Genomic DNA, 221,241 nt, shown 5'->3' with positions numbered 1-221,241 from the left:
CCGCTATGTGCTGGTCGTTCACTACGCGCACGACGACCGGCGCGACAACGGCCATGCCTACAAAACGGACATCGTGTCCCGTACGGCGGACATCACCGTCGGCGACGGTCCACCGGTACGGGTCACCTTCAAGAACACCTGGAGCTGGGACGACTACTGGACGGTCGGGGTCCCCGTGGACCTGGAGGAAGGCGCCAACACGGTGACGTTCGGCAACGCGACGGCCTGGGCGCCGCACATCGACCGGATCGAACTGGGACGGGTCGTCGACCGCGCCCAGGCCCTTCTCCCGGATCGCGGATTCCCCGACCGCGTCAGACGGCGTCCAGCTCCGCGATCTCCTCGGCGGTGAGCGCGAGCTCGGTCGCGGCGAGCGAGTCCAGGATGGTCTCCGGGCGGCTCGAACCCGGGATCGGCACGACGACGGGCGACTTGGCGAGCATCCAGGCGAGGCACACCCGCTGCGGGCTCACCCCGTGGGCCTTGGCGACCTGAGCGAACGGGGCGTAGGAGGAGCCGAGTTCACCGGCCCGGGAGATGCCGCCGAGCGGGCTCCAGGGCAGGAACGCGATGCCGAGCTCGTCGCACAGCCGCAGCTCCGGCTCGCTGGAGCGGAACGCCGGGGAGAACTGGTTCTGCACCGAGACCAGCCGCCCGCCAAGGATGTCGTTCGCCTCCCTGATCCGGTCGGGATCGGCGTTGGATATCCCGGCCATGCGGATCTTGCCCTCGTCCAGCAGGTCGCGTATCGCGCCGACGGACTCGGCGTACGGCACCCGCGGGTCGGGGCGGTGGAACTGATAGAGCCCGATGGCCTCCACGCCGAGCCGGCGCAGCGACGCCTCGCAGGCCTCCTTGAGGTACCGGGGGCTGCCGTCCAGCGTCCAGCTGCCGTCGCCGGGGCGCAGATGGCCGCCCTTCGTGGCGACGAGGACGTCCTTGCCGCGGTCGTGCGAGGCGAGGGCCTTGGCGATGAGGGTCTCGTTGTGACCGACCTCGTGGGCGTCCCGGTGATAGGCGTCGGCGGTGTCGATCAGGGTCACGCCCGCGTCGAGCGCGGCGTGGATCGTGGCGAGGGAGCGTGCCTCGTCCGGGCGGCCCTCGATGGACATGGGCATCGCGCCCAGACCGATCGCGCTGACCTCGACATCCCCGATGCGGCGGGTGTGCATGGGCTCGTGACCTCTCTTCGGCTGTCGCGCGGGCGAACGTCGTCGTCCGGCGGCGGGCAAGGGACCGACGCCCGGCGCCGGACCCGTACCAGCCTGGCTCGCCGGTCGCGAGAGGTCCAATAGAAGAAAGCGAATGCATTCAGTGACGGCACCGCTGAATCAGTGCCGCCGGTATCGGCGACGAATCCGCTTGCGCGGCGTGCGGGCCGGTGTGACACGCTCACCCTCGATCGATCGACCGGCGGGCCCGCGGCCCCGCGGCACCGGTCGCGGAGGCTTCGGCACAGTGGGAGGCGGCGGCATGCGCATCGGACTGCTCGGCACCGGACCGTGGGCTCAGATGGCCCATGCTCCCGCCCTCGACCGGCACGCGGAAGTGGACTTCGTCGGGGTCTGGGGCCGACGGGCCGCCCCCACCAAGGAGTTGGCCCACACCTACGGTGTACGCGCCTACGACGACGTCGACGCCCTGCTCGCCGACGTCGACGCGGTGGCGGTCGCCCTGCCGCCGGCGATCCAGGCGGACCTCGCGGCGCGGGCCGCGCGGGCGGGCCGTCATCTGCTCCTGGACAAGCCGCTCGCGCCCACGGTGGAGCAGGCACGGGCGGTCGTCGAGGCCGTGGCGGAGACCGGTGTCGCCTCGGTGGTGTTCTTCACCACCCGTTTCCAGCCGGAGACCGAGGCGTGGATCACCGAACAGGCCGCTGTCGAAGGCTGGTTCACCGGGCGGGCGCAGTGGCTCGGAGCGGTGTTCAGCGGTGACGGCAACCCGTTCGCCGACTCACCGTGGCGCCGGGACAAGGGCGCGCTGTGGGACGTGGGCCCGCACGCGCTCTCGGTGCTGCTGCCGGTGCTGGGCGACGCGAGGCGGGTGGCGGCCGCCGCGCACGGTCCGGGTGACACCGTCCACCTGGTCCTCGATCACTCCGGCGGCGCGTCCAGCACGCTGACCCTCAGTCTCACGGCACCGCCTGCGGCGGCGGGGGCCACGGTGGAGTTGCGGGGTGCGGCCGGGGTGACGCTCCTCCCGGAGAGCACCGAGAGCTCGGTGGCCGCCCTGATCCGGGCCACGGACGCGTTGCTGAGCGCCGCCCGCGGCGGGGAGGCACACACGTGCGACGCGGCGTTCGGACTGCGGGTGACGGAGATCCTCGCCGAGGCGGAGACGGCACTGAACGGCTGACGCGGGCCGAAGGCCACCGGCTCCTGGGGGCAGGCGGCCCGTGGGCCGCCGCTAGAGGTTGTAGCCGCCCGACACCTCGATGTTCTGGGCGGTGACCCAGCGGCTCTCGTCCGAGACGAGTGCGGCGATCATCGCGCCGATGTCGTCGGGTTCCCCGACCCGGCCGAACGCCGTCTTAGCGGCGAGCACCGGGACGACCTCGGGGTACCGGGTGAAGGCGTCGTCGGCGAGGCGGGTGCGGGTCGCGCCGGGCGAGACCGCGTTGACCCGGATGCCGCGCCCGCTGAACTCCTTGGCCATGTACCGGGTCAGGACGTCCAGGCCGCCCTTCATGGTGGCGTAGGCCGAGTAGCCGGGCTCCAGATTGGTCGTGGTACCGGCGGAGTTGCTGCTCGTGTTGACGACGGCGCCGCCGTCCGCCATCAGCGGCAGCAACTTCTGCGTCAGGAAGTACGGGCCCTTCAGGAGGACCCGCGTCAGCCGGTCGAACATGTCCTCGGTCATGTCCTCGATCAAGGCCGTCTGCGCGATCCCCGCGTTGTTGACGAGGTGGTCGAAGGTGTCGCGCCCCCAGGTGTCGCTCAGCACGCCGGCCACCGTGTCGCGGAAGGCGTCGAACGTGTCGCTCGCGCCGAGGTCCAGCGGCAGCGCCACCGCGGTGCCGCCCGCCTTCTCGATGGCCTCGACGGTCTCCAGCCCGCCACGCGCGTTGTTGCCGTAGGTCAGGATCACCCCGGCCCCGCGCTTGGCGATCTCGACGGCGGCGCTCTGTCCGATGCCCGAGCTGGCTCCGGTGACGATGGCGATCTTCATGATTTCTCTCCCCTGAGTGGAAGGAAGCGGTGGACTGCTTCCATTCAACCCAGCTGACCTGCGGAAATGTTAGACCGATGCTCGCTCACCCTTGCACGATCCTCTCGGCTGCGGGAGCCACGGCACGCTCCGTGCTGCAATGGGGGCATGCCGCTGGAAGAACTTCGCGCCCTGCTGGCCCGGCACGCCCGCGCCGACTGGACCACCGCGATCGACGGCGTCCTCATCTCGAGGATCGACCAACCGGACCCGCCGGGTCCCTCGATGTCCGGCACGGTGCTCGCGGTCATCGCCCAGGGCGCCAAGCGGCTCGCCCTGGGCGACCGGGTCTATGAGTACGGCCCCGGGCAGTACCTGGTCGCATCCGTCGATCTGCCCGTCACGGGCCAGTTCCTCCAGGTCGGTCCCGAGCAGCCCGCACTCGGGTTCGGTCTCACTCTGGAGCCGTCCGCCGTCGCCGAGCTGCTGCTCCAGGCCGGTCCCGGCGACCGGCCCCGGGCCGGCGCGGGCGCCCCGTCGGGGATCGCGGTCAGCGACGCCTCGCCCGAACTGCTCGACGCGGTCGTACGGCTGCTGCGTCTGCTCGACGAACCCCGCGACCGGGCCGTGCTGGCTCCGCTGGTCAAGCGCGAGATCCTGTGGCGGCTGATCACCGGTGAGCAGGGCGCGACGGTACGTCAGCTCGGCCTCGCCGACAGCAGCCTCAGCCATGTCTCGCGGGCCGTGCGCTGGATCCGCGCCCACTACGCCGAGCCGTTCCGGGTGGAGGACGTGGCCCGGATGTCCGGCATGAGCGTCTCCGCGTTCTACCGCAACTTCCAGGCGGTGACCGCGATGAGCCCCATCCAGTTCCAGAAGCAGATCAGGCTCCAGGAGGCCCGGCTCCTGCTCGCCACGCACCCGGGTGATGTCACGGGCGTGGGCCATCGCGTCGGCTATGACAACCCGTCGCAGTTCAGCCGTGAGTACCGCCGCCAGTTCGGCGAACCTCCCAGCAGGGACGCCGCACGACTGCGTGACGAGGTGCGCGGCCGCGCGGGCGTCCTGCCCTGAGCGCGCCCGAGGTCTGAGGCGGGCTACTCCTCGAAGGGCTCCTCGCTCCACCGGAACCACGCCCGGTCACCCTCGATGTGCAGGAGGAACTCGGCGACCGAGCCGTCCGGCGAGGAGAGCGTGACGCGTCTTCGGATCTCGTCGTAGGCCGCCTCCCATTCCTCCCAGAGCTCGTCCTGGTCCCGCTCCAGCAGAGCCAGTTCCCGGGCGAACAGGTCGCGTACCGCGGCGTATCCGGGTCCGGGCGTGAAGTGACCGGACAGCCAGGGGAAGTCGGCCTCGTCGACCAGGATCTCCCCCACCGGCTCGTCGCCGCCGCGCACCTGCCAGACACCGCCGTCGAACCCCATGCCACCCCTCCGTCGCCCGCCGTCGATCACCTTCCCGCCCAGCATGGCACCCGCCACTGACAAGCGGCCCGGACCCGAAGGCCCGGACCGCCCGTCACGCTCGCTGTCCGTTCTCGCTACGCCTGGCCGGTGGCCACCGCGAAGTTGATCCGTTCCTTGACCACGGGATACCCCGCCTTGGCAAAGTTCGCGGCCATGGGGAAGTTGCCCTGGTCCGTCGCGCCGGTGACGAACTCCGCGCCCTGCTCGACGAGGAAGTGGGTGCACTCGGCGAGGAGGTCGTACGCGTAGCCGTGACCGCGGTGTTCGGGGACGACGCCGATGAAGCCGACGGTCGGGCCGGAGGGGTTGTGGGCCGGGATGTGGATGCCGGCCAGGTCACCCTCCGGGGTGTGCGCGAGCTGCCACCACTCCCGTGGCGAGGGGCACCAGTGGAAGAAGTCCAGCTCCTCCTGGGCGGCCTTGTCGAGGCCGCCCTCCTCGATCTCCCGCAGCGCGTGGGCGTCCAGGGTGACGGAGTGGATGCGGCGCAGGGCGTCGAAGAACACCGCGTCGTCGGGCTCGGCACGGAAGCTCAGCCGTCCGGGCCGCTCGGGCAGGCCGAGATCAGGGGTCCAGCGGTACAGGAAGCGCTCCACGAGGAGTTCGTAGCCGGCCGCTCGCGCGGCGCCGAAGCGGGCTTCGGCAGCGGCCTTCAGGGCGGGCTCGTCCCGCCAGCCGCCGGGCAGGTTGAGCTCCAGCTCGACCTGCCAGGGGACGGAGCGCAGGAGTTCGGCTCCTGCCTCTTCCTCACCCTCGGCCACGTCGAACCAGTTGATGTTGATGGGCTCCGAGTCGTCGGGGCCGCCCCACCAGGCGCCGCGCGCGACGACCGTGCCGTCACGCAGGGCGACTCGCTTCCACTCGGGCCGGAACCGGGTTTGGCGGTGGCCCTCACGGGCGTTGAGCGGGTCGGGGTGTGCGTCGAAAAGCTGGGCGTCGCTCGCGGTGAGCGCGCGGATGACCAGATCGGTCACGGATTCCTCCGGGATAAAGGCTGCTTGGAGCGCTCCCGGTCAGAACGTGAACTGCACGCCGGGGCAACGGAGAAGGGAGCGCTGAAGAGAGGTGCACCGCACGGCACTCGCCTCCTTTCCGTCTGTCTCAGGGCGTGGAGCCACACATTATGTGATCTTCGACTGGGAAGTCCAACGGTTTTTCGCGGTTCTTCATATGTGCCTGCCGTGAGGATTCTGAGAGCGCTCTCGGGCGTGGGTTCGCCGAGCTTAAGTGGAGCTTAGGAGTGACTTAAGCGGTCCGCACCCATGCCCATATGTCCCAAGTTCCCGTGGTCCGGGCCTGCTTGGACTTGGTGCAGACCCATTGGCCGACACGGGGGCCGTGCGTAGCATCGGGGCTCATCGGCGGTGGCCGGGCCGGTTCGACCCGTGTTCCGAGAGCGCTCTCAGACGAGCGATGCGGCGCGCCGCCGCGGACCAAGAACCCCACAAGCACTCCGGGAGTCCCCCCACATGACACCCCGTCATCAGCGCCCCCTCGGTCGACGCAGGCTGCTCCTCACCCTCGGCGGCGCGGCGGTGGCCGTACCCGTCGCCGCCGCCGTGACCCCGTACGCCCTCGCGGGCACACCCGGCACGGAAGACGTGCCCGCGGCGGCGGGCGCGCTGCCGCTGACGCTCGTCAACGACAGCGGTTCCTTCGGCAACGCGAGCGTCCACGTCTACATCGTCGGCAACCAGGACGGGAGGCAGGTCCGCGTCACGCCCGAGGGCGCCCTCGCGCCGATCGCGCTGTCGGACAACGGTCCCGACGGCTTCACCGACTACGCCATCCCTCTGGCCGGCAGCGGCGAGACCCGGCTGTCGCTCCCCTACATGTCCGGCCGGATCTATGTGGCGCTCGGCGGGAAGCTCAGGTTCAAGGCCGTCACGGACGGCAACGGCAACGCGGCCCTCCAGTACCCGGCGGGCTGGGTGACGTCGGACCCGAACTACCCGGTGCTGCACGACTGCGCCGAGTTCACGTACAACGCGTCCGGCATGTTCTGCAACACGACCATGGTCGACATGTTCAGTGTGCCGATGAGCATCCGGCTGACCGGCGCGAAGGACCAGTCGACGGGCAGGCTGCGCGCCGGTGGACGGGCGGCGGCGTTCGCCGCGGTCCGCCAGGTCGAGGCGTTCGCGGGGCTCGTGGTGGACGACAGGCGGGTGCTCGCCCCGGGGCACGGTCTGGACGCCGGGCTGTTCGCCAAGGACTACCTCGCCCCGTACATCGACGAGGTGTGGAGCACGTACACCGGGCGTGACCTCACCGTCACGACCAACGCCGGCACGTTCACCGGGCGGGTGCGCGGCGACCGGTTCACCTTCGACGGACCGGCCCAGGTGTCCTTCGCCAAGCCGTCGACGCGGGACGTGCTGTTCTGCGACGGCACGCGCGCCGCCCCCAACGACGGCACGACCGGCCCCGTCGCCGCCGTGCTCGGTGCCGGATTCAACCGCTCGACGCTGCTCAGCCACCCCGCGCAGCCCACTACCGAGCCCGGCGGCTTCTACCTGACCGACCTGACCAACCACTACGCCAAGGCGATGCACGCGGCCACCGAGGACGGCAGGGCGTACGGTTTCGCCTTCGACGACGTGGCCGACTTCGCCTCGTACATCCAGGACACGGCGCCCACGGGGATCACGCTGACACTCACGCCTTTCGAGGGCTGACGGGGTCCGGGACGGCGGTCTTCCGGCGTCCTCCGGATGCAGGGTCCGCTCAGGCGTTGAATGGTGTTAACAGACCCGTTGACCGCACCGGGCCCGAAGTAGTCATCCGGATCCGAGGAGCAGAGATGATGCCGACGTCCCAGCCCGAAGCGTCCGGGCCGTCCGGGGAGCGCGCCACCCCGGACGACCTGCTCCACGCCCGCACCGGCACCGAGGTGTCCCCCGAGGACATCGTGCTTGCCTCAGGCAAGGACCTCACCCCACGCAACCTTGAATGGGCGAAGCGCAAGCTGGCCTCCGAAGGGCCGGCCGCCCTCGACAAGCTGCTGCCCTAGCCGTACCGGCCACGATCCGCACGGGTCGCCATCGGGTGCGCACCGGCACCCGGGGGCGGCCTGCGCGCCTGTCTCAGGAAGCCCCGCCCTCCGGCGCCGGGCTTCCGGCCTCGTCCGAGCACAGCACGGGCACCCGCTGGACGAGGTTGTTCGCGAAGCCCCCGCGGTTCCAGGACTGGTCGAGCGGCTGGCGGTGCCCTTCTGCGTCGGTGGCCCGCGCGCTCAGCACGTGCTCGCCCGGCGTCGCGGTCCAGCTGTGCCGCCAGCGGCGCCACGCCCACCGCGACCCGTCGTCGGGGGCCAGCAGGGCGTCCTCCCAGGTGTGTCCCGCGTCCGCGCTGACCTCGACGCGCGTCACCGGCGCCTGCCCTGACCAAGCACGCCCTTCCAGGGCGACCGGGCCGGGCCGGACAACGCGGGCCCGGGACATGAAGTCCGGGAAGCCGGGCGGGACCAGCAGGGCGCGCGGCGCGATCCGGGTGACCGGTTCACCCTCGTCGTCGGGGTGCCGGCGCAGTCGGTAGGCCACGGCCTGCTGGAACCCGGTGAAGGGCTCGTCGACGACGGTGATCCCGCGCAGCCACTTCACGTGCGCCATGCCGTACCAGCCGGGCACGACCAGCCGGAGCGGCCGGCCGTGCTGCGGGGGCAGTGGGGCGCCGTTCATGGCGTACGCCACCAGCACCTCGGGGTCGTCGCCCAGGGCCACGTCCATGGGCAGGGCCCGCTGGTAGTCCTGCTCGACGCCACGCTCGATCCCGTGGTCGGCGCCGGTGAAGACCACGTCGACGGCGGCCGGGTCGGCGCCTGCCTCGGCGAGCAGCAGGCGCAGGGGGGCGCCCGTCCAGTCGGCGGTGCCGACCGCCTCGACGAGCCAGGGCTGGCTCACCGGCCGGGGCGTCAGGAGGGCACGGCCGTTTCCCGCGCATTCCAGCGTGACGCGGGTGGTGACGGGCGGGAACGTGCGCAGCGCGGCCGGGTCGAGGCGCAGCGGGCGGCGGACGCGGCCGTCCACGGTCAGGTGCCAGGGGGTGCCGTCGGGGACGTACGGGATGTCGTAGTGGGTCAGGACGTAGTGCAGGCCGGGCGGGGTGATGTCGTGGCGCAGGGCTTCCAGGGGCAGGCCGTGGTTGCGGGTCGCGAGCGCCAGTTCGTCCCGGCCGATGCCTTCCTCCGGGGCGGCCAGCCGGGCCGGCGTGCTCGCGTCGGCGAGGCGATGACCCATACCCGCATTATCGACCCATTCGCGGTGGATCGCTCCGGTGTGAGAGGAGGGCGAGGATCCCGGCCGGGCGGAGCCGCAACTTCCGCTCGGCTCCCGGCACTTCGTCCGCCCAATCGTTCACGGTTCGCCCTTTCGAAAGAGGGCCTGCGGCTGTCAGACTCCGGAGGGTGCCCGACTTCGACATGCTCGTCATCGGATCCGGACCCGGTGGCCAGAAGGCCGCCATCGCCGCGGCCAAGCTGGGTCGCCGCGTCGCCGTCGTCGACCGCCCCGACATGGTCGGCGGTGTCTCCATCCACACCGGCACCATCCCCTCCAAGACCCTGCGCGAGGCGGTGCTCTACCTGACCGGCCTCACCCAGCGCGATCTGTACGGGCAGAGCTACCGGCTCAAGGAGGACATCACCGTCGCCGACCTGACGGCCCGCACCCAGCACGTGGTCGGCCGCGAGGTGGACGTCATCCGCAGCCAGCTGTCCCGCAACCACGTCGCCCTGTACGCCGGTACGGGCCGCTTCGTCGACCCGCACACCGTCGCCCTCCAGGAGGTCACCGGCCACGAACGGCTGCTGACCGCCGAGCACATCGTGATCGCCACCGGCACGCGGCCCGCGCGGCCGGGCAGCGTGGAGTTCGACGGACGGACGATCATGGACTCGGACAACGTCCTGGCCCTGGAGCGGGTGCCGCGTTCCATGGTCATCGTCGGTGCCGGGGTGATCGGCATGGAGTACGCCAGCATGTTCGCCGCGCTCGGCAGCAAGATCACCGTGGTGGAGAAGCGTGCCGGGATGCTCGACATGTGCGACGTCGAGGTGATCGAGTCGCTCAAGTACCACCTGCGGGACCTCGCCGTGACGTTCCGCTTCGGGGAGACCGTAGCCGCCGTCGAGCGGCATCCGCGCGGGACGCTGACCATCCTGGAGAGCGGCAAGAAGATCCCCGCCGACGCGGTGATGTACTCCGCGGGCCGGCAGGGCCTCACCGACGAGCTGGACCTGGACAAGGCCGGGCTCGCGGCGGACCCGCGGGGCCGGATCACGGTCGACGAGCACTACCGCACCGAGGTGCCCCACATCTACGCCGTCGGCGACGTCATCGGCTTCCCGGCGCTCGCCGCGACCTCGATGGAGCAGGGTCGGGCGGCGGCGTACCACGCCTTCGGGGAGCCCGTCGGCCGGATGCACAACCTCCAGCCGATCGGCATCTACACCATCCCGGAGATCAGCTTCGTGGGCCGCACCGAGGACCAGCTCACCGAGGACCGGGTGCCCTTCGAGGTCGGCATCTCCCGCTATCGCGAGCTGGCCCGCGGGCAGATCATCGGCGACTCGCACGGCATGCTGAAACTGCTGGTCTCCCCCGAGGACCGCACCCTGCTCGGGGTGCACTGCTTCGGCACGGGGGCGACGGAGCTCATCCACATCGGGCAGTCGGTGATGGGCTGCGGCGGCACGGTCGACTACCTGGTCGACGCGGTGTTCAACTATCCGACGCTCGCGGAGTCCTACAAGATCGCGGCCCTGGACGCCACGAACAAGCTGCGGCAGATCGACCACATCGGGGACTGAGCCGCCGGGGCCGGTCCGAGGTCCTCACGTCTCGCCGCCCTCCCGCAGCCTGTCGTCGTCGACCACGTGCATCGCGGCCTCCTCGGCGCCGGCCGCCCCGGCGTCGATGCCCCGGTCGACGGCGATCTCCTCCTTGGTGGTGTCGGAGTGGGCGCCCTCGTCCGGGGCGACCAGGCGGCCGGCCCGCTCGTCGCCCGCCTCGGGGTCGACGGGCTCGCCGTCGCCGCCCGGCAGGTCGCCCACGTCGTCACCGGGGGGCTCGCCCACGTCGGGGACCTCCTCGGCGAGCCGCTGGTCGAGGGTCTCGCCGGCGTGCTGTTCGGCGGCCGTGGTCCCGTACTTGGTCACGCCGAGCGGCCGCTCGGGCGGGGAGTAGCCCTCGTCGAGGGTGTCGTCGTAGGTCCGCTCGTCCAGGGCGTCCTGAAGGTCGAGCGGCGCGGCGTCCTGCTGTTCCTCGTTGCCTCCGGTGGGCTGGTACGCGTCGTCCGCCATCGCATCGGCGGGCGTGTGTTCGGTGCCCATCGCTGCCTCCTCGCTCGCGGGCATCGGCCGGTCCGGCCGTGCGTGTCCTGAACGCGTTTCCCGTCGTGCGATCTCCAACCCCGGAGGATCTCTCGGCTCTTGAACCCTCAAAGGGTGTGGCTATCATCACTCGCACACACGGCGTGACTGCACGGCGACGCAACGGCGTACAGTGTCCGCCACCTCTTTCTCGGCCGCCCCTGCCTTGAGGTCACCCCTCTCCGGTACGTGGCGTTGTTCCACCTCACCCCCCTCTACGGCGTCGGGGCCGTTCGCCCTGGCGTCGTGCAAGACGGAAAGCGGCGCGCATGAGCAACAACAGGGGCAGAGGGCTGCAGGCCAACGCCCTCGGAATGTTCGACACGGTGGTGATGGCGGTCGCGGGCAGTGCCCCGGCGTACTCGATCGCCGCGACCACGGCGGTACTCGTCGGAGCGGTGGGCCTGGCCAGCCCGGCCGCGCTGCTGTACTGCGCGATACCCATGCTGGGCATCGCACTGGCTTACAGCCGCCTCAGCCGGATCGACGTGAACGCCGGGGCCAGTTACTCCTGGGTCGGCCGGACGCTGCATCCCTTTCTCGGCTTCGTCAGCGGCTGGGCGCTGGTGATCTCGGCGACGATCTTCATGGTGGCGGGTTCGCTGCCGGCCGGGTCGATGACGCTCGCCCTGTTCGACGAGGAACTCGCGGAGAACACCGCGCTGTCCACGGTGGTCGGCGCCTGCTGGTTCCTGTTCATGCTGCTCGTGGTGCTGGGCGGGGCCCGGCTCACCGTCCGGGCGCAGCTCGTGATGTCCGGTGTCGAGCTGGTCATACTCGCCCTGTTCGCCGTGCTCGCCCTCTTCCACGCGGGAAGCGCCCGCGCGTTCGACTGGTCCTGGCTCGGCTTCGGGCACTTCGACGGCGTGACCGGATTCGCCTCGGGCGCGCTGATCGCCGCCTTCTACTACTGGGGCTGGGACGTCACCAGCAACCTCAGCGAGGAGACCCGCGACAGCCGCCGTACGACGGGGCTCGCCGGGCTCATCGGGGTCGGCGTCGTGTTCCTGCTGTTCGAGGTGTTCACCATCACGGTGAACGTCATCCTGTCCTCGCGGCAGATCCAGGAGAACGACGCCAACGTGCTGGCGGTGCTCGGGGCGGAGCTGTGGCCGGGCTGGGGCGGCAAGTTGCTGATCGTGGCCGTGATGCTGTCCACCATCGCCACCCTGGAGACCACTCTCATCCAGGTCACCCGCTCGCTGTTCGCGATGGGCCGGGACCGTACGCTGCCGGCCGCGCTAGGCCGGGTGCACCGCCGCTGGAACACGCCGTGGGTGGCGATCGCGGTGGTCGGAGTGGTGGCGCTGGCCATGTTCATCGCCTCCAACTCCCTTGGCTCGGTGGGCGACATCCTCTCGGACGCCATCTCGGCGATCGGCCTGCAGATCGCCGTCTACTACGGCCTGACGGGTCTCGCGGCGGTCGTCGCCTACCGCAAGATGCTGCTGTCGTCGGTGGGTGACTTCGTGTTCGGGGGCCTGTGGCCGCTGTTCGGGGCGCTGTTCATGTTCTGGATCTTCGTCGAGTCGCTGGGCGAGCTGAGCGGTTCGGCGATCGTGATCGGCATCGGCGGTCTGGTGGCCGGGCTGATCCCGATGTTCTGGTACTGGCGGCAGGGCAGCGACTACTACCGGCCGGCCAAGCTGGACGCCACCCAGACCGTCGAGGCGGACTACGTCCCGGCCGGCGGCGGCGCCAACCCCGTGGTCCACGAGGGTCTTCCGACCGACTTCTGAGGGAGACCCCGATGGCGCGAGGCAACTCCAAGCGCGACTTCGATCCCGACTTCGACCCGGACTGCGGCGACGCTCCCCTCACCAGTGCCCGCCAGGACATCGTCATCGGCCGCTGGCAGGGGCTGCGGGAGCTGCTGCGGGTCACCGGGCCCGACTGGCCGGCCAGGGGCCACCGGGTGCGGCTGCTCGCGCAGGCCTGTGCGGGCAGTTCGACGGTGGAGTCCTGGCTGGCCGCCGAGCCGAACAGCGGTGACGCGCTGGTGCTGCGGGCGGCGACGGAGACGGCCCGGGCGTTCAACGTGGCCATCTCCGCGGGCCGGGGCATGCCGATAGACCAGCAGCGGGTCGACACGGCGGTGCTGGCGTGCCTGCGGGCCGCCGACTCCTACCCGGACGATCCGACGCCCTGGATCTCCCTCATCTCCGTCGCCCGGCTGTATCCGCAGGGCGTACGGCGGCAGGAACTGGCGCGTTGGTGGGACGAGTTGCACGGCCGGGACCCGTACAGCGTGGAGGGGCACCTCCAGGTGCTGCACTACTACTCGTCGCGCTGGCACGGCACGCACGGCCTGATGTACGACTTCGCCCGTGACGCGGCCGGAGTCGCCCCGCCCGGCTGCCCGCTGCCGGTGCTCGTGCAGTACGCCCGGGTCGAGGAGTTCCGCTACGCCCTGGACGCGGCCAAGGGCCGGCACTCCGCGATGGGGATCGGGCAGCACTGGAACAACGACGGCGCCGTCAGCGACGTACGCCGCACCTGGGAGCGCTGGATCATGGGCCGCGACCGGCGCGACGTGGCCCCGGGCGAGCTGCGGGACTTCAACTACCTGGCCCACGCGGCCTGTCACGCGGGTGCCCACGACATCGCCGCGGCGCTGTTCCGCGTCGTGGGCCGGCGTGCCACCCGGGCGCCGTGGGGTTACACCGGCGAGGCGGACAAGCAGTTCGTCAAGTGGCGTAAGGAGGTGGGGGTGCGCGGCTGATCGCTCGGTCTTCGCTGTGGGGACGGGAAGCGCTGGTGGGGTGCCAGGGGCACGGGGGTGCCCCTATGGGCTGCGTCAAGCAAATCGGGGTGCGTTGTGTTGCCGGTGGGGTCAGCATTGCTTGGTGTCTGAGCTGCTGTGGGATGACGTGAAGGACTTCTTCGACCTTGAGTGGGAGGGGTGTCTTCCGGATGTGTGGGTCGCTGGGACTCTGGTTGAGGATTGGCAGGCGGTCCTCGATCTGATCGGTGCGAGTGGCTGGCGGAGTGAGTACTCCGAGGGCGGTGTGGTCATGCCGCTGCCGCGTGCTGAAGAGGTGCTGTCGCGGCCTGCCGATGCCGAGTGCGCGGATCTGCGGGTCTGGCCGGTTCCGGATGTGTTGGCGATCTTTCGGTTGGAGTCGGCTGACGAGATCGGTTTCGACGTGGATCTGCGGGAGTTGCAGGGGCAGGAGCGCCTGGACGTGCTGTCTGGGTTTCTTCGTGCGATCGGGCGCCGACTGGGCAAGCCAGTGGTGATGACGCCCGAGGGTGATTGGGAGCGAAGCCACCCGGTGCTTGGGTTCGATGTCGAGTCCGACGAGGTGGTATTGCTGGCGAAGCCGCAGGTCAGCTGATTGTTGCGGGCAGGCGTACTTCGTAGACCGGCCCGCCACCAGCCGTCCGGGCGGTAATCGGCGGAGCACCACGCCCTGCTGGGCGAGCGCCGCGCACGGCCAGGTCGCGAGCGTGGCCGCGGCGACCACCAGCAGCCGGCCGCGGTCGGCGAGCCGGGCGGCGCCGGTCTCCAGCACCGGCCAGTGGCGTCGGGCGAGCAGGCACACGGCGACCAGGACGGCGAGGGTGAGGGCGGTGTGCCCGTAGGCGCGTCCTCGCCGGGGCCCGGCGAGGGACCGTTCGGGCGTCACGTGGTGGCGTCCGCACCCGGGGCCGGGGCGATACGGACCTCCAGGCCGTCGAGGCGGTGCCGTTTCCAGTCGCTCGCGTAGTGGGGCGGCTTGCGGCCGGGCACGGAGAGCACGCCGACCGGGACCTCGCGGGCGGTCCGCAGGATCTCCGCTCTGGTGATGTTGGCGTTGTGGCCGCGGATCGCGCCGGAGTGGCAGCCCGTGTAGTGGGCGACGGGGATCGCCTCGTGCCCGGTGAGCAGGCAGGGCGGGCGTACGCCGAGGCGGTGCAGGGCGGCGGCGGAGCGGGCCCAGTCGGCGCGGGCGGCGGCGGAGCGGTCCACGGTGCCGTGCAGGACGGCGTACTGCACGGCCAGATGTCCGGCGAGCCCGAGCGCGACGAAGGCGGCGACCGCCGGGCGCACGCGGCCGTTCGGCGCGGTGACGGCATGGAGCAGCGCGTCCGCGACCGGGACGGCGAGGAGGGCGTAGGCGGGCAGCAGGAAGCGGGGTGCCGCGTAGCCGATCAGGAACAGGTACGGGAAGGCCGCCGTCGCGGCGCAGGCCAGCGGGAGCAGCGTGCGCGCGGTGCGGCCGGCGCGGACCGCGACGATCAGGGCGCAGGCGGCGAGCAGGGGGAGCGCGAACCACCAGGCGAAGACGACCGGGTGGGGCGTCGCCACGTCGCAGGGCCGGCACAGGGTGCTGCCGGCGAGGCTGCGCAACTGGTCGTCGACGGCGAGGTTCCAGCCGAGGCCGCCCTGGATGCGGGAGGCCTGGTTGAGCCGCTCGCGCAGGCCGCCGTAGCTGACGTACGCCTCGATCACCCACGGGACACCGCCGGCCAGGAGGCCCGCCGCGAGGGCGGCCGCCGGCCGCCGGTGCCGTCTCACCGCCGCGAGGACGAGCAGGGGCAGGGTGACCCAGACGGCGTCGGTGGGCCGCATCCACGCCATCACTGCGGCGCCGGCCAGGACGCCCCACAGAGCCCGCCGGTCGAGGCGGTCGGCGCGGGCGCGCAGGAAGCAGCCGACGCAGAGCAGGGCGCCGAAGGCGACCCAGAGGTTGGGCATGGCCTGCGGGCCGTAGAAGAGGGTCACCCACAGGGTGGCGAACAGGGCGCCCGCGCCGGCCAGGACCCGGGCGGGGAACAGTCCGCGCCAGGCGCGCAGGCCCAGATACAGGCCGAGTCCGGAGAGGACGGCGAGATAGACCCGCAGCACTGTCGTGGACGACGACCAAGAGGCGACGGGCCACACCAGCAGCGGGACGCCGCGGGCGCGGGGTGCGCTGAAGAACGCCGCCGGGGCGTCGGCGGCGACCTGGCTGACGTAGACCACCTCGTCCCAGCCGAGGCCCATCGAGGGTCGTACGAGGAGGAGTTGGGCCAGGGTGAAGGCGGCGGCCACCGCGGCGAGCGGGCCTCGGCCGCGTGTCCGCCACGGCCTGCCGGACAGGAGCGCCTCGTCGTGCCGCCCCGCACCGACGAGCACGGGCTGCAAGCCCTGGACCATCGTCCACCCCTCACCCTGCGAGAACACAAAAGCACCGAGAGTACTGAAAACACGGACAAAATAACCCGCAGGGGGAGGGTGTGCGGAGCGCGGTTGGGCCGGACGGATGACACCGGGGTGCCACACTCTGCTGTGTGAGCGTGACCTTCGACTACCTCCTCGCCCGCGCCCGGTCCCTCCCCCGTGACGGCCGGCGGGCCGTCCTCGGCATCACCGGCAGTCCCGGGGCCGGCAAGACGACGCTGGCCGAACGCCTGGTGCGGGAGCTGAACGGCGCCGGGGAGCCGTGGGTCGCGCATGTGCCGATGGACGGCTTCCACCTCGCCGACGTCGAGTTGGAGCGGCTCGGGCGGCGGGACCGCAAGGGCGCGCCCGACACGTTCGACGCGGCGGGCTACTCGGCGCTGCTGCGGCGGCTGCACGAGGAGACGGACGGCGGCATCGTGTACGCGCCCGGCTTCGAGCGGGTGTTGGAGCAGCCGATCGCGGGCGCCGTCCCGGTGGAGCCGACGGCCCGGCTGGTCGTGACCGAGGGCAACTACCTGCTGCTGGACACGGGTGCGTGGGCCGGGGTCCGGCCGCAGCTGGACGAGGTGTGGTTCTGCGAGCCGGCCGAGCCGGAACGGCTGCGCCGGCTGATCGCCCGCCACGAGGAGTTCGGCAAGTCGCACGAGGAGGCGGTGGCCTGGGTGCTGCGTTCGGACGAGCGCAACGCGGAGCTGGTCGCCGCCACCCGGGACCGGGCCGACCTGGTGGTGCCGGCTACGGCGATGCCGTCCCCGCACGAGCCTCCGGCGGCCCGTGCGGGGGCGTGAAGCACCGGCTACCCGGCCCGCAGGGACAGCTCGGGCTGTCCGAGCGCGTCGCCCGCCGGATCACCGATCACGGCGGTGAAGGCCTCCGTACGGACCGTCAGGCCCGAGCCGTCGGAGGCGAAGTCGGGTGTGTGGGGACCCGCGCCTCCGTAGCGCACGGCGAAGACGTGCAGGTCCCCCGGGGCGCCCGGGGCGGGTCCGGCCTCCAGGGCGGTGGAGCTGATCACGTGGCTCCAGCCGAGGTCGGGGTTGCCGTAGCCGCGGGGGTCGGCCGCCAGGGCGAAGGCCGCCTCCTCCTGGGTCCGTTCCGCGCGGGCGTCGAAGTGGTCCGCGCCCTGTGGCTCCGGGTGGGTGAGGCGAAGCGGACCGGCGGACGTGACCGGGCCCTCGGCGACCCTGCGGATCCGGTCGCCGTCGTCGGCGGCGTACGGCAGACCGGCGAGCAGGTAGGGCGTTCCGGGCAGGCGTTGCACGGCGACCGTCATCCACAGGCGGGTGCCGTCGGTGACGTACAGGGACCGCACATGGCGCAGGACGTGGTCGCGGCCGACGACCGGCTTGGTGACCAGCTTGGCCGTGAGGCCGTCGGCGGTGATGTCGCGGACGCGCACCTCGCCCATCGGGCGGCAGTGCACGAAGCCGTCCGTGACCGGGCCGAAGCCGTGCTGCCGGTTGACGGCCGCCGGGAGGTAGTAGGTGCCCGCCGCCTCGATCAGCGACGGGGTCATCCGGTCGTCGAAGGCCACCGAGACCGTCCCCGCCCGCAGCTGGTGGCGGGCCGGGGTGCCGGAGGGCGTGCGGTGCCAGCGCGTGGTGTCCTGGGTCTGCCAGACCAGCATCCAGGCGAAGTGACCGTCGACCCCGCCGTCCGCCTGGACGGCGTGCCGGCCCAAGCGGGTGTCGCCTCGGTAGCGGCCGAGGTCGGAGCCGATCCGGGCGCCGAAGTAGCGCAGGCCGAGGACCGACTCGAAACCGCTGTGCTGTTCGCTGTAGCGCGGACCGCCGTTGTCGAAGCCGCCGCCGGGCAGGCGTGCGTCGATGTAGCGGGCGAGCGCGTCGCCGTCCTCGGCGAAGACCGCCTCGCCGCTGATCCGGTGCGCCTGGGCGAGGAAGGACAGGGAGATCGGGCCGTAGTTGTTGTCGTACGCACCGCCGTGCTCGGGGGGCAGCAGGGCGCCGCGGTCGGCGACCCGGTGGGCGCGGATCTCCTCCTGGTACAAGCCCAGGGCACGCTCGCGGACCGCGTCCGCGTCGGGTGCGGGCAGATGCCGGGCGAGCATCAGGCCGCCGACCACGCAGCCGATGGCCTGGTTGCCGGCCTCCTGCGGGTTGAAGAAGGTCGCCTCGGTCAGCCAGCGCCAGTAGCCGTGGGCCACGTCGAGAAGTTCGGCACGCTGCCCGTCCTCGACCAGCCCGTCCGCCAGATCCAGCAGGTTGACGGCCTGAAGGAGCGCCCACACGGTGCTGGGCCAGTCCCCGATGGGGTGCGCGCCGGCCGCGAGGGTGTAGCGGGCGTACGGCAGACCGAGGTCGCGCGCCCTCAGGTTCGGGTAACCGGGGTTGTCCCCGGTGTAGAGCCGCTCCCGCAGATGGAACGCCAGGCTGCGGCGCACCGCCTCGGGCAGGCGCGGGTCCTTGCCGCGCTGCCAGGCGAGGGCGAGGAGCGAGGTGACGCCGAGTGAGGTGTCACCGATGTCGTCGACGCAGTCCGGGTGTTCGAGGTTGCCCTCCGGCGTGAGCCGGGCCAGGGCCTGCTCGACGACAGCGGCGAGGACGGCGTCGTAGGCCTCAGGGGTGTCGGGGAGGTCGTGCAGGGCGCCGAGCTGGCGAGGCAGATGCACGGGTTCAGCCCTTCGTGCCGAGATGGCCTTTGCGTGGTTCGTCGGGGTCACACGACGAGTGCGGGTCGGCGGGCGTGCAGGGCGACGTTCAGGGTGTGCGGGCCGAGTCCACCAATGTAGACGCGGTTCCCGGTCGTCGCATCGGTGCCACCCACCAGGGTGTAGTCCTGGCCCGGGTCGTACCGCAGGACGTCGCTACGGTCCGGCCCGGCGAGCTCTTCGCCCGCCTCGACGTCGGCCTGGATCACGATCTCGTCGTCACCGACCCGGTAGGTCACCGGCTCGGTCGTCAGGCACCAGCGTCCGTCGCCGATCGGTACGGCGCCCTCGGGTACCCCGCCCGGACGGAAGGTCATCTCGAGGGACCAGGGCACCCGTGGTCCGCTGATGTCGATCCGCAGGTCGGCGCCGTCCTCCCTCAGGTCCACCTCGACGCGGGTCGTGTGGGAGACCTCGTCGCGAGGCCGGTCCGGGAAGGCCATCGCGGCCGAGAAGCGCCCCTCGTCCACCAGCCGGTAGGCGCCGTCCTCCCGCCCGAGCTCCGCCGGGAGCGGCTGGTAGTAGGCGGCCGTGAGGGTTTCGGTGAGCCGGTACCGGTGGTCGGCGAGCCGCTCCATGGAGGCGGCGCGGAACGGGCCCAGGTCGAAGAACCCGCGTGAGAGGCGGACCGCGTCGAGGACGGCGTCGCCGGCGAACAGGCGCAGGAACGTGGGATTGCAGGCGAGGCCCGAGCGGATGCGCCGGTGCTCGGGCACGTCGGAGCCGCCGTACACCACGGTGTGCGCGTCGGCGGAGGCGCGTGCCGCGAGGCGTGCGGTGGTGAGGTACCGGGCGCGCGGAACGGTCTCCGGGGCCGGGGCCGGCAGGGGGCGGCACAGCTCCGGGGTGAGGAGGGTCTGGGCGAGCAGGTCCGGGTCGTCGATGCCGCCGGCCGCCGCCAGCCGCGCCGCCCGGGCGAAGTCGCCGCGGCCGGTGCGGATCGCGAGCAGACGGTAGTGCGGCAGGTAGGGCGCCAGGGGGAACGGGTGGCTCTGGTCCTGCCGTCGCGAGTGGACGGTCTCCACCGTGCCGTCCGGCCTGATGAGGTCCAGCGTGGTGGTGAGATTGCGTTCCACGGCGGCCAGCAGGTCGGCCCGGCCGAGCACGTCGGCCAGCAGCAGCAGCGACGGGTTGGACACATAGGCGGCGTAGTTGGCGCTCCGCTCCGAGTACAGGCCCTCGGTGTCGATGTCGACGCCCTCGGCGAGCCACGCGTCGACACGGTCGAGCAGCCGGCTGTCCGGGAACGACCGGTGCAGCCGGGCCAGCGCCGCGCACAGCTCCCAGCGGTGGTTCGGGGTGTGCACCCCGCCCGTCCGCAGGCTGTCGGCGGCCGCACCGGCGATCTCCGCGAGGGCGGCGGCGACCTCGCCCAGTTCCGGCCCGCCGCCCGCGGCGATGACGTGCGCGTCGCACACGTCGTTGACGGTGAACGCGGAGTCCGGCGGTGACTGCACGTTGTCGCCGCCGGCGAAGAGGCCGGAGGCGGTCTGTACGGACCGCAGGGCGGTGAGGTGGGTCGTCGCGGCGGCGACGGCCCGCTCACTGCCGTGCAGCGTGGAGTCCTGCGCGCGGTACGCCGCCAGCAGTGTCTTCACCCGGTGCGCCAGACCGCGATGGGCGACACCGGCCGGCTCCTCGTCCGGGCGGGCCGCCGTCGGGACGGCCAGCCGGTCGGCGGCGCGGGCCGCCGCACGGACGAACTCGCGGTCGAGGGCGATCCGCACGGTCAGTCCTTCAGTCCGGCGTTGATGTCGGCGTTCATGACGTAACGCTGGAACACCAGGAAGACGAGGATCAGCGGGATCATGGAGATGACCGATCCGCCGAGCAGCACCGACCAGTTGATGTTCTGCGCGCCGACGAGGCTCTGGATGCCGATCTGCACGGTGAACTTGTTGGGGTCGTTGAGCATCAGCAGCGGCCAGATGTAGTCGTTCCACCGCCACTGGAAGGACAGGATGGCGAGGGTCAGCATGATGGGCCGGGAGATCGGCACCATGATCCGCAGGAAGATCGACAGTTCGCCGGCGCCGTCGATGCGCGCGGCTTCCACGAGTTCGTCGGGCACCGTCAGGAAGAACTGGCGGAACATGAAGCATCCGGTCGCGGTGAGCACGGCCGGGAGGATGATGCCGGCGAAGGAGTTGTAGAGGCCGAGGTCGCGGACCACCAGGAACGACGGGGCGAGCATGACCTCGCCCGGCAGCATCGTGGTGGCCAGGATGCAGATGAAGAAGGCCTTGAGCCACTTGTTGTCGTACTTGGCCAGGGCGTACCCGGTGCAGCAGCTGACTCCCACGGTGAGGATCGTGGTGATCACGCACACGATGGCCGTGTTGATGAAGTACTGCGAGAAGTTGGCGCTGTCCCACGCCGCTTCGAAGCCCGAGAGGGTGGGGTTGCGCGGAACCAGTGTCAGCGGATAGGAGAACAGGTCGCTGGCCGGCTTGAGGGAGCTGAGGATGAACCACAGCACCGGAAACCCGTACAGGCACGCCATGATCCACAGCAGTGTCGTCGCGGACACCGCCTGCCGGAGCCCACCGGTGGCCGTGCCGCGGGGCCGCTTCCTGGAGACTCTCCGTCCGGAGCCGACGTCGGCCGGGCGCGGGATGTCTGTGGTTGTCATCGGTTCTCCACCCGCCGGTTGACGATCAGCTGGATGATCGCGACGGCCATCAGGATGAGCATGAGCACGAACGACGCGGCGCTCGCGTAGCCGATCTGGCCCCGTTTGAAGCCGGTCTCGTAGATGTACTGAACGAGCAGGTTGTTCGAACTGCCGGGTCCGCCGTTGTTGAGGGCGACGAACACCGGGTACTCCTTCATCGCGTTGATCGTGTTGAGCAGGATGACGATGAACGAGGTGGGAGCGATGCTCGGCAGGGTGATGCTGAAGAACTGGCGCCAGGGGCCGGCGCCGTCGAGCGAGGCGGCCTCGTAGTACGACACCGGCACGTTCTTGATCGCCGCGATGAACAGCAGCATCGTGAAACCCGTCCAGGCCCAGGCCGCCGCCATCACCACGACGAGCAGCGAGAGGTCCGCGTTCGACTGCCACGGAACGGCGCCTCCGCCGAACTTCTCGATGACGTAGTTGACCAGTCCGAAGTTCTCGCCGAACATCCAGCGCCACAGGACACCCACGACGATGGGCGACAGCAGCCACGGGATGAAGAAGACGACGCGGGCGACCGACCCGCCCTTGGCGTGCTTGCTCACCACCAGGTTGGCGGCGAGCAGCGAGACCACGAAGTTCAGCGGCACGAAGAGCACGGCGTACAGCAGCGTCCGGGACAGCGCGTCGTAGAAGGTGGAGTCCCCGAACAGGTTGTCGTAGTTGTCCAGTCCGATGAACTGGAACGCCCCCACTCCGGTGTAGTTCGTGAAGGAGTAGATGAGCCCGATCACCGCCGGCCAGACGAAGAACAGACCGAAGAGCACGACGTTGGCCGCGATGAGGACGAGCGGCGCAAGGGTGTACTTGCTGCGTCTCCTGGGCGGGCTCACGGACACGTCCGAGGCGCGTTTTGTCATCTTCCTGACTCCGTGCTGGTGGAATGGATTGCTACGGGCTCACTCCATGAACCCGGCATCACGCGGGAGTACAGGGCCGGGCGGCGGGTCGCACTCCGCCGCCCGGCCCTGTGGCCTACGACGCGCCGCCGACCTGCTGGTTGTAGCCGGCCACGATGTTCTCCAGGGCCTTGTCGGGCGACTGCTGGCCGTTGATGGCCTTGCCGAGCTCCGTCTTCGTCGGGTCCTCGGTGAGGCTCTTGCCCTTCAGCACCCAGTTCGTCTGCGCGCTGTTGAAGTAGCCGGAGATCGGGGCGTAGAGCGGGATCGACTCGTTGTACAGCTTGAACGCCGCCTGCGCCGCCTCGGACTTGAAGGGGTAGGTCGGGTTCAGGCCGCTCTCGACGGGCAGGAAGCCGGACGCCTCGCACAGCGCCCGGTAGTGGGCCGGCTCGTACAGCCAGGACAGGAACTTCGTGGCGGCCTTGGCGGCGTCCGCGTTGTTGTTGAAGCCGACCGTCATTCCGCCGCTGTTGACGTCACTGGCCTGCACCGGCTGGGCGGGGGTCGGGACGCTCGCCCACTCGAACTTCTTGATGCTGTCCGCGAAGGCGGGGACCTGCCACACGCCGGACCAGTAGGCGACGACGTCGCCGCTCTGGAACATGGCGGACGGGTCGGCGCCGCTCGTCCACACCGACTTCGGCATGGTCTTGTCGTCGTTCCATCCGACGAAGGTGTTCACGGCCTTCTTGGTCGCCGCGTCCACCGAGAACTTGCCGGAGGAGTCCGCGTGGACGTACTTGCCGCCCATCTCGTACACCATGGCGCGCAGCCGGGAGGGCGACTGGTCGAAGGTGAGGGAGTACTTGGCGCCGGTCTTCTCGCGGACCTTGTTCGCCGCGGCGATGAAGTCGGTCCAGGTCCAGGTCTTCGACGGCTCGGTCGGGAAGGAGACGCCCGCCTTCTCGAACAGGGACTTGTTGATGAACATGCCGGACGCGGTGACGTCCGAGGGGATGGACAGCACCTTCCCGGACGAGTCCTTCGCCAGGAAGTTGGCGTTGATCTTGTTGCTCTTGTCGTTGGCGATGGCGCTGAGGTCGATCAGCTTGTTCGACCAGATCGGGTCCAGGGCCGGCACGGCCGCCACGTCGGGCAGGGAGTTCGCCTGCGCGGCGTTGTGCAGCTTCGTGGTGTAGCCGTCGTAGGGAATGTTGACGAGCTTGATGTCGACGCCGGCTTCCTTCTTGTACTGCGCCACCATCTTCTTCCAGCCCGCGTCCTGCCCCGGAACCGTGGAGATCCAGAACGTCAGCGACTTGGAGGTTCCGCCCGAGTCGGAACCCGACCCGCAGGCGGAGAGCAGCAGGGCACCTGCCGAGGCCACGGCAGCGAGGGGGACCAGGCGGCGCAGGCCGCCGCGGCCGAGTCGGCGGGAGCGCCGCACACCCACAGTGGTCATCTTCGATCCCTTTTCGTCGGAGGGGACGGAGCACGGCGCCGGCCGAGGCGGCACGGGTGCCATGTGCAGGAGGATTCACTTTCCGAGTGCGCGGCCTCGCCCGGCCGCGTCATCCTGAGGGGCCCGGGTCCCCGGCCGCTGTGGCCGTCGCCGCACGAGCACGCCCTGGTGCGGTTGCCGTACGTCGAGTACGGGCGGGACGCTTGCCCCAAGCCGGCGGTCCCGGCCGACTTAGAAAGCGCTTGTCCGGACATTGGCAGACCGAGTCCGAACCCGTCAATCCTTCGTCCGTGGCGCCTCGGTCACGGTTTGGACTCCTCTGGCGACCGCGAGCCGCGCCGCGCCCACGACGGTGCCGAGATCACCGACCTGGCTGCTGACCACTTCGGTGGGCCAGCTCAGCCGCTCCAGCTCGGCCCGCACACCGGGCAGGAGCTGCGCAAACGCGCCGGTGCTGCCGCCCAGGACGAGCAGCCCGGGGTCCAGTACGGCGGTCACGGCGGCGGCCAGCCGGCCCACGTCCACGGCGTGCCGGTCGACGATCGCGCGGGCTGCGGCGCGGCCCTGACCCGCGAGGGCGAAGAGCTCATCGGCCGTACGGGGGCACGGCCCGTCGGTGTCCGGCCAGGCCGCTGCGGCCCGTCCGAGCAGGGAGCGGGCCCCGATGTACTCCTCCAGGGCCTCGTGGCGCGGTTCCCGGTCGTCGTCCCACGGATAGGGCAGCCGGGCGAGTTCACCGGCGGCGCCGTTCGCGCCGGCCAGCACCTGCCCGCCGACGACGATGCCGAGACCGATGCCCACGCCGATGCGCAGATAGCCGAAGGTGTGGCGGCCCCGGGCGGCGCCTTCGTGCAGCTCGGCGAGGGCCGCGCAGTTGACGTTGTTCTCCAGGTGGACGGGCACCCCGGGCGGCAGCGCCACGGCCACCGCGTCGAAGACGGGACCGGCCTTGGCCGTGGCGGGGCGCATCCGCTGCGGCGCGGTGACGTCGCCGACGGCCACGACGATGGTGCGCAGCGGGGCATCGGGAGGGAGCGCCGAGAGCGCCTCGCGCACGACGTCGGCGGCGTCGTCCCGGGGACCGGTGGCCTCGGCCAGCAGGCTGCCGTCCAGTGCGCAGCCGCGCACCCGGGTGACGGCCGGACCGAGGTCGACGGCGAGCACGGCGCCCGCCGCCGGACCGAGCCGGTAGACGGCGGCGCTGCGGCCCGTACCGCCGGAGGAGGTGCCGGAGTGGGCCGCGAGGTGCACGCCCTCCAGCTCGGCGACGGCGGAGGACACCGTCGGCTTGGACAGCCGCGCGAGACTGGCGAGCTGCGGCCGCGTCGCGGTGCCGGCCTGGGCCAGCACGGCGAATACGGCGCTGGCGCTTTCGGTCAGACGGGGGGCTCTCGCCACGTCGTGTTCCACACTTCCCCCAGGTCACAGGCCGCTCTCCGGCGCCGATCGACTCGGCGGGAGGGCAGCGGTGGGTTCCTGGCGTCGCGCGCTCCCGACCCGGACAACAGGCCGGGGAAGCCGAGTGCGTGACGCCTATTGACAGGCACTGTACTTCGTTAGTTAACTTCCTAACGAAGGTCACGGTACTCGCCTGCCGTGGTCCGTCCAGAGGCCCGTCCCGGGGCTTCCCTAGCTCTTCACCTGTCATGCCCTTCCGGCACGGTTCGCCCGCCGTCGCAGCACCCAGCGCACCGACGAAAGAGGATCCGTGCAGGACACCCCTTTGTCCGGCCCTCTGGTGGTCGGCATCGACGTGGGCGGCACCAAGACCCATCTGCGCGCGCTTACGGGCGACGCCGTCGTGGCCGATCACGTCCGTCCCAGCAACGGCTGGCGGCCCAGTGACCCCGTGGCCGCCGCCGGCTGGCTGGCCGCACTGCTCACCGAGGCCCTCCCCAGGGGCATGCGCCCGTCCGCTCTGGCTGTCGGCGCCCATGCCTGCGAGACCGCGCGCCAGTGCGCGCAGATCCGCACCGCCCTCCAGCTCCACCTCGACGTCCCCGCGTCGGTCCTGGGCGACGCCGAACTGCTCGTGCCCGCCGCGGGCCTGGACCGGGGGGTCGGCCTGGTCGCCGGCACCGGGTCCGTCGCGGTGGGCCGCCTCCCCGACGGTACGGCCGTCCAGGTCGGCGGCTGGGGCGCTCTCCTCGGCGACGAGGGCGGCGGCGCCGGTCTCGTCCGCGAGGCCGTGCGCGCCGTATGGGCGGCCCACGACCGCGGTGAACGGCCGGACGCGCTCGCGCTCGGCCTGCTCGCCGCCTTCGACGTCCCCGAGGTACCCGGGCTCGGCGCGGCCCTGGAGGCCGCCACCGCTCCCTCCGCCGAGTGGGGCCGGCACGCTCCGGCCGTGTTCGCCGCCGCGGAGGCCGGTTCGGATCTGGCCCGCACGGTCGTGGCCGATGCCGGTGGCGCACTGGCCGCGCTGGTGGCACGGCTCGCCGCCCGTGGGGTGGTGGTGGACGACGTCGTCGTCGCGGGCAGCACGATCCTCGCCCAGCCCTCGCTGTACGACGCCTTCACGTCGGCGCTCGCCGAGGGCGTTCCCGCGGCACGCGCACGGCCGCTGCGGGCGGCGCCCGTCGAAGGGGCCGTGGCGATGGCCCGTTCACTCGCATGACGTTTCCCGGTCGTCGAGTCACCCCTGCTCCGAAGTGACTCGGCCGTAGATCTTCGCTCGTACGACTCCCGGCCGCACGGCCGCAGAACTCAAGAGAGGCCCTACCCATGCCGTCATCCGCCGGGCAGCACACCGCCGCGGACGCCATGCGACGACGGGGGTTCCTGAAGACCTCCCTCGGCGCCTCGGCCGGCGTCCTGGCCGCCCCCACGTTCGCTTCCTGGCTGACCGCCGCGGACGCGAAGGCCGCGACCGCCCCCGCCGCGTTCGTCGACGACTACAGGACGAACGTCACCGCGAACCAGACGCCCGAGACCAACGCGGTGATCCGGATCCTCGGCGGCTTCGCGAAGGTGTGGAAGACCGGCGGCGCCTGGAACACCGGCATCCCTCTGCTGCCCGAGGTGCTGCGCGCCAACGTGCGCTACTGCGCCCGGATCACCGCCGCGCGCACGGACGCGCAGGCGAAGGAGGCCTTCATCGTCGACCGGCAGCACCAGAGCTACTCGGTGATCGCCGGGCTCGGATCGCTGGCCGACCTGTACAAGTCGGGTGCCAGGGCGGTCACTTCGATCACCGGGGCGCCGGACGGCACGCCCGCCGGGAAGATCAGCGACGCCCTGCCTGCCGACGCGCCGGCCGGATCCGCGATCGGAGCGGGGTCGTACGACTCGGACCTCGGCAAGGTGGCCAGGCTGGTCGACACCGTGCGCGGCCCGTTCGCCTCCGGCAACCCGGCCAAGTTCGCCTTCCAGTACCCGCGTCCGTGGCGGTTGAACGAGGACAGCGAGGTCGTCGACACCGGCGAGAAGGACGCGTTCGGCTTCCCCGTCTACGAGTCGGACGTGGTCGTCGCCCCGCAGCTGCTGCGCCAGCGCGGGGAGACGGCGGCCGAGGACGGCGGCTTCCCCAGCGGGCACACCAACGCCCTGCACCTGGCGGCCCTGGCGTACGCCTACGCCGTGCCCGAGCGGTTCCAGGAGCTGGTGACCCGGGCCTTCGAGCTCAGTCACACCCGCATCGTGGCGGGCATGCACTCCCCCGTCGACGTCCTCGGCGGTCGCGTCATGGCCACCGCTCTGGCCGCCGCCGCGCTCGTCGACCCGGCCAACGCCGAACTCAAGGCCGCCGCCCGCGCCCAGGCCCTGGCGTACTTCCAGGAGCGCACCGGCACGACCGCCGACACTCTCTACGCCTACGCCCACTCGGCCGGCCCCGCCGGCGACCCCTACGCCGACCGGGAGGCCAACGCCCGTACGGTCCGGCCCAAGCTGACGTACGTCCTGACCCGGGAGGGCCGCGACCGGCCGCTGACCGTGCCGAAGGGCGCCGAGGTGCTGCTGGAGACGCGTCAGCCGTATCTGACCGCGGCCCAGCGCCGCGAGGTGCTGCGCACGACCGCGCTGCCCGCCGGGTACGTCCTGCTCGACGGCTTCGAGCAGTGGGGGCGGCTCGACCTGTTCAGCGCCGCCGACGGTTACGGGGCCTTCGACGCGGAGGTGACCGTCACGCTCGACGCGGGGGCCGGCGGGTTCGGCGCGGCGGACAGCTGGCGCAACGACATCCGCGGCGAGGGCGGTCTGACCAAGCGCGGCACCGGCACCCTCACCCTGACGGGACACAACCGGTACCACGGCGGCACCGTCGTCGAGGACGGTGTGCTGGTCGCTGCGTCCGCCAACGCCCTCGGGCAGGGCGACGTACGGGTGGTGGGCGGCACGCTGCGCGCCGACAAGGTGCTGCGGGTGCGCGGTGCGTACGTCCAGGAGGGCGACACGCGGCTGGAGCTGCTCGTTCGCCGGAACCACGGGCCGGCCCTCGAGGTGTCCGGCCGGATCGTGCTGGGCCGGGGCGGCGTGCTGTCGCTGCGCCTGGACGCGGAGCGTCCGCCGGTCGCGGGGACCACGGTCCGGGTGATCGAGGGGCAGCGGCTGTGCGGGCAGTTCACCCGGGTGGAGCTGAACTCGGACACGCTGCGGGCCGTACCCGTCTACACGACGGAAGGTCTGTCGGTACGACTCCTGAGGCGGTGACGCCGTCCCCGGCGGGAGCTGATGCAGAGTAGGCCCATGGGCCGGCTCCGGATCAGCTTCCGCCAACGGGGGGCCGCGGGCGCCGCGGAGCGGATGATGGCGCTCGAACAGCACGCGGCCCCGGCCCCCGGGGAACTCTGCGACCCGTCCGGCGCGCGGCCCGCGCGGCCCGCCGCCGGGCGGTGGCTGCTGCCGCTCCTCGTCGTGGTGCTGCTGGGCCAGATGGCCGTCGCGATGGTGACGACCGCGGTCGAGCAGACCCCGACGATCGACGAACCGGTGTACGTGGGCACGGCGGCCGAGTACCTGCACGAGCACCGGGTGGTCCACAACCCCGAGCATCCGCCGCTGGGCAAGCTGGTCGTCGCGGTCGGGGTGGCGCTCGCCGATCCGCACGTCGATCCCTCCTTCACCGGCGACCAGGGCCGGCTGGGGCGCCATCTGCTGTACGAGTCCGGGAACGACCCGTGGCGCCTGATGCTGTTCGCCCGGCTGCCCGTGATCGCCCTGACGCTCGCCTTCGGGCTGGTCGTGTTCGCCTTCGCACGTGAACTCGCGGGCCGGGCGGGTGGTTCGGCGGCGCTCGGGCTGTACGTCTTCTCCCCCGACCTCATCGCGCACGGCTCGCTGGCCACGCTGGACGTGCCGGCGGCCGGGTTCGTGCTGACGTCGGTGTGGCTGCTGTGGCGGGCCCGTCGCCGGCCCCGGCTGCACGTACCGCTGGCCGGCGCCGCGCTGGGTGCGGCCCTGGCGACGAAGATGAGCATGCTCGCGGCGGTTCCGGTGCTGGTGGCGCTCGCCGGGCTGTCGGTGTGGTGCGCGCGGGTGCCCTCCGAATCGCGCCGGCGGGCGCTCGGCCGGGCCGTCGCCTGCGCGGCCGCCATGGCGCTGGTCGCCGTGGCCGTCGTATGGGTGTCGTATCTGCTGGTCGATCCGCGGCTGCGCTGGGCGCCGGAGCAACCCGTGCCCGCGGTCCGCGGATTGCGGGGACTCGCCGTGGACCTGCTGCCGTTCCCGGAGGCGTACCGGGACGGGATGCGGGTCCAGTTCGACTTCGAGGACTACCCGTGGGAGGGCTTCCTGTTCGGCCGGCTCTACACGGGCTCGCTGTGGTACTACCTGCCGGCCGCGCTGCTGGTGAAGACACCGCTCGGCATGCTCGTCCTGTGGGCGGCGGGCACGGTCACCCTGGTGGCCGTACGGCGTTTGCGGCCCGCTGCGCCCTATCTACTGGTCCCCACCGCCGTGCTGCTCGGCGCGGCCATGCTCGGGTCGCGGGACTTCGGCACGCGCTACGCCGTCTTCGTGCCGATGTTCCTGGCGGTGGCCGCGGGTTGTGTGCTCGCGGTGCGGTGGCGGTGGGCACCGGTCGCCGTCGGGGCGCTGGTGCTGTTCGTCGCGGTCAGCTCGCTGCGGACGTTCCCCTACTATCTGCCGTACTCCAACGAGGCGTTCGGCGGTCCGGCGAAGACGCGGCTGCGGCTGCACGACTCGAACGTGGACTGGGGCCAGGACCTCGGCAGGCTCGCCGACCGGCTGCGCGAGCGGTACCGGGGGGAGCGGATCTGGCTCGTGTACAAGGGCAGCGGAGTGCCGTCGTACTACGGCATCCGCGCGGCCGATCCGCGCAAGGTGCCCGTCCGTGAGGTGCGCGGGCTGCTGGTCGTCTCGGACTCCTCGGTGGCCAAGGCGACCGGGCGGCTGGCCGAACTGATCGACGGCAGTCGGCCGATCGACTCGGTCGGCCACTCGATCACGATCTACCGCAGGTGAGCGCGGGCTCGGGAGCGCACCTGGTCGCCACAGTGTGTGAGCTATGTTGAAGCACTGTGGGAGACAAAAGAGGCGCACCGGTGCCATCGCCTCAGCAGGCACGCGCTCAGGCATCCGCCATCACCTCGGGCAAGACGGTCCCGGAGACCGAGGCTTCACCGACTTCCCAGCTCAGGACGCTCTTCGACCAGCCCCGGCTCTCCCCCGGGCAGCGGCGCATCGCCCAGTACCTGATCGAGCACATCACCGAGGCGGCGTTCCTCTCGATCACCGATCTCGCGGAGCGGGTCGGCGTCAGCCAGCCGTCGGTGACCCGGTTCGCCGGCGCGGTCGGCTTCAGCGGTTACCCCGCGCTACGGGAGAAGCTCCAGTCGATCGCCCTCGGGGCGCTGGCCGGCGGGCCTGCGGCGGCCGAGGAGAACGGCGCCAACGAGCTGCAGTCGGCCGTGGACGCCGAGATCGAGAACCTGGAGAACCTGCGGCGCGACTTCGCCGACCCCGACCAGGTCATCGACATCGGCCGCAAGCTGTCCCGGTCGACCCCGCTGACCATCCTCGGGCTGCGCATCTCCGCCTCGCTCGCCGAGTACTTCGCCTACGCCGCCCGCCGTATCCACCCCGACGTCCGGCTGGTGACCCGGGGCGGCAGCGTCGCCTACGACGCGCTGCTCCAGTCGCGCGAGGCGGGCGGGACGTGGGTGCTGGCGTTCTCCATGCCCCGGCACGCGCACGAGACCCTCACCGCGGTGCGGGTCGCGCGCAGCGCCGGGCTGCGGGTCGCCCTGGTCACCGACCTGGCGCTCGGGCCGGTGGCCGACACGGCCGACGTCGTCTTCGCGACGGGGACCGGATCACGGCTGGTCTTCGACTCGTACGCCGCGCCGGGCGTGATGGCGTCGGCGCTGCTGCAGGCCATGACCGACGCCGACCCGGAGCGGACGCAGGCGCGGCTGGAGGACTACGAGCAGATCTCCGACGAGCACCAGTTCTTCCTCAGGGACTGACCCCGGAGACCGACCTCCAGGGACCGATCCCCCGATCCGTTGAAAACAGGACCACAGTGGAAGCATTCACCTCAAATCACGCATGAATGTTTTCATACGTCTTGCAAACCAGACGGCATATATAAATACTTCACACGCAACATCCGCCCGCCGAAAGCAGCCGGTCCGCTCATGCGCACGTCACCCCATCCGTCGTGCGACCTCCGTCTGCCTTTCCGGGCTCCCTCGCGAACAGCCGCGGCCGCCGTCTCCTACCCGCGTCGGCGCTCCGGCTGTTCGGTCGGGCATCGCCTGCGCGAGCGCCCGTGGCGGCGGCCCCGGTCATCCCCTAGGCCGGGGCCGCCCCGACCCCGTCGGAAACCCCAGACGACGCCGCACACCCGGAAGCGATGGACCATGCCTCTGACGACCACGCGCATCAGCTCGGACTGGCCGTGCCAGGTCAAGACCCCCGGCTCCTACGACTGGGAACGCTCGGCCGCCAAGTGGCTGCGCGAGCTGGTGCCGGCCCGCTACGCCAGCTATCCCGCGCTGATCCGCCACCCCGTGCTGCTGGCCCGGCACGCGCAGATCCAGGTCCAGAACGAGATCCGGGTCGCGCGCACCGCCCTGCAGACCGCGCGGGCCGACCTGCCCGCGCTCGGCATGCCCGAGTCGGTCATCGAGCACACCATCAAGCTGTACGCCGCGGAGGTCATGCAGCTGCAGCACATCGCCCGCAGCGTGCGCGCGGTGTCCCAGGCGCTGGTCACCCAAGGGCGCTGAGGCGTCGCCCGCGCCCCTGATCTCAGGAGGCATCGGCCGTCGCCGCGCAGGTGACCGTGGCCGACGGCTGTCCGGCCGGGCCCGAAGTCGCGGCGAGGAAGCCGAAGGTGACGCTCGCGCCGGGCGCCAGGGTGCCGTTCCAGGCCGCGTTGGTGACGGTCGCTCCGCCGTCCGGACGGGCGGAGAGGGTGCCGTCCCAGACCTGGGTGAGGCGGGCGCCGTCGGGCGGTACGACCGTCGCGGTCCAGCCGGAGGCCGAGGCCGCGGGCGCGTTGGTCACCGTCACCTCGCCCTGGAAGCCGCCGTCCCAGCTGTTGACCGTCCGGAAGGACGCGGTGCACGCGGGGTCGTCGGCCGTGCCGCCGCCGGGGCCGCCGGGAGCGGGCCGGTTGGGCTCGGCCGATGCGGAGGCCGATGTCGAGGCGGTCGCCGAAGGAGCCGGGTTCCGGGCCTCCTTGTCCTTCTCGCCGCCGGACAGCAGCAGCGCGCCGCCGAAACCGACGACCGCCGCCGCGGTCACCGCTACCGCGACCGCGGTCCGGCGAAATCCGGGACCGGAACCGGGCGGGACCCGGCGGGACCCGGGCCGGGCACGACCGCGCGGGTCGATTGAAGTCTGCTCGCTGACAGCGGGCAGTTCCTGCGTCGCCTCCTCGGCGCCGGGCAGGGGCGGAGGGACGGCCACGTCCTCGTAGCCGCCCTTCTCCTCCTCCCACTCCCGGAAGAGCTCCGCGAGGGCGTCGGTGCGGCGAGGGCGCAGGACGCGGATCGGTTCCAGGGCCGGGCCTTCGTCCGGCTCCTCGGGGTCGGGCCGTGTGGACACGCCGCTCTCCTTCCGTCCCCGTCGGCACGGGGCTTCGCCAATCCCCGGGGAGTGATACGGGGTTGGCGTCCCGCCGGTTCAGCGCGGGCGGGGTGAGCGGGTGCGCGTGGTCAGGCGGCCGCGGCGAGGAATCGGTGCAGGGACGCCTTGAGCGCGGTGACGAAGGCGTCCCGCCGGGTGTCGTCCAGGGCGTCCAGGGACAGGTAGGGGTTGAGGTCCTCCAGCTCGACCAGCAGGAGTTCACCCCCGGGGGCGCGGCAGGCGTCCACACGCTGGATGCCGTGGCCGAGGCCGTTCCACTCGATGAAGCGCCGGGCGAACTCCAGGTCGCCGTCGGTGGGTTCGTACGGCTCCAGCTGCCAGCGCCGGTCGGTGTGCGGCGCGTGGAGGGCGTACTGGAAGTCGTGGTCGACGTAGTAGAACGAGACCTCGTAGGCGAAGTCGACGCACGGCTGGACCAGGACGTCCCCGTCGACCGACTCGCGCACGCCGTCCGCCGGCACGATCCTCAGCCCCATGGAGTCGGCACCCCGTTTGGGCTTGACGACATAGCGGTCGGCCTCCGGCAGGCGGTCCAGGTCCTCGACGCGGTCCACGGTGGGGATGACCGGATACCCGGCGGCGGTCAGGTCGAGCAGGTACTGCTTGCCGGCCATGTCCGCCCGGCCGCTGAGCGGGTTGTAGACGCGCGTCCCGGCGGCTCTCGCCCGGTGGCGGAAGTCGTCGTACGCCTCCTGGTAGGTCAGGACCGGGCCGCTGTTGCGGACGACGACCGCGTCGAAGGAGTCCATCAGCGCGGCCGCGTCCCGGGGGTGGCACAGGGCGAGGTCGAAGTCGTCGCGCAGCCGGGAGGTGAGGAGGATGTCCTCGTCGCAGTAGCGGCGCCCGCGGGCCGGGTAGGCCAGGTCGGTGACGTACAGGATGCTCGGTCGGGCGGGCGGCATGCGGTGCTCCTGGGCTGCGGGTGGCAGGAGATCGTAGACAGAGCGGTACCCGCCGGACAACCGCCGGGGCGGCCGGCGGGCGGGAGCACTCAGTTCCCTCCCGTGGCAGCACTGAGTGCCATCTGTCCACCTCCGGGTGCTACGTTCCGTCCATGAGCTCCAGCAGCGCGGCGGCCGGCCGCGGCCACAACCCCGAGAAGCCGGACCCGGCGGACGCCTCGACGTCGAAGCCGCCGATGCGGGACGCCCTGGTCGCGGCGGCCTTCCGGCTGTTCCTGGAGCGCGGCTACGAGCAGACGACCGTCGACGACATCGTGGCGCTGGCCGGCGTCGGGCGGCGGTCGTTCTTCCGCTACTTCCCGTCCAAGGAGGACGTGGTCTTCCCGGACCACGAGCGCTGCCTCGCCGACATGACCGCCTTTCTCGCCGCGAGCGACGACGAGCACGAGCCGGTGCGTCGGGTGTGCGACGCGGCCCGGCTGGTGCTGCGCATGTACGCCGAGAACCCCACCTTCTCCGTGCAGCGCTACCGGCTCACCAAGCAGGTCCCCGGACTGCGCGCGTACGAGCTGTCCGTCGTCTGGCGCTACGAGCGCGCCCTGGCCGAGTACCTGCGTGCGCGCTTCGCCGGGCGGCGGGACGGCACGCTCAGGGCCGATGTGATCGCCGCCGCCGTGGTCGCGGCCCACAACAACGCGCTGCGCTCCTGGTTGCGTTCGGACGGGCAGGACGACGCGGGCGCCGCCGTGGACCACGCCCTCGGGTACGTACAGTCCACCTACGGCGCCGCCCCTCCCCCGGCCCCCGCCCCGGCCGAGCAGCCCGACGACGTGGTGGTCGTGGTGTCCCGGCGCGGCGCCCCGCTGTGGCGGGTGGTCCAGGAGATCGAGGCCACGCTGCACCGCGGCTGATCCCAGCCGTCGGGCCCCCAAGACTCCGGGGTCCGAGACTCAGGGGTCCAGGATTCGGGATACCCAGATTCAGGGGTACCGAGTGCCTTTACGTGTGGCACTGAGTGCCATACGCTGACGGTGTGCACGGTGGCACGGCGAACCGGGCACGTGCGTGCACGGGCGGCCCGCGCACGTGGGATTCCGGCCTAGCGCAGGGAGTTGACCAACGTGTACCACCACTCAGGAAGCGTGGCTCACCAGTCCGCCGGCTTCGCGGCAGGCGTGCTCGACCGCATGCCCTCCGACACGGAGGCCATCGTCTTCCAGCGCTGTACCTGGTGCCACACCGCCATGTACCACCGGCTGCTGTGCCCGGTCTGCCAGGGCAGCGACCTGCGCACGGAGCGCAGCGAGGGCGTGGGGACCGTCCGTCACTCCACGGTGGTCCACCGCAACAGCCCCGCCGCCCGGAATGTGTCGCTGATCGAGATGGCCGAGGGGTTCGTGGTGCGCGGCCGGGTCATGGGCCCGCCCATCGGCATCCACAGCGGTGACCGGGTCCGACTGTCCACGGCGCAGGACCCGGTCCGGGGCGAGCCGGTGTTCCAGCTGATCGACGAGCCCTACCGGGCCTGGACCTGATCCCCCGGTCCGGCTGAGCCCTCCTACAGTCCGGGCACCAACTCCCTTACATCGACGGGCCGTTCCGTCTCGAAGCACCGGTTCGCGGCCAGTCCGACGGCCAGGGCCGGCGCGCCGACGCGCCGTCGCGTTCGGTTGCCGTGGGGTGCGCCGCAGCGGCCTTGTCGGCCGGTCGTGCGGGATCGACGGGGCCGAACAGGGCGTCGAGCATCCGTGGGTCTCCCCCGCCGTGCGCCTCGTGGGCGGTCACGAGGGGGATGTCCACTGGAGGGCGCCACAGCGGGCGCAGCGTCAGCCGTGCCCCGCCCGCGTGCTCGGCGGCCGTGTCCCCGTGCGGCGCTCCGCTCGCCGCACCGACCCGGGTCGCGGGCGGCTGCCAGCGGCTCTCCTCGACCTCCAGTTCCAGCCGGCCCGCGCTGCCGCTGAACATGCCCCGGTAGCCCTCCCACGGGGAGTACGCGCTGAGGTGGTACGTCATCGTCGCGCCCGTGGCGTATCGCACCAGCACGGCCATGTCGTCCTCGATGGCGACGGGCCCGCCGAAGACGTTGCGGTCGCGGACGTACCCGTCGTCCCACTCCTCGTCGAGGCAGAGGGCGCGCAGGGTGTCGTTGGCCGCCAGGTCCAGGGCGAAGGAGTCGTCCGCGGCCCGGTCGGCGCCGTGTGCGCGCTCGTAGTCGCGGCGCAGTCCGTGGCGTTCGCCCGCCTCACGGCCGTAGAAGGCGAGCCGTCCGTAGCCGAAGACGTCCCTCGGCTCGTCCGCGAGCCACCGGTTGACCAGGTCGAGGTGATGGCTCGACCTGTGCACCATCAGGCCGCCGCTGCGGTCCTTCTCCCGGTGCCGGCGACGGAAGTGGTCCGCACCGTGACGCGGCAGCCCGCCTCGAGGGCGGGGACGATGTAGCGGTCGTGCTCGGCGTCGACGGTGGTGACGACGACCTCGTCGATGTCCTCCTCGGCGAGCATCTCGGCAAAGCGGCCGGGCTCCCACCGGGCGGCGGCGGGCTCCCCCGCCTCGGCAGCAGCCCGTTGTGGAAGGCCATGCGGGTGGGGGGCGGGGTCGCACAGGGCGGCGACCACGTGGCCGGGGCGTTCGGCGAGGGCGCGGGTGAAGGTCTGGGCGCGGTGGCCGGTGCCGACAACGGCGGCGCGGCGCTGGGGAGTTCGGCTCATCGGGGTGGCCTTTCCCGTGTATCGCCCCTCCACTCCCGACCACCGGGCCGTTGGGCACCGCCCTGATCGTTTTTCCCTCGCTTCACAGGCAACGCACAACTCACCGCTTCCGTCCTCACGGGGTGAGGGCCCGGGACCGTCCGTCCCGGGGCGAACGGAAGGAGGGGCACGTGATACGTGCCCGGCGAATAGGGGTCACCGCTCTGGCGGTGCTCGCGATCGTGGGGGCGTCGCCAGGGTGGGCCCAGGCTCAACCGGCGTCCGAGACAAGGCCGTTAACGCAGTCGGCCGACAGCGAGGGACTGCCGCCGGACTGGAGCGTCACCGGCGAGGGGTCGGCACGCGAGCTGGTGTGGCGGTCCGGCGAACGGGTGCCCATGGGGGACGCCCGCGTCGAGTTCTACGCCGGTGACCGGCTGCTCGGCCATCCGGCACAGGCCAGGGACGGGCGGACGTTCCGGCTCGGCCTCGACGGCGTCCGGCTGGACTCCGTGGCGGATCTTCAAGTGCGTGCGGCCGGGCGCCGGTTGGACGCACCCGAGGCCGACTCGGGATCCTCCGGGTCACGCTCGGGCGTGGCACTCCCGCAGCGGGTCCCGGCGAACCAGGTCGACCCGGGCAAGCCCGGCGCCTACCGGACCGTCACGGGCGAGTACGACCTCACGCCGGTACGGCTGCCCGGATTCCCCCAGCCGGTCGAGATGCGGGCCGTGGTGGTGGCGCCCAAGAACGCCGAGGGCCGCCGTCCGCTCGCCCTGTTCCTGCACGGACGTCACTTCACCTGCTACACCCCGCAGGGCGAGATCACCGGTGACTGGCCCTGCGCGGCCGGCAGCAAGCCGGTGCCGAGCCACCGGGGTTACCTGCGCGACCAGCGGCTGCTGGCCTCGCAGGGCTATGTGACGGTGTCGATCTCCGCCAACGGCATCAACGGCCAGGACTGGCAGGCCGACGACGGCGGCGCGCAGGCCCGTTCCTCGCTGGTACGGCAGCATCTCGCGCGCTGGGCCGACTGGTCCGCGCACCCGGGCACGGGCCCGGCGGCGGTACGGCAGGCACCCCGGGCCGATCTGTCCCGGGTGCTGCTGGTGGGACACTCGCGCGGCGGCGAGGGCGTCAACCGGGCGGCGATGGACAGCCTTTACCCGGCACCCGCCGACCAGGACGGCTACGGCGGCCCGGTGCGCTGGCGCATTCGCGGCACCGTGCTGATCGGCCCGACGATCTTCGGCCAGAACCCGGTCGCGGACGTGCCGTCGATGACGATCCTGCCGGGCTGTGACGGCGACGTCTCCGACCTCCAGGGACAGGTGTACGTCGACGGCACCCGGCAGATCAGCCGCGGCGCCGCGCTGCACAGCGCGGTGTACGTGGTGGGCGCCAACCACAACTTCTTCAACAGCGAGTGGACGCCGGGCCAGGCCCAGGCACCCGCCGACGACGACTTCTGGAGCGACGAGGGGGAGCGCGACCCGGTCTGCTCCCCCGGCACCAGGACCCGGCTCACCGCCGACCAGCAGCACAAGGCCGGCGCCACCTACATCGCGGCGGCCGCACGGCTGTTCGTCGCGGGCGACGACCGGGTGCGCCCGCTGCTCGACGGCTCGGAGCGGCGCGCTCCCTCGGCCGATCCCGCGCGTGTCCTGACCCACGCGGTGGGGGCGCGGCGCGGCGCCGGCTTCCTGCCGGACGGCAAGGTCACCGTGAGCGGAGCCAAGCTGTGCTCGGCGGTGGATCCCTCCGATGCCAAGGCGTGCCTGTCGTCGGAGACGGCGGGTGGCTCACCGCACTTCGCGCGGTGGGAGACCGACCGTGAGCCGGGCCGCCGCGCGGTCGCGCTGCGCTGGACGGCGGCCGGGTCCGCCGCCCGCGTCAGCCCCGACCAGCCGCTGTCGCTGGCCGGCTCGAAGGCACTCGCGTTGCGTGTCATCGTGCCGCCGAACACCACCGGGACGCAGCTGGACGTCTCCGTCACCGACACCGCCGGCCGGCACCGGACCCTCGGCCGGGTCAAGGTCGACGGGCTGCCGGGGTCCGAGCGGACCTCCTCGTACTGGGCACGTGAGGTACGCGTGCCGATCGGTGCCGACGACGCGGCCGCGCTCGACCTGAAGCACGTCAAGTCGCTGTCGCTCACGCCGCGCACGCGGTCCGGGCGGGCCTGGCTGATGGACGCCTGGGCATGGCAGCCGGGCACGCCGGCGGTCCGCGAGGCTCCGCTGCCCCGGGTCGACATCGGCCGGCTGAAGGTCAAGGAGGGCGACTCGGGCGTACGGACCTACCAGGTGCCGGTGCGGGTCTCCGGGCAGGGCAGCGGTCAGGTACGGCTGTACGTCGTCGACCCGGTCACCGAGCGGGTCACCAACCGGCTGGTGACCGTCAGGGCGGGCGCGCAGACCATCGACGTACCGGTGAAGGTCGAGGGCAACACCCGCTACGGCTACGACACGGGGCACTACGTGTTCGCGAAGGCGGTCCGCACCGCCGTGGTCGGCTCCCACCTGGGCGGGGTGACCGTGGAGAACGACGACCCGATGCCGACGATGTCGGTGACGCCCGTCGCCGACCGGGTCGAAGAGGGCCGGCCGCTGACCTGGCGGGTCTCCCTGTCCGCGGTCGCGGACGCCGAGCTCAGCGGGACCTACGTCCTGCTGCCGGTCACCGACGGCCGGGAGCTGTCGACGAAGGACGTCGACCCCCGCTGGCTGGAGGACATGACCGGCGGGTCCCCGGACCCGGAACGGCCGTTGTCCAAGCTGGAAGGGTTCTCGATGTGGGTGAACGTCGAGGCGGGCAAGACGTCCGCGGAGCTGCGGATCCCGACCGTGAAGGACCAGGTCGCGGAGCAGCCCGAGTCGGTGCGCTTCCAGGCGGCCGACGACTCCGGTGCGCCGCTCCCCGGGGCGCCGGTGAACACGGGCACGGTGCTGGACGCGTCGTGACCGTCGGCGGACGTGCCTGACTCAGGTCAGGACGTCAGTGTGATCCGGAGGCCGACTGTGCCGTTCACACCCCGGCGCAGTCGGCTGCCGAACAGCGTGAGGCGGCCGGTGATCCCGTACTTGCGGGCGATGAGCCTGCGGTAGCGGGCACTGGTCGCCTCGTCGCAGATCTGGGCGATGGCGGGGACGGCTTCGCCGGTGGGCCTGCCGCGCAGGTCGCAGGGGCCGACGAGGACGTCGCCGCGCGCCCGGATGCGCTTGACCTTCCAGGAGTCGGCGACCGTCCACACGCCCAGCGCGTCCCCGTCCTGGACCACCCAGACCGGGGTGGGGACGCCGGTGCCGTTCTTGCGGTAGCTGGTGATGAGCAGGTACTTGCCCGCGCCGAGCGCCGCAGTCGTGTCGTCCATGGCCGGAAGTGTAGGCGGCGGGGTGGGACACCGGGCCCCGGGTCCCACCCGGCCTTCTCAGTCGAGCGCGGCCGCCATCCGCCGTACCCCTTCGGCGATCAGCTCGGGCGATGTCGCCAGGTTCAACCGTACGTGCCCCGCGCCGCCGGTCCCGAACGGGATCCCGGAGTTGAGGGCGACCCGGCCGCGCTCGAGGAAGACCTCGGCCGGGTCGTCGCCGAGGCCGAGGGCGCGGCAGTCCAGCCAGGCGAGGTAGGTCGCCTCGGCGGGGCGGTATCCGATCGCCGGGAGGTGCTCGGCCAGCAGGTCCGCGAGCAGCCGGCGGTTGTCGTCGAGGCCGGCGAGCAGGGCGTCGAGCCAGGCGGTGCCGTCGAGCAGGGCGGCGCTGTGGGCGATGACGCCGAGGTGGCTGGGCCCGTGGCTGACTTCCTCGGGCATTCGGGCCAGGTCGGCGGCGGACGCGGGCCCGGCGACGGCCAGGGCGGCCTTGATCCCGGCCAGGTTCCAGGCCTTGGACGCCGACATCAGCGACAGCCCGCTCTCGCCGCCCGGGACGCTCAGATACGGCACGAACTCGGCACCGCCGGCGGTGAGCGGCGCGTGGATCTCGTCGGCGACGACACGCACGCCGTGGCCGTCGGCGAGGGCGGCCACGGCGGCCAGTTCGTCGGCGGTGTGCACCGTGCCGGTCGGATTGTGGGGGCTGCACAGCAGGAAAGCGGCCCGGCGGCCGCCTCCGGTCACCCGCTGAAAGGTTTCGTCCAGCGTGTCGAGGTCGATGCGCAGGTCCGCGCCGAGCGGGGCCTCGACCACCTGCCGGTCCATGTGCCCGACGAACTGGTAGAACGGCGGATACACGGGTGAGTTCACCACGACCGGATCGCCGGGGCCGGTGACCAGCTTGAGCATCTCGACCACGCCGAGCATCACGTCGGGCACGATCGCCGTCCGCTCCACGGCCAGTCCGTCCCAGCCCCACCGCTTCTCGGCGAACCGGGCGAGCGCCTCGGCGTAGCCGGTGCCCGCGGGGTAGCCGGTGTCGCCGATCGCGAGGGCCCCGGTGAGCGCGCGCACGACGGGTTCGGCGAGGGGTACGTCCATCTCGGCGACCCACAGCGGCAGGACGTCGTCGGGGTAGGCGCGCCATTTCATGCTCGTACGACATCGCAGCTGGTCGAGGGTGAGGGCGCGCAGGGGGTTCGGTTCACCGGACGTCTCGTGCGGGATCCTCGTCATGGGGCTCAAGATAGGCGGGCGGCGCGGTGGGCGGGAACAGCGCGGGGCCGGGTGACCGGCGAGGGGCGGCGGAATCCCCGATCCGGCCGGTGACCTGCTGCCGGGGCCCGTGCCGGGCGGCGGCGGGAGAAAGATCGCCTCGTGCGGTGAACGCGGGAGGGGCGCGCTCCGTATGGAGTGAGGGTGCTCAACTCCGGGAGGGCCCCGTGGCGTTGACGCCGCGCTGTACTTGGTTCGGGAGCCATGCATGAGGCACGCACGACGACGTCTCGTCCGGCGGGTGACACGGCTGGCGGCCGTCGGCGGACTCCTCCTCGGAGGAACGATGGTCACACGCGCCGTGGCGAGCGAACCCGGCGACGCCTCCGCCGTCCCGCGCACGTACGCCGCCTCGGCCGGCGGCACCGGCAGCGATCTGGTCGCACGGCTCGGTTCGTCCCGTACGGCGGGCAGCTGGATCGGCGCCGACGGGAAGGCGGTCGTCGCGGTCACCGACGAGGAGGCGGCCGCCGAGGTGCGGGAGGCGGGCGCCGCGGCGAAGATGGTCGACCGCAGCATGGACGAACTGCAGTCGGCGACGTCGGCGCTGCGTGCGGCGCCCCGGGTGGCCGGCACGGCGTGGGTGATGGACTACCGGTCCAACGAGGTGGTCGTGAAGGGCGACAGCACCGTCTCGTCGGGCGACTGGTCCCGGATGACGAAGCTCGCGGACGGCATGGGCGACTTCGTCCGCATGGAGCGCACCGAGGGCACGTTCACGACCCGGCTCAACGGAGCGCTGCCGCTGCTGTCGACGGCCGGGCGCTGTTCGGCCGGCTTCAACGTCACCGACGGCCGGCGGGACTTCATCCTGACGGCCGGGCACTGCGGGCCGGACGGTTCGGTGTGGTTCGCCGACAACCGCGGCACCCAGCAGATCGGGCAGACCGTCCAGCAGAACTTCCCCGGCGGTGACTTCTCCCTCGTGCAGTACGCGAGCGGCAAGGCGGGCGCCGGGGCCGAAGTCGTGTCCATCGGCGACGGCAAGGGTGTGCGCATCACCGGCGCGGCCGATCCGGCGGTCGGGCAGCGGGTGTTCCGCAGCGGCAGCACCAGTGGGCTGCGGGACGGCGAGGTGACCGCGCTCAACGCCACGGTCAACTACCCCGAGGGGACGGTGACCGGGCTCATCGAGACGAACGTGTGCGCCGAGCCCGGGGACAGCGGCGGCCCGATGTTCTCCGAGGGGGTCGCGCTGGGAGTGACGTCGGGCGGCAGCGGCGACTGCAACGCGGGCGGTACGACGTTCTTCCAGCCGGTGACCAAGGCGCTGGCCGCGCTGAATATGAAGCTGATCGTGGCGGCGCCGAACGGCTCGGGGCAGCAGGGCGCTTCGCCTGCGCCGTCGGCGACGCAGAGCGCCGTCGCGCCCGATGACGCCTCGCCCGGTTCGCCGACCCCGATCACCGGCGAGACCGCGACCACGCTGCTGTCCCGGCTGGCCGACCCCAAGAACGTCGGCCCCGGTCTGCTGGTCATCGCGGGCAGCCTGGTCGCGCTGGCGGCGACCCGCTTCATCCGCGCGGAGCAGGACCGCAAGGCGTACCGGCAGTACTACTCGGCGACCTGGAGCTGACCGGCCCGTCACCCGAGGGTCAGCAGTACGGTGGCAGCCGCCGCGCCGGTCAGCCCGATCTCCCTTCGCCCGGTGAGGGGTTCGTGAAGGAGCGCGAACCCCAGGACGACCGGCAGCGCCGGGTAGAGCGCGGCGAGGACCACGGCGATGGTCGGCAACTGCCGCTGGGCGGCGGGCAGATAGAGGATGAGCCCGAGTGCGGCTCCCGCTCCGATCAGTGGCGCCTGGACACATCGCCGCACCGGAAGCCGCAGTCGCGGTCCGTGCCGGGCGGCGACCGGGAGCAGCACGAGCACCGCGGCGAGGCGGCCCGCCGCGACCGGCCGGACAGCGCTCGACGGCGCGGCCTGTCCGAGCGCGAGGTACTGCACGGCGACGCCGGCGCCGGCGAGCAGCCCGTCGCCGATGCCGTCGGCGCGACCGGGGCGAGAGATGCTCTCCGGATGACCCGGGGCACGGGTGCCCCGGGGTACGGGTGCCTCGGCGAGCGTCCGCGACCAGCCAGAGCGCGGGCACGGTGACGGAGAAGCCGGTCCAGGCCGGCGACCCTGGCCGGTCGCCGAGCAGCAGAACGCCGCACAGCACGGACAGCGCGACGGAGGTGACGGCGCTCACGGGGACGACGGTGCTCATGGCGCCCCGGCTCAGGCCCCGGTTGAGGAAGTGCATCGCGGCAGCGCTGCCGACGCCGGACAGCGCACCCCCACAGCAGAGCCGTGAGGTGGATGTGACCGGCGGTCACGAGGAGGGCCGCGGTGACGGCGAGGGCGAGCCCGCCGAGCTGGCCGAGCAGGGTGACGGCGGCGAAGTGGGCACGCCGGGACAGCATCCCGCCGGCGAGATCCACGATGCCGTAGCAGATGGCCGAGGTCAGCGCGAGAAGGGCACCCGTCGGGACAGGAGTGCCCCGGGCAGGTGCCCTGATGCGTGGTGAGGCGCGCGGAGGAGGATCCTCGGGCCTTCGCCGAGGTGAGGGGTCAGGCTGCCTTCACCGGCTGGTGCGGGGCCGCGGCGGCCCACTCCATGACGAGGCGCTGGTACTCCTCACGCTGCTCGCCGCTCAGTGTCCCGCCCGACCGGCGCCACAGCGCCCGGATCTCCTCGTTGACCTCGTCAGCCGAGCGATCGGAGGCGATTTCAACAGTGGTGGACATGCTGTGAAGCATACGGTGCCGCAGGTGAAGGCGCTGTGAGTAAGCACACCTAATAGGGGCATATCGGACCGTGTTGCTGATCACGTCCATCTGCCCGCTCCGGTCGGCGAGTTCACGCGTCCGTGGCCCCGAGGACCAGCACCTGGATGGCGAGAACCGCGGCACCACGTGCCCAGTCGTGAAAGTCGGACACCTTCGTCTCCAGATCGACGGGCGCGGCCAGCGGATGCCGGTGGGCCCGCATGGTCTGCGTCACGGTGTCACCGGCGACGTCCATGAGCCCCACCCCCTCCCCGGCGAGAAGGATCTTCTGCGGCAGTACGAAGTTGGCGATCTGGGCGACGAGGACGCCGAGGGCGCGGGCGGCCTCCTCGATGACGCGGGCCGGCATCGGCTCCCCGGCCGCGGCGAGGTCGAGGATCTCCTCGTACGTCCGGTCACGGCCGGTGGCGGCCCGCACCTGGTAGCGGATGTTGGGGATGGTGAGCAGGGACACCGCACTGCCCCGCTCCCCCTCGGGCGTGAGCGGACCGTTGGGGTTGACGATCCAGTGCCGCCCGAAGCCGCGGTCCTCCTCGGCGTAGGGGACCCGCTTGCCGCCCAGGACCAGCCCGTAGCCGATGCCCGCGCCGATGGTGAGGACGACGAACCGGTCCAGGCCGCGCCCCGCACCGAACCAGGTCTCGGCCTCGACCAGCGCGGCGACGTCGTTCTCCACGACGACTGGCAGTCCCGTGCGCTCCTCGACGAGCTCGGCGAGCGGCACGTCCCGCCACCGCAGGAACGGGGACTCCCCCACGACGGCACGGTCCTCGACGAGGCCGCCCACGCCGATGCCGATGCCCGCGAGGCGGGGGTGGCTCGCGGCGAGGCGGTCGGTCATCTCGCCCAGCAGGGCGACGACCTCGGCCGGTTCATGGGTGGTCAGCGGCTGGTCGTAGCGGGCCACGATCTCGCTTCTGAGCGTGGTCACGACGCCGTAGACCATGTCCTCGGTGATCTTGTAGCCGACGAAGGACCGTGACTCGGCCACGACGTCCAGCGGCTGGGACGGGCGCCCCTGGCGCACCTCCACCGGCGCGCCCGCCTCGGGGACCTCGATCAGCAGGCCCGACTCGATCAGCGGCTTGGTCAGCCGGGTGAGGCTGCCCGCGGACAAGTCCAGGCGCCGGGCGAGCTCGGTGCGGGACAGGGGGCCGGCGAGGAGCACCTCGATCGCCACCGAGCGTTCACCGGGACTGAGGGGAAGCCAGCTGGCGGCTACTGCGGTCATGGTCGTCAGGCTCCCACATGATTTTTTTCTCCACAAAAGCAACCAGGCCAGTCTATGACGGTCCAGGGGACCCGAAGAAGGCCCTGAGAAGTTGTTTGCAGGACCCTTGACGGCTGGATTCTTCCGCCACAAAAGTAAGTGGGGCCGAGGACGAGCCGCAGACGAGGGAGTCTCCCGATGACCATCGCCTCCAGCAGCCCTCCGTCGCGTCTCCCACTGGGTGGCGCCGCGGGGGCGGGGACCGAGCAGCGGGCACGGCGGGCGACGGCCCGCGAGAACCAGGGGGACGGACGGCTCGCCGCCGTGTTCGTCGCGCCGGCGCTGCTGGGCTTCACCGTCTTCCTGCTGTGGCCCACGCTGCGGGGCGTCTACCTGAGCTTCACCCGCTTCAACCTGCTCACCCCGGCGGAGTGGGTGGGCCTGGACAACTACGTCCGGATGGTCAACGACCCGATCTTCTGGGACTCCCTCCTGGTCACCGTCGAGTACGTCGTCATCAACATCGGTGTGCAGACGGTCTCGGCGCTCGCCATCGCGGTGCTGCTCCAACGGCTGACACAGTCGGCGGTGCTGCGCGGGATCGTGCTCACGCCGTATCTGATGTCCAACGTCGTCGCCGGCATCGTCTGGCTCTGGATCCTGGACACCCAGCTCGGCATCGGCAACGAGATCATCGCGGCGGCCGGCGTCGACCGCATACCGTTCCTGGCCGACGAGACCTGGGCGATCCCGACGATCGCCCTGATCAACGTGTGGCGGCACGTGGGATACACCGCGCTGCTGCTGTTCGCGGGCCTCCAGGCGATCCCGAACGACATGTACGAGGCCGCGAAGGTGGACGGCGCGAGCGAGTGGCGGATGTTCTGGCGGATCACGATGCCGCTGCTCAGGCCGGTCCTGGCGGTTGTGCTGATCATGACGGTGATCGGTTCGTTCCAGGTGTTCGACACGGTCGCGGTGACCACCGCGGGCGGCCCGGCCAACGCCACGAACGTCCTTCAGTACTACATCTACGGCGCCGCCTTCGGCCGCTTCCAGTTCGGGTACGCCTCCGCGATGTCGGTGGCCCTGCTGGTCGTGCTGAGCGCCATCACCGTCCTGCAGTACCGGATCACCCGGGCCGGCCAGAGCGACCTCGGCTGAGGGAAGGAGACACCGACATGGCTGCTGTGGCAGACACGACGACCGTACGGCGCGTCAGGCGCCGGCCCTCTCCCGGGCGGATCGTGGCCTGGGCGGTGATGGCCGCCGTCGTGCTCATCACGCTCCTGCCGTTCTACTGGATCCTGCGCACCGCGCTGTCCTCGAACTCCGCGCTCGCCGCCCATCCCGGCGACCTGCTGCCGGTCGAGGCGACGACCGGGGGCTTCGAGCGGGCCCTCGGCCTGCAGTCGACCGAGGAGGCGATCGCCCAGGGCGGTTCGGGCGGCGGGCTCAAGTTCTGGCGCTATCTGATCAATTCGGTGGCCGTCTCGACACTGATCACCGTCTGCCAGATCCTCTTCTCCGCGATGGCCGCGTACGCCTTCGCCCGGCTGCGCTGGCGCGGGCGCGGGCGGGAGAAGGTGTTCGGGCTGTTCCTGGCCGGGCTGATGGTGCCGGCCATCTTCACCCTGCTGCCGAACTTCGTGCTCATCAAGCAACTCGGGCTGGTGGACAGCCTGTTGGGGGTGGCCCTGCCGACGATGTTCATGACGCCGTTCGCTGTGTTCTTCCTGCGCCAGTTCTTCATGAACGTGCCCCGGGAGGTCGAGGAGGCCGCGCTGCTGGACGGGGCCGGGAAGATCCGGATCTTCTTCCGGGTGATGCTGCCGATGGCGTCCACGCCGATCCTCACGCTGGGACTGCTGACGTACATCACCGCCTGGAACGACTACTTCTGGCCGCTGATGGTGTCCTACAGCGACAGTTCGCGGGTGCTCACCGTGGCGCTCGCCATCTTCCGGGCACAGACCCCGCAGAGCGGCTACGACTGGTCCGGCCTGATGGCGGCCACGCTCATCGCCGCCCTTCCGATGCTCGTGCTCTTCGGCTTCTTCGCACGCCGCATCGTCGGCTCCATCAGCTTCACCGGGATCAAGTAAGGGGACGGGCATGCGAGTTCGTACACGTACGATCCTGGCGCTGACGGGGACCATGGTGTTGTCGCTGGCCAGCGGGTGCGCGCAGGGCGGCGCGGCCGGGTCGGGCGGGAACACGGTGACGTACTGGCTCTGGGACGCCAACCAGCTCCCGGCGTACCAGGCCTGCGCCAAGGGGTTCGAGCGGCGCAACCCGGGGCTGAACGTGAAGATCACCCAGATGGGCTGGGCCGACTACTGGACCAAGCTCACCGCGAGCTTCATCGCGGGCACCGAACCGGACGTCTTCACCGACCACATCCAGCGGTTCGGGCAGTTCGCCGATCTCCAGGTCCTCGAACCGCTGGACGACCTGGGCATCGACAACTCGGCCTACCAGCCGGGACTCGGCGCCAACTGGACGGGCCAGGACGGCCGTCGATACGGCGCGCCCAAGGACTGGGACACCGTCGCCCTCTTCTACAACCAGAAGATGGTGAAGGAGGCCGGGCTCACCCCGCGGGAGCTCAACAACCTCTCCTGGAACCCGAAGGACGGCGGCACCTTCGAGAAGGCCCTCGCGCATCTGACCGTCGACAAGAACGGCAGGCGCGGTGACGAGGAGGGCTTCGACAGGAACAACGTCAAGGTGTACGGCATGGCCACGGGCGGCGCGGGCGACGCCGACGGGCAGACCACGTGGAGTCCGCTGACCGCCTCGGCGGGCTGGCACTATACGGACAAGGCGCGCTGGGGCACCCAGTACCAGTACGACAGCCGGACCTTCCAGTCGGTGGTGGACTGGTACTTCGGCCTGGCGAAGAAGGGCTATCTGGCGCCGTTCACCGACTACACCGACGGCGCCAACCCGGCCAACGCCCAGGTCGCCTCGGGCAAGGCGGCCACCGCCTTCGACGGCGCCTGGATGATCTCCACCTACTACGACACCAAGGGCCTGCGGGTCGGCACGGCTCCGACGCCGATCGGGCCGACCGGCAAGCGGGCCACCATGATGAACGGTCTCGCCGACTCCATCACCAAGAACGCCCGCAACAAGGGGGGCGCGAAGAAATGGGTGCGGTACCTGGCCTCGAACGAGTGCCAGAAGACCGTCGGCCGCTACGGCATCGTCTTCCCCGCGACCCCTGACGGCACCGAGGCCGCCGTGGCCGCGTACGCGAAGAAGGGCATCGACGTGTCCGCCTTCACCGAACCGGTCACCGACAAGAAGAACTCCACGACCTTCTCCTTCCCGATCACCGACCACGCGCCGGACGTGTACTCCCTGATGCGTCCCGCCATGCAGGACGTCTTCGCCAACGACGCCCCGGTGAGCGGTCTGACCAGGACCAACGACCAGATCAACCTCATCCTCGGCCAGTGAAAGGCACACACTCCATGACGTTCTCCCTCGGCATCGTCGGCGCCGGCCAGTTCTCCGGCCAGTTCGCCACGCTGTTCCAGGCCCACCCCGGTGTCAGCGACGTGTACGTCACCGATCTGCTGCCCGAGCGGGCCGAGCAGCTCGCCGACGCGCAGGGACTGGCCGGCACCTTCCCCTCGTACGAGGCGATGCTGGAGTCGAAGGCCGTCGACGCGGTCGCCGTCTTCACCCAGCGCTGGACCCACGGCCCGCTGGTGCTCCAGGGCCTCGACGCCGGCAAGCACGTCTACTCCGCGGTCCCCATGGCGATCACCACGGAGGAGATCGCGGCGATCATCGACGCGGTCAAGGCGACCGGCCTGACCTACATGATGGGCGAGACCAGCCAGTACAACCCGGCGACGGTGCACGCCCGCAACCAGATCGCCGAGGGCGCCTTCGGGCGGCTCTTCTACGCCGAGGGCGACTACGTCCACGACATGGATCTGGGGTTCTACGAGGCGTACCAGTACAGCGGCGGCGAGACCTGGAAGGCGACCGCCTCCTACCCTCCACTGCTGTACCCGACGCACGCGGTGGGCGGCGTGCTGGGCGCCTGGCAGACGCACGCCGTGTCCGTCTCGGCGATCGGGGTCGTGGACGACCGCGGCGACGGTGTCTTCGACCGGAGTGTGAGCCAGTTCGACAACGACGTGTCCAACGCGACGGCGTTGTTCGAGGTCGCCGGTGGCGGCTCGTTCCGTACGAACGAGTTCCGGCGGGTCGGCTACCCGTCCCACATACGGGAGTCGCGTTTCCGCTTCTTCGGCACCGAGGCGAGCATGGAACAGCTCGCCACGGTGGCGCTGTGGCAGGACAAGAAGGGTGTCAAGGACATCAGCGAGCTGCTGGAGCCCAAGCCCACCCTGTCACCGGACGACCCCTCGCTCCAGCACATCGCGCCGGAGCTGCGGGCCGCCTTCACCTCGGGTTCGGCGCCGGTGCACGACCGCGCCCGGCTGCCCAGGGAGTTCGACAACCTCCACAACGGGCACGAGGGCAGCCACCACTTCCTGGTGGACGACTTCGTGACCGCGGTCAACAGCCGCGGTCTGCCCTCGGTCAACGCGTGGGTGGCGGCCCGCTACACCCTGCCGGGCATCGTCGCGCACGAGTCCGCGCGGCAGGGCGGGGTCCGGCTGGAGATCCCGGACTTCGGGGACGCGCCCGAGGTGTGACGTTTCTCCCGCGTGCTCCCGCGAGCCGGGTGCCTGTCCCTGTCAGGTGCCCGGCTTGCGGCCGTAGACGAAGACATCGTCGCCGTTCTTCAGCAGCGACCAGTACTTCTTCGCGTCAGTCTTCGTCATGTTGACGCAGCCGTGCGAGCCCGGCGGGTTCCACATGCTGACGCCGACCGAGTGGAAGGCCTGGCCGCCGTCGAAGAACTGGGAGTACGGCATCGGCACGTTGTAAATGGTCGACACATGGTCGATATTGCGCCAGTAGATCTTCTTGAGGCCGGTGCGGGTCTCGTAGCCGTTGCGGCCGGTGCGGACCGGGACCGGGCCGTACACGAGCCGGCTGCCGTCCTGGATCCAGCTCAGCTGGAGCGTGAGGTTCACACAGGCGATGCGGCCCTTGTTGACCGGGCACTTGCCGTCCCTGTTGGGGTTGTTGCCGACGGCCTTCTGCTTGTTCATCAGGTCCATCACACCCCAGGTGACGGGACCCGCGTAGCCGGCGTTCGGGGTGATGCCGTGCTTGGTCTGGAAGGCCTGGATGGCCTTGCAGTCGGCGGTGGACTGCCTGCCGTCGACCGGGCGGCCGAGGAACTTCTCGACCTTCTTCTGATACGGACCGGCCTGGGTCGTGCAGCTCGGCGCCGCCTGTGCCGGAGCGGCGGCGAGCGTGAGCGTGAGCGGTGCGACCAGTCCGCCGGTGATGCCGAGTGCGACGGCGCGCCGTCTGCGTATGTCCCCCATGGCCGGGCCCTTCCCTTTGGGTGTTCCTGTGGACTTCTGCCAGGTAGACCGGTGTGCGGGGGGATCGGTTGTGCTGCGGACCGCGCTGTGACCGAACAGTGAAATTTGGCCATGCGGGAGGGCGTGGCGGGATGGATGCGGCGGATGGGGGTCAGGCCTGCATCGGACCTGATGTTGGCCTGCCTCAGGCCTCGGACTGGTGTCGGACGGCCGCCAGGAATCCGGTGTTCACCGCGGTCAGGCCGCCGTCGACGGTGAGGGTGGTGCCGGTGATCCACGCGGCGTCGCGGGAGGCCAGGAAGGCGATGGCGGCGGCGATGTCCTCGGGCTCACCGACCCGGCCCAGGGGATAGAGCGGCCGGACCGCGTCGAGATCCGCGTCCCGCCCCTCCCAGGCCGAGGTGCGCACCGTGCCCGGTGTCACCAGGTTGACGCGGACGCCGCGGGGCGCCGCGTGGCCGGCGAGGGTGCGGGTGAGGGAACCGAGGCCGGCCTTGGCGGCGCTGTAGGCGTGGTTGCCGAAGTCCTGGAGGGCGTTCACGGAGCCGACGTTCACGATGGCGCCCCGGCCGGTCGCGGCCAGGTGCGGCAGGGCGGCGCGGCAGCAGCGGTAGGTCCCGGTCAGGGTGACGTCGAGGTCGCGGTCCCACGCCTCGTCCGTGCCGTCCTCGACGAGATCGGTGTCGGGCGTGCAGGAGGCCGCGCTGTTGACGAGCACGTCGAGCGAGCCGAACGCGGCCACGGCGTGGGCGACGGCCGCCTCGACGGACGCCCGGTCGGCGACGTCGCACCCCAGCGCCTCGGCAGCGAGCCCGCACTCACGCAACTCCGCCGCCGTCCTCTCGGCCTCGGGCCCGTCCCGGTCGGTCACGAGGACCCGCGCGCCCTCCTCGGCGAGGCGGCGCGCGGTGGCGGCGCCGATCCCGCGGGCCGCGCCCGTGATGAGAACTCCGTGCCCCTCGAAGCGCCGTGTGTCAGCCATGGGTCGAAACTAGTGCCGCGACGATCAACCGGGCAGCTACCGTGCGGCTATGTCCGCGTTCATACAACAGCTCCCTGCCCTGCTCGGCGTCGTCATCGGTGCGCTCGGTTCGTATCTGGTGGTCGTGCGGGGCGATCGGATGCGGTTTCGGCGGGAGCAGGCGGCGCGTAGAGAGGAGCGGCGGCTGGCCGCGTACGTCGACTACGCGCAGGCTCTGAAGAGATCCGTGACATTGACGTACCAGGTGGCCGCGCAGCTCGGAAACGATCCGCACCCGCATCCACTCTCCTTGCAGGAGGCGGAGCCGCTGTTCGCCGAGGCGATGGCCGCCCGGGACCCCGCCTGGGAGGTACTGCTGCTGCTGGGCAGCCCCGAGGTCGTGGAGAGGGCCCGGACATGGGTACTCACGCTCATCGACATGGAGCAGTTCATACGGCGGGACACATGCGACCCAGCCACCTGGCACGCCCTCCTGGAGCGGCAGCGCGTGTCGCGCGACGGCTATTACACGGCCGTACGCAATGACCTGGCGTTACCACCAGGCCACCCGGCTCAGTGGACCCCGCCGATGCTGCGCAGCTGATGTCAGCGGTAGCCCGTCGTGTCCGCCGGCTTCCCCGCGTCCTGTACCTCGACCAGGTACCGCCAGGCGTCGGGGCGGCTGCCGTCGAGGTCGGTGAAGCCGTAGAGCGGCGCGAGCTGTCCGCTGGAGAGGGACTCGCCGTTCCAGCGGGCCACGTCGGGGTCGGCGGCGAGGGCGGCGACGGCTCGGCCGACGTAGCGCGGTGTCTCGGAGATGGCGAAGTGCGGGACGCGGGCGAGGGCGTCGCGCCAGTTGTCCTCGCGGACCTCGAAGGCGTCCAGCATCATCTCCGAGCGCAGCCAGCCCGGGGTCAGGGCCACGGCGGTGGCGCCGCGCGGTCCGAGTTCGTGGCCGAGGGAGAAGGCCATACGCAGGACGGATGACTTGGCGAGGTCGTAGAAGAAGGAGGTCCGGTAGTTGTCACGGTTGTAGTCCGCCGTGCCGTCGGTCATCTCCACGACGAGTCCGCCCGGCCGGCGCAGGAGCAGCGGCAGCGCGTGGTGGTTGGTGATCGCGTGCGTCTCGACCGCGAGCCGCAGCAGGCGGAGGCCCTTGTCGAGGTCGTGCTCCCAGATGGGGCTGTCCCAGGCGAAGAGCTTCTCGCCGCCCCAGATGTCATTGACGAGGACGTCGAGCCGGCCCTGTTCGTCCGCGATCCGGTCCACCAGGGTGCGGACCTGCGCCGGGTCGAGATGGTCGGTGGGTACGGCGATGCCGTGACCGCCCGCCTCGGTGACCAGGTCGGCGGTGTCCTCCAGTGTCTCGGGGCGGTCGTACTCCGAGCGCCGTTCGCGGGTGCTGCGGCCCGTGACGTAGACGGTGGCACCGGCCGCGCCGAGTTCCACGGCGATGCCGCGTCCGGCTCCCCGTGTCGCCCCTGCGACCAGTGCGACCTTGTCCTTCAGCGGCTGTGCCATGTCCGGCCTCCCGTGTCCTTGTGAGCGGTGTCGCTGTCGAGGGTGCCGGGTAAGCCGGACATCTTCTGTCGTCTATTTCCGACGTGGGTCTTCCGGTCTCAGTGGCCTCGGTCGAGCCACTCCTGGAGGTGCGGTGCCTCCGCGCCGATGGTGGTCGGGTCACCGTGGCCGGTGAGGACCTTGGTCTCGGGCGGGAGGGTGAGCAGTCGGTCGCGGATCGAGTCGATGATCGTCGGGAAGTGGGAGTACGAGCGGCCGGTGGCGCCGGGGCCGCCCTGGAAGAGGGTGTCTCCGGTGAAGACGACGCCGAGGCCGGGGTCGTGCAGGCACACCGCGCCCGGCGCGTGTCCTGGGGTGTGCAGGACCGTGAGGTCGGCGCCCGCGGCCTCGATGACCTGGCCGTCCAGGAGGTGGGAGTCGGGGTCTCGGTCCGGGTGGGTCAGCTTCCACAGCGGCAGGTCGTCCGGGTGCAGCCAGATCAGGGCGCCGGTGCGGTCGGCGAGGGCGGGTGCGGCGTCGATGTGGTCGTTGTGCGCGTGGGTGCACACGATCGCCGTCAGGCGCCGGTCGCCCACGGCCCGGGCGATGGCGTCGGCGTCGTGTGCGGCGTCGATGACGATCGCCTCGTGGTCGTCGCCGACGATCCACACGTTGTTGTCGACGTCCCAGGTGCCCCCGTCGAGGCTGAACTGCCCCGAGGTCACGAGGCGTTCGATGCGGGCAGCCATCACAGCATCACCACCGAGCGCAGGACGTCGCCGTGGTGCATCCGCTCGAAGGCCTTCTCCACGTCGGTGAGTTCGATGGTCTCGGTGACGAAGGCGTCCAGATCCAGGCGGCCTTGCAGATGCAGGTCGATCAGCATCGGGAAGTCCCGGCTCGGCAGGCAGTCGCCGTACCATGAGGACTTCAGCGCGCCGCCCCGGCCGAAGACGTCGAGGAGCGGCAGTTCGAGCTTCATCTCCGGGGTCGGAACGCCGACCAGGACGACCGTGCCGGCGAGGTCACGGGCGTAGAAGGCCTGCTTGTACGTCTCCGGGCGGCCGACCGCCTCGATGACGACGTCCGCACCGAACCCGCCCGTCAGCTCACGGATCGCCTCGACCGGGTCGGTATCGCGGGAGTTGACCGTGTGCGTGGCGCCCATCGAGCGGGCCTTCTCCAGCTTGCGGTCGTCGATGTCGACGGCGATGATCTTCGCCGCGCCGGCCAGGTTCGACCCGGCGATGGCCGCGTCGCCGACTCCGCCGCAGCCGATGACCGCGACGGAGTCCCCGCGGCCGACATTGCCGGTGTTGATCGCCGCCCCGATGCCCGCCATCACCCCGCAGCCCAGCAGTCCGGCCACCGCCGGAGAAACCGACGGGTCGACCTTCGTGCACTGCCCGGCCGCGACGAGCGTCTTCTCCGCGAACGCGCCGATGCCCAGCGCAGGCGACAGCTCGGTGCCGTCCAGCAAGGTCATCTTCTGCTTCGCGTTGTGCGTGTTGAAGCAGTACCACGGGCGCCCGCGCAGACAGGCCCGGCACTGTCCGCACACCGCACGCCAGTTGAGGATCACGAAGTCACCCGGCTCGACATCCGTGACCCCCTCCCCTACGGACTCCACGACGCCCGCGGCCTCATGCCCGAGCAGGAACGGGAAGTCGTCACTGATACCGCCCTGCTTGTAGTGCAGGTCGGTGTGGCAGACCCCGCAGGCCTGGACCCTTACGACGGCTTCTCCCGGCCCCGGATCCGGCACGACGATCGTCTCCACGCGCACGGCCTCGTCCTTGCCCGGTGCGATCACGCCCCGCACTTCCTGCGCCATGGTTCCCAGCCCTTTCCTCGGCGGCTCTCCGTCCACTTCCGACCCTAGACGTGACTGATCGGTAAAGGCGCGGAGTGACGACCTTCGCAACGACCTTCGCAACGACCTTCGCAACGACCTCCGCATCCGCTTCCGGCCACCGCGGCCGAATACCCCCGGGGGTACCCTGCCTACTGTGCTTCCATATACCCCCGGGGGTAATTTCCCCGGCTCGCGTGTGAGCAGGCACGGGTTTCACCAGGACAAGAGAGGAGTGCTGTCGTGTACTTCGTCGACACCATCGAGGTGCCGGGACTGGGCAACCGCGGCTATCTGGCGGGCGGTGGTCGCAGCGCCGTGGTGGTCGATCCGCCGCGTGACATCGACCGGATGATCACGGCCGCCGCACGGCGGGGTGTGCGCATCACACATGTGGTGGAGACACACATCCACAACGACTACGTGACCGGCGGCCTGGAGCTGGCCCGGCTCACCGGCGCCGCCTACCTCGTGCCGGCCGCCGCGCGGGTCGCCTACGAGCGGGTGCCGGTCGCCGACGGGGACCGTACGCCGGTCGACGCCGATCTGGTGCTGCGTGCCGTCGCCACTCCTGGGCACACCCCGCACCACACCTCGTACGTGCTGGAGGAGGCGGGGCGCGCGGTGGCCGCCTTCACCGGCGGTTCCCTGCTGATCGGCACCGTGGGGCGGCCGGACCTGGTCGAGCCGGGGCTGACCGGGCGGCTCGCGCGGGCACAGTACGACTCGGCGCACCGGCTGGCGGCCGAGCTGCCGGACGAGACGGCGGTGCTGCCCACGCACGGCTTCGGCAGCTTCTGTTCGGCCACGCGGGCGGCCGGCGGGGCGGCGACGACGATCGGGCACGAGCGGCAGGTCAACGACGCCCTCGTCAAGGACGTGGACACCTTCGTCGCGGACCTCCTCGCCGGCCTGGACGACGTACCCGCGTACTACGCCCATATGGGTCCCGCCAACACACGGGGACCGGCTCCGGTGGACCTCATGCCGCCCCGCCCGGCCGACGCGGAGGAGATCGCTGCGCGGCTGGCCGCCGGGGAGTGGGTGGTGGACCTGCGCCATCGGGTGGCGTTCGCCGAGGGCCATGTCGCCGGGTCGGTCAACTTCGAGGCCGAGGGGCAACTGGCCACCTACCTGGCCTGGCTGCTGCCCTGGGGCAAGCCGGTGACCCTTCTCGCCGAGAACCCCGCCCAACTGGCCGAAGCCCAGCGCGAACTGGTCCGCGTCGGCATCGACCGCCCGGCCGCGGCGGCCACCGGCTCCCCGGAGGTCTGGACACGACCGGGCGAGCGCCCGCGCTCCTTCCCCCGGGCCACCTTCGCCGACCTCGCGGCCCAGGGCGACGTGGTAGTCCTGGACGTACGACGCGACTCCGAGCGCCAGGACGGCTCCGTCATGGGGTCCGTCCACATTCCGCTGCACCAACTGCGCGACCGTCTCTCCGAGATACCGGACGGCACCGTCTGGGTGCACTGCGCCGGCGGCATGCGGGCCGCCATCGCCGCCTCGCTGCTCGACGCGGCCGGGCGCGAGGTCGTCGCCGTCGACGACTCCTTCGACTCGGCCCGCACGGCCGGGCTCCCCATGGCCCGCGTCACGCCGGCCGACGTCCGGGCGCGGACGGACGCGGGCGCGGTTCTGGTGGACGTCCGCGAGGAGCGGGAGTGGGCCGAAGGCCACGCGCCCGAAGCGGTCCTCGCACCCCTGTCCGCCCTGGCCGCCGGTGAGCCGCTGCCCGAGCCGGCGCAGGGCCGCCCGGTCGTCGCCATCTGCCGTTCCGGGAAGCGGTCGCGGGAGGCTGCGGCTCTGCTGTCGGCGCGTGGCGCCGAGGTGGTGGACGTGATCGGGGGAATGCGCGCCTGGGCGGAGGCGGGGCTTCCTGTGGTGGCGGAGCCGGGAGCGAACCGTGCGCGGTGACCCCACGGTCGAGGGCGTCCGCCGCCCGGCTCGGGTCGGGCGCACGGACGACACCGGAGCCCTTCCGTGACGGCCCTGTTCCTCGGCCTCCTCGCCGGTGCCGTCACCGGGCTCGCGCTCGGGGCACTGGGCGGAGGCGGCAGCGTGCTCGCGGTCCCCGCGCTGATCTATCTGCTCGGTTTCACCCCGGCCGCGGCGGCCACCGCGAGCCTGGTCGTCGTCAGCCTCACCTCCCTCACCGCGCTTACCGCACACGCCCGGGCGGGCACGGTGCGCTGGCGTGGCGGGGCGGTGTTCGCGGCGGCGGGGCTGATCCCTGCGGCGGCCGGCGGGGCGGTGTCGGGGTGGCTGCCGCCGGCTCTGCTCACGGGGGCGTTCGCGGTGATCGCGGCCCTCGCCGCGCTGCGCATGCTGCGTCCGTCGTCCGCACCGAGGCACGAGGACGTGCCGGTGCGGTCCTCGCGGGTCGTCCGGGCCGGGGCGGGACTCGGCGCGGTGACCGGGGTGCTGGGGGTGGGCGGCGGCTTCCTCGCCGTACCGGCGCTGGTGAACGTGGTGGGGCTGCGGATGCGAGCCGCCGTGGGAACGAGTCTGCTGGTCATCACCGTCAACTCGCTGGTCGCGCTGGCCGCCAGGGCCGGCACGCAGACCCGCGTCGACTGGGCGGCCGTGGCGCCCTTCGCCGCGGCGGCCGTACTCGGCGCGTGGGACGGCAAGCGTCTCGCGGGGAAGGTCTCCGGCGACAGACTGCGGCAGATCTTCGCCTACGCCCTGCTGGCGGTGGCCGTGCTCATGCTGGCGGATGCCGTCGTATGAGCGCCGCGCGGCACACGCCCGTCCGTCACCCGCCTACGCCAGCGACAGGAAGAGCTTCTCCAGCCGTGCCTTCATCTGCTCCGTCGTCTCGCCGTTGCTCCGACCGTTCTCGGCCTCGGTGAGGCACTGCTGCAAGCCGGTGGCGATGATCGCGAATCCGGCCCGGTCGAGGGCGCGCGACGCGGCGGCGAGCTGGGTGACCACGTCCTCGCAGTCGCGGCCCTCCTCGATCATCTTGATCACACCGGAGATCTGCCCCTGCGCCCGGCGCAGCCGGTTGAGCACCGACTTGAGGTCATCGCCCTCGAACTGAAGCTCCACGATCACTCCTCCGCATACCCTTGGGGGTATTTTACCCCGCCACTCTCCCCCACCCTCCCGCTCTCCCCCACCCTCTCCTCCCGAAAGGATCCCATTCGCATGACCCCGCCTCCCGGCCCGCGCGCCCTCGGCATCGAGGAAGCCCGCACCCGGCTCCCCGACCTGACCGTCATCGACGTCCGCACCCCCGGCGAGTACGCCGCCGGACATCTGCCCGGCGCCCTCAACGTCCCCCTGGACCAGCTCGGCCGTGCCCTGCCCACACTCCGTCGAGCCCCGGGCGAGCTGCTGGTGGTCTGCGCTTCCGGGGCCCGCTCCGAGAACGCCTGCCGACTCCTCGCCGAGCAAGGCGTGCTGGCCCTGACCCTGACCGGGGGCACCCAGGGCTGGGCGGCGCGCGGGCACGAGCTGCACCGCCCCGCGTCCGGATCGCGCCGCACCTGGGCGATGGAGCGGCAGGTGCGGTTCACCGCGGGCGCGATCGTCCTGGTCGGCCTGGGGCTCGGCCTGCTGCATCCGGCCTGGCAGTTGCTCGCGGCCGCCATCGCGGGCGGCCTGGTCTTCTCGGCGGTCACCAACACCTGCGGAATGGCCGCGGTGCTGTCGAAGCTGCCGCACAACCGCCCGCGCCCCGCCGACCTCGACGCGACCCTGGCCGCCCTGGCCCAACGGGGGTAGAAACTGGCGGGCCCCGCGGGCGGTGGCCGACGTAGCCTGAGGGCTCCGCACCCCTCCGGAGGAGCCCCGTGAGCATCGCAGAGTCCCAAGCCGCCCCGCCCACCTGGCGGCTGCTCCTGGGTTACGTCCGCCCGCACCGCTGGGCCCTGCTGGCGGGCGCCGTGCTCTCGCTCGTCACGGGTGCCACCGGTCTGCTGCTGCCGCTGGTGGCACGGGAGTTGATCGACGACCTCTCCCACGACCGGGCCATCACCGGGGCACTGCTGGTCATGTCGGCGCTCGTGGTGGCCAACGCGGCGCTGGGAGCGCTGGGTTCGTACGTCCTGCGGCGCACCGCCGAGTCGGTGGTGCTCGGCGCGCGGCGCGCCCTGTCGTCGTATCTGCTGCGGCTGCGCATCACCGCCGTCGACCGCAGTGAGCCGGGCGATCTGATGGCCCGCATCACCTCGGACACCACGCTGCTGCGCGAGGTCACCACCGACTCGCTCGTGGGCCTGGGCACCGGAGGGCTCACGCTGGTGGCGACGGTGGTGATGATGGGCCTGGTGGACCCGGTGCTGCTCGCCGTCACGCTCGGCGTGATCCTGTGCGCCGGCACGGTCCTCGGTGTGATCGTGCCGCGCATCAACCGGGCCAGCCGGCAGGCGCAGGACGCGGTCGGTGTGATGGGGGCCTCGCTGGAGCGGATCCTCGGCGCGCTGCGCACGGTGAAGGCGTCCGGCGCCGAGCACCGGGAGGAACGTACGCTGCACGAGGCCGCCGAGGAGTCGTGGCGGCAGAGTGTGCGGGCCGCCAAGTGGGCGGCCGCCGCCGGCAACACGGCCGGACTCGCCATGCAGATCGCCTTCATCACGGTGCTGGCGGTGGGCGGCGCGCGGGTGGCGACCGGGGCGATCGACATCGGCACGCTGGTCGCGTTCCTGCTGTACGTCTTCTATCTGATGTCGCCGATCCAGGAGGTCGTCGGCGCGATCACGCAGTACCAGACGGGTTCGGCGGCGCTCGCGCGGATCCAGGAGGCGCTGCGGCTGCCGGCCGAACCGGCCGCGCTGCCCGCGCCGTTGCCGTCCGCCGGGGCCGAGCCCGCCGCGCTGACCTTCGAGGACGTGCGCTTCCGGTACTCCGATGAGCTGCCGTACGTCCACCACGGGGTGACGTTCGCCGTGCCCCCGCAGGGCATGACGGCGTTCGTGGGGCCGTCGGGCGCGGGCAAGACCACGGTCTTCTCACTGATCGAGCGGTTCTACGACCCCGAGGCCGGGAGCATCACGCTCGACGGGCGGGACCTGGCGGACTGGGAGCTGCCCCAACTGCGGTCCGCGATCGGCTACGTCGAGCAGGACGCCCCGGTGCTGTCGGGTTCACTGCGCGCCAACCTGCTGCTCGGCAACCCGGAGGCCGACGAGGACTCCCTGACGCGGGTGCTGAAGACGACCCGCCTGGACGGGCTGGTCTCCCGGCTGCCCGAGGGTCTGGAGACGCTCGTCGGCCATCGCGGCACCAAGCTGTCCGGCGGTGAGCGCCAGCGTGTCGCCATCGCCCGCGCGCTGCTGCGCCGCCCCCGGCTGCTGCTCCTCGACGAGGCCACCTCGCAGCTGGACGCGGTGAACGAGGCGGCGCTGCGCGACACCGTCGCCGACGTGGCCCGCACGACGACGGTGCTGGTGGTGGCGCACCGGCTGTCGACGGTGACCATGGCCGACCGGATCGTGGTGATGGACGCGGGCCGCGTGCGCGCGGTGGGCACGCATCGCGAACTCGTGGGCGCGGACCCGTTGTACGCGGAGCTGGCGGCGACGCAGTTCCTGGCGACGGCCGACTGACCTGCCGGCGGGACCGCTCAGTTCCCGAGACGGCTCAGTCGTTCCGCGTCGCTCGTGCGGGGGCAGGTGGCGCATGCCTCCGCCGGGCGGATCGTGTAGTACATGCAGCACCCGGCGCGGGTGCGCGTCGGGTGCCGGCGCCCGTCGTCGGTGGTCAGGTGACGGAAGCCGGCACCGCTGGGGTACGGGGCCAGCGCGCCCGGCAGCAGCCTGCTCGCCGCCCGCACGGCGTCGTCCTCGCGGCCCAGCGTGCGCCCGAGGTACCAGATGCCGGAGACCAGGTCGTCGCTGACCATGCCCCACAGGGCGCGCGAGCGGCGTCGGGCGATCGGGCCGATCGCGTCCAGCAGCGGGCCCATGTGGTCGGCGACCGCGGTGCGCAACTCGGCGTCCAACGCCCGCTCATGAGGCACCGTCAGCACGCCGGGGAGCCCGGCCGCCGGGTCGTCGGCCAGGCAGGCCAGGTCGCTGCCGGGTGCGAGGGTGAACTCTGCCGTGGCTAGGTCCAGGCGCAGGTCCTCGGGCCGGATCCGCGGGACCCGGCGTTCGAGGTACCAGGCGCCGCTCATCAGCAGCGAGACCGACCAAACGTAATCGTGCAGTGCGCGTGAGGCGGCGACGTCGCGGCGCGGAAGAACCCCGTAGCGATCGTGAATTCGGGTCGCCTCCGCCGACACGAAGGCGTCGAGTACGGCCTCGTCCTTCACCAGTTCGGCCGGCGACACTCCCGCACGGACAGCCTCGGCGCCGGGTCCGGCGACCCGTACGGACAGCACCTCGCACAGGCCGGTGAGCCGGTCGTAGACGTCACCGAGCGTATGCGCGACAGCGCCGGCCGGCGGTGTCGCCGGGGCCACGGACATCGTTGCTCCCCTGCGTAGTGTCCAACGAAAGCAGCTAGGTAAGGCTTACCTTACACTGGCGATCATGCAGAAATGCCAGGTGGAGCAGGTGCCGTTGATCGACTGTCGCGAAAACCACAGCGATCACACAGCAGTTGAACTCTAAAGCAAGCCTAACCTAAGCTCACGGCTTGTGACTGCGACCCAACGGGGCGCACCCATCGGTGTGCCCTTCCGTGCCCTGAGGCACGTTCCGCTCCTCCTGACCGGACTCGCCGCCCTCGCGCTCTGCACCGTGCTGAGCCTCGCCCTCGGCGCCCGCTCCGTGCCCCTCGGCACGGTGGCCGACGCGCTGTTCGGCAACGCTCACGGACGCGAAGCGCTCGTCGTGACCGGGCTGCGCCTGCCGAGAACCGTCATCGGGCTCGCGGTCGGCGCCGCGCTCGGGGTCGCGGGGGCCGTCGCCCAGGGGATCACCCGCAACCCGCTCGCCTCCCCCACCACCCTCGGCATCAACGCGGGCGCCGGTTTCGCGGTCGTCGTCGCCATCTTCGCGCTGAAGCTCAACAGCCCGGCCCAGTACGTGTGGTTCGCGTTCGCCGGCGCCGCCGGTGCCGCCCTGTTCGCGCAGGCGCTGGCCCGCCGCGCCGGGGACATCGACGCCGTACGGCTGGCCCTCGGCGGCACCGTGCTCCAACTCGTGCTGCTGTCCTGGACCTCGGCGGTGATGCTGTTGAACCAGCGCACCCTGGACGAGGCCCGGTTCTGGCTCGCCGGATCGCTCTCCGGCCGGACCCTCGACGTCCTGTGGCCGGTGCTCCCGGCCCTGCTGCTCGGCCTGGTCGTCGCGCTGGCCGTCTCCCCCGCCCTCAACGCCCTTGCCCTGGGCGACGATTCGGCCCAGGCACTGGGCGTGCCCGTGACCCGCATCCGGCTGGCGGGCGGCGTCGCGGTCGTCCTGCTCGCCGGGTCGGCCGTGGCGGTGGCCGGTCCGATCGCCTTCATCGGCCTCGCCGCGCCCCCTCTCGTACGGCCCCTGCTCGGCGGCGACCACCGGCTGTTGGTCCCCGGCTGTCTGATCGCCGGTCCGCTGCTGCTGCTCGCGGCGGACGTGCTCGGCCGCCTGGTGATCCGCCCTTCGGAGCTGGAGGTCGGCATCGTGACCGCGTTCCTGGGCGCGCCGCTGCTGGCGCTGTTGGCCCGGAGGGCGGTCCGATGAGCGCCGCGGTCGTATCCGTACGGGCGAAGTCCGCCTCCCGGGCCCGGGTCCGGCGCCGCGCCCTGGTGTTCGCCGGGACCGGTGCGGCCCTGCTGTTCGTGCTGCTGACCGTGTCCCTGACGGCGGGTGAGATGCCGATGCCCGCGGGCACGGCACTGCGGGCGCTGGTCGGGCTCGGCGATCCGGGGGACGTGCTGGTGGTACAGCAGTTCCGGGCGCCCCGGTCGGTCGCGGCGATCGTGGCCGGAGCCGGGCTCGGGGCGGCGGGCTGTGTGCTGCAGCGGCTGTTCCGCAATCCGCTGGCGTCCCCCGACGTCATGGGGGTGACGGGCGGGGCGTCGCTCGGCGCGGTCGCGCTGATCGCCGCCGGGGCCACGCAGTCGCTGATCCCCGTCGGCGCGCTGGGCGGCGGGCTCCTCGCGGCGCTGCTGCTGGGCGTGTTCGCCTGGGGCGACGGACTCGCGGTCACCCGGCTGGTCCTCACCGGGCTCGCCGTGCAGGCGGGGCTCGCCGCCGCCGTGAACCTGATGATCGTGCGCTTCCCGGCCGAGCTCGCCGGATCGGCGCTGCAATGGACCACCGGTTCGGTCTACGGACGGACCTGGACCGAGGTGTGGGGCGCAAGCGGCGCCATGGTGCTCGCCCTCGCCGCCGCGCTGGTCATGCACCGCCGGCTGGCCGTGCTCGACCTCGGGGACGACTCGGCGGGCGCGCTCGGCCTGCGCACCGCCTCGGCCCGGCTCCAACTGCTCGTCGTCGCCGTCGCGTTGGCCTCGCTGGCGGCCGCCCTGGCCGGACCCGTGACGTTCGTGGCGCTCGCCGTGCCGCACATCGTGCGGTTCGTGACGGGACCGCCGACCGCCGCCTCACTGGCGCTGGCCGCGCTCACCGGTGCGGTGCTGCTGCTCGCCTCCGACCTGGTGGTGCGGCACCTGCTGCCGGTCGAGGGCCTGCCCGTCGGCGCGGTCACGGCCACGCTCGGCGCGCCCTGGCTGCTGGCGCTGATGCTGCGCCAGAGCTCGCCCGTACCGAGGAGCCGCGGATGACCGGCGTACCCGGACAACCCCCCACAGGTCCCCAGGAGCCGCACATGACCACCGCCAACCAGCTCGCCACCCACGGTCTCGACCTGCGCTACGGGGACCGCGTCGTGGTCGGTGGCCTCGACCTGACGCTGCCGGGCGGGGCGGTCACCGCCATCGTCGGCCCCAACGCATGCGGGAAGTCGACCCTTTTGCGGGGCCTGAGCCGGCTTCTCGCACCGGCCGTGGGCAGCGTCACCCTGGACGGCGCCGACATCCATCGCATGTCCGCGCGGGCGCTCGCCCGCCGGATGGGTCTGCTGCCGCAGCAACCGGTCACCCCGGAGGCCATCACCGTGGAGGCGCTGGTCCGGCTCGGCCGCTACCCGCACCAGCGGCTGCTCAGCCCCTGGTCGGCCGCCGACCAGAAGGCGGTGGACGAGGCCCTGGAGCGCACCGGCACGGCTCTCCTGCGCGACCAGCCCGTCGACCAGCTGTCCGGCGGTCAGCGCCAACGCGCCTGGATCGCCATGGCGTTGGCGCAGGACACCGAGCTGCTCCTGCTCGACGAGCCCACGACCTTCCTCGATCTTCGGCACCAGCTCGACGTACTCGACCTGGTCGCCGCCCTGCACGCCGAAGCGGGCCGCACCGTGGTGATGGTGCTGCACGACCTCGGCCAGGCCGCCCGCTACGCGGACCACATGGTCGTCCTCAAGGACGGCCGACTCGCCGCCGCCGGCGCCCCGGCGGACGTACTCGACGCGGAGCTGGTGAAGTCCGTGTTCGACGTGGACTGCCGGGTGATCCCCGACCCGGAGACCGGCACCCCGCTGGTCGTCCCCAAAGGCAGCGCGGTGCGTCATTCCACCGCGACCGCCTGAGAACTCCCCACTCACAGAAAGACCCCGCATGTTCAAGCGATCCCCCCTGCGCGGATTCGGCCGGCTGATCGCCGCGCCGCTCGCCGTCGTGCTCGGTACGACCGTGCTGGCCGCCTGCGGCAGCGAGGACTCCGCCAAGGAGAGCGACACGGCGAAGGCGGCCGGTGCCGGTTCCGCCTTCCCGCGCACCCTCAAGACCGTGATGGGTGACGTGAAGATCCCCGCCCAGCCGAAGCGGGTCGTCGTCCTCGACACCGGCGAACTGGACGACGTCACCCTGCTCGGCGTCGACCCGGTCGGCGCGGTCGCCCCGCACTTCAAGACCGAGGGCGGCTTCCCGGCGTACCTCAAGGGCGAATTGAAGAACACCGCCGACGTCGGCCCGCTCCTGGAGCCGAACCTGGAGAAGATCGCGTCCCTCGAGCCCGATCTGATCCTGTCCTCCAAGGTCCGGCACGAAAAGGTCTACGACAAGCTCAGCGCCATCGCACCGACCGTGTTCACCGAGACCACCGGCGGTGTCTGGAAGGAGAACCTCAAGGTCCACGCCGAGGCGCTGGGCCTGGAGAAGGAGGCCGCGGCCGACCTCAAGGAGTACGAGACGCGGGCGGCGGCGCTCGGCGCGGCCATCAAGAAGAAGGACGGCGGCACCATGCCGACCGCGTCCGTCGTCCGCTTCATCGCCGGCCCGACTCGCCTCTACCAGTCCAACTCCTACAGCGGTGTCGTCCTCAACGACATCGGCCTGCTGCGCCCGAAGTCGCAGATCTCGAACGACCCCGAGGTCACGATGAAGGACGTCAGCCCCGAGCAGATCGACGGGGCCGACGCCGACCTGATCTTCGTGACCGCCGCCGACGCCGAGGACAAGACGCAGAAGGCGCAGGTCGTCGCCAACCCGGTCTGGAAGGACCTCCCGGCCGTGAAGGACGGCAAGGTCTTCGAGGTACCGGACGAGACGTGGATGTCCGGGATCGGCGTCCAGGCCGCCGAGCAGATGCTCAAGGACGTGGCGAAGGCCACCGGCGTGGAGCTCCCGGCGCAGTAACCGCCGCTGTCCCCTCGGGGCGGGCCGTGCCCGACCGGCTCGGCCCGCCCCCACCCCCCACCCGCCAGCGGAAGTTGCTGCCCTGCCATGCGCCTGTACCTGCTCGCCCTCAACCCGACCGACTCCGTCACCGAAGGCTTCCTGCCGGCCGCGGCCCGGCTGGGCCTGGACGTCACCGTCCTCACCGACCAGCCCGACGCCCATCGCCGCACCTACCCGGACATCGAGATCCTGGAGTGCGACGTCCGTGACTTCCGGGCCGTGATCTCCCGGATCTCGGCCGGTCACCGGCCGGACGCCGTGTTCACCAACAGCGACCACCTCCAGACCCAGGCCGCCCTGGCCGCCGCCTACTTCGGCCTCCCCGGCAAGGACTGGCGGGCCGCCCTGCGCTGCAAGGACAAGGCCGAGATGCGCCGCCGGCTCGCCGCGGCCGGCGTGGACACCGTGTGGTCCGCCGAGCTGACCGAACCGGTCGCGCCCGGCGACGCTCCGTACCCCTGTGTCGTCAAGCCACGCGAGGGCGTGGCCAGCGAGGACGTCGTCCTCGTCGACGGCCCGGAGGAACTCGTGGCGCACGCCAAGGAGATCCTGACCCGCCGGCGGGGCGCCGTCCTGGTCGTCGAGGAGTATCTCCCCGGCGACCTGTTCACCCTGGAGACCCTCGGCGACGGACGCGTCCGCCATGTCCTGGGCGGCTTCCACACCGAGCTGTCGCCTCCGCCGTACTTCGTCGAGGAGCGCCTCACCTTCGTCCCCGCCCACCCGGAGCCGGTCCTCGCGCAGGTCCTCGCGCAACTGGACGCGCTGGGGGTCGGGTTCGGGGCCTGCCACACCGAGTTCGTGGTGCACGAGGGGCGGGCACGGATCATCGAGGTCAACTACCGTGCCATCGGCGACCAGTGCGACCTGCTGCTCGCCCGCCTGCTGGGCATCCCGCTCTTCGAGCACATCCTGCGCACCCATCTCGGCGAGCCGCTCCCGGCCGACCTCGGCGCCCGCATGGACGGCGCGGCCCGTCTGGAGTACCCGTGCGCCGATCGCGCGGGCACCCTGATCGGCGCCCCGGCCGCCACCGAACTCGACGTCGACGGGGTTCATCTGACGTACCGTCCGTTGCGGGAGGTCGGCGAGCGCCACGAGCTGTATCGCACCAACCGCGACTATCTCGGCGTGCTGCGCGCCACCGGCACGGACCTGGCGACGGTGGACCGGGCGGTGACGGCCTTCCTGGCCGAGCGGCACTGGGAGATCCAGCCGTGACCGCGGTGACCACCACGACCGACACCTGCGAGGCCATCCTTCTCACCCGCGTGCTCGGCGCGCTCCTGCGCGAGGACGTCGTCGGGCTGCGCAGCCGCAGCACGCCGGTGGACCACCCGGACGGCCGCTGGCTGCGACTGCCCGCGCAGGACGGCGGCGCCCTGCTGCTGCCCGTCGTCGAGGACGGCTTCCAGTGCGTGTACGCCGCCCGCCTGCCGCTGCTCGTGCGCGAGTCGGACGGGGCCTCGCTGACGTCGTACGACACCGTGCTCGGCGCTCTGCGTGCGCTCGCCGCGCCCGAGGACCGGGGTGGCTTCGACGCCTTCGCCGAGGAGTGCCGGCAGACGCTGGCGACGATGCGGCTGCACGACGCGACGCGGGCCGGGGTGCTGGAGCGGCTGCGCTTCGGAGCGGGCCTGGGCGGCGGCCTGGCGTACGACACGCTCGCCGCCCGCCTCGACCATCCGGTGTATCCGACCGCACGAGGCCGCGCAGGTCTCGACGAGGAGCAACTGCGGGCGTACGCGCCGGAGTTCCACCCGCGCTTCGCGCTGCGCTGGATCGCCGTGCCCCGGGACGCAGTCACCGTCGCGGGCACGCTGCCGGAGTTCTGGCCGACGCCCGCGAGCCTCGGGCTGCCCGAGGCGGACGGGACGCATCTGCCGCTGCCCGTTCATCCGCTGACCGTGGACGCCCTGCGGGCCACCGAGCTGCCCGAGGGCACGGTGTTCGCCGGGCGGACCCATCTGGAGGTCGTCCCGACGCTGTCCATGCGGACCGTGGCGTCGGCCGGCGATCCATCCGTCCATCTCAAACTCCCGCTCGCCACCGCGACATTGGGCCTGCGCAACAAGCGGACCATCAAGCCGGGCACGCTGAACGACGGCGCGGTGGGGCAGCGGCTGGTGGAGGCGGTGATCGACCGCGAGCCCCGGTTCCGGGGCGCGATCCTGCACGCCGACGAGACGACGTACGCCCACGCCGGTCACGAGCTGCTCGCGGTCCTGTGCCGCCGCTACCCGGCCGGTCTGGATGACGCCGCGGTGGTGCCGTTGGCGGCGCTGCTCGCCGAGGCGCCCGACGGACGGCTGGTCGTCGACGGCCTCGCCGACCGCTTCTACGGCGGCGACCCGCTCGCCCTGCTGGACGCGGCGCTCACCCTGCTGTTCGACTGGCAGACCACGCTGTTCGGCCACGGCATCGCCTTGGAGTCGCACCAGCAGAACATCTCACTGGTGCTGCGGCCGGGCAGTCTGCGGCTGCTGTTCAAGGACAACGACGGCCCCCGCGTCAACACCGTCCGCCTGGAAGCCGTACTCCCGGGGCCGTGGGCCTTCGACGACGCCCGCGTCTTCGGCACCTCGGACGGACCGGTCGCCGACCTGTTCGCCACGATCACCGTGCACCTGTGCGCGGGTGCCTACGCGTTCGGCCTCCCCGGGCACCGCGACGCCCTGCTCGGTCTGGTCAGGCGACGGATGACGGAGTGCGTCGACCGGCTCGGCGGCGACGCGGCGGACGCGCTGCGCGCCCGGGTGCTCGACGCGGCGGAGCTGCCCGTGAAGGCGATGGTGTCGGCCGGCACGCTGCTGACCAAGGAGCGGTCGGGCGCCGCCGACATCAACAAGCACTACACGACCGGCCCCAACTACCTGCTGTCCCCGCGAGGTTCGGCGTGAGCGCCGGGGCTCTGCGGATGCCGCGGCCCGCCTTCGGGCGCGCGCAGGTGCACGCGGTGGCCGGCTGCTACTTCGTGGCGTCGTTCGCCGCGCTCGGTCTGCCGCCCTACCTCACCGAGATCCTCCCGGAGCTCGGCGACCGGAACGCGCGCTGGGCGGGAGTGCTGTATGTCGTGCCGACGGTGTTCGGCGCGCTCGGGGCCCCGCTGTGGGGACGGCTCGCCGACCGGTTCGGCCGCAAACGGCTGCTGCTGCGCGCCCAGTTGGGGCTCGTCCTGGCCTTCGTCCTCGCGGGCTGGGCCGACTCACTGGTGACGTTCACGCTGGCGCTGGTGCTCCAGGGCGTCCTCGGCGGCACGTTCGCCGCGTCCAACGGCTATCTGGGCGCCGCCCTGGAGGGCCCGGCCCTGTCCCGCGCGCTCACGCTGATGCAGGGCAGCGCGCGGGCAGCGCTCGTCGCCGCGCCGATCGTGGTCGGCTCGCTGTCGGGCTGGCTGTCCCCGCACCGGCAGTACGCGCTGCTCGCCGTACTGCCGCTGACGGCGGCGCTGTTGCTGGCGGCCCTGCCCGAGCCGGAGCGGGCGCCGCAGCCGGAGCGAATACCCGAGGCGGTCGACGCCGCTGCCCCGATCGTCTCGCTGAAGGCCCTTTACGCCCTGGAGTTCGTCTTCGTGTTCTCCACCGTCATCTCCTTCCCCTATCTGATCGAACTCGTCGAGGACCGGCGCCCCGGGATCTCCCCGGCGCTGTCCGGCGTCCTGTTCGCCCTGCCCCACCTGTGCTACCTGGTGGCCGCCCTGGCTGTGCACTGGGCCTTCCGGCACCGCCCGAGGGCCGGTCTCGCGCTCGGCTTCGTCTGCATCGCGCTCGGCCTCGCCGGGCACGGCGTCGCCGGATCCCTGGCCTCGCTGGTCGCCGTGCGGCTGCTGCTGGGCGCGGGGCTCACCTTCGGGCTGGTGTGCCTGTCGGTGCTGGCCGCCGACTGCGCCAAAGGCCGACCTCCCGGCGGGCTGTTCGGTTCGCTGGAGTTCTTCTCCAAGGCCGGCGCGGTCGTCGCCGGCGTGGCCGCGGCGGCGGGCAGCGCCCGCTTCGGACCGGCCGCACCCGTGCTGATCGGTGGTGCCGCCGCCGCCCTCACGGCCACTGTTCTCCCCGCACTGCACCTGCGCACCCGCTGGAGCCGTTGATGCCCTCCCTGACCGACTCGCTCGGGACGTCCCCCAAGCTCCCGACCCCGGGCGGGCGGAGCGACACCCCCGTCGCCGCCCGCGCCGATCTGCCGTCCGCCGACGATGCGGTGGCGCACACCCTCCTCAACTGCCTCCTGCGCGAGGTCTCCGGCCCCGAGCACCAGAGCGTCGTCACCGACGGCCGCCTGCTGCTGCGGCTGCCGCGCCGGGGCGTCCTGCTGCGGATCGCCCTGCGCCGTACGTCGCTGCTGGGCGCCCACCGGTTCACCGGGCCGGTGAGCGAGCAGCGTGGCGGGGACTGGGCCGAGGTGGACTGGCGCCGGCTCGCCGAGTACACCCACGACGAGCTGTCGCTGCGCACGGGTGTGCGCAACGAGGAGTTCCTGGAGCAGATCGCCTCCAGCCACGCGGCCGTGGCGGCGGCCCTTGCCGCCGCGCGCCCCGCCGGCCCGGCGGTCGACGGGCTCTCCGCCTATCTCGCCTCCGAGCAGTCCCTCTGCTTCGGTCACCGCTTCCACCCGACGCCGAAGGCCCGCACGGGCGATCCGCGCGCCTGGGCGGCGTACGCGCCCGAGGTCGGCGCGTCCTTCCTGCTGCGGCACCTCGCCGTGCGGGCCGATCTGGTCGCCGAGGAGTACACGGACCCTGCGGCCGTCGCCGTCCTGGACCGGCAGCGCGGGGACGTCCCGGACGGCTACCGACTGCTGCCCGCCCACCCCTGGCAGTACGAGACACTCCGCGAACATCCCCTGCTGCGGGCCGCTCTGGAACGCCGTGACGTCCTCGACCTCGGACCCGGCGGCAGGCCCTTCGCCGCGACCGCGTCGGTGCGCACGCTGTACGACGAGGAGACCTTCCTGAAGTTCAGCCTGAATGTGCGGATCACCAACTGCCTGCGCAAGAACAGCAGTTACGAACTGTCCGGGGCCGTCGCCCTGACCCGCGCACTGGCCCCGGCCTTCGCCGACCTCGCCGAGCGCTTCCCCGGCAGCGGCATGCTCCGCGAGCCCGCCTACCGCACGCTCGCGCTGCCCGGCCCGGACGGCATCGCGGACCGCGCGCTGCTGGAGGGCTTCGGCGTGATCGTCCGCGAGGGCCTGGGGGGCCGGCTGGCCCCGGGCACCACTCCCCTGCTCGCGGCCGCCGTCGCCGACGAGTACCCGACCGGTGCCGCGCACATCTCCCGCCTCCTCCCCGGAGCGGACGAACAGGCGGCCCTCGACTGGTGGTCGGCGTATCTCGGCCTGCTCGTCCCGCCGGTCCTGTCCGCCTACTTCGACCACGGCCTGGTCCTGGAGCCCCATCTGCAGAACGTGCTGGTCTGCGTCGACGGCGACGGCCGGCCCGCCCAGATCCTCTTCCGCGACCTGGAGGGCACCAAGCTGGTCCCCGACCACCACGAGGAGACCCTCGGCGCGCTGCCGCCCGAGGTCGCGGGGCCGATGACGTACGACGCGCAGCGCGGCTGGGACCGGGTCGTGTACTGCCTGCTGGTCAACCACGTCGCCGAGCTGCTCGCCGCGCTCACCGACCTGCACCCGCGGGCGGAGGCCGCGCTGTGGGCCCGGGTGCGCGACACGGTGCGCGGGTACGCCGACGACCACGGCTGCCCGCCCCGGCTGGCCGCCCTCCTCGCCGGAGTGCCACTGCCCGCCAAGGCCAACCTGCTCACCCGCTGGGAACGCAAGGCCGACCGGGAGGCGGGCTACGTGCGGCTGCCGTCGCCGCTCGCCGAGGACATCCTGCGTGACCCGACGGGAGGTTCCGCCCGATGACGCAGCCCACGCCCGCGGTCCGCGACCGCGTCCTGTCCCTGCTGTCGGGCGAACTGCCCGCCTACGTATACGACTTGGCGGACCTGCGCGCCCACGCAGCCGCCGTGCGGGCCGCCCTGCCCGAGCGGGTCGAGCTGTACTACGCCGCCAAGGCCAACCCGGAGCCGGAGATCCTCACCGCGCTCGGCCCGTACGTGGACGGCTACGAGGTGTCCTCGGGCGGTGAACTCGCCCATGTCGCCAAGGCCGTTCCGGGCCGCCCGCTGGCTTTCGGCGGTCCGGGCAAGACACCGGACGAGGTGACGGCCGCGCTGGAGGCGGGGACCGAGCGCTTCCACGTCGAGAGCGAGCACGAGCTGCGCATGCTGGCCGAGCTGGCGCGGCGGGCGGCGCCGGGGCGGCGGGTGGCGGTCCTGCCGCGCGTCAATCTGCCGGTGGCCGACGGGTCGCTGGCGAGCAGTTCGCTCGCCATGGGCGGCCGGCCCACGCCGTTCGGCATGGATCCGGCGCGGGCCGAGCCGGTGCTCCGGCAGCTGGCCGACGGCGCCTACCCGCAGCTCGAACTGCGGGGCGTGCACGCCCACTTGGCGAGCGGGCTGCAAGCGGCGGAGCAGGTGGCGGTGGCCGAGTCCGTCGTCTCGTGGGCGACGGGACTCGGGGTCCCGCTCCGCGAGGTCAATGTCGGCGGCGGCATGCACGTCGACTACGGCGACCCGGAGGCCCGCTTCGACTGGGCGGCCTACGGAGCCGGGCTCGCCCGGCTGACCGAGCGGCATCCGGACCTGACCCTGCGCATCGAGCCGGGCCGGGCGCTCACGGCGTACTGCGGCTGGTACGCCACCGAGGTGCTGGACGTGAAGCCGAGCCACGGCGAGGTGTTCGCCGTGGTCCGGGGCGGCACGCACCATCTGCGGACCCCGGCGACCAAAGGCCACGACCAGCCGTGCGCCGTCCTGCCGGTGGAGGCCTGGCCGTATCCCTGGCCGCGGCCGGCCGCCGGAACGGGCGCGCTCGCGGACGGAGCCTCGGGGAGGGTCACCCTGGCCGGGCAGCTGTGCACCCCGAAGGACGTTCTGTCCCGCCGGGTGCCGGCGGCCGGCCTGCGGGCCGGGGACCGGGTGGCGTTCGCGCTGGCGGGGGCGTACGCGTGGAACATCTCCCACCACGACTTCCTGATGCACCCGAGGCCCGGCTTCCACTTCCTGGGCACCACTGGGTAGCCCCGGCGTCACTCTCGGCACATGCGAGGGGCCGCCCGGGAACGGGCGGCCCCTGGTCGTGCGGGTGCGGGCGTCTCACACCTTGAGGGCGCCGGGCAGCATCCTGGTGACCGGGGTGTCCAGGGCCTTGACCTGCTGCGGCCGCTGCGCCCGGCTCAGCTCCTTGAGCTGCTCGAGCCGCGCCAGCTGCTCGGAGGGCCGCGGCATCTTCGCCCTGCGGTCCGCGGGCACACCGGTCGCCGACAGCGAGTCGAGCGTGGTCACGGGGTTGAGCATGCCGGCGTTCGGGGCGTCCGCCGGTGCCGCGTTCGCCAAGGGGGCGGCCAGGCCGGCGAGGCCGGCCGCGAGACCAACGGCGGTGGCGATACGTCGTGTTGAGATCATGCCTACCGCAACGCGGTCGGCCCGCCGTGGGACACGGCCGGGCGGCGCCCCTCACCCGTCAGGCCGAGCGCACGGCAGCGCTTGCCGAGCCCGGCGGTGCGGAGGAGTCTCGGAGGTGAGGCCTCGCGGCCGCCCTCGTCATGCCGCGGGTCTCGGAGGAGGTCACCATGGGCACCGCCGCAACTCCGGCGTTCGACACCGACACCCTGCGCCAAGCCGTCGAAGGACAGAACCCTGACACGCTTCTTTCGCTCTACACCGACGACGCGGAGATCCGCGTCGTGAACCGCAACGCCCAGCCGAGCCACCCGAAGGTGCTGACCGGCCGCAACCAGATCGCCGACATGCTCACCGACGTCTACAACCGCGAGATGACGCACAAGCTGGAGGGATGCGTGATCCAGGGCGACCGCGCGGCCTACAGCGAGTCCTGCGAGTACGCGAACGGCGCGCGCGTCATGTCCGAGTCGATGATCACGCTGCGCGACGGCAAGATCTCCCGGCAGATCATCATCGAGGCATGGGACGAGTAGGGAGAACGCTGCCGAAGGTCCAGGTCACCGCGCGACTGACCTGGACCTTCCGGGCCCGTGCGGCGGCGGGCCGGTCGCGTCCGGTGCGGCCCCGGCGGCCGTCGCCGCTCACCACGGCGGGCCGGCTGGTGGCCGGGGCCCTTGCACGCTCGCTGCTGCGACCGGCACGACCCCGGCAACTGCCCCCGGTCAGCGCATCCAGGCGCTGTACGACATCACGTCTCCTGCCTTCACGCCGAACCGGGGGTCGCCGCGGGTGAAGGTCACCTCCAGCCCCAGCACGGCGCCGTCGGCGGGGTCCATGATCAGCATCTGACGGCTGCCCTCACCGTCGTACACATACGCCTGTCCGCGCCGCCCCAGCCGGTCCGTCACCTGACCGGCGGGCCGCAGTCCCTCGGCGTCCGCCAGCAGGCGGGCCAGGGCGGCCGACTCGCGGGCGCCGAGCGTCCAGTGGTCGAGCAGGATCTTGGCGGCGTCGAGGAGTTCGGCGGTGGACAGCGGCCGCGAGTGGTCCGCCAGGAACGCGCGCTGCGCCTCCTCCAGGTAGTCGTGCAGCCGTACGGCGTCGTGCGGCGGTGGCGACTGGGGCGGGGCGTCGCTCCAACTCGGCGGGTAGGTCCGCCTGCTGAGGACCTTCCCGTCGTCGACGAGGCGCGGCTCGCCGCCCTCGTCGGTGAGGACCGGACGGCCGGGATGGCGCGGGTCGGTCGCCACGACGATCTCCGTGTGGGTGTCGTCGCGGTTCCAGCGGACGATCGTCTCCTGCGGGAGGGTGATCGGCGGGTCCTTCTCACTCATGGCCAGGCTCCACGACTGCACGTGCGTGCCCTTGCGCAGTCCCGGCGATCCGGTGGCCGCCGCCCGCACGGCGCGCTCGGCCAGCCGATCCAGGGACACGGGCGTGGAGTCGGCCCGTACGACCAGCGGGCGGGGTGCGGCGACCGCGGGGGCGGTGGTCTGGCCGGTGAGGAGCAGCGCCGACACCAGCGCGGTGACCACGGCGGTGGCCGCCAGGCCCCAGGCCAGCCGGGTGCGGCGGCGCGGGGCGGCGGGGCGTTGGTTCAGCAGCAGGTCGAGACGGCGTTCGGCGGTGTGGTCCAGCGGGCCGTCCCCGTAGTGCGGGCCGTCGGCCGGTACCGGGTTGGCTCCGCGCAGCAGTTCGAGTTCGTCAGCCATGGCTTCGTTCCTTGGGCGCGGTCACTGGGCTCGTACGGTCGATCTCGGCTCTGAGCCGGCGCCGGGCGCGGTGCAGCCGCATCGACGCGGCTCGGCTGCCGCAGCCGAGCGCGACGGCGAGTTCCTCGACGCCGAGTTCCTCCCAGGCCGTCAGCCGCAGCACCTCCTGGTCGGCCGGGGACAGCCGGGCCAGCGCCTCGTGCACCCAGGCGCCGGGCGCCTCCGTGTCGGGGCTGTCCACGATGTGCCGGCCGTGTGCGGTGTCGTCGTTGCCCAGCCGGTCCACCAACCGCCGACGGCGTCCGTAGCCGCGTACCGCGTTCGCCAGGCAGTTGCGTGCCACGCCGTACAACCAGGGCAGCGGGACGGCCGGGAGGTCGGCGCGGCGGCGCCACGCCACGGTGAACACCTCCGCCACCACTTCCTCGACCTCACTCGTACGCCCGTCCAGTCGCCGCGCGACATAGCGGCTGACCGCCCAGTAGTGCTCGCGATAGGCAGCGGCGAAGTTCTCGTCGTTGCTCATGTTCCGTTCGTGTCCGGCACCCGCCGGATCGTCACACCCGTTTCCGTGATTCTCGTCGCGTCCCCCGAGTGTGACGGTCGGGCCGGGCGCGGACACAGGCGGGGCGTGAAGAGGATCAAAGACTTCAAGGCGGTCCAATGGCTGACCACCACGGATCACAAGACGATCGGCACGCTCTATCTGGTCACGTCGTTCGCGTTCTTCTGTCTCGGGGGCGTGATGGCGCTGTTCATGCGCGCCGAGCTCGCCCGGCCGGGCTTGCAGATCATGTCGAACGAGCAGTTCAACCAGGCGTTCACGATGCACGGCACGATCATGCTGCTGATGTTCGCGACGCCGCTGTTCGCCGGCTTCGCGAACTGGATCATGCCGCTGCAGATCGGCGCGCCCGACGTGGCCTTCCCGCGGCTGAACATGTTCGCCTACTGGCTCTACCTGTTCGGCTCGCTCATCGCCGTGGGCGGATTCCTCACCCCTGAAGGGGCCGCCGACTTCGGCTGGTTCGCCTACTCCCCGCTGTCGGACGCGGTCCGCTCGCCGGGCGTCGGCGCCGACATGTGGATCATGGGTCTGGCCTTCTCCGGCTTCGGCACCATCCTCGGCGCCGTCAACTTCATCACCACGATCATCTGCATGCGCGCCCCCGGCATGACGATGTTCCGCATGCCGATCTTCGTGTGGAACGTGCTGCTGACCGCGGTGCTGGTCCTGCTCGCCTTCCCCGTCCTCGCGGCGGCGCTCTTCGCGCTGGAGGCGGACCGGAAATTCGGCGCCCATGTCTTCGACGCGGCGAATGGGGGCGCGCTCCTGTGGCAGCACCTGTTCTGGTTCTTCGGGCATCCGGAGGTGTACATCATCGCGCTGCCGTTCTTCGGCATCATCAGTGAGGTCATCCCGGTCTTCTCCCGCAAGCCGATGTTCGGCTATATGGGTCTGATCGCGGCGACCATCGCGATCGCGGGTCTGTCCGTGACGGTGTGGGCCCACCACATGTACGTCACCGGCGGCGTGCTCCTGCCGTTCTTCTCCTTCATGACGTTCCTCATCGCCGTCCCCACCGGCGTGAAGTTCTTCAACTGGATCGGAACGATGTGGAACGGCTCGCTGAGTTTCGAGACGCCCATGCTGTGGGCCTTCGGATTCCTGGTCACCTTCGTGTTCGGCGGTCTCACCGGCGTCATGCTCGCGTCACCGCCGCTGGACTTCCCGACCTCCGACACCTATTTCGTCGTGGCGCACTTCCACTACGTCATCTTCGGCACGGTGGTGTTCGCGATGTTCGCGGGATTCCACTTCTGGTGGCCCAAGTTCACCGGCAAGATGCTCGACGAGCGACTCGGCAAGATGACCTTCTGGACGCTGTTCGTCGGCTTCCACGGCACCTTCCTGGTCCAGCACTGGCTGGGGGTGAACGGAATGCAGCGCCGGATTCCCGACTATCTGGCGGTGGAGGGGCTGACGACCCTGAATTCGCTGTCGAGCGTCTTCTCGTTCGTGCTCGGCGCGTCGCTGCTTCCGTTCTTCTACAACATCTGGAAGACGGCGAAGTACGGCAAGAAGGTCGAGGTCGACGACCCGTGGGGCTACGGCCGCTCGCTGGAGTGGGCCACGTCCTGCCCGCCGCCGCGCCACAACTTCCTGACGCTGCCGCGGATCCGTTCCGAGTCGCCGGCGTTCGATCTGCATCACGCCCCCGCGCCGGAGAAGGAGCTGACCAGGCTGTGAGCGTCACCGACAAGTTCCTCAACGACATCGAGGGGCATCTGCTGCTGGCGGCGACCCGCGAGGAGGGGCGAACGGCCGCCGCCCGCTTCAGCGCCCCGCTGCACTGGCTGACGGACGCGCAGCGGGGCGAGGTGGAGCGGCGGTTCGAGGCGGAGTATCTGGCACTCGCCCGCGACTCCTGGCAGCGCACGGCCGAGCGTGCCGGGAGTCTGCGGGCGGAGTACGAGGCGGCCTACCGCCACCTGCGGCGCCGGCTGCTGGCCGGCTGGCTGCTGACCTGCGCCGCGGCCCTCGGTGTACTGGTCGTGTGCCTCGCCTAGTACTGCGAGAACTGGAGCATGTCCTGCTCGTAGTACCCCTCGCTGCCCGAGCCGGGCGCGGCCGGGCGGCCGGTCGGGAAGTAGTAGCCGCAGCCGTCCTTGCCGGCGTCGGTGTAGATGCCGGCCTTGAGGCCCTTGGTGTGGATGTGGTCGATGCGGCTCGGCTCCTTCAGGCGGGGAGGGCACAGCAGGTTCGCCGTTTCGAACACACTTCGAATAATCGAACGCGTGGCGCCGAAAGCAGGGCCACGTGAAGGGGAAGTCAACGGATGGGACGGACTTGAAGTCGCCCGTTCGCGCGGGCAGTTGGCGCTCCCGGCGGCCGGCGGCGCCATACTGGCGAGGTGCGTGTAGCGATCATGACGGCGGGCTCCCGGGGCGACGTGGCCCCCTACACCGGACTCGGGCACGCCCTGTCCCGGGACGGACACGAGGTGACCCTGGTGACGCACGGCCGCTTCGAGCGGCTGGTGGCGGGATCCGGCGTACGGTTCCATCCGCTCCCGGTCGATCCCCGGGCGGAGCTGGAGTCCGCGCGCGGGCGGAGCCTGCACCGCAGCGGGAGCGGCGTGGGCAAGCTCGTGCGCGTGGTGTCGATGGCTCGGAGCCTGGCCGGACAGATGACCGACGACATGCTGGCGGCGGCGCGGCGCAGCGACGTCCTGCTCCTGGCGGGCTCCACGGCACCGCTGGGGCACGCCATCGCCGAGGGCCTTTCGCTGCCCTGCGTCGACCTGCCGTTGCAACCGCTCGCGCCCACGCGGGAGTTCGCGCCGCCGATGCTCGGGGGCGGCTCGTGGGGCGGCCTCGGCAACCGGCTCGGCGGCCATGGGGTGAACCTGGCCATCGAGCGCGTCTTCTCAGCGGCCGTACCCGACGCCCGCGCGCGCGTCGGGCTGCCCCGCAAGGCCACCGGCGGCATGCGCAAGGGGCCGGTGCTCCACGGCTTCAGCCCCCTGGTGGTCCCCCGCCCACGCGACTGGCCCGCACGGCTGATCGTGACGGGCTACTGGTGGCCGTACGACGGTGCGGCCCAACTCCCTCCCGAGTTGAGGGACTTCCTCGACTCGGGCACGCCGCCGGTCTTCGTGGGCCTGGGCAGCGCGACCGTCCCGGACCCGGCGCGGCTCAGCGCCGAGGTCGTGCGCGCGGTGCGCGGTGCCGGGCTGCGCGCGGTGATCCAGCGGGGCTGGGGCGGCCTGGAGGCCACCGGGGACGACGTGCTCACCATCGGCGAGGTGCCGCACTCCGCGCTGTTCCCCCGCATGGCCGCCGTGGTCCACCACTGCGGGGCGGGCACGACCGCCGCCGGGCTGCGCGCGGGCGTGCCCGCCGTGCCCGTGCCGGTCCAGTTCGACGAGGGCTTCTGGGCGGCGCGCCTCGTCGCCCTGGGCGTGGCGCCCCGCGCGATCCCGCTGCGGAGGTTCACGGCCGAGGCGCTGCGGACGGCCCTGCGGCGGGCGACCGAGGATCCCTCCTACGGCCGTCGGGCGCGCGAGCTGGCCGACGGGCTGCGCGCAGAGGACGGCACGGCACCCGTGCTGGACGCGGTGAACCGGCTCGACGGCTGAATCCCCGTTCAGCTTCGTTCAGTGTCTGTTCAGCGACGCCGTCGCACGCTGGAGCGGGCAGGTCGGACCGCACGAGAGGGCGGGCACGGCACCCTGCGGCACAGGGAGCGGACATGGAGCGCAAGGGCAAGTGGATCGTCGCGGGCGTGATCTCGGCCGCGCTCATCGGCGGCGGCACCGGCCTCGCCGTGGCCACCGCGAGCGGGGACGACGACTCCTCCGAGAAGCCCATCACCGGCAGCGCGCTGACGAGGGCGAGCGCCGCCGCACTGGCACACACCGGCGGCGGCGAGGTCACGGACACCGAGGTCGGCGACGAGGAGGGGTACTACGAGGTCGAGGTCACCCTCACCGACGGCAAGCGGACCGACGTGCACCTCGACAAGGACTTCAAGGTCCTCGGCACCGAGGCCGACAGCGAGGACGAGACGAACGACGAGGGCTGAACGGCCGGGTCGTCGCGGGCCGGCCCCGCCTCAAGGCCCGGCGAGCGGCCGTCCCGCCGGCTGGAGGATGCCGAGCAGGATGCGCACGAGTTCCTCGACGACCTCGTCGAGCGTCGCGTCCACCCAGCCCGCGCTCCAGTCGTGCAGCAGCCCGTTGACGCTGCCGATGAACGCGGTGGCGGCGAGGCGGTAGTCGCGCGGCGCGGCCTCACCGCGGGCGACGGCGGCCGCCACCTCGGCGCAGACGAGGTCGATCCAGCCGGCGCGGCGGGCCAGGCGCTGCTCCTCCAGACGCGGGCTGACACCGACGATCTCGACGAACGTGATGCGGATGCGCCGCGGATCGGCGGTGACGTTGGCGGCGTACGCGCGGAAGATCACCGTGGCGCGTTCGGCGAGCGGCAGCTCCTCCGCCTCCGCCACGGCCGCCAGCACGGCCTCCTCCGCCCAGCCGTTGACCTGGAGATGGAGCGCGGCGAGCACGTCCTCCAGGGTGCGGAATACCTCGTAGAACTGACGGGTCGACAGTCCGGCGGCCTCGCTCAGCGCCGCCACCGTCGTGCCCCGGTAGCCGGGGGCGGCGCCGAACATCTGGAGCGCGGCGTCGAGGAAACGGCGGCGCCGCTCCGCCTGTCGTTCCTCGGCCGACTTGCCGCCGTAGCGGCCGGTGGGCGCCTTGAGCCTGCCCGCCACGCTGGTCCTCCCGCCGCCTCGCCGACCCGACGGTCAATTTTGTCGTGTACGCGGTCTTGTGGAGAAGGGCACCCCCTCCTTACTTTTCAGTAAGTTGACTCTGAAAGCACTCGTGTTCAGATTCATCGCTCTGTTTTGGCATGTCTCATTCATGACATGACACCCCACCCCCCTTCAGAGGAAGAGAGCAGTCATGCCTGCCATCAGACCCAGGCACCTGTGCTCCGTGGCCGCCGCCCTCACCTTCAGCCTCACCGCCCCCGCGACCGCCGCCACCGCCGCCGACTCCTCCGCCGGTCTGCGCGAGGTGCTGTTCGTCGGCAACAACTGGGACGGCACCGCCGATGTCATCAGATCCACCGGCGACTTCGGGAAGATCGGCCGGATCAACGTGATCCCCGACAAGGACGAGCGGATGGCGGAGATCAACGCCAATCCGATCAAGTGGATCTACTTCATGGCGATCCGCAACAGCGTCGGCGAGGGCCACGACCAGTTCGTCGACGACATGTACTCCACGCCGGACGGGAAGTCCGTGGTCGTCTCCCGCCCGAGCTTCGCCGACGTGGTGTCCCTGGACCTCGCCACCGGCCAGGTCAACTGGCGCTTCCCCGTGTCCGGTTACCGTGCCGACCACATGGCGGTCTCCCCCGACGGCAAGCGCGTGGCGGTGTCGGCGTCGACCTCCAACACCGTGCATGTGCTGGACATCGTGACCGGCAAGGAGCTCGGCAAGTTCGCCACCGGCGACAAGCCGCACGAGAACATCTTCACCCGGGACGGCAAGTACATCTACAACATGGCGATCGGCGACGTGAACACCCAGACCGACGCCCCCTGGCTGGACTGGACGAAGGGCGACCGGCGCATCACCGTCGTGGACGCGACGACGTACCGGCAGGTCAAGGTCATCGACATGCGCCCGGCCCTGGACGCGATCGGTCTGAAGGACTACTCCGACGCGGTCCGGCCCGCGGTGCTCTCGCCGGACGAGTCGAAGCTGTACTTCCAGGTGTCGTTCTTCAACGGCTTCTTCGAGTACGACCTCTCAACCGACCGGATCACCCGCACCAAGACCCTGCCGAAGAACCCGGCGACCAGCGACGACCGCACCACCTTCGTCAACGACTCACGCCATCACGGAATCTCGATGAGCCCCGACGGCAGCAAGCTCTGTGTCGCCGGCACGATGGACGACTACGCCACGGTCGTCAACCGCACCACGTTCCAGGAGGGCCCGCTCGTCACCGCCTCCAAGCCCTACTGGGCCACGGTCAGCGGGGACGGCAAGTCCTGCGTGGTCTCCGAGAGCGGCACCGACCAGGTCACGGCCATCGACTTCGCCACCGGTCAGAAGCAGGTGTCCGTCCCGGTCGGCGACCACCCGCAGCGGGTCAGGCTCGGCCATGTGGAGACCGACTGGACGAGACCGTCCGCCGGCTGATCACCCGAGAGCCTTCGGAACGGACCCAAGACGACCGGGCGAGAGCAGTCCCGCCCGGTCGCAGTGGTGCACCGGCGGCACTCATCCCGTGTTCTGCGCCGCCCAGGCGGACAGTTCCGATCGTGCGGCGCTCAGCAGCGCTCCCGAGGGAGCACTCGCCCCGTTCGTCACCAGCGCGTAGTGCAAGGCTCCGGAGTCGGTGTCGGTGAGCAGCAGCCGGCGGCTGCCCGTGCCGCCGGGCTCCGCGGCCACACCGACGGGGGTCGTCGAGGTGTACGAGGGAGGCGAGTACACCGCGCCCAGGTCGGAGACCACCGTGGTGGACCCGGTCGGGAAGGACGCCGGAAGGTGCAGTTCGGTCGGCGCCGAGCCGCTGTTCGAGCGCCACACCAGCAGCCCGTACTGCCCCGACCCCACCAGGCGCGCCACGTTCGGCAGCGCACTCGGCACCGGGTTCCAGGTCAGCGTGGTGTCACCGTCCCGCGAGCGGTCCTCGTAGGTGAAGGCGACGTTCGTGCCGGAGGTGGCGCTCGGGTAGATCCGGTCGAGCAGCCGGGCGTCCTGGCGCAGCACCGGGGTGCCGGAGTCGTCGAGGCGTACGGCGGACAGGTCCTCGTCGTTCCAGGCGTCACCGGTGGTCAGGACCTTGTCGGGGTTGCCGTTCATCAGCTCGTGGTGGCGTCCGTTGTAGATGTCCCACTGCCACTGCGAACCGGAGAGCACCGGGCCGGAGCCGGTCGGGTTCGACCACCAGCGCGCCCCCGGGACACGGGAGTCGAGGGCCTGGTACATCGCCTTGAGCACGGTCGGCGCCTTGTCGGAGACCGAGCCGGACAGCGGATGGCCGAACTCGCTGACGATCGCGGGGGTGTTCGTGGCCGAGGCGCGGTCCCGGAGCGTGCCGAAATCGCCGGCGTACTGTCCGTCGGCGGCCTTGCCCCACATGAAGATGCCGGAGATGGCCTTCTGGTCGTAGAAGTGGGTGTTGAAGACATAGCGCGGGCCGAGCGTGCCCGCGTCGAGCAGTCCGCCCTCCTGCCTCTGGAAGTCGAGGTTGGCGTTCCAGAAGAGGTTCGGCTCGGCGAAGAGGGGCTTGCTCTGCCAGCCGGCCGCGTCCATGCGGGCCCGGAACCGCTGGTAGAACGGCCACAGCACGTCCCGCTCCCAGGTGCGGCTGGTCTGGCCGGAGTCGTAGCTGCCGGCGTGCGGCTCGTTGTAGGGGTCGAAGCCGACGACGCCCGCGAACTCGGCGGCGGAGACGTTCTGCCGCACGTACGCCATCGTCTTCTCGGCGGTGGCGAGGAAGGCGTCCTGAAGGCCGTACTCGTTGTGCCAGAAGTCGTACGACGCCTGCTTCACGGCCTCGTTCTGGGTGATGTTCTGGCCCCAGAAGAAGCAGATCCCGCAGGATTCGTCCGGGTAGTCACCGGCTTCGACGGCCCACCGGGGGGCGCCGTCGCCCGTGTACCAGCTGTCGGGGTCGAACAGGTGCCGGGAGTAGAGGTCCTGGTGGAAGTCCGGGTAGACGCGGATGCCCGCGTCGAGGAAGGCACGCATCTGGGCGGTGGCGGCGGCCAGATACGTGGTGTCCACCTGGCCGCGAACGGGCTCCGCGTAGGCCCATGAGAGCAGGAAGCGGATCGAGTTGCCGCCGCCGAGGGCGCGCAGCGCGATCGCGGACTTCCTGGCGTCGGCGACCGAGGCGAAGGGCAGGCCGGCGTTCTCGGCCAGCTTCGTCTCACCGGAGACGTTGTAGCCGCGCAGCACGACCTCGCGGCCGTGGCCGTCGACGAAGCGGCCGTTCTGCACGGTCAGGGGCGTTTCGTCGAACCAGAGGGAGTCGGGGAGGGTGGCGGCGGTGGCGGGAGAGGGGCCCGCCACCGTGAGGGATCCGAAGAGGACGACCAGAACAACCAGCAGACGCGCTCGTATGTTCGGCATGTCCACTACAGTCCGGTGATATCAGGACACCGTCAATACTCCTGACTCATGAGTAAGTTGTGCCTCCGCCGGCTCAACCGCCCACTCTGCGCGTCAGGTTCAGCAGGTACTCCTTCCGGCTGAGCGGATTCATGTCGGTGCGCCGGCGCTCGGGTTCCGCTCCGCGGGCGGCGGGCGCGTAGTGGTCGAAGGCGCTCTCCAGCTCGCCCTCGCCGCGGGTCAGACCCGGCAGGTGCTGTTCCAGTTCGTGCACATGAGCCGCGGGCACCGAGCCCTCCAGCGAGCAGGAGTCGCCGCGTGTCCGCGTGGTCTGCGGCACCGCGCGCAGCCTGGCCAGGACGGGCAGCAGGGCCGCCAGGGTGTCGGTCGGGGCCTCGACGCGGAAGCGGTGCATCGGTTCGTGGACCCGGGTCCCCGCCCGGCGCAGCGCCTCGATCAGGACCAGCGGGGTCAGGCCGCGGAAGTCGTAGCCCGTGCTGGACATGCTCTTGTCGAAGCCCTGGTGCGCGTGGCTCTGGCGGGGCGAGTAGCCCGAGTGGGTCATGGTGACCGTGCAGTCGGGGATCTGCCAGCCGCGCAGTCCCTGGCCGAGCGTTTCGCGGACGGTGTCCTCGACGGCCTTGAAGAACGCGTACGGCATGGAGCCCAGCTCCACCTCCAGGCGGAACTCCACGCCGGATCCGACCGGCGCCGGGTCGACGCGCAGGCCGACCGTGGCGAGGAAGGGGTTGCCGTCCTTCTTGTTGAACTCGACCGCCGCGCCCGAGCCGACCGGCCGCTCGACGCACAGGGGTGTCGTCTCGCGGAAGGTGACGTCGAGGCCGAAGTCGTCGGCGAGCGTGGCCTGGATGACCTCCTTCTGCACCTCGCCGTAGAGGGAGACGAAGGTCTCCTGCCGCACCTCGTCGTGGCGCAGGTCGATCAGCGGGTCCTGCTCGGCCAGCCGGGTGAGCGCGCGGTGCAGCGCCCGCCGGTCGGTGCCGTCGGCCGGATCGACGATCGTCTCGAGGGTGGGCGGGGCGAAGAAGTGCCCGTACGCCTTGCGGGGTTCGCCGATCGCGTCGCCGATCCGGACGTCGGCCAGGCCCCACAGCTTGGCGATCCGGCCGGCCGCCACCAGGTCGTCCCTGATGTCCGTGCCCTGGTCGAAGACGCTGATCGCGGTGACCCGTCCCTCGACGCGGGCGTCGCCGGCGGCACCGAAGGGGATCCGGTCACGGGTGCGCAGCGTCCCGGAGAACATCCGGGCGTACGCGACCTTCTCCCCCGCCGCGCCCCGCTCCACCTTGAAGACGGTGCCGCAGACCGGTCCTTCCGGATCCCCGTCGGCGCCGGGCAGCAGCTCCTTGATCCCGTCGATGAGGGCCTCGACGCCCGCGCCCGTGACGGCGGAGCCGAAGTACACGGGGTGGACCAGGGCCTGCCGGGTCTGGGCGGCGAGGGCGCCGCGCAGGTCGTCGGGGGCGACCGTGTCCTCGACGTACGCCGCGAGCAGGTCGTCGTCGTGGTCGGCGAGGACGTCGAGGGCCGACGGCGCGAGGCCGGGGACGAAGCGGGCGGCACGGGTGCCGAGGGCGTCGGTCGTGCCCATCGGCACGACGGCCGCCGTGAGCCGTTCGGCCACGGCACGCAGGACGGCGTCGTACCGTGCCCCGCGCCGGTCGATCTTGTTGACGAAGACGAGGGTCGGGATGCGCAGGCGTTGCAGCGTGCGCATCAGCACCCGCGTCTGCGGCTGGACTCCCTCGACGGCAGAGACGACCAGCACCGCGCCGTCGAGCACGCCGAGCACCCGCTCCACCTCGGCGATGAAGTCCGGATGGCCGGGGGTGTCGATGAGGTTGACCCGCACGTCGTCGAGGGCGAAGGACACGACGGCGGACTTGATGGTGATGCCGCGCTGCCGCTCCAGTGCGAGGGAGTCGGTCCGGGTGTTGCCGGCGTCGACGCTGCCGATCTCGTCGATCACGCCGGCCGAGTGCAGCAGGCGCTCGGTCAGGCTGGTCTTACCGGCGTCGACATGGGCGAGGATTCCGAGGTTGAGCAAGTGCACGAAGCGTCATGTCCTTCGATGAGGGGGTCGTTCCTTCCTGGGGGGACATGAACGCAGTGCGCATCGCTGCTCCTCTGTACATGACGACGGGACCTGTGCAGTGCAGCAGGACCGGCGTCGCACCGGCAATGTATTAACGTTCAACGATTGCCGCCGCGGGCAGCGCGGCGGGGCGCGCGGTGCGATCGTGGTGGTGCCGCCCGAGGCCTGGGAGCGGGACGATCCGCAGCCGCTCGGGGCCGGGCGGTGAGAGGAGCCGACGATGCGTGAGATCCTCCCGGTGCTCGGGCGCTGGTACGCCGACCGGGTGCCGTTCGGACTCGCCACGGTGGTCGCCACCAGCCGCAGCGCCCCGCGCGACCCCGGTGCCGCGATGGCGGTGGGCCCGGACGACGAGGTCGTGGGCAGCGTGTCCGGCGGCTGCGTCGAGGGGGCCGTCTTCGAGCTGGCGCAGGAGGTCGTGGCGAGCGGCGAGGCGCGGCTGGAGACCTTCGGCTACAGCGACGAGGACGCGTTCGCGGTCGGACTCACCTGTGGTGGCGAGATCACCGTGCTGGTGCGGTCGGTGACACCGCGCAGCGATCCGGAGTTCGGGCAGGTCGCGGAAGCGGTCGGGGCGGGGCGGCCGGTGACCGTGGCGACGGTGACCGACGGGCCCGCGCCGCGCGGGGCGACGCTGACGGTGTGGCCGGACCGGGCCGCGGGCACGCTCGGCGCGTCCGGTCTGGACGTGGCCGTCACCGCCGACGCGCGCGGCGAACTCGCCCTCGGCGCCACGGCCCTCAGGCACTACGGCCCGCACGGTGAGCGCCGGGAGGACGCGGTCTCCGTCTTCCTGCACTCCTTCGCGCCGCCGCCCCGCATGCTGGTGTTCGGCGCGATCGACTACGCGGCCGCGGTCGCCCGTATCGGTGACTTCCTCGGCTACCGGGTCACGGTCTGCGACGCCCGCCCGGTCTTCGCCACGCCGAAGCGCTTCCCCGAGGGGGTGGAGGTGGTCGTCGACTGGCCGCACCGCTATCTCGGCGGCACCGAGACCGACGGGCGCACGGTGATCTGCGTGCTCACCCACGACCCGAAGTTCGACGTGCCGCTGCTGCGGGAGGCACTGCGCCGCCCGGCGGCGTACGTCGGGGCGATGGGCAGCCGCCGTACCCACGACGACCGGATGCGGCGGCTGGCCGAAGCCGGGCTGGACGAGGGCGAGTTGGCCCGGCTGCGCTCCCCGGTCGGGCTGGACCTCGGGGCCCGTACGCCCGAGGAGGTCGCCGTGTCCGTGGCCGCCGAGATCGTCGCGCTCAGGTGGGGCGGCACGGGAGCGCCGCTGACGGGCACGGCGGGCGCGATCCATCCGTCGTTCTAGCGGCCGGCGAGGCGCGCGTGGGCCATGGGGGCGGTGGGGCTGGTGATGGCGGGCCGGGCTGAAGTGACCGCCATCAGGGTGTGTAGGGCGGACCAGAGCGGGTAGGCGCGACACAACGGAGACTTCCGCGTCTCCGAGTCAAAGCCTCTGAGCGGGAAGGAGGTCCATGACAGCGCATAAGCAGCGCCCGGGCCGCTTCCCTACGCGCGGAGCGGCCCGGTTCTTGTCACCCGCCCCTCAGCGCCGCTGAGGCAGCCGGTGCAGCTCCACCTCCCCCAGTCGGCCCTGCGTGAGGGTCGCGGTCATGTAGGTGCAGTGGGGCTGCCGGCGGCGGTCCGTCGGGGAGCCGGGATTGAGCAGCCGCAGCCCTGAGGGCGCGGTGGTGTCCCACGGAATGTGGCTGTGCCCGAAGACCAGGACGTCCAGGCCGGGAAAGCGGGCCGCGCAGCGCGCCTCGCGCCCCCGGGCGGGACCGGTCTCGTGGACGACGCCGAAACGCAGACCGTCGAGTTCCACGTACGCCACTTCGGGCAACCGGGCGCGCAGATCCGGGCCGTCGTTGTTGCCGTAGACGCCGACCAGCCGGGTGGAGCCGCCCTCCAGCAGGTCGAGCGTGGCCGTGTCGACCCAGTCCCCCGCGTGGAACACGACGTCGGCGCGCGGGAGTTCGGCGAGCAGCGCCTCGGGAAGCGCCTTGGCGCGTTTGGGCAGGTGGGTGTCGGACATCAGCAGCAGGCGCACGCCGTCAGGCTACCGCCGGGGAAGATCGCCGCCGGGGGCTCACCGTGGTTGAGCGGTGGACAAAGCCGGTGACACAGTTAGGATCTGGCCACGAGCACCGTAATCTGACGTAAACGCACAGCGACCCCTAGGGGGCTCGGAGCCGGATGCCGGTCAAGGTCAGCGTCGTCGTCCCCGTGTACAACCCGGGGGTCTATATCGAGGACTGCATCGCCTCGCTGCTGCGCCAGTCACTGCCGCCCGACGCTTACGAAGTGATCTTCGTCGACGACGGCTCCACCGACGACACGCCCGCCCGGCTGGACGCGCTCGCCGCCGCGGAGCCCCGGGTGACCGTCCTCCACCAGGAGAACTCCGGCTGGTCGGGCAAGCCCCGCAACGTCGGCATCGAGGCCGCCCGGGGCGAGTACGTGATGTTCGTCGACAACGACGACTACCTCGGCGACGAGGCCCTGGAGCGGATGTACGACTACGGCGTGGCCAACGGCGCCGATGTCGTCGTCGGCAAGATGGCCGGCAAGGGCCGCGGGGTGCCGGTGGAGCTGTTCCGCCGCAACCACCCGCGCGCCACCGTCAGCAACGCGCCACTGATCGACAGCCTCACCCCGCACAAGATGTTCCGCCGCGCCTTCCTCGACGAGATCGGCCTGCGCTTCCCCGAGGGCAGGCGGCGCCTGGAGGACCACGTCTTCGTCACGGAGGCGTACCTGCGCGCGGGCAACGTCTCGGTGCTCGGCGACTACGTCTGCTACTACCACGTCCGCCGTGACGACTCCTCGAACGCCGGTTTCCAGCGCTTCGACGCGGGCGGCTACTTCAAGAACCTCCGGGAGGCCCTGGACGTCGTCGAGCGGTACACCGAACCGGGTCCGCTGCGCGACCGGCTCTTCAGGCGCTGGCTGCGGGTGGAGATGGTCGAGCGGATGCGCGCCCGGCGGCTGCTCGCCCTGCCGGCGGACTATCGCCGGGAGCTGTTCGAGGAGATGCACCAGGTCGTCGTGGAGCGCTTCGGGCCAGGAGTCGCGGCCGGGCTCCAGCCGACGCAGCAGGTCGTCGCCGCGCTGCTCGCCGCGGACCGGTACGACGACGTTGAGGCGTTCGCCGAGTGGGAGGCCGGGATCGCCCTGACGGCCGTCCCCGAGCGCGTGACCTGGGAGGACGGCACGCTGCGCGTCGGTTTCACCGCGGAGTACGCATCGGCCGGCGAGCCGCTGACCTTCACCGCCGGCGCGGCCTCCACGCCGCTCGACGGGCCGCCGGAGGACCTGGCCGCGGCCATCGCCTGGGTGGGCGCCGACACCGTGGACCGGTTCGGGCAGGCCACCGCCGACCTGCTGATGCGTGAGCGCGCGAGCGCCGCCCAGTACTTCCAGCCGGTGGAGTTCACCCGGGAGGAGGTCCCGGCCGGGGAGGACGGCCGGGTCCGTCTGGTGCTGCGGGCGACCGCCGCCGTCGATCCCGCCGCCCTGGACCGCGCCGGCCTGTGGGACGCCTTCGTCCGCGTCAAACTGGGCGGCTGGACCAAGGAGTGCCGCCTGGGCCCGGCCCCGCGGACGGACCGCCCCACACCGCTCCCCGCGCTGCTCGGCGGCCATCTGGTCCTGCCGTACTGGACCTCCCCGCACGCTCATCTGGCCCTGGACGTCGACCGGGCCACCCAGCGCCTCGGCCTGGGCAGGGTGTCAGCGGCCGACGTCACCGCGTCGGGCGACGCTCTGCGCGTACCGCTGCCCCTGCACGCCCCGCCGGGCGGCACCGAGGCGTTGCTGCGCCTCACTTCCCCGCACACCTCCCACGACGTGCCCGCCCGGCTGTCCCCGCAAGGATCCGGGGCGCTGCTGGAGGCCGTGCTGCCGCTCGGCGATCTGAGAGGGGCGACCTGGCGGGTGGCGCTCGTCGGGACGGGCCCGCGCTTCCTCCCGCTCCCGTTCGCGCTGCGTGGCGTGGCGGGCGGCGCGCAGGTCGTCCGCACCACCCGGCCCAGCGCACTGCGGCGGCTCGTGCGCCGGGCGCGACGCAAGCTCGGTACGGCGCTGGGCCGGACGGCGGCCCGGCTGCGGGCGCGGACCCGGAGGAGGTGAGGGCATGCGGTCCCTCGGCATCGAGGGTGCCTGGGCGCTGGAGCCCAAGGTGTTCCCGGACGACCGCGGCTCCTTCCACGAGTGGTACCGGGGCGCGGAGTTCCGCGAGGCCACCGGCTACGACCTGTCGCTGGCCCAGGCGAACTGCTCGGTCTCGCGCTGGGGCGTGCTGCGCGGCGTGCACTTCTCCGACGTGCCGCCCGGACAGGCCAAGTACGTGACGTGTCTGCGCGGCGCCGTCCTCGACGTGGTGGTCGACCTCCGTGTCGGCTCACCCACGTTCGGCCGCTGGGAGGCCCTGCGCCTCGACGACGACAGCCACCACGCCCTGTTCCTCGCCGAAGGCCTCGGCCACGCGTTCATGGCCCTCACGGACGACGCCACGGTGGTCTACCTGTGCTCGACGGGCTACGCCCCCGAGCGCGAACACGGCGTGCATCCCCTCGACCCCGAGTTGGGCATCGCCTGGCCCGAACACATCCCGCCGGTGCTGTCCGAGAAGGACGCGCAGGCGCCGTCGCTGGCCGAGGCGCGAGAGGCCGGGCTGCTCCCGTCCTACGAGGCCTGCAGGGCCCTCAAGGGGCGCCGGGAACCGCGCGATGGGCCACAATGATCCCGCACCCGTAGACCGGCGGAACCCGGCACTACCCGGTGACCCGTTCAACGGCGGTACGCAGCGGCTCCCACCCCCGGGACCGCCCGAAACCCAAGGTCCGCGCCCGGGCCAACGGCTTCCAGAAGCCCGCCTCCAGCAACGCCTCCGGCGCCACCGCCCCGGCCCGGTCCAGGATCGCCTCGGGCACCTTCTGCGGGTCGGGCACGTCGTACTCGGCGACGATGTCGTCGTACCGGTCCCGCAGCACCGTGCTGCGGGGATCCGCGCCGAAGACGACCAGCTGCCCGGTGGGCTGCGTGTCGACCAGGACGGTCATCAGGTCGGGCCGGTACCGGCGGAGGATCTCGGCGAGCTTGTACACGTCACCGGTCCACGCCCCGGTGTGCCGGTCCCGCGCCGCCTCGTCGACGTTGCGCGGCAGCATGTCGTCGAAGACGATCACGCTCGTCCAGTCGGAGTGCCGCTCGACGTTCATGAAGTCCCGCAGCGCGTACTCGAACAGGTGCATGCCGTCGATGAACGACAGGTCGAGCACGGGCCGGCGCCAGTACCCGAACGGACGGCGCCCGCGCCGCAGGTTGCGCAGCGGATGGCGGCCGCCCCGGAGGTGGATGAGCGGGTTGTCGCGGGCGAAGAAGTCGTCGCTGGTGGCTTTCACCAGGTGCACGTCGCAGCGGATCTCGGTGACGACCTTGAAGGCGGGGTCGACGGCGATGGTGGGGACGCGCGACAGCCGCAGGCTGCGGCCGTCGTTGACGCCGATCTCCAGGTAGTTGCGGTTGCCGCTCACCTTGTGCAGCTCCCGCAGGAACTCATGGCGTTTCACGAAGGGTCTCCTTGCGGATCCGGGGCAGTGCTTGGTGCAGGGCGGTGCGCCAGTCGCGCGCCGGGGCGAGGCCGAGCCGCCGCAGGCGGCCGTGCGCGAGGACGCTGTACGCGGGGCGGGGTGCGGGCCGGGCGAACGCCTCGCTCGTGACCGGGCGCACCCGGTCGGGGTCGGCGCCGAGGAGCCCGAACACCTCGCGGGCCAGGTCGTACCAGGTGGCCTCGCCGGCGTTGGTGGCGTGGAACACGCCGCTCGCGTCACGGCCGACCCGCGGGCCCAGGTCGGCGATGAGCGCGGCGACGTCGGCGCTCCAAGTGGGCTGGCCGCGCTGGTCGTTCACGACGTCCACGGTGTCGCGGTCGGACTCCAGCCCGATCATCGTGCTGACGAAGCTGCGGCCGTGGACGCCGTAGAGCCAGGCGACGCGCAGCACCGCGCTCGCGGCCGGGAGTTCGTCCGACACGCCCCGCTCACCCGCCAGTTTGGTGCGGCCGTACGCGGTGCGCGGGTCGGGGGGTGCGTCCTCCGGGTACGGGGTGCGGCCGTCTCCCGCGAAGACGTAGTCGGTGGAGACGTGGATCAGCCGGGCGTCGTGCGCGGCGCAGGCCCTGGCCAGCAGCCGCGGGGCGTCGCCGTTGACGCGCAGGGCCTGCTCCTCGTGCGTCTCCGCGTCGTCGACGGCCGTGTAGGCGGCGCAGTTGACGACCAGTTCGGGGCGGTGCGCGGCGAGGGCGCCGTCGACCTCCCCGGGGTCGGTGATGTCCAGGGCGGCGTGGTCGAGGCCGGTCACCCGCTCGTCACGGGAGAGGAGTTCCTCGACCACGTCGCTGCCGAGCATGCCGCCCGCGCCGGTGACCAGCCACCTCATCCGTGCTCCTCAACCACGCGGCGTTTCAGCGGTTCCCACCAGGCGCGGTGGTCGCGGTACCAGTCGACGGTGGCGGCGAGGCCGGAGGCGAAGTCGTGGCGGGGCCGGTAGCCGAGTTCGGTGCGGGCCTTGCTCCAGTCGACGGAGTAGCGCAGGTCGTGGCCCTTGCGGTCCGCCACGTGCCGCACCCGGTCCCAGTCGGCGCCGCAGGCCCGCAGCAGCAGCGCGGTGAGGTCCTTGTTGCTCAGCTCCGTGCCGCCGCCGATGTTGTAGACCTCACCGGGACGGCCGTGGGTGCGGACGAGTTCGACGCCGTGGCAGTGGTCGTCGACGTGCAGCCAGTCACGGACGTTGAGGCCCTCGCCGTAGAGGGGTACCTGGGCGCCGTCGAGGAGGTTGGTGATGAACAGCGGGACGACCTTCTCCGGGAACTGGTGCGGGCCGTAGTTGTTGGAGCAGCGGGTGACGCGGACGTCCAGGCCGTGGGTGCGGTGGTAGGCGAGGGCGAGCAGGTCCGAGGAGGCCTTGGAGGCGGAGTACGGCGAGCTGGGCCGCAGGGGGTCCGTCTCGGTGGACGACCCCGTCGCGACGGAGCCGTAGACCTCGTCCGTCGAGATCTGCACGAAGGGCGCGACGTCGTAGCGCAGGGCGGCGTCGAGCAGGGTCTGGGTGCCGACCACGTTGGTGAGGACGAAGTCGCCGGCGCCCTCGATCGAGCGGTCCACGTGGGACTCGGCGGCGAAGTGCACGACCTGGTCGGCCTCGGCCATCAGCTTGTCGACGAGCTCGGCGTCCCGGATGTCGCCGCGTACGAACTCCAGGCGGGGGTGGTCGAGTTCGAGGTTGTCGAGGGTGCCGGCGTAGGTGAGTTTGTCGAGCACCGTGATCCGCGGCGCGTCGGGCGCCTCGGGTGCGTCGCGGGCGAGCAGGGTGCGGACGTAGGTCGAGCCGATGAAGCCGGCCGCGCCGGTGACGAGAAGGTTCATGGGTGGATCTGCACCTTGCTGTGGTCGCCGAGGACGAGTCGGTGGGCGCTGGGGACGGTGGGCGCTGGGGTGACCTCGACGTGCCGGCCGATGAGGGAGGACTCGATCCGGCCTGCGCCGTGGATCGTGGCGTCGCGCAGCACGATGGAGAACTCCAACTCGCTGTCGGTGATACGGCAGTTCTCCGCGATGGAGGTGAAGGGGCCGACGTAGGAGTCCTCGACGACCGTGCCGGCGCCGACCACGGCGGGTCCGACGATGCGTGAGTTGACGACGCGTGCCCCTTCTTCGACGATCACCCGTCCCACGGTCTCCGACGCCTCGTCGACCTCGCCGTCGATGCGGCGGGGCAGGCTCTCCAGGACGGTCCGGTTCACCTCCAGCATGTCGGCGACGTTCCCGGTGTCCTTCCAGTAGCCCTTGATGACGGTGCAGCGCACGTCGGCGCGGGAGTCGATCAGGTGCTGGATGGCGTGGGTGATCTCCAGCTCGCCGCGCCAGGACGGGCTGATGGCACGGACGGCGTCGTGGATCGCCGGCGTGAAGAGGTAGACGCCGACCAGGGCGAGATCGCTCTTGGGGCGCTCCGGTTTCTCCTCCAGGCCGAGGACCTGGCCGGAGTCGTCGAGTTCGGCGACGCCGAAGGCGCGCGGGTCCGGCACCTGGGTCAGCAGGATCTGGGCGTCGGGGCGCCCGCGCCGGAACTCCTCGACGAGGTCGGTGATGCCGCCGACGATGAAGTTGTCGCCGAGGTACATCACGAAGTCGTCGTCGCCCAGGTAGTCCCGGGCGATGAGCACGGCGTGGGCCAGCCCGAGCGGGCGTTCCTGGGGGATGTAGGTGATCTCCAGACCGAACTTGGAGCCGTCGCCGACGGCCTCCTGGATCTCCGGGGCGGTGTCACCGACGATCACGCCGACGTCGGTGATACCGGCCGCGGCGATGGATTCGAGACCGTAGAAGAGCACGGCCTTGTTCGCCACCGGCACGAGCTGTTTGGCCGAAGTATGTGTGATCGGCCTCAAGCGCGTACCGGCGCCACCGGACAGCACGAGAGCCTTCATCGGTTCACCTTAGCCCCGATTCCGCCAAATTGACGGCCGAGGTTGGCGTGTTCGTCACCGTGGAGCAGTGCGGAGTTCACCGCAGTGGCCCCTCAGCCGCCCACGGGGATCTCGCTCCAGACCTGTTTTCCGCCACTGACCGGCACGGTTCCCCACGCCACCGACATGGCCTCGACCAGGAGGATCCCGCGCCCGCCGGTGGCTTCCCAACTGACGCTGGAGGGTCTGACGGGCGAGCGCGGCGAGGCGTCGGCGACGGCGACGCGCATCCGCTGGTGCACGAGGGTGAGATCCAGGCGGACCCGGCCGTCGGTGTGCACGAGGGCGTTGGTGACGAGTTCGGAGACGACGAGCAGGACGGCGTCCCGGTCCTGGGCCGGCACGCCCCAGGCGCGCAGGGTGCGGCGGGTGAAGCGGCGAGCATGGCCGACGGCCTCCGGGACGCGCCAGACGGTCCAGCTCTCCCGCAGCGGCCGTACGGCCATGCCGTCGTAGCGCATCAGCAGCAGGGCGATGTCGTCGCTGCGGCGCGCCCCCACCAGCAGGGCGTCGGCGACGAGTCCGAGATGGGCCGGGTCGGAGCGGGCCAGCTCGCGGGCGAAGTGCTCCATGCCGGCGTCGATGTCGGCCTCGGTGGACTCGACGAGGCCGTCGGTGGTGAGTGCGATGACGGTGCCGGGCACGAGGCGCAGCGGGCTCATCGGGAAGCCGGCCTGCCGCAGCACGCCGAGCGGCGGGCCGCCCTCGGCCTCGGCGATCTCGGTGCTGCCGTCCGGCCGGCGCAGGACCGGCGGGAGGTGGCCGGCGCGCACGCACCAGGCGGAACCCTCCTCCAGATCCACGTCGACGTAGCAGCAGGTGGCGAAGAGGTCGGTCTCCATGTCCATGAGAAGCCGGTTGGCGTGGTCGACGACCACGTCGGGCGGGTGCCCCTCGGCGGCGTAGGCGCGCAGCGCGGTGCGCATCTGGCCCATGAGGGTGGCGGCGGCCGCGCTGTGGCCCTGGACGTCGCCGATGACGAGGGCCACGTGGTTGTCGGGCAGCGGGATCACGTCGTACCAGTCGCCGCCCACCTCCAGGCCGGCCGTGGTCGGCAGATAGCGGGCGACGGCCTTCGCGCCGGGCAGCCGGGGCAGCCGGCGCGGCAGCAGCTGGCGCTGGAGCATGCCGACGAGCTCGTGCTCGGCGTCGAAGGCGTGGGCACGCAGCAGGGCCTGCCCGGCGAGGCCCGCGGCGGCGGTGAGCAGGGCGCGTTCGTCGGGGCCGAACTCGTGCGGCTCGTCCCAGCCGATCAGGCAGGCACCCGCGACACGGCCGCCGGCGGGGAGCGGCAGGGCGGCCAGCCCGCCGGGTCCGACGTCGGCGAGGGCGGGTTCCAGCGGGGTGCCGGCCGGCCAGATGTGGGCGCGGCCCTCCCGCAGGGCGGCGGCGAGGGTGGGCATCGCCCGCACGGGCGCGTCCGGCCATTCGCTGCGCCACTCCAGGCGCCACAGCTCCGGCCAGCACTCGGGGTCGGGCGGGTCGAGGACGGTCACGACGAGGCGGTCGTGCTCCAGCTCGGCCAGGGCGATGCGGTCGGCGCGCAGCGGCTTGCGCAGGGCGGTGACGACGGCGTGGCTGACGTCGCGGACGGTGCCGGCGGTGGCGAGGGCGGCGGCGAGCCGCTGCACCCGGGCCACGTCGGTGACCTCGGGGCGCAGGGTGGAGGCGTCGGCGACGGTGCCGACGAGCCGGGCGGGCCGTCCCTCGCCGCCCGGCACGAGGCGGCCGCGCAGCCTGAGCCACCGGGGCGGGCCGGTGGGCTGCAGGACGCGGAACTCCAGCTCGCGGTCGCCGATGGACATGTGGTCGGCCTCGACGACGGACATCAGCGAGGGCAGGTCCTCGGGGACGGTCAGGCCCAGCAGGGTCTCGACCTTGCCGTCGAAGTCGTGCGGGCCGAGGCCGAACAGCTGCAGGATCTCCTCGCCGACCTCGACCCGCCCGGTGTCCATGGCGAGGCTGAAGGCGTTGCCGGGCAGCTCGCCCGCCTCGGCGGCGGCATGCGGGGCGGGCAGGGCGACGGCACCGGCGACGAGTTCCAGGCACTCGCGGTGCTCGGTGCCGAAGCCGTCGGGCCGCTCGCTCACGGCCAGCAGGCAGCCGCCGCCGTCGCCCTGGGCGGGAAGGGCGGCCAGGGAGAAGTCCTGAGAAGGCGTCCGCCGGGACTCCGCGCGGTCGGCGAGCTGCCGCGGGCCCAGCCAGAGGGCACGGCCGGTGCGATGGGCCTCGGCGATCGGGGACCGGCCGGTCAGGGCGTAGGCGTCGCGCAGTCCGTACAGGGTCCGGGGCACACCGACGGACTCGATCAGGCAGAACAGCTCGCCGTCCTCGCTGGGCGTGTACACGGCGGCGAAGGAGGCCCCGCCGTAGACCAGGGCCAGTTCGAGGACCCGTCGCAGCCGCTCGGGCGCATCCAGATCGACGGAAAGCGCCTTCAGGGCCCCTGCGGCGCGCGGACTCCTCGTCCTGCGCCCCGCGGTGCCCTCAGTGACCACATCCGCCATTACAGCGCCTAATGAGCCACCTGCGCAGCCCCTGTGAGCGTTCCGTGAAGCGGCGGCGAGGACGCTGCTCGAAACGACCCGAACATGTCTTTACGCATGCGTTCCGCACGGTGATCTCGTGACAGCCGTGACTGTCCGTGGCCATCGGGCCACTGGAAGGCTCGGTGCCGCACCGGCGGAGGGGGATGCGAGGGATGGACAAGCGCTACGAGGTGTACGCGCTCGCCGACAGGCACTTCTACGACACGCCTGACCGGCTGTCCGATCACGGGCCGGGGACCGCACCCCTGTACGACACCGCGGGGCGCGAGGTCCCCGAGGGCTGGCGGGCGGCGCGGATCGGCGACTGGCTGACCCTGGCGCCGCTCGGCCCGGACGGCACTCCGCTGCCGGACCGTGCCCAGGGCTGGAAGATCCACGTCTCGGCGACCCTGGCGAACGCGGAGCGGATCGCCCGGATCGTCTGGGACTACTGCGTCCCGCGGGGCGTCGCCTTCAAGTTCGTGCCCGGCCGGCACCTGTTGCACCTGCGCAACGCCAAGTACGCGGGCCGGGACTCCAGCGGCAAGTTCGTCACCGTCTACCCGGCCGACGAGGAGCAGCTCCACACGGTGCTGCGCGAGCTGGGTGAGCTGCTGGAGGGCTTCGAGGGGCCGTACGTCCTGACCGACCTGCGCTGGGGCGAGGGCCCGCTGTACGTGCGCTACGGCGCGTTCGCCCGGCTCTTCGTGGTCGACGAGCGCGGTTCGCTGGTCCCGGCGGTGCGCGACGGGGCTGGCGTACTGGTGCCGGACCGGCGGGCGCCGTCCTTCCAGGTGCCGGAGTGGGTCACGCTGCCGTCCTTCCTGGAGCCGCATCTGGCGGCGCGCAACACCACGACGGTCGGCGAGCTGCCGTACCGCATCGAGAAGGCGCTGCACTTCTCCAACGGCGGCGGGGTGTACCAGGGCACCGACACCCGGGACGGGCGCAAGGTCGTCCTGAAGGAGGGCCGGCCGCACGCGGGACTCGCCGCGGACGGGGCGGACGCCGTGGCCCGGCTGGAGCGGGAGAAGCAGGCGCTGGAGCGGCTGGCGGGGACCGGGGTGGTGCCCGAGGTGCGCGACTGGTTCCTGCTCGGCGAACACCGCTTCCTGGTCATGGACTTCGTGCCGGGACGCCCCCTCAACTCCTTCTTCGCGGAGCGGCACCCGCTGATCGGCCCGGATCCCGACCCGGGAGCCGTCGCCGACTACACGGCCTGGGCGCTGCGCGTCCATGGGGCGGTCGAGCGTGCGGTGGAGGCCGTGCACGCGCGCGGGATCGTCTTCAACGACCTCCATGTCTTCAACATCATGGTCGCCCCCGACGAGGAGTCGGTGTCCCTGATCGACTTCGAGGCGGCGGCGCCGGTCACCGAACAGGGCCGCCAGGTCGTCGCCCACCCCGGATTCCTGGCCCCGCGCGACCGCAGAGGCGTCGACGTCGACCGCTACGCCCTGGCCTGTCTGCGGCTGGCGATGTTCCTGCCGGTCACCAGCCTGTTCGTGGTGGACCGCGAGAAGGCGGCCCATCTGGCGGAGGTGATCGCGGATCAGTTCCCGGACGTGCCGCGGCGGTTCCTGGACGAGGCGGTCGCCGAGATCACCCGGGACACGCCCGCCCCCGGACGCGACGAGGCCGCCGCGCCCCCGCGTCCCCCCTCCCGCTCGGTCCCCACTTCCTTCGTGGAGCCCGCCGACTGGCCCTACAGCCGTGACTCGATGGTCAAGGCGCTGCTCGCCTCGGCGACTCCGGAACGCGAGGACCGGCTGTTTCCCGGCGACGTCGCCCAGTTCTCCGACGGCGGCGGGCTGGGCCTGGCCCATGGCGCGGCGGGTGTGCTGTACGCCCTGGCCGCGACCGGCGCCGAACGGTACGACGAGGGCGAGCGCTGGCTGCTCGACCGCACCGACCCGCCACCGGTCGGCACCCCGCTGGGCCTCTACGACGGTCTCGCGGGCGTGGCCCACCTCCTCGACCTGCTCGGTCACCGGCAGCGGGCCCTGGACCTGATCGGCACGGTGCTGGGCGAGAGGTGGCAGCGCCTGTCCTCCGATCTGCGCGGCGGTCTGGCCGGCCTCGGCCTGGTCCTGGACGGGCTCGCGCACACGGCCGGCGAGCCGGAGCTGGACGAACGGGCGGCGGAGGCCGCGGACATCCTCGTGCGGCGCCTCGCCGAACCGGTCCCGGAGGGCACCCGGCCGCGCGCCGGGCTGATGCGGGGCGCGAGCGGACCGGCTCTGTTCCTGCTGCGGCGCTACGAACGGACCGGTGAGCGCGGGCTGCTGGACGCGGCCGGTGAGGCGCTGCGCCGGGACCTGGCGGCCTGCGTCGAGCAGAAGGGCGGCTCGCTCGAGGTCAACGAGGGCTGGCGGACCATGCCGTACCTGGGCGACGGCAGTGTGGGCGTGGGGATGGTCCTGGACGACTATCTGACGCACGCCGCCGACGAGGCCGACGCGTTCGAGAAGGCCCGCGCCGGCATCCTCACCGCCGCCACCTCACGCTTCTACGCACAGCCCGGCCTCTTCCAGGGAATCGCCGGGATGATCCTGCACCTGAGCCGTACGACCGCGCCGGGCGCCGGCGCCGACCGGCTGGCCGATCAGATCTCCGGGCTCGGCTGGTACGCGATGTCCTATCAGGGCCAACTGGCCTTCCCCGGACACCAGATGATGCGGCTCTCCATGGACCTGGGCACCGGAACGGCCGGGTGTCTGCTCGCCCTCCAGGCGGCGCTCGGCGCCGGCACGACGGGCGCGGCCCCGGCCCACCTGCCCTTCCTCCCGCCGCCACGGCGGCACCCAGAACGCGGCTCCGCCACCTGACGGAGTCGTGACACAACCCCGTCCCCACAAAGAGAGGAATCGACATGGCACTGCTCGACCTTCAGACGATGGAGACCGAAGAGCTCACCGGCAGCGGCAGCGTGGCCAGCCTGCTGCTCTGCGCCAGCCAGGCCAGCATCTCCCTCTGTCTCTGACGTACGTCGTGCGACCGTGGCTCCGGGTGGACTCCCTCCTCTTGGGAGGGGCCGCCCGGGGCCCTGGGCATGGGAACGAGGCCGCAGCCCTATGACGACCTCCGCCGACCACGCGGCCCGCGCGCTGCTGCGGCCGGCCACCGGGCACAGCGCGGCCCGTACGGCGGCCCTGTTCCTGGTGAGCACCGCCGCGACCGGGGCGGGGCTGCTTTTGCCCCTGGCGCTCGGCCGCACCCTGGACCTCCTTCTGGCGCGGGCTCCCGCCACGGGCTGGGTGCTCTGCTGCGCCGGACTCGTGCTGGCCCTCGCGCTGCTCGACGGATGCCAGAGCGTCCTGGTCGGCACCGTGGACGCCCGCACCACAGCCTGGCTGCGCGGGCGCCTGACCCGGCACATCCTGGCCGTGGGCCCGCGGATCGCCCTGCGCTTCGGGGCTGGCGATCTGGTGGCCCGGCTCGTCGGCAACGCCGCCCAGGCGGGCACCGCGCCGACCGCCCGCGCCGTGCTGGTGGCGGCCCTCGCCGGGCCGGTCGGGGGCGTCGTCGCCCTCGCCCTGATCGACCCGTGGCTCGCCGCCGTGTTTCTCGCCGGGGCTCCCGTCCTGGCCCTTCTGCTACGGGCGTTCGCCCGCGACACCTCCCGCTGCACGACGCGCTACCAGCGGGAACAGGGGCGGATCGCGACCGCCCTCGCCGAAGCGGTCGACGGTCACCGCACCATCGCCGCGGCAGGTACGGCGGACCGGGAGACGGCACGGATCCTGGGGCCGCTGCCCGAACTCTCCCGCGCCGGGCACCGCATGTGGCAGGTGCAGGGCCGGGCCGCCGCGCAGGCGATCGCCGTGGCCCCGCTGCTCCAGCTCGGCGTGCTCGCCGTGGCCGGTGTCCTGCTCGCCCGGCACCGGCTGACCGTCGGCGAGGTGCTCGCCGCCTCCCGCTACGCGGTGCTGGCGACCGGTGTCGGCATGCTGGTCGCCCAGCTCGCGGGCGTGGCCCGGGCCAAGGCGGCCGCCGGACGCCTCGCCGAGGTGACCTCGGAGCCGACCCCCGCCCACGGGGACCGCCGCCTGCCGCCCGGCCCCGGCCGGCTGGAGCTGCGCGGGGTGACCGCCCGGCGCGGCGGACACACCGTGCTGCACGACGTCGACCTCGTCGTGCCCGGCGGGGCCACGCTCGCCGTGGTGGGCCGCTCCGGCGCGGGCAAGTCGCTGCTCGCCGCCCTCGCGGGGCGGCTGGCCGACCCCGACGGCGGCGAGGTCCTGCTCGACGGAGTGCCCCTGAACGAGCTGACCCACGCCGACCTGCGCGGCGCGATCGCCTACGCCTTCGAACGTCCCGTCCTGCTCGGAGACACCGTCGAGGACGCGATCGGCCTCTCCCTGCCCCGCCCCTCCCCCGCGCGTGTCCGGGAAGCGGCCGTCACCGCCCACGCGGACGACTTCGTACGCCGGCTGCCCAGCGGTTACGCCACCGCGCTGGCCGACGCCCCGCGCTCCGGCGGCGAGTCCCAACGCCTCGGCCTCGCACGGGCGTTCGCCCACGGCGGCCGTCTGCTGATCCTCGACGACGCGCTGTCCAGCCTCGACACGGTGACGGAGGCCCGTATCACCGAGTCCCTGGCGGGCGGCGGCCGCTCGTCCACCCGCCTGCTGATCGCCCACCGGGCGGCCACGGCGGCCCGCGCCGACGCGGTGGCCTGGCTGGACGGCGGGCGGGTGCGGGCGGTGGGGCGGCACGAGGAGCTGTGGGCGATCGCGGCGTACCGGGAGGCGTTCACCGGGGCGGACGAGGCTGAAGGGATGTGCCCATGAGCGGCGGACTTCCCTCCCGGGGGCTGCGCTTCCTGCGCGACCGCCGACGGGTTGTCGTACGGCTCGGGCTCTGGTCGGTACTGGAGACCGGGTACAGCTTCCTGATCGGGTACGCGCCCGCCCGCGCCCTGGACGACGGATTCCTCCAGAGCCGGACGGGGACCGGGGTCGGCTGGCTGGCCGTGGCCGGGACCGGGGTGCTGATCGGCGCCTACGGCACGGCTCGCGTGTACGCGGCCGTCGCGGCTCTGGTCGAACCGCTCAGGGACCGGCTGGTGCGGCGGGTGGTGGAGCGCGGGGTGCGCGAGGCGGACCGTGGGGCGCTGTCCGGGCTCACCCAGCAGGTGGAGATCGCGCGCGACACCTTCGCGGGGCTGGTCATGGTGTCGCGGTCGTTCGTCTTCACCGCGGTCGGCGCCCTGGTGGGCCTGTTCTCGCTCGCCCCGCTGCTGCTGCTCGTCGTCCTGCCTCCCCTGGCGGCGGGGGTGGGCCTGTTCGCGGCGACGCTGCGCCCGCTGGCCCGCCGGCAGGAGGCGTTCCTCGCCGCCGACGAGGCTCTGGCCGACCGGCTCGGTGCCCTCTGCCCGGGGCTGCGGGACATCACCGCGGCCGGCGTGGAGGAACGGATGTCCGCCGAGGTCGAGACCCTCGTGTCCGCCGAGCAGCGAACGGCCCGGTCCCTCGCCCGCTACGGCGTGGTCCGCGTGGCCGCCCTCGCGCTCGGCGGGCACCTCCCGACCGTGCTGCTGCTGGCGGCCGCCCCCTGGCTCCTCGACCGGGGCGTCAGCACGGGCGCCCTGGTCGGCGCCCTCGCCTACGTCACCCAGTCCCTCCTCCCCGCCCTGCACAACCTCGTACACGGCCTGGGCACGAGCGGCTCACGTCTGACGGTGGTACTCCGACGGCTTGCGCCGGCGTCCCCGCGAGAGGACGCAGGCTCGAAGGGCCCCGGGGAGCCCTCGAACGACCCACGACACACCACAGCACTTCCGGTGACCGCCTCCACGCCGAAGACCCCCGCCCTCACCCTCTCCTCCGTGTCCTTCGCCTACGGCCCCACCGCGGCCCCCGTGATCGACGCCCTCGACCTCACCCTCCCGTCCGGCTCCCACCTGGCCGTCGTCGGTCCGAGCGGCATCGGGAAGTCCACGTTGACGGCGCTGGTGGCCGGTCTGCTGCGGCCCCGGTGCGGCACGATCCGGGTGTGCGGGGCGGCGGTGCCGGGGCCGGAGGCCGTCGCGCGGCGGGTGCTCATTCCGCAGGAGGCGTACGTGTTCACCGGGAGCCTCGCCGAGAACCTCGGGTATCTGCGGCCGGACCCCGTGCCGGAGGCGGAGCTGCTCGCGGCAGCCGAGGCGGTCGGGCTGGGGGCGCTGCTGGAGGCGCTGGGCGGGCCAGGAGGGCATGTGGATCCGGCGGCCCTTTCGGCGGGCGAGCGGCAGCTCATCGCACTGACCCGGGCCTATCTGTCGCACGCCCCGCTCGCCCTGCTCGACGAGGCGACCTGCCATCTCGACGCACGGGCCGAGGAGCGCGCGGAGCGCGCCTTCGCGGCCCGCCCCGGCGGCACCCTGGTCGTCGTCGCCCACCGGATCAGCTCGGCCCGCCGGGCCGACCGGGTGCTGATGATGGACGGCCGCGACACCGCGTACGGCACGCACGACGAGCTCGCCCGCCGGTCCGCGCGCTACCGCGCACTCGTCGGTGCCTGGACCGCCGTACCGCGCGAGTGTTCAGAGCCAGCCCTCGCCCTGGGAGATCCGGATGGCGTCGATGCGGTTGCGGGCCCCGGTCTTGCGGGTGATGGCCGCCATGTAGTTGCGCACGGTCCCGTGGGACAGGTGCAGGCTCCCGGCGATCTCCGCGACGGAGGCTCCCTCCGCCGCGAGGGATAACACGCTGAGCTCGCGGCGGGTCAGCGGCATCTCGGCCGCCTTGAGGAACCCGAAGCCCAGCGAGTCGTCGACGAAACGTTCCCCCGCGGCCACGCGCCGGATCGCCCGCACCAGTCCGTCCGGCGAGCCCTCCTTGTCGACGTAGCCGAGCGCCCCGGCCTCCCGGGCACGCTTCAGCAGCCCCGGCCGGTTCGCGCTCGCGAGCACCAGGAGGTGCGGTGGGGCCATGCCGGTGTCCCGTACGCGCAGCTCGCCGAGGGGCGGGATGCCGTACGCCTCCGAGCAGTCCAGGTCCACCGCGCACACGTCCGGGCGCACCGACCGCACCCGGGCGGGCGCGCTGCGCCAGGGCGCGTCGTAAACCCCCAGGTCAGGTTCTCTGCGTAACCACTCCGCAAGCACCGATCGCACCAGACACGCGTCGTGCACCACAAGGACACGGATCACTGCTGCCCCCTCCAGCCCGCCGTTCGCCGCGTTCATCGTTTTCATGGTCCTGAGCGCGTGCCCCATTGTTGGCGTTTGCGACCGCCCGCGGGCGCGAAGATCCAGCCATCAGGGTGCGCGGGGGCGCACGCGAGGCGCCCGCACGCCCTGCCGCGCATCGACTGTGGGGGCATGGGCAGGCGGGTCCGGGGTAAGGGCGGGCTCCGTCGCAGACATAAAGGACGGCTTCCGGGGCGGCCGGTGCGATCCTGGGGCCGTTCGCCGTGCGCGACGGGCCGTGAGGGGGGAGATTTGAGCCCTGGGACCGTCGCGCGGCTCCGCGGAGGAGGTGGTCGGCGTGTCCGACGGGCAGACGTCCGCTCAGGCGCCGGCGGCCGCGAGGACGCGGGTCGGCCGGCCGCTGCTGTCGCTGGCGCTGGCCTCGATGATGGACGCGGTGCACGCGCACGCGGGTGGCGTGTACCTGCTGGCAGCCGACGAACCCGTCCTGGAACTCTCGGTGATGGCGGGGCTGCCCCGGGCGTTCTCGGCGCCCTGGGAGCGGGTCGGGCTGAGCGCGCCGATCCCGGTGGCCGACGCGGTGCGCGAGCGGCGGCTCGTCTGGATCGGGGGCGAGGAGGACATGGCGGCCCGGTATCCGCGGATCGCCGTCGTGCTGCCGTATCCCTTCGCCCTCGCCGCGCTGCCCGTGGCCACCGAGACCACCGTCTACGGCGCGATCTTCGTGACCTGGCCCGGCTCCCATCCCCCGGAGCTGTCGGACCGGGACCGGGAGCATCTGACCGCGGCCTGCCGGCGGCTCGCGGTACGGCTGGAGCGCGCCATCGAGGCGAGCCGTCCGCCCCTGCCGGAGCCCGATCTGCTCGGGGGGCCGCCGTCCGGCATGTTCGGCACGGTGGAGGCGGCGCGCATGGCGGCACGGCTGCCCTACGGACTGTGCTCGCTCGATCTGCACGGCCGGATCAGCTACGCCAACCCCGCCGCGGCCGACCTGATCGGCGTCCCGGCCACCCTGCTGCTCGGCAACCACCTGTGGGCCTCGGTCCCCTGGCTCAACGACCCCGTCTACGAGGACCGCTACCGGGCCGCGCTGTTCAGCCAGCAGACCACGTCGTTCGTGGCGCTGCGCCCGCCCGGTGACTGGCTGTCCTTCCGTATGTATCCGAGCACGACCGGGCTGAGCGTGCGGATCAGCAGGGCCCGCGCGGTGACGGAGATGGCCCGCCACGGGCCGTCGCCCGGTGACGCGCCGTCCCGGCTGGTGACGATCTCCCAGGTGCTGAGCCTGGCCGGGGCGCTGACCGAGGCGGCGAGTGTGCAGGACGTGGTGCAGCTCGTCGCGGACGAGGTCGTCCCGGCCGTGGGCAGCCAGGCGCTGGTCGTCCTTGGTTCGCGGTCCGGCCGGCTGCACGTGCTCGGTCACCGCGGCTACCGCGACCCGCATGTCGTCGAGCGGTTCGACGGGCTGCCGCTGGCCGAGCGGACCCCGGGCACCAACGCGCTGAACACCGGCGTGCCCGCGTTCTTCGACTCCCAGCAGCAGTTGGAGCGGCTGTATCCGACCCAGTACTCGGCGCCCGACGGCTTCGCGGCCTGGGCGTACCTACCGCTGATCGCCTCCGGCCGTCCGGTGGGCACCTGCGTGCTCGCCTACGCCGAGCCGCATCCCTTCCCGGCGGACGAGCGCGCGGTCCTGACCAGCCTCGGCGGGCTGATCGCCCAGGCGCTGGAGCGCGCCCAGCTCTACGACGCCAAGCACCAGTTGGCCCACGGTCTCCAGGCCGCCCTGCTCCCCCACACCCTGCCAGAGCTGCCGGGCATCGAGGCTGCGGCGCGCTATCTGCCCGCCACGCAGGGCATGGAGATCGGCGGCGACTTCTACGACCTGGTGCCGACGGACGAGGGGCTGACGGCGGCGGTGATCGGTGACGTGCAGGGCCACAACGTGACGGCGGCCGGGCTCATGGGCCAGCTCCGCACGGCCGTACGGGCGTACACGACCTTGGGCCATGCGCCGGAGGAGGTCATGCGGAGCACCAACCGGCTGTTGATCGACCTGGGCGCCGACCTGTTCGCCAGCTGTCTGTATCTGCGGCTCGATCCACGGCTCGGGCATGCCGTGATGTCCCGTGCCGGGCATCCGCCGCCGCTGCTGAGACGGCCGGACGGGCGGGTACGGGTGCTCGACCGCGCCGGTGGCCCGCTGCTGGGCATCGACGGCGCGCCGACCTATCCGACGACGGAGTTCGACCTGACGCCCGGCTGTGTGCTGGTCCTCTACACCGACGGGCTGATCGAGTCCCCCGGCGTCGACATCGAGGACGCGCTCGCCGATCTCGGCGGGCTGTTGACGGAGGTGGGCGACCGGCCGCTGGACGAGCTGGCCGACCTGCTCGTGGAGCACAGCGGGGCGGAGCGGGAGCGGGTGGACGACGTGGCGCTGCTGTTGTTGCGGATGCGAGGCTGACGTCGGACCGCGGTCCCCCGGTTCGGGGTGGCGGCTTGCCTCCGGAAACGGAGCGGTCCGGCCCTCCCGCCGGAGGGCCGGACCGCGTTCTCGTCCGGGTCGGATCACTGGGATCCGTACGTCGGTGGCGGTGCGTCAGTTGTTTCCGACGCCGTTGCCGACGATCTCGCCGAGGCCGTTGCCCGTGCCGTCGGCGTTGCCGTTGCCGACCCCTTCACCGGCTCCGGCTTCCTCACCGGCACCGGCCTCCTCGCCCGCGCCGGCCTCTTCACCGGCACCGGCGTCGTCGCCCGCGCCCGCGTCCTCGCCGGCCCCGGCCTCGTCACCGGCGCCCGCGCCGCCGCCGAGGGTCGCGCCGACCGCCTCCAGGGCGGTGGTCACCGGCTGGAAGAAGGTCTCGCCGCCGACCGTGCAGTCGCCGCTGCCGCCGGAGGTGAGGCCGATGGCCAGACCGTCCTGGGTGAACAGCGAGCCGCCGCTGTCGCCGGGCTCGGCGCAGACGTCGGTCTGGATGAGCCCGGTGACCGTGCCCTCCGGGTAGTTCACGGTGGCGTCGAGGCCGAGGACCTGACCGTCGCTCAGGCCGGTGGTGCTGCCCATCCGGAAGACCTGGAGGCCGACCTCGGCATCCGCGGCCTGGCTGATCGCGAGGGTCTGGTCGCCCAGGTTGACCTCGCTCGGGGCCTGGGTCGCCGGGTCGTCGTACTTGACGAGAGCGAAGTCGCCGGCGCCGGGGAAGGTGGCCTGGTCGACGGTGGCGATCGGCTGGCCGCCCTCGGCGTCCGACCACTGCTCGGCCGCGACCCCGCAGTGACCGGCGGTCAGGAAGGCGGGGGTGCCGTCGCCGGCGGTGACGTTGAAGCCCGCGGAGCAGCGGGAGCCGCCGGCGAAGATGGCGTCGCCTCCGGAGAGGAACGTCTTGAAGGTGCCGGACGACTTCTTGATGGTCGCCATGCCGGAACCGAGGCTGTCGACGGTCGACTCCAGCGTGTCCCACTTGTCGCCGGTGACGGTGCTGTCGGCGGTGACGAGGATCTTGTTCGTTCTGGGGTCGACCGCCCAGGCCGTGCCGGGGATGGTCGCCTCGGACTTCAGGGTCTGCGCGCCGGACGCGAGCTCGGACAGGCTGTTCTCGACCTCGCGTACCTTCGCGCCGGCCTTCTTCGCCTGGACGATCACGTTGTTGTTGTCGCCGGGGACGACGTTGACGACGAGCTGCTTGCTGTCGGCGTCGTAGTAGGAACCGGCGAAGGCGTCGCCGAGCAGGCCCGCGAGCTGCGAGGCGAGATCCGAGGCGTCCGCGGACTTGAGTGTCTTGGGAGCGGCGGCGTCGTCCGACGCGCCGTCCTGCGACGCGTTGGCGTTGGGCAGCAGGATCGCGGCCGCTCCCAGCGCCACCACGCCGCCCGCGGCTATCGCGGCCTTGCGCTTCGGGATTCGCTTGTGACTCAAACTTCTCGACCTCCTGGGGGACGGGGTCTGTGCCGCCGTCTTCGCGGCAGCTCTTCGGGGCGCCTGGTTGGCCATGGGTACGCACGGGCCGGGTGGGGCGTTCAATTCCGTTTCCGCGAGGGCGACTCGGGACGTCTATCCGGCCAAGGAGCGCGTCCGGGGGGTCCGCGCCGGGAACAATCCCTCATATGACGATGACCACCGCCGAAGCCGACAAGATCCTCTCCGCCAACTTCGCCCCGTGGGTACTCCGCCTGGGCCTGTCCGTGGAAGCGGTGGAGGAACACCGCGCCGTCCTGCGCATGCCCTGGTCGGACGAGCTGGCGCGGGAGGGCGGCGCGCTGTCGGGCCAGGCGCTGATGGCCGCCGCCGACACCGCCACCGTGATCGCCGTGTCGGCGGCGCGGGGGGCGTACGGACCGATGACGACCGTGCAGCAGTCGACGTCGTTCCAGCGCGCGGTGATCGGTTCGGATGTCCTGATCGAAGCGGTCGTCACCAAGCTGGGCCGCCGGATGGCGTTCGCCGACATCGCGATGACGGACGAGAGTTCGGGCGAGATCGCGGCCCGCGCGAGCACGGTGTACGCGCTTCTGGGCTGACACGATCCGCTACCGATCAGTAACGGTCGGTCGAGAACCCGTAACGGAATTCAGGCTTCAACGAATCCGCACATTCAATACTCAACGAAGTCACCGGGGGACTGAGTTCTGCACATGCCGCTACCGCCGGTTACGTCATTGGGGCGGGAGTGTCGGATTCGCCACCACCGCGGTCCGCGCGCTCCCGGCCAACGCAACAGCCCGCCCGAGCCGATGCTGTGACGCATGTGAAGAAGTCGCCGACGAGACGTGCGCGCGTCTGCACGGATCGCGGCCGCTGAGGCCAAAGTGCCCTGGTGAGGCGGATGTTTGATTGGAAGCCCGCACCGGCGGCGTGCTTTGATCCATCGCACCGCGGGGGCCACTAACGGTTCCCGGAAACGGGCTCCGGACGCCCGCGGTCGCGGCCGTCATCTGTCCCCAGAGGGGGCCGCTCCCCCTTGTGAAATACCCATTAGGAAGGGAAGTTCCATCATGAACTCCACCCCCCAGGTTGCGACCGTCGAGATCTCCGACGCCGAGCTCGACAACGTCTCCGGCGGCCTGCAGGTCAACGCCGTGAACGGTGCCCTCGACGCTGTCAACGGCATCGCCCCGGTTTCCGGCCTGGTCGACACGGTCGTCGGCACCGTGGAGGGTGTCACCGGCCTGAACACCGCCCCGGTCTCGGGTCTGGTCGCCGGTCTCTGATCGCACCTTTTGCAACCGCTGAGTCCCGGAGCCGCTTCCCGGTTCCGGGGCTCTTCGGGTGCCGCGAAACAAGCAGGCACCGCCCCGCAGCACGACCGGCCCACGCGCGCCGGTCTCCACTCATCCTCAGGTGAGGGAAAGTTCCGTGCAGTTCCGCCAACAGGCCCTCGCCAAGCTCCAGTCACCGGAGGAGCTCGACCTTCCGGTGCGCTTCGCCCGCCCCCAGGGCTGGCTGGTCCTCTCCGTGACCGTGGTCGTCATGGCCGCCGCCTCCGTGTGGGCGGTGACCGGCTCGGTCACCTCCACGGTCTCCGCGCCCGCCATCCTTTCCCACGGCCAGGGCAGCTACATCCTGCAGAGTCCGGTCGCCGGCCAGGTCACCGCGGTCCTCGCCAAGCAGGGCCAGCGGTTGCCCGCCGACTCCCCCGTGCTGAAGGTCCGTACCGCCAAGGGTGAGACGGTCGTCCGCACGGTCGCCGCGGGCCGGGTCACCGCGCTCGCCGCCACCATCGGGCAGATCATCGCGACCGGCGCGAACGTCGCCTCCGTCGAGAAGGTCGCCCGCACCGAGGACCCGCTGTACGCCACGGTGTACGTCCCCGCCGAGAACGCGGCCTCCATACCCGACGACGCCGCCGTGGACCTCACCGTGCAGTCGGTGCCCACCCAGGAGTACGGCGTGCTGCGCGGCCATGTGAAGTCCGTGGACCGCTCCGTGCAGTCGGCCCAGCAGATCGCCGCGTTCCTCGGCGACAGCCAGCTGGGCGAGCAGTTCACCAAGGACGGCAGGCCGGTGGCCGTCCTGGTGCGGCTGGACAGGAGGTCGAGCACCGAGAGCGGCTACAAGTGGTCGTCCGCCGACGGGCCGCCGTTCTCCCTCACCTCCATGACCATGGCCGAAGCCTCGATCCGGCTGGCCGATCAGCGTCCCGTCGACTGGCTGCTGCCGTGAGCGCCGCACCGGAGAACCGCGGCCGGCGCCGCGCCGCGCCGCCGAAGCGCCCCGTGCCCAAGGGGAAGGCGAAGACCGTCCGCACGCCCACCGTGCTCCAGATGGAGGCGGTGGAGTGCGGCGCCGCCTCCCTCGCGATGGTGCTCGGCCACTACGGCCGCCATGTCCCGCTGGAGGAGCTGCGCATCGCGTGCGGTGTCTCCCGGGACGGCTCGCGCGCCAGCAACCTGCTGAAGGCGGCCCGCAGCTACGGTCTGACGGCCAAGGGCATGCAGATGGACACGGCCGCCCTCGCCGAGGTGAAGACGCCCGCCATCCTGTTCTGGGAGTTCAACCACTACGTCGTCTACGACGGCATGGGCCGCCGCTTCGGCCGCCGAGGCGTCTACATCAACGACCCCGCCAAGGGCCGCCGCTTCGTGCCCATGGAGGACTTCGACGGCAGCTTCACCGGCGTCGTGCTGGTGATGGAGCCCGGCGAGGACTTCAGCAAGGGCGGACGCAAGCCCGGCGTGCTCGGCGCGATGCCGGCCCGGCTGCGCGGCACCGCAGGCACCATGCCGGCCGCCGTGCTGGCGAGCCTCCTCCTGGTGCTGGTCGGCGCGTCGGTCCCCGCGCTGAGCCGTACCTACATCGACATGTTCCTCATCGGGGGCCAGACCTCCCTGCTGGGTGTGCTGTTCACGGCCATGGGGACCTGCGTCGGGCTCACCCTCGTGCTGACCTGGCTGCAACAGGCGAACCTGCTGCGCGGCCGCATCATCTCCTCCACCCTGTCCAGCGCCCGTTTCCTGCGCCATCTGCTGCGGCTGCCGGTGACGTTCTTCTCCCAGCGCAGCCCGGCCGACCTGGTGCAGCGCCTGCAGTCGAACGACGCCGTCGCCGAGACCCTCGCCCGCGACCTCGCGGCGGCCGGCGTGGACGCGGTGGTCGTCGTCCTCTACGCGATCCTCCTCTACACCTACGACCCCCAGCTCACGTTCGTCGGCATCGGCGTCGCCCTGCTCAACGTCGTCGCCATGCGCGTCGTCATCCGGCTGCGCGCGACCCGTACGGCCAAACTGCGCGCGGACAGCGCCCGGCTGACCAACACCTCCTACACCGGCCTTCAGCTGATCGAGACGATGAAGGCGACCGGCGGTGAGGACGGCTACTTCCGCAAGTGGGCCGGGCAGCACGCCACCACGCTGGAGGAGCAGCAGCGCCTCGGTGTGCCGAGCGCCTGGCTGGGCGTGGTCGCCCCGACGCTCGCCTCGCTGAACAGCGCGCTGATCCTCTGGATCGGAGGCATGCGCGCGGTCGAGGGCGGCATCTCCGTCGGCCTGCTGGTCGCCTTCCAGGCGCTGGTCACCCGCTTCACCGCGCCCATCACCCGCCTCAACGGCGTCGCGGGCCGCATCCAGGACTTCGCCGCCGACGTGGCCCGCCTGAAGGACGTGGAGAACTTCGAGGCGGACCCGCTCTACGGCCGCCCCGGCTCCGGGGAGTCGACGCGCCGCCTGCACGGCCACGTCGAGCTGCAGAACATCACCTTCGGCTACAGCCCGCTCGACAAACCCCTGCTCACGGGCTTCGACCTGACGGTGGGACCCGGCCAGCAGGTGGCCCTGGTCGGCGGGTCCGGCAGCGGCAAGTCGACCGTCTCCCGGCTGATCTCGGGCCTGTACGCGCCCTGGGAGGGCGTCATCCGCATCGACGACCAGCGCATCGAGGACATCCCGCGCGGGGCGCTCGCCGCCTCCGTCTCCTTCGTCGACCAGGAGGTGTTCCTCTTCGAGGGCACCGTCCGCGACAACGTGGCGCTGTGGGACCCGTCCATCCCGGACGACGCGGTCGTGGACGCGCTGCGTGACGCGGCGCTGTACGACACGGTCATGCGGCGCCCCGGCGGCATCCACAGCAAGGTCGAGCAGGACGGCCGTAACTTCTCCGGCGGGCAGCGCCAGCGTCTGGAGATCGCGCGGGCGTTGGTGCGCCGCCCCAGCATCCTGGTCCTCGACGAGGTGACGAGCGCGCTGGACGCGGAGACCGAGCTGGTCGTGATGGACAACCTGCGCAAGCGCGGCTGTGCCTGTGTGGTGATCGCGCACCGGCTCAGCACCGTGCGCGACAGCGACGAGATCGTCGTACTCCAGCACGGCACGATCGTCGAACGCGGGCGGCACGAGGAGCTGGTGGCGCGCGGCGGCGCGTACGCGGCACTGGTCAAGGAGCGATGAGATGACTGCCGTCCACGAGGGCGACCTCGTTCTCGACGCGCTCGGGCAGATGGGCACGCGGATCGACTGCGCGGGCTTCAACCGGCTGGACCTCGAAGGCCCGCAGGTGCTGTGGCTGGTCGCCTCAGGCGCCGTCGACCTGTTCGCGGTCGACGCGGGGCAGCAGGGCCACTGGCACCACCTCGGCCGGCTGGAGGCGGGCTCGCTGCTGCTCGGCCCCGTAGCCGGACCGCAGCACACGCTGGTCGCCCGCCCGCTCAGGGACTGCGTGGTGCACCGCATCGGGCTGCGCGAGCTGTACCAGCCGGCGAACACCCAGACCTGGTCCTACGACGAGTACGGCAACCCGCAGTACGTCCCGCCGCAGACGAGCCCGCTGGAGTACGCCCTCGCCCTGGGCGTCGGCCGCAGCCTCACCGTCCTCTTCCAGGCGCCCATGGCCACCGAACGGGCGGCGGAGGATGGGGGCGCCCCCGTGCGAGCGTATTCGAGCATGGGGGACGACGACGACGTCTTCTGGATGCAGGTGCCGCCGGGCAGCGTGCAGTACGGCTCGCTGTACGGCGCTGACGCGGCCGCCGACCTGCTGATGGACCCCGCGGTCTGGCAGTCCATGGTCGACCAGCAGTACCGCCTGCTGACCACGCTGGACCGCTGGATCGAGCAGCTGGAGCGCACCCACGAGACGCGCACCGCCGAGGGCATCAAGGCCGGTGAGGCGGTGCGCGCGCAGGCCGACCGGACGCTGCTGGCGTCCATCGGCAAGCGCGGTGACAAGCGCACGACGGCCGCCGACGCGGACGCCGGCTACGCGGCGTGCAAGCTGGTCGCCGAGGCGGCCGGGATCACGCTGTCCGAGCCGGCGCAGAGCGGCACCGAGAGCGACCGGCTCGACCCGGTGGAGCGGGTGGCCATCGCCTCGCGGGTGCGCACCAGGTCCGTACGCCTGGACGGCCGTTGGTGGCGGGACAACATCGGTCCGCTGGTCGGGCACCGGGCGCTGTCCGGGGCGCCGGTGGCGCTGCTGTGGCGGCGCGGCGGCTATGTCGCCGTCCATCCGGCGACCGGCCGTGAGACGCCGATCGAGAAGGCCAACGCGGAGGAGTTCGAGCCGCGCGCGGTGATGTTCTACCGTCCGCTGCCCGACCGCGCGTTGAGCCCGGCGAGGCTGCTGCGGTTCAGCATGCGGGGCACGGGCGGCGACCTGACGAACCTCTTCGTCAGCGGCCTGGTCACCGTGGCGATCGGTGCGCTGGTGCCGATCGCGACCGGCAAGGTGCTCGGGGAGTTCGTGCCGAAGGCGCAGACCGGGCTGATCGTGCAGTTCTGTCTGGCCGTGATGATCAGCAGTGTCGTGGCCGCCGCGTTCATGCTGCTGCAGAACCTGACGATCCTCCGGCTGGAGGGCCGTATCGAGGCCACGCTCCAACCGGCCCTGTGGGACCGGCTGCTGCGGCTGCCCACGAAGTTCTTCACCGAACGCTCCACCGGCGAGCTGGCCAGCCAGGCCATGGGAATCAGCGCGATCCGCCGGCTGATGGCCGGAGTCGGGCCCGTCGTCGCCTCGTCGGTGACGGTGGGCGCGATGAACCTGGCCCTGCTGTTCTGGTACAGCGTGCCGATGGCGCTGGCGGCGATCGGCATGCTCGTGGTCATCGCCGCGGCGTTCCTGGGGCTCGGCCTGTGGCAGGTGCGGTGGCAGCGGCGGCTCGTGGTGCTGGGCAACAAGCTGAACAACCAGGCGTTCCAGACGCTGCGCGGACTGCCGAAGCTGCGGGTCGCGGCGGCCGAGGTCTACGCGTACGCGGCGTGGGCCTCGCAGTTCGCGCGCAGCCGTGAGCTCCAGCAGAAGGTGGGGCGGATCAAGAACCTCACCACGGTGATGGGCGCGGTGTATCTGCCGCTGTGCACGCTGCTGATGTTCATGCTGCTGGCGGGGCCGGCGCGCGGGTCGATGTCGGCGGCGGCGTTCCTCACCTTCAACACCTCGGTGACGATGCTGCTGACCTCGGTAACCCAGCTGACCGGCGCGTTCGTCTCGGCGGTGGCCGCGCTGCCGCTGTTCGAGGAGATCAAGCCGGTGCTGGAGGCCACGCCGGAGGTGCGGACGGCGAGCACCCGGCCGGGCCCGCTGACCGGTGCGATCGAGTCGCGCCGGCTGTCCTTCCGGTACTCCGACGACGGCCCCCTGGTCCTCGACGACGTGTCCTTCGACGTGCGGCCGGGCGAGTTCGTGGCGATCGTCGGACCCAGTGGCTGCGGCAAGTCGACGCTGCTGAGGCTGCTGATCGGCTTCGACAAGCCGGTCTCGGGCAGTGTGCTCTACGACGGCCAGGACCTGTCGGCGCTGGACCAGTCGGCGGTGCGGCGGCAGTGCGGGGTCGTGCTCCAGCACGCCCAGCCGTTCACCGGGTCGATCATGGACGTGATCTGCGGGACCGAGCCGTACACGCCGGAGGAGGTCATGGCGGCGGCGGAGATGGCGGGCCTCGCCGAGGACATCAAGCGGATGCCGATGGGGCTGCACACCATCGTCTCGGGCAGCGGCGCGATCTCCGGCGGGCAGCGGCAGCGCCTGATGATCGCTCAGGCCCTGATCCGCCGGCCGCGCATCCTCTTCTTCGACGAGGCGACCAGCGCCCTCGACAACGAGACGCAGCGCGTGGTCATCGAGAGCACCAAGGCTCTCAACGCCACCCGCATCGTCATCGCGCACCGCCTGTCCACGGTGCTGGACGCCGACCGCGTCATCGTGATGGAGGACGGCAAGGTCGCCCAGCAGGGCCCGCCCGCGCACCTGCTCGCCGACACCGGCGGGCGGCTGCACGAGCTGGTGCGGCGCCAGATGGCCTGAGTCAGTCCTGTCCCGGGATGGCGGTGCCGGACGGCACGCCGGCCGCGACGTATCCCTCGTAGAACCCCTTCCAGGGGGCCTCGGCCCCGGCGTGCGGTCCCTCGAACCGCTCGCCGCGGGCCTTGGCGTCGAGGGCGGCCAGGCAGACCTCCCAGCCGGCGCCGTTGCGGGCGGCGGTGTCCTCGGCGGCCAGGACGTTGGTGAGGGTGAAGCGGGTGCGCCGGTCGTCGAGGGGCTCCAGGTCGAAGTGCACCTCGTCGCCGCCCCAGTCGAAGGACAGGTGGCGCGGTGCGTCGACGGCGATGATCACGCCCGGGAAGTCCGCCATGTTCGGGTCGCCGGTGAAGGTCACCGCTCCGCCCGGCCGCAGGTCCATCTCGGCGCGGGCCGGGAACCACCCGGCGAGTTCGTCGGGGTCGGTGACGAAGTGCCAGACGCGGTCGACGGGGTGGTCGTAGATCCGGCTGAAGCGGACGGCCGGGCGGCCGTCGTCCAGTGTCGCGTAGGTGCCGGTCAGTTCGACGGACATGTGGATCAGTCCTTTGGGGAGGGGTCCTCGGTACCGGTGTCCGACGTCTCGTCGAGGCGGCGGCCCAGCGCGTCCAGGCTGCGGTTCCAGAGCTCCCGGTAGGGGGCCAGCCAGGCGTCGAGGGCGGCGATCGGGGCGGGGTCGAGGGCGTAGACACGACGCTGCGCGTCCTGCCTCACCCGCACCAGGCCGGCCTCCCGCAGCACCTTCAGATGCTTCGAGGTGCTGGGCTGGCTCAGCCCGCTCTCCGCCACGATCTCGCCGACGGACCTCGGCCGCTGAAGGAGCAGCGCGACGATGGCCCGCCGGTGGGGATCGGCGAGGGCGCTCCAGAGCGGGGCGTCGTCGGACATGAGTCCAATATGCCTCGACAGGAATATTCCAGTCAAGGAATAAGGCATGGTCAGAGGTGGCGTCCGTTTGCCCTCGGCCCCACCAGGTACACGCGAAGGCGACAGGCCGCCGCCCGATACCGAAAGGAGATCGCCGTGTCCGACGACAGGAAGCAGGACGAGGAGCGCCCCGACACGGCGCTCGAAGAGGTCATGGACGAGATCGTCGATGCCGAACGCCGTACCAAGGAGTCCGCCGAGCAGCGCCGCCACCGGGGCGAGGCCGGCGAGGCCATCACGCCCAACACGCAGAGCCAGGAAGAGTCCAAGGGCGAGTGAGGGCCGCCCACCCGGAAGGACCGCACAAGCCGAGCGTCAAGCCCTGACCGGCGAAATTCACCAGGTCGAGTGAACTAGATCTTGCGCGCGGCGTCGCAGGGATGCTCAGCCCCGGCCACGGGTAACAACCCGGATCAAAAGCGACCCTGCCGAGCTGGAGCGGACATGACGCAGGACGCCGACGACCGCGCCGCTTATCCGACTTATCCGACCGAAGGTCTGGCCGCGGGATTCTCCCGGTCCGGGCCACCCCCGGCGAACGACCATGCCCGCACGCGCGTGGGCGGCGGGTTCGTTGTCGTCGAGGTGACGGGCGAGATCGATCTGGCGACGGAGCCGCTCCTCGCCGAGCACCTGAACGCCGCGACCGCCGGACCGGAGCCGGACGTGCTGGTCGATCTGCGGCGGGTGGTCTTCTTCGACTGCTCGGGGCTGCGCGTCCTGTGCCGGGCCGAGCGGCGGGCCAGGGACCACGGCGGCCGGCTGCGGGTCGTGTCGGACGGGCCGCGGATCCGGCGGCTGTTGCTCGGCGCGGGACTGCTGGGGCGCTTTCCCCTCCTGTCCCGGATCCCCGGGGAGGACGGGTGACACCACGGTGAAACGAGGTGCCGACCGGGCGGCCCCACTCCGCCCGGCCGACCCCCGATGCGAGATCGCAGGGCCTCCTCGACAGGACTCGCACTCCCCATCCGCGGCCGCTGCCGAACTGCACGGGACCCGTGCGATCCCGGTCCCTTAGAACGCGAAGAGGCTGGTCCCGTAGGAGCCCTTCACGCACTCGTTGGCGAAGGCGCGCTCAAAGGAGACGCGCTGGCCCTGCCAGACCCCGTCGACGGTGACGACCACGGGGTCGTACTGCTTGGTGCACAGCACGCCGTCTCTGCCTTTCAGGGCTTCGAAGTCGCCGTTCACCCCGCGCAGTTCGGCGCAGGCCGCACCGGGGGCGGGATGAGTGCCCGAGGGCGTCGGGGCGCAGCTCAGGGTGACCGCGCGTGCCGGGGAGGACATGGTGGCGCTGTCGCCGTGGGCCACGGTGAGCACCAGGGCCGAGGGGGCGTAGAGAGAGGCGGGAGCGGCGTCGGGGGCGGCGAGCGCGGATCCGGTGAGGGGTCCGCAGACGGCGGTGGCCGTGAGAGCGAGGGTCGCTGCCCAGCGCGCGGTGTTCCGCATTGTGTGCATCCTTCCGCTTGAGTCGAGGGTGTGTCGGCTCCGGCGCGATCGGTGCCGGAACGACGACGGGGAGTCTGCCGAGTCCGGCTCCGAAACTCACATCGACACCACTGGTTTCAGTAACCTTGCGTATTGAATCAGTGGCGTGAAGTGACGGAGTTCGAACGTTCCAACGCCGAAACTTGGCGGCTCTTGATCGTCCCAAGGGGTCGAGTGGCCGGATTCGGCACGCTGATTAATAGGCCTGAAACATTCCGGTTGAGCCCTCGGCTGACACCTCCGCAACCCCTTGTGTTCATCCTCCGTTGGAGTAATTTTGATTACATGATTACCAGCGAACAACGAGAGAAGCTGCGCGGCTGGTTCGCCGGCCGCCTGCCGGACGACCTCTTCGAGGAGCTGACCGAGGTCGGCGTCGACCGCGAGGAGATCACGGTGATCGGCCGCATCCCCGAACCCCAGCTGGCCGAGGGCGTCTCGGCGGCCGAGCGCGAGGCGGCCGTGGAGGGCCGGATCCAGGAGTTCCGGGAGCGCACCCGGGAGTCCCGGATCGAGGTGGCCCGCGAGGCGGAGCGCCGGTACGGCCGGAAGGTGTCCTGGGGCGTGGAGTGCGGCGGCGAGCGCGCCCTGTTCACCCATGTCGCCGCGCCGGTGATGACCCGGCTGCGGCAGCCCGAGCGCGCGGTCCTCGACACGCTCATCGCGGGCGGCGTCGCCCGCAGTCGCAGCGAGGCGCTCGCCTGGTGCGTACGGCTGGTCCAGCGGCACACGGACGACTGGCTGGCCGAGCTGCGCGAGTCCCTGGAGCACGTCCAACGGGTGCGGTCCCAGGGCCCGGACGCTGACGCGGAGGAGGACACCGAGGACAACGAGTGATGGAGGTTTCGTCCACTCAGGGCACCGAAGATGGATGAACCGTCCTCTGGTGCGGATCTCGCACACCGCCGTAGCGTCTGCTGATCCCCGAGAGGACGGCATCCGCGCTGCCCGCACACCCCAGCGGCAGGCCCCGGCCGTCGCCGTCGCCCCCGCCGCGCCACAACGCGCTCCACCGCCCCGCCCACGCTGGAGCCCCCGTGTCCCCTCAGCCCGAACTCCCCTCCCCCGCTCCCTCCCTGACGGAGGTCGAGCCCCACGGCGTCGACCGGATCCCCGACGCCGAGCGCACCGCGACCCCGCTCGATCTGTTCCGCCTCGCCTTCGGCGGCGCCAACACCTTCTCCACCTGCGTCCTCGGCGCCTTCCCGATCCTCTTCGGGCTCTCCTTCTGGCAGGGCCTCGCGGCCACGCTGCTCGGAGTCGTCGCGGGTGCGCTGATCCTGTGCCCCATGGCCGTGTTCGGACCGGTCAACGGCACCAACAACGCCGTGTCGTCCTCCGCGCACCTCGGTGTGCACGGCCGCGTGATCGGCTCGTTCCTGTCCTTGCTGACGGCCGTCGCGTTCTTCTCGATCTCGGTGTGGAGCTCCGGCGACGCCCTGGTCGGCGGAGCGCACCGGCTCTTCGGCCTGCCCCGCGGGGACCTGTCGTACGTCGTCGCGTACGCCCTGTTCGCGGGCCTGGTCCTCGCGGTGTGCGTGTACGGCTTCCGCTTCATGCTGTTCGTCAACAAGATCGCCGTGCCCTCGGCGAGCGTGCTCTTCCTGATCGGCGCGATCGCCTTCGCCGGCGACTTCGACCCGTCGTACGCGGGCGTCTTCACCGACGCCGCGGACGCGCAGACCCAGGCGCTGTACTGGCCGTCGTTCATCGGCGCGGCCCTGATCGTGCTGTCCAACCCGGTCTCGTTCGGGGCGTTCCTCGGTGACTGGTCGCGCTACATCCCGGCGTCCACCCCGCGCCGCAGGGTGATCGGCGCGGCGTTCCTGTCGCAGATCGCGACGCTGCTGCCGTTCGTCTTCGGCCTGGCGACCGCGAGCATCATCGCGACGAAGGTTCCCGAGTACGTCGATCCGGCGGCGCCCGACTTCGTGGGCGGGCTGCTGGCGATCTCGCCGGGCTGGTACTTCCTGCCGGTGTGTCTGCTGGCGCTGATCGGCGGCATGGCGACGGGGACGACCGCGCTGTACGGGACCGGCCTCGACTTCTCCTCGGTGTTCCCGCGCCTGTCGCGCGTACAAGCCACGTTGCTGGTGGGCGGGTTGTCGATCGCGTTCATCTTCGTCGGGCGGTTCGCACTCGACCTGGTGCAGTCGATCTCGACCTTCGCCACCATGATCATCACCTGTACCACGCCGTGGATGGTCGTGATGATGCTGGGCTACTGGACCCGGCGCGGCTGGTACGACCCCGACGCTCTGCAGGTCTTCAACCGCCGTCAGCGCGGCGGCCGTTACTGGTTCGCGCACGGCTGGAACTGGCGGGGCATGACCGCCTGGTGGGTGGCGGCGGTCGTCGGGGTGCTGTTCACCAACATCCCGGGCCAGTTCGTCGGCCCGCTGGGCGATCTGGCGAACGGCGTGGACATCAGCCTGCCGTTGTCGCTGCTCGTCGCGGCCGTCCTGTTCCTGGGGCTGCTGGGGGCGTTCCCGGAGCCGCGGGCCGTGTACGGGCCCGAGGGGCCGCGACTGGCCCGGACCGTCGAGGTGCCGGTGCCGCCGATCACCGAGCGGGAGGCGTTGTCAGTGCCCTCGGCTACGTTGCGGGCATGACCAACTTCGTACTGGTGGCAGGCGCGTGGCTCGGGGCGTGGGCGTGGGACGAGGTGGCGGCCGACCTGCGATCGGCCGGGCACGGCGTCCATCCGCTGACACTGTCGGGCCTCGCCAAGAAGCGGGGCGTGCCGGCGCCCGGCCAGCGGACCCACGTCGAGGACATCGTCGCCGAGGTCGAACGCCTCGATCTGCGGGACGTCGTCCTGGTCGGGCACAGCTACGCGGGTGTGCCGGTCGGGCAGGCGGCCGTCCTGATCGGGGACCGGCTGCGGCGGGTGGTGCTGGTGGACGCCAACGCCGCCGTCGACGGGGACTCGTTCCTGTCGGGCTGGCCGAGCGACGAGGTGCGGGCGGCGATCGAGGCGCACGAGGGCTTCTGGCCGCCGGTCCCGGCGGACGACTTCGCGGGCCAGGACCTGACGGACGAGCAGATCGCCCGGATCCTCGACGGCGCTACCCCGCACCCGGGCGCCACGCTGACCCAGCCTGCCGTCATGTCCCGCCCGTTGAGCGAGGTCCCGGGCACCTACATCAAGTGCCTCCTCGACGGCGAGGAGCCGTGGGGCGCCGCGGCCGAACTCCTCAAGAGCGACCGCTGGACCCTGGTGACCATGGACACCGGTCACTGGCCCATGTTCTCCCGGCCGCACGAACTGGCACGCGTCCTGCGCGAGAGCGTGACCGCCCCCTGATCCACCCGCGGGCCTACTGGTCGGTATGGTCTGCGTACGGCGCGTTCTCAGTGACGAGAGGCGGGGTGTACGCATGGGCAAGCACTGGGCGGACTTCCAGTACGAGATCTATCTGAACGGGATGTCGGGGGCCGTCCCCCGGCTCCCCACCGATCTGACCCGGCTGGAGGAGCTGACCGAGCGGCGCCTCGGCCCCGGGCCCGTCGGCTATGTGGCGGGCAGCGCGGGCGACGGCAGTACCGCCCGCGCCAACCGCACCGCACTCGGCCGGCGCCGGATCGTGCCCCGCATGCTGCGCGACGTGCACGAGCGGGACCTGTCGGTCGAGGTGCTGGGCCGCTCCCTGCCCGCCCCGCTGGCGCTGGCACCGATCGGGGTGCTGTCGATCATGCATCCGGACGCCGAGTGCGCGGCCGCCCGGGCCGCCGCGGCGCAGGGCGTGCCGTTCACCCTGTCCTCGGCGTCCAGCACGCCCATGGAACAGGTCGCGGAGGCGATGGGCGACGCCGAGCGCTGGTTCCAGCTGTACTGGCCGAAGGACCCGGAAGTGGCCCGGAGTTTCCTGACCCGCGCGAAGGCGGCCGGGTTCAGCGCGCTCGTCGTCACGCTGGACACACCGATGCTGGCCTGGCGGCCGCGCGATCTGGACCAGGCGTACCTGCCGTTCCTGCACGGCGTCGGCACCGCCAACTACTTCTCCGACCCCGCCTTCCAGGCCGGCCTGGCCAAGCCGGTGCACGAGGACCCGAACGCGGCCGTCATGCACTTCGTCGGCATGTTCTCCGACCCCGCGAAGACCTGGCCGGACCTGGCGTTCCTGCGGGAGAACTGGGACGGTCCGATCGTCCTGAAGGGCATCCTGCACCCGGACGACGCCCGCGCGGCCGCCGACGCCGGCATGGACGGGGTGATCGTCTCCAACCACGGCGGCCGTCAGGTGGCCGGCTCCGTCGGGGCGGCCGACGCGCTGCCCCGGGTCGCGGCGGCGGTCGGCGACCGGCTGACGGTGCTGTTCGACAGCGGCGTCCGCACCGGCGACGACGTCTTCAAGGCCCTCGCCCTCGGCGCACGGGCGGTGCTCGTCGGACGCCCCTACGCCTACGGGCTCGGCCTGGACGGGCAGGCGGGCGTCGAGCACGTCATCCGCTGTCTGCTCGCCGAACTCGACCTGACCCTCGCCCTGTCCGGACACGCGAGCCCCGCCACGCTCGGCCCCGCCGACCTCATCGAGGAATCCGCATGACCGCCCCGAAGAACGTCCTCGCCGTCGTCTCGCCCCATGTCGGCGGCCGGGGGATCGGAGCCGGCCTCGCCACCCTGTTCCCCGAGGACGCCCGGGTCACCGTCGTCGAGACGGCCGACGAGGACCCGGCCGCGCTGCGCTCCGCGCACGCCGTCATCACCGCGCTCGCCCCCGTGACCGCCGAACACCTAGCCGCCGCACCGGAGTTGCGGTTCGTGCAGTGCGCGAGCCACGGCTACGACTACGTCGACGTGGCAGCGGCCCGCGCGCGCTCGGTACAGGTGTGCAACATCGGCTCCAGCGGCGCCGAGGCGCAGAACGTGGCCGAGCAGACCTTCGCCCTGATGCTCGCCCTGGCCAAGCAGCTCGTCCCCGCCCACACCGCGCTCGTCGACGCCGACTGGGCACTCCCCCGGCTCCAGAACTCGCTGACCGAGCTGTGCGGCAAGACGCTCGGCATCGTGGGCCTGGGCCAGATCGGGCGGGAAGTCGCCCGCAGGGCGGTCGCGTTCGACATGAACGTCGTCTACGCCGGCCGCCGCCGGCTGGCGCCGGAGACGGAGGCCGAGCTCGGCGGTGCCCGTCACGTCCCGCTGGAGGAGCTCCTCGGCACCGCCGACTACGTCTCCCTGCACGCGCCGCTCACCGACGAGACCCGGCATCTGCTCGACGCCGAGCGGCTGGCGCTGCTCAAGCCGTCGGCGTTCGTCGTCAACACCGCCCGGGGCGCGCTGATCGACCAGGACGCCCTCGCGGACGCGCTGGAGAAGGGCGCCCTGGCCGGGGCGGGCATCGACGTCTTCGACCCCGAGCCGCCGACCCCGGCCCTGCGCCTGCTCCGCGCCCCGAACGTGGTGCTCTCCCCGCACGTCGGCGGCGTCACCCGGGAGACCCTGGTGCGCATCGCGCTGGCCGCCGTGCAGAACGTACGGGGCTTCCTGTCGGGCGGGTCACCTCAGGACGTCGTCAACTAGGAAGGCGCGGGGGGCTACGCGTTCTCCTCCCCCCATCGCACCGCCCGCGTCCCCGGCGGCTCCACCTCGGCGCTTGAGAGCGAACCGGGGCTCGCCGACGACGGCGGATCGGTGAGCCAGCGCTGGGCGTCGGAGCCGTCGCGGACCTTGACCACGATCTCGGCGGCCTCGTCCGCAGTGGTGGCCGCGAGGGCGAGCCTGTCGTCCCAGCGGGGCAGCAACTCGCCCCGCACGGTGAGGTCGTAGCGCACGTCGTCGGCCCGCTCGGAGCCGTCGTCGGCGCACGCGCCGAGGATGACGACGCCGGCGTCCACGTGCGAGTCCAGGCACAGTTCGCGGTCCGCGACGCTGCGCAGCAGGCCGTCCTTCTCGTACGACCACTGCTGGGTGTCGTCGTCCGAGCACTCCGCCAGCTCGGTCCCGGCCCCGCGCTTGGGCTCGCCCTTGATGTCGAGGCACAGGTCGGAGCCGGCGTTGCGCAGCCTGGTCCGCCGTGGCGCGTTGGGGAGTTGGGCCGTGCCCGGCGGTGCGGAGGACACCGCCGGGGGCAGCCCGGTCCCGCCACCGCCGGTCGCCGAGGCGGCCGGGTCCACGCCGTCGTCGTCCGACAGCAGGCCTGCGGCGAGCATGATCGCGATCAGTCCGGCCGAGGCCACCCCCACCCCGGTGAGCAGGGTCCGGGAGGACCGCGGCCCGCCGGGCGACCTGCGGACCTGCGCGGGGATCCGCGACAGCAGCCGACGGCGTCCGGCTCCGTGCCGGGCCGCACCCCGCGCGCGGGAGCCGCCGTCCTGGGTGCGGCCCGGACGGGTCTCCAGATACCGGCGCGCCCCCCAGCCGAGCACCGCCTCGGCGATGAGCGCACCCAGCCCGCCCTCGAAATGGCTCAGTTGTTCGGCGGCGTTGCGGCAGTAGCGGCACTCCGTCAGATGCTGCTGGACATCCGGGAGCAGGGCGCCGCCCCGGCGAATCGGGACGTCGAGGAGGCGGTTGTAGAACCGGCAATCCTTCGTAGGAGCGAGTTCCCGATGGGCATGTACACAACCTTCGCGGAATTTATCACGCGCTTGTTCGAGTGCCGCCGAGGCGGTAACGGTATCCATGCCCAGCAGGCCCGCGGGGACGCTTAGTGGTTCGGCTTCGACCTCGGTGTGCCAGAGCAGACATCGGGCAAGTCCGGGAAGCGCCTGGAATGACCGATCGGCAAGCTTCCGATTTTCGGGCGTCATGGACTTCGCGGTACGCATACCGCGGCCGCCCGCGGGTTTCCCGAGCTCCGGCAGAACACCCGATATTCGCTCGTCCCCCGACCACTGCCGGACGGTGTCCCGGACGGAGACGAGCAGCCGGGGACGCAGTGCGACGGCGGGTTCGCCGAGCGCCAGCCGGTCCAGGACCTGATGGAAGGCGGCCGCGGTGACCAAGTCGACGGCACCGGCCGGCGAGGCGAGGCAGATCACCGCGTATTCGCGGACCGGCTGCCAGTGGCGCGCCATGAGCAGCGCGACGGCGGGTGCGGCCTCACCGTCCGGCCGGCCCCGAAGTCTGGCGGCGAGGCCTTCGTCGGATTCCTCGGGAACCCCGCCGGGCGGGGGGTAAGGAGGACGAGGGGGGTGGGGGGTGGGCACTGAACGGATTCCTTCCCACGCGCAAGGCACAGAAGTTCTGGTCGCCGAAAAGGGACCGGTGACTTGGTGTGTACCTCTTCGGCGTGAGCGCGGGGAGCGTGAATTCACCGACGGCCACTCGCACCGGTTCCCCACGGAACGAATGAGCCCCGGCCTTTTCCACCCCCCACGGGTACTTCACCCTTGCACAGCCCACTCATGACCAACAAGGCACTTGGGCAACATCCGCCCCTTTGAAAGTAAGTCAGATACGGCCGCAACTCACCGCGGCGGCGCCACCTTTCGGCATTCCATGCGCCCCGTGTGAAACCGGCGCCCGCGCCGGAGCAGCACGCACGCTCCCCGGCGCACGCGCCCGCGTAGTCCACTGGAGTCGGCCCTCTCGGAAGGCCCGGCACGGGCCTTGCGACCCCGTTCCTCCCGCCCTCGGTCGGCGGCCCCGGGGCGGAAGGAACGGGGATCGCCGCGCGGGCGGGGTCAGATCTGCCAGGAGCGCAGCCGGTCCGCGGCGCCGTACACGTCGGCCTTGCCGGACATCAGGTCACGGGCGAGGTCGACGAGAGCGCCGTAGGGCGGGTCGATGCCGACACCGCTGACGAACATGTAGGCCACCGCGGAGGCGCAGGCGAAGCGGGCGTTGGCCGAGGGCAGCGGCTTGAGCAGGGCGAGGGTGTGCAGCAGCGCGGCGGCCCGCCAGGCCGGGTCGGAGTCGACACCCAGGCGGGGCGGATCCACGCGATGACGGGCGACGGCGGCGACCAACGCGGAGAAGTCGTTGATCGTGGGCTGCTCGGGCAGCACCTCTTCGTGCCGCTGGAGCAGCCAGGGCACGTCGATATGGATGACGGGTGCCATCGCTCAGGCTGCCCGCCCCTCGCCCTTGGCGGCCGGTTCGTCGTCGGGGAAGGCGGCCGCGAACTCGTCGGCGTGCGACGAGAAGAACCGGCGGAACGCCTCGGCGCCCTCCTGCAGCGCCCGGTGCCGGGCTATGTCGGCCGCTGCGGCCTCCCGCACGAGCGCCTTCATCGACGTACCGCGCTCCTTGGCGATCTGCCGGAGGTCCTCCAGCTCGCGGTCGCTGAACTCCACATTCAGAGCAGGCATGTCCCTCACGGTACCGCGCGGGTACTTACCCGTAAATAGCCGCAGGTCAAGTGTGATGTACGTCGGTACCGGAGGGGCGTGCGGAGCACTCCCGCAGCCCCGCGCCACAGAGACGTGGGTCACATTCGGCCGTGGGGATGTCACATTCCGCCCCCCGTCGCCCCTCGCAGTGGTGAGCGCGCGCATTGGGAGGCCCCACGCATGTCCGACACCCCCGTACCCGTCACCGACGAACCGACCACGGTCTTCGTCGACCACCGTGAGCTGATGTTCGGCGTCGTCTACAACATGCTCGGCAGTGTCGCCGACACCGAGGACGTACTCCAGGAGACCTGGCTGTCGTGGACGGCTCGCAACGCGGGCTCGCCGCTGGACGGGATAGCCGATCCGCGGGCGTATCTCGTGCGGATCGCCGTCAACCACGCACTGACGCGGCGGGCGGCGATCATCCGCCGGCGGGAGACTTACGTCGGCCCGTGGCTGCCGGAGCCGCTGGTCGCGCAGGGCGAGGAGGACGGCGCGGAGGACCCGGCGCTACGCACCGAGTCCGTGTCGCTGGCGATGCTGGTGGTCCTGGAGTCGCTGTCGCCGCTGGAGCGCGCGGTGTTCGTGCTGCACGAGGTGTTCGGCTACGCGCACACGGAGATCGCGGAGATCATCGAGCGCAGCCCGGCGGCCGTACGGCAGCTCGCCCATCGGGCCCGCGAGCACGTGCACGCCAGGCGGCCGTTGTACGAGGCGCATCCGCGGGTGCGGCGGGAGGCGACCGAGCGGTTCGTGCGGGCCGCGGTGGGCGGGGACATCGCCGAGCTGATGGAGATCCTCGCGCCCGACGTGACGGTGTGGACGGACGGCGGCGGCAAGCGGAAGCGGGCCGGGCTGCGGCCCGTGCACGGCCGGGACAAGGCGGTCCGGCTCCTCGGCTCGTTCGCGCGCCGGGGCGGCGCGGGCGGCGGCCCGATGGATCTGCGCTACCGGAGGGTCAACGGCGACGACGCGGCCGTGCTGTTCCAGGGCGAGGAGCCGTACGCCGTCCTGGCCTTGGACCTCACCCCGGACGGCGAGCGGGTCTGCGGCGTCTACGTGGTGACCAACGCCGAGAAGCTCACGCATGTGCGGCGGGGGCGGGCATGAGCGCCTCCCGGGAGCTGCCCGGCCGGGGCGAGCGGATCGCGGACTGGTTCGACGGCCGGCTCGGCATCCACACCCTCGGCCGGAAGTACCTGCGCAAGGTCTTCCCGGACCACTGGTCCTTCCTGCTCGGCGAGATCTGCCTCTACAGCTTCGTCGTGCTGATCCTGACCGGCGTGTACCTGACCCTGTTCTTCCACCCGTCGATGAACGAGGTGACCTACCACGGCAGTTACCTCCCGCTCAACGGCGTCCGCATGTCCGAGGCGTACGCCTCCACGCTCGACATCAGCTTCGACGTGCGCGGCGGGCTGCTGATGCGTCAGGTGCACCACTGGGCGGCACTGGTCTTCGTCGCCGCGATGCTCACGCACATGATGCGGCACTTCTTCACCGGGTCGTTCCGCAAACCACGGGAGATCAACTGGCTGTTCGGCTGGACCCTGCTGTTCCTCGGCCTGTTCGAGGGCCTGTTCGGCTACTCGCTGCCGGACGACCTGCTGTCGGGGACGGGCCTGCGGTTCGTGAACGGCGCGCTGCTGTCCGTCCCGATCGTCGGGACGTATCTGTCGATGTTCCTGTTCGGCGGCGAGTACCCGGGCGACGACATCGTGGCCCGCTTCTACTCGCTGCACATCCTGGTGATCCCCGGCATCATGGCGGCGCTGGTCGTCGCGCACATCCTGCTGGTCGTGTACCACAAGCACACGCAGTTCGCCGGCCCCGGGCGCACCGAACGCAATGTCGTCGGCGCGCCGTTCATGCCGGTGTACCTGGCGAAGGCGGGCGGCTTCTTCTTCCTGGTCTTCGGTGCCCTCGCCCTGATGGCCGCCGTGGCGACGGTCAACCCGGTCTGGTCCTACGGCCCCTACCGTGCCGACCAGGTCTCCACGGGCGCCCAGCCCGACTGGTACCTGGGCTTCGCCGAAGGCCTGGTGCGTGTCATGCCGGGCTGGGAGATCACCCTGTGGGGCCACACGCTCGTCCTCGGCGTGCTGATCCCGGTCGTGGTCTTCCCGCTCCTGCTGGTCTTCATCGGTGTGTATCCGTTCCTGGAGGCCCGGATCACGGGCGACGGGCGGGAGCACCATCTGCTGGACCAGCCCCGCAACCGCCCGGTCCGCACGGGGATCGGCGCGGCCTGGATCAGCCTGTACCTGATCCTCCTGGCAGGCGGCGGCAACGACATCGTGGCGACCCGGCTCCATCTGTCGATCAACGCGGTGACGTGGGCGATCCGCATCGCCGCCCTGGTCGTTCCGGTGGCCGTGTTCGTCGTGACCCGCCGCATCTGCCTGGGACTCCAGCTCCGCGACCGGGAGAGGGTGTCGCACGGCCGGGAGACCGGCGTGATCAAGCGGCTCCCGCACGGCGAGTACGTCGAGGTGCACGCGCCGCTGAGCCGGGCCGAGCTGCACACCCTCACCGCCCACGAGCGGCCCGGCGAGCTCGTGGAGCGCGAACGGTAGGGGAAACGACGGCAACGGACGGGCGAACGGCGTGTACCGGGGCCGTATCGGCACGACGGCCCTACAACCCCTGGTGAGGCCGCGCGGTCAGACCCCATACCGACACCACTGGTGTTCCGGGGGAAGCCAACAGCTCACACCACCAATGGAGTTCACGTGCACAAGCGCTCAACGGCCGCCCGACCGACCGCCGTCGCCGCTCTCGCCCTCGCCGCCACCGCGCTCGTCGCGCCGTCCGCCCACGCGGCGGACGGCGACGACTACGTGGTGACCCTGACCAGCAGCACCGCCACGACCGACTACAGCGACCGCACGGTCGACCTGACCGGCACCCTGACCCGCGCCGACGGCAGCGCTGTCGCCGACGCGCCGGTCCAGCTCCAGGAATCGGTCCTGTTCGACACCTGGAACCCGTGGGGCGACCCCATCGACCCGACCGAGTGGGAGACCCGCGACCTGGCCACCGTCCGCACGGACGGCGAGGGGCACTTCACCCTGGAGGACGTCCCCGCGGACCGGGTCGCGGACACGCCCAGCCCCCATCTCTTCCCGCGCCACCAGGTGATGTTCCGGGCGGTGTACGACACCGACCCGACCGACTTCCACATGGCCTTCGCGGACACCACCGTCAACGTGGAGGCGGTTCCCTCCTCGATCACCTACCAGGTGAACAAGGTCAAGGTGCACGTCGGCGACACCCTGGTCGTGAAGGGGAAGGTCACCTGGCCGGCCGGGCACGGCCCGGTGGCCGGCACCCGGGTTTTCCTGCGCACGTACTACGAGAGCGCCTACAACGCGCGGACCACCACGGACGCACAGGGCAACTTCACCGTCCGGGCCAAGATCCGCGGCTACGACAACGAGTTCGTGGTCTTCTCGGCACCCACGGACTACTACGTGGGGGGCGCGAGCAAGAACCTCCCGGTCGAGAACGTCACCGGCTGACCGCACGGCCGGCGCGCGGGAAGCCCGCCGCCGCACCTGCCGGCAGCGGGCTTCCCGCCCGTCAGGGACCGGCCGTCACCCCTGGCCGGCCACGAAGGAGGCCATCCGGGTCAGGGCCGAGTTCCAGTTGATCGTGTGCTCGTTGGTCGACCAGGACTGGATGTCGTCGATGTAGCAGAACTGACCGACGCAGCCCTGGAGTCTGCTCTGTGCGTAGGGGTCCTGGATGCCGGAGTTCGGGCCGCCGGCGAGCGTGCCGACCGGTGGGTTCGGCTGCTTCGGGTCGAGCTGATGGGCGTACCAGCGGGCGTGCTGGTTACGGGCGTTGACCTCGCCGTAGCCGGTCACGTACGAGATGTTCAGCGCGTTGCGTCCGAACAGGTAGTCCATGCTCTGCACCGCGCCGTCCCGGTACTTCGAGGCGCCCGTGATGTCGTACGCGGAGGCGACGACGACGGCGTTGTGCAGGATCTGGTGGTTGGACCCCCAGTCGTAGAGGTTGCCGTCGGGGGCGTACGGCATGCCGTACGGCTGTGCCTTCAGCGTGGCCAGGTAGCGGTCGGCGCCCTCGACGACGGACCGGCGCACCTGGTCCCGGCCGGGCAGCCGGCTGGGCACGGTCGCCAGGTCCAGCCGGGCCGCGGCCGCGGTCCTCGCCCAGTCGTAGCCGAGGGGGCCGAAGATGTCGGCCGTGTGGACCGGTGAGCCGAGGACGTGCTCCGCGAACTCCCGCTCCCCCGTGGTCAGATACAGCTCGGCCGCGGCCCAGTAGAACTCGTCGCCGACGTTGTTGTCGGCGTACGCTCCGCCGCCGATGCCGTCGCTCTCGGAGGCGTACCGGTCCGGGTGCGCGAGCGCCGCCGACCACGCGGTGCGGGCGGCGCCCAGCGCCTTCGCCGCGAACCGCTTGTCGTAGGGCCGGTACAGGCGCGCGGCCTGCGCGGCCGTCGCCGCGAGGTTCAGCGTCGCCGCGGTGGACGGCGGATGCAGCTCGCGCTTTTGGGGGTCGTCGCTCGGCAGGAGCGGCAGGCCCGTCCACTGCTCGTCGTGGATCTTGTGGTGCGCCATGCCGGCCAGCGGCTGCCCGGCGGGCACCTGCATCTTCAGCAGGAACTCCAGCTCCCAGCGGACCTCGTCCAGGATGTCCGGCACCTTGTTGCCGCTCTCCGGGATGGCGAGCGTGCCGTCGCGCAGCTTCTGCGGCTCTCCGGTGCGGGCGAGCAGTTCGCGTTCGTAGGTGCTCAGCAGCTCCCACACGGAGATGCCGCCGTTGACGACGTACTTGCCGTGGTCGCCCGCGTCGTACCAGCCGCCCGTGACGTCGAGGGTGTAGCCGCACACGCCCGGCTGGCAGGGCACGGCCCCGTCGCCCTGGTTGGGCGCGACGTCGACGTGTCCGGCGGGGCGCGCGTATCCCGGGCGCAGGTCGTCGCGGATCGGGATGCCGCTGCGCTGCGTGTAGTAGTACTTCACGGCGTCCAGGCGCAGCCGCTCGTAGGCGGCGGTGCCGATGTCGAAGGGGCGGCTCTCCTCCCCGTCGGCGACGAGCGTGAAGTCCTTGCCGGGCTTGCGGTAGGCGCCGAAGTCGATGGAATGGACGTTCTGGGCGGAGGAGGCGTCGGTGCCGCGTGGCAGGGTCCAGCCGTGGGCGACGACGGCCCCGGACCCGTTCTTCAGCCGCCAGGGCAGCTTCTCGGTGGCGTCGGTGACCAGCGTGGCGTTCTTCGGCCCGGCGGGCAGATAGGCGACCTGGTTCACCCGCACCCGCGGCCCGGTGTCGGGCTCGTACACCTCGGGCGGCACACCGCCGAGCAGCGAGGCGTCGTCCATGCAGAAACGCCACGGGTCCGCGCCGCCCCCGAGCTGGAAGGCGACCTGGCCCTGTGTGGTGTCGACGGGCGAGGTGAAGGTGTACGCGTAGGAGTTCCCGGAGACGCTCAGCTGCGGCGTCACCTCGAAGTAGGCGTCGTACGGCGCCACCGACAGGCCGACGAGCGCCCGCACGGCGTGCCCCTCGGGCGAGCCCTTCGCGGTGAAGGAGAAGCGGTAGGACTCCCCCTTCACGAGCGTGACGTCGTTCTGGCCGACGGCGGCGTCCCACGGGTTGGCGGTGCCGCCGGGGACGTCGGCGCAGAGCTGTCCGTCGGACAGGCCCGCGGTGACGTTGGCGGAGGTCCACCATGGCTCGATGGCGGTGTCGAAGGTGCCGTTCTTGAGCTGCTCGACCTCTTCGGCGCCGGCCGGTGCCGCGGGGAGGGCGGTGAGTCCGGCGGCCAGCAGGGCCGTCAGGCACAACAGGGTGGTTCTGCGTCGTTTCACGTCTGGGCTCCTCGGGGGAGGTGCGGGCGACGCTCGCGTGGGAGCGCTCCCAGATGCGGACAGAGCCCATGCTTGTCGGCGACATGACACTCCGTCAACGGTCCGGACAGGACTGAACCCGGCTCGACGGCCGGCGGAGGTGCGCTCTTGCGGGTTCGCTCCCCGCACGTCACCGAAGGACTAGGCTTGGGCCCGAGCGACACGCTTGTTCACCGTGAGTGTGCGCGTGGGAGTGGCGCCCATGAGCCCGGAGTATCCGTTCGACGAGGCCGCGACGGCCCGGGCGGTCATCGACGACAGCGGCGTGCTCGCCGAGTGGAACTCCGGCGCGGAGCGGCTGCTGGGATTTCCCGCCGCCGAGGTCGTGGGGCGCCCCGCCGCGGATCTGCTGGTCGGCGCGGCCGAGCAGAGCTCCGTCACCCCGGACGGCGACCGCTGGGACGGCATCGTCACCCTGCGCCGCCACGACGGCGGCACGCTGCCGGTGTGGCTGCTCGCCCACCGGGTGCGGCCGCGGGACGACGGCCCCTTTCAGTGGCTCGTGGTCACGCCGATCGACGACGGCACCCGGCCGACCGCCGATCCGCTGGACGAGGTCGGGCTCCTGGAGTCCCCCTGCCCCATCGCGATCTACGACGACCGGCTCCGGCTGCGCAGGATCAACGGGGTCATGTCGGAGATCCTCGGCCTCGCCGAGGAGCACGTCCGCGGGCTGCGGCTGCCCGAGCTGACCGGCAGACGGCAGAGCCTGGACATCGAGCGCCAGCTCCTGCGCGTCCTCACCACCGGCCGGCGCACCGACGTACGGACGTACGTCCCGGCCGACGGGGACCGGACCCACGCCTGGCTGGCCCGGATGGCCCCGATCACCGACGCCAAGGGGCGGGTGCGCGGGGTGAGTGTCGCGGCCCACGACTTCACCGACCAGTACCTGGCCCAGGAGCGGCTCCAGCTGGTGAACGAGGCCAGCGTCCGCATCGGCACCACCCTCGACGTCACCCGTACGGCCCAGGAGCTGGCGGACATCTGTGTTCCCGCCCTCGCCGACTTCGCCAGCGTCGACCTGCTGGACCCCGCGGAGCACGGCGAACCGCCCACCGGCGGCCTCACCGCACCGATCGGACTCAGACGGGCCGCCCACCGGTCCGTCAATTCGGGCAGCCCCGAGGCCGTGGTCAAGCCCGGGCATCTGGACGAGTATCCGGCCCCCTCGCCCCAGGCGGACGCGCTGCTGGCGGGCCACACCATCGTGGCCTCGACATCGACCGGCGACCTGGACCAGTGGCTGTCCTGGGACCCGCAGCGCGCCGCGCGGATCAGGGAGTACGGCATCCACACCACCATGTCCGTACCGATCCGGGCCCGCGGCGCCACCCTCGGGGTCGCCGTGCTCACCCGGTTCAGGAACCCCCAGCCGTTCACGCCCGACGACGCCCTGCTGGCCGAGGAGATCACGGCCCGCGCGGCGGTCTGCATCGACAACGCGCGCCGCTACTCGCGCGAGCGCGAGACCGCTCTCGCCCTGCAGCGCAGCCTGCTGCCCCGGTCCCTGCCGCGCACCGCCGCGCTGGACGCGGCCTCCCGCTATCTCCCGGCGGCGCGCTCCGGGGTGGGCGGCGACTGGTTCGACGTGATCCCGCTGTCCGGGATGCGGGTGGCGATGGTCGTCGGGGACGTCGTCGGCCACGGCGTCCAGGCCTCGGCGACCATGGGCCGGCTGCGCACCGCCGTGCGCACCCTGGCCGACATCGACCTGGCCCCCGACGAGTTGCTCACCCACCTCGACGACCTGGTCGTACGGCTGTCGGAGGAGGCGGGCGTCGAGGCCGGCCCCGGGGAGGTCGGCGCCACCTGTCTGTACGCGGTGTACGACCCGGTCTCCCGGCGGTGCACGCTGGCCAGGGCGGGGCACCCCTCGCCGGTCATGGTCCCGCCCGGCGGTGAGCCCCGCGAGATCGAGCTGCCCGCCGGGCCGCCGCTGGGCCTGGGCGGGCTGCCGTTCGAGTCGGCCGAGGTCGAACTGCGCGAGGGCACCGTGCTCGCCCTCTACACCGACGGTCTGATCGAGACGCGGGAGCGCGACGTCGACGCCGGCCACGCGCTGCTGCGCACCGCGCTGTCCGCCCGGTCCGAGTCGCTGGACGAGACCTGCGACCGCGTCCTGCACACCCTGCTCCCGCCGGGCGGTGTCGCGGACGACGTGGCGCTGCTGCTGGCGCGCACGCAGGGGCTGCCCGCCTCCCAGGTCGCCACCTGGGACATCCCGGCCGACCCCGCGCTCGTGGCGCCCATCCGCAAGCAGGTCGTGGAGCAGCTCGGCGCCTGGAGCCTGAGCGAGGCGTCGTTCACGGCCGAACTGGTGGTGAGCGAGCTGGTGACGAACGCCATCCGGTACGGCACTCCCCCCATCCGGCTGCGGCTCATCCACGATGCGACGACACTGATCTGCGAGGTGTCCGACACCAGCCACACGGCGCCGCATCTGCGCCGCGCCAAGACCTTCGACGAGGGCGGCCGCGGACTGCTGCTGGTCGCTCAGCTGACCCAGCGCTGGGGCAGCCGGCACACGGCGGACGGCAAGACGATCTGGGCGGAGATCGGGCTCCTCGACGAGGGTGAGTAGTCCGCGCCGGAACGGGGAGTCGTCAGTCATGGGACGTGCACGGGTAAGCCCCGCATTACACCGAGCGATTCCCCTGCTGACCGCCGTGGCGTTGCTGAGCCCGCTCACGGCGTGCGCGGACGGCGGCGATTCCGCGGGCGCCGTACGGACTCCGGCCGGCACGAGCGGCCGTACGACCGGAGCGGCGACGCCCACGGTCGGGAGCCCGACGACGGAGCCGGGCACGACCGGCACCACGAGCCCCGCGACGCGGTCGGGCGGCTCGGACGCGCGCTGTCACACCTCCGAGCTGCGCGCGGCCATCGGCCGGCCGAGCCCCGGGGCCGGGCAGCGGAACTTCCCGATCGTGCTGACCAACACCGGGGACCGCACCTGCAGCGTGCGCGGTTATCCCGGTGCCGCCTTCGTGGACGCGTCCGGTGAGCAGCTCGGGCCGGACCCGAAGCGTTCTCCGGACACGCCGACGACGGTCACTCTGACCCCGGGCCGCAGCGCCTGGGCGGGGCTCACCTACGCCAGCCCCGAGATCAGCGGCGCCCGTACGGCCCGGCCGGCGGCGCTGCTGGTGACGCCGCCCGACGAGCGGGACCCGCTGAAGGTGGCCTGGACGGCCGGTGAGGTGCCGGTCGCCGGGAACGAGTCGTCGGTGTTCCTGACGGTGGTCCAGCCCGGCACCGGCGGCTGACCCGCTCGCTCAGCGGCCGCCGCCGTAACCACGGCCGTCGTGGCCGCCGTAACCGCCCCCGTAGCCGCCACCGGACCAGCCGCCGTCGTGGTCGTCCCAGGAGCAGGCGTACGGGTTGTAGGAGCAGGAGTCGTCGGTCGGGGACGGGGCCGCGGAGGTCGGCTCGGCGGTCGACGGGGTCGCGGACGGGGTCGGCGTGGGCTTCGCGGTCCGCGACGGCTCATGGGTCGGGGTCGGCGCGGGTGTCGGGGGCACCTCGGTCGCCGAGTCCCAGTTGACCACCTCCATCTGGAGGTCCGGCTGGGAGGTGTCTACGACCCAGTGCTGGGTGTCGCCCTCGTCCTCGCGGTTCTTGAGGACCAGGGCGCCCGAGCCGTCGGTGGCGGCGGGGCTGAGGGCCAGGTCCTGGTCGAAGCGCGGCACGAGGGTGCCCTGGAGGGTGAAGTCGTAGCGGATGTTCTTGGTCGCGGAGTCGGCCACGCCGGTGCAGGGGGCGAGCCGGACCGAGTAGCCGAGGTGGGAGTCGAGGCAGAGTTCGGGGTCGACGCCGCTGCGGATCAGCCCGTCGGTCTCGTACGCCCACTGCTGGCCGGCCGCCGAGGAGCAGGCGGTGAGCTCGGTCTCCGCGCCCGCGACGGTCTTCTGGCCGACGATGCCGACGCAGAGCCCGGACCCGATGTTGTACAGCCGGCCCCGCAGATCGCCCTTGGCGGCTTCGGCGGCGCCGGCCCAGGAGGGGTTGCCGGTGGCGCCGCTCGCGTCGGCGTCGGGCGCCTCGGAGGGGCGGTCGCCGGCCGTGGCCGCGGAGTCGTCGCCGGAGCCGGCGACGGACCAGATGACCAGCGGCAGGACGACCAGGGCGCTGACCGTCGCGACGGCGGCGGTGAGGTTGCGGCGCCGGGCGGCCCGGCGGGCGGCCTTGAGGGCCGCGCGGCCGGTGCAGGTGCGGGCGGTGCCGGCGTCGGGAGCGGCGGCGGGGCCGCTCGTGCGGCGGGCGGCGCGACGGGCCCTGCGGGGGCCGGGCTGCGCGGGCGGGGCGGCCGGGTCGGCGGCGGGAGGGGCGGGCCGGGGCGCCGCGGCAGAGGCCTGCGGCTGAGCGCCGGGGGCTCGCGGCTCGGCTGCGGGGGCGAAGAAGGTCTCCGGCGCGGGGACGCCGGCGGCGGGATCCCCACCCAGCGGAGCGGGAGCGGGAGCCGGGATGGGGGCGGGGACGTCGGTGTCGGCGAAGAAGGACTCTCCCGCGAACTCGGTCACCGGCCGTGCCTTGGCCGCGGCCGGCCGCTCGGTGAGGCTCGCCCTGGACACCAGGTAGTCGCGGGCGCCCCAGCCGAGCACGGCCTCGGCCAGTGCGACGCCGAGCCCTTCGTTGAAGAAGGCGAGCTGGCAGGCGGTGTCGCTGCAGTGCGCGCAGCGGTTCAGGTGCCCGCGCAGGTCGGGGTCGACGTCGACGCCGCCGCGCCGGTAGGTCACGTCCAGCATCCTCAGGTACTGGCGGCACTCCTGCTCGGGGGCGAGCTCGCGGTGGACCTGGAGGCACTCCTCGCGCAGCCGGTCGCAGGCCCGGCCCAGTTCGAGGCGCGCGGACTCCTCGTCGAGGCCGAGCAGTCCGGCCGGCACTGACAGCGGCTCGGCCTCGACCTCGGTGTGCCACAGCAGGCAGCGGGCGGACTGGGGAAGCCGCTGGAAGGCGCCGGAGAGCAGGCGCCGGTCGGCGGGCGGCAGCAGCCGCGCGGCGACGCGGTCGGCGCCCTCCGTCTCCGATCTCAGCTCGGGGTGCAGCAGTTCCCGTCTGCGGTCGGTGTCCCACTCCGCCGCGATACGGCGCACGGTGAGGAGAAGTTGGGGGCGCCAGGCGGCCGTGGGGCCGGTCTGCCGCAGGGTCTCGCCGAAGAGCCGGGTGAAGGCCGCGGTGGTGAGCATGCCCGCCGAGCGGGCGTCGGCCGTACACAGCCGCGCGTACGCGAAGCCCGCTTCCCAGTGCCGGTCGAGAAGTTCACCGACGGGGTGCAGCGCCGGTGACACCCCCGTCCACTTCTTGAGTTCGGCGCTCAGCTGAGCGTCCGTGACATCAAAGATGCGGGCGTCGCTTGGGGAATTCGACAGGCCTGCGTCATGCACGGCGGCATTCCTCCGGAGGGCATGCGGCATTGATGGTCCATACCAAGGGGTATGCTCCGGGCGCGGCTCTCGTGAAGCTTAGGGCGTAAGGGAGCGAGGCACACCTTTGCACAGGTCAGGGGCAGAGAACAAGCCATTCCAGTTTTTGTGCACCGCGTGCGCACCGGTCACTGTTTGACGAGTGGTCAATAGCGCGTCGAGGTCATTGCCGGATATCGATACGGCAATTGGAAACGGTATTCAATGGGCCGGGTTCGAAGTTCGACGCAAACCATTGCGCACGGCTGCCGCACTCTTTTCACCTGGTCATACGGGGGTACCGACCTTCACCGACCCTTCACAAGTCAGGTGCCAACCATTGGACCGCCCGCCCGATACGCGCCCGGCGGCCTCCCGTACCGCTCCCGGAACACCCGGTTGAAGTGATAGGGGCTCGCGAAGCCCGAGGCGGCCGCGACGCGTTCCGCGGACAGCCCCGTGGTCTCCAGTAGCCGCGCGGCATGCCGCAATCGGGCCTCGCGCAGGGCGCGCATCGGTGACAGGCCGAGCTGCCGGCTGAAGAGGTGGGCGAAACGGGAGGGCGAGAGCGCGACGTGTTCGGCGAGCGAGCGGACGGTGTGCGGGGCGGCCGGGTCGGCGTCGATCAGCGCCTGCGCCCGGCTCACCCGGGCGTCCACCCCGGCGCGGGACGGCGTGCGCGCCGGGCCGGCCGTGAGCAGGACGACCTCCTCCAGGGAGCACAGGGCGAGTTCGCGGGCGGCGGTGCCGTGCGCGACGGCGACCGGCTCTTCCCCCGGCGCCGTGGCGGGCGGCGCCTCCGTACCCGTCCAGCGGGCGTCGGCGAGCATCCGGCGGAACGCCGCCTCGACGCGGCCGCGCACCGCGTCCGGCGTCGGCGGGACGCGGTACATGCCCTCCCCGGTGTCGTAGGGACGCAGCCAGGAGCGCCAGGACGGCCGGGCCTGGCAGTGCGCCCACCAGAACTCCCAGTGGGAGGCGCCCGGTTCGACGCCGTAGCCGTGCGGGACGCCCGGCGCGAGCACCACCAGGTCCCCGGCGCCGGCCCGCGCCTCGGTATTGCCCTGCCACAGCCGGCCCCGGCCCTCCGTCGTCCAGGTGAACAGCCAGCTGTCCGCGCCGCGCGGCCGGTTGACGCCATATCCCGGCGGCTGGTCGAAGTGGCCGACCACCACGAGGCCGGGCGGCGGTGCGGGGTCGCCGGGCGCGCCAGCAGTCTCGGGCAATCCCTCAGCGCTCACGGTCATCCTCCTGACGCGGCTACCGGCCTAGCGTGACAGGCCAAGGCACCTCATCGAGGAGTGAGCGCATGACAGCCACGGACATCGGCGCCGCCGGCGCTCCCCTCCTGCTCGCGGCCAGGCTCCGGCAGTTCCGGCAGGAGGGCTACACCGTCGTACGCGGGCTGTTCGGTCGCGCCGAGATCGACCGGTTGTGCGAGGGGTTCACGGCGCTGCACGCCTCCGGGCCGGTCGCCGGGCACTTCGCGCCGCGACCGGACGACGGTGACCCGCTGCGGGTGTATCCGCGGGTGATGCATCCGCACGAGATCGACGACCTGTCCCTGCGGGTGCTGCTCGATCCGCGGCTGCGGGGCGTGCTGGAGGTGCTGCTCGGAGAGGAGGTGCTGGCCGCGCAGAGCATGTTCTACTTCAAGCCGCCGGGGGCCCGGGGGCAGGCGCTGCACCAGGACAACTTCTATCTCCGGGTCGAGCCGGGGACCTGTGTGGCGGCGTGGATCGCGTGCGATGTGATCGGCCGGGACAACGGAGGGCTCGAAGTCGTCCCGGGCACCCATGAGATGGACCTGTTCTGCCCGGAGACGGCGGACGTCGAGGTGTCCTTCGCACGGGAGTACGTCCCACCGCCGCCCGGCCTGTCGGCCGTTCCGGTAGACATGGAGCCGGGGGACGTCCTGTTCTTCAACGGCAGCCTGGTGCACGGCTCCGGGCCCAACCGTACGGAGAGCCGGTTCCGCCGTTCCTTCATCGGGCACTACGTGGGCCGTTCGGCCGAGCGGATCGGGGAGTACTACCGCACGCTGTCCATGAACGGCGACCGCGTCGCCCTGGCCGAGAGCGAGGGCGCGGGCCCGTGCGGCACGGAGTTCGCACCGCACGAGCCGCACTGAGCGCCCGGCGCGACCGGTCAGTGGCCGATGACCGGATGCGGGGTGTAGGGCTCCTGGAGCGCCTCCAACTCCTTCTCGGTGAGCTCCAGTTCGACCGCGGCCGCCGCGTCCTCGATGTGGTGCGGCTTGGCGGCGCCGATGATCGGGGCCGTCACCGGGGCCTGGTGCAGCAGCCAGGCGAGGGCGACCTGGGCGCGCGGGACACCGCGTTCGTTCGCCACGCGGGTGACGGCCTCGACGACGACCCGGTCACTGTCGACGTAGAGCCGGCTGCCGAAGTTGTCCTGGGCACTGCGGTCGGTCACCGTGCCCCAGTCCCGGGTGAGCCGGCCGCGGGCCAGCGGGCTCCAGGGCAGCACGCCGACGCCCTGGTCGGCGCAGAGTGGCAGCATCTCGCGCTCCTCCTCGCGGTAGAGGAGGTTGTAGTAGTCCTGCATCGAGACGAACTTGGTCCAGCCGTGCCGCTCGGCCGTGTACTGCATCTTGGAGAACTGCCACGCGTACATCGAACTCGCCCCGATGTAGCGGACCTTGCCCGACTTCACCAGATCGTGCAGCGCCTCCATCGTCTCCTCGACCGGGGTGTGCGGGTCGAAGCGGTGGATCTGGTAGAGGTCGACGTAGTCGGTGCCGAGGCGGGTGAGGCTGTGGTCGATCTCCGTCATGATGGCCTTGCGGGAGAGCCCGGCGCTGTTGGGTCCGGGCCGCATCCGGCCGTTCACCTTGGTCGCGAGCACGATCTCGTCGCGGCGGGCGAAGTCGCGCAGCGCCTTGCCGACGATCTCCTCGCTGGTGCCGTCGGAGTAGACGTTGGCCGTGTCGAAGAAGTTGATCCCGGCGTCCAGCGCCTGCCTGATGAGCGGCCGGGACGCCTCCTCGTCGAGGGTCCACTCGTGCGTGCCGCGGTCGGGGAGCCCGTAGGTCATGCAGCCCAGACAGATCCGCGAGACGTCCAGGCCCGTCGCACCGAGCTTCACATACTGCATCGCTGCTGCTCCTGCCTTCGGGGTGGGTACCAGAGGAGCCTACGGCGCCCGCCGGCCCTCCAGCAGGTCCAGCGCCCGCTCCCACCCGAACTCCGGCCGCCGGCCGTCCTCCCCCGCCTCGCCGGTGAACGGCTCCCCGAAGCGCACGCCCATCCCCCGCAGCCGTATCAGGCTGTCCCGGTACGCGGGATGAGCGGCGAGCGCGTCGGCCACGCAGGGCAGGACCGCGATGGGGACGCCGAGGCCGTACGCCTCGCACAGGGTGCCGAGGGCGAGGGTGTCGGCGCTGCCCGCGGCCCACTTGTTGACGGTGTTGAACGTGGCCGGGGCGACGACGACGGCGTCGGGCGGCGGGAAGGGGCGCGGCTCGGCCGGCGTACGCCACGCCGAACGGATCGGACGGCCCGTCAGGGCCTCGACGGCGTCGGTGTCGAAGAAGCCGTTCATGGCGACCGGTGTCGCGATGACCCCGACCTCCCAGTCCCGCTCCTGCGCGGCGATGATCAGCTTGCTGACGTCCACGGCGATCCCCGCGGCGCAGACGACGACGTAGAGGAAGGGTTTCCGGGCCTGTTCGGTCACCCGGGAACCCTACTCAACCGGCTCAGCGCACCGGGAAGGTCAGCCCTCGCTCGTTCTCCGGGCGGGGGCCGAGGATGCGGCGTTCGTGCTCCTCGATCGGTACGTCGTTGATGCTCGCCTCGCGCCGGGTCATCAGCCCGTGCTCGTCGAAGTCCCACAGCTCGTTGCCGTACGAGCGCCACCACTGGCCGTCGGCGTCCCGGCACTCGTACTGGAAGCGGACCGCGATGCGGTTGCCGTCGAAGGCCCAGAGGTCCTTGCGCAGCGCGTACTCGTGCTCGCGTGCCCACTTCGCGGTGAGGAACTCGACGATCTCGGCGCGTCCGGTGACGAAGGTGCCGCGGTTGCGCCACACGGAGTCCTCGGAGTAGGCGAGCGACACCTTGTGCGGGTCGCGGGTGTTCCAGGCGTCCTCGGCGGCCTGCACCTTCTGGGCTGCGCTCTCGCGGGTGAACGGGGGCAGGGGCGGGCGGTCGGTCATGGCGTCCTCCGGGGACGGATCGATGGCGGAAGCACGGGAGAACGCGCGTTCTCCAGACTGCTGCTACCGTAGGAGAACGCTCGTTCTCACGTCAAGGAGAGTTCGCACATGGACAGCGCAACCGCCCGGGAGCAGGCATTGGACGCGGCGGAGAGCCTGTTCTACGGGCGCGGCATCCAGTCCGTCGGCATGGACGACATCCGTGGCGCGTCCGGGGTCTCGCTCAAGCGGCTCTACCAGCTCTTCCCCGCGAAGGAGCAGCTCGTCGAGGCGTACCTGGAGCGGCGGGACGTGCGCTGGCGCGGGGGGCTCGCGGCGTACGTGGACCGGCAGACCGACCCCGAGCGGCGGATCCTGGCCGTCTTCGACTGGCTGGAGGAGTGGTTCGGCGAGGAGGACTTCCGCGGGTGCGCCTGGATCAACTCCTACGGCGAGCTGGGCGCCCGGTCGGAGCGGGTCGCGGGCCAGGTCAGGGCCCACAAGCGGGCGTTCCGCGACTACCTGGCCTCACTGGTGGCCGGGGCCGGACTGCCGGAGGCACTGACCGGGCCGCTGTATCTGCTGGCCGAGGGCGCGATGGTCACGGCGGGGATCACGGGCGACACTCGGCCGGCGGCCGAGGCGCGGGAGGCGGCGCGGTCGCTACTGGCGGCGCACTGAGGGCGGGCGGGCCCGGCACCGGGTGCGGACCCGCCCGCGAAATCCGTTACGTCGAGCGAGGTGCCCTGCGTCAACTCCCCGCGCCGGACAGGGTGATGGCCCCGACCGGACAGGCCCGCGCGGCCTCCCGCACCATCGGGTCGCCGCCGCCGTCCTCCCGGCCGGGGATCAGGGCGCTGAAGCCGTCGTCGTCCTGGGTGAAGACGGACGGGGCGGTGAGGGCGCACTGGCCCGCGCCCATACAGAGACTGTGGTCGATGTCGATGTACAGATGTCCTGATTCGCGCATTTCCTGTGCTTCGCGTGTTTCATGCGTTTCGTTGTCCATGACCGGAGCCTCTTACCAGGTCACGGGGAGTTCCAGCATCCCCTGGATCGTGTCGCCGGGTTTGAAGGGGATTTCCTCCGCAGGGACGGCAAGCCGGAGGCCCGGCAGGCGGTCGAAGAGAGTGCTCAGGGCGATCTCCATCTCGGCGCGGGCGAGGTTCTGGCCGAGGCACTGGTGGATGCCGAACCCGAAGGCGACATGGTGGCGGGCCGGGCGGTGCCAGTCCAGGGCGTCGGGGTCGGGGTAGACCGACTCGTCGCGGTTGATGACCGAGGTCGAGAAGACCACCCCGTCGCCCGTCCGGATCGTCTCGCCGCCCGCCTCGATGTCCGCCACGGCGACGCGCAGCATCCCGTCGGCGATGGACAGCATCCGCATGAGCTCCTCGACCGCGACCGGCAGCAATCCGGGGTCGGCTCGCAACTCGGCCAGCCGGTCCGGGTGCTGGAGGAGGGTGTAGGTCCCCAGCGAGATCATGTTGGCGGTCGTCTCGTGGCCGGCGACCAGCAGGATGATCGCGATGGAGATGAGATCCTCGCGGTCGAGTTCACCCTCGCGCAGCCGCTCGTGGACCAGTTGGTCGAGGACGCCGTCGCCGGCCTCGCGCTGCTTCTGCTTGCGGTCGATCAGTTCGTCTATGTACGCCTCCAGTCGGTTGCGCGCGTCCATGGAGTCGGCGGCCGTCGGGCCGCGCAGCAGCCGGCGGGACTGGCCCTCGAAGAACTCGTGGTCGGCGTAGGGCACGCCGAGCAGGGCGCAGATCACCATGGAGGGCACCGGCAGCGCGAAGGCGCTCACCAGCTCGGCGGGTGCCCCCTGCTCGATCATCGCGTCGATCCGCTCGTCCACGATCCGCTGGATCCGCGGGCGCGCTTCCGCGGCGCGCTTGAGCGTGAAGCTGGGGATCATCATCCGCCGCTGGACGCGGTGTTCGGGGTCGTCGACGCCCAGCAGCGCGGTCTTGCGGCGGCGGACCTCCGCGGCGCGCGCGGTGGTCGCGGGGAACTCGGGCCGGGTGGGATCGGTGGACAGCCGTGGGTCGGCCAGCAGGGTGCGGGCGAGGGTGTGGCCGGTGACCATCCAGACCAGGCGGCCGTCGTAGAGCCGCACACGGGCCAGCGGGCGGCTGTCGCGCAGCGGGGTGTAGGCGGTGGGCGGGTGGTAGGGGCAGGTGCGGTCCTGAGGGAAGGCGACGGTGTCCGATTCCGTCATGTCCGTCATGGAAGTCCTCGCAGACGAAGAGTGCCTCGTGCCGATCTTCATTAGATGCCCGGGGCATCTAAAGGGGCGACGCCAAGTTCGGCCAGATCAGGCGCGGGGGAAATCTGGCCGGGGATCTTCGCACTGGGCTTCGGGTTGCGAGGTGGACGGTGGGTCCGCCGGTGCGGCCGGGCGGGGTTCCGGCGAAATTCGCTTGTCGGCGCCGGCCGGACCCCCGCAGAATCCGGCCATGCCTACGAACCTCGCCTTCCTGCCGCCGACCGCCGCCGCCTCTCCGGTGCGGTCCCAGCAGCAGCCCGGCCGTCCGTGGAGGCCCGCGCTCCGCACGTCATGAGCGCCGCGCTCGTCGCGGGGCTGATCGCCGGCTACGGCATCGCCGTGCCGGTCGGCGCGGTCGCGACCTATCTCGTCTCCCTCACCGCCCGTACGTCCCTGCGGACCGGCGTCTGCGCCGCGCTCGGCGTCGCCACGGCCGACGGGCTCTACGCCCTCCTGGCCGCCATCGGCGGCTCGGCGCTGGCCACCGCGCTGCGACCGGTGCTGGTGCCGCTGCGCTGGGCCTCCGCCCTGGTGCTCGCAGCCCTCGCGGTGCGGGGCGCGGTCGTCGCCGTACGCCACTACCGCGACCACCGGCTCGCCACCCGCTCCACTCCCCCTCCCCCCAGCCCGGCGCGCGCGTACGTGGCGCTGCTCGGCATCACCCTGCTCAACCCGACCACCGTGATCTACTTCGCGGCGCTGGTCCTCGGCACCCGCGCGACCGAGGCCGTTTCACCCCTCGAGCAGGGCGTGTTCGTGCTGGCCGCGTTCGCCGCCTCGGCGAGCTGGCAGGTGCTGCTGGCCGGGGGCGGGGCGCTGCTGGGGCGGGTGCTGACGGGGCATCGGGGGCGGCTGGTGACGGCGCTCGTGTCGAGCGGCGTGATCCTGGCGCTGGCGGTGGGGATGCTGTGGTAGTCGCCGGTTGGATGAATCCCGCGTGCGCGGGTGTTGAAGAACGGCGTCAAGTCAGTACGCGGACACGACGATGGGACCGATGTCATGCCTCTTGAGGGCGAGTACGAGCCGAGCCCGACCGGTTGGGTGCGCAAGCAGGTCGAGTTGTACGAGAGCTCCGGCGGCACCGAGGGCACGACCCTGATGAACACGGGGATGCCCGTGATCCTGCTGACCACGCGAGGCGCCAAGAGCGGCAAGCTCCGCAAGACGCCGCTGATGCGGGTCGAGCACGAAGGGCGCTACGCCCTCGTGGCCTCGCTGGGCGGTGCGCCGAAGCACCCGGTCTGGTACCACAACGTCAAGGCCGATCCCCATGTGGAGCTCCGGGACAAGACCGAGCTGCGGGACATGCGCGCCCGTGAGGTCACCGGTGCGGAGAAGGACGAGTGGTGGGAGCGGGCGGTCGCGGCGTACCCGCCGTACGCCGAGTACCAGAAGAAGACTGATCGGGTTATTCCGGTGTTTGTGGTGGAGCCGGTCGAGGAGGGGTGAGGCTGGGGGCCGGGGCCCGTCGGGGAACGGTCTGATCCCGGCTACGGGCGGTCGGGCCGGGGGTGGATCCGGGGGCCGGAACGGCTGGTCTGTGAGGGTCGCGGCCAAGGGCCGTCCGGTCCGCGAAGGCCGGAGGCTGTCGGCCGGGAAGGCCGGGCGGCCTGGTCCGGAGGCCGCCGGTCCGGGAAGCCCCGAGGCTGCCGGTCCGGGGGTGCGGAGGCCGTCAGCCCGAGGCTCCAGGCGGTCCCCACCGAGGGCACGGAACCAGCCCGCCCGGAGGCCCGGGCGGGCAGCCGACCCTAGGGGCGGAGAGGTGTCGATCCAAGGACCCGCAGCCAGCGGACCCGAAGGACACGGGGGCAGCCGATCCGGAGGACACGGGAACAGCCGATCCGGAGGGCCCCGCAGACGGTCGACCCACGCACCCGGAAACGGTCGATCCGAGGGCCAAAGAGGTATCGATCAGAGACCCAAAGCCGGCCGACCAAGGACCCGGGGCCGTCCGACCAAGGACCGGCAGCCGACCGACCAAGGACCCGCAGCCGACCGACCCGAGGGCCCCAGCCCTCCCCCCTCGATCGCTCCCCGCGGCGCCCATCCCGGACCGTTTCCCCACCCCATCCAGAGCCCTCAAAAGTTTTTCTCACCCGGGACGCATGAACCCACGTTCCCCGGGCACACGTGCGTCAGGCCCCGCCGCGCTCCCCCGTCGCGGCGGGGCTTCCTTGTGCCTCGCGGGCGGAGCGTTCGGTGACGTCGAGGAAGATCTGGTCCGCCTCCGCGACGATGCCGGCGATGGACCGCTTGATGCGGACGGCGACCTCCTCGACCTCCTCGCTGTCGAGGCCCGGCACCAGATCCACCCGGGCCGCCACCAGGGCCGTGTCCAGGCCCGTCTTCATCGTGAACAGCGCCTCGACGCTGTCGATCTCACACTGTGCCGCCAGCAGCGCCCGGATCCGGGCGTCGGCCTCTGGGTCGGCCGCCTCCCCGATCAGCTGGTCGCGGGCGTCGCGGCCCAGCCGGTAGGCGACGAACACCAGCAGCGCGCCGATCCCCAGCGAGGCGGACGCCTCCCACACGACCTGCCCGGTGACCATGTGCAGCGCCATGCCGGCAAGGGCGAGGGTCACTCCGAGCACCGCCGTGGCGTCCTCGGCGACGACCGTGCGCAGCGCCGGGTCCCGCAGGCCGCTCGCGATGCCGCCCTGCCCCCGCACCTGGTACAGGGCCCGCACCAGCGACAGGCCCTCGGCGAGGAATGCGACCCCGAGCACGATCATGCCGGCGACGTATCCGCCGAACGTCGGCTCGCCACCGCCGTGCAGCGCCTCGAAGCCCTGGAAGAAGGAGAAGCAGCCGCCCATCACGAAGATGCCGACGGCTGCGAGCAGCGACCAGAAGAAGCGTTCCTTGCCGTAGCCGAAGGGATGGCGGGAGTCGGCGGGGCGGCGGCTGCGGTGCAACGCGGCCAGCAGGAAGATCTCGTTCATGCTGTCCGCGACGGAGTGCGCCGCCTCCGACAGCAGCGCGGGCGAGTGGGCCACGAGGCCGCCGATCGTCTTGGCGACGGCTATGACGAGGTTGGCGGCGAGCGCCACCAGGACGGTGACACGGGTCTTGCTATCCGTCTTCGGTGCCTTTGTCGTTCCGCTCATCTATCGCCGATTGCCCCGCCCGGTCGGGCTCACACGGTGCCTTCGGCGGAAAACGGGGGACTCGGTGAGATCGGGGAACCCGGCGTACGACTCGGCCGGGCACCCGGTCGTACGCGGAGAGGAGAGAGGTCATGAGCGGCGGCGGCAACACCGCCTACGGCAGGAAGTCGTTCCAGCGGTCCAAGGCCCACTTCACGGACCGGATCACGGCGGACGGCCGGGACGGCTGGCCGGTGGAGGCGGGCCGTTACCGGCTGGTGGTCAGCCGAGCCTGCCCGTGGGCGAGCCGGTCCCTGGTGTCCCGGCGGCTGCTGGGCCTGGAGAGCGCCCTGTCGCTGGCGGTCGCCGACCCGATCCAGGACGACCGCAGCTGGCGCTTCACGCTGGATCCGGAGGGGCGAGATCCGGTGCTCGGGATCGCCTTCCTCAGTGAGGCCTACGACCGGCGGGAGACCGACTACCCGGGCGGCGTCAGCGTCCCCGCGATCGTCGACGTGCCCAGCGGCAGGCTGGTCACCAACGACTACCAGCGGATCACCCTCGACCTGGCCACCGAGTGGACCGCCCTGCACCGCGAGGGCGCGCCCGATCTCTACCCGGAGCCGTTGCGGGACGAGATCGACGCCGTGATGGCGGACATCTACGAGGACGTCAACAACGGCGTGTACCGGGCGGGGTTCGCCACCGGCCAGGAGGAGTACGAGGGGGCGTGCGCGCGGCTGTTCCGGCGGCTGGAGCTGCTGGCGGACCGGCTGGCCGGGCAGCGGTATCTGGTGGGCGACACGATCACCGAGGCGGACATCCGGCTGTTCACCACACTGGTCCGCTTCGACGCCGCCTACCACGGCCACTTCAAGTGCAACCGCTGGAAACTGACGGAGAACCAGGTGCTGTGGGCGTACGTCCGCGACCTCTACCAGACGCCGGGTTTCGGTGACACCGTCGACTTCGACCACATCAAGCGGCACTACTACCAGGTACACAGCGGCATCAACCCGACCGGCATCGTGCCCCTGGGGCCCGACACGGCGGGCTGGCTGACGCCGCATCACCGCGAGGAACTGGGCGGCAGGCCCTTCGGGGACGGGACGCCGCCCGGCCCCGTTCCGCAGGCCGAGGAGGTCCCTGCTCGGGGGCGGCCCTGACACCAAGGAGGCGCACGTGGCCAAGAAGAGCAACAAGAAGAAGCTGAAGATGCCCCTCGCCTACAAGCCCCTGGGTTTCGCGCTGGGCTGGGCGAGCGGGGCACTGGCGGGTCTCGCCTTCCGCAAGACGTGGATGGCGATACGGCACGAGGAGGACGCCCCCGACGCGCTGGACCGTGAGCGCGGCTGGGGGGAGATCGTGTTCGCGGCCGCCGTTCAGGGCGCCCTGTTCGCGGCGGCCCGCAGCATTGCGGACCGCACCGGCGCCAAGGCGATCGAGCGCTCGACCGGCGTGTGGCCGGTCGCCGACAAGGGCGGCCGGGACTGAGCGCACGCCGGCCGGCCGGGGCGGAACGCCCGCCCCGGCCGGCGCCGGGCCCTCGGGTCCTCAGCCCTGCTTCGGTCCCATGGCGGCCGTGCGGCGCACGGTGAAGGAGTGGCCGGCCGGGTCGGCGTACCCGCGCTCCTCGTAGGGGCCCGGCGCCTCCCTCGCCTCCAGGGGACGACCGCCGAGTCCGACGATCTTGCGCTCCACCTCGTCCAGGTCCTCCACGACGAAGTCGAGATGGGCCTGGAGGGAGTTCTCGGGGCGCGGCCAACTCGGCGGGGTCGCGTTCATGTCGCGGCGGAACGCGAGCCGGGTTCCGTCGGCGCCCCTGATCTCGACGCGGTTGGCGGTGGCCTCCGTCTGCTCGCCTTCCAGCAGTTCCGTGTAGAACACGGCGAGCTTCTCGGGCTCGGCACAGTCGAGCACCACGAAGCCCGCATTCACCAGTGGCATGGCTCCTCCGAAAGGGTTCCGGGCACGGAACGGTCCTGCCCCGTGCCCTGTACCCCCACGGGTGTCCCGGCCAGGCCGTTTCAGTCCGCCACCAGCCACACCCCGTCCCGCATCAGCTCGCGCCCGTCCAGTTCGCCGGCCTCCCGCCAGGCCTGCACCCGGCTCGGCCGGACACGGAAGTACAGGTAGGGCGTGCTGAGTTGACGCGGGTCGAAGCCGGTCCTGGCCGCGAACCGGTCGCCCTCCTCCTCGGACAGCTCGGCCCGGGTGATCGTGTCGACCGTGCCCTCGACCATGACGACGTCGCGGGTCGGGCCGATTCCGAGGCGCGTCCTGCCCGTCGCCCGCAGATTCCGGCCGGTGGGGCTCGCGGCCGGGGTGGCCAGCAGCAGGGTCGCGCCGTCCCAGAGGAAGGACAGCGGGACGAGATACGGCACTCCCCCGTCCGCGTCGGCCGTGGCGACCCACAGGTCCTCGTCGTGCTCCAGTCGGTGCAGGGTGTCCTGCTTGCGCTGCTTGGGGCTGCGCGGGGCCGGCGGTGTCATCGGCGGACGGTCTCCTCACGGGTCGGTTTCGGCGGACGGTCCAGTGTGGCCGCCGGGGGCCCGGACCGGGAGCGGATTTCCCCGAGCCGGGTCGCGGCGGCGCTCAGCAGCAGGTCCAGGGCCGCCGGGTAGGAGCTGCGGGGCATGTCCGCGATGAGATGGCGGGCCGTTGCCGCGATGTGCGGATGTGTGTCGGCGGGCAGCCGCGCGTACGTCCCCCGCCAGACGGCGGCCTCCGCCTCGCGCGCCGCCCTGGGCATCGCCGCGCTCGCCGAGTCGAGGGCGCCGTAGGCGAGGGCCTGGTCGACGAAGGCGTGGTAGATCCGCACCGCCTCGGGGTCGGGGAAACCCGCGCCGCGCAGCACCCCGAGGATGGTCTCCACGGCCAGGATCTCGTACGCCCTTCCCGTCACCCGGTACGAGCTCAGCACCGCCGCCCGCGGGTGGGCGAGGGCACCGGCGTGCATGCGCAGGCCGAGGTCGCGCAGGTCGGCGCGCCACTCGCCGCTGGGCCGCCAGGTGCGCAGGGTGCGGCCGATGAGTTCGTCGGCGATGGCGAGCATCAGGTCGTCGGTGTGCCGGAAGTAGCGGTACAGCGAGCTGGGGTCGGCGCCGAGTGCCCGGCCGAGGCGGCGCACCGAGAGGGCGTCGGCGCCGTGCTCCTCGATGAGCCGGAGAGCGGTCTGGACGATCAGGTCCTCGGACAGCACGACGCCCTGCTTAGTGGGCCGCCTGCGCCGCCGGGCGGCGGGCGGGACGACGCGTTCACTCATGGGCTGCCTCCCTCGGGCCGGTGCCGGAACCTTACGACAACACTGTTGACCTGTTAAGCCCCCGTTCAGTTTCATGTCCGCTCATCGGGGCCGCCCGGCCCCCCGATGCGAGCGGAGACCGGCCATGTCCGATCAGCAGCCCTACAGCGTCGATCCTCCAGCGCGGCCCGAGCTGCGCAAGTCCCTCGGTGTCCTGGACGGCGTCGCCATCGCCGCGTCCAGCACGGCCGCGACCACCAGCATCGGCATCGGCCTCGGGGTCACCGCGGGCGTGGTCGGTCTGCATCTCCCGGCGATCATGCTGCTGGCGTTCCTGCCGGTCCTCGGCATCGCGGGCGCCTACTCCCGGCTCAACAAGGTCGAGCCCAACGCGGGCAACGGCTATGTGTGGGTGGGCCGTTCGCTCACGCCGTGGCTGGGCTTCATGGTCGGCTGGGTGAACATCGTGGCCGTGGTGGCGTTCCTCGCCTACACCACGGCGGTCACCGGCTCGGCCCTGATCCAGCTGGCGGGCGATGCCGGGCTGCACCGGGTGGGCGGGCTCGTGCTGGACCCCGGTTCGACCCTGCAGACCACGGCACTCGGCATCCTCGTTCTGGCGGCGGTCACGCTCACCGCCGTGACCGGCATCCGCACCGCAGCGCGGTTGCAGGCCGGGCTGCTGGTCTTCGAGTACGTCGTCCTGCTGGGGTTCTGTGGATACGGCATCGTCACCGGCCCGCACGACTTCAGCCTGAGCTGGTTCGACCCGTTCGCGATCCCCTCGCCGACCGCGCTGGCACAGGGAATGCTGCTCTCGGTGTTCTGCTACTGGGGCTTCGAGTCCGCGTTCAGCGTCAACGAGGAGGTGCGCGACCCGCGCGACGCGTCCCGGGCCGGCATCACCACCCTGTTCACCATGCTGGCGCTGTTCCTGCTCGGCTCAGTCGCCTTCCAGCGCGTGCTGTCCGAGGAGGAGTTGGTCGGGCACGGCGCCCAGGGCCTCGCCTTCTTCGGCGACCGGCTGGCCTCTCAGCCGTGGGCCGCGCTCCCGCTGATCGCCCTGATGTTCTCGGCGGTCGCCTCGCTGCAGGCCGGAGTGATCCCCACGGCCCGTGCGATGTTCGCGATGAGCCGGGACCGTACGCTCGGGCCGGTGTGGTCCAAGGTCAGCCCCCGGTACGGCACTCCGGCCGCCGGCACGGTGCTGATCGGCGCGCTGGCGGCGGCGGTCGCGGGGCTGGCGCTGGTCATCCCACGGCTCGCCGACATGATCATGGCGACGGTGAGCGCCGTGGGCATCGTGGTCGCGCTGTCGTACGCCCTCACCGCGCTCGCCGCCGCCGTGCGGTTCCGTGCACTGCTGCGCGAGGACTGGTGGCAGGGCGTGCGCGCGGTGGTCCTGCCGACGCTGAGCGCGCTCGCGCTGCTCGGTCTCGGCGGCTACCTCGGCTGGTCGTTCTGCAGCTCCACCGACCACTTCGAAGTCAGCGCGGACAACGGCTGGTTCCTGCTCGCCACTCCGCTGGCGATGATCGCGTCCGGCTTCCTGGCCGCCGCGTGGGCCCGGTGGGTGCGCAGGTCGCCGTACTTCCGCACCGGCAAGGGCACCGACGCCGACGCGCCCCAGCTGCTCGCCACCACCCGCTAATCCCCCACCAGGAAAAGGAACATGTACGCAGATCTCCTCTTCACCGGCGGCCCCGTCCTCACTCCGCAGGGCCGCACCGCGACCGCCGTGGCCGTCACCGGCGACCGCGTCACGGCCGTAGGGCGCGCGGAGGTGCACGATCTCGCCGGGCCGCGGACCGAGGTGGTGGACCTCGCCGGACGGCTGCTGCTGCCCGGGTTCCAGGACGCGCACGTGCATCCGGTGCCGGCGGGGCTGGAGCTCACCCAGTGCGACCTGACGGAGGCCAGGACGGCGGCCGACACCCTCGCCGCGGTGCGCGCCTACGCCGAGGCGCACCCCGAGCGGGAGTGGATCACCGGCGGCGGCTGGTCGATGGAGGCCTTCGAGGGCGGCACGCCGACGAAGGAGCTGCTGGACGCGGTGGTGCCGGACCGGCCGGTGTACCTGCCCAACCGTGACCATCACGGCGCCTGGGTCAACAGCCGTGCCCTCGCGCTGGCCGGCATCACGCGCGACACGCCCGACCCGGCCGACGGGCGGATCGACCGGGACGCCTCCGGGGTGCCGAGCGGGACCCTGCAGGAGGGGGCGATGCAGCTGGTGGGGCGGCTCACCCCGCCCGCCACGCCGGCCGACCGGGTGGCGGCCCTGCTGCACGCCCAGCGGCATCTGCACGCGCTCGGCATCACCGCCTGGCAGGACGCGCTGGTCGGGGACTTCCTCGGCATGGACGACCCGGGGCAGGCGTACCTGGCGGCCGCGCGGGACGGTTCACTGACCGCGCGGGTCGTCGGCGCGCTGTGGTGGGACCGGGAGCGCGGCCCGGAGCAGATCTCCGAACTGGTCGAGCGCCGCGAGGCGTTGAGCCACGGCCGGTTCCGGGCGGGCAGCGTCAAACTGATGCTGGACGGCGTCGCCGAGACCGGCACCGCGGCGCTGCTGGATCCCTATCTCGACAAGTGCGGCTGCGCGACGGCCAACCGGGGCACGGCCTTCATCGACGCCGAGCAACTGCCGAAGTACGTCACCGAGTTGGACGCGCTCGGCGTCCAGTGCCACTTCCATGCCCTGGGCGACCGGGCCGTACGCGACGCGCTGGACGCGATCGAGGCCGCGCGCGCCGCGAACGGACCGAGCGACACGCGGCCCCACCTGGCGCATCTGCAGGTCGTGCAGCCGGCCGACGTGCCGCGGTTCGCCCGGCTCGGGGCCACGGCGAACATCCAGCCGCTGTGGGCCGCGCACGAGCCGCAGATGGACGAGCTGACGATCCCGTTCCTCGGGCCCGAACGGGCCGCGTGGCAGTACCCGTTCGGCGCGCTGCTGCGCTCGGGCGCCCGGCTCGCGGCGGGCAGCGACTGGCCGGTGAGCAGCCCGGATCCGCTCCAGGGGATTCATGTGGCGGTCAACCGGGTGCCACCGGGCGGCGGCGACACGCCGGTGTTCCTGCCCGACGAACGGATCGGACTCGCCGAGGCGTTGACGGCCTACACGGCGGGCTCGGCGTATGTGAACCACCTCGACGACACGGGCGAGATCCGTCCGGGAGCGCTCGCGGATCTCGTGGTCCTGGACCGCGATCCGTTCGACGGCCCGGCCGCGGAGATCGCGGAGACGAGGGTCGCGCAGACATATGTGGGGGGCGCGCGAGTATACGCAGCTCACGAGGCGTGAACAGTAACGGAGATCACGGGTCGATCACGCGTAGATCATTTACGCTCTGGGCAGTCTCGTAGCGCTTTTCGGTTCAACTTTCGTACCGCGAAGCCCAGTTCGAGTGCGCGGGCGGTCGTCAGCGACCGCCCGCTCGCAGGGGCGGGGGGACTCTGCGCTGCCGTCTCCCGAAAGGAAGCACATGTCTCAGGACGTCCGGTTCGACCTCCCCTTCGACACCCCCGTCAGTGAGCATCTGGAGTACGCCCGCGCCCGCCACCTGCGCTGGATCTGGGACATGGGCCTGGTCCGCAGTCAGGCCGGGTTCGAGGAGTACAAGTCCTGGGACCTGCCGCAGGCGGCCGCGCGCACCTATCCGTACGCCTCCGCGGACGACATGGTCGTCCTGATGAACTGGTTCTCCCTCGCCTTCCTCTTCGACGATCAGTTCGATGCGAACCAACCCGACCGCGCCGAGCGAATAGCCGAGGTCGCGCGCGAGCTGATCATCACCCCGCTGCGCCCGGCGGGAACCCGGCCCCGCGTGACCTGCCCGATCACCCTGGCCTGGGCGGAGGTCTGGCAGCATCTCTCGGATGGCATGCCCTTGACATGGCAGACGCGGTTCGCCGCCTCCTGGGGCCGGTTCCTCGTGGCGCACTGCGAGGAGGTCGACCTGGCGGCGCGCGGCCTGGAGGGGACGCTGGGCCTCGACGAGTACGCGCGCTTCAGGCGCCGTACGGTCGGCATCCATCACAGCATCGACGCGGGCGAGCGCAGCCGCCGCTTCGTGGTGCCCGCGCAGGTGATGGCGCATCCCCTGATGGAGCGGATGCGGGACCTGGCCGCCGACACGATCGGCTTCATGAACGACATCCACTCCTTCGAGCGCGAGAAGCGCCGCGGCGACGGCCACAACCTGATCGCCGTGCTCCACCGCGAGCGGCGCTGCTCCTGGGAGGAGGCGGCCGACGAGGCCTACCGGATGACGGTCGCCTGCCTCGACGAGTACCTCGAACTGGAGGCGAGCGTCCCGCAGATGTGCGACGAACTCGCCCTCGACACCAAGTCGCGCGACGAGGTGCGGATGGGCGTGGAGGCCATCCAGCACTGGATCAACGGCAACTACGAGTGGGCCCTGGTGTCGGGGCGCTACTCGGCCGCCAAGGACGGCCCGGTGGCCTCGGCCGAGATGGCGGGACAGGGCTCGGTGGACGACCTGCTGGCCGTGTGAGAGGACGCCGCTGCCCGGCCGGCGTTCCGGCCGGGCGGCGGCGGTGTGTCAGACGGGGAACTCGACCGGGAGACTGTCGAGCCGCGACTCCCAGGTGGAGGCGGTCGAGGTCAGTTCGTCCGCCGGCACGGCGAGCCGCAGGCCCGGCAGCCGGTGCAGCAGGACGTCCACGGCGACCTCGATGATGGCGTGGCCGGTGTTGGTTCCCGGGCACTCGTGCGGTCCCGCGCTGAACGCCAGGTGGGACTGGTTGCCCTGCACGGAGACCCCGGCGTCCGGCCGGATCTCGGGGTCGGCGTTGCCGGCCGCCAGACCCAGCACCAGCAGGTCGCCCTCCTTGATCTGGCAGCCTCCGAGTTCGAGGTCGGCGGTGGCGAAACGCCCCGGCAGCACGACGAGCGGCGGCGAGTTCCACATCACCTCCTCCACGACCGCGGAGACATCCAGCTGCCCGCTGACCAGCCCGGACAGCCGGGACTCGTCGGTGAGCACCAGCTGCAGCACCCGGGCCAGCAGGTTGCTGGTCATGTTGTGGGCCGTGATGAGCACCAGCCGCAGATGGCTGACGATCTCGTCCTCGTCGAGGCCGGCCTGGTGGGCGATGAGACCGGAGGTGAAGTCGGAGCCCGGCTCCGCGCGCTTGCGGGCGGCGAGTTCCCCGAGGATGGCCATAACGCGCTCGTTGTGCTCGAGCGCCTCCGCACCTCCGTTGAGGACCAGCTTGCAGGACTCCGCCAGGTTGCGGCTCTCCTTCTCGGCCAGCCCGAAGACCCGGCACAGCACCATCATCGACAGGTACTCGGCGAAGTCGGCCACCAGGTCGGCACGGCCCTCGTCCTCGAACGCGTCGATCAACTTGTTGGCGTAGTGCGCCACATGGCGGCGGATCCCCCGGCCCGTCATGGCCTGCAGGTTGTCGGTCACCGCCGCCCGCAGTCGGCGGTGGGGCTCACCGTCCTGCGAGACGGCGTCGGGGCGCCAGCCCAGGACCTGGATCAGCGGCGAGGTCTCGTCGATCCGGCCTTCCTTCCAGTCCCGCCAGCCCCGCGAGTCCCGCACGAACTGAAGGGGGTTGTCCAGCACCCGCCGGTTCTCCCGATAGCCGAGCACCAGCCAGGCCGGAACGTCGCCGTCGAGCAGGACCGGGGCCACGGCACCGTGTTCCTTGCGCAACTGGGCGTAGACACCGTGCGGGTCGGTGGCGACACCGGGCCCGTAGAGCCGGGTGATGCCCTCACCGTGGGCGACGGGGCACCCGCCGGTGGCCTCGGGGTCGTTTAAGGGCTGGGCGTTCATCGGGACTCCAGTGCGACGGCTGAGCGTTCCTGCAGGTGACGTATCAGGGCGACGAGGACGTCGCGGCTGGAGGCCCGGTCGCGGGCGTCGCAGGCCACGATCGGGGTGTGCGGGGAGATGTCGAGGGCGTCCCGGATCTCCTCCACGGGATAGTCCCTGGAGTCGGGGAAGACGTTGAGCGCGACGACGAACGGGACGTCCTGCCGCTCCATCTCCTCGATCGCCCGGAAGCTGGAGGCGAGCCGCCGGGTGTCCACCAGGACGATCGCGCCCAGCGCGCCCTTGAACAGGCCGTTCCACAGGAACCAGAAGCGCTCCTGGCCGGGCGTGCCGAACAGGTACAGCATCAGACTCTCGTTGAGGCTGATCTTGCCGAAGTCCAGGCTGACGGTGGTCTCCGTCTTGTCGGCGACGCCGATGAGGTGGTCGTCGTCTGCGCTGGCCTGGGTGAGGGTCTCCTCGGTGGTGAGCGGCTTGATGTCGCTGACCGAGCGGACCATGGTGGTCTTCCCGGTGCCGAATCCGCCGGCGATCATCACCTTCACCGAGCGGGTGCCCCCGGCACCGGGCCCGCCGGGCTGGTCAAAGCCTTTGAAGTCCACTGAGTACCTCCTCAAGGAGCGCGAGGTCCGCCCCGCGGCCGACGGAGTGCGCCGGGATGGGGTCGCGGGCTTCGACGCGGCCTGCCTCCAGCAGATCCGTCAGCAGCACCGCGAGAATGTTGAAGGGCAATCCGAGGTGGGCGCCGAGTTCGGCCACCGACAGCGGATCGCGGCAGCGCCGGAGGATCTCCTCGTGCTCGTGCTGCATCCCCGGGACGGGGGTCGTGCGGGAGACGATGAGGGTCGCCACGTCGAGACTCGACGCCGAACCGCCCGGTCCGCTACGCCCCTTGGTGAGGACGTAGTAGCGCTCGAGACCGGACGGATTCGTGGACCGGCGGGGAGCACTCATCCAGAGTGCTCCTCCATGCGCGGAGTGGTACCGAGCAACTCGCCCATCCTGCGCGCCAGGTCCCTCATCTGATGGCCGAGCAGGCCCTGGTCGAGGCCCTCCCGGGCGAGGACGCCGAGATAGGTCTCCACCCCGGCCCGCACGACGAAGAGGTGCCCGCCGTCCACCTCGATCATCGCCAGCCTGAGCTGCCCCGCGTACTTGGGGAACTGCTCGGCCACCGGCTGGGCCAGCGCCTGGAGTCCGGCCACCACGGCCGCGAAGCGGTCGACGTCGTCGGGGTCTTCGGCGCCGTAGGAGGTGATGGCCTTGCCGTCACTGGAGGCCACCAGGGCGAAGTTGATCTCCTGGATACTCTCCACCAGATCGCGGAGCGCCCAGCTCACGTCGGTTCCCTGCTGCGTCATGGGACTAGTCGCTCTCTTCGGTGCGGTGCTGCTCGGTGGACTCGCGGCCGTCGGCCGACGCGCCTTCCTCGCCGACCTCGCGGCCCGCGGAGGCGAAGGCGGCGAGGCCGGTGAAGGACGCGTCGGGCGGGACGGCGGCGACGGACGTCGTGTCCTCGCTCCGCTCCGCGCGCTCGACCGCCTCGTGACGTCCGGCCTCGTGCCGCTTGCTGCGGCGCCGGGGCAGGCCACCGGGCGTGGTGTCCACGGCGTCGTCGACCGGAGCAGGCTCGGCGGCGACCGGCACGGGGGCCGGGGCCGTGACGCCGGCCTGAGCGGTCGCGGCGGCCGGTGCCGGGGTGGCGGGGGCGGCCGCGGGCAGCGGGCTGAAGTACTTGTGCGGGACCACGACCACCACCGAGGTGCCGAGCCACGGCGAGTCCGCGAAGGTGACGCGGATGCCGTACCGGCGGGCGAGGATGCCGACGACGCGCAGACCGATGTTCGCGTCCTCCGAGATGCCGCCGAGGCCCGCACCCTGCGCGGTGCCCGTGAGGGCGTGCTCGGCCTCGCGCTTCTTCTCCTCGCTCAGCCCCTTTCCGGAGTCCTGGATCTCGATCCCGACGCCGTTGGGGACCTCCTTGCCGGAGACGAGGACCGGCTCGGTGGGCGGCGAGTAGCGGGCGGCGTTGTCCAGCAGGTGGGCGAAGATCAGCGTGAGGTGGTCGACCAGGCCGCCGTCGACGCCGAGTTCGGGCAGGTGGCGTACGTCGATCCGGTGGAAGTCCTTGATCCGGCCGATGCCGCCGCGCACGACGCTGAGGAGGCGCTGGGGCTCCTGCCACTGCCTGCCGGGGCGGTCCGAGCCGCCGAGAACGCTGATGCTGGCGGCGAGACAGTCGGCGGGGCCGATCGCCTGGTCGAGCTCCATCAGTCCGCGCGCGACGGCGGGCAGCCGGCCGTGCTCGCCCTGGAGTTCGTGCAGCCGGCCGCGCAGCTTGCTGGTCAGGACGTGGATACGGTTGCCGAGGCCGACCACGGCCTGCTCCGCGGAGGTGGAGCGGTTGAACTCCTCCTCGACACCGATCAGCGAGGTGCGCAGGACCTTGCGGAGATTGGCCTGAAGTTCGGCGCTGACCTTGGCGCACTGGTTGACGGTCGGCAGCACGTCGTCGATGGAGTCGCCCTCGCGCAGCCGGCGCAGCGCGTCGGGCAGTTGCTCGTCGGCGAGACGGGTGACGGCGGCGAGCTGGTGCGCCAGCTGCTCCTGCCAGATCTCGGCCTGGTCGGCGAGCTGGGTTTCGTAGGACTTGGCCTGGGAGGCGATCCGCTCCTCGTAGGAGGCGCTCTCCTCGGCCAGGCGTTCCTCGTAGGAGCGGGCCTGCTCGGCCAGTTGGGCCTCATAGGCGCCGGACTGCTCGACGAGCCGGTTCTCCAGGGCGGCGCGGTCGGCGCTGAACTTCCGTTCCAGGCCCGCGACATGCTGCTGCCACTGCTGGGAGTGCTCGGCCTGCGAGGAGCGGAAGTCGCCCTCGGACCGGTGCAGTTGCGTCCGGGTGCGGAGCAGGAGTCGTACACACACGGCGCTGGCGGCGGTCGCGGCCACGCCGGCTACGCCGGCGGCTATTCGCTCCGAGCTCATGAACGTGGCGGCAACGGTCCCACCTCCTAAAGCCAGCGGCATGAGCCACCAGCTGTACCAGGCGACAGGGGGCCGCGCCGCCGGGGGCGGAGTGGCGAGTTCCATCTGCATCCTTCGAGGCGACGATCAAACAAGGGGGGTGTGCTGGGCGATCGCACTCATGAGTACGCACCGCAAGGTGACCGATCGCGACCGAGTCAACTCGCAGTGCCGAACGGGAGCTTATCGGGTTCGAACGCAAAAGGATCAACTGCAGGGGTTCACGGAAGTGAGGGTTCCATCACTGTGCGCCAAGGGCACGTAAATCGACAAATGCCCTTACTGACCTCGACAGTTGGCCAAATCGGCCACCGCCGCCGACGGTCCTTCGCTAGCGGACGGAAGCCGCCTGGAACGTACGGCGGTACGCCTGGGGCGACACCCCGATCGCGGCGTGCAGGTGCTGGCGCAGCGAGGCGGACGTGGCGAAGCCGACCTCGGCGGCGATCCGGTCGACCGGCAGGTCGCTGGACTCCAGCAGGTGGCGGGCGCGGGCGACGCGCTGCTGGATCAGCCAGCGGCCAGGACTGAGGCCGACCTCCTCGTTGAAGCGGCGGGCGAAGGTGCGCAGGCTCATCCGGGCATGGTTCGCGAGGCCGGTCAGGGTGAGCGGCTCGTCGAGGTGCTCCAGGGCCCAGGCGCGGGTGGCGGCGGTGCTCGCGGCGCCGCTCTGCGGGACCGGCTGCTCGATGTACTGGGCCTGGCCACCCTCCCGGAAGGGCGGCACCACGCAGCGCCGGGCCACGGTGTTGGCCAGATCGCTGCCATGGTCGGTGCGCACGATGTGCAGGCACACGTCCACGCCGGAGGCGGCGCCGGCCGAGGTGAGGATGCGGCCGTCGTCGACGAAGAGGACGTCCGGGTCGAGGTCGACCCGCGGGTACCGGCGCCGGAACAGGTCGGTCACCCGCCAGTGCGTGGTGGCCCTGCGTCCGTCCAGGAGGCCCGCCTCGGCGAGCACGAAGGCGGCGGTGCAGATCGACACGATGCGCGCGTCCGGGCGGATCCACGCGAGCGCCGCCGCGACCTCGGTGGGCAGCTCGGCGGGGATGTACCGGTCGGCGACGGAGGCGACCACCACCGTGTCGGCCGTGGCGAGGATCTCCGGGCCGTGCGGCACGCCGATCGTGAAGTCCGCGTTGCTGCGCACCGGCCCGCCGTCGACGCTGCAGGTCAGCACCTCGTACCGGCCGTCGGCCGCGCCGAAGATCCGGCTGGGGATGCCCAGCTCGAAGGGGTAGACGCCGTCCAGCGCCAGCACCACGACCCGTTCCACTCGCCCGTCACCGTTCATGGCACGATTCTATCGAAGGTTGGCCATCGTGCCATTTTCCCGCGGGGCGGCTCCGGGCAGGCTGGTTCACCATGAGCACTGTGAACACCATGCGAGCCATCGGCCAGGACGTCCTCGGCGGTCCCGAGGTCCTCAAGGAAGTGGAACTGGAGCGCCCGACGCCGCGCCCGAACGAGGTACTGGTGCGCGTCCGCGCCGCCGGCGTCAACCCGACCGACTGGAAGCACCGCGCGACCGGCGGCTTCCTGGGCGAGCCGCCCTTCGTCCTGGGCTGGGACGTCTCCGGCGTCGTCGAGGCGGTCGGCATCGGCGTCGCCCGCTTCCGGCCCGGCGACGAGGTCTTCGGGATGCTGTCGTACCCGTTCGGCCACGGCTCGCACGCCGAGTACGTCACCGCCCCGGCGCGCACCTTCGCGCACAAGCCGGCCTCGCTCGACCACGTCCACGCGGGCGCGCTGCCGCTGGTCTCCCTGACCGCGTGGCAGGCCCTGGTCGAGTACGCCGATCTGCGGCCGGGCCAGCGGGTGCTGATCCACGCGGCGGCCGGCGGGGTCGGACACGTGGCCGTGCAGATCGCCAAGGCGCGGGGCGCCTACGTGATCGGCACGGCGAGCGCGGGCAAGCACGACTTCCTGCGTGAGATCGGCGTCGACGAGCCGATCGACTACCGGGAGACGGACTTCGTCGAGGCCGTGAAGGACGTCGACGTCGTCCTGGACACGATCGGCGGCGACAACGCCACGCGCTCGCTGCGCGTGCTGCGCCCGGGCGGCATCGTCGTGTCGATCCTGCCGGTGGGTTCCGACGACTTCCACACGGAGGCCGAGCGGCTCGGTGTGCGGGCGCTTCGGATGCTGGTCGACGCCTCGCACAGCGGAATGAAGGCGATCGCGGAGCTGGTGGAGGCGGGGAAGCTGCGCCCCGCGATCGCCGGTACCTTCCCGCTGGCCGATGCCGCCGAGGCGCACGCGCTGGGCGACACCGGCCGGACGACGGGGAAGTTGGTCCTCACGGTCGACTGATCGGTCTACCGGGTCAGAACGTGAGCACCGGCTTGATCGCCTTGCCCGCGCCCATGTCCCGCACCGCCTGGTCGATGTCCGTGAACGGATAGGTGCTGATCAGGCGGTGCAGCGGGAGCCGTCCCTCCTTCACCAGCCGCACCAGGGCCGGGATGAAGGTCTGCGTCTCGGCGTCGCCGAGGGTGAGGCCGACGACCCGCTTGCCGCCGAGCAGTCCGTTGACGTCCAGGGCGACTTCGGTGCCGAACGGCGGGGCGCCTACGACGACCAGGGTGCCGCGCGCGGCGAGCGCGTCGACGCCCTGGCGCAGGACGCCGACGTTGCCCGTGGTCTCCACGACGCCGTCGGCGCCCTGCCCGCCGGTGATCACGGCGAGCGCGTCACCGAGGTCGGCCTCGGCCGCGTTGACGGTGTGCGTGGCGCCCAACTCCTTCGCCAGCGCGAGGCGTTCGCCGACCCGGTCGACGGCGACGACGGTGGTGGCGGGAGTGAGGGCGGCCGCCATGACGGCGGACAGGCCGACCGCTCCGGCGCCGAGCACGACGACGGTGCTGCCGGTGACCGGCTTCAGTACGTTCCAGACGGCGCCGACACCGGTCTGCACCCCGCAGCCCAGCGGCGCGATCGAGGCGAGCGGCACGTCCGCGTCGACCTTCACCAGGCTGCGTTCGTCCACCAGCGCCCGCTCGGCGAAGGAGGACTGCCCGAAGAAGTGACCGCCGAGGTCCGTGCCGTCCCGGCTGATCGTGCCGCTGCCGTCGGCCCGGCGCCCGCCGATGAGGTTCAGCGGCAGCCAGGTCGCACAGTACGCCGGGTGCCCGCCCCGGCAGTTGCGGCACTCACCGCACGAGGTGAACGACAGCACGACGTGGTCGCCCGGCGCGACGCCGGTCACGGCGGAGCCGACGGTCTCGACGACGCCCGCGCCCTCGTGGCCCAGGACCCCGGGGAGCGGAAAGGGCAGTGCGCCGCTCGCGACGCCGAGGTCGGTGTGGCACAGGCCGGTCGCCACCATGCGGACGACGGCCTCGTGCGGTCCGGGCTCGTCGAGTGCGACGTCGCAGAGGGTGAAGGGCGCTCCGCCGGACTCGACGACGGCGGCACGGGTGGGGATGGTCATCGGGGATCTCCTTGGCGGTGCGCTCAGTCGAGGGAGACGACGACGGACTTGGTGGTGGTGTAGGCGTCGAGCGCCTCGGGGCCGTACTCGCGGCCGAATCCAGAGTCCTTGACGCCGCCGAAGGGAACCGCCGGGTCGAGCATCGCCCAGTCGTTGACCCAGACGATGCCGGCGTCCAGCCGGTCGGCGATCCGGTGCGCGCGGGCCAGATTGCCGGTCTGCACGCCCGAGGCCAGTCCGTACGGCGTGGAGTTGGCGAGTTCGACCGCCTCGTCCTCGGAGTCGAAGGGCTGGACGGTGAGGACCGGGCCGAAGATCTCCTCCTGGACCACCCGGGAGTCGTTCGGCAGGTCGGCGATCACGGTGGGCTTGTAGTAGTAGCCGCCGTCGAGCTCGAGGCGCTCACCACCGCAGACGATGGTGCCGCCCTCCTTGCGGGCCAGTTCGACGTACTCCTCGACCTTGCGCAGATGCCGCTCCCCCGCCATCGGGCCGATCACGGTCTCGGGCCTGCGGGGGTCGCCGATCGGTACCCCGGGCACGGCGTCGGCGAGGATGCCGAGCAGGGTGGCGTAGACCTGGCGGGCCACCAGCAGCCGGGGTCCGCCCATGCAGAACTGCCCGGTGTTGAAGACGAAGCCCTTGATGATCGCGCCGACGGCCTTCTCCAGGTCGGCGTCCTCGAAGACGACGTGGGCCGCGTTTCCGCCGAGTTCCATGGTGACCGGCTTGAGCGACTCCCCGGCGACGGCCGCCACCTTCCGGCCGACGGAGGTCGAGCCGGTGAAGGCGATCTTGTCCACCCCCGAGTGCCGCAGCAGCGCCTCGCCGGCCGCGGGGCCGCCGGTGACGACGTTGACCACGCCGTCGGGAACACCGGCCTTCTTGAGGAGTTCGGCCATGTGGAGGGCGCTGAGCGGGGTCTCCTCGGCGGGCTTGTGCACCACCGTGTTGCCGGCCGCGAGCGCCGGGGCGATCTTCGAACCGGCCAGGATCAACGGGAAGTTGTACGGCGTGATCGCCGCGACCACGCCGAGCGGGCGGCGCCGGACGTAGGCGAGGGCGTTCATGGGGGTGTCGCGGACGGAGCCGTCGAGCGTGTGGGCGAGGGCCGCGAAGTGCTCGTAGTCGTTGGCCGCGTTGGTGACGTCCACGGCGTGGGCCAGGGTGATCGGCTTGCCGACGTCACGGCTCTCCAGCTCGGCGATCCGGTCGGCGTTCTCCCGGATCAGCTCGGCGACACGGTGCAGCACCCTGCCGCGCTCGCGGCCGCTGAGCCCGGACCAGGCGCCGTCGTCGAAGGCCTCCCGCGCGGCGCGCACGGCGTCGTCGACGTCGGCGGCGCCGGCGTCCGCGACGGTGGTGACGACCGTGCCGCGGGACGGGTCGACCACCTCGGTACGGGCTCCGTCGGCGGCCTCGCGCCACCGTCCCCCGACGAACAGCCGGCCGGGTTCGATCTCGAAGGTGGTCATCGCCACTCCTCAGCCTCATTGCCAAGACTTCAACAAACAGGATTCCTGTGTGTTCGCAGTCTCATTACAGACAGGTTTCCTGTCAATGCCCTAGGCTGAGCGCATGCTCGACTCCCAGGCAACCAAGGCACCGCCGTCGCTGCTCTACATGGTGAAACAGGTGGAGCTCGTCGTGCGCTCCCACCTGGACGAGCTGGTCAAACCGTCCGGGATCACGGCGCTGCAGTACACCGCGCTCACCGTGCTCCAGCGGCACGACGGCCTGTCGGCCGCGCAGCTCGCCCGCGACTCCTTCGTCACGGCCCAGTCGATCGCCGATCTCGTACGGAGTCTGGAGCGAGGCGGGCTGGTCCGCCGGGAGCGCAATCCGGACAACCGCCGGGAGCTGCTGATCCTGCTCACCGCCCCGGCCCGTGAGCTGCTCGCACGGTACGAGGCGCCGGTGCGGGAGCTGGAGGAGCGGATGGTGCGCGACCTCACGGCCCACCAGACCGAGCAGTTCCGCCAGGCACTGTCGAAGGCCTGGCACGCGCTGTCGTAGCCACGTCCCGGACATCGGGCGAATCATCTGTCGCAATTCAAAGACATATGTCAATCGAACATGCTCAGATTCGCTCGATCGAGGGTAACTTGCAGTGCGGGGACTGGAATTGAGAGCCCGCCGCAAGTGGTCAGGTTGGAGGCGATGTCGTAGTGCAGCAGGATCCTGCGCCGTTCAGCCGGCATCTGCGCGTCCACCGGTACCGGGACCACACGGTGCTGGAGTTCCTCGGCGAGATCGACATCGCGGCGGCGGTGGAGATAGCCCCGTACCTGGACCGGGTGACGACACACCCCGAGGCGCGGATCGTGATCGACCTCAGGAGCGTCGAGTTCTTCGACTGCTCCGGGCTGCGCCTGCTGTACCGGGCCCGCAGCCGGGTGCACGACCACGGCGGGCAGCTGCACCTGGTGTGCACCCACCCGCTGACCCTGCGCGTATTGCGGATCACCGGTCTGGCGCGGCTGCTGCCCCCGTATCCGACCCCGGACGCGGCCCTCGGCCAGGCCACGTCCGGCACGTTATGAGGGCGCCCCGGACACCCGCTACTTCAGGATCCTGGTGACCTGGCCGGCCCCCACCGTCCGGCCGCCCTCGCGGATGGCGAACTTCAGCCCTTCCTCCATCGCGATCGGCTGGATCAGCTGGACGTGCATGCTCGTGTTGTCGCCCGGCATGACCATCTCGGTGCCCCTGGGCAGGGTGACCACGCCCGTCACGTCCGTCGTGCGGAAGTAGAACTGCGGGCGGTAGTTGTCGAAGAAGGGCGTGTGCCGACCGCCCTCGTCCTTGGACAGGATGTACGCCCGCGCCTCGAACCGCGTGTGCGGGGCCACCGAGCCGGGCTTGACGACGACCTGGCCGCGCTCGACGTCCTCCCGCTTCACTCCCCGCAGCAGCAGCCCCACGTTCTCACCGGCCCGGCCCTCGTCGAGGAGTTTGCGGAACATCTCGATGCCGGTGACCGTGGTCCTCCTCTTCTGGTCGTGGATCCCGATGATCTCGACCTCGCTGTTCACCAGCAGCTTGCCGCGCTCGATGCGGCCGGTGACGACCGTGCCCCGGCCGGTGATGGTGAACACGTCCTCGATCGGCATCAGGAACGGCCTGTCGACGTCCCGCTCCGGCTCGGGGACCGCCGTGTCCACGGCGTCCAGCAGGTCGAGCACCGACCGGGTCCACTCCGGGTCGCCCTCCAGGGCCCTGAGCGCCGAGACCTTCACCACCGGGACGTCGTCGCCCGGGAACTCGTACTCGGTCAGCAGCTCGCGCACCTCCAGCTCGACGAGCTCCAGGATCTCCTCGTCGTCGACCATGTCGGTCTTGTTGAGCGCCACGACGATGTACGGCACCCCGACCTGCCGGGCCAGCAGCACATGTTCCTTGGTCTGCGGCATCGGCCCGTCCGTCGCCGCCACGACCAGGATCGCGCCGTCCATCTGGGCCGCGCCGGTGATCATGTTCTTGATGTAGTCGGCGTGTCCGGGGCAGTCGACGTGCGCGTAGTGCCGGTGCTCGGTCTGGTACTCGACGTGCGCGATGGAGATGGTGATGCCGCGCTGCCGCTCCTCGGGCGCCTTGTCGATCTGGTCGAACGGCGTGAACGGGTTCAGCTCGGGATACCTGTCGTGCAGCACCTTCGTGATGGCCGCCGTCAGGGTGGTCTTCCCGTGGTCGATGTGTCCGATGGTCCCGATGTTCACGTGCGGCTTGGTCCGTTGGAACTTCGCCTTCGCCATGGCGAGCCCTCCTGAGCATCCGGGTGATGCCGAGCCTTGCTCCGCTCCCTCCTGTCTATTCGGTTCCCGGCGCGTCGAACAGGGCGCTCACGGACTCCCCGTTGTGAATGCGGCGCACGGCCTCGGCGAGCGCCGGAGCGATGGACAGGATCCGGAGCTTCTCGGTGCGCTCCTCGGCCGCGATCGGCACGGTGTTGGTGCACACGATCTCCAGTACGTCCGGCTGCTCGCCGATCCGCTTCAGCGCGCCGGACGCGAACAGGCCGTGCGTACAGGCGACGCGGATCGAGCGCGGCCCCAACTCCCGCAGCCGGTCGAGGAGTTCGAGGACCGTGCTGCCCTTGGCGATCTCGTCGTCCAGGATGATGACGTCCCGCCCGGCCACCTCGCCGATGACGGAGCTGATGCTGACCCGGTCGTCCGCGAACCGCTGCTTGGCGCCCGCCGCCACCTGGGCGCCGATGAGCCGAGCGAACGCGGCGGCCTCCTTGGCGTTGCCGAGGTCCGGCGAGACCACCGTCGTCCGGGTCAGGTCGTACTGCCGGAAGTGGGCGGCGAGTTCGCGCAGCGCGTGCAGGTGGTCGACCGGCACCGTGAAGAAGCCGTGCACCTGCGGTGCGTGCAGCGTCATGGCGAGGACGCGCCCGGCGCCGGCCGCGACCATCAGGTCGGCGACGAGCCGGCCGCCGAGCGAGATGCGGGGCGCGTCCTTCTTGTCGGAGCGGGCGTAGGAGTAGTGCGGCATGACCACGGTGATCCGGCGCGCGGACGCCCCGCGCGCGGCGTCGCACATCAGCAGCAGCTCGACCAGGTGCTCCTGGACCGGCCGGACCAAGGGCTGGATCAGGAAGACGTCCCGTTCCCGGCAGTTGGCCTGAAGCTGCACCTCCAGACAGTCGTTGGCGAACCGGCTGACCCGGGTCGGGCTCAGCGGCACCCCCAGATGAGAGCAGACCTCCGCGGCCAGTTCGGGGTGGGCACTACCGCTGAACACGGCGATCTCTCGCACGATCCGCTCCTCGCATGATCACTCCGGGTGGCGGACTCATGCTACTGACCTCAGCAGAAACGTTGCGGCTCAGATCCGGGCAGGTCTCCGCGCCCGGTGTGCGCCGTCGCCGGTCCGCCCGGCAGGGGAAGCAATCGGCCAACGAATCGGTCCGGCAAGGCATTTGGGGGTATCCGAACAGCAGGGAAGGAGGAACGTCGACATGACGACCCCCATCAAGCGCATCAACAAGCGCATGCCCGGCTGGGCCAAAGCGGTGAGCGCCCTCGTGCTGGTGCTCGTCGTCTTCTTCGCCGGGATCCGGCTGAGCGTGATCCCCGGCCTCAAGGACCTGTTCGGCACCGAGACCAACGACCGCTCGGGTCCCGCGCTGCTCCAGTCCATCCAGGACATGAGCCGCTACGAGGCCGCCTCCGGCAACTTCCAGATCGTCGTGGATCTGGAGAAGGACGCCAAGTTCCTGCCGGACGCGATCCGCGGCTCCCGCACCCTGTACGTCGGCGCGGGCTCCGTGGACGCCTATGTCGATCTCGGAAAGGTCGGCGAGGACGACGTCACGGTCAACGGCGACCGTACGTCCGCCACCCTGCGCCTGCCGCACGCCGCGCTCGGCAAACCGTCCCTCGACCCCGACCGCTCCTACGCCGTCTCCAAGCAGCGCGGTCTCCTCGACCGCCTCGGTGACCTCTTCTCGGACAACCCGAACAGCGAACAGGCCGTGCAGAAGCTGGCCGTGCGGCACATCGGCGACGCCGCCAAGGAGAGCGGTCTGACCGCACGCGCGGAGACCAACACCACCAGCATGCTCGAAGGGCTCCTGCACTCGCTGGGCTTCAAGGAGGTGAAGGTGACCTACGGGGCCTGACCCCTCGGTCCTCGGCCCTCGAGGTTCGGCCTTCCCTCAGGAGTGGACCCCCGGAAGGGCCAGTGCCCCGAGGACGGTCGCGCCCACCAGCAGCCAGGCCACGTAGTCCCCGACGTGCCCGGACTGCAGGCGCCTGAGCGGCCGTGCCCGGTCCGGGGCGGTGAGCAGCCCCGGCCGGGTGACGGCCACGGCCGCCAGGCCCAGGGCCAGGGCGGTCGAGATGAGGTCCAGCAGCACACCGACCGGGCTCCAGTGCGGTGCGGGGACCACGGCACCGCCGGAGCCGGCCTCGTTGACGGCGTGCGCGACCACCTCGCCGAAGCCCGGGGCGACGCCGACGGCCAGTGCCCCGGCGAGCAGCACGGCGGGGACGGCCGTCATGGTGTCGGGGATCCGCCCGAGCCGGTGCCGTGTCTCGGGCCGCTCCCCGACACCGGTCGTCTCGTACTCGGTGTCGTCCGCGGGTGCCTGACCCAGCCCTAGGAACACCCGAGCCGCGACCCGCAGTACCGCCCCTGCGGTGAGGGCGCTCGCGAGGACGTACAGCACGGTGAGCGGGCCGCCCACCGCCTCCTCCGTGACGGCCTTGCCGAACGCCGTGCCGAAGGGCGGGAGTCCGGCGAGCGCGAGCCCGCCGACCGCGTACATCACGGCGACGCCGCGCAGTTCCCGGGCCCGGCCGTGCAGGGCGTGCTCGTCGACGTTGCCGTACCGGTCGAGGAGGATGCCCGTGCAGGCGAACAGGGCGGCCTTCACTCCGGCGTGCCCGACGACGTACAGCGCGATCCCGTCGTCGGCCTCGGGCTTCAGCACGCCGATGCCGATCAGGAACAGCCCGGTGTGGGCCACCGTCGAGTACGCGAGGAGCCGTTTGATGTGCCGCTGGTACCAGCACATCACCGCGCCGATCACCGCGGTCAGCGCGCCCAGCGTGAGGAGCACCCGTTCCAGGTCGGCCGCCGGGACTCCGCCGGGTCCGGCGAAGACCGTGCCGTACACCCGCCAGACGCCGTACACGCCGAGTTCGACCATGACGCCCGACAGCAGCATGCACACGGGGGTGGGGGCGACGGCGTGGGCGTCCGGGAGCCAGAAGTGGAACGGGACGGCGGCCGCCTTGACCAGCAGGCCGGTCAGGACGAGGACGAAGGCGGCGAGGACCAGCGCGTCCGGCGGCCCGTGCGCGTCCAGACCGCGGCCGATCTGCGCCATGGCGAGTTCGCCGGTGCGGGCGTAGAGCAGGGCGATGCCCATCAGCATGGCGTAGGCGCCCAGCGAGGTGACGACCGCGAAGGTCAGCGCGCCCTGGACGGCCTTGGCCTCGTCGATGCTGGTGCCGGTCAGGGCGTAGGCGACGACGCTCATGAGCTCGAACCACACGAAGGCGTTGAACAGGTCGCCCGCGATCGAGAAGCCGCACATGCCGGCCTGGAGGAGCAGCAGCAGCGCGGGGAAGGAGCCGGCGTGCCGGCGCGGGGGTTCGTCGAAGTAGTGCCAGGAGTACACCAGGGCCGCGAGGGTCAGTACGGAGGTCAGGGCGGCCATGCCGAGGCCGGCGCCGTCGCCGATCAGGACGATGCCGACGCTGTGGCCGTTGACGGGCGTCCAGCCGCCGGCCCATGCGGCCATCGGCGGCGAGGAGTTCAGCAGCAGCGCGATCGCGAGCCCGGCGGTCCCCGCCGAGACCGCGCAGCCCAGCGATTCGGCGAGGACGCGGGGCAGGCGGCGGCCGCCCGCGACCAGCAGGGCGGCCCCGAGGAGCGGGACGGCGACGAGCAGCGGCAGCAGGTCGTTCATCAGCCGCGCAGCTCGGAGAGTTCGTCGGGGTCGACGGTGCCGTGCCGTTTGGCGACCTGGATGACGAGGGCCAGGAGCAGGGCGGTGACCGTGGCGCCGACGACGACGTCGGTCAGGGCGAGGGCCTGGACGACCGGGTCGACGACGGGGCGTGACCCCGGCTCGATGTCGGAGAACACGGGCGCGGTGGCGTCGTCGCGGTAGCCGACGGCCAGCAGCAGGACATAGGTGCCGCACTGGCACACGGACAGACAGCCGACGGCGTGGATCAGATTGCGGCTGGTGGCGAGGCCGTAGCAGCCGACGAGGAAGACCCATGCGGCGACGAGGTAGGGCACGACGTCCATCACGGCGCTCACTTCGCGTTCTCCTCCTCGATCTCGACGGCCTGGTCCAGGAAGCGGGCGAGCAGCACGACGACCGCGCAGGCGACCTCCATGCCGACGGCCGCGTTCAGCAGCGGCACGGTGCCGCCCGAGGCCAGCGTGTTGAACGTGCCGTACGGCAGCAGGGTGTTGGCAAGGAAAGCCGTACCGCCGATGAGGCCCGCGAGGCCGGTGACCAGGTAGGCCGAGGCGGACAGGGCGTCACCGACCTCGAACGTGCCGACCGGGCGGATCCGTTCCAGGGCGCGGTAGTCGGCGCCGAGGTAGAGCAGGTGCAGGGAGGTCGCGGCGACGACGCCGCCCTGGAAGCCGCCGCCGGGGCTGAGCTGGCCGTGCGCGATGACGTACAGGCCGGTGACCAGGGCGACCGGCAGGACGAGGAGGGCGTACCGGCGTACGGGCGGGGCCACTTCGGCCGGTTCGGGCCGGGCGCGGTGCTCGTCCTGGGTCTGCCGCAGCAGGACGACGCATCCGACCACGGCGGCGAACAGGATGATCATCTCGCCGAGGGTGTCGAAGGCGCGCTGGTCGAAGTTGACGGAGGCGATGGTGTTGGCGGTGTGCCGGTCGAGGGAGGCCCGTACGGCACGGTCGCCGTAGGGATGCCGGTCGCCGCCGAAGTGCGGCAGCTCCAGACAGGCGGCCACGAGGAGCGCGGCGAGGCCCGCGATCCCTACGGCGACGAGCCGGAGCCGGGTGCGCGGGCTCACCGCTCGCGCCCCTTGCGCCGTTTGACCTTGCGGACCGCGAGAAGCATCAGCAGCGGCGTGAGGGCGCCGCCGACCGCGAGCTGCGACAGGGCGACGTCGGGTGCCTGCACCACGGTGAACAGCACGGCGAGCGCGACACCGAGGACGGCCAGCACCAGGGCCTGGCGCACCGGGTCACGGACCAGGACGGCCACGGTCGCGCAGGCGCCCACCAGCAGCAGTGCGACGACGATCACCGCGTCAGCCACCGCGCACCCCCGTGAAACCACCGGACAGCGCACGGGAGGCGACCACGTTGCCGGCGACCAGCAGCACGCCGATGACGAGGAGTTTCGCCATCGCCCGGCTCGGGCCGGCCGCCACGCACAGCACTAGGACGACCGTCGCGCCAAGTGCGGCGGCGGCCCAGGTCAGGCCGCCGGCGCGGGGCGGGTCGCCGGCGAGTTCGTCGTGCAGCAGGCGGGCGAAGACGAGCGTGCCGACCGGTCCGAGCAGGGCGAGGACCAGGGCGACGTCGACGTAGGCGGGGCGGTCGTAGGCCTGCGCCAGCAGGAGCAGTCCGGGACAGGCCAGGGCCGAGGACAGGTTCTGGGCCACGGCACGGCGGCGCAGCGGGCCGGTGGCGACGCCCCAGAGCGTGGCGCCCACTCCCGCGCCGAGCACGACGGTCGCCGCGAGGAGCCAGCCGTTCATCGCCCGGTCACCGCCCGGCGTGCGGCGACCGCCGCGAGTGCCGCCGCGCCGGCGACGCCTGCGCCGACCGTGAGTTCCAGGGTGTCCACGGCGCTGATGAGGACCAGCCACAGCACGGCGAGCGCGGCCCACCAGGCCAGGAACTCGGCCGTGACGAAGAACGCCGTACGCCGGTTCACACGCCACCTCCGCGCGTCTGGCAGCTTCCGCTCGCCGCTGCGAAATGTCCCTGTTTTCCGTTCCGCGCCATCCAAGCACCGCCCCGCACGGCCAGAGCGGCGGCGCGCGGGTCTCCGCCGGAGTGCCCCGGCAGCGGGAGGGGAAACGGGACGGCGAGGGCGGACCGGGCGCAAACGCGACGGCATCGCGGCGCATTACCGGGGTAGTCCCCCTACTACGAAGGGCTGTTGAAGACTGGAGGATCGCATGGCCCGTGGAACCCCACATTCGCGCGCCACATTGCACCCCGGCACTCCCAAGTCCACTGGTACCGCTAAGCCGTCCGCGGGCGGCCTCATGTCCGTGCTCGGCTTCAAGTCCGTGAAGGGCTCGAAGCCTGCGAGGGGCGGGGGGAAGTCGGGCGGGGGCGCCAAATCGAAGGGCTCGGCGAAGGCGAAGGCGACGGCGAAGGCGAAGCGCCCGGCGAAGTCCGGGCGCCGCGCGGAGTCCCGAAGCACCTCGCGACCCGGTCGAAGTCCCCTGCGCGTTCTCGCCCGGCTGGTGGCGATGCTGTGCGCGTTCGCGTTCATGGTCGCCTTCGCCGTCGTGCTGGCGAAGCTCACCCTGCAGCCGTCGCCAGCGTCGGAGGCCCTGACGCACACCAACCTGCAGCCGGGCAGCACCCTGCGGGCCTATCTGGACCAGCCCGAACTGCGCGACGCCGTCAAGCAGATCGGCGGCAACCTGCTGCTGGGCGTTCCGTTCGGCATCCTGGTCCCCGTCGTCGCCCCGCGCACGCGCGGCGTCCTGCGCGTCCTGCTGCTGACGGCGACCGTGATGCTCCTCGTCGAGTTCGCGCAGGGCGCGCTGGTGACGGGGCGGGCCTTCGACATCGACGACGTCATCCTCAACACGACCGGCGCCCTGATCGGCTACCTCCTGCTCGGGCGGCGGCTGAGCCGCGTGGTGCACGCGCGCAAGCCCAGCGCCGCCTAGCGCAGGGGAGCCGCGCGCCGCCTAGCGCAGCACCAACTGCGCGATGGCCACGGCCCCGACCACGACGATGAACGCGCGCAGCACCGCGGGACGCAGCCGGCGGCCCGCGGTGGCACCGAGGTGGCCGCCGGCCGCGGACCCGATCGCGAGCAGGGCGACGGCCGGCCAGTCGAAGTCGGCGACGACGAGGAAGAAGAGCGCGGCCGTGGAGTTGACGACGGCGACGAGCACGTTCTTGACGGCGGTGAGGCGTTGCAGGCCGTCATCGAGGAGCATGCCCATCAGCGCGACGTAGATGATGCCCTGGGCGGCCGAGAAGTAGCCGCCGTAGACGCTGGCCAGGGTCAGCCCCACGAGCAGCAGGGGGCCGCCGTCGGAGCGGGCGGGCCTTCCGGTGCGGGCCCTTCTCTCACGCAGTCGCCGGCTGATGAACGGCTGGAGGACGACCAGCACGAGCGCGAGCCCGACCAGGACCGGCACGATCCGTTCGAACGCCGAGGCGGGCAGGGCGAGCAGCAGCGTGGCACCCGTGAGTCCGCCGAGGAGGGCGCCGGCGCCCCATTTCAGGAGGCGCCGGCGCTGGCCGCTCAGTTCGCGCCGGTACCCGATGGCTCCGCTGATCGAGCCCGGAATCAGGCCGAGCGCGTTGGAGACCGTGGCGGTGACGGGCGGCAGGCCGGTCGCGAGCAGCACCGGGAACGTGATCAACGTGCCGGAGCCGACGACGGCGTTCACGGCGCCGGCGACGACGCCCGCGCCCGGGACGGCGAGCAGCTCACCTATGTGTGCGGCGTTCATGGCCAGAGGCCTAGGAATTCAACGGTTCGGCGGCGGACGAACCGTGCCGGGGCTCGCGGCGCCCCACCCGCACCGGCAACTACTGGTCCGTACCAAGATATTGACGCCCTCTTATCTCACCTCTTAAATCAAGTGGCGACACCTTCACCCCCCACCTCGGTCGGCGCACCCGTCCATCGGGTCGCCGCACGGAAGGGAGCACGATGGCTTCCCCACGCCTGCTCCGCACGTGTCTCCTCGCCGCCCTCTCGGCGGTTCTGGTCGCGTCCGCGGCGATCGGACCCGCGCAGGCGGAACCGCCGAACGCCTCGGCGGCGGACGTCTCGGCGGCGGCCGTGACGTTCTCCGACTCCTTCGACGGCCCCGCGGGTGCCGCGGTCGACTCGTCGAAGTGGCAGATCGAGACCGGCGACAACGTCAACAACCACGAGCGGCAGTACTACACGTCCGGCAACAAGAACGCGGCACTGAACGGCCAGGGCCAGCTGGTGATCACGGCCCGGCGCGAGAACCCCGCCAACTACCAGTGCTGGTACGGCACTTGCCAGTACACCTCGGCCCGGCTGAACACCTCCGGGAAGTTCACCGCCCAGTACGGGCACATCGAGGCCCGGATGAAGGTGCCGCGCGGGCAGGGCATGTGGCCGGCGTTCTGGATGCTCGGCACACCGGTCAACTGGCCGGACTCGGGCGAGATCGACATCATGGAGAACGTCGGCTTCGAGCCCTCGACCGTGCACGGCACAATCCACGGCCCCGGCTACTCCGGCTCGGGCGGCATAGGGGCCGGCTACACCCTGCCGAACGGGCAGGCCTTCGCCGACGCCTTCCACACCTTCGCCGTGGACTGGGCTCCCGACTCCATCACCTGGTCCGTGGACGGCAACGTCTACCAGCGGCGCACCCCGGCCGACCTGGGCGGCCGCCAGTGGGTCTTCAACAAGCCGTTCTTCCTGATCCTGAACCTCGCGGTGGGCGGCTACTGGCCCGGCGACCCGGACGGCTCCACGGTGTTCCCGCAGCAGCTCGTGGTGGACCACGTCTCGGTGACGACCGGGGACAGCGCGTCCGGCGGCGCGATAAGGGGCCTGGCCGGCAAGTGCGTCGACGTGGCCGGGGCGAGCTCCGCCAACGGCACGCCCGTACAGCTCTACGACTGCAACGGCTCCGCCGCCCAGCGGTGGAGCGTCGGCTCGGACGGCACGCTGCGCGCGCTCGGCAAGTGCCTGGACGCCACCGGCAACGGCACCGCGGACGGCACGACCGTGCAGCTGTGGGACTGCACCGGTGGGCCCAATCAGAGATGGACCGTCACAGCCGCACGCGACATCGTCAATCCACAGGCCGACAAGTGCCTCGACGTGACCGGGAACAACTCGGCCAACGGCACCCGGCTGCAGATCTGGACCTGCACCGGTGGCAGCAACCAGAAGTGGACGGTGGGCTGACCGGCCGGCTAGTGGTGATGCCAGGTGAACTTGTCGCCGCCGACCCAGCGAACCACGTCCGGGTCGTCGAGATCATGGACCGTGATGCCGAAGGCGGCGGCGGTCTCCAGGACGTCGGTGATCGCCCTGGCAAACCCGACCACGGCACCGTCGATCTCCATGATCCGGAACGGAGGCGTGCCCGGCTGAACCCCGAGCACCATGATCCGCGGATGTGACATATGCGGGCTCGCGCTTTCGGTCATGAATAGAGCGTAGAGCGCTACCCGCGTCAACGGATCCTTCAGACCATCGGGACATCTCGGATCCGGGCCGCCGGCCCTGTCCGCGCCACCGTGCGGGCGCGGCAGGGCCGGGGAACCCTGGAGGTGGAGGTGGCCATGGATCCCGTGGAGGCGCTGAACCGGATCGCCTTTCTGCTGGAGCGGTCCCTGGAGCCGACGTACCGGGTGCGTGCCTTCCGTACGGCGGCCCGGGTGCTCGCGGAGCTGCCCGAGGACGAGGTGCGGGCGCGGGCCGAGGCCGGGACGCTGGAGCGGCTGCGGGGTGTGGGCCCGAAGACGGCCCAGGTGGCGCGCGAGGCGCTGGCCGGTCAGGTGCCCGGATACCTCAAGGACCTGGAGGACCGGCCCGCGGCCGAGCTGCCCGCGGGTGGCCGGTTGTGGGAACTGCTGCGCGGGGACTGCCATCTGCACTCCGACTGGTCGGACGGGGGCAGTCCGATCGAGGAGATGGGCCGCACGGCGGCCGAGCTCGGGCACGAGTGGGCGGTGCTGACCGATCACTCACCGCGGCTGACCGTCGCCCGGGGCCTGTCGGCCGACCGGCTGCGCGAACAGCTGGAGGTGGTGGACCGGCTGAACACGACCTGGGCGCCGTTCCGGCTGCTCACCGGTATCGAGTGCGACATCCTCGAGGACGGCTCACTCGACCAGGAGCCGGAGCTGCTGGAGCGGCTCGACGTGGTCGTGGTGTCCGTGCACTCCAAGCTGCGCATGGAGGCCCGCGCGATGACCCGCCGGATGGTCGCCGCCGTACGGAATCCGCACGCGGACATCCTCGGGCACTGCACCGGGCGGCTGGTCACCGGGCGGGGCCGGCCGGAGTCGGAGTTCGACGCCCAGGAGGTGTTCGCCGCGTGCGCGGAGTCCGGCACGGCGGTGGAGATCAACAGCCGCCCCGAGCGGCTGGACCCGCCCCGGCGGCTGCTGCGGCAGGCGGTGGCGGCGGGCGTGCTGTTCTCGGTCGACACCGACGCGCACGCGCCGGGACAGCTGGACTGGCAGCGGTACGGCTGTGCGCGGGCGGAGGAGTGCGGGGTGCCCGCCGATCGGGTTCTCACCACGTGGACGGCGGACGAGCTGCTGGCCTGGACGCGTGAGAAGTAGGCGCGCCGGGGCGTGACGCAGATCACCGGCCGGTAGGGCGAACTCAGGAACACCCATCGGTAGTTTCCCGTTGAACCAGCCGTGGGTGCGGATGGGACAGTGTCCCCGGGCCTCACCTTTTGCCCACAGGGACGATCGTTCGGCTGAAGCCCTGTGGAGCCTTTCGCCGAGAGGCGACCGCCATCCGCACCCACCCCTGATCGCCCCGACCGGAATCCCCCGTCCGGCCGGGGCTTTTCTTTTCCCTGCGGACGCCCTTCTCCGTGCGGACGTCCTCTCCCTGTGCGGAAGCGCGCACTCCGGGTCGGCTTGACTTCGAGAGCACTCCAATTCGTAGCGTTTCGGACATGAGCACTGCACAGCACAAGATCGGTTCGGGGTTCGGCGCCCACAGCACCGCCGAAGACGTCCTCAGCGGCATCGACCTGTCCGGCAAGCTCGCCGTCGTCACCGGCGGTTACTCGGGACTCGGCCTGGAGACCACGCGTGCCCTCACGAACGCCGGCGCCCGGGTCGTGGTGCCCGCCCGGCGTCCGGAGGCCGCGCGGGATGCCCTCCGGGGACTGAACGGTGTCGAGGTGGACGAGCTGGACCTCGGCGACCTGGAGAGCGTGCGCGGCTTCGCCGAGCGATTCCTCGCCTCCGGCCGCGCGGTCGACATCGTGATCGACAACGCCGGCATCATGGCCTGCCCGGAGACCCGGGTCGGGCCCGGCTGGGAGGCGCAGTTCGCGACCAACCACCTCGGACACTTCGCCCTGGTCAACCGCCTGTGGCCGGCGATCGAGCCGGGCGGCGCCCGCGTGGTGTCGGTGTCCTCGCGCGGCCACCACCTCTCCGGGATCCGCTGGGACGACGTCCACTGGCGCCGCGGCTACGACAAGTGGGAGGCGTACGGGCAGGCGAAGACCGCCAACGTCCTGTTCGCCGTCCACCTCGACAGGCTCGGGGCCGGCCACGGCGTACGGGCCTTCGCGCTCCACCCGGGCGGCATCCTCACCCCGCTGCAGCGCCACCTCCGGAAGGAGGAGATGGTCGAGCGCGGCTGGATCGACGAGCAGGGCAACCCGCTCAACCCCGAGGCCTTCAAGTCCCCGGAGCAGGGCGCGGCCACCCAGGTGTGGGCGGCCACGTCGCCGCAGCTGGACGGCATGGGCGGCGTCTACCTGGAGGACTGCGACATCGCCGAGCGCGCAGGCGACGGCGAGGAGCGCAGCGGCGTCAAGGACTGGGCGACCGACCCGGAGCAGGCGGCGCGGCTGTGGGAGCTGTCCGCGGAGCTGACGGGCGTCAACGAGTTCCCCGCGTAGCGCCCGCGCGGTCCGGGAGGCGACGTTCGAGCGCCGCGAACGGGGTACTCGAATGCCCCGTCCCCACTCTCCGGGAGGAGCCGCAGGTGAGCAGCGAACCGGCTCGCAGGGTCGTGGTCACCGGTGCCACGGGCAACGTGGGCACCAGCGTGGTGCGACTCCTCTCGGAGGATCCCGAGGTCGGCTCCGTGCTGGGACTGGCCCGCCGCACTCCCGACTGGTCCCCTCCGAAGACCGACTGGACGGCGGTCGACCTGGCCTCCGAGCAGACCGACCTGACGCGTCTGTTCACGGGCGCCACCGCCGTCATACACCTGGCCTGGGCGTTCCAGCCGACGCATGATCCGGCGACGACCTGGCGGACTAACGTGCTGGGCAGCATCCGGGTCTTCGAGGCGGTGGCCGAGGCGCGGGTGCCGACGCTGGTGCACGCGTCGTCGGTCGGCGCGTACTCGCCGGGGCCGAAGGAGCACGCCGTGGACGAGTCGTGGCCCACGCACGGCTGGCCCGACGCCGCGTACTGCCGGGAGAAGGCCTATCTGGAGCGGGCGCTGGACACCTTCGACCGGGCCCATCCCCGGGTGCGGGTGGTGCGGATGCGGCCGGCCTTCCTGTTCAAGCGGGAGTCGGCGAGCGAGCAGCGCCGGATCTTCGGCGGCCGTTTCCTGCCCGGCCCGCTGGTGCGCCCCGAGCTGCTGCCGTTCCTGCCCGACATCCCGGGACTGCGGGTGCAGGCCCTGCACACCGACGACGCGGCGGCCGCGTACCGGCTCGCCGTGATGTCCGACGTCCGGGGCGCCTTCAACCTCGCGGCCGACCCACCGGTCGACGCGGAGATGCTGGGCGGGATGCTCGGGGCGCGCCCGGTACGGCTCCCGCGCACGGCGATCCGTTCGGCGGTCGCCGCGGCGTGGGGGCTGCATCTGCTGCCCGCCTCGCCGCACCTCTTCGACGCGGTGCTCAGGCTGCCCCTGATGGACTGCACCCGCGCGCGTACGGAACTGGGCTGGCGCCCGCGGCGCACCGCGCCCGAGGTGCTGGAAGAGTTCCTGCAGGGCCTCCAGCACGGTGCGGGCGCGGCGACGGAGCCGATGCGGGGGCGGAAGGTGGGCTGACCCGGCGCAGGGCTCAAGCAGGCGGCTCCTGCGGCGTCGGATGCTCCGAACGGGCCGTGCCGGACGGCTGCGGCGTGCCCTGCCGGCCGGTGCCGGCCTCGTCCGTGTCCGGGACGTCCTCCGCTTCCTCGTCGTCCGCGGGCGGTTTCACGGGCACCTCCCAGGGGTCCTCCTCGCCCGCGCCCGCCTGCTGGTCCGGCAGGTCCCTGGGCACCGGATCCGGGGACTCTCCCGGCGCCTCACGACGGTGGTCGTCCATGGGTGCACCTCCCTACGTCGTTCAAGGGCCCCGCGAGTACCGTCCACACCAGGGACGAAACGTCGCTGCCTCAGTGCGCGACCCGCTCCGCCACCGCCGCGCCCGCGGTCGGCGACGAGCCGTCCGGCGCGGGCTCCGGGCGCCTGCCGCCGCGTGCGAAGAAGTCCGCGAGCGGCAGGATCGCGGCGCCCACGGTGACCGCGTCCGGGCCGAGCCGGCCCAGGTCGATGGTGACCTTGTGGGCCGGATGCCGCAGCGCGTACGAGGCCGCGTGCCGGCGTACGGCCGGCAGGAAGCGGGCGCCCAGCTGGAGTCCGGCCCAGCCGCCGATCAGGATGCGCTCGGGCTGGAAGAGGTTGATCAGGTCGGACAGGCCCGCGCCCACGTACTCGGCGGTCTCCTCCAGCACGGCGACCGCCACCGGGTCGGCCGCGCGGCCCTCGGCCGGGTAGGCGCCGGCCAGCATCGCCGTCAGCGCGGTCTCCTCGTCGGCGCCCTTGGGCGCGCTCCCACCCTGCTCGCGCCAGCGGTCGAGCAGCGACTCGGCGCCCGCGTAGGCCTCCAGGCAGCCGAGGGCCCCGCAGCGGCAGCGGCGCCCCCTGACCCGTACCGTCAGATGCCCCCACTCGACGGCCCGCCCGTGCTCCACCTCCGGGGTGACCAGGCAGGCGCCGACGCCGGAGCCGAAGAGCACGACGACCGCGTTGCGGGCGCCGCGGCCGCCGCCGAACCACATCTCCGCCTGGCCGAGGGTCCGGGCGCCGTTGTCGATGAAGTACGGGACGCCGTCCGGGAGCGGGGAGCCGTCGCGCAGGAGTTGCTCCAGCGGTACGGCGTCCCAGCCGATCGTCTGCCCGTGCACCACGGCACCGAGCTCGCCGGTGTCCTCGACGATGCCGGGGACGCCGATCCCGACGCCGAGCAGCCACTCGGGCCCGATGCCGGCGCCCGCGAGCACCTCGGCGATGCCGTCGCGGATGTGCCCGACGATGCCCTCGACCTCGTACCGCCGCTGGGTCAACGGCCGTTCCGCGCGGGCGAGTTCGGTGAGGGTCAGGTCGAACAGGCCGATCCGCACCCGGGTCTCGCCGACGTCGACGCCGATCATGTGGCCGCTGCCGGGCGCGACGCGCAGCAGGATGCGAGGCCGGCCGCCGTCGGAGTCGACGCTGCCGGCCTCCTCGACCAGGCCGTCGGCGATCAGCTCGGCGACGACGTTGCTGACGGAGCCGGAGCTGAGGCCGGTCGCGGGGCCGAGTTCGAAGCGGCTGAGGGGGCCGTCGAAGTACAGGCGCTGCAGTACGGCGGTGCGGTTGCCCCGCCTGAGGTCCCGTACTGTGCGCCCATTACGCCCCGCCATGCGGCTCCCTCCGGATCAGCCCTGGTCCCCCGCCGTGTTCGGACCGCCTCCCATTGTGACCTACGCCGCGTAGACGTCCTCCACGTACCGTCCGTCCGCGATCACCGCCTCCAGTTCATCGGGACGAGTCCGTGCCGTTCGGCGAGGGCGTCCAGCGGGCCGCCGGTCAGGGCACGGACCTCGTACGCCGCGGGGGCCCGTCGGCGGGGGCGGTGGCGTCGGGGTCGCCGTAGTGCTCCAGGAGGGCTGTCCGCAGTCGACCGGAGGTGCTGATGGACCGGACCGACCCGGCGGCGGTGGTCTGGCGCAACCGTGCCCTGATGGTCTTCGACCGCGTCTCGGTACCGGTGGCGGTCTGCGATGTGTACGGCGCGGTCCAGCTGGCCAATCCGGCGATGGCGACGGAGTGCGGTACGACACCGGGGCGGCTGCGCGGCCGGAACGTGCTGGAGCTGTTCCGGCCGCAGGAGGCGACACAGGTCGAGCGCATCGCCGAGGCACTGCGGCTGCGGCACCGCTCGCGCTACCAGGTGTCGGTGCGCTGGCGGGCGCCCGGCGGCGAGCGCTACGGCGAGCTGACGGCGGACCCGGTGAGCGACACCGTGGAGGAGACGCCGGCCCTGCTGGTGATGCTCCGCGTCCAGGGCGAGCGCGAGCCGGTCGGCGAAGCCCCGCACGCCCGGGTCACGCCGATCGAGGCGCGCATCCTGGCGCTGCTCGCCGACGGCGCCACGACGGCACGGGCCGCCCGGGAGACGGACCTCACGGTGGACGGCGTCAACTACCCCCTGCGGCGCCTGTCGGCCCGCTGGAGCGCGGCGAACCGCACGGAGCTGGTGGCCCGCGCCTACGCGCTGGGCGTGCTCGCGACCGGGGTCTGGCCGCCGAGAGCGGTTGCCTCGGAGGGGCCGGAGTAGGCGGTGCCGGCGCCCTCCGGTGCCCCGAACCGCGCCAGGGTGTGCCACACCATCTTCAGGTCCTGGAGCTCGTGGCGTCCGGTCCTGGCGGCGTCGCCGATGATTCGCGGGTCGACACGGCCGTCGGCGGCGATCCGGGAGCCCAGTTCGGCGTACTCCTGGCCGCGGTAGTCCGCGTGGCGGCGCAGCTCCCCCACGGTGAGCCGGTAGCCGGGGTGCCACTCGACGGGGCAGGGCAGCAGACGTGCGGCGGCCTCGACGGGGGTGCCCCGATAGGCGGCGTCCAGGACGAGGGCCTCCACGTCCCGCGCGAGCACGACTCCCCCGTGGACCTGTGCCTCGATGTAGTCGTTCAGGGGGTCCTGCTCGTCGGCCTCGGCGAGTGCGACGAGGTGCGTTCCGGTGGCGACGCCGAAGTCGGTCGGCTCGGCCGCGCTGTCGGGGTAGCAGAACGTGGCCCTGGCGAGCGCCGCGGCGGTCAGGCGGAAGTGCGAGGAGCCGAAGCGCGGGGCGGCGCCGACCACCTGGTGCCGGAAGTTCAGCGCGCCGTACACGGGCCGCTCGTGGGCGGCCGCGTCGTCGTAGACCCCGCCGAAGATCCGGCTCTCCCAGCGCCAGCGGTCGCCGCCGGGGTGGGCGGTGAGGCCGCCGTTGCTGGTGCCGGTGACGAACTGGGAGTGGTACGTCCCGTCCTCGGCCAGAGCCCGCAGGATCGGGATCCCGCGCACCAGCCGGTCCGGGTGGAAGTTGAGGGTGACGCGCACCTCGGGGGCGATGGCCGGCCCCGCGGAGGCTGCTGCCACATGCCGCAGTGCCGCCCGGGCACGAAGCGACGCCCCGGGACCCTCACCGTCGATGTCGGAATTCACTGGCTCCCCCTCATGGACCCTGCCTAACCTAGCCTCGAACCTAGACCCCCTAGTTTTCGAGATCCTAGGAGCTCCCCCCATGAGATCACTCGCCGAGCAGGACATCCGCAACTCGTTTATCAACTGCTCGAAGGGAGAGGCCAAGCGCCTCCCCCTCCCCCGCGATCTCGCCGAACGCCCCTGGGACGACCTCGACTTCCTGGGCTGGCGGGATCCCGGGGCGCCCGATCGCAGCTATCTGGTGACCGAGCGGGAGGGGCGCCCGGTGGGCGTCAGTCTGCGTTTCCCGTCCTCGCGGCGCGGGTTCCTGCACCGCAGCATGTGCTCGCTGTGCCTGACGACCCATCCGGGCGGCGGCGTCTCCCTGATGACGGCCCGGAAGGCGGGCCCGGCGGGACGCGAGGGAAACTCGGTCGGCCTGTACATGTGCACCGACCTCGCCTGTTCCCTGTACGTGCGCGGCAAGAAGGCCCCGGAGGCCGGGGGCCGCTTCGAGGAGAGCCTCACCCTGGCGGAGCAGATCGCCCGGACCACGGGCAACCTGTCCGCCTTCCTCGACAAGCTGTACGTCTGACGGGGTCAGCCGCCCGTCGTCACCTGGTCCAGCGGCAGCCAGAGCGTGGTGTTCGTGGACGGGCCGACGTTCGTCTGCCGCACCCGGGTGAGTTCGGTGTTCGTCAGGGCCCGGTTCCAGACGCGGACCTCGTCGATGGCGCCGGTGAAGAACGCCCGGCTGTCCATGCGCTGACCGATGTGCACGCCGAACGGCGAGTTGCGGCTGACGGACCCGGACACGTCAGCCGTGCCGGTCGCCCGGCCGTCGATGAACAGGGTGAGCCGTCCGCCGCCGCGGCGCAGGGCGAGATGGTGCCACCGGCCGTCGTTGTGCGCGGCGGTGGTGCTCACGGACGCCGACCGCACGGTCGTCGCACCGCTGCGGACCGTCATCAGTGCGCGCACCCGGTTGCTCGCGGGTTCGCCGCGCAGCCAGAACTGGGGCTGGCTGCCACCGATACCGCCCATCCACAGCAGCGGCTGCTCGCCGGTCCGGGCGGTGTAGCGGAACCACAGGGAGGCGGTGAAGCTCTCGGTGCCGAGTTCGAGTTGCGGGCGGAACGGCAGGCGGACCGCGTCGTTGACCCCGTCGAAGGCCCTGGCGCCACCGAACACGCCGGCCGTGGGCGAGGCTCCGCCGAGGACGCTCGCGCGCTGGGCGGACGGCGCCCGGTCGGCCGTGGTCGGGTCGGGGCCGCGACGCGGCTTGAGCCATTCCTCGTTGAAGCGGGCGAAGCGGATCTCGTCCCGGGCGTCGACGGTGCCGCCCTCGTACATCAGCCCCACCACGTCGCCGCCGATGTGCACCATGTCGGAGTAGCCCGCCCAGTCCTGGGTCACGACGGTGCCGCGGTCCACGCTCTCCCAGGTGCTGCCGCCGTCGTAGGAGGAGCGGATCATCAGGGTCCGGCGGCGGTCCGGATCGCCCGGGCAGGACAGCAGCATGCGGCTGCCCAGTTGCAGCGTCGCCCCCTGGACCTGCGGAGTGTAGAGGTCGGGCAGGGGGCGGAAGCTGCTGGTGAAGCTGTCGCCGCCGTCCTGGCTGAAGGTCTGGGTGCGGTGACCGAGGTCGGTGCCGTCCTGCTCACGGCCGCTGACCAGGACGACCCCGTCGGTGCGCTCGGTGAGGGTGAGCTCGGACGGCTTCTGGTGGAAGGTGCCGCTGCCGGCCACCGGCCAGGAGTCGGTGGCGCCCCGCCGCCAGGTGGTGCCGCCGTTGTCGCTGACCATGAGCGCCGCGTGATTGACGGTGACACGACTGCCGTTCCAGGTCTCGGCGTTGACACCGAAGATCAGCCGGCCGGCGCGGCTGCCGCGGGTGAGCTGGATCCCGTGCACGGGGCCGGTGGCGTACCAGGAGTTCCAGTTCGAGGGCATGATCTGCGAGCTCAGGTCGCGCGGCCGGGTCCAGGTGCGGCCGTCGTCGTCGCTGTGCTGGAGGTGGGGGCGGCGGTTGCACGGCACGGCACAGCTGGAGCCATTCGCACTCGCCGGGTTGTGTGTCTGCGGGAGCAGGATGCGGCCGGTCCTGCGGTCGACGACCGGGGCCGGGTTGCCGTGGGTGTCGCCGGCGCCGTCGGTGACGACCCGGAGCGGTCCCCAGGTGAGTCCCCCGTCGGTCGAGCGTTTCAACACGATGTCGATGTCCCCCGCGTCGCCGCAGGTACCGTGACGGCCCTCGGCGAAGGCGAGGAGCGTGCCCTGGTTGGTCCGTACGACGGCCGGGATCCGGAAACACGCGTAACCGCCCGCGTCCTGGGACGCCCTGAAGATCACCCGCTGCTGGAACAGGGGTGCGGCCTTGGCGGGTTGGGCGTGGGCCGGGCCCGTCAGGACCACTGCGGTCGCCATGGCGATGCCCGCGGCGAGGTCGGCTCTCTGGCGGGCGCGAGACCAGGACGACATGGGGGCCCTTCCGGTTGCCTTCTGTCGGAACATCCCATGTCCAATTTATTTATTATTGTGTATTTCTGACGGAGTGACACGCCCTGGACGGAGGGGCGTGCTCCGAGTAGCCCACGCGTCGATCACCTCGGCCGCGCGATGCCGTGCGGGCCGTTCGGGTAGGCCGCGCCGCCGGCACCCGGGGCCGCCCGTCGCAGCAGCCGCGGCGCCCCGGCCACCGTGGCGGAGGTCGCTACCGTGGCCGGGATGCCGGTCGCCAGGGCGGCGAGGATGATGTACAGGGTCAGCACTGATCCGTGGGTTTTCCTCAGTTCCGGACCCGGTCGGCCGCCCGCCCCGCACGGGTGTCGACGATCACCGGCCCAGCCCCTTGCCGTGACCCGGTCGCAGCGATCAATCTGGGGTTTCTTGCGGACCGTTACGTTCCGCAAGCGGGGTGTGGGATGCGTCGGCGAAAGGGAACAGCCCGAGGATGCGTGAGGCACGTGAGGGGACGCCGCTCGGCGAGCGGCTGTCGAAGCTGCGCCGGGACCCGGTGGTGGTCCAGACGCTGCGATCGGCGGCGGCGGCGACGATCGCCTACGTCATCGCGCTGCGCCTGAGCCCGGAGGCGGCGCCGCTGACCGCGCCCCTGACCGCGCTGCTGGTCGTCCAGGTCACCTTCTACGCGACCCTCACCAACGGCATCCGCCGGGTGAACTCCGTCGTGGCCGGCGTCCTGGTGGCCATCGCCTTCAGCCTCCTGGTCGGCCTGACCTGGTGGAGCCTGGCCCTGCTGATCGTGGCCTCGCTCGCGGTAGGGCATCTCGTGCGCGTGAACGAGTACGTTCCCGAGGTGGCGATCAGCGCGATGCTGGTCCTCGGGGTCACGACGGTCGGGGACACGGCGTGGGCGCGGGTGCTGGAGACGCTGATCGGCGCGGTGGTGGGGCTCGGCTTCAATCTGCTGCTCGCGCCGCCGGTGTGGGTGGACGAGGCCGGTGAGTCGCTGGAGGACCTGGCCCGCCGGCTGCGGCAGTTGATGCTGCGCATCGGCGAGGAGGCCGCGGGCCGGCAACCCTTCGAGCAGGCCGCGGCCCGGCTGCACGAGGCACGCCGGCTCGACCACGACATCGTGGAGGTGGACGCGGCCCTCAGGCAGGCCGAGGACAGTCTGCGGCTCAATCCGCGCGTGCGCGACAGCCTGCTGCACCGCGTGGTGCTGCGCACCGGACTGGACACGCTGGAGATCTGCACCGTGGTCCTGCGGGTGCTCGCACGCACCCTCACCGACCTCACCAAGGAGCGGGAGCCGGAGCCGCTGTTCACGAAGGAGACGGGCGCCGTCCTGGAGCAGCAGCTGTCGGAGATCGCCGACGCGGTGGTCAGCTTCTCGGTGCTGGTCACCACGCATGTCAGCACCAATGCCGACGCCGCGGAGACCCGGCTGTCGGCGGAGCTGCGCACGGCGGCCGGCACCCGCGACAAGCTCGCTCTGCTGCTGCGCGAGGAGGCCGACCGCGACGCGGAGCACTGGCAGTTGCTCGGTGCCCTCCTGACCGAGGTGAACCGCATGATCGACGAGCTCGACACCGAGCACCGCTCGCGGCGGCTGCTGGAGGAGCTGGACCGGGTGTCCCAGGAGCAGCGGGTGCGGATGCCGGGGCTGACCCGGCTGCGGGAGCGCATGGGCGTCCAGGAGCAGCTGTGGCGGAACCGTACCGGCATGGGCGGGCGTTCTCGCTAGGGCAAGGCGGGAATTCGACGACAGGACCAGGGGGCGCTGGCCGATGGCCGACACGACCGTACGGATCGACGGAAACACCCTGCGGCTGCCGGGCGGTGTGGCGGTGCGGTTCATCCGTACGCTGCGGCTGCCCGAGTCGGGGACGCATCCGCTGCCACCGGGGCTCGGCGAGTTCCCGGTCCGGCGGGTGGCGGACTTTCCCGACACAGTCCCCGAGGCATGGCTGGCGCGGGGCGGGGTGATGCTGCCGGTGTATCTGCGTGAGGCGATGTGGCTGAGCTTCGGGGGCACGACGGAGCCGGCCGCCCTCCAGGTCGGAGTGGGCAAGGTGTGCGCGGTCTCGGGGAAGCCGTGGAGCGACCGGCTCACCCGCGAGCCGCAGAACTATGTCGTGCTGCCCCGCCAGCCCTGGCTGGACGGCATCAACTCCGGAAAGGGCACGGTCCGCCAGTTCGTGGCGGTGCCGCTGGGGCTGGGCGCGACCGTCGAGGGCCAGGTCACCGGCGAGGAGGTCTGGGGCGGCGTACAGCTGCAGACCTTCCCGCTCAGCGAGCCCCGGCTCGCGCAGTGGCGGGAGGAGGAGCGTCGCCGCGCGGAGCGGGCGCGGGCGACGCCGCAGTTCGGCGGCTACGGCGCCGCGATGCCCATGGCCGCCCCGCCCGCCCCCGGCTCGGTCCCGGCACCGGCCGCCGCGCCGGCGGGCGGGGCGCCCCGGGCCGCGGCGGCGATGGGGCTGGGTGTCGGCGGTTCGATGCGCCAGGAGGTCTACCAGGACGACCGCCCGCTCAAGGACTGGGCCGAACGGCCCGGCGGGCGGGTGTTCGTCCATCTCGTGACACCGCCGGAGTGGCGCCGGATCACCGGTGAGGCTCCCCCGCCGTCGCCGGTCGACCGTGCGGCGTACACGCGCGCGGGGCTGCCCTGGTTCGACTACTACGACCAGGACGCCGACGACCTCGCCCCCACCGGCACGCTGGAGGCGGTCAAGCCGGTCGGCGACTGGCTGGGCGACGACCACGAGCCCTGGCAGGCTCCCGAGCCGGGCCAGGTCACGCCGCTCAAGGACGCGCAGGGCAAGCCGGTGGAGGACGGCGACTGGTAGGCCGCCGCGGCAACTGACCTACAAGCGACCCGCTATTGCGCAGGATGCAACACCCGTTGCTCTTCTTGCGCTCGGCGGGTGATCCAAGCCAAGGTTGCTGTCGCGACCACGACGACCGACGACCTGAGGTGTGGACATGGGCAGTGGTGGGCTGAGCAGGCGCCGATTCGTCGGAAGCCTCGCGGGATCGGCCGCCGGTGCGACACTCCCGGCGGCCACGGGCTGCGACGACGCACCCGCCCCCGCGGACACGGACGGCGCGCGGACCTCCGCGGCGCCGACCGGCCCCGAGACCCGTCCGAGCGCCCAGACCGAGAACAGCGAGCCGTCCGGCCCGCGCCCCCTCTACCTCGGCACCTACACCTCCGTGCAGGGCGGTGGAAAGGGCATCGGCCTCGCCACGTACGACCCGGCCACGGGTCGCGTCACCGGCACCGGGACGATCAAGGACGTCGGCGACCCCTCGTATCTGGCGCTGCACCCGGACGGCCGGACGCTGTACGCGGTCGACGAACGCGAGGACGGCGCCGTGACCGCCGTACGCCTCGCCGACCGCGAGGTTCTGGGGAGCCGGAGCACCGGCGGGGCGGCGCCCTGCCATCTGTCGGTGCATCCGAGCGGACGCTGGCTGCTGAGCGCCAACTACGGGACGGGCAGCGTGGCCGTGCATCCGATCGACGCCTCGGGCGCGCTCGGCGAGCGGACCGAGCTGGTTGCGCACGACAGCCCGGCGCCCGGACCGGGCCAGGAGGGCCCGCACGCCCACCAGGTGGTCACCAGCCCCGACGGCGGCCATGTGCTCGCCGTCGACCTGGGCACGGACACCGTGTACACCTACCGCCTCGACCAGAAGACGGGCACGCTCAGCGAGGTCGCGCGGGCGGGGACCGAGCCGGGCGCGGGTCCGCGTCATCTCACCTTCCACCCCGGCGGCCGGTACGCGTATCTGGCCAACGAGGTCGACAACAGCGTCGCGGTCTGCGCCTACGACCCCGGCACGGGCCGGCTGAGCATCGGCGCCGAGCAGGACACGGGCACGGGCACGGGCACCAGCTATCCGGCGCAGATCGTGGTGACACCGGACGGCCGCTTCGCCTATCTCGCCAACCGGGGCCACAACAGCCTCGCGCGCTACGCGGTGGAGGCGAAGGGCGCCCGGCTCAGGCTGCTCGACACCGTGCCGGTGTCCGGGGACTTCCCGCGGCAGATCGCCCTCTCGCCGGACGGCGCGCTACTGTTCGCGGCGAACCAGCGGTCGAGCACCGTGAGCGTCTTCCAGGTGGATGCGAGCAGCGGTGAACTGCGGCTCGCGGGTGAGCCGTTCGCGTCACCCGTCGCCGTCTGCGCGCTGCCGCTGTAGGGCGCGTGGGCAGGAGGCGGCGCTGGCCTGGGAGAGCAGGACGTGCATGCGCTCGGTGAGCTGTGCGACGTCGTCGGCGGGCCGGTGGAACGGCAGCCGTACGTCGCCGTGGGAGCGGGCGCGCTCGATGCGCAGGGTGAGTCCGTGCCGGTCGACGGCGAGCGGCTGGACGCGGACGGCCCCGTACAGACTGTCGGGGTCGACGAGACGGGTGAGCCGTTCGACGGCGTCCGGGTGGCAGTCGGCGAGGTGGGTGAGCAGCCGGGCCTCGGCGGTGGCCAGCGGGTCGGGCGCGGCCTCGGCGAACTCGTCCAGGTCGACGACGACCGCCCCGGACGGCCGGCGCAGCACCACACGCGTCGCCCGGAAGGCGAGTTTGCCGTCCTCGGGGGTGAACCAGCCGGACATCCACAGCCGGGTGCGGATCCGCTTGCGCACGGGAACGGGGGCGACGTCGGCGAACTCCAGGACGGCCGAGGGCTCTCCGCGGGGCGCGCAGATCGCCGCCGTGACGAGCACACTGTCCTCCGGTACCTCCAGCAGGACACGACCGTCCTCGGTCACGGTGTGCGCGCCCACGAGTTCCTCGCGGCAGCTCTCCGCGGTCACTCCGCAGGACCACGCGCCGGCGAGCACCGACCGGGCTTGTTCCGCCGCGGAAGGCGCGGCCGTCCAGGCTTGGCTGTCACCCATCCCATACCTCCTTAGGTAAGCCTTGCCTAACCTATCGAAGATCGAGCCGCACGCCAACCAGGCCGGGCGATGCCGTGCGATCTCTTTGCGGGAGTTCAGGGTGCGATGACGCCCAGAAGGGCGCGGGCGCACAGGTCGCGCACCTGCTCCCGGGAGAGGTCCGCGCCCCTCAGCCACTCAAGACAGACAGCGGTGGTGAACGCCAGCCAGCCCCGTACGGCGATGTGCACGTCCGGGCGGCCCTCGAAGACCGGCCCGAACTCGGGGTCCGCCGCCATCGCCGCCAGGATCTGCTTCTCCTGCGCGGCCAGGGCCCGTTGATAGACCTTGCGCACGGCCTGGTCGCCGGCGGCGTCGGCGCGATGGAAGGCGCGGTAGCCGTGGGCGTGTGCCTGGACGTACTCCAGGAACGTGTCGAGGCTCGCGCCGAGCTGATCGCGCACCGGAACGCCGGGCACGGCGGCCGTCATCCGCAGCATGCGCTCGCTCTCGCGCTCGACGACGGCCGCGAAGAAGTCACGCTTGGTCGGGAAGTAGTGGTAGAGCAGCCCGCGGGAGACTCCGGCGATCTCAGCGACCTGCTCGATCCACACGTCGTCGTACGGACTCTCCGAGAACAACCGCGCCCCGACCGCGAGGAGCTGCTCACGGCGCTCCTCGGTGCTGAGCCGGCGGCGTGTGCGCCCACCCTGGTTCGCGGCCATGCCCGCACTTTACTTGACGTGGATTCAACAGCAGGACCAGACTGAAACGCGTTATTGAACCCACGTACAACGAGCTCAACCTGCCGCTGGTGCAAGGGAGATCGCGTCATGGCGGAGACGACGACCGGGACCGGGCTGCCGAAGGGGTTCCGCAGCGCCGAACAGGGCTGGCCGGAGCTGTTCCGCATACCCCATCCGCCCAACCGGCTGCCGCTGCTCGGCGATGTGCTGGGCGCCAACCGGCGTACGCCGCTGCAGGACTCCCTGCGGTTCGCCCGGGAGTTGGGGCCGATCTTCCGGCGCCGGGCGTTCAACAGGGAGTTCGTGTTCGTGTGGGGCGCCGACCTGGCGGCCGACATGGCGGACGAGTCCCGCTTCGCCAAGCATGTCGGGCTCGGCATCGCCAATCTGCGGCCGGTCGTCGGGGACGGGCTGTTCACTGCGTACAACCACGAACCGAACTGGCAGTTGGCGCACGACGTGCTGGCGCCCGGGTTCAGCCGCGAGGCCATGGCCGGCTACCACCCGATGATGCTGGAAGTGGCCGACCGGCTCATGGAGCACTGGGACCGCGCGCTCGCGGCGGGGCGGTCCGTGGACGTGCCCGGGGACATGACCAAGCTGACCCTGGAGACCATCGCGCGCACCGGGTTCGGGCACGACTTCGGCTCCTTCGAGCGGTCCCGTCCGCACCCCTTCGTCACGGCGATGGTCGGCACGCTGACCTACGCCCAGCGACTCAACACCGCCCCGGCGCCGTACCTGCTCCGACGGGCCGCGCGGCGCAACCAGGCCGACATCGCCCACCTCAACCGCACGGTCGACGACCTGGTCCGCGCCCGTCGCGCGGACGGACCCGGGGACGGGGACCTGCTGGACCGGATGCTTCGGACGGCCCATCCCGAGACGGGCGAGCGGCTGTCCGCGCAGAACGTCCGCCGGCAGGTGATCACCTTCCTGGTCGCCGGCCACGAGACCACCTCGGGCGCGCTCTCCTTCGCCCTGCACTACCTCTCCCGGCACCCGGACCTCGCGGCCCGCGCCCGCGCCGAGGTCGACCGCGTCTGGGGCGACACCCCCGCGCCCGGCTACGACCAGGTGGCCCGGCTGCGGTACGTGCGCCGCATCCTCGACGAGTCGCTGCGGCTGTGGCCGACGGCGCCCGCCTTCGCCCGGGAGGCCCGCGAGGACACCGTGCTCGGCGGCGTCCATCCGATGCGGCGGGGCGCCTGGGCGCTGGTGCTCACGGCGATGCTGCACCGCGACCCGCAGGTGTGGGGTGCGGACGCGGAGGAGTTCGACCCGGACCGCTTCGACCCGCAGGCCGTCCGGACGCGTGCACCGCACACCTTCAAACCGTTCGGAACGGGTGCGCGGGCCTGCATCGGCCGTCAGTTCGCGCTGCACGAGGCCACGCTGGTGCTCGGTCTGCTGCTGCGCCGCTACGAGTTCCTGGGCGACCCGGACTACCGGCTGCGGGTGACGGAGCGGCTGACGCTGATGCCTGAGGGGCTGCGGCTGCGGCTGGAGCGCCGCTCCCCCGCCGGCGCCACACCGGAGGCTGCCGTCGAGCCGGAGTCCTCAGAACTGCGCTGTCCAGTGCGCGGGGCGAGCGACTGAGGCGGGCAGCCGGGTGCCCGCGCTGCCGCGGGCCGCGTTCAGCTGGGGCTGGGTGAGGAAGAAGGCGCCCGTCAGATCGGCGTCCGTGAGGTCGGTGTCGCGCAGGTCGGCACCGATGAGGTCCGCCCCGCGCAGATCGGCTCCGGTCAGATCGGCGGCGATCAGATAGGCGCCCCGCAGGTTCGCGCCGCGCAGGTCGGCGCCCTTGAGCCGGGCCCCCATCAGGTCCGCGCCCCGGCGGTTCTTCTTTCGGCCGCCGGTGCCCGCCCGCGCCAGCTCGCTGGTCTTCAGCAGGAGCACGCTGACCTCCTGCCGGTGCGCGGCGACGTCCAGGGCGGCGAGCTCCTCCGGGGTGCCGCGGGTGAGCTCCTCGGTCGCCGCCAGGAGCCCCCGCAGCTCGGCGTGGAGCGGGCGGGCCGCGGGCAGGGTGAGGGCCTCGGTCAGGTACCAGAGCAGTTCGTGGAGCTGCCGGACGACCGGGAAGACGTCGAACATCCGCCGGGCGTGCTCGCGGGAGCCGCCGCGCCAGCCCTTCCCGGCGAAGGTGACCTGCGAGACCTTCTGCCCGGCGCCGAAGCAGTCGTAGACCGTGCAGCCGCTGAAACCGCTCTGCCGCAGGCGGGCGTGGATGCCGCACCGGTGGTCGTCCTGGAGGTTGCGGCAGGGGGTCCCGGCGTCCTTGTTCAGCGCGAAGTCCGCCGAGGCGGTGAAGGGCAGTGCGACACAGCACAGCCCGAAGCAGTTCGCGCAGTCTCCGCGCAGGTCGGCGAGGTCGCCGGGGTGATCTTGCATGCCCTCAAGCCTAATGTCCGCTCCGGAGCGAAAACTCACCGATGAATTTCCCGCGCTGTGGGGGTCCTCTCATACAGCGGAAAACAACCTCGGCTATCACTGAGACAGCAGCCGACGGAAACAGGAGCAGCGCCCCATCGACCACACCCAGGAGAGTCGTCATGTGCAGTCACCGGCCCCCGTGCCCCACCGCCGACAGCCCGCAACATCACTCCGCCGTGATCGTGTCGGCCCACCCCGAGCAGGGCTGGAGCCTGCTGTGCAACGGCACCATCGTCTTCGACGACACCGGTGAGCTCCTCCCGGACGGGCGCGTGGTGAGCCCGCACCGTACGGTCGGCCCGCTCGCCGTCGCCGCCTGAATCAGCCGCCGAGGTCGGGCAGTTCGAGCGCGCCGAGCCGCTCCGGGTCCGCCAGGATGAACATCCGCGTGATGCGCCCGCCCTCGATTGTGACGGCCATGACGGACTGCGGCTGCCCCTCGGGCGCGTGCACGATCCCGATCTCCCCGTTGACCAGAGCGAACCGCGCGTACCGCGCGAACCGAGCGAACAGCAGCGCCTGCTCGGCCACCGGCTTCGCACCGCGCACCACCTTGGACGCCGCCGCGCCCCGGACCAGCGGCCCGGAGTCGGCCCGCAGCACGACATCGGGGTCGAGGACCGCGAGCAGCGCCTCGAAGTCACCCGCGCGGGAGGCGGCCATGAACGCGTCGAGGACCTGCCGCTGCCTGCCGAGGTCGGGCTCGGTCGACGGCGTGGCACCCTTCACCCGGCGCCGGGCACGGCTGGCGAGCTGCCGGGTTGCTGCCGAGGAGCGCTCCACGACCGGCGCGATGTCGTCGAACGGCACCGCGAACATGTCGTGCAGCACGAACGCGATCCGCTCGGCCGGCTCCAGCGTCTCCAGCACCACCAGCAGGGCCAGACCCACCGAGTCGGCCTGGAGCACCTCCTGCTCGGGGTCGATCCGCGACAGGGGCCGGATGACGGGGTCGGGCACGAAGGTGTCGTCCAGCGGCTCCTCGTGGCGGCGGGTGCGGGAGCGCAGCAGGTCCAGGCAGACCCGGCCGACGACGGTGGTCAGCCAGCCGCCGAGATTGACGATGCCGTCCGCGTCGGTCCGGCTCAGCTTCAGCCAGGTCTCCTGGACAGCGTCCTCCGCCTCGGCCAGTGAGCCGAGCATGCGGTAGGCGACCGCCTTCAGCCGGCCGCGGTGCTCCTCGAAGCGGTCCGCCAGCACTTCCGTGTCCGTCACCGTGCCCCCGTCTCCTCCATCGGCCGCGGCCGGTCGGCCTACCTGCTGAACAGCTCGAACGCCACGGCCGGCTTGCCGCCGAACCGCTCCCCCGTCGTCTCGGCGTGCCCCGTCAGAAAGCCGCGGACGTACGTCTCCGGATCCTCGTCCGTCAACACCTCGATGTAGGTGCGGTGTTCGAGCAGCGAGTGCACCGCGCGCTCCAGGCCCGGCGTCGCGTCGACCGCGTGCGTGGGCGAGCTGGAACCGGCGACGGCGACCCAGCGGACGCCGTTCCACGGCTCGAGGCCCTGCTCGACGAGCTCGGGGAAGATCCAGCGGTTGCCCGCGTCCCCGGCCGCGTCCAGCGTCGCGCGGCCGACGGCGACATGGTCCGGAGTGTTCCAGGCGACACCGCCCCAGGTGTCCCGGTGGTTGAGGGTGATCACCAGCTCGGGGCGGTGGCGGCGGATCGCGGCGGCGATGTCGCGGCGCAGGGCCGTGCCGTACTCGATCACGCCGTCCTGGTGGTCGAGGAACTCCACCGCGCTCACACCGACCACCGCCGCGCCGGCCCGCTGCTCACGCTCGCGCAGCGGGCCGCACTCGGCGGGGGCGATGGTGTCGATGCCGGCCTCGCCGCGGGTCGCCAGGACGTAGGTGACCTCGCGGCCGGCGTCGGTCCAGGCGGCGATCGCCGCCGAGCAGCCGTACTCCAGGTCGTCCGGGTGCGCGACGACGGCGAGCGCGCGCTGCCAGTCGTCCGGCATGGGCTGGAGCTGAGTGATCGTCGGCTCGGTCATGCCCGCACCCTAACCCGTGACCCTGACATCACGCTTCGTCACGGGTGAGCGCGAGCAGCCGGTCCAGGACCCGGGGGCCGCCGGCCCGTACGCCGTCGTGCTCGAACTCGTCGGTGACCCAGGTGCGCAGTCCGCGGATCGCGCGGGCCGTGGCGAGGGAGTGGGCCGTGTCGACGTACATGTCGTCGTGGTAGACGGCCGCCGCGACCGGCACCTCGTTGGCGGCGAGCCGCGCCGGGTCGTACAGGGGCGTCCAGTCGGTGCGGGCGGCGAGGAGGTCGGCGGTCTCACGCAGCGGGCGCAGCGCCGGGTCGCAGTCGAACATCCAGGGGTGGATGGTCTCGCCGGTGAACAGCAGCGGCCCGTCGCCCGCGAGCGTCTTGGCCGCGTCGAACTGCGGGAACTCGGCGCGCACCCGCTCGGCGGACCAGGCGGTGGCGCGGGCGTCCTGGCCGTAGATCGCCTCGTGGACGAGGGCGTACAGCGGGTGGCCCGCGTACGACAGCAGGCCCTGGACCTCCTCCTGGAAGGCGTCCGAGAGGGCCGGGCCCTGCGGGGTGCGGACGAAGGCGTCCTCCAGGAGGTAGTGCAGGCGGTGGCTGCCCTCGCTGCCGCCGAGGACGATGCCGAGGGACTGGAAGGCCTCGGCGGTGAGGCGGTAGCCGTTCGGCAGGACCACCTCGTGGGCGAGGAGGTGGTCGGCGATCCGGCGGGCGCGCTCGACGTCCTGCGGGTAGCGGGCGTAGTGCGCGGCGACCTTGCGCTCGATGCGCGGATAGGCGGCGCGGTAGACGTCGTCGGCGTGCGCGTCGAGGGAGGGCAGGCCGCCGGTGACGATCGCGGCGGTCAGGCCCTCGGGGGCGGCGGAGAGGTAGTTGACCGTGCAGAAGCCGCCGAAGCTCTGGCCCAGGACGGTCCAGGGGGCACCGCCCGTCACCTCGCGGCGGATCGCCTCGCAGTCGCGGACGATCGAGTCGGCGCGGAAGTGCGTGAGGTAGTCGGCCTGGGCGGCGGGGCCGCCGCGCAGCGGGAGTGTCTGGCGGTTGGCGGGTGTGGAGTGCCCGGTGCCGCGCTGGTCCAGCAGCAGGACGCGGAACTCCTTCAGCGCGCGGCCGAGCCAGGCGCCCTTGCCGACGAATCGGTTCGCCCCGAAGCCGGGGCCGCCCTGGAGATAGACCAGCCACGGCAGTTCCTGGTGCGCCTTGTCGCCCGCGACGACCTCACGGGCGTAGAGCCCGATCGTCTCCCCCGCCGGGTCGTCGTGGTCGAGGGGCACGGTGAAGTGGCGGTCGGTGAGGACGACGCCGGGCTGGCGGTAGCTGACGGTCAACAGGGCTCCCGGGACGGAGGGTTTTCTGGCCGCGTCCCAGTTCAGCACATGTTCGTCCGCCGACCGAGCCCCGGGATCATGAAATCGTACTGAACGGCCGATCAGCGGGCCGAGAGACTGGAGCGCCGGACCACCAGCTCCGGCTGGAGGACGACCCTGCGGTGCTCGTGCCTCTTCCCCCCGGTCTCCGCCTCCGTCTCCTCCAGCAGCATCTCCGCCGCGAGGGTGCCCATGGTGACGGCGGGCTGGCGGACGGAGGTGAGGGGGACGGCGGCCGCGGCGGCGAACTCGATGTCGTCGTAGCCGACGATGGCCAGGTCGTCGGGGACGCCGACGCCCGCCGCGTACATGGCCTGGAGCACGCCGAGGGCGAGCAGGTCGTTGGCGCAGAAGACCGCGGTGGGGCGCTCGGCGAGGCCGAGCAGGCGGGCGCCGGCGTCCCGGCCCGCGGCGACGTCGAGCCGCTCGGTGGGCAGCTCGCGCAGGTTCTCGGGGCCGAGGCCGGCCTCCCGCAGCGCGTTCAGCGCACCGGTGCGCCGGTCGCGAACCTGGTTGAGGCCGGGGGGGCCGCTGACGTACGCGATGGAGCGGTGCCCGGCGTCCACGAGGTGGCGTACGGCCAGCGCGCCGCCCGCGACGTCGTCGACGGAGACCGAGCACTCGGTGGCGCCCTCGGCGACCCGGTCGACGAGAACGAAGGGGATGCCGTGCCGCCGGAACGTCTCGATGTTGCGGCCGGTGGCGTCGGCCGGGGTCAGCAGGACGCCCCGCACCCGCTGCTCGGCGAAGAGCGACAGGTACTCGGCCTCCTCACCGGCGCTCTGCGCGCTGTTGCAGACCATCACGCCGAGCCCGGCGCCCCGTGCGGTCCGCTCGGCGCCGCGCGCCACGTCGACGAAGAAGGGGTTGCCCATGTCCAGGACGAGCAGGCCCATGATCCGGCTGCGGCCGGCGCGCAGCTGGCGCGCGGACTCGCTGCGGACATAGCCCAGCCGGTCTATCGCGGACTGCACCCGCGCCCGGGTCTCGGTCGCGACCGAGTCCGGACGGTTGATGACGTTCGAGACCGTGCCTACGGAGACTCCGGCGGCGCGGGCGACGTCCTTGATACCCACCGACTGGGCCATCGGTCAGGGACCTCCAGGAAGACTCGGGACAGCGTGGGTACGGCGGGAAGGAACATTACCGTCAAGCCGCCCACAACGGCTGCGATCAGGCAGGCAGGCGGAAGTTGAGGTTACGCAGCGCCGACGGCGTGGTACCGCTGGACCTCTCCTGGTACATGATCGACAGGAAGTCGTCCTGCCCGACGCGCGTCTCGTCGATCACGACCTCGCCGAAGGCGTTCAGCCCGGCGGTGACGCCGTCGTACAGCACGGTCCAGTCCGTGTACCCGGAGGACTTGGAGGCGCCGGCGATCCGGCAGTACGGGAAGATCGCGTAGGCGTTGTCGTACCTGTCCAGGATCAGCTTGGTGCGCTGGCTGGAGTTCAGCGGAACCGGGATCTCCGTCTTCTGCCAGGCGCCGGAGGAGTACTTGCGGACGTGGAAGGCGCGGCCGTTCGCCGTGCGGTCGGCGACGTAGTTCGTGGTGCACTGCCCGAACCGGCCCGGGACGTAGCTGATGATCGCGTGCGGCAGGCCGGCGGAGTCGGTGAACTGACTCTCCTGGTTCATCAGGGAGTGGTCGGGGTTCAGCGCGTCGATCACCAGTCCGCCGTCGGTGACGGCGACCTTGTCGGAGCCGCCGGTGGTGCCGACGACGGTGCCGGCGTCGTTGCGCCAGGTGCGGCCGCGGTCGTCGGAGTAGACGTAGCCGGTGTCGTGGTTGGTGATGCCGCCGCCGGAGCACATCACGGCGCCGTTCTGCTCGCGCCAGGTGAAGAAGGAGTGCAGCCGGCCGTTCCGGTCGTAGTCGATGCCGTGCAGGTACATGTTGCGAGCGGTCGAGGAGCCGTGCTCGCTCGTGTACGTCCCTGCGGAACTGCTCCACTCGCCGAGCGCGGTCCAGGCCGAACCGTCGTACTCGGCGAGGGCGTTGCGGCCGTTGCCGGAGACGGCGACGCGGTAGCTGAGCTGGAGCCTGCCCTCGGGGGTGGCCACGAACTGCGGGTAGGTGAACTGCGAGGTGAGCGCGAGCCCGTCCAGGGTGGACCGGGGTGCGCCGAAGCGGCTCGCGGTCCAGCTCAGGCCGGCCGGGTTGTCCATCAGCCCGGCGACCGACTTGACGTAGGTGAAGCCGTCGCTGTGCGAGTCCATGTTGAGGTGGAGACGGCCGTCGGTCCTGGAGACGCCCATGGAGATGACGTTGTGGGAGTCGTCGTAGCGCAAGGTGTGACCGACCCTGACCGTGGACCAGGTCGTGGTGCCGAGGGCGCGGCGGCCGACGACGGCGTTTCGGTCGGCGGTGTACCAGACGGCGTACTGGTGGCCCTTGTAGGTCAGCAGGCCGTTCTTCTGGAAGGCGTTGTTGTTGACCAGGCCGTCGTACGACACGAAGTAGATGGCCTGGGTGTCGAGGGTGGTGGTGCCGGTCAGGGTGAGGGAGGGGCCGGGGTCGGCGGCGCGGGCGGTGCCGGAGGCGAGGGCGGGGGTCGCGACGGCTCCGGCGAGTGCGGCGCCCAGCAGGGTGCGTCTGTTCATCTCGGGGGACTCCATGGTCGGCGCGGAGGGGCGGTTCAGGCGAGGTGGAACACTTCCGTGAGCGGTTTCATGGCCTCGTCGGGGCGTGCGCCGTCCAGCGACTCGAAGAACGGCGCCATCTCCGCCTGCCAGCGGGCGTTGACGTCGGTGGCTTCCATGCCGGTCACGGCGGCCGCGAAGTCCTCGGTCTCCAGGTAGCCGACGAGCAGACCGTCGTCACGCAGGAAGAGCGAGTAGTTGCGCCAGCCGGTGGCCGAGAGCGCCTGAAGCATCTCGGGCCACACGGCCGCGTGCCGTTCGCGGTACTCGTCGAGGCGCTCCGCCCTGACCTTCAGCAGGAAGCACACGCGCTGCATCAACGACCCTCCGGATGTCAGAAGTTGAACTGGTCGATGTTCTCGGCGTCGAAGACGGTCGGCTTGCCGAGGCTGATCACGCCGTCCTTGCCGACGGTGTACGTGGTCTCGCCGGCCTTGAAGCTCTCGCCCTCCTTGCCGGTGATCTGCCCGGACACCAGGGCGACGGCGGCGCGGGCGGCCAGGTCGCCGAGCTTGGCCGGGTCCCACAGCTCGAAAGCCTCGACGGTGCCGTTCTTGACGTACTTGCGCATGTCGTTGGGGGTGCCGAGGCCGGTCAGCCTGACCTTGCCCTTGTACTTGGAGCCCGACAGGTACTGGGCGGCGGCCTTGATGCCGACGGTGGTCGGGGAGATGATCCCCTTCAGGTTCGGGTACTCCTGGAGCAGGCCCTGGGTCTGCTGGAAGGACTGCTGGGCGTCGTCGTTGCCGTACGCGACCTTGACGAGCTTCATGTCCTTGTACTTGGGGTCCTTGAGCTCGTCCTTCATGAAGTCGATCCAGGTGTTCTGGTTCGTCGCGGTCTGCGCGGCGGACAGGATCGCGATCTCGCCCTTGTAGCCGATCTGTTCGGCGAGCAGCTGCACCTCGGTGCGGCCGAGGTCCTCGGCGGAGGCCTGCGAGACGAAGGCGTTGCGGCAGTCGGCGGTGGTGTCGGAGTCGTAGGTGACGACCTTGATGCCGTTCTTCATGGCCTGCTTGAGCGCGGTGCACAGGGCGCCCGGGTCCTGTGCGGAGACGGCCATCGCGTCGACTTGCTGCTGGGTCAGCGTGTTGACGTAGCTGACCTGCCCGGCGGTGTCGGTGGCGCTGCTCGGACCGACCTCCTTGTAGCTGGAGCCCAGCTCCTTCAGGGCCGCCTCGCCGCCCTTGTCGGCGGAGGTGAAGTAGGGGTTGTTGACCTGCTTGGGCAGGAAGCCGACGGTCAGCCCCTTCTTCAGCTCGGCGTTCGGGTCGGCCTTGCCGGCGGTGGCGGCGGAGGCGCCCTCGTTCTTGACGTCCTCCTTGGTGGTGCCGCCGCAGGCGGTGAGGGCGAGAGCGAGCGAGGTGGCGGCGGCGAGGGCCGCTGAGGCGCGGCGGAGGGATGACTTGCGCATCGTGGGAGTCCTTTGCGAAGAAGGGCTGGGTTACGAGGTGGGAGTCGAGGCGGCTCTGCGGCCCGCCCTCGCCACGGAGATCTGCCGTGCGACCCGGGGGCCGAGCACGGACAGCACGAGCAGGACGCCGGTGACGACGATCTGCGACTGGGCGGAGACGTCCTGGAGGCTCATGACGTTCTGCAAGGCCCCCAGCAGGAACACCCCGGCGACGGCACCGCCCAGCGTGCCCTTGCCGCCGTCGAAGTCGATGCCGCCGAGCAGCACGGCGGCCACGACGGAGAGTTCGAGCCCCGTGGCGTTGTCGTAGCGGGCGCTGGCGTAGTGCAGCGCCCAGAAGATGCCGGTGAGGGAGGCCATCAGCCCGGTCACCGTGAACAGGATCAGCTTCTGCCGCTTGACCCGGATGCCGGCGAACCGCGCCGCCTCCTCGCTCGCCCCGGTCGCGAAGACCGACCGCCCGAACGGCGTCGCGTGCAGCGCGACCACGGCGATGGCGAGCAGGACGAGGAAGGGCAGGAATGCGTACGGAATGAACGTGTCGCCGATCCGTCCCGCCGCGAAGTCCAGGTACTGGGCCGGGAAGTCGGTCACCGCGTCCGATCCGAGCACGATCTGCGCGATGCCCCGGTAGGCGGCGAGCGTGCCGATCGTGACGGCGAGGGACGGCAGGCCGAGCCTCGTCACCAGGAGCCCGTTGATCAGACCGCACACCACACCGAGCAGGAGGCAGATCGGAATGATCGTCTCGATCGTCATGCCCTGGTTCCACAGCGCACCCATCACGGCGCCCGAGAGCCCCGCGGTCGACGCGACCGAGAGGTCGATCTCGCCCGAGACGACGAGCAGGGTCATCGGCAGGGCGACCAACGCGATCGGAAGGGTGTTTCCGATCAGGAACGACAGGTTGAGAGCGTTGCCGAAGCCGTCGACCGTGCCGAAGGACAGCAGGAGCACGACGATCAGCAGGGCGCCGACCACCGTGTCCCAGCGGACGGCGCGCGCGAGCGAGAAGTCAGCCATGGCGGGCGTTCCTCTTCTTCAGGGCGTTGGCCACGCGCAGCGCGACGATCCGGTCGACCGCGATGGCGAGGATGAGCAGGATGCCGTTGATGGCGAGCACCCAGACGGAGCTGACGCCGAGGGCGGGCAGCACACTGTTGATGGAGGTCAGCAGCAGCGCCCCGAGGGCCGCGCCGTAGACGCTGCCGGAGCCGCCGGTGAAGACGACACCGCCGACCACCACGGCGCTGACGACGGTGAGTTCGTAGCCGTTGCCGGTCCCGGAGTCGACGTTGCCGAACCGGGCGAGGTACAGGGCGCCCGCGAGTCCGGCCAGCGCACCGCAGAAGGTGTACGCGGCCAGGATCCGCTTGCGCACCGGGATGCCGGCGAGGCGGGCGGCCTCCGGGTTGGAGCCGAGGGCGTACAGCTCGCGGCCGCTGCCGAAGTGCCTGAGGTAGTACGCGGTCGCCACCAGCACGGCGAGGGCGATCAGTGCCGGCCAGGGCACCGCGGAGATGCCGCCGGAGCCGAAGTCGACGAAGCCGTCGGGGAGGTCGGCCGCGGTGATCTGGCGGGAACCGACCCAGATGGAGTCGATGCCGCGGATGATGTAGAGCGTGCCGAGGGTGACGACGAGCGCGGGCACCTGGCCGAGGCTGACGAGCAGGCCGTTCAGCAGACCGAAGCCGATGCCCGTCAGTACGGCGAGCAGTACGGCCACGACCGGGTTGCCGCCGCCCTGGAGGAACGTGCCGGCGGCGAAGGCGCTGATGCCGAGGGTGGAGCCGACCGACAGGTCGACGTTGCGCGTGATCACCACGAGGGACTGGCCGGTGGCGACCAGGACGAGGATCGTCGCGTTCAGGAGCAGGTCCTTGATGCCCTGCTCGGTGAGGAACTCGCTGTTGCCGAGCTGGGTGACGACGATCATCACCACGAAGACGGCCAGGATGGCGAGTTCGCGCATCTTGAAGACGCGGTCGACGAGGCGGGTGCCGCTGGACTTGGGTACGTCGGTCACGGGAGCCCCGTGCGGAGTGACGACCGTCATGCGGCGGCCCTCCCGGTGGCTGCGGCCATCACGGTTTCCTCGGTGGCTTCGGAGCGCGGGATCTCGGCGGTGAGGCGGCCCTCGTGCATCACGAGCACGCGGTCGGCCATGCCGAGGACCTCGGGCAGGTCGGAGGAGATCATCAGGACGGCCACGCCGTCGGCGGCCAACTCGCCGAGCAGCCGGTGCACTTCGGCCTTCGTGCCGACGTCGATGCCCCGGGTGGGTTCGTCGACGATGAGCACCTTGGGGCCGGTGGCCAGCCACTTGGCGAGGACGACCTTCTGCTGGTTGCCGCCGGAGAGCGTGTTGACCGTGTCGGCGATCCGGGCGTACTTGACCTGGAGCCTGACGGCCCAGTCGAGGGAGCGGCTGCGTTCGGCGCCGCGGTCCATGAGCCCCGCCCGCACCGTCGTACGCAGTCCGGTGAGGCCGATGTTGCGCTCGATGGACATGTCCATCACCAGGCCCTGGGCGCGCCGGTCCTCGGGGACGAGGGCGAGGCCGCGGGCCATGGCGGTGGAAGGGGCGCCGTTCATGAGCGCCTTGCCGCCGACGGTGACCTCGCCGGCGTCCCAGCGGTCGATGCCGAACACGGCCCGGGCGACCTCCGTGCGGCCGGCGCCGACGAGTCCGGCGAGGCCGACGATCTCACCGCGCCGTACGTCGAAGGAGACGTCGGTGAAGACGCCCTCGCGGGTCAGCCGGCGCACGCTCAGGGCGACTTCGCCGGGCCTGACGTCCTGCTTGGGGTACAGCTCGTCCAGGTCGCGGCCGACCATCCGGCGCACGAGGTCGTCCTCGGTCATGCCGTCCAGCGGTTCGCTCGCGATCCAGGCGCCGTCGCGCAGGGTCGTCACCCGCCGGCAGATCCGGAAGATCTCCTCCAGGCGGTGGGAGATGAACAGGACGGCGGCGCCCTGTTCGCGCAGGGTGCGTACGACGCCGAAGAGGCGGGCGACCTCGCTGCCGGTGAGGGCGGCGGTCGGCTCGTCCATGATCAGGACGCGGGCGTCGAAGGACAGCGCCTTGGCGATCTCGACGATCTGCTGGTCGGCGATGGACAGGCCGCGCGCGGGGCGGTCGGGGTCGAGTTCGACGCCGAGCCGGGTCATCAGTGCCAGCGTCGCGGTGTGCGTGGCCTTGTGGTCGATCCGGCCGAGGGCACGTCGTGGCTGACGACCCATGAAGATGTTCTCGGCGATCGACAGGTCGGGGAAGAGGGTCGGCTCCTGGTAGATCACGGCGATGCCGGCGTCGCGGGCGTCGCCGGGGCCGTGGAAGACGACCGGTGCGCCGTCGAGCAGCACCTGGCCCGCGTCGGGCCGGTGCACGCCGGCGAGCGTCTTGATCAGGGTCGACTTGCCCGCGCCGTTCTCGCCGGCGAGGGCGTGCACCTCCCCGGGGAACAGCTCCAGGGAGACGTCCCGCAGGGCGCGGACCGCGCCGAAGGACTTGGAGACGTCCCTGAGCGCCAGAACCGGGGCCGGACCCGTGGTGGACGGGTGGGTCATGGGGGCTCCTCGACGACGCCGGCGGGACGGGCCTCTCGGCGTCGTGAAAGGTTTCAACTGGGTTGCCGGGACGTTAGGCACGGAGCGCATGTCACGTCAATGGGTCCGTGTCGAAAATGTTTCGATGAACGAAGGTCACGCCCGAGTCACAGGGAAGAGCCTTGGTCACTGGGCTTGACACCCCTTCGGGAGGCCCTTACGTTCCCGTCTTGAATCGTTTCACAGTGAAGCGTTTCAGGCGCCCCCGCCCGTCCCCCGCCTGTTCCCCCGCCTGTCCCCGTCCGTCTTTCGTTCCGTCTTAGTTCCCGACGTCACAGGAGCCCTGAAGTGACCGAGCTCGCCGCGGTGAAGGCCGCACTCAAGACCCAGGCCGTCGAAACGCCGTCGTGGGCGTACGCGAACTCGGGAACGCGGTTCAAGGTGTTCGCCCAGCGGGGCGTTCCACGGACGCCGCGGGAGAAGTTGGACGACGCGGCGAAGGTGCACGAGTTCACGGGCGTCGCGCCTACCGTCGCCCTGCACATCCCCTGGGACAGGGTCGACGACTACGCGGCGCTCGCCAAGCACGCCGAGGAGCGGGGGGTGCGGCTCGGCGCGATCAACTCCAACACCTTCCAGGACGACGACTACAAGCTGGGCAGCATCTGCCATCCCGACGCGGCGGTGCGACGCAAGGCCGTCGACCATCTGCTGGAGTGCGTCGAGATCATGGACGCGACGGGCTCGCGGGATCTGAAGCTGTGGTTCGCGGACGGCACGAACTACCCCGGGCAGGACGACATCCGGGGGCGTCAGGACCGGCTGGCCGCAGGGCTGGCCGAGGTGTACGAGCGGCTCGGGGACGGGCAGCGGATGCTGCTGGAGTACAAGCTCTTCGAGCCGGCCTTCTACACGACGGACGTGCCGGACTGGGGGACGGCGTACGCGCACTGTCTGAAGCTCGGACCGAAGGCGCAGGTTGTCGTCGACACCGGGCACCACGCGCCCGGGACCAACATCGAGTTCATCGTCGCGACGCTGCTGCGGGAGGGGAAGCTCGGGGGGTTCGACTTCAACTCGCGGTTCTACGCGGACGATGACCTCATGGTGGGGGCCGCCGACCCGTTCCAGTTGTTCCGGATCATGTACGAGGTCGTACGCGGCGGCGGGTTCACCTCCGACGTGGCCTTCATGCTCGACCAGTGCCACAACATCGAGGCGAAGATCCCGGCGATCATCCGGTCGGTGATGAACGTGCAGGAGGCCACGGCGAAGGCGCTGCTCGTCGATCAGGCGGCGCTGCGCTCCGCTCAGCGGGCCGGGGATGTGCTGGAGGCCAACGCGGTGGTGATGGACGCGTACAACACGGACGTGCGTCCGCTTCTTCGTGAGGTCCGGGAGGAGATGGGGCTCGATGCCGATCCCATCGCCGCGTATCGCCGGTCCGGGTGGGCCGAGAGGATCGTCGCCGAGCGAGTGGGAGGAGAGCAGGCCGGTTGGGGGGCCTGAGGCCTGACTCTCGTCTGCCGGGTCATTTGCCAGTTGCAGGCCGCGGGCCGTGTGTGGCTGGTCGCGCAGTTCCCCGCGCCCCTTCAGGGGCGCTGCACTCCTCCCTTGTAACGCGTCATCGTAAGGATTGATCGCTCATGGCAACCCATCCCGAAGCCGCCGCCCTCCTCGCCCGGTCCCGCCGGCTCGGCTCGGACCCCCGCAACACCAACTACGCCGGCGGCAACGCGTCCGCCAAGGGCACCGACATCGACCCGGTCACCGGCGGGGACGTCGAGCTGATGTGGGTCAAGGGGTCCGGTGGTGACCTGGGGACGCTCACCGAGTCCGGGCTGGCCGTGCTGCGGCTGGACCGGATGCGGGCGCTCGCCGGCGGCTACCCGGGCGTCGAGCGCGAGGACGAGATGGTCGCCGCCTTCGACTACTGCCTGCACGGCAAGGGCGGGGCGGCCCCCTCCATCGACACCGCCATGCACGGGCTCGTCGAGGCGGCGCATGTCGACCATCTCCACCCGGACTCCGGGATCGCGCTCGCCTGTGCCGCCGACGGGGAGAAGCTGACCGCCGAGTGCTTCGGCGACACCGTGGTGTGGGTGCCCTGGCGGCGGCCCGGGTTCCAGCTCGGGCTCGACATCGCGGCCGTGAAGAAGGCCCATCCGCAGGCCGTCGGCTGCGTTCTCGGCGGACACGGGATCACCGCCTGGGGGGACACCTCCGAGGAGTGCGAGCGCAACTCGCTGCACATCATCCGCACCGCCGAGAAGTTCCTCGCGGAGCGAGGCGGGGCCGAGCCCTTCGGGCCCGTCGTCGAGGGCTACGAGGCGCTGCCCGAGGCCGAGCGGCGCGAGCGGGCCGCGGCGCTGGCACCGTATGTGCGGGCCCTCGCCTCGCAGGACAAGGCGCAGGTCGGGCATTTCACCGACTCCGACGTGGTGCTCGACTTCCTGGCGAGTGCCGAGCACCCCCGACTCGCCGCCCTCGGTACCTCCTGCCCCGATCACTTCCTTCGGACCAAGGTGCGGCCGCTGGTGCTGGACCTGCCGCCGGCCGCTCCGCTGGAGGAGGCCGTCGCGCGGCTCAAGGAGCTGCACGCCGAGTACCGCGAGGAGTACGCCGCCTACTACCGGCGGCACGCCCTGCCGGACTCCCCCGCCATGCGCGGCGCCGACCCGGCGATCGTGCTCGTCCCGGGCGTCGGCATGTTCAGCTTCGGCAAGGACAAGCAGACCGCGCGGGTGGCCGGCGAGTTCTACGTCAACGCCATCAATGTGATGCGCGGGGCCGAGGCCGTCTCCTCCTACGCGCCCATCGAGGAGTCCGAGAAGTTCCGGATCGAGTACTGGGCCCTGGAGGAGGCCAAACTCCAGCGGATGCCGAAGCCCAAGCCGCTCGCCACTCGGGTCGCGCTGGTGACGGGCGCGGGCAGCGGGATCGGCAGAGCGATCGCGCACCGGCTGGTCGCCGAGGGCGCGTGCGTCGTGGTCGCGGACCTCGACGCGGAGAACGCCCGGGCCGTCGCCGAGGAGCTGGGCGGATCCGACAAGGCCGTCGCGGTGACCGTGGACGTCACGTCCGAGGAGCAGATCGCCGACGCGTTCCGGGCGGCCGCGCTGGCCTTCGGCGGGGTCGACCTCGTCGTCAACAACGCCGGGATCTCCATCTCCAAGCCGCTCCTGGAGACCTCGGCGCGGGACTGGGACGTCCAGCACGACATCATGGCGCGCGGCTCCTTCCTCGTGTCGAGGGAGGCGGCGCGTGTGATGATCGCGCAGGGGCTCGGCGGTGACATCGTCTACATCGCCTCCAAGAACGGCGTGTTCGCCGGCCCGAACAACATCGCGTACGGCGCCACCAAGGCGGACCAGGCCCATCAGGTACGGCTGCTGGCCGCCGAGCTGGGCGAGCACGGCATCCGCGTCAACGGGATCAACCCGGACGGTGTCGTGCGCGGTTCGGGCATCTTCGCCGGCGGCTGGGGCGCCCAGCGAGCCGCGGTGTACGGGGTCGAGGAGGCGAAACTGGGCGAGTTCTACGCCCAGCGGACCATCCTCAAGCGGGAGGTGCTGCCCGAGCATGTCGCGAACGCCGTCTTCGCCCTGACCGGCGGGGACCTGACGCACACCACCGGGCTGCACATCCCGGTCGACGCCGGCGTCGCGGCCGCCTTCCTGCGATGAGCGCGGGCGTGAGGTCGTACGCCGCGGTAGACCTCGGCGCGTCCAGCGGACGTGTCATGGTCGGCCGCGTCGGCCCGGACCGCCTGGAGCTGGCCGAGGCGCACCGGTTCGTGAACCGGCCGGTGCGGGTGCCCGAGGGCCTGCGCTGGGATGTGCTCGGGCTGTACGCGGGGGTGCTGGAGGGGCTCGGGGCCGCGGGTCAGGTCGACTCGGTCGGCATCGACAGCTGGGCCGTGGACTACGGGCTGCTCGACGCGGACGGGGCGCTGCTCGGCAATCCCGTGCACTACCGGGACTCCCGGACGGAAGGGGTCGCCGAGCGGGTGTGGGCGACCGTTCCGGCGGACGAGCTGTATGCCGCGACCGGTCTGCAGTACGCGCCCTTCAATACCCTCTACCAGCTCGTCGCCGCCCAACCCGTCGGCGCCGACCGGCTGTTGCTCATCCCGGATCTGCTGTCCTACTGGCTGACCGGCGAGCAGGGCACCGAGCTCACCAACGCCTCCACCACCCAGCTCATCGATCCCCGCACGCGTGACTGGGCCCACGGCCTCGCCGCCCGGCTGGGCATCGACCTGGCCCTGTTCGCGCCGCTCAGGCGGCCCGGCGATCCGGCGGGGCTGCTGCGGGAGGAGGTGCTGGAGGAGACCGGGCTGACCGGTCCGGTGCCGGTGACGGCGGTGGGGTCGCACGACACCGCCTCGGCCGTGGCCGCCGTGCCGGCCGACGGCGAGCGGTTCGCGTACATCTGCACCGGCACCTGGTCGCTGGCCGGGCTGGAGCTGGGCGCCCCCGTGCTCTCCGAGGAGAGCCGGGCCGCCAACTTCACCAATGAGCTCGGGCTGGACGGCACGGTCCGGTATCTGCGCAACATCATGGGGCTGTGGCTGCTCCAGGAGTGCGTACGGGCCTGGGGACAGCCGGAGTTGGGCGGGCTGCTGCTGGAGGCCGGCAAGGTGCCGGCCCTGCGGTCGGTCGTGGACGCCGGGGACGCGGCGTTCCTGCCGCCGGGGCGGATGCCCGAGCGGATCGCCGAGGCGTGCCGCGCCTCGGGGCAGCCGGTGCCCGTCTCGCCCGCCGAGATCACGCGCTGCATCCTCGACTCGCTCGCCCTGGCCCACCGCCGTGCCGTCCGGGACGCGCAGGCGCTGGCCGGCCATCCGGTCGACGTCGTGCACGTCGTGGGGGGCGGTACGCGCAACGCCCTGCTGTGCCAGCTGACCGCGGATGCCTGCGGGCTGCCGGTGGTGGCCGGTCCCGCGGAGGCCGCCGCCCTCGGGAACGTGCTCGTGCAGGCGCGGGCCCACGGGCTGGTCGGCGACCTCGCCGACGGGCGGCGGCTGCTCACCCGTACCCAGCCGCTGAACCGGTACGAACCGCGGGGGCATGCGGAGCGCTGGCGCGAGGCCGAGGCCCGGCTCGCCCTGGGATGAGAAGGGGTCTCCCCCGAGCCGCGCCGCCGCATTACCCTGCACTCATCGGATGATCGATCTCAAGGAGCCGCGATGCGTGTCGCCCTGTTCCTGACCTGCGTCAACGACACGCTCTATCCGGACACTGGGCGTGCGGTGGTGAAACTGCTGACCAGGCTGGGCGTCGACGTCGACTTCCCGACGGGCCAGACCTGCTGCGGGCAGGCGCACTACAACACCGGCTATCGGCAGGAGGCCGAGCCACTGGCCCGGCATTTCTCCGATGTCTTCGGGGCGTACGAGGCGATCGTCACCCCGTCCGGGTCCTGCGGGGCGATGGTGCGGGAGCTGTATCCGAGGATGGGTGAGCGGGCGCGGGCCGAGGGGCGCGGGGACACGCTCGCGGCGACGCTGGCGCCCGTGGTGCCGAAGACGTACGAGCTGACGGAGTTCCTGGTGGACGTGCTGGGGGTGACGGACGTCGGCGCCTACTACCCGCACAAGGTGACCTATCACCCGACCTGTCACGGGCTGCGCGGGCTGGGGCTCGGCGACCGGCCCCTGCGGCTGCTCCAGGCGGTCAAGGGGCTGGAGCTGGCGGAGTTGCCGGGGGCCGACGAGTGCTGCGGGTTCGGCGGCACGTTCGCGCTGAAGAACTCCGACGTCTCGGCGGCGATGGGCGCGGACAAGGTGCGCAACGCCGAGTCGACGGGCGCGGACGTGCTGTGCGCCGCCGACAACTCCTGTCTGATGCACATCGGCGGGACCATGACCCGGTTGCGGACGGGCATGCGGCCGGTGCACATCGCGGAGATCCTGGCGAGCACGGAGGAGGAGCCGGCCGTATGAGCGGGACGTATCTGGGGATGCCGGCCTTTCCGAAGGCCGCGCACGAGGCCGTGCACGACGCGACCCTGCGCGGCAACCTGCGGCACGCCACGCACACCATCCGCGCCAAGCGGGCGAAGGCCGTCGCGGAGGTCGACGACTGGGCGGCGCTGCGCGAGGCGGGCAAGCGGATCAAGGACCACACCCTGCGTCATCTCGACCGCTATCTCGTGCAGTTGGAGGAGTCGGTCACGGCGGCGGGCGGTACGGTCCACTGGGCCGCCGACGCCGACGAGGCGAACCGGATCGTGGCCGGCCTGGTCAGGGCGACCGGCGAGACGGAGGTCGTCAAGGTCAAGTCGATGGCCACGCAGGAGATCGGGCTGAACGAGGCCCTGGAGGCCGAGGGGATCCGTGCCTACGAGACCGATCTCGCCGAGCTCATCGTGCAGTTGGGCAAGGACCGCCCCTCGCACATCCTGGTCCCGGCCATCCACCGCAACCGGGGTGAGATCCGGGACATCTTCCGCGGCGAGATGGGCGAGTGGGGCCGCCCGGCACCCGAGGGCCTGACCGACACGCCCGCCGAACTCGCCGAGGCCGCGCGTCTGCACCTGCGCGAGAAGTTCCTGCGCGCCAAGGTCGGCGTCTCCGGTGCCAACTTCATGGTCGCCGAGACCGGCACGCTGGTCGTCGTGGAGTCCGAGGGCAACGGGCGGATGTGCCTGACCCTGCCCGAGACGCTGATCTCCGTCGTCGGCATCGAGAAGATCCTGCCCACCTGGCGGGACCTGGAGGTCTTCCTGCAGACCCTCCCCCGCTCCTCCACCGCCGAGCGCATGAACCCGTACACCACCATGTGGACCGGTACAACGGACGGCGACGGGCCGCGCACCTTCCATCTGGTCCTGCTCGACAACGGCCGCACCGACACCCTCGCCGACGAGGTCGGCCGCCAGGCCCTGCGCTGCATCCGCTGCTCGGCGTGCCTCAACGTGTGCCCGGTGTACGAGCGGGCCGGCGGGCACGCGTACGGCTCGGTGTACCCGGGCCCGATCGGCGCCATCCTCAGTCCTCAACTCCGGGGTGTGACCAGCGAGATCGACGCCTCCCTGCCCTACGCCTCGTCGCTGTGCGGCGCCTGCTACGAGGTGTGCCCGGTCGCCATCGACATCCCCGAGGTGCTGGTGCATCTGCGGGAGCGGGTCGTGGCGGGCGGCGAGGTGACCGCACGGGGCAACAAGGTGGTGCTGAAGCCCGCCAAGGGGCACGCCGCCGAACGCGCCGCGATGCGGGCGGCACGCTGGGCGTTCAGCCACCCGGGCGCGCTGCGCGCGGGGCAGCGGCTCGCCTCGCGGACCCGCCGGCTCCATCCCCGGTCGCTGCCCGGACCCGGCAAGGCGTGGAGCGGCAGCCGGGACCTGCCCGCGGTGCCGGCGGAGCCGTTCCGCGACTGGTGGCAGCGCACGCACGGCGGGAACGACGGCAAGGGGGCGGCCAAGTGAGCAGCAGAGAACGGATCCTGGGCCGGGTGCGGCGGGCGCTGACGGACGTGCCGCACGACGACACGCCGTACGAGCGGGCGGTCGCGCGGGACTATCTGCGGGAGCACGGGGAGCGCGATGTCGCGCAGACGGTCGATCTGCTGGCGGAGAATCTGACGGACTACCGGGCGATCGTGCACCGCTGCACGCCCGCCGATCTCGCGGCGACCATCGCCGGCATGCTCGCGGCGCGCGGGGCGCGGACGGTGCTCGTGCCGCCGGGCCTGGACGCCGGGTGGCTGGCGGAGACCGACGCCGTGCGGATCCCGGACGAGGTGGAGAGCACCGCGCACGAACTGGATCAGGTCGACAGCGTGGTCACCGCGTGTGCCGTGGCCGTGGCCGAGACCGGCACCATCGTTCTCGACGGCTCCCCGGACCAGGGCCGCCGCCGCATCACGCTCGTCCCCGACCACCACATCTGTGTCGTACGGGTCCCGGAGCAGGTGGTCTCGTCCGTCCCGCAGGCCCTCGAACGTCTCGACCCGGTCCGCCCGTTGACGTGGATCTCCGGTCCGTCGGCGACCAGCGACATCGAGCTGGACCGGGTGGAGGGCGTGCACGGTCCGCGCACCCTCGAGGTCGTGCTCGTCGGCTGACCGGGTCAGATGTCCCGCCGCTCCAGCGGGTGCACGGCGGGGCCCTGGACGACCCGGCCGTCGGCATCGAAGCGCGAGCCGTGGCACGGGCATTCCCAGGTCCGCTCGGCACGGTTGAACGCTACGAGGCAGCCCAGGTGCGTGCACTTCGCGGAGACGGCGTGCACGTTTCCGTCCTGGTCGCGGTGGACGGCGCAGCGCTTGCCGTTGACGTGGACGATCGCGCCGTCACCGGGGGCGATGTGCTCCACCGAGGCGGTCGAGGAGTCCTTGAGGTGCTGGAGCCGGTCGCCGACGAAGTGCCGGGCCACGTCGGACTGGTGCTTGACGAACTCCTTGCCCTCGCGGACCACGGACATCACCCGGCGGGGGTCGTACAGCTCGCTCCACGGATTCTCGCGGCCGGCAACGAGATCGCAGAGCAGACGGCCCGCCATGATGCCGCTGCTGAGCCCCCAGCCGCCGAAGCCGGTGGCCACGTGGACGTGCCGGCTCCGGGGGTGCAGGGGGCCGACGAGTGGTACGGAGTCCGTGGAGTCGTTGTCCTGCGTGGCCCATCGGTGGGTGAAGGTGAGGTCGCCGAACCGCTGGGACGCCCAGGTCGTCAGGGTGTCGAAACGCGCCTCGACGTCCCCGCCCGCGCCCGGGGTGAAGTGCTCGCCGGTGACGATGAGCAGGCGCTTGCCGTCCCCGAGGGGCGCGGTGCGCACCGAGCGGGTGTTCTGTTCGGTGGTGATGTACATGCCCCTGGGGGCCCGGGACTCCTCGACGGGGGCCGCGACGACCAGTTCCCGCCGTGGGGAGAGGCGGGTGAACAGCAGCGCGCGGTCGAAAATCGGGTAGTGGGTGGCGACCACGACGGTGCCGGCCCTCACCTTCACTCCGGCGTCGGTCGTCAGCACACAGGGCTCGCCCTCGGAGAGGCCGACCACGCGTGTGTGCTCGTGGACCCGGCCGCCGAGGCGGCGCAGGTCGGCGACGAGCGCCAGCAGGTACTTCCGGGGGTGGAACTGCGCCTGGCCGGCGACGCGCACCGCGCCCGCCACCGGATACGGCAGGTCCGTGTCGGACACGTACTCGGCGGCAAGGCCCGCTTCCCGGGCGGCGTCGGCCTCCTCCCGCAGTTCGCCGGTGCGGCCGGCGCCCTCGGCGTAGGTGTAGGCGGCCGTCTCCTCCCAGTCGCAGTCGATGCCGAGCTCGTCCACGACCCCCGCGGCGTGCCGGATCGCGTCCGTCTGCGAGGTCGCGTACAGATGGGCGCCCTCCTTGCCGCGGGTGCGGCGGAGCCGGTCGTAGACCAGGGTGTGCAGAGCGGTCAGCTTGGCGGTGGTGTGCCCGGTGACGCCCGCGGCGACCCGGTCCGCCTCCAGGAGGGCCACCTCGTGTCCCCGCCGGGCCAGCTCCCACGCCGTGGCGATCCCGGCGATCCCCGCGCCGACGACGGCGACGTCGACCGTGAGGTCGCCGTCCGGTGGGGGCGCGGGGTCGCCGGGTGGTGCCGTTTCGATCCAGTAAGACGCGTGGGCGCGGGTCGGTCCGTCCATGGCGGCCGAGTTCCCCCGACCGCCCGCGTCACACGACGGACCGCAGGTCAGCCGAGGCCGGCGGTCACCTCGTAGCGGCCGGAGGGAAGGCGGTAGCTCGCGACACCGCCCTCGAAGCCCAGGTACTCGACGCCCGGCACCCGGGACAGCGGGGTCCGGCCCTCGCGCACCGTGGCGGGGTCGGCCGTGGGGATGCGCAGGGTCGCGGTGCTGTTCGCGGGGACCACGGCCCGGTAGGTCAGCTTCCGGCCGTCCGCGCGCCACTCGCTGACGATCTCCCCGTACGGTGAGTGATGGGAGGCGGCCACGTGGGTGATCCGCCCGGTCGGGTCGAGGTGCGGTCGCAGGAAGAAGTGCCGGAAGCCAGGGTGGGCGGGGTCCTTGGCGATGCCGGCCATGCTCTCGTACATCCACTCCATGATCGCGCCGTAGGAGTAGTGGTTGAACGAGTTCATGTCGACCGGACCGAAGCCGTCCTCCTTGGAGTACGAGTTCCAGCGCTCCCAGATGGTGGTGGCGCCGTTGCGCACCGAGTACAGCCAGGAGGGCATGGCGTTCTGGTGGAGCAGCCGGTACGCCAGGTCGACGCGGCCCTCGTCGGTGAGCACGGGGGCGAGGACGTTCACGCCGAGGAAGCCGACGGAGAGGGTGTTCTCCGCGTACTTCACCCGGGTGCTGTCGGGATGGGCTTGCTTGTAGGCCTCGTCGTTGCCGATGTTGTCGGCGAGCAGGGTGACGAGCTGGCGGCGCTGGGCCTCGGTGTCGTAGAAGCCGAGCTTGAGGACCCACAGCAGGGCGGTCTGGCTGTTGTCCTCGGTCTTGCCGCCCGTGGGCGGCGCGGCGCCGAGGCTGGAGCGGACGGTCACCTGTCCGTTCGCGTCGGTGGCCAGGTACTTGGTGACGAACGCCCGCTTGATGCGGGCGAAGAGGTCGTCGTAGGCGCGGGTCTCGGTGGCGCGGCCGGTGGCGCGGGCCATGTCCGCCATGAGCCGGGCGCTGTAGCCGTAGTAGACGTCGCTGATGAGCTGGGTGCTGGTGTCCTGGAACGCCAGCCAGTCGCCGAAGATCGCGCCCTGTCCGGCGTAGGTGTCGCCGGTGCGCGCCCGGATCCAGTCCATGTACTTCGTCATGGCGGCCCAGCTGCGGTCGACCACCGTGGTGTCGCCGGACATCTGCCACACCGTCCACGGCACCACGACCCCGCAGTCCGCCCAACCGCTCGCGGGAATGGGCTGGTTGTAGCGGGAGCCGGGGGCGACCCAGGTGAACTGGGCGCCGTCCTGGCCGTAGGTCCTCTGCGAATCGATGAGGATGTCCTCGAAGTGGCTGAGGAAGTTGGCGGCGTCGGCGTTGTAGAGGCCGGTGTTGCAGAACAGCTGGGTGTCGCCGGTCCAGCCGAGGCGTTCGTCGCGCTGCGGGCAGTCGGTGGGCACCCAGAGGTAGTTGCCGCGCTGGCCCCAGCGGACGTTGCTGATCAGCTGGTTGACGTCGGTGTCGTCGGTGGTGATGGTGCCGATGTCGCGGAGGGCGGAGGTCGCGACGCGGCCGGTGAACCGGGTGAGGGTGACGGTGTCGGTCGCGGTGAGGGAGACGTACCGGAAGCCGTAGAAGGTCAGCGAGTCCTGGTGGGTCTCGCCGTCGGGGTCGCCCTTGAGGACGTAGGTGCTGGTGGCCTTGGCCGCGCGGAGGTTGGCGCGGTAGACCGAGCCGACGGGGCCGTCGGCTCCCTCGCTGTCGTCGTTGAGCATCTCGCCGGGCTTGAGGACGACTTGGGCGCCCGCCGGGCCGCGCAGCGTGTAGCGGGGCACGCCGACCAGGTTCTGGCCGAGGTCGATGACGGCCGTGTCACCTGGGCGCAGGGTCACGGACGCGGTCGCGGCGGCGGCCGGGGCGGTGACGGTGCGAGCGGGGTCGATGACGATGCGGCCCTTGCCGTTCGGGCTGCCGTCCTGGCCCGTCACGCCCGTGTAGACGGTGACGGACTGCGGGCGGCGGTCCCAGGCGGACATCAGGCGTGCGCTCTCGCCTGGGTAGGCGACCAGCTTCCCCTCGGGGAACCTCGTGGCGTGGTCGTGCTCGCTCACGCCTGCCCAGCCGGAGGCGTCGAAGCCGTTCGCCGTCCAGCCCGGGAGCTCCTTGCGGGCGTCATAGGTCTGGCCGTCGTAGATGTCGTCGGCGCGGTAGGGGCCGCTGTCGGTGGCCTTCCAGTCGTCGCCGTCGGCGGTGGTGACGACCGTCTGCTCGGAGCTGTCGGCGTAGCGGATCAGGAGCTTGGCCTTGAGGGCGAGACGGTTGCCGGCCGCGGAGTAGTAGGCGCTGTTCTCGGAGACACGGCTGTTGTACCAGCCGTTGCCGAGCACGGCGGCGAGGGTGACCTGCCCTTGGTTCCGCTCTCCCGCGACCAGGTCGGTGACGTCGTAGGTGAAGTAGTTGACGGTGCTGTCGTAGTTGGTCCAGCCCGGCGTCAGCAGTTCGTGGGTGGTGCCGTCGCCCTGGGGCACGGCGACGCGTCGGCCGTTGACGTAGGCGTCGTACACGCCGAGGGCGGTGATGTAGAGGCGGGCGTCGTGCACCCGGCGTCCCGTCAGACGGGCTTGCCGGCGCAGGAGTGGTGCGCCGGGGGTGTTGGGCTGCTTGCCCGCCATGCTGATCCACCGGGCGCCGTCCCAGCCCGCGATTCCGTCGGTGCCGAGCAGGCCGGTCTCGAAGTGGGCGGTGGGCGCGGCGGGGACGGCGCGGCCGGTCTCGTCCCAGACCGTCACCGTCCAGTGGTAGCGGGTGGAGGGGCGCAGGGCGGGGCCCGCGTAGCGCACGGCGACCGAATCCGGTGAGGTGACGCGGCCGCTGTCCCAGACGTCCGCGCGGGCGGGGGTCAGGCGGTCGGGGGCGGTGGCCACCAGGATGCCGTACGCCGACTGGCGGCGGCCGCGCACCGAGGAGGCCGTGCGCCAGCCGAACCTCGGGTGTGCGGCGTCCACGCCGAGGGGGTTGGCTCTGTGCTCGACCGTGAGGCCCTCGACCGCCGCGCGCGGCGAGGTGGGTGCGGCGGCCGCCGGTCCGCCTCCGATGACCCCGCCCGCGACGGCGAGCGGCGCGGCACCGAGTGCCGTGGTGAGCACGGTCCTGCGGGGCACGCCTCTGCCCTTCGTGCTGTCGACTCCGTCGTTCATGCCGTAGTCCCTTTCGGCTGCTCGGAGTTGTAACGATTCAGCTCGAACGACGGTTGAAGCTAGTGGTAGAAGTGAAAGGTGTCCATGGTTCGATCAGGACGAATACCTCGCAGTATTCAACAGAACTCCCCAGCCACAGAAGGGGAGTTGAAACCGTTCAAAAACGGAATCAGGAGTTCTTGTCCGGTCGCCTCGTCGAGTCGCGGCTCAGGATGCCGAAGGCCCACCGCTCGTTGAAGCCCGCGACGAAGCCGATGGCGCACCAGAATCCCCAGAACTCCGTGCCGGCGGCGGCCGAGCCCGGGTTCCCCGCCGAGGGGCAGATCTCGGCCGTTGTGGCGGGCGGCTCGAAGACGGTGACGATGCCGCCGCTGAGCAGGAAGTGGACGGCGAGGGCGAGGATCCAGCCGACGAACACCCGGTACACGCCCTCGTGGCGCATGCTGCGGGCCATCTGGCCGGGCACGACCACGCCCTCCCGGCCATTGGTCTGACGGCGGGCCAGCTGGTCCGCGCTCCCCCGCAGCCGTACCAGGACACTGAGCACGGCGCCGAACGCGCCGACACCGCCGCACACGAAAGCGCCGAGCAGGCTCCAGCGGTCGGTGCAGTGCAGCGTCACCCCCAGGGCGCCGAGCAGGTCGGCGCCCCAGAGCAGCGGCACGAGGAGCAGGGCGAGGCTCGCGACCGAGCCGAGGGCGAGCCCGAAGTTGAGTCCCCGGCTGACGGCGGTCGCGCTGTCCTGCGCGAGCCGGCCTCTCAAGTCGGCGATCTCCTGGTCGAGATACTCGGTCAGGTACTCGTTCGGGTCGGCCTCGCGCAGCCGCGCGTCACCGAGGGCGTTGCCCAGCACGCGCAGCACGGTCACCCGGGCCGAGACCCGCGTCCTGCGCTCGAAGGCGCGTTGCGAGGCGCCGTAGAGCAGCTGCAACTGCAGTTGCTGTGCCGGATACCGCTCGGCGAACTGCGTGTACTCACGGCCGAACCCGTCCGGGACGACCTCCGTCAGCCCTTCGGGCCGCAGCTCGGTGTCCGCCCCCTGGACCGACTCCCGCATACCCCGCCACCACTCCTGTCGGCGACCCCCGTCATCCGTCATGTGCACAGCTCTACCGGGGTCGGGACCCGGCGGGGAAGTCTCCCAAGGCACCAGTCCGGTAACCGATTTCACGGAAGTGCGACCGCCGCCCGCGTCACACGTGGACGATCGGGCAACCGCGTCGAACCGAGTGCTGGGCGGCCCGCAGATACACGGCGACGTAGAACGCCGTGTCGAGGTCCTCGCCCCACCGTCCCGGACGGCGCGCCGCGGTCTCCTTCGCCGGGCCGTCCAGGAACCACATGGTCAGCTCGAGGTTGTCCGACGTCGCCGGTATCTCGTCGGACGGCAGTCCGACCGCCCGTGCCAGCCGCTCCACGAGGGCGAGCACCTGCGGGGCACCGGCGACCGTCGTCGTCAGGTCGTAGGCGGACTCGACGGGCAGCTCGACCGGCTCGTCTAGCGACACCGGCACGAGCACCGTCCAGCCCAGGAGCAACTCCTGCTCCGCTGCGGACAGGTGGGCCCGGCACAGCGCGACGAAGCCGTCCATCGGCGGGACGAGCTTCTCCTCGAAGGCCGTCCCGGAACCATGGGCGAGCTTCGCCTCCTCGGGCACGCTCGTGTACGGCGGCAGCCCGCGCCGCTCCAGCTCCGCGTTGAGCCCGGCGGCGACGTCGGCCCGGCCGTCCTCCTCCTCGCCGAACCACTCCGTCGCGCCCACGCTCACCAGATAGATCCCCATGCCCCGCAACGTACCGCCCGCCACTGACATCGCCCCGGTCACCGGACGTCTGGCCCCCGTCGAGGGTGTCGCTGAGTACACCCGGCAATACGGGTTCTGCGCCCCATGTGATCGAGGCGCCGTCTCCGTAACTTCGTCGGCAGGGCACAGGGAGTGCCGGACGGAGAGTGATGACGATGTTTCGCACGGACACCCGACGCGGGCCCGACACGGGACCCGCCGCCGAGGCGCTCCGCCTGGTCAAGGTCACCAAGACCTACGGGTCGCAGGGAAGTGCCGTGACCGCGCTGGACGGGGTCACGCTCGGTCTGGGGCGCGGCACCTTCACCGCGGTGATGGGGCCGTCGGGTTCGGGCAAGAGCACGCTGCTGCACTGCGCGGCCGGTCTGGACCGGCCCGACAGCGGCATCGTGCGGGTGGACGGCACCGAGCTGACCGGGGGCGGCGAGACGGAGCTGACGAAGTTCCGGCGGGGCCGGATCGGGTTCGTGTTCCAGCAGTACAACTTGCTGGAGACGCTGACCGTCGCGCAGAACACGGTGCTGCCGCTCAAGCTCGCCGGGCGGCGCGTCGACCGCGTGCGGGCCAGGGAGATCCTGACCTCGGTCGGCCTGGGCGACCGGCTCGGGCACCGCCCCGACCAGCTCTCCGGCGGCCAGCGGCAGCGTGTGGCCATCGCCCGCGCCCTGGTGACCGAGCCCCGGGTGATCTTCGCGGACGAGCCGACGGGCGCCCTGGACACGCGCAGCGCGCGCGAGGTGCTGCGGCTGCTCCAGCAGGCGGTGCGGGTGCACGGCCGGACCGTCGTGATGGTGACCCACGACCCGGTGGCCGCCTCCTACGCGGACGCGGTGCTGTTCCTTGCGGACGGCCGGCTGGCGGGGCGGATGGACGCGCCGACCCCGGACACGGTGGCCGAGCGCCTCGCGCACCTGGGCGACGACGTGGCCGTGGGGGTGTGAGCGATGTTCCTGCTGGCCATGCGGTCGATCCGGCACCGCCCCGGGCGGTTCCTCGCGACGCTGCTGTCCGCGTTCCTGGGCACGGCGATCATCATGATGTTCAACTCGCTGCACGACACGGCGGCGCAGGACGGCGTCGACTCCACCAGCGCGGAGACGCTGTCCACCGCTGCGGGCGTCGTCGGCGGCTACGGCACCCTGCTGGTCTTCTTCGCGGTCGCCTCGACCCTGACGGTCAACGTCCGTCAGCGCGCCGCGGAGTTGGAGCTGCTGCGCTGCTCGGGGGCGACCCCGGCGCAGCTCAAGCGGATGGTCGTCGGCGAGGCCGTGGTCGTGGCCCTGGTGGGCGCCGCCCTCGCGATCGGCCCGGCGATGCTCGGCGGCCGGCTGCTGCTGGAGATGTTCCAGGACAGCGGGCAGGTCGCCGGGTCCGTCGACCACTCCTTCGGCCCGATCGCGTTCATGACGGGCATCGACATCACGCTGCTCGCCTCGGCCGGCGCCGCCTTCCTCGCGCTGCGGCGGGCGACGCGCGGGCCCGGACGGCGGGGCGGGGCACGGAAGTTCCTCGCGTACGGCGCGCTGCTGACCGGTACGGCGTCGGTCACGTCCACCTTCGCGTTCTCGGCGTCGGACGCGGCGCTGATGGCGCCGCCCGCCTACGGGGCGATCCTGCTGTCGGTGGGCTTCGCGCTGATGGCTCCCCGGCTGCTGGAGGGTGTGCTGGACCGGCTCCCGCTGAACGGGGCGAGTGGCTGGCTGGCGGTGCGGAACCTGCGGGAGCGGGCCGGTCAGCTGGCCGGGATCCTGACGTCGCTGATCCTGTTCACGGCGGTGGCCACGGCCACGCTGACCATGCAGGCGGTGGAGAGCGACACCGTCGGGGCCCTCGGCATCACCAAGTCGGTCGACGACAAGACCCTGGAGACCCTCAACTTCACGGTCGTCGGCATCATCGTCGTCTTCGTCTGTGTGATGCTGGTCAACTCGCTGTACGCGGCGACCAGTTACCGCGCCCGGGAGTTCGGGCAGCAGCGGCTCGCCGGGGCCACTGCGGGGCAGGTGCTCGGGACGGTCGCGGTCGAGGGTGTGATCCTGACGGTCACCGGTGTCCTCTTCGGCGCGCTGGCGGCACTGGCCGGCATCGTGTCGTTCACCGTGGTCCGCAGCGACGGTGTGCTGCCGGGTGAGATGTACGGCATCGGCGCGGCGATCGTCGCGGTCGCGGCGGCGGTGACGCTGGGCACGAGCCTGGCCACGGCCCGGCGGATGCTGCGGACCCCGGCCGTGGGGGCGGTCTCGTTGGCCGCGTGAGCGGAGCGGCAACGACGGGACGGCCGCTTCGGCGGCCGTAACCAGGGACGGTCGCTTCGGCGGCCGTCCCGTCGTTGCGGGCCTCCCGCGGTTTCACGACTCCGCTGTTTCACGCCCTCCGGCTACTTCACGCCATGTTTCACGCCTCCCGCGTCCAGGAGGGCGGTCACCGTGGCCACGGCCAGTCCGTCCAGCGTCTCGACCCGGGCCCCGGACCGGGCGCTGGCCCCGTCGAAGACGAGCATCAGCTGACGGGCGAGCAGCTCGGGATCCCGGGCCCCGCCCTCCTCGGCCCGCGCGCGGAAGAACCCCTTCATCCACTCCTTCGCCCCGCGGGCGACCGCACTCGCGGGGTGTTCCGGGTCCTTCAGCTCGACCAAGGCGGCGAGATAGGGGCAGCCCTGGTAGGCGGGCTCGGCGGACGCCTTCTCCAGGCGCTCGAAGACCCGCAGGATCCGCTCGCGCGGTGGCGCGGCGTCCTGGGTGTCGGGCGCCAGCTGGGCCTCGTACGCCGGCAGCTGTCGGGCCAGGCTCGCCGCGAGGACCTCGTCCTTGCTGGTGAAGAGCTGGTACATGGACCGCTTCGAGACGCCGGCCGTGCGGCACAGGGCCTCGACGCCGATGGAGACGCCCTCGCGGTAGAAGAGCTCGCCCGCCGCGTCGAGGAGCCGGTCCCTGGTGGACGCCTTGTCTGTGGTGGCCATACCGGCGAGGTTACCGCGCCGCGGAGCGCGAGGAAACCGATCGGTGTACCTTCTTCCGGTCCACGGAACCCTCGTGCCATCATCGGGGTGAACAAGCGCTTGGCCAGGCGCGCCACACGCGTCCTGACCGGCGCAGCCGAGCTGGAGGTCCCGTTGTTCACATCCGTCGACGACGTCTCCGCGCGCCTGGCCGAGACCGGCTATCTCGCCTCGCCCGCGGTCGCCACGACCGTCTTCCTCGCCGACCGACTCGGCAAGCCGCTCCTGGTGGAGGGCCCGGCCGGAGTCGGCAAGACGGAGCTCGCCAAGGCCGTCGCCGAGGTGGCGGAGGCCCGGCTGGTACGGCTCCAGTGCTACGAGGGGGTCGACGAGTCCCGGGCCCTGTACGAGTGGAACCACGCCAAGCAGCTGCTGCGCATCAGCGCGGGCCGCGACGAGACGTGGGACGAGACGCGCACGGACATCTTCAGCGAGGAGTTCCTGCTCACGCGCCCGCTGCTGACGGCCATCCGGGGCGAGGACCCCAAGGTGCTGCTGATCGACGAGACCGACAAGGCCGACGTCGAGGTGGAGGGCCTGCTCCTGGAGGTG

Annotated in this window: 204 protein-coding genes and 2 pseudogenes (2 of these 206 only partly in view); 103 read left to right on the top strand and 103 right to left on the bottom strand. The window is 71.8% G+C overall.

The annotated features are described in order from the left end of the window. A pseudogene (locus ACIRD7_RS08065) lies at nucleotides 1–268 on the top strand (cellulosome protein); its annotated part reaches 1,156 nt to the left of the window's first position; the annotation flags it as partial. A 46-nt stretch (nucleotides 269–314) separates the two neighbouring features. On the opposite strand, the gene ACIRD7_RS08060 reads toward ACIRD7_RS08065, so the two are convergent. Then, nucleotides 315–1,172 (bottom strand): aldo/keto reductase, encoded by an 858-nt coding sequence (locus tag ACIRD7_RS08060; protein ID WP_403451175.1) that lies wholly within the window; start codon nucleotides 1,170–1,172, stop codon nucleotides 315–317. 301 nt (nucleotides 1,173–1,473) lie between these two features. Between ACIRD7_RS08060 and ACIRD7_RS08055 the strand changes: the two genes are divergently transcribed. Beyond that, nucleotides 1,474–2,355: a Gfo/Idh/MocA family protein gene (locus ACIRD7_RS08055; protein ID WP_403451173.1), complete on the top strand. Its 882-nt coding sequence runs from the start codon at nucleotides 1,474–1,476 to the stop codon at nucleotides 2,353–2,355. A gap of 51 nt (nucleotides 2,356–2,406) precedes the next feature. On the opposite strand, the gene ACIRD7_RS08050 is transcribed toward ACIRD7_RS08055, so the two are convergent. Then, entirely contained in the window at nucleotides 2,407–3,168 is a 762-nt protein-coding gene (locus ACIRD7_RS08050) for an SDR family NAD(P)-dependent oxidoreductase (protein ID WP_403451171.1), read from the bottom strand. A 147-nt stretch (nucleotides 3,169–3,315) separates the two neighbouring features. Here ACIRD7_RS08050 and ACIRD7_RS08045 point away from each other — a divergent pair, with 147 nt between their 5' ends. Beyond that, complete coding sequence (locus ACIRD7_RS08045) at nucleotides 3,316–4,221, top strand: AraC family transcriptional regulator N-terminal domain-containing protein (RefSeq protein ID WP_403451169.1); 906 nt, start codon at nucleotides 3,316–3,318, stop codon at nucleotides 4,219–4,221. 23 nt (nucleotides 4,222–4,244) lie between these two features. Here the strand turns inward: ACIRD7_RS08045 and ACIRD7_RS08040 are convergent, their stop codons facing one another. Together ACIRD7_RS08040 and ACIRD7_RS08035 are read right to left on the bottom strand one after the other, a co-directional pair. After that, the gene (locus tag ACIRD7_RS08040) at nucleotides 4,245–4,571 is read right to left on the bottom strand and encodes a hypothetical protein (protein WP_403451168.1); all 327 of its coding nucleotides are present in this window, start codon (nucleotides 4,569–4,571) and stop codon (nucleotides 4,245–4,247) included. Nucleotides 4,572–4,687: 116 nt separating this feature from the next. Beyond that, a complete protein-coding gene (locus tag ACIRD7_RS08035; protein ID WP_403451166.1) occupies nucleotides 4,688–5,587 on the bottom strand; it encodes a GNAT family N-acetyltransferase in 900 nt (299 codons plus the stop codon). A gap of 495 nt (nucleotides 5,588–6,082) precedes the next feature. On the opposite strand from ACIRD7_RS08035, the gene ACIRD7_RS08030 reads away from it, so the two are divergent. Then, the gene (locus ACIRD7_RS08030; RefSeq protein WP_403451165.1) at nucleotides 6,083–7,291 is read left to right on the top strand and encodes a beta-1,3-glucanase family protein; all 1,209 of its coding nucleotides are present in this window, start codon (nucleotides 6,083–6,085) and stop codon (nucleotides 7,289–7,291) included. Nucleotides 7,292–7,419: 128 nt separating this feature from the next. Continuing rightward, a complete protein-coding gene (locus ACIRD7_RS08025; protein WP_403451720.1) occupies nucleotides 7,420–7,626 on the top strand; it encodes a hypothetical protein in 207 nt (68 codons plus the stop codon). Nucleotides 7,627–7,699: 73 nt separating this feature from the next. Here the strand turns inward: ACIRD7_RS08025 and ACIRD7_RS08020 are convergent, their stop codons facing one another. After that, nucleotides 7,700–8,851: a sulfite oxidase gene (locus tag ACIRD7_RS08020; protein WP_403451163.1), complete on the bottom strand. Its 1,152-nt coding sequence runs from the start codon at nucleotides 8,849–8,851 to the stop codon at nucleotides 7,700–7,702. A 167-nt stretch (nucleotides 8,852–9,018) separates the two neighbouring features. Between ACIRD7_RS08020 and sthA the strand changes: the two genes are divergently transcribed. Further along, entirely contained in the window at nucleotides 9,019–10,422 is a 1,404-nt protein-coding gene (gene sthA / locus ACIRD7_RS08015; RefSeq protein ID WP_403451162.1) for a Si-specific NAD(P)(+) transhydrogenase, read from the top strand. Between the two features lie 24 nt (nucleotides 10,423–10,446). Here the strand turns inward: sthA and ACIRD7_RS08010 are convergent, their stop codons facing one another. Next, nucleotides 10,447–10,944, bottom strand: coding sequence for a DUF5709 domain-containing protein (locus ACIRD7_RS08010; protein ID WP_403451160.1), 498 nt, complete (start codon nucleotides 10,942–10,944; stop codon nucleotides 10,447–10,449). A 308-nt stretch (nucleotides 10,945–11,252) separates the two neighbouring features. On the opposite strand from ACIRD7_RS08010, the gene ACIRD7_RS08005 reads away from it, so the two are divergent. The 3 genes from ACIRD7_RS08005 (at nucleotide 11,253) to ACIRD7_RS07995 (ending at nucleotide 14,321) form a co-directional block, all read left to right on the top strand. Next, nucleotides 11,253–12,722 (top strand): APC family permease, encoded by a 1,470-nt coding sequence (locus tag ACIRD7_RS08005; protein WP_403451158.1) that lies wholly within the window; start codon nucleotides 11,253–11,255, stop codon nucleotides 12,720–12,722. 11 nt (nucleotides 12,723–12,733) lie between these two features. Next, complete coding sequence (locus ACIRD7_RS08000) at nucleotides 12,734–13,705, top strand: hypothetical protein (protein WP_403451157.1); 972 nt, start codon at nucleotides 12,734–12,736, stop codon at nucleotides 13,703–13,705. A gap of 124 nt (nucleotides 13,706–13,829) precedes the next feature. Then, nucleotides 13,830–14,321, top strand: coding sequence for a hypothetical protein (locus tag ACIRD7_RS07995; RefSeq protein ID WP_403451155.1), 492 nt, complete (start codon nucleotides 13,830–13,832; stop codon nucleotides 14,319–14,321). Between the two features lie 287 nt (nucleotides 14,322–14,608). On the opposite strand, the gene ACIRD7_RS07990 is transcribed toward ACIRD7_RS07995, so the two are convergent. After that, nucleotides 14,609–16,105 (bottom strand): hypothetical protein, encoded by a 1,497-nt coding sequence (locus ACIRD7_RS07990; protein WP_403451154.1) that lies wholly within the window; start codon nucleotides 16,103–16,105, stop codon nucleotides 14,609–14,611. Between the two features lie 134 nt (nucleotides 16,106–16,239). Between ACIRD7_RS07990 and ACIRD7_RS07985 the strand changes: the two genes are divergently transcribed. Then, complete coding sequence (locus tag ACIRD7_RS07985; protein WP_403451153.1) at nucleotides 16,240–16,920, top strand: nucleoside/nucleotide kinase family protein; 681 nt, start codon at nucleotides 16,240–16,242, stop codon at nucleotides 16,918–16,920. Nucleotides 16,921–16,928: 8 nt separating this feature from the next. Here ACIRD7_RS07985 and ACIRD7_RS07980 read toward each other — a convergent pair whose 3' ends face one another. The 6 genes from ACIRD7_RS07980 to ACIRD7_RS07955 form a co-directional block, all read right to left on the bottom strand. Further along, a complete protein-coding gene (locus tag ACIRD7_RS07980) occupies nucleotides 16,929–18,761 on the bottom strand; it encodes a hypothetical protein (protein ID WP_403451151.1) in 1,833 nt (610 codons plus the stop codon). A gap of 47 nt (nucleotides 18,762–18,808) precedes the next feature. After that, entirely contained in the window at nucleotides 18,809–20,527 is a 1,719-nt protein-coding gene (locus tag ACIRD7_RS07975; RefSeq protein WP_403451149.1) for a hypothetical protein, read from the bottom strand. Between the two features lie 2 nt (nucleotides 20,528–20,529). Further along, nucleotides 20,530–21,432 carry a carbohydrate ABC transporter permease gene (locus ACIRD7_RS07970; RefSeq protein WP_403451147.1) on the bottom strand — a complete coding sequence of 301 codons (903 nt, stop codon included), beginning with the start codon at nucleotides 21,430–21,432 and terminating at the stop codon, nucleotides 20,530–20,532. Next, complete coding sequence (locus ACIRD7_RS07965) at nucleotides 21,429–22,340, bottom strand: carbohydrate ABC transporter permease (protein ID WP_403451146.1); 912 nt, start codon at nucleotides 22,338–22,340, stop codon at nucleotides 21,429–21,431. The genes ACIRD7_RS07970 and ACIRD7_RS07965 overlap by 4 nt, the downstream gene beginning before the upstream one ends. A 115-nt stretch (nucleotides 22,341–22,455) precedes the next feature. Further along, the gene (locus tag ACIRD7_RS07960) at nucleotides 22,456–23,784 is read right to left on the bottom strand and encodes an extracellular solute-binding protein (protein ID WP_403451144.1); all 1,329 of its coding nucleotides are present in this window, start codon (nucleotides 23,782–23,784) and stop codon (nucleotides 22,456–22,458) included. 276 nt (nucleotides 23,785–24,060) lie between these two features. Next, on the bottom strand, nucleotides 24,061–25,182 hold the full coding sequence (locus tag ACIRD7_RS07955) for an ROK family protein (protein WP_403451143.1): 1,122 nt from the start codon (nucleotides 25,180–25,182) through the stop codon (nucleotides 24,061–24,063). 310 nt (nucleotides 25,183–25,492) lie between these two features. Between ACIRD7_RS07955 and ACIRD7_RS07950 the strand changes: the two genes are divergently transcribed. The 5 genes from ACIRD7_RS07950 to ACIRD7_RS07930 all read left to right on the top strand — a co-directional run bounded on the left by ACIRD7_RS07950 (nucleotide 25,493) and on the right by ACIRD7_RS07930 (nucleotide 31,976). Then, nucleotides 25,493–26,401, top strand: coding sequence for a BadF/BadG/BcrA/BcrD ATPase family protein (locus tag ACIRD7_RS07950; RefSeq protein ID WP_403451141.1), 909 nt, complete (start codon nucleotides 25,493–25,495; stop codon nucleotides 26,399–26,401). A gap of 107 nt (nucleotides 26,402–26,508) precedes the next feature. Continuing rightward, nucleotides 26,509–28,434 carry a phosphatase PAP2 family protein gene (locus ACIRD7_RS07945; RefSeq protein ID WP_403451140.1) on the top strand — a complete coding sequence of 642 codons (1,926 nt, stop codon included), beginning with the start codon at nucleotides 26,509–26,511 and terminating at the stop codon, nucleotides 28,432–28,434. 93 nt (nucleotides 28,435–28,527) lie between these two features. Next, nucleotides 28,528–30,207, top strand: coding sequence for an ArnT family glycosyltransferase (locus tag ACIRD7_RS07940; protein WP_403451718.1), 1,680 nt, complete (start codon nucleotides 28,528–28,530; stop codon nucleotides 30,205–30,207). An 80-nt stretch (nucleotides 30,208–30,287) separates the two neighbouring features. Next, nucleotides 30,288–31,211 (top strand): MurR/RpiR family transcriptional regulator, encoded by a 924-nt coding sequence (locus tag ACIRD7_RS07935; protein WP_403451138.1) that lies wholly within the window; start codon nucleotides 30,288–30,290, stop codon nucleotides 31,209–31,211. 396 nt (nucleotides 31,212–31,607) lie between these two features. Further along, nucleotides 31,608–31,976 (top strand): hypothetical protein, encoded by a 369-nt coding sequence (locus tag ACIRD7_RS07930; protein ID WP_403451136.1) that lies wholly within the window; start codon nucleotides 31,608–31,610, stop codon nucleotides 31,974–31,976. Between the two features lie 22 nt (nucleotides 31,977–31,998). On the opposite strand, the gene ACIRD7_RS07925 is transcribed toward ACIRD7_RS07930, so the two are convergent. Together ACIRD7_RS07925 and ACIRD7_RS07920 are read right to left on the bottom strand one after the other, a co-directional pair. Continuing rightward, complete coding sequence (locus ACIRD7_RS07925; protein ID WP_403451135.1) at nucleotides 31,999–32,799, bottom strand: cellulose binding domain-containing protein; 801 nt, start codon at nucleotides 32,797–32,799, stop codon at nucleotides 31,999–32,001. A 110-nt stretch (nucleotides 32,800–32,909) separates the two neighbouring features. Then, nucleotides 32,910–33,743, bottom strand: coding sequence for a hypothetical protein (locus ACIRD7_RS07920; RefSeq protein ID WP_403451133.1), 834 nt, complete (start codon nucleotides 33,741–33,743; stop codon nucleotides 32,910–32,912). A gap of 152 nt (nucleotides 33,744–33,895) precedes the next feature. Between ACIRD7_RS07920 and ACIRD7_RS07915 the strand changes: the two genes are divergently transcribed. Continuing rightward, nucleotides 33,896–34,654, top strand: a complete 759-nt coding sequence (locus ACIRD7_RS07915) for a TetR family transcriptional regulator (RefSeq protein ID WP_403451131.1) — start codon at nucleotides 33,896–33,898, stop codon at nucleotides 34,652–34,654. Between the two features lie 210 nt (nucleotides 34,655–34,864). Continuing rightward, nucleotides 34,865–35,278 (top strand): Zn-ribbon domain-containing OB-fold protein, encoded by a 414-nt coding sequence (locus tag ACIRD7_RS07910; protein WP_403451716.1) that lies wholly within the window; start codon nucleotides 34,865–34,867, stop codon nucleotides 35,276–35,278. Nucleotides 35,279–35,324: 46 nt separating this feature from the next. On the opposite strand, the gene ACIRD7_RS07905 is transcribed toward ACIRD7_RS07910, so the two are convergent. Beyond that, nucleotides 35,325–36,089, bottom strand: a complete 765-nt coding sequence (locus tag ACIRD7_RS07905) for a hypothetical protein (RefSeq protein WP_403451129.1) — start codon at nucleotides 36,087–36,089, stop codon at nucleotides 35,325–35,327. After that, nucleotides 36,089–36,451: a Gfo/Idh/MocA family oxidoreductase gene (locus ACIRD7_RS07900; RefSeq protein ID WP_403451127.1), complete on the bottom strand. Its 363-nt coding sequence runs from the start codon at nucleotides 36,449–36,451 to the stop codon at nucleotides 36,089–36,091. The genes ACIRD7_RS07905 and ACIRD7_RS07900 overlap by 1 nt, the downstream gene beginning before the upstream one ends. Before the next feature lie 170 nt (nucleotides 36,452–36,621). Here ACIRD7_RS07900 and ACIRD7_RS07895 point away from each other — a divergent pair, with 170 nt between their 5' ends. Beyond that, on the top strand, nucleotides 36,622–39,393 hold the full coding sequence (locus ACIRD7_RS07895; RefSeq protein ID WP_403451126.1) for a hypothetical protein: 2,772 nt from the start codon (nucleotides 36,622–36,624) through the stop codon (nucleotides 39,391–39,393). A 26-nt stretch (nucleotides 39,394–39,419) separates the two neighbouring features. Here the strand turns inward: ACIRD7_RS07895 and ACIRD7_RS07890 are convergent, their stop codons facing one another. Both ACIRD7_RS07890 and ACIRD7_RS07885 read right to left on the bottom strand, forming a co-directional pair. Then, entirely contained in the window at nucleotides 39,420–39,803 is a 384-nt protein-coding gene (locus ACIRD7_RS07890; protein WP_403451125.1) for a PPOX class F420-dependent oxidoreductase, read from the bottom strand. A gap of 57 nt (nucleotides 39,804–39,860) precedes the next feature. After that, entirely contained in the window at nucleotides 39,861–41,039 is a 1,179-nt protein-coding gene (locus ACIRD7_RS07885; RefSeq protein ID WP_403451123.1) for a MalY/PatB family protein, read from the bottom strand. Between the two features lie 247 nt (nucleotides 41,040–41,286). Between ACIRD7_RS07885 and ACIRD7_RS07880 the strand changes: the two genes are divergently transcribed. After that, nucleotides 41,287–42,654 carry a S1 family peptidase gene (locus tag ACIRD7_RS07880; protein ID WP_403451121.1) on the top strand — a complete coding sequence of 456 codons (1,368 nt, stop codon included), beginning with the start codon at nucleotides 41,287–41,289 and terminating at the stop codon, nucleotides 42,652–42,654. 8 nt (nucleotides 42,655–42,662) lie between these two features. Here ACIRD7_RS07880 and ACIRD7_RS07875 read toward each other — a convergent pair whose 3' ends face one another. Next, the gene (locus tag ACIRD7_RS07875; RefSeq protein WP_403451120.1) at nucleotides 42,663–43,025 is read right to left on the bottom strand and encodes an EamA family transporter; all 363 of its coding nucleotides are present in this window, start codon (nucleotides 43,023–43,025) and stop codon (nucleotides 42,663–42,665) included. Nucleotides 43,026–43,129: 104 nt separating this feature from the next. Between ACIRD7_RS07875 and ACIRD7_RS07870 the strand changes: the two genes are divergently transcribed. Beyond that, nucleotides 43,130–43,588, top strand: a complete 459-nt coding sequence (locus ACIRD7_RS07870; protein WP_403451118.1) for a hypothetical protein — start codon at nucleotides 43,130–43,132, stop codon at nucleotides 43,586–43,588. A gap of 43 nt (nucleotides 43,589–43,631) precedes the next feature. Here the strand turns inward: ACIRD7_RS07870 and ACIRD7_RS07865 are convergent, their stop codons facing one another. Together ACIRD7_RS07865 and ACIRD7_RS07860 are read right to left on the bottom strand one after the other, a co-directional pair. Beyond that, nucleotides 43,632–43,820, bottom strand: coding sequence for a hypothetical protein (locus ACIRD7_RS07865; protein WP_403451117.1), 189 nt, complete (start codon nucleotides 43,818–43,820; stop codon nucleotides 43,632–43,634). A gap of 100 nt (nucleotides 43,821–43,920) precedes the next feature. Further along, nucleotides 43,921–45,081, bottom strand: a complete 1,161-nt coding sequence (locus ACIRD7_RS07860) for an ROK family protein (protein WP_403451115.1) — start codon at nucleotides 45,079–45,081, stop codon at nucleotides 43,921–43,923. Between the two features lie 177 nt (nucleotides 45,082–45,258). On the opposite strand from ACIRD7_RS07860, the gene ACIRD7_RS07855 reads away from it, so the two are divergent. From ACIRD7_RS07855 to ACIRD7_RS07840, 4 genes are read left to right on the top strand one after another with little or no spacing between them, the layout of a single operon-like run. Then, nucleotides 45,259–46,224 carry a carbohydrate ABC transporter permease gene (locus ACIRD7_RS07855; RefSeq protein WP_403451113.1) on the top strand — a complete coding sequence of 322 codons (966 nt, stop codon included), beginning with the start codon at nucleotides 45,259–45,261 and terminating at the stop codon, nucleotides 46,222–46,224. 17 nt (nucleotides 46,225–46,241) lie between these two features. Beyond that, entirely contained in the window at nucleotides 46,242–47,165 is a 924-nt protein-coding gene (locus ACIRD7_RS07850; RefSeq protein WP_403451111.1) for a carbohydrate ABC transporter permease, read from the top strand. Between the two features lie 10 nt (nucleotides 47,166–47,175). Beyond that, on the top strand, nucleotides 47,176–48,525 hold the full coding sequence (locus ACIRD7_RS07845; RefSeq protein ID WP_403451109.1) for an ABC transporter substrate-binding protein: 1,350 nt from the start codon (nucleotides 47,176–47,178) through the stop codon (nucleotides 48,523–48,525). 14 nt (nucleotides 48,526–48,539) lie between these two features. Continuing rightward, entirely contained in the window at nucleotides 48,540–49,742 is a 1,203-nt protein-coding gene (locus tag ACIRD7_RS07840; RefSeq protein WP_403451715.1) for a Gfo/Idh/MocA family protein, read from the top strand. Nucleotides 49,743–49,784: 42 nt separating this feature from the next. On the opposite strand, the gene ACIRD7_RS07835 is transcribed toward ACIRD7_RS07840, so the two are convergent. Both ACIRD7_RS07835 and ACIRD7_RS07830 read right to left on the bottom strand, forming a co-directional pair. Continuing rightward, the gene (locus tag ACIRD7_RS07835; RefSeq protein WP_403451107.1) at nucleotides 49,785–50,486 is read right to left on the bottom strand and encodes a L,D-transpeptidase family protein; all 702 of its coding nucleotides are present in this window, start codon (nucleotides 50,484–50,486) and stop codon (nucleotides 49,785–49,787) included. 184 nt (nucleotides 50,487–50,670) lie between these two features. Then, nucleotides 50,671–51,468, bottom strand: coding sequence for an SDR family NAD(P)-dependent oxidoreductase (locus tag ACIRD7_RS07830; RefSeq protein WP_403451106.1), 798 nt, complete (start codon nucleotides 51,466–51,468; stop codon nucleotides 50,671–50,673). Nucleotides 51,469–51,517: 49 nt separating this feature from the next. Between ACIRD7_RS07830 and ACIRD7_RS07825 the strand changes: the two genes are divergently transcribed. Beyond that, nucleotides 51,518–52,051, top strand: a complete 534-nt coding sequence (locus ACIRD7_RS07825; RefSeq protein WP_403451104.1) for a hypothetical protein — start codon at nucleotides 51,518–51,520, stop codon at nucleotides 52,049–52,051. A 2-nt stretch (nucleotides 52,052–52,053) separates the two neighbouring features. Here the strand turns inward: ACIRD7_RS07825 and ACIRD7_RS07820 are convergent, their stop codons facing one another. The 3 genes from ACIRD7_RS07820 to ACIRD7_RS07810 form a co-directional block, all read right to left on the bottom strand. Next, the gene (locus ACIRD7_RS07820) at nucleotides 52,054–52,968 is read right to left on the bottom strand and encodes an SDR family oxidoreductase (RefSeq protein WP_403451102.1); all 915 of its coding nucleotides are present in this window, start codon (nucleotides 52,966–52,968) and stop codon (nucleotides 52,054–52,056) included. A gap of 98 nt (nucleotides 52,969–53,066) precedes the next feature. After that, complete coding sequence (locus ACIRD7_RS07815) at nucleotides 53,067–53,696, bottom strand: MBL fold metallo-hydrolase (protein WP_403451100.1); 630 nt, start codon at nucleotides 53,694–53,696, stop codon at nucleotides 53,067–53,069. Beyond that, nucleotides 53,696–54,781 (bottom strand): S-(hydroxymethyl)mycothiol dehydrogenase, encoded by a 1,086-nt coding sequence (locus tag ACIRD7_RS07810; protein WP_403451098.1) that lies wholly within the window; start codon nucleotides 54,779–54,781, stop codon nucleotides 53,696–53,698. The genes ACIRD7_RS07815 and ACIRD7_RS07810 overlap by 1 nt, the downstream gene beginning before the upstream one ends. A 261-nt stretch (nucleotides 54,782–55,042) precedes the next feature. On the opposite strand from ACIRD7_RS07810, the gene ACIRD7_RS07805 reads away from it, so the two are divergent. Then, nucleotides 55,043–56,716 (top strand): rhodanese-like domain-containing protein, encoded by a 1,674-nt coding sequence (locus tag ACIRD7_RS07805; RefSeq protein ID WP_403451096.1) that lies wholly within the window; start codon nucleotides 55,043–55,045, stop codon nucleotides 56,714–56,716. A 66-nt stretch (nucleotides 56,717–56,782) separates the two neighbouring features. Beyond that, nucleotides 56,783–57,532 carry a sulfite exporter TauE/SafE family protein gene (locus ACIRD7_RS07800; protein ID WP_403451095.1) on the top strand — a complete coding sequence of 250 codons (750 nt, stop codon included), beginning with the start codon at nucleotides 56,783–56,785 and terminating at the stop codon, nucleotides 57,530–57,532. Nucleotides 57,533–57,565: 33 nt separating this feature from the next. On the opposite strand, the gene ACIRD7_RS07795 is transcribed toward ACIRD7_RS07800, so the two are convergent. Next, complete coding sequence (locus tag ACIRD7_RS07795; protein ID WP_403451093.1) at nucleotides 57,566–57,853, bottom strand: metal-sensitive transcriptional regulator; 288 nt, start codon at nucleotides 57,851–57,853, stop codon at nucleotides 57,566–57,568. A 99-nt stretch (nucleotides 57,854–57,952) separates the two neighbouring features. On the opposite strand from ACIRD7_RS07795, the gene ACIRD7_RS07790 reads away from it, so the two are divergent. Both ACIRD7_RS07790 and ACIRD7_RS07785 read left to right on the top strand, forming a co-directional pair. Next, nucleotides 57,953–58,531, top strand: a complete 579-nt coding sequence (locus ACIRD7_RS07790; RefSeq protein ID WP_403451091.1) for a rhodanese-like domain-containing protein — start codon at nucleotides 57,953–57,955, stop codon at nucleotides 58,529–58,531. A gap of 68 nt (nucleotides 58,532–58,599) precedes the next feature. Beyond that, nucleotides 58,600–60,354: an ABC transporter ATP-binding protein gene (locus ACIRD7_RS07785; protein WP_403451090.1), complete on the top strand. Its 1,755-nt coding sequence runs from the start codon at nucleotides 58,600–58,602 to the stop codon at nucleotides 60,352–60,354. A 17-nt stretch (nucleotides 60,355–60,371) separates the two neighbouring features. Here the strand turns inward: ACIRD7_RS07785 and ACIRD7_RS07780 are convergent, their stop codons facing one another. Then, nucleotides 60,372–61,217, bottom strand: a complete 846-nt coding sequence (locus ACIRD7_RS07780; RefSeq protein WP_403451088.1) for a (2Fe-2S)-binding protein — start codon at nucleotides 61,215–61,217, stop codon at nucleotides 60,372–60,374. A 205-nt stretch (nucleotides 61,218–61,422) separates the two neighbouring features. Between ACIRD7_RS07780 and ACIRD7_RS07775 the strand changes: the two genes are divergently transcribed. From ACIRD7_RS07775 to ACIRD7_RS07735, 9 genes are all read left to right on the top strand, one after another. After that, nucleotides 61,423–62,415 (top strand): FecCD family ABC transporter permease, encoded by a 993-nt coding sequence (locus ACIRD7_RS07775; RefSeq protein WP_403451713.1) that lies wholly within the window; start codon nucleotides 61,423–61,425, stop codon nucleotides 62,413–62,415. Then, the gene (locus ACIRD7_RS07770; protein WP_403451086.1) at nucleotides 62,412–63,461 is read left to right on the top strand and encodes a FecCD family ABC transporter permease; all 1,050 of its coding nucleotides are present in this window, start codon (nucleotides 62,412–62,414) and stop codon (nucleotides 63,459–63,461) included. The genes ACIRD7_RS07775 and ACIRD7_RS07770 overlap by 4 nt, the downstream gene beginning before the upstream one ends. A gap of 44 nt (nucleotides 63,462–63,505) precedes the next feature. After that, a complete protein-coding gene (locus ACIRD7_RS07765) occupies nucleotides 63,506–64,321 on the top strand; it encodes an ABC transporter ATP-binding protein (protein WP_403451084.1) in 816 nt (271 codons plus the stop codon). Between the two features lie 28 nt (nucleotides 64,322–64,349). Further along, nucleotides 64,350–65,369 carry an ABC transporter substrate-binding protein gene (locus tag ACIRD7_RS07760; RefSeq protein WP_403451082.1) on the top strand — a complete coding sequence of 340 codons (1,020 nt, stop codon included), beginning with the start codon at nucleotides 64,350–64,352 and terminating at the stop codon, nucleotides 65,367–65,369. An 87-nt stretch (nucleotides 65,370–65,456) separates the two neighbouring features. Beyond that, nucleotides 65,457–66,632, top strand: coding sequence for an acetyl-CoA carboxylase biotin carboxylase subunit family protein (locus ACIRD7_RS07755; RefSeq protein WP_403451080.1), 1,176 nt, complete (start codon nucleotides 65,457–65,459; stop codon nucleotides 66,630–66,632). After that, a complete protein-coding gene (locus ACIRD7_RS07750; RefSeq protein WP_403451079.1) occupies nucleotides 66,629–68,311 on the top strand; it encodes an IucA/IucC family protein in 1,683 nt (560 codons plus the stop codon). Before ACIRD7_RS07755 ends, ACIRD7_RS07750 begins: the two co-directional genes overlap by 4 nt. Then, nucleotides 68,308–69,498, top strand: a complete 1,191-nt coding sequence (locus ACIRD7_RS07745; protein ID WP_403451077.1) for an MFS transporter — start codon at nucleotides 68,308–68,310, stop codon at nucleotides 69,496–69,498. The genes ACIRD7_RS07750 and ACIRD7_RS07745 overlap by 4 nt, the downstream gene beginning before the upstream one ends. After that, the gene (locus tag ACIRD7_RS07740) at nucleotides 69,498–71,276 is read left to right on the top strand and encodes an IucA/IucC family protein (RefSeq protein ID WP_403451075.1); all 1,779 of its coding nucleotides are present in this window, start codon (nucleotides 69,498–69,500) and stop codon (nucleotides 71,274–71,276) included. Before ACIRD7_RS07745 ends, ACIRD7_RS07740 begins: the two co-directional genes overlap by 1 nt. After that, nucleotides 71,273–72,496 (top strand): type III PLP-dependent enzyme, encoded by a 1,224-nt coding sequence (locus ACIRD7_RS07735; protein ID WP_403451073.1) that lies wholly within the window; start codon nucleotides 71,273–71,275, stop codon nucleotides 72,494–72,496. Before ACIRD7_RS07740 ends, ACIRD7_RS07735 begins: the two co-directional genes overlap by 4 nt. A 75-nt stretch (nucleotides 72,497–72,571) precedes the next feature. On the opposite strand, the gene ACIRD7_RS07730 is transcribed toward ACIRD7_RS07735, so the two are convergent. Continuing rightward, the gene (locus ACIRD7_RS07730; RefSeq protein WP_403451071.1) at nucleotides 72,572–72,880 is read right to left on the bottom strand and encodes a hypothetical protein; all 309 of its coding nucleotides are present in this window, start codon (nucleotides 72,878–72,880) and stop codon (nucleotides 72,572–72,574) included. A 167-nt stretch (nucleotides 72,881–73,047) separates the two neighbouring features. Here ACIRD7_RS07730 and ACIRD7_RS07725 point away from each other — a divergent pair, with 167 nt between their 5' ends. After that, nucleotides 73,048–73,413: a nuclear transport factor 2 family protein gene (locus tag ACIRD7_RS07725; protein ID WP_403451069.1), complete on the top strand. Its 366-nt coding sequence runs from the start codon at nucleotides 73,048–73,050 to the stop codon at nucleotides 73,411–73,413. 189 nt (nucleotides 73,414–73,602) lie between these two features. Here the strand turns inward: ACIRD7_RS07725 and ACIRD7_RS07720 are convergent, their stop codons facing one another. Then, nucleotides 73,603–74,592: a CU044_5270 family protein gene (locus ACIRD7_RS07720; protein WP_403451067.1), complete on the bottom strand. Its 990-nt coding sequence runs from the start codon at nucleotides 74,590–74,592 to the stop codon at nucleotides 73,603–73,605. Next, nucleotides 74,585–75,118: an RNA polymerase sigma factor gene (locus ACIRD7_RS07715; RefSeq protein ID WP_403451065.1), complete on the bottom strand. Its 534-nt coding sequence runs from the start codon at nucleotides 75,116–75,118 to the stop codon at nucleotides 74,585–74,587. Before ACIRD7_RS07715 ends, ACIRD7_RS07720 begins: the two co-directional genes overlap by 8 nt. 105 nt (nucleotides 75,119–75,223) lie before the next feature. Here ACIRD7_RS07715 and ctaD point away from each other — a divergent pair, with 105 nt between their 5' ends. Further along, complete coding sequence (ctaD, locus tag ACIRD7_RS07710) at nucleotides 75,224–76,843, top strand: cytochrome c oxidase subunit I (protein ID WP_403451063.1); 1,620 nt, start codon at nucleotides 75,224–75,226, stop codon at nucleotides 76,841–76,843. Further along, nucleotides 76,840–77,163, top strand: coding sequence for a hypothetical protein (locus tag ACIRD7_RS07705; RefSeq protein ID WP_403451061.1), 324 nt, complete (start codon nucleotides 76,840–76,842; stop codon nucleotides 77,161–77,163). Before ctaD ends, ACIRD7_RS07705 begins: the two co-directional genes overlap by 4 nt. On the opposite strand, the gene ACIRD7_RS07700 is transcribed toward ACIRD7_RS07705, so the two are convergent. Continuing rightward, complete coding sequence (locus ACIRD7_RS07700) at nucleotides 77,160–77,372, bottom strand: hypothetical protein (RefSeq protein ID WP_403451754.1); 213 nt, start codon at nucleotides 77,370–77,372, stop codon at nucleotides 77,160–77,162. The two genes, ACIRD7_RS07705 and ACIRD7_RS07700, sit on opposite strands and share 4 nt — an antisense overlap. 150 nt (nucleotides 77,373–77,522) lie before the next feature. Between ACIRD7_RS07700 and ACIRD7_RS07695 the strand changes: the two genes are divergently transcribed. Then, a complete protein-coding gene (locus ACIRD7_RS07695; protein ID WP_403451711.1) occupies nucleotides 77,523–78,734 on the top strand; it encodes a glycosyltransferase in 1,212 nt (403 codons plus the stop codon). A 113-nt stretch (nucleotides 78,735–78,847) separates the two neighbouring features. Further along, a complete protein-coding gene (locus ACIRD7_RS07690; protein WP_403451060.1) occupies nucleotides 78,848–79,180 on the top strand; it encodes a PepSY domain-containing protein in 333 nt (110 codons plus the stop codon). Nucleotides 79,181–79,210: 30 nt separating this feature from the next. Here ACIRD7_RS07690 and ACIRD7_RS07685 read toward each other — a convergent pair whose 3' ends face one another. Further along, nucleotides 79,211–79,873 (bottom strand): TetR/AcrR family transcriptional regulator, encoded by a 663-nt coding sequence (locus ACIRD7_RS07685; RefSeq protein WP_403451058.1) that lies wholly within the window; start codon nucleotides 79,871–79,873, stop codon nucleotides 79,211–79,213. A gap of 193 nt (nucleotides 79,874–80,066) precedes the next feature. Here ACIRD7_RS07685 and ACIRD7_RS07680 point away from each other — a divergent pair, with 193 nt between their 5' ends. Then, nucleotides 80,067–81,317 carry a YncE family protein gene (locus tag ACIRD7_RS07680; protein ID WP_403451057.1) on the top strand — a complete coding sequence of 417 codons (1,251 nt, stop codon included), beginning with the start codon at nucleotides 80,067–80,069 and terminating at the stop codon, nucleotides 81,315–81,317. 81 nt (nucleotides 81,318–81,398) lie between these two features. On the opposite strand, the gene ACIRD7_RS07675 is transcribed toward ACIRD7_RS07680, so the two are convergent. Together ACIRD7_RS07675 and ACIRD7_RS07670 are read right to left on the bottom strand one after the other, a co-directional pair. Further along, on the bottom strand, nucleotides 81,399–83,258 hold the full coding sequence (locus ACIRD7_RS07675) for a cellulase family glycosylhydrolase (protein WP_403451055.1): 1,860 nt from the start codon (nucleotides 83,256–83,258) through the stop codon (nucleotides 81,399–81,401). A gap of 73 nt (nucleotides 83,259–83,331) precedes the next feature. Further along, nucleotides 83,332–85,311, bottom strand: a complete 1,980-nt coding sequence (locus tag ACIRD7_RS07670; RefSeq protein WP_403451053.1) for a GTP-binding protein — start codon at nucleotides 85,309–85,311, stop codon at nucleotides 83,332–83,334. Between the two features lie 262 nt (nucleotides 85,312–85,573). On the opposite strand from ACIRD7_RS07670, the gene ACIRD7_RS07665 reads away from it, so the two are divergent. Next, nucleotides 85,574–86,674, top strand: coding sequence for an XdhC family protein (locus ACIRD7_RS07665; RefSeq protein WP_403451052.1), 1,101 nt, complete (start codon nucleotides 85,574–85,576; stop codon nucleotides 86,672–86,674). Between the two features lie 237 nt (nucleotides 86,675–86,911). Here the strand turns inward: ACIRD7_RS07665 and ACIRD7_RS07660 are convergent, their stop codons facing one another. Then, nucleotides 86,912–87,415, bottom strand: coding sequence for a metallophosphoesterase family protein (locus tag ACIRD7_RS07660; RefSeq protein WP_403451050.1), 504 nt, complete (start codon nucleotides 87,413–87,415; stop codon nucleotides 86,912–86,914). A 146-nt stretch (nucleotides 87,416–87,561) separates the two neighbouring features. On the opposite strand from ACIRD7_RS07660, the gene ACIRD7_RS07655 reads away from it, so the two are divergent. Together ACIRD7_RS07655 and rfbC are read left to right on the top strand one after the other, a co-directional pair. Beyond that, entirely contained in the window at nucleotides 87,562–89,496 is a 1,935-nt protein-coding gene (locus tag ACIRD7_RS07655) for a glycosyltransferase (protein WP_403451048.1), read from the top strand. 4 nt (nucleotides 89,497–89,500) lie between these two features. Then, nucleotides 89,501–90,109, top strand: coding sequence for a dTDP-4-dehydrorhamnose 3,5-epimerase (gene rfbC / locus ACIRD7_RS07650; protein ID WP_403451046.1), 609 nt, complete (start codon nucleotides 89,501–89,503; stop codon nucleotides 90,107–90,109). Between the two features lie 31 nt (nucleotides 90,110–90,140). Here the strand turns inward: rfbC and ACIRD7_RS07645 are convergent, their stop codons facing one another. From ACIRD7_RS07645 to ACIRD7_RS07625, 5 genes are all read right to left on the bottom strand, one after another. Then, a complete protein-coding gene (locus ACIRD7_RS07645) occupies nucleotides 90,141–90,938 on the bottom strand; it encodes a class I SAM-dependent methyltransferase (RefSeq protein ID WP_403451044.1) in 798 nt (265 codons plus the stop codon). Then, nucleotides 90,925–91,806 (bottom strand): dTDP-4-dehydrorhamnose reductase, encoded by an 882-nt coding sequence (rfbD, locus tag ACIRD7_RS07640; RefSeq protein ID WP_403451043.1) that lies wholly within the window; start codon nucleotides 91,804–91,806, stop codon nucleotides 90,925–90,927. The genes ACIRD7_RS07645 and rfbD overlap by 14 nt, the downstream gene beginning before the upstream one ends. Continuing rightward, nucleotides 91,803–92,792 carry a dTDP-glucose 4,6-dehydratase gene (gene rfbB, locus ACIRD7_RS07635; RefSeq protein WP_403451041.1) on the bottom strand — a complete coding sequence of 330 codons (990 nt, stop codon included), beginning with the start codon at nucleotides 92,790–92,792 and terminating at the stop codon, nucleotides 91,803–91,805. The genes rfbD and rfbB overlap by 4 nt, the downstream gene beginning before the upstream one ends. After that, on the bottom strand, nucleotides 92,789–93,856 hold the full coding sequence (locus ACIRD7_RS07630) for a glucose-1-phosphate thymidylyltransferase (protein ID WP_403451039.1): 1,068 nt from the start codon (nucleotides 93,854–93,856) through the stop codon (nucleotides 92,789–92,791). The genes rfbB and ACIRD7_RS07630 overlap by 4 nt, the downstream gene beginning before the upstream one ends. A gap of 92 nt (nucleotides 93,857–93,948) precedes the next feature. Then, nucleotides 93,949–96,402, bottom strand: a complete 2,454-nt coding sequence (locus tag ACIRD7_RS07625; protein WP_403451037.1) for a SpoIIE family protein phosphatase — start codon at nucleotides 96,400–96,402, stop codon at nucleotides 93,949–93,951. Between the two features lie 194 nt (nucleotides 96,403–96,596). On the opposite strand from ACIRD7_RS07625, the gene lanKC reads away from it, so the two are divergent. The 4 genes from lanKC to ACIRD7_RS07605 all read left to right on the top strand — a co-directional run bounded on the left by lanKC (nucleotide 96,597) and on the right by ACIRD7_RS07605 (nucleotide 103,111). Beyond that, nucleotides 96,597–99,251, top strand: coding sequence for a class III lanthionine synthetase LanKC (gene lanKC, locus ACIRD7_RS07620; RefSeq protein WP_403451035.1), 2,655 nt, complete (start codon nucleotides 96,597–96,599; stop codon nucleotides 99,249–99,251). A 44-nt stretch (nucleotides 99,252–99,295) separates the two neighbouring features. Next, the gene (locus ACIRD7_RS07615) at nucleotides 99,296–99,406 is read left to right on the top strand and encodes a SapB/AmfS family lanthipeptide (RefSeq protein WP_403451034.1); all 111 of its coding nucleotides are present in this window, start codon (nucleotides 99,296–99,298) and stop codon (nucleotides 99,404–99,406) included. 91 nt (nucleotides 99,407–99,497) lie between these two features. Further along, entirely contained in the window at nucleotides 99,498–101,216 is a 1,719-nt protein-coding gene (locus ACIRD7_RS07610) for an ABC transporter transmembrane domain-containing protein (RefSeq protein ID WP_403451032.1), read from the top strand. After that, nucleotides 101,213–103,111 (top strand): ATP-binding cassette domain-containing protein, encoded by a 1,899-nt coding sequence (locus ACIRD7_RS07605; protein ID WP_403451031.1) that lies wholly within the window; start codon nucleotides 101,213–101,215, stop codon nucleotides 103,109–103,111. Before ACIRD7_RS07610 ends, ACIRD7_RS07605 begins: the two co-directional genes overlap by 4 nt. Here ACIRD7_RS07605 and ACIRD7_RS07600 read toward each other — a convergent pair. Next, nucleotides 103,034–103,339 (bottom strand): annotated as a pseudogene (locus ACIRD7_RS07600) (LuxR C-terminal-related transcriptional regulator); the annotation flags it as partial. The gene ACIRD7_RS07605 and the pseudogene ACIRD7_RS07600 overlap by 78 nt on opposite strands. 547 nt (nucleotides 103,340–103,886) lie before the next feature. Between ACIRD7_RS07600 and ACIRD7_RS07595 the strand changes: the two are divergent. Beyond that, nucleotides 103,887–106,025, top strand: a complete 2,139-nt coding sequence (locus tag ACIRD7_RS07595) for a SpoIIE family protein phosphatase (protein ID WP_403451030.1) — start codon at nucleotides 103,887–103,889, stop codon at nucleotides 106,023–106,025. A 135-nt stretch (nucleotides 106,026–106,160) separates the two neighbouring features. Here ACIRD7_RS07595 and ACIRD7_RS07590 read toward each other — a convergent pair whose 3' ends face one another. Further along, nucleotides 106,161–107,477, bottom strand: a complete 1,317-nt coding sequence (locus ACIRD7_RS07590; RefSeq protein WP_403451029.1) for a S1 family peptidase — start codon at nucleotides 107,475–107,477, stop codon at nucleotides 106,161–106,163. Between the two features lie 188 nt (nucleotides 107,478–107,665). On the opposite strand from ACIRD7_RS07590, the gene ACIRD7_RS07585 reads away from it, so the two are divergent. From ACIRD7_RS07585 to ACIRD7_RS07565, 5 genes are all read left to right on the top strand, one after another. Beyond that, entirely contained in the window at nucleotides 107,666–108,079 is a 414-nt protein-coding gene (locus ACIRD7_RS07585) for a PaaI family thioesterase (protein WP_403451027.1), read from the top strand. 474 nt (nucleotides 108,080–108,553) lie between these two features. Beyond that, a complete protein-coding gene (locus tag ACIRD7_RS07580; RefSeq protein WP_030052098.1) occupies nucleotides 108,554–108,769 on the top strand; it encodes a hypothetical protein in 216 nt (71 codons plus the stop codon). Nucleotides 108,770–108,914: 145 nt separating this feature from the next. Further along, a complete protein-coding gene (locus ACIRD7_RS07575; protein WP_403451025.1) occupies nucleotides 108,915–109,721 on the top strand; it encodes an HlyD family efflux transporter periplasmic adaptor subunit in 807 nt (268 codons plus the stop codon). Further along, nucleotides 109,718–111,940 carry an NHLP family bacteriocin export ABC transporter peptidase/permease/ATPase subunit gene (locus ACIRD7_RS07570; protein ID WP_403451023.1) on the top strand — a complete coding sequence of 741 codons (2,223 nt, stop codon included), beginning with the start codon at nucleotides 109,718–109,720 and terminating at the stop codon, nucleotides 111,938–111,940. Before ACIRD7_RS07575 ends, ACIRD7_RS07570 begins: the two co-directional genes overlap by 4 nt. Nucleotide 111,941: 1 nt before the next feature. Next, the gene (locus ACIRD7_RS07565) at nucleotides 111,942–114,794 is read left to right on the top strand and encodes an NHLP bacteriocin export ABC transporter permease/ATPase subunit (RefSeq protein ID WP_403451021.1); all 2,853 of its coding nucleotides are present in this window, start codon (nucleotides 111,942–111,944) and stop codon (nucleotides 114,792–114,794) included. Between the two features lies 1 nt (nucleotide 114,795). On the opposite strand, the gene ACIRD7_RS07560 is transcribed toward ACIRD7_RS07565, so the two are convergent. Next, nucleotides 114,796–115,323, bottom strand: coding sequence for an SRPBCC family protein (locus ACIRD7_RS07560; protein WP_403451019.1), 528 nt, complete (start codon nucleotides 115,321–115,323; stop codon nucleotides 114,796–114,798). A gap of 5 nt (nucleotides 115,324–115,328) precedes the next feature. Then, nucleotides 115,329–115,676 (bottom strand): ArsR/SmtB family transcription factor, encoded by a 348-nt coding sequence (locus tag ACIRD7_RS07555; RefSeq protein WP_403451017.1) that lies wholly within the window; start codon nucleotides 115,674–115,676, stop codon nucleotides 115,329–115,331. A gap of 135 nt (nucleotides 115,677–115,811) precedes the next feature. On the opposite strand from ACIRD7_RS07555, the gene ACIRD7_RS07550 reads away from it, so the two are divergent. Beyond that, nucleotides 115,812–115,994, top strand: coding sequence for a hypothetical protein (locus ACIRD7_RS07550; protein WP_403451015.1), 183 nt, complete (start codon nucleotides 115,812–115,814; stop codon nucleotides 115,992–115,994). A 165-nt stretch (nucleotides 115,995–116,159) separates the two neighbouring features. Then, nucleotides 116,160–116,582, top strand: a complete 423-nt coding sequence (locus tag ACIRD7_RS07545) for an STAS domain-containing protein (protein WP_403451013.1) — start codon at nucleotides 116,160–116,162, stop codon at nucleotides 116,580–116,582. 147 nt (nucleotides 116,583–116,729) lie between these two features. On the opposite strand, the gene ACIRD7_RS07540 is transcribed toward ACIRD7_RS07545, so the two are convergent. After that, a complete protein-coding gene (locus ACIRD7_RS07540) occupies nucleotides 116,730–117,164 on the bottom strand; it encodes a protease inhibitor (RefSeq protein WP_403451011.1) in 435 nt (144 codons plus the stop codon). 324 nt (nucleotides 117,165–117,488) lie between these two features. Here ACIRD7_RS07540 and ACIRD7_RS07535 point away from each other — a divergent pair, with 324 nt between their 5' ends. From ACIRD7_RS07535 to ACIRD7_RS07515, 5 genes are all read left to right on the top strand, one after another. After that, on the top strand, nucleotides 117,489–118,040 hold the full coding sequence (locus tag ACIRD7_RS07535) for a hypothetical protein (protein WP_403451010.1): 552 nt from the start codon (nucleotides 117,489–117,491) through the stop codon (nucleotides 118,038–118,040). 200 nt (nucleotides 118,041–118,240) lie between these two features. Further along, complete coding sequence (locus tag ACIRD7_RS07530; protein ID WP_403451009.1) at nucleotides 118,241–119,815, top strand: purine-cytosine permease family protein; 1,575 nt, start codon at nucleotides 118,241–118,243, stop codon at nucleotides 119,813–119,815. Beyond that, nucleotides 119,812–120,510, top strand: coding sequence for an alpha/beta fold hydrolase (locus ACIRD7_RS07525; RefSeq protein WP_403451007.1), 699 nt, complete (start codon nucleotides 119,812–119,814; stop codon nucleotides 120,508–120,510). The genes ACIRD7_RS07530 and ACIRD7_RS07525 overlap by 4 nt, the downstream gene beginning before the upstream one ends. Before the next feature lie 73 nt (nucleotides 120,511–120,583). Continuing rightward, entirely contained in the window at nucleotides 120,584–121,753 is a 1,170-nt protein-coding gene (locus ACIRD7_RS07520) for a lactate 2-monooxygenase (protein ID WP_403451005.1), read from the top strand. Continuing rightward, nucleotides 121,750–122,727: a 2-hydroxyacid dehydrogenase gene (locus ACIRD7_RS07515; RefSeq protein WP_403451003.1), complete on the top strand. Its 978-nt coding sequence runs from the start codon at nucleotides 121,750–121,752 to the stop codon at nucleotides 122,725–122,727. Before ACIRD7_RS07520 ends, ACIRD7_RS07515 begins: the two co-directional genes overlap by 4 nt. Nucleotides 122,728–122,741: 14 nt before the next feature. On the opposite strand, the gene ACIRD7_RS07510 is transcribed toward ACIRD7_RS07515, so the two are convergent. From ACIRD7_RS07510 to ACIRD7_RS07500, 3 genes are all read right to left on the bottom strand, one after another. Continuing rightward, complete coding sequence (locus ACIRD7_RS07510; protein WP_403451001.1) at nucleotides 122,742–124,355, bottom strand: RICIN domain-containing protein; 1,614 nt, start codon at nucleotides 124,353–124,355, stop codon at nucleotides 122,742–122,744. Between the two features lie 477 nt (nucleotides 124,356–124,832). Next, entirely contained in the window at nucleotides 124,833–125,210 is a 378-nt protein-coding gene (locus ACIRD7_RS07505) for a toxin Doc (RefSeq protein WP_403450999.1), read from the bottom strand. A gap of 3 nt (nucleotides 125,211–125,213) precedes the next feature. Further along, the gene (locus tag ACIRD7_RS07500) at nucleotides 125,214–125,459 is read right to left on the bottom strand and encodes a hypothetical protein (RefSeq protein WP_403450998.1); all 246 of its coding nucleotides are present in this window, start codon (nucleotides 125,457–125,459) and stop codon (nucleotides 125,214–125,216) included. 201 nt (nucleotides 125,460–125,660) lie between these two features. Here ACIRD7_RS07500 and sigJ (ACIRD7_RS07495) point away from each other — a divergent pair, with 201 nt between their 5' ends. The 3 genes from sigJ (ACIRD7_RS07495) (at nucleotide 125,661) to ACIRD7_RS07485 (ending at nucleotide 129,004) form a co-directional block, all read left to right on the top strand. Further along, nucleotides 125,661–126,593, top strand: coding sequence for an RNA polymerase sigma factor SigJ (gene sigJ / locus ACIRD7_RS07495; protein ID WP_403450996.1), 933 nt, complete (start codon nucleotides 125,661–125,663; stop codon nucleotides 126,591–126,593). Beyond that, nucleotides 126,590–128,059, top strand: coding sequence for a cytochrome bc complex cytochrome b subunit (locus ACIRD7_RS07490; RefSeq protein ID WP_403450995.1), 1,470 nt, complete (start codon nucleotides 126,590–126,592; stop codon nucleotides 128,057–128,059). The genes sigJ (ACIRD7_RS07495) and ACIRD7_RS07490 overlap by 4 nt, the downstream gene beginning before the upstream one ends. Nucleotides 128,060–128,215: 156 nt before the next feature. Beyond that, a complete protein-coding gene (locus ACIRD7_RS07485; protein WP_403450993.1) occupies nucleotides 128,216–129,004 on the top strand; it encodes an acyl carrier protein in 789 nt (262 codons plus the stop codon). Between the two features lie 75 nt (nucleotides 129,005–129,079). Here the strand turns inward: ACIRD7_RS07485 and ACIRD7_RS07480 are convergent, their stop codons facing one another. Next, the gene (locus ACIRD7_RS07480; RefSeq protein ID WP_403450991.1) at nucleotides 129,080–131,323 is read right to left on the bottom strand and encodes a glycoside hydrolase family 9 protein; all 2,244 of its coding nucleotides are present in this window, start codon (nucleotides 131,321–131,323) and stop codon (nucleotides 129,080–129,082) included. Nucleotides 131,324–131,564: 241 nt separating this feature from the next. Here ACIRD7_RS07480 and ACIRD7_RS07475 point away from each other — a divergent pair, with 241 nt between their 5' ends. Together ACIRD7_RS07475 and ACIRD7_RS07470 are read left to right on the top strand one after the other, a co-directional pair. Continuing rightward, on the top strand, nucleotides 131,565–133,946 hold the full coding sequence (locus tag ACIRD7_RS07475) for a SpoIIE family protein phosphatase (protein ID WP_403450990.1): 2,382 nt from the start codon (nucleotides 131,565–131,567) through the stop codon (nucleotides 133,944–133,946). Between the two features lie 28 nt (nucleotides 133,947–133,974). Beyond that, on the top strand, nucleotides 133,975–134,631 hold the full coding sequence (locus ACIRD7_RS07470) for a DUF4232 domain-containing protein (protein WP_403450988.1): 657 nt from the start codon (nucleotides 133,975–133,977) through the stop codon (nucleotides 134,629–134,631). A gap of 9 nt (nucleotides 134,632–134,640) precedes the next feature. Here ACIRD7_RS07470 and ACIRD7_RS07465 read toward each other — a convergent pair whose 3' ends face one another. Together ACIRD7_RS07465 and ACIRD7_RS07460 are read right to left on the bottom strand one after the other, a co-directional pair. Then, nucleotides 134,641–136,749: a ricin-type beta-trefoil lectin domain protein gene (locus ACIRD7_RS07465; RefSeq protein ID WP_403450987.1), complete on the bottom strand. Its 2,109-nt coding sequence runs from the start codon at nucleotides 136,747–136,749 to the stop codon at nucleotides 134,641–134,643. A gap of 344 nt (nucleotides 136,750–137,093) precedes the next feature. Next, a complete protein-coding gene (locus tag ACIRD7_RS07460) occupies nucleotides 137,094–138,014 on the bottom strand; it encodes a helix-turn-helix domain-containing protein (RefSeq protein WP_403450985.1) in 921 nt (306 codons plus the stop codon). Between the two features lie 62 nt (nucleotides 138,015–138,076). Between ACIRD7_RS07460 and ACIRD7_RS07455 the strand changes: the two genes are divergently transcribed. Then, on the top strand, nucleotides 138,077–138,898 hold the full coding sequence (locus tag ACIRD7_RS07455; protein WP_403450983.1) for a phytanoyl-CoA dioxygenase family protein: 822 nt from the start codon (nucleotides 138,077–138,079) through the stop codon (nucleotides 138,896–138,898). A gap of 17 nt (nucleotides 138,899–138,915) precedes the next feature. On the opposite strand, the gene ACIRD7_RS07450 is transcribed toward ACIRD7_RS07455, so the two are convergent. The 3 genes from ACIRD7_RS07450 to ACIRD7_RS07440 are packed head-to-tail and all read right to left on the bottom strand — an operon-like array spanning nucleotide 138,916 to nucleotide 140,947. Then, complete coding sequence (locus tag ACIRD7_RS07450) at nucleotides 138,916–139,884, bottom strand: aldo/keto reductase (protein WP_403450982.1); 969 nt, start codon at nucleotides 139,882–139,884, stop codon at nucleotides 138,916–138,918. 39 nt (nucleotides 139,885–139,923) lie between these two features. After that, nucleotides 139,924–140,466, bottom strand: coding sequence for a flavoprotein (locus tag ACIRD7_RS07445; RefSeq protein WP_403450980.1), 543 nt, complete (start codon nucleotides 140,464–140,466; stop codon nucleotides 139,924–139,926). Between the two features lie 22 nt (nucleotides 140,467–140,488). After that, nucleotides 140,489–140,947: a DUF1348 family protein gene (locus tag ACIRD7_RS07440; RefSeq protein WP_403450978.1), complete on the bottom strand. Its 459-nt coding sequence runs from the start codon at nucleotides 140,945–140,947 to the stop codon at nucleotides 140,489–140,491. Nucleotides 140,948–141,055: 108 nt separating this feature from the next. Between ACIRD7_RS07440 and ACIRD7_RS07435 the strand changes: the two genes are divergently transcribed. After that, nucleotides 141,056–141,607 (top strand): TetR/AcrR family transcriptional regulator, encoded by a 552-nt coding sequence (locus ACIRD7_RS07435; RefSeq protein ID WP_403450976.1) that lies wholly within the window; start codon nucleotides 141,056–141,058, stop codon nucleotides 141,605–141,607. Between the two features lie 70 nt (nucleotides 141,608–141,677). Here the strand turns inward: ACIRD7_RS07435 and ACIRD7_RS07430 are convergent, their stop codons facing one another. Both ACIRD7_RS07430 and ACIRD7_RS07425 read right to left on the bottom strand, forming a co-directional pair. Next, nucleotides 141,678–141,878, bottom strand: coding sequence for a ferredoxin (locus ACIRD7_RS07430; RefSeq protein WP_403451709.1), 201 nt, complete (start codon nucleotides 141,876–141,878; stop codon nucleotides 141,678–141,680). 69 nt (nucleotides 141,879–141,947) lie between these two features. Continuing rightward, nucleotides 141,948–143,156 (bottom strand): cytochrome P450, encoded by a 1,209-nt coding sequence (locus ACIRD7_RS07425; RefSeq protein ID WP_403450975.1) that lies wholly within the window; start codon nucleotides 143,154–143,156, stop codon nucleotides 141,948–141,950. A 330-nt stretch (nucleotides 143,157–143,486) separates the two neighbouring features. Here ACIRD7_RS07425 and ACIRD7_RS07420 point away from each other — a divergent pair, with 330 nt between their 5' ends. Next, nucleotides 143,487–144,110: a LysE family transporter gene (locus tag ACIRD7_RS07420; RefSeq protein ID WP_403450973.1), complete on the top strand. Its 624-nt coding sequence runs from the start codon at nucleotides 143,487–143,489 to the stop codon at nucleotides 144,108–144,110. A gap of 84 nt (nucleotides 144,111–144,194) precedes the next feature. Further along, complete coding sequence (locus ACIRD7_RS07415; RefSeq protein WP_403450971.1) at nucleotides 144,195–144,644, top strand: nitroreductase family deazaflavin-dependent oxidoreductase; 450 nt, start codon at nucleotides 144,195–144,197, stop codon at nucleotides 144,642–144,644. Between the two features lie 686 nt (nucleotides 144,645–145,330). Here the strand turns inward: ACIRD7_RS07415 and ACIRD7_RS07410 are convergent. After that, a complete protein-coding gene (locus tag ACIRD7_RS07410) occupies nucleotides 145,331–146,302 on the bottom strand; it encodes a cation diffusion facilitator family transporter (protein WP_403450969.1) in 972 nt (323 codons plus the stop codon). A 131-nt stretch (nucleotides 146,303–146,433) separates the two neighbouring features. Between ACIRD7_RS07410 and ACIRD7_RS07405 the strand changes: the two genes are divergently transcribed. Together ACIRD7_RS07405 and ACIRD7_RS07400 are read left to right on the top strand one after the other, a co-directional pair. Next, nucleotides 146,434–147,447: a glutathione S-transferase family protein gene (locus ACIRD7_RS07405; RefSeq protein WP_403450967.1), complete on the top strand. Its 1,014-nt coding sequence runs from the start codon at nucleotides 146,434–146,436 to the stop codon at nucleotides 147,445–147,447. 49 nt (nucleotides 147,448–147,496) lie between these two features. Beyond that, nucleotides 147,497–147,775, top strand: coding sequence for a DUF4235 domain-containing protein (locus ACIRD7_RS07400; RefSeq protein ID WP_403451707.1), 279 nt, complete (start codon nucleotides 147,497–147,499; stop codon nucleotides 147,773–147,775). 60 nt (nucleotides 147,776–147,835) lie between these two features. On the opposite strand, the gene ACIRD7_RS07395 is transcribed toward ACIRD7_RS07400, so the two are convergent. The 3 genes from ACIRD7_RS07395 to ACIRD7_RS07385 all read right to left on the bottom strand — a co-directional run bounded on the left by ACIRD7_RS07395 (nucleotide 147,836) and on the right by ACIRD7_RS07385 (nucleotide 149,546). Next, entirely contained in the window at nucleotides 147,836–148,228 is a 393-nt protein-coding gene (locus ACIRD7_RS07395; protein WP_403450966.1) for a VOC family protein, read from the bottom strand. Nucleotides 148,229–148,308: 80 nt separating this feature from the next. Further along, nucleotides 148,309–148,773 carry a pyridoxamine 5'-phosphate oxidase family protein gene (locus ACIRD7_RS07390; RefSeq protein ID WP_403450964.1) on the bottom strand — a complete coding sequence of 155 codons (465 nt, stop codon included), beginning with the start codon at nucleotides 148,771–148,773 and terminating at the stop codon, nucleotides 148,309–148,311. Beyond that, nucleotides 148,770–149,546, bottom strand: coding sequence for a TetR/AcrR family transcriptional regulator (locus ACIRD7_RS07385; RefSeq protein WP_403450963.1), 777 nt, complete (start codon nucleotides 149,544–149,546; stop codon nucleotides 148,770–148,772). Before ACIRD7_RS07385 ends, ACIRD7_RS07390 begins: the two co-directional genes overlap by 4 nt. Before the next feature lie 124 nt (nucleotides 149,547–149,670). Between ACIRD7_RS07385 and ACIRD7_RS07380 the strand changes: the two genes are divergently transcribed. The 3 genes from ACIRD7_RS07380 to ACIRD7_RS07370 all read left to right on the top strand — a co-directional run bounded on the left by ACIRD7_RS07380 (nucleotide 149,671) and on the right by ACIRD7_RS07370 (nucleotide 154,045). Continuing rightward, a complete protein-coding gene (locus ACIRD7_RS07380; protein ID WP_403450961.1) occupies nucleotides 149,671–151,176 on the top strand; it encodes an APC family permease in 1,506 nt (501 codons plus the stop codon). 21 nt (nucleotides 151,177–151,197) lie between these two features. Further along, nucleotides 151,198–152,832, top strand: coding sequence for an amidohydrolase (locus ACIRD7_RS07375; protein ID WP_403450958.1), 1,635 nt, complete (start codon nucleotides 151,198–151,200; stop codon nucleotides 152,830–152,832). 181 nt (nucleotides 152,833–153,013) lie between these two features. Continuing rightward, entirely contained in the window at nucleotides 153,014–154,045 is a 1,032-nt protein-coding gene (locus ACIRD7_RS07370) for a 7-epi-alpha-eudesmol synthase (protein WP_403450955.1), read from the top strand. 48 nt (nucleotides 154,046–154,093) lie between these two features. Here the strand turns inward: ACIRD7_RS07370 and ACIRD7_RS07365 are convergent, their stop codons facing one another. From ACIRD7_RS07365 to ACIRD7_RS07340, 6 genes are all read right to left on the bottom strand, one after another. Then, nucleotides 154,094–155,341, bottom strand: coding sequence for a cytochrome P450 (locus tag ACIRD7_RS07365; RefSeq protein ID WP_403450953.1), 1,248 nt, complete (start codon nucleotides 155,339–155,341; stop codon nucleotides 154,094–154,096). Next, the gene (locus tag ACIRD7_RS07360; protein ID WP_403450950.1) at nucleotides 155,338–155,943 is read right to left on the bottom strand and encodes a GTP-binding protein; all 606 of its coding nucleotides are present in this window, start codon (nucleotides 155,941–155,943) and stop codon (nucleotides 155,338–155,340) included. Before ACIRD7_RS07360 ends, ACIRD7_RS07365 begins: the two co-directional genes overlap by 4 nt. After that, nucleotides 155,924–156,295 carry a DUF742 domain-containing protein gene (locus ACIRD7_RS07355; protein WP_403450948.1) on the bottom strand — a complete coding sequence of 124 codons (372 nt, stop codon included), beginning with the start codon at nucleotides 156,293–156,295 and terminating at the stop codon, nucleotides 155,924–155,926. Before ACIRD7_RS07355 ends, ACIRD7_RS07360 begins: the two co-directional genes overlap by 20 nt. Then, nucleotides 156,292–156,702, bottom strand: coding sequence for a roadblock/LC7 domain-containing protein (locus tag ACIRD7_RS07350; RefSeq protein ID WP_383402813.1), 411 nt, complete (start codon nucleotides 156,700–156,702; stop codon nucleotides 156,292–156,294). The genes ACIRD7_RS07355 and ACIRD7_RS07350 overlap by 4 nt, the downstream gene beginning before the upstream one ends. Nucleotides 156,703–156,706: 4 nt before the next feature. Beyond that, entirely contained in the window at nucleotides 156,707–158,428 is a 1,722-nt protein-coding gene (locus tag ACIRD7_RS07345) for an ATP-binding protein (RefSeq protein WP_403450943.1), read from the bottom strand. 265 nt (nucleotides 158,429–158,693) lie between these two features. After that, nucleotides 158,694–159,656, bottom strand: a complete 963-nt coding sequence (locus tag ACIRD7_RS07340; protein ID WP_403450941.1) for a GlxA family transcriptional regulator — start codon at nucleotides 159,654–159,656, stop codon at nucleotides 158,694–158,696. A gap of 71 nt (nucleotides 159,657–159,727) precedes the next feature. Here ACIRD7_RS07340 and ACIRD7_RS07335 point away from each other — a divergent pair, with 71 nt between their 5' ends. After that, nucleotides 159,728–160,678, top strand: a complete 951-nt coding sequence (locus ACIRD7_RS07335) for an NADP-dependent oxidoreductase (protein WP_403450939.1) — start codon at nucleotides 159,728–159,730, stop codon at nucleotides 160,676–160,678. A 13-nt stretch (nucleotides 160,679–160,691) separates the two neighbouring features. Here the strand turns inward: ACIRD7_RS07335 and ACIRD7_RS07330 are convergent, their stop codons facing one another. Together ACIRD7_RS07330 and ACIRD7_RS07325 are read right to left on the bottom strand one after the other, a co-directional pair. Further along, nucleotides 160,692–161,798, bottom strand: a complete 1,107-nt coding sequence (locus ACIRD7_RS07330) for an NAD(P)-dependent alcohol dehydrogenase (protein ID WP_403450936.1) — start codon at nucleotides 161,796–161,798, stop codon at nucleotides 160,692–160,694. A 23-nt stretch (nucleotides 161,799–161,821) separates the two neighbouring features. Next, entirely contained in the window at nucleotides 161,822–163,273 is a 1,452-nt protein-coding gene (locus ACIRD7_RS07325) for an aldehyde dehydrogenase family protein (RefSeq protein WP_403450933.1), read from the bottom strand. Nucleotides 163,274–163,376: 103 nt separating this feature from the next. Between ACIRD7_RS07325 and ACIRD7_RS07320 the strand changes: the two genes are divergently transcribed. Beyond that, a complete protein-coding gene (locus ACIRD7_RS07320; RefSeq protein WP_403450931.1) occupies nucleotides 163,377–163,814 on the top strand; it encodes a MarR family winged helix-turn-helix transcriptional regulator in 438 nt (145 codons plus the stop codon). A 152-nt stretch (nucleotides 163,815–163,966) separates the two neighbouring features. Beyond that, on the top strand, nucleotides 163,967–164,341 hold the full coding sequence (locus ACIRD7_RS07315) for an anti-sigma factor antagonist (protein WP_403450928.1): 375 nt from the start codon (nucleotides 163,967–163,969) through the stop codon (nucleotides 164,339–164,341). A gap of 18 nt (nucleotides 164,342–164,359) precedes the next feature. Here ACIRD7_RS07315 and tuf read toward each other — a convergent pair whose 3' ends face one another. Next, complete coding sequence (tuf, locus tag ACIRD7_RS07310; RefSeq protein WP_403450925.1) at nucleotides 164,360–165,553, bottom strand: elongation factor Tu; 1,194 nt, start codon at nucleotides 165,551–165,553, stop codon at nucleotides 164,360–164,362. A gap of 55 nt (nucleotides 165,554–165,608) precedes the next feature. Next, the gene (locus ACIRD7_RS07305; protein WP_403450922.1) at nucleotides 165,609–166,562 is read right to left on the bottom strand and encodes a ribose-phosphate diphosphokinase; all 954 of its coding nucleotides are present in this window, start codon (nucleotides 166,560–166,562) and stop codon (nucleotides 165,609–165,611) included. A 202-nt stretch (nucleotides 166,563–166,764) separates the two neighbouring features. On the opposite strand from ACIRD7_RS07305, the gene ACIRD7_RS07300 reads away from it, so the two are divergent. Further along, a complete protein-coding gene (locus ACIRD7_RS07300) occupies nucleotides 166,765–167,427 on the top strand; it encodes a DUF4230 domain-containing protein (protein ID WP_403450919.1) in 663 nt (220 codons plus the stop codon). Between the two features lie 36 nt (nucleotides 167,428–167,463). On the opposite strand, the gene ACIRD7_RS07295 is transcribed toward ACIRD7_RS07300, so the two are convergent. Genes ACIRD7_RS07295 through ACIRD7_RS07270 form a run of 6 tightly spaced genes read right to left on the bottom strand, consistent with a single transcriptional unit; the run spans nucleotide 167,464 to nucleotide 171,192 of the window. Next, on the bottom strand, nucleotides 167,464–169,224 hold the full coding sequence (locus tag ACIRD7_RS07295; RefSeq protein ID WP_403450916.1) for a complex I subunit 5 family protein: 1,761 nt from the start codon (nucleotides 169,222–169,224) through the stop codon (nucleotides 167,464–167,466). Beyond that, nucleotides 169,224–169,571, bottom strand: coding sequence for a sodium:proton antiporter (locus tag ACIRD7_RS07290; RefSeq protein WP_403451706.1), 348 nt, complete (start codon nucleotides 169,569–169,571; stop codon nucleotides 169,224–169,226). The genes ACIRD7_RS07295 and ACIRD7_RS07290 overlap by 1 nt, the downstream gene beginning before the upstream one ends. An 8-nt stretch (nucleotides 169,572–169,579) precedes the next feature. Continuing rightward, nucleotides 169,580–170,320 carry an MnhB domain-containing protein gene (locus ACIRD7_RS07285; protein WP_403450913.1) on the bottom strand — a complete coding sequence of 247 codons (741 nt, stop codon included), beginning with the start codon at nucleotides 170,318–170,320 and terminating at the stop codon, nucleotides 169,580–169,582. After that, nucleotides 170,317–170,568, bottom strand: coding sequence for a Na(+)/H(+) antiporter subunit B (locus ACIRD7_RS07280; protein WP_403450911.1), 252 nt, complete (start codon nucleotides 170,566–170,568; stop codon nucleotides 170,317–170,319). The genes ACIRD7_RS07285 and ACIRD7_RS07280 overlap by 4 nt, the downstream gene beginning before the upstream one ends. Continuing rightward, the gene (locus ACIRD7_RS07275) at nucleotides 170,561–171,013 is read right to left on the bottom strand and encodes a monovalent cation/H+ antiporter complex subunit F (RefSeq protein WP_403450909.1); all 453 of its coding nucleotides are present in this window, start codon (nucleotides 171,011–171,013) and stop codon (nucleotides 170,561–170,563) included. Before ACIRD7_RS07275 ends, ACIRD7_RS07280 begins: the two co-directional genes overlap by 8 nt. Beyond that, nucleotides 171,010–171,192 (bottom strand): hypothetical protein, encoded by a 183-nt coding sequence (locus ACIRD7_RS07270; protein ID WP_403450906.1) that lies wholly within the window; start codon nucleotides 171,190–171,192, stop codon nucleotides 171,010–171,012. Before ACIRD7_RS07270 ends, ACIRD7_RS07275 begins: the two co-directional genes overlap by 4 nt. A 337-nt stretch (nucleotides 171,193–171,529) precedes the next feature. On the opposite strand from ACIRD7_RS07270, the gene ACIRD7_RS07265 reads away from it, so the two are divergent. After that, nucleotides 171,530–172,168 (top strand): VanZ family protein, encoded by a 639-nt coding sequence (locus tag ACIRD7_RS07265; protein ID WP_403450903.1) that lies wholly within the window; start codon nucleotides 171,530–171,532, stop codon nucleotides 172,166–172,168. A 21-nt stretch (nucleotides 172,169–172,189) separates the two neighbouring features. On the opposite strand, the gene ACIRD7_RS07260 is transcribed toward ACIRD7_RS07265, so the two are convergent. Beyond that, on the bottom strand, nucleotides 172,190–172,966 hold the full coding sequence (locus ACIRD7_RS07260; RefSeq protein ID WP_403450900.1) for a sulfite exporter TauE/SafE family protein: 777 nt from the start codon (nucleotides 172,964–172,966) through the stop codon (nucleotides 172,190–172,192). 203 nt (nucleotides 172,967–173,169) lie between these two features. Between ACIRD7_RS07260 and ACIRD7_RS07255 the strand changes: the two genes are divergently transcribed. Beyond that, entirely contained in the window at nucleotides 173,170–174,414 is a 1,245-nt protein-coding gene (locus tag ACIRD7_RS07255; protein WP_403450897.1) for a ricin-type beta-trefoil lectin domain protein, read from the top strand. Nucleotides 174,415–174,422: 8 nt separating this feature from the next. Here ACIRD7_RS07255 and ACIRD7_RS07250 read toward each other — a convergent pair whose 3' ends face one another. Continuing rightward, on the bottom strand, nucleotides 174,423–174,659 hold the full coding sequence (locus tag ACIRD7_RS07250) for a hypothetical protein (RefSeq protein ID WP_403450894.1): 237 nt from the start codon (nucleotides 174,657–174,659) through the stop codon (nucleotides 174,423–174,425). A 135-nt stretch (nucleotides 174,660–174,794) separates the two neighbouring features. On the opposite strand from ACIRD7_RS07250, the gene ACIRD7_RS07245 reads away from it, so the two are divergent. The 3 genes from ACIRD7_RS07245 to ACIRD7_RS07235 all read left to right on the top strand — a co-directional run bounded on the left by ACIRD7_RS07245 (nucleotide 174,795) and on the right by ACIRD7_RS07235 (nucleotide 178,227). Beyond that, nucleotides 174,795–175,802 carry a PHP domain-containing protein gene (locus tag ACIRD7_RS07245; RefSeq protein ID WP_403450891.1) on the top strand — a complete coding sequence of 336 codons (1,008 nt, stop codon included), beginning with the start codon at nucleotides 174,795–174,797 and terminating at the stop codon, nucleotides 175,800–175,802. Nucleotides 175,803–176,149: 347 nt separating this feature from the next. After that, nucleotides 176,150–177,112 (top strand): SDR family NAD(P)-dependent oxidoreductase, encoded by a 963-nt coding sequence (locus ACIRD7_RS07240; RefSeq protein ID WP_403450888.1) that lies wholly within the window; start codon nucleotides 176,150–176,152, stop codon nucleotides 177,110–177,112. An 86-nt stretch (nucleotides 177,113–177,198) separates the two neighbouring features. Beyond that, on the top strand, nucleotides 177,199–178,227 hold the full coding sequence (locus ACIRD7_RS07235; protein WP_403450885.1) for an SDR family oxidoreductase: 1,029 nt from the start codon (nucleotides 177,199–177,201) through the stop codon (nucleotides 178,225–178,227). A gap of 13 nt (nucleotides 178,228–178,240) precedes the next feature. On the opposite strand, the gene ACIRD7_RS07230 is transcribed toward ACIRD7_RS07235, so the two are convergent. Together ACIRD7_RS07230 and ACIRD7_RS07225 are read right to left on the bottom strand one after the other, a co-directional pair. Then, the gene (locus ACIRD7_RS07230; RefSeq protein WP_403450882.1) at nucleotides 178,241–178,486 is read right to left on the bottom strand and encodes a hypothetical protein; all 246 of its coding nucleotides are present in this window, start codon (nucleotides 178,484–178,486) and stop codon (nucleotides 178,241–178,243) included. 70 nt (nucleotides 178,487–178,556) lie between these two features. Then, the gene (locus ACIRD7_RS07225; protein ID WP_403450879.1) at nucleotides 178,557–179,846 is read right to left on the bottom strand and encodes an ROK family protein; all 1,290 of its coding nucleotides are present in this window, start codon (nucleotides 179,844–179,846) and stop codon (nucleotides 178,557–178,559) included. 272 nt (nucleotides 179,847–180,118) lie between these two features. Here ACIRD7_RS07225 and ACIRD7_RS07220 point away from each other — a divergent pair, with 272 nt between their 5' ends. Next, nucleotides 180,119–180,763 carry a PAS domain S-box protein gene (locus ACIRD7_RS07220; RefSeq protein WP_403450876.1) on the top strand — a complete coding sequence of 215 codons (645 nt, stop codon included), beginning with the start codon at nucleotides 180,119–180,121 and terminating at the stop codon, nucleotides 180,761–180,763. On the opposite strand, the gene ACIRD7_RS07215 is transcribed toward ACIRD7_RS07220, so the two are convergent. Beyond that, nucleotides 180,694–181,566, bottom strand: a complete 873-nt coding sequence (locus tag ACIRD7_RS07215) for a DUF3626 domain-containing protein (RefSeq protein WP_403450873.1) — start codon at nucleotides 181,564–181,566, stop codon at nucleotides 180,694–180,696. The two genes, ACIRD7_RS07220 and ACIRD7_RS07215, sit on opposite strands and share 70 nt — an antisense overlap. 145 nt (nucleotides 181,567–181,711) lie before the next feature. Here ACIRD7_RS07215 and ACIRD7_RS07210 point away from each other — a divergent pair, with 145 nt between their 5' ends. Next, nucleotides 181,712–182,206, top strand: coding sequence for an FBP domain-containing protein (locus tag ACIRD7_RS07210; RefSeq protein ID WP_403450871.1), 495 nt, complete (start codon nucleotides 181,712–181,714; stop codon nucleotides 182,204–182,206). A 5-nt stretch (nucleotides 182,207–182,211) separates the two neighbouring features. Here ACIRD7_RS07210 and ACIRD7_RS07205 read toward each other — a convergent pair whose 3' ends face one another. Together ACIRD7_RS07205 and ACIRD7_RS07200 are read right to left on the bottom strand one after the other, a co-directional pair. Beyond that, a complete protein-coding gene (locus ACIRD7_RS07205; protein ID WP_403450868.1) occupies nucleotides 182,212–184,092 on the bottom strand; it encodes an exo-alpha-sialidase in 1,881 nt (626 codons plus the stop codon). Nucleotides 184,093–184,214: 122 nt separating this feature from the next. Beyond that, nucleotides 184,215–184,382, bottom strand: a complete 168-nt coding sequence (locus ACIRD7_RS07200; protein ID WP_403450866.1) for a hypothetical protein — start codon at nucleotides 184,380–184,382, stop codon at nucleotides 184,215–184,217. Between the two features lie 182 nt (nucleotides 184,383–184,564). Between ACIRD7_RS07200 and ACIRD7_RS07195 the strand changes: the two genes are divergently transcribed. The 3 genes from ACIRD7_RS07195 to ACIRD7_RS07185 all read left to right on the top strand — a co-directional run bounded on the left by ACIRD7_RS07195 (nucleotide 184,565) and on the right by ACIRD7_RS07185 (nucleotide 188,280). Continuing rightward, nucleotides 184,565–185,818: an aromatic acid exporter family protein gene (locus ACIRD7_RS07195; protein ID WP_403450863.1), complete on the top strand. Its 1,254-nt coding sequence runs from the start codon at nucleotides 184,565–184,567 to the stop codon at nucleotides 185,816–185,818. A gap of 43 nt (nucleotides 185,819–185,861) precedes the next feature. Further along, a complete protein-coding gene (locus ACIRD7_RS07190; protein WP_403450860.1) occupies nucleotides 185,862–186,920 on the top strand; it encodes a hypothetical protein in 1,059 nt (352 codons plus the stop codon). A gap of 136 nt (nucleotides 186,921–187,056) precedes the next feature. After that, nucleotides 187,057–188,280 carry a lactonase family protein gene (locus ACIRD7_RS07185; RefSeq protein ID WP_403450857.1) on the top strand — a complete coding sequence of 408 codons (1,224 nt, stop codon included), beginning with the start codon at nucleotides 187,057–187,059 and terminating at the stop codon, nucleotides 188,278–188,280. On the opposite strand, the gene ACIRD7_RS07180 is transcribed toward ACIRD7_RS07185, so the two are convergent. Then, nucleotides 188,248–188,973: a DUF2470 domain-containing protein gene (locus ACIRD7_RS07180; RefSeq protein WP_403450854.1), complete on the bottom strand. Its 726-nt coding sequence runs from the start codon at nucleotides 188,971–188,973 to the stop codon at nucleotides 188,248–188,250. The two genes, ACIRD7_RS07185 and ACIRD7_RS07180, sit on opposite strands and share 33 nt — an antisense overlap. Before the next feature lie 95 nt (nucleotides 188,974–189,068). After that, the gene (locus ACIRD7_RS07175; RefSeq protein WP_403450851.1) at nucleotides 189,069–189,677 is read right to left on the bottom strand and encodes a TetR/AcrR family transcriptional regulator; all 609 of its coding nucleotides are present in this window, start codon (nucleotides 189,675–189,677) and stop codon (nucleotides 189,069–189,071) included. Nucleotides 189,678–189,785: 108 nt separating this feature from the next. On the opposite strand from ACIRD7_RS07175, the gene ACIRD7_RS07170 reads away from it, so the two are divergent. Continuing rightward, on the top strand, nucleotides 189,786–191,297 hold the full coding sequence (locus tag ACIRD7_RS07170) for a cytochrome P450 (protein ID WP_403450848.1): 1,512 nt from the start codon (nucleotides 189,786–189,788) through the stop codon (nucleotides 191,295–191,297). Here ACIRD7_RS07170 and ACIRD7_RS07165 read toward each other — a convergent pair. After that, a complete protein-coding gene (locus ACIRD7_RS07165) occupies nucleotides 191,259–192,089 on the bottom strand; it encodes a pentapeptide repeat-containing protein (RefSeq protein ID WP_403450846.1) in 831 nt (276 codons plus the stop codon). The two genes, ACIRD7_RS07170 and ACIRD7_RS07165, sit on opposite strands and share 39 nt — an antisense overlap. 161 nt (nucleotides 192,090–192,250) lie before the next feature. Here ACIRD7_RS07165 and ACIRD7_RS07160 point away from each other — a divergent pair, with 161 nt between their 5' ends. After that, nucleotides 192,251–192,451 carry a DUF5999 family protein gene (locus ACIRD7_RS07160; RefSeq protein ID WP_403450843.1) on the top strand — a complete coding sequence of 67 codons (201 nt, stop codon included), beginning with the start codon at nucleotides 192,251–192,253 and terminating at the stop codon, nucleotides 192,449–192,451. A gap of 1 nt (nucleotide 192,452) precedes the next feature. Here ACIRD7_RS07160 and sigJ (ACIRD7_RS07155) read toward each other — a convergent pair whose 3' ends face one another. The 10 genes from sigJ (ACIRD7_RS07155) to ACIRD7_RS07110 all read right to left on the bottom strand — a co-directional run bounded on the left by sigJ (ACIRD7_RS07155) (nucleotide 192,453) and on the right by ACIRD7_RS07110 (nucleotide 203,124). Beyond that, nucleotides 192,453–193,346: an RNA polymerase sigma factor SigJ gene (gene sigJ / locus ACIRD7_RS07155; RefSeq protein WP_403450840.1), complete on the bottom strand. Its 894-nt coding sequence runs from the start codon at nucleotides 193,344–193,346 to the stop codon at nucleotides 192,453–192,455. 38 nt (nucleotides 193,347–193,384) lie between these two features. Further along, nucleotides 193,385–194,128, bottom strand: coding sequence for a PIG-L deacetylase family protein (locus ACIRD7_RS07150; protein WP_403450837.1), 744 nt, complete (start codon nucleotides 194,126–194,128; stop codon nucleotides 193,385–193,387). A gap of 28 nt (nucleotides 194,129–194,156) precedes the next feature. Further along, nucleotides 194,157–195,458 (bottom strand): alpha/beta fold hydrolase, encoded by a 1,302-nt coding sequence (locus tag ACIRD7_RS07145; protein ID WP_403450834.1) that lies wholly within the window; start codon nucleotides 195,456–195,458, stop codon nucleotides 194,157–194,159. A 101-nt stretch (nucleotides 195,459–195,559) separates the two neighbouring features. Then, a complete protein-coding gene (locus ACIRD7_RS07140) occupies nucleotides 195,560–196,585 on the bottom strand; it encodes a LacI family DNA-binding transcriptional regulator (RefSeq protein ID WP_403450831.1) in 1,026 nt (341 codons plus the stop codon). Between the two features lie 85 nt (nucleotides 196,586–196,670). Continuing rightward, the gene (locus ACIRD7_RS07135; protein ID WP_403450829.1) at nucleotides 196,671–198,101 is read right to left on the bottom strand and encodes a BNR repeat-containing protein; all 1,431 of its coding nucleotides are present in this window, start codon (nucleotides 198,099–198,101) and stop codon (nucleotides 196,671–196,673) included. A gap of 35 nt (nucleotides 198,102–198,136) precedes the next feature. Further along, the gene (locus ACIRD7_RS07130; protein WP_403450826.1) at nucleotides 198,137–198,457 is read right to left on the bottom strand and encodes an L-rhamnose mutarotase; all 321 of its coding nucleotides are present in this window, start codon (nucleotides 198,455–198,457) and stop codon (nucleotides 198,137–198,139) included. A gap of 17 nt (nucleotides 198,458–198,474) precedes the next feature. Beyond that, on the bottom strand, nucleotides 198,475–199,554 hold the full coding sequence (gene rhaS, locus ACIRD7_RS07125; RefSeq protein WP_403450823.1) for a rhamnose ABC transporter substrate-binding protein: 1,080 nt from the start codon (nucleotides 199,552–199,554) through the stop codon (nucleotides 198,475–198,477). 30 nt (nucleotides 199,555–199,584) lie between these two features. Further along, nucleotides 199,585–200,577 (bottom strand): ABC transporter permease, encoded by a 993-nt coding sequence (locus ACIRD7_RS07120; protein ID WP_403450820.1) that lies wholly within the window; start codon nucleotides 200,575–200,577, stop codon nucleotides 199,585–199,587. Beyond that, on the bottom strand, nucleotides 200,570–201,610 hold the full coding sequence (locus ACIRD7_RS07115; RefSeq protein WP_403450817.1) for an ABC transporter permease: 1,041 nt from the start codon (nucleotides 201,608–201,610) through the stop codon (nucleotides 200,570–200,572). Before ACIRD7_RS07115 ends, ACIRD7_RS07120 begins: the two co-directional genes overlap by 8 nt. After that, nucleotides 201,607–203,124: a sugar ABC transporter ATP-binding protein gene (locus tag ACIRD7_RS07110; protein WP_403450814.1), complete on the bottom strand. Its 1,518-nt coding sequence runs from the start codon at nucleotides 203,122–203,124 to the stop codon at nucleotides 201,607–201,609. The genes ACIRD7_RS07115 and ACIRD7_RS07110 overlap by 4 nt, the downstream gene beginning before the upstream one ends. A gap of 327 nt (nucleotides 203,125–203,451) precedes the next feature. On the opposite strand from ACIRD7_RS07110, the gene rhaI reads away from it, so the two are divergent. The 6 genes from rhaI (at nucleotide 203,452) to ACIRD7_RS07080 (ending at nucleotide 211,172) form a co-directional block, all read left to right on the top strand. Next, a complete protein-coding gene (rhaI, locus tag ACIRD7_RS07105; protein ID WP_403450811.1) occupies nucleotides 203,452–204,612 on the top strand; it encodes an L-rhamnose isomerase in 1,161 nt (386 codons plus the stop codon). Between the two features lie 137 nt (nucleotides 204,613–204,749). Continuing rightward, nucleotides 204,750–206,789 (top strand): bifunctional aldolase/short-chain dehydrogenase, encoded by a 2,040-nt coding sequence (locus tag ACIRD7_RS07100; RefSeq protein ID WP_403450809.1) that lies wholly within the window; start codon nucleotides 204,750–204,752, stop codon nucleotides 206,787–206,789. Continuing rightward, entirely contained in the window at nucleotides 206,786–208,222 is a 1,437-nt protein-coding gene (locus ACIRD7_RS07095) for a rhamnulokinase family protein (protein WP_403450806.1), read from the top strand. Before ACIRD7_RS07100 ends, ACIRD7_RS07095 begins: the two co-directional genes overlap by 4 nt. Before the next feature lie 72 nt (nucleotides 208,223–208,294). After that, nucleotides 208,295–209,050, top strand: coding sequence for a (Fe-S)-binding protein (locus ACIRD7_RS07090; protein ID WP_403450803.1), 756 nt, complete (start codon nucleotides 208,295–208,297; stop codon nucleotides 209,048–209,050). Further along, nucleotides 209,047–210,534 (top strand): LutB/LldF family L-lactate oxidation iron-sulfur protein, encoded by a 1,488-nt coding sequence (locus ACIRD7_RS07085; RefSeq protein WP_403450800.1) that lies wholly within the window; start codon nucleotides 209,047–209,049, stop codon nucleotides 210,532–210,534. The genes ACIRD7_RS07090 and ACIRD7_RS07085 overlap by 4 nt, the downstream gene beginning before the upstream one ends. Continuing rightward, entirely contained in the window at nucleotides 210,531–211,172 is a 642-nt protein-coding gene (locus tag ACIRD7_RS07080; RefSeq protein ID WP_403450798.1) for a lactate utilization protein C, read from the top strand. The genes ACIRD7_RS07085 and ACIRD7_RS07080 overlap by 4 nt, the downstream gene beginning before the upstream one ends. A 5-nt stretch (nucleotides 211,173–211,177) precedes the next feature. On the opposite strand, the gene ACIRD7_RS07075 is transcribed toward ACIRD7_RS07080, so the two are convergent. The 4 genes from ACIRD7_RS07075 to ACIRD7_RS07060 form a co-directional block, all read right to left on the bottom strand. Continuing rightward, a complete protein-coding gene (locus tag ACIRD7_RS07075) occupies nucleotides 211,178–212,716 on the bottom strand; it encodes an FAD-dependent oxidoreductase (protein ID WP_403450796.1) in 1,539 nt (512 codons plus the stop codon). A 47-nt stretch (nucleotides 212,717–212,763) separates the two neighbouring features. Continuing rightward, entirely contained in the window at nucleotides 212,764–215,886 is a 3,123-nt protein-coding gene (locus ACIRD7_RS07070; RefSeq protein WP_403450793.1) for a family 78 glycoside hydrolase catalytic domain, read from the bottom strand. 169 nt (nucleotides 215,887–216,055) lie between these two features. Beyond that, nucleotides 216,056–216,943 (bottom strand): hypothetical protein, encoded by an 888-nt coding sequence (locus tag ACIRD7_RS07065; RefSeq protein ID WP_403450790.1) that lies wholly within the window; start codon nucleotides 216,941–216,943, stop codon nucleotides 216,056–216,058. Nucleotides 216,944–217,079: 136 nt separating this feature from the next. Then, a complete protein-coding gene (locus ACIRD7_RS07060; RefSeq protein WP_403450788.1) occupies nucleotides 217,080–217,670 on the bottom strand; it encodes a hypothetical protein in 591 nt (196 codons plus the stop codon). Between the two features lie 170 nt (nucleotides 217,671–217,840). Here ACIRD7_RS07060 and ACIRD7_RS07055 point away from each other — a divergent pair, with 170 nt between their 5' ends. Both ACIRD7_RS07055 and ACIRD7_RS07050 read left to right on the top strand, forming a co-directional pair. After that, nucleotides 217,841–218,632 (top strand): ABC transporter ATP-binding protein, encoded by a 792-nt coding sequence (locus ACIRD7_RS07055; RefSeq protein WP_403450785.1) that lies wholly within the window; start codon nucleotides 217,841–217,843, stop codon nucleotides 218,630–218,632. A gap of 3 nt (nucleotides 218,633–218,635) precedes the next feature. Then, nucleotides 218,636–219,946 (top strand): FtsX-like permease family protein, encoded by a 1,311-nt coding sequence (locus ACIRD7_RS07050; RefSeq protein WP_403450782.1) that lies wholly within the window; start codon nucleotides 218,636–218,638, stop codon nucleotides 219,944–219,946. Between the two features lie 122 nt (nucleotides 219,947–220,068). Here ACIRD7_RS07050 and ACIRD7_RS07045 read toward each other — a convergent pair whose 3' ends face one another. Further along, the gene (locus tag ACIRD7_RS07045) at nucleotides 220,069–220,650 is read right to left on the bottom strand and encodes a TetR/AcrR family transcriptional regulator (protein WP_403450780.1); all 582 of its coding nucleotides are present in this window, start codon (nucleotides 220,648–220,650) and stop codon (nucleotides 220,069–220,071) included. Nucleotides 220,651–220,803: 153 nt separating this feature from the next. Between ACIRD7_RS07045 and ACIRD7_RS07040 the strand changes: the two genes are divergently transcribed. Continuing rightward, nucleotides 220,804–221,241, top strand: the 5' portion of a protein-coding gene (locus tag ACIRD7_RS07040) for an AAA family ATPase (protein WP_403451705.1). The gene runs 420 nt beyond the window's last position; only the first 438 of its 858 coding nucleotides appear in the window; the start codon lies at nucleotides 220,804–220,806; its stop codon lies beyond the right edge, outside the window.

It is taken from the genome of Streptomyces sp. NPDC093568 (assembly GCF_044764945.1).
Lineage (GTDB): Bacteria > Actinomycetota > Actinomycetes > Streptomycetales > Streptomycetaceae > Streptomyces.
The sequence above is the reverse complement of the archived record's forward strand: the minus strand, read 5'-3'. Positions and strand labels throughout refer to the sequence as shown.

What these genes read in the sequence shown, in the direction of transcription:
- ACIRD7_RS07555 (WP_403451017.1), bottom strand. Translation starts at nt 115,676, where the DNA reads ATGTCCGACGACGCCCCGCTCTGGAGCGCCCTCGCCGATCCCCACCGG.
- ACIRD7_RS07515 (WP_403451003.1), top strand. Translation starts at nt 121,750, where the DNA reads ATGACCGCCCCGAAGAACGTCCTCGCCGTCGTCTCGCCCCATGTCGGC.
- ACIRD7_RS07490 (WP_403450995.1), top strand. Translation starts at nt 126,590, where the DNA reads ATGAGCGCCTCCCGGGAGCTGCCCGGCCGGGGCGAGCGGATCGCGGAC.
- ACIRD7_RS07460 (WP_403450985.1), bottom strand. Translation starts at nt 138,014, where the DNA reads ATGACCGTGAGCGCTGAGGGATTGCCCGAGACTGCTGGCGCGCCCGGC.
- ACIRD7_RS07045 (WP_403450780.1), bottom strand. Translation starts at nt 220,650, where the DNA reads ATGGCCACCACAGACAAGGCGTCCACCAGGGACCGGCTCCTCGACGCG.
- ACIRD7_RS07505 (WP_403450999.1), bottom strand. Translation starts at nt 125,210, where the DNA reads ATGGCACCCGTCATCCATATCGACGTGCCCTGGCTGCTCCAGCGGCAC.
- ACIRD7_RS07370 (WP_403450955.1), top strand. Translation starts at nt 153,014, where the DNA reads ATGTCTCAGGACGTCCGGTTCGACCTCCCCTTCGACACCCCCGTCAGT.
- ACIRD7_RS07290 (WP_403451706.1), bottom strand. Translation starts at nt 169,571, where the DNA reads ATGGACGTCGTGCCCTACCTCGTCGCCGCATGGGTCTTCCTCGTCGGC.
- ACIRD7_RS08005 (WP_403451158.1), top strand. Translation starts at nt 11,253, where the DNA reads ATGAGCAACAACAGGGGCAGAGGGCTGCAGGCCAACGCCCTCGGAATG.
- ACIRD7_RS07735 (WP_403451073.1), top strand. Translation starts at nt 71,273, where the DNA reads ATGACGCAGCCCACGCCCGCGGTCCGCGACCGCGTCCTGTCCCTGCTG.
- ACIRD7_RS07380 (WP_403450961.1), top strand. Translation starts at nt 149,671, where the DNA reads ATGTCCGATCAGCAGCCCTACAGCGTCGATCCTCCAGCGCGGCCCGAG.
- ACIRD7_RS07165 (WP_403450846.1), bottom strand. Translation starts at nt 192,089, where the DNA reads ATGCAAGATCACCCCGGCGACCTCGCCGACCTGCGCGGAGACTGCGCG.
- ACIRD7_RS07850 (WP_403451111.1), top strand. Translation starts at nt 46,242, where the DNA reads ATGGCTGCTGTGGCAGACACGACGACCGTACGGCGCGTCAGGCGCCGG.
- ACIRD7_RS08025 (WP_403451720.1), top strand. Translation starts at nt 7,420, where the DNA reads ATGCCGACGTCCCAGCCCGAAGCGTCCGGGCCGTCCGGGGAGCGCGCC.
- ACIRD7_RS07060 (WP_403450788.1), bottom strand. Translation starts at nt 217,670, where the DNA reads ATGGGGATCTATCTGGTGAGCGTGGGCGCGACGGAGTGGTTCGGCGAG.
- ACIRD7_RS07780 (WP_403451088.1), bottom strand. Translation starts at nt 61,217, where the DNA reads ATGTCCGTGGCCCCGGCGACACCGCCGGCCGGCGCTGTCGCGCATACG.
- ACIRD7_RS07830 (WP_403451106.1), bottom strand. Translation starts at nt 51,468, where the DNA reads ATGGCTGACACACGGCGCTTCGAGGGGCACGGAGTTCTCATCACGGGC.
- ACIRD7_RS07070 (WP_403450793.1), bottom strand. Translation starts at nt 215,886, where the DNA reads ATGAACGACGGAGTCGACAGCACGAAGGGCAGAGGCGTGCCCCGCAGG.
- ACIRD7_RS07475 (WP_403450990.1), top strand. Translation starts at nt 131,565, where the DNA reads ATGAGCCCGGAGTATCCGTTCGACGAGGCCGCGACGGCCCGGGCGGTC.
- ACIRD7_RS07055 (WP_403450785.1), top strand. Translation starts at nt 217,841, where the DNA reads ATGACGATGTTTCGCACGGACACCCGACGCGGGCCCGACACGGGACCC.
- sigJ (WP_403450996.1), top strand. Translation starts at nt 125,661, where the DNA reads ATGTCCGACACCCCCGTACCCGTCACCGACGAACCGACCACGGTCTTC.
- ACIRD7_RS07810 (WP_403451098.1), bottom strand. Translation starts at nt 54,781, where the DNA reads ATGGCGCAGGAAGTGCGGGGCGTGATCGCACCGGGCAAGGACGAGGCC.
- ACIRD7_RS07195 (WP_403450863.1), top strand. Translation starts at nt 184,565, where the DNA reads ATGCGTGAGGCACGTGAGGGGACGCCGCTCGGCGAGCGGCTGTCGAAG.
- ACIRD7_RS07405 (WP_403450967.1), top strand. Translation starts at nt 146,434, where the DNA reads ATGAGCGGCGGCGGCAACACCGCCTACGGCAGGAAGTCGTTCCAGCGG.
- ACIRD7_RS07855 (WP_403451113.1), top strand. Translation starts at nt 45,259, where the DNA reads ATGACCATCGCCTCCAGCAGCCCTCCGTCGCGTCTCCCACTGGGTGGC.
- ACIRD7_RS07440 (WP_403450978.1), bottom strand. Translation starts at nt 140,947, where the DNA reads ATGACCGACCGCCCGCCCCTGCCCCCGTTCACCCGCGAGAGCGCAGCC.
- ACIRD7_RS07095 (WP_403450806.1), top strand. Translation starts at nt 206,786, where the DNA reads ATGAGCGCGGGCGTGAGGTCGTACGCCGCGGTAGACCTCGGCGCGTCC.
- ACIRD7_RS07350 (WP_383402813.1), bottom strand. Translation starts at nt 156,702, where the DNA reads ATGACGCAGCAGGGAACCGACGTGAGCTGGGCGCTCCGCGATCTGGTG.
- ACIRD7_RS08060 (WP_403451175.1), bottom strand. Translation starts at nt 1,172, where the DNA reads ATGCACACCCGCCGCATCGGGGATGTCGAGGTCAGCGCGATCGGTCTG.
- ACIRD7_RS07655 (WP_403451048.1), top strand. Translation starts at nt 87,562, where the DNA reads ATGCCGGTCAAGGTCAGCGTCGTCGTCCCCGTGTACAACCCGGGGGTC.
- ACIRD7_RS07965 (WP_403451146.1), bottom strand. Translation starts at nt 22,340, where the DNA reads ATGACAAAACGCGCCTCGGACGTGTCCGTGAGCCCGCCCAGGAGACGC.
- ACIRD7_RS07470 (WP_403450988.1), top strand. Translation starts at nt 133,975, where the DNA reads ATGGGACGTGCACGGGTAAGCCCCGCATTACACCGAGCGATTCCCCTG.
- ACIRD7_RS07175 (WP_403450851.1), bottom strand. Translation starts at nt 189,677, where the DNA reads ATGGCCGCGAACCAGGGTGGGCGCACACGCCGCCGGCTCAGCACCGAG.
- ACIRD7_RS08045 (WP_403451169.1), top strand. Translation starts at nt 3,316, where the DNA reads ATGCCGCTGGAAGAACTTCGCGCCCTGCTGGCCCGGCACGCCCGCGCC.
- lanKC (WP_403451035.1), top strand. Translation starts at nt 96,597, where the DNA reads ATGGACAAGCGCTACGAGGTGTACGCGCTCGCCGACAGGCACTTCTAC.
- ACIRD7_RS07930 (WP_403451136.1), top strand. Translation starts at nt 31,608, where the DNA reads ATGCCTCTGACGACCACGCGCATCAGCTCGGACTGGCCGTGCCAGGTC.
- ACIRD7_RS07170 (WP_403450848.1), top strand. Translation starts at nt 189,786, where the DNA reads ATGGCGGAGACGACGACCGGGACCGGGCTGCCGAAGGGGTTCCGCAGC.
- ACIRD7_RS07395 (WP_403450966.1), bottom strand. Translation starts at nt 148,228, where the DNA reads ATGCCACTGGTGAATGCGGGCTTCGTGGTGCTCGACTGTGCCGAGCCC.
- ACIRD7_RS07075 (WP_403450796.1), bottom strand. Translation starts at nt 212,716, where the DNA reads ATGGACGGACCGACCCGCGCCCACGCGTCTTACTGGATCGAAACGGCA.
- ACIRD7_RS07050 (WP_403450782.1), top strand. Translation starts at nt 218,636, where the DNA reads ATGTTCCTGCTGGCCATGCGGTCGATCCGGCACCGCCCCGGGCGGTTC.
- ACIRD7_RS07365 (WP_403450953.1), bottom strand. Translation starts at nt 155,341, where the DNA reads ATGAACGCCCAGCCCTTAAACGACCCCGAGGCCACCGGCGGGTGCCCC.
- ACIRD7_RS08030 (WP_403451165.1), top strand. Translation starts at nt 6,083, where the DNA reads ATGACACCCCGTCATCAGCGCCCCCTCGGTCGACGCAGGCTGCTCCTC.
- ACIRD7_RS07890 (WP_403451125.1), bottom strand. Translation starts at nt 39,803, where the DNA reads ATGGACGACACGACTGCGGCGCTCGGCGCGGGCAAGTACCTGCTCATC.
- ACIRD7_RS07375 (WP_403450958.1), top strand. Translation starts at nt 151,198, where the DNA reads ATGTACGCAGATCTCCTCTTCACCGGCGGCCCCGTCCTCACTCCGCAG.
- ACIRD7_RS07675 (WP_403451055.1), bottom strand. Translation starts at nt 83,258, where the DNA reads ATGCCGAACATACGAGCGCGTCTGCTGGTTGTTCTGGTCGTCCTCTTC.
- ACIRD7_RS07880 (WP_403451121.1), top strand. Translation starts at nt 41,287, where the DNA reads ATGAGGCACGCACGACGACGTCTCGTCCGGCGGGTGACACGGCTGGCG.
- rhaS (WP_403450823.1), bottom strand. Translation starts at nt 199,554, where the DNA reads ATGCGCAAGTCATCCCTCCGCCGCGCCTCAGCGGCCCTCGCCGCCGCC.
- ACIRD7_RS07690 (WP_403451060.1), top strand. Translation starts at nt 78,848, where the DNA reads ATGGAGCGCAAGGGCAAGTGGATCGTCGCGGGCGTGATCTCGGCCGCG.
- ACIRD7_RS08010 (WP_403451160.1), bottom strand. Translation starts at nt 10,944, where the DNA reads ATGGGCACCGAACACACGCCCGCCGATGCGATGGCGGACGACGCGTAC.
- ACIRD7_RS07540 (WP_403451011.1), bottom strand. Translation starts at nt 117,164, where the DNA reads ATGCGGAACACCGCGCGCTGGGCAGCGACCCTCGCTCTCACGGCCACC.
- ACIRD7_RS07900 (WP_403451127.1), bottom strand. Translation starts at nt 36,451, where the DNA reads ATGAGCCGAACTCCCCAGCGCCGCGCCGCCGTTGTCGGCACCGGCCAC.
- ACIRD7_RS07615 (WP_403451034.1), top strand. Translation starts at nt 99,296, where the DNA reads ATGGCACTGCTCGACCTTCAGACGATGGAGACCGAAGAGCTCACCGGC.
- ACIRD7_RS07120 (WP_403450820.1), bottom strand. Translation starts at nt 200,577, where the DNA reads ATGGCTGACTTCTCGCTCGCGCGCGCCGTCCGCTGGGACACGGTGGTC.
- ACIRD7_RS07500 (WP_403450998.1), bottom strand. Translation starts at nt 125,459, where the DNA reads ATGCCTGCTCTGAATGTGGAGTTCAGCGACCGCGAGCTGGAGGACCTC.
- ACIRD7_RS07665 (WP_403451052.1), top strand. Translation starts at nt 85,574, where the DNA reads ATGCGTGAGATCCTCCCGGTGCTCGGGCGCTGGTACGCCGACCGGGTG.
- ACIRD7_RS07990 (WP_403451154.1), bottom strand. Translation starts at nt 16,105, where the DNA reads ATGGTCCAGGGCTTGCAGCCCGTGCTCGTCGGTGCGGGGCGGCACGAC.
- ACIRD7_RS07110 (WP_403450814.1), bottom strand. Translation starts at nt 203,124, where the DNA reads ATGACCCACCCGTCCACCACGGGTCCGGCCCCGGTTCTGGCGCTCAGG.
- ACIRD7_RS07630 (WP_403451039.1), bottom strand. Translation starts at nt 93,856, where the DNA reads ATGAAGGCTCTCGTGCTGTCCGGTGGCGCCGGTACGCGCTTGAGGCCG.
- ACIRD7_RS07840 (WP_403451715.1), top strand. Translation starts at nt 48,540, where the DNA reads ATGACGTTCTCCCTCGGCATCGTCGGCGCCGGCCAGTTCTCCGGCCAG.
- ACIRD7_RS08050 (WP_403451171.1), bottom strand. Translation starts at nt 3,168, where the DNA reads ATGAAGATCGCCATCGTCACCGGAGCCAGCTCGGGCATCGGACAGAGC.
- rfbB (WP_403451041.1), bottom strand. Translation starts at nt 92,792, where the DNA reads ATGAACCTTCTCGTCACCGGCGCGGCCGGCTTCATCGGCTCGACCTAC.
- rfbD (WP_403451043.1), bottom strand. Translation starts at nt 91,806, where the DNA reads ATGAGGTGGCTGGTCACCGGCGCGGGCGGCATGCTCGGCAGCGACGTG.
- ACIRD7_RS07765 (WP_403451084.1), top strand. Translation starts at nt 63,506, where the DNA reads ATGACCACCGCCAACCAGCTCGCCACCCACGGTCTCGACCTGCGCTAC.
- ACIRD7_RS07725 (WP_403451069.1), top strand. Translation starts at nt 73,048, where the DNA reads ATGGGCACCGCCGCAACTCCGGCGTTCGACACCGACACCCTGCGCCAA.
- ACIRD7_RS07625 (WP_403451037.1), bottom strand. Translation starts at nt 96,402, where the DNA reads ATGGCGGATGTGGTCACTGAGGGCACCGCGGGGCGCAGGACGAGGAGT.
- ACIRD7_RS08000 (WP_403451157.1), top strand. Translation starts at nt 12,734, where the DNA reads ATGGCGCGAGGCAACTCCAAGCGCGACTTCGATCCCGACTTCGACCCG.
- ACIRD7_RS07255 (WP_403450897.1), top strand. Translation starts at nt 173,170, where the DNA reads ATGGCTTCCCCACGCCTGCTCCGCACGTGTCTCCTCGCCGCCCTCTCG.
- ACIRD7_RS07130 (WP_403450826.1), bottom strand. Translation starts at nt 198,457, where the DNA reads ATGCAGCGCGTGTGCTTCCTGCTGAAGGTCAGGGCGGAGCGCCTCGAC.
- ACIRD7_RS07325 (WP_403450933.1), bottom strand. Translation starts at nt 163,273, where the DNA reads ATGACCACCTTCGAGATCGAACCCGGCCGGCTGTTCGTCGGGGGACGG.
- ACIRD7_RS07755 (WP_403451080.1), top strand. Translation starts at nt 65,457, where the DNA reads ATGCGCCTGTACCTGCTCGCCCTCAACCCGACCGACTCCGTCACCGAA.
- ACIRD7_RS08040 (WP_403451168.1), bottom strand. Translation starts at nt 4,571, where the DNA reads ATGGGGTTCGACGGCGGTGTCTGGCAGGTGCGCGGCGGCGACGAGCCG.
- ACIRD7_RS07160 (WP_403450843.1), top strand. Translation starts at nt 192,251, where the DNA reads ATGTGCAGTCACCGGCCCCCGTGCCCCACCGCCGACAGCCCGCAACAT.
- ACIRD7_RS07385 (WP_403450963.1), bottom strand. Translation starts at nt 149,546, where the DNA reads ATGAGTGAACGCGTCGTCCCGCCCGCCGCCCGGCGGCGCAGGCGGCCC.
- ACIRD7_RS07150 (WP_403450837.1), bottom strand. Translation starts at nt 194,128, where the DNA reads ATGACCGAGCCGACGATCACTCAGCTCCAGCCCATGCCGGACGACTGG.
- ACIRD7_RS07715 (WP_403451065.1), bottom strand. Translation starts at nt 75,118, where the DNA reads ATGAGCAACGACGAGAACTTCGCCGCTGCCTATCGCGAGCACTACTGG.
- ACIRD7_RS07610 (WP_403451032.1), top strand. Translation starts at nt 99,498, where the DNA reads ATGACGACCTCCGCCGACCACGCGGCCCGCGCGCTGCTGCGGCCGGCC.
- ACIRD7_RS07260 (WP_403450900.1), bottom strand. Translation starts at nt 172,966, where the DNA reads ATGAACGCCGCACACATAGGTGAGCTGCTCGCCGTCCCGGGCGCGGGC.
- ACIRD7_RS07730 (WP_403451071.1), bottom strand. Translation starts at nt 72,880, where the DNA reads ATGATCTCAACACGACGTATCGCCACCGCCGTTGGTCTCGCGGCCGGC.
- ACIRD7_RS07245 (WP_403450891.1), top strand. Translation starts at nt 174,795, where the DNA reads ATGGATCCCGTGGAGGCGCTGAACCGGATCGCCTTTCTGCTGGAGCGG.
- ACIRD7_RS07180 (WP_403450854.1), bottom strand. Translation starts at nt 188,973, where the DNA reads ATGGGTGACAGCCAAGCCTGGACGGCCGCGCCTTCCGCGGCGGAACAA.
- ACIRD7_RS07320 (WP_403450931.1), top strand. Translation starts at nt 163,377, where the DNA reads ATGCTCGACTCCCAGGCAACCAAGGCACCGCCGTCGCTGCTCTACATG.
- ACIRD7_RS07100 (WP_403450809.1), top strand. Translation starts at nt 204,750, where the DNA reads ATGGCAACCCATCCCGAAGCCGCCGCCCTCCTCGCCCGGTCCCGCCGG.
- ACIRD7_RS07240 (WP_403450888.1), top strand. Translation starts at nt 176,150, where the DNA reads ATGAGCACTGCACAGCACAAGATCGGTTCGGGGTTCGGCGCCCACAGC.
- ACIRD7_RS07845 (WP_403451109.1), top strand. Translation starts at nt 47,176, where the DNA reads ATGCGAGTTCGTACACGTACGATCCTGGCGCTGACGGGGACCATGGTG.
- tuf (WP_403450925.1), bottom strand. Translation starts at nt 165,553, where the DNA reads ATGGCGAAGGCGAAGTTCCAACGGACCAAGCCGCACGTGAACATCGGG.
- ACIRD7_RS07815 (WP_403451100.1), bottom strand. Translation starts at nt 53,696, where the DNA reads ATGGCTGCCCGCATCGAACGCCTCGTGACCTCGGGGCAGTTCAGCCTC.
- ACIRD7_RS07265 (WP_403450903.1), top strand. Translation starts at nt 171,530, where the DNA reads ATGTCCGTGCTCGGCTTCAAGTCCGTGAAGGGCTCGAAGCCTGCGAGG.
- ACIRD7_RS07605 (WP_403451031.1), top strand. Translation starts at nt 101,213, where the DNA reads ATGAGCGGCGGACTTCCCTCCCGGGGGCTGCGCTTCCTGCGCGACCGC.
- ACIRD7_RS07415 (WP_403450971.1), top strand. Translation starts at nt 144,195, where the DNA reads ATGCCTCTTGAGGGCGAGTACGAGCCGAGCCCGACCGGTTGGGTGCGC.
- ACIRD7_RS07525 (WP_403451007.1), top strand. Translation starts at nt 119,812, where the DNA reads ATGACCAACTTCGTACTGGTGGCAGGCGCGTGGCTCGGGGCGTGGGCG.
- ACIRD7_RS07915 (WP_403451131.1), top strand. Translation starts at nt 33,896, where the DNA reads ATGAGCTCCAGCAGCGCGGCGGCCGGCCGCGGCCACAACCCCGAGAAG.
- ACIRD7_RS07345 (WP_403450943.1), bottom strand. Translation starts at nt 158,428, where the DNA reads ATGGAACTCGCCACTCCGCCCCCGGCGGCGCGGCCCCCTGTCGCCTGG.
- ACIRD7_RS07355 (WP_403450948.1), bottom strand. Translation starts at nt 156,295, where the DNA reads ATGAGTGCTCCCCGCCGGTCCACGAATCCGTCCGGTCTCGAGCGCTAC.
- ACIRD7_RS07090 (WP_403450803.1), top strand. Translation starts at nt 208,295, where the DNA reads ATGCGTGTCGCCCTGTTCCTGACCTGCGTCAACGACACGCTCTATCCG.
- ACIRD7_RS07135 (WP_403450829.1), bottom strand. Translation starts at nt 198,101, where the DNA reads ATGAACAGACGCACCCTGCTGGGCGCCGCACTCGCCGGAGCCGTCGCG.
- ACIRD7_RS07770 (WP_403451086.1), top strand. Translation starts at nt 62,412, where the DNA reads ATGAGCGCCGCGGTCGTATCCGTACGGGCGAAGTCCGCCTCCCGGGCC.
- ACIRD7_RS07190 (WP_403450860.1), top strand. Translation starts at nt 185,862, where the DNA reads ATGGCCGACACGACCGTACGGATCGACGGAAACACCCTGCGGCTGCCG.
- ACIRD7_RS07565 (WP_403451021.1), top strand. Translation starts at nt 111,942, where the DNA reads ATGACTGCCGTCCACGAGGGCGACCTCGTTCTCGACGCGCTCGGGCAG.
- ACIRD7_RS07400 (WP_403451707.1), top strand. Translation starts at nt 147,497, where the DNA reads ATGCCCCTCGCCTACAAGCCCCTGGGTTTCGCGCTGGGCTGGGCGAGC.
- ACIRD7_RS07275 (WP_403450909.1), bottom strand. Translation starts at nt 171,013, where the DNA reads ATGAACGGCTGGCTCCTCGCGGCGACCGTCGTGCTCGGCGCGGGAGTG.
- ACIRD7_RS07410 (WP_403450969.1), bottom strand. Translation starts at nt 146,302, where the DNA reads ATGAGCGGAACGACAAAGGCACCGAAGACGGATAGCAAGACCCGTGTC.
- ACIRD7_RS07790 (WP_403451091.1), top strand. Translation starts at nt 57,953, where the DNA reads ATGACCCCGCCTCCCGGCCCGCGCGCCCTCGGCATCGAGGAAGCCCGC.
- ACIRD7_RS07820 (WP_403451102.1), bottom strand. Translation starts at nt 52,968, where the DNA reads ATGGCACAGCCGCTGAAGGACAAGGTCGCACTGGTCGCAGGGGCGACA.
- ACIRD7_RS07390 (WP_403450964.1), bottom strand. Translation starts at nt 148,773, where the DNA reads ATGACACCGCCGGCCCCGCGCAGCCCCAAGCAGCGCAAGCAGGACACC.
- ACIRD7_RS07885 (WP_403451123.1), bottom strand. Translation starts at nt 41,039, where the DNA reads ATGACGAGGATCCCGCACGAGACGTCCGGTGAACCGAACCCCCTGCGC.
- ACIRD7_RS07330 (WP_403450936.1), bottom strand. Translation starts at nt 161,798, where the DNA reads ATGACCATCCCCACCCGTGCCGCCGTCGTCGAGTCCGGCGGAGCGCCC.
- ACIRD7_RS07450 (WP_403450982.1), bottom strand. Translation starts at nt 139,884, where the DNA reads ATGCAGTATGTGAAGCTCGGTGCGACGGGCCTGGACGTCTCGCGGATC.
- ACIRD7_RS07970 (WP_403451147.1), bottom strand. Translation starts at nt 21,432, where the DNA reads ATGACAACCACAGACATCCCGCGCCCGGCCGACGTCGGCTCCGGACGG.
- ACIRD7_RS07140 (WP_403450831.1), bottom strand. Translation starts at nt 196,585, where the DNA reads ATGGCCCAGTCGGTGGGTATCAAGGACGTCGCCCGCGCCGCCGGAGTC.
- ACIRD7_RS07860 (WP_403451115.1), bottom strand. Translation starts at nt 45,081, where the DNA reads ATGACCGCAGTAGCCGCCAGCTGGCTTCCCCTCAGTCCCGGTGAACGC.
- ACIRD7_RS07085 (WP_403450800.1), top strand. Translation starts at nt 209,047, where the DNA reads ATGAGCGGGACGTATCTGGGGATGCCGGCCTTTCCGAAGGCCGCGCAC.
- ACIRD7_RS07580 (WP_030052098.1), top strand. Translation starts at nt 108,554, where the DNA reads ATGAACTCCACCCCCCAGGTTGCGACCGTCGAGATCTCCGACGCCGAG.
- ACIRD7_RS07695 (WP_403451711.1), top strand. Translation starts at nt 77,523, where the DNA reads ATGACGGCGGGCTCCCGGGGCGACGTGGCCCCCTACACCGGACTCGGG.
- ACIRD7_RS08055 (WP_403451173.1), top strand. Translation starts at nt 1,474, where the DNA reads ATGCGCATCGGACTGCTCGGCACCGGACCGTGGGCTCAGATGGCCCAT.
- ACIRD7_RS07560 (WP_403451019.1), bottom strand. Translation starts at nt 115,323, where the DNA reads ATGTCCGTCGAACTGACCGGCACCTACGCGACACTGGACGACGGCCGC.
- rfbC (WP_403451046.1), top strand. Translation starts at nt 89,501, where the DNA reads ATGCGGTCCCTCGGCATCGAGGGTGCCTGGGCGCTGGAGCCCAAGGTG.
- ACIRD7_RS07545 (WP_403451013.1), top strand. Translation starts at nt 116,160, where the DNA reads ATGACGCAGGACGCCGACGACCGCGCCGCTTATCCGACTTATCCGACC.
- ACIRD7_RS08020 (WP_403451163.1), bottom strand. Translation starts at nt 8,851, where the DNA reads ATGGGTCATCGCCTCGCCGACGCGAGCACGCCGGCCCGGCTGGCCGCC.
- ACIRD7_RS07825 (WP_403451104.1), top strand. Translation starts at nt 51,518, where the DNA reads ATGTCCGCGTTCATACAACAGCTCCCTGCCCTGCTCGGCGTCGTCATC.
- ACIRD7_RS07425 (WP_403450975.1), bottom strand. Translation starts at nt 143,156, where the DNA reads ATGACGGACATGACGGAATCGGACACCGTCGCCTTCCCTCAGGACCGC.
- ACIRD7_RS07210 (WP_403450871.1), top strand. Translation starts at nt 181,712, where the DNA reads ATGAGATCACTCGCCGAGCAGGACATCCGCAACTCGTTTATCAACTGC.
- ACIRD7_RS07300 (WP_403450919.1), top strand. Translation starts at nt 166,765, where the DNA reads ATGACGACCCCCATCAAGCGCATCAACAAGCGCATGCCCGGCTGGGCC.
- ACIRD7_RS07455 (WP_403450983.1), top strand. Translation starts at nt 138,077, where the DNA reads ATGACAGCCACGGACATCGGCGCCGCCGGCGCTCCCCTCCTGCTCGCG.
- ACIRD7_RS07335 (WP_403450939.1), top strand. Translation starts at nt 159,728, where the DNA reads ATGAGCACTGTGAACACCATGCGAGCCATCGGCCAGGACGTCCTCGGC.
- ACIRD7_RS07585 (WP_403451027.1), top strand. Translation starts at nt 107,666, where the DNA reads ATGACGATGACCACCGCCGAAGCCGACAAGATCCTCTCCGCCAACTTC.
- ACIRD7_RS07945 (WP_403451140.1), top strand. Translation starts at nt 26,509, where the DNA reads ATGCCGTCATCCGCCGGGCAGCACACCGCCGCGGACGCCATGCGACGA.
- ACIRD7_RS07520 (WP_403451005.1), top strand. Translation starts at nt 120,584, where the DNA reads ATGGGCAAGCACTGGGCGGACTTCCAGTACGAGATCTATCTGAACGGG.
- ACIRD7_RS07295 (WP_403450916.1), bottom strand. Translation starts at nt 169,224, where the DNA reads ATGAACGACCTGCTGCCGCTGCTCGTCGCCGTCCCGCTCCTCGGGGCC.
- ACIRD7_RS07115 (WP_403450817.1), bottom strand. Translation starts at nt 201,610, where the DNA reads ATGACGGTCGTCACTCCGCACGGGGCTCCCGTGACCGACGTACCCAAG.
- ACIRD7_RS07230 (WP_403450882.1), bottom strand. Translation starts at nt 178,486, where the DNA reads ATGGACGACCACCGTCGTGAGGCGCCGGGAGAGTCCCCGGATCCGGTG.
- ACIRD7_RS07065 (WP_403450790.1), bottom strand. Translation starts at nt 216,943, where the DNA reads ATGCGGGAGTCGGTCCAGGGGGCGGACACCGAGCTGCGGCCCGAAGGG.
- ACIRD7_RS07960 (WP_403451144.1), bottom strand. Translation starts at nt 23,784, where the DNA reads ATGACCACTGTGGGTGTGCGGCGCTCCCGCCGACTCGGCCGCGGCGGC.
- ACIRD7_RS07220 (WP_403450876.1), top strand. Translation starts at nt 180,119, where the DNA reads ATGGACCGGACCGACCCGGCGGCGGTGGTCTGGCGCAACCGTGCCCTG.
- ACIRD7_RS07250 (WP_403450894.1), bottom strand. Translation starts at nt 174,659, where the DNA reads ATGACCGAAAGCGCGAGCCCGCATATGTCACATCCGCGGATCATGGTG.
- ACIRD7_RS07680 (WP_403451057.1), top strand. Translation starts at nt 80,067, where the DNA reads ATGCCTGCCATCAGACCCAGGCACCTGTGCTCCGTGGCCGCCGCCCTC.
- ACIRD7_RS07420 (WP_403450973.1), top strand. Translation starts at nt 143,487, where the DNA reads ATGAGCGCCGCGCTCGTCGCGGGGCTGATCGCCGGCTACGGCATCGCC.
- ACIRD7_RS07835 (WP_403451107.1), bottom strand. Translation starts at nt 50,486, where the DNA reads ATGGGGGACATACGCAGACGGCGCGCCGTCGCACTCGGCATCACCGGC.
- ACIRD7_RS07865 (WP_403451117.1), bottom strand. Translation starts at nt 43,820, where the DNA reads ATGCTTCACAGCATGTCCACCACTGTTGAAATCGCCTCCGATCGCTCG.
- ACIRD7_RS07435 (WP_403450976.1), top strand. Translation starts at nt 141,056, where the DNA reads ATGGACAGCGCAACCGCCCGGGAGCAGGCATTGGACGCGGCGGAGAGC.
- ACIRD7_RS07920 (WP_403451133.1), bottom strand. Translation starts at nt 33,743, where the DNA reads ATGCCGCCCGCCCGACCGAGCATCCTGTACGTCACCGACCTGGCCTAC.
- ACIRD7_RS07905 (WP_403451129.1), bottom strand. Translation starts at nt 36,089, where the DNA reads ATGGTGCACAGGTCGAGCCATCACCTCGACCTGGTCAACCGGTGGCTC.
- ACIRD7_RS07940 (WP_403451718.1), top strand. Translation starts at nt 28,528, where the DNA reads ATGATGGCGCTCGAACAGCACGCGGCCCCGGCCCCCGGGGAACTCTGC.
- ACIRD7_RS07720 (WP_403451067.1), bottom strand. Translation starts at nt 74,592, where the DNA reads ATGGCTGACGAACTCGAACTGCTGCGCGGAGCCAACCCGGTACCGGCC.
- ACIRD7_RS07740 (WP_403451075.1), top strand. Translation starts at nt 69,498, where the DNA reads ATGCCCTCCCTGACCGACTCGCTCGGGACGTCCCCCAAGCTCCCGACC.
- ACIRD7_RS07185 (WP_403450857.1), top strand. Translation starts at nt 187,057, where the DNA reads ATGGGCAGTGGTGGGCTGAGCAGGCGCCGATTCGTCGGAAGCCTCGCG.
- ACIRD7_RS07535 (WP_403451010.1), top strand. Translation starts at nt 117,489, where the DNA reads ATGATTACCAGCGAACAACGAGAGAAGCTGCGCGGCTGGTTCGCCGGC.
- ACIRD7_RS07205 (WP_403450868.1), bottom strand. Translation starts at nt 184,092, where the DNA reads ATGTCGTCCTGGTCTCGCGCCCGCCAGAGAGCCGACCTCGCCGCGGGC.
- ACIRD7_RS07340 (WP_403450941.1), bottom strand. Translation starts at nt 159,656, where the DNA reads ATGAACGGTGACGGGCGAGTGGAACGGGTCGTGGTGCTGGCGCTGGAC.
- ACIRD7_RS07225 (WP_403450879.1), bottom strand. Translation starts at nt 179,846, where the DNA reads ATGGCGGGGCGTAATGGGCGCACAGTACGGGACCTCAGGCGGGGCAAC.
- ACIRD7_RS07760 (WP_403451082.1), top strand. Translation starts at nt 64,350, where the DNA reads ATGTTCAAGCGATCCCCCCTGCGCGGATTCGGCCGGCTGATCGCCGCG.